Here is a 230,686-nt window from a genome sequence, read left to right on the forward strand (position 1 = left end):
CAATGGATTTGGTAGAGGTCAATTACCTCGGTCTGCAGGCGCTTGAGGCTGCCTTCGCAGGCGGCGACGATGTCGGCGGCGGTCAGGTCGGCGCTGCCGCCGCGAATCCACGGCATGCCGCGCGCCGGGCCGGCCACCTTGGTGGCGAGCACCAGCTTCTGACGCGCCGTCGGGTTCTTGGCCAGCCAGTGGCCGATGATGATTTCAGTGGCGTTGAAGGTTTCAGCGCGTGGCGGCACGGCGTACATTTCGGCCGTGTCGATGAAGTTGACGCCGCGCTCCAGCGAGCGGTCCAGGATGGCATGGGCTGTGGCCTCATCCACCTGTTCGCCAAAAGTCATGGTGCCGAGGCAAATGGGGGTGACGTGCAAATCGCTCTGGCCGAGCTGGATGGTTTTCATGGTGTTGGGTCGATCGTGAATATAAAAACCGCGCCCCGCTGGGCGGACCTGCGCGCGGCAAAAAGATAAATGAGTTTACGGCGTCCCCAGCGAGGTTGCCGCGCTACGGGCTTGTGCCGCGCGGGCTTCTTCTTGCAGGCGCAGCACGCGCCGCTGCAACTTGCCGGTGGTGGTCGTGGGCAGCGCATCGACAAACTCGATCTCTTTGGGGTATTCGTAGGGCGCCAGCTTGTCTTTGACGTGGGCTTGCAGCTCCGCCACCAGCTTTAGATCAAACTGGGCTCTAGCCTCCGTATTACCTTCGCGAGCAGCTACAAAATCAGGAGCAAGAACGACATAGGCCTTGACCAGGGCACCGCGCTCCGGGTCGGGCTTGGGCACCACGGCGGCGTTGGCCACCGCCGGGTGCTTGACCAGGCAGTTCTCGATCTCGCCGGGGCCGATGCGGTAGCCGGCGGCCTTGAACACGTCGTCCGAACGGCCCTGGTACCAGAGATAACCGTCGGCATCGCGCGTTGCCAGGTCGCCGGTGCGGCACCAGTCCCCGGTGAATTTGTCGCGGGTGGCGGCTTCGTTTTTCCAGTAGCCGAGAAAGAAGATGGGGTCGGGCTGGCCGCGCACGTCAAACCGGTTCAGCGCCACATCGCCGGCCACCCCGGCCGGGCATTCGTTGCCTGCGTCATCGATCACTGCCACGCGGTGGCCGGGGTAGCCCTTGCCCATGCTGCCGGGTTTGGCCGGCCACTGGACAACGCAGTTGCCGACGATGTAGTTCATTTCGGTCTGCCCGAACATCTCGTTGACGGTAACGCCCAGCTGCGCCTGGCAGTAGTCAAACACAGCGTCGCCCACCGCCTCGCCCGCGCTCATGATGGCCTGCAGTTTCAGCTGGAATTGGTCGCGCACGGTGCGCCCCGGCTGCCCCGGGTAGGCCTTCATCATGGCTTTCAGCGCGGTGGGGAACAAAAACGTGTGCGTCACGCCGTATTGGCCCATCAACTCCAGCGCCGTCTGCGGGCTGAAGCGGCCGCTGTAGGCCACGATCGGGCGGCCAAAGTAGAGCGTGGGCAACAACGCATCCATCAGGCCGCCGGTCCAGGCCCAGTCAGCGGGCGACCAAAAAATAGCCTCGGTCGCGGCATTGTCCCCGCCGTCAAACCCAAACCAGTTCTGGCTGCAGACAAAACCGCTGAGGTTGCCGATCAGCGCCCGGTGCGGAATGACGGCGCCCTTGGGGTTGCCGGTGGTACCGCTGGTGTAGATCAGCACGGCGGCCTCATTGGCATTGGTCGCGGCGGGCACAAAGTCAGGCGTCACCCGAGCGAGCGCATCCGTGTAGTCCACGTCCGCCTGCGCGCCAGCGCCGTCCAACCCGAGCACACTCGTTAACAGCGGACAGTTTGCGCGCACCGAAAGCACGCTGGTGACAGAGCTTTCATCACAGATCGCCAGCACCGCCTCGCTGTCATGCAGCCGGTATTCGAGCGCTTCCGGGCCAAATAGCATCGACAGCGGCATGGCGACCGCGCCCATTTGCAACACCGCCATGTACGCCACGGCAGTCTCAAAGCGCTGCGGCATCACGATCGCAACGCGGTCGCCGCGCGCCACGCCCAGCGCCGCCAGCACCCGGGACAAACGGTTGGCCTGCTGTTGCAACTCAAAATAAGTATAAAAACTGGCCCTAGCCCCCGTATCCGTTGCGTGGATAGCTACTCTTTTCGTAGCATCTGGCAACTGCGCCCAGCGGGCACAGCAGACTTGGGCGATATTGAAGTGTTCGGGTACCTGCCACTGAAAACTGCCGTGCAGCTGGGCGTACTTGTCGAATTTGTCGCTGTGTTGACTGACGCGCATGGGAGGCCTCTTTATGATCAACCGAATGTACCAAGTCAAAAGAATTTCCCATAGCGAGTTTGTCCCTATACGCAACCTCACCTATCACGTGCAGGTCTGGGGCGAACCGGCCGCCGACAAGACCCCGCTGGTGCTGCTGCACGGCTGGATGGACGTGGCCGCCAGCTACCAGTTTGTGGTGGACGCCCTCAGCCACAGCCGTTACGTGATCGCCCCCGACTGGCGCGGCTACGGCCAGACGAGCGCCGGCGGTGCGGACAACTTCTGGTTTCCGGACTACCTGGCCGATCTGGATTTTTTGCTGGACCACTACGCCCCGCAGGCGCAGGTTGATCTGGTGGGCCACAGCATGGGTGGCAATGTGGCCATGCTGTATGCCGGTGTGCGCCCCGAGCGCATCCGCCGCCTGGTCAATCTGGAAGGTTTTGGCATGGCGGCCACCACGCCCGACGAGGCGCCGGGCCGCTATGCCAAGTGGATGGACGAACTGAAAAGACTGCACCGGGGCGAGCTGGACCTCAAGGCCTACGAGGCCGTCAGCGGTGTGGCGCGCCGCCTGATGAAGACCAACCCCCGGCTCGGGCAGGACAAGGCCAACTGGCTGGCGCAGCACTGGGCGCATGAAAACGCCCAGGGCAAATGGAGCATTCTGGGCAATCCATCGCACAAGATTTCCAACGCCCAGCTGTACCGGGTGGACGAACTGCTTGAGATTTACCAGCGCATCAGCATGCCGATGCTGTCGGTAGAGGCCTCCGACAACAGCCTGGAGCTGTGGTGGAAAGGCAAGTTCACGCTGGCGGAGTTCCACGAACGCCTCAAGTCCGTGCCGCAGGTGGAAATCGCCCGCATCGAGGACGCCGGCCACATGATGCACCACGACCAGCCGGAGATTCTGGCGGCGCTGATCGAGCGTTTTCTTCCCTGAGCCTGATCGGCGCCGTGCCGCGTCCAGGTGTAACAGGCCCGGCGTGAGAAAATAGCGGGTTATTTGAAACCGACAACGTCAGGACCCGCCTCATGGAAGCAGAACGCATCAACCTCATCGGCACCCAACTCTCCGATTTGAGCGCCCGCACCCTCGATTTACGGGGGTATCTTTGACTACCCTGCCAAAGCAGAACGGCTGAGAACCGTCAACGCCTCCCTCGAAGACCCCGCCGTCTGGAATGACCCGAAACGCGCCCAGGAACTGGGCCGCGAGAAAAAAGCGCTGGACGGCGTGGTGCTGACGCTCGACAACCTGACGGGCGAACTGGCCGACAACACCGAGTTGTTCGAGATGAGCAAAGAGGAAGCGGACGAAGACGGCCTGCTGACCATCGAAACCGAGACCGCCAAACTGGCCGCCATCGTGGAAGGGCTGGAATTCCGCCGCATGTTCAACAACCCGGCCGATCCCCTGAATGCCTTTGTTGACATTCAGGCCGGCGCCGGCGGGACGGAGGCCTGCGACTGGGCCAGCATGCTGCTGCGCCAGTACGTGCGCTATGCCGAGCGCAAGGGCTTTGCCGTCACGATTGAAGACGAAACCGCCGGCGACACCGCCGGCATCAAGGGCGCCACCATCAAGGTCGAAGGCGAATACGCCTTTGGTCTGCTGCGCACCGAAACCGGCGTGCACCGCTTGGTACGCAAGTCGCCGTTTGACTCGTCGGGCGGCCGCCACACCTCGTTTGCCTCGGTGTTTGTCTACCCCGAAATCGATGATTCGATCGTCATCGACATCAACCCCAGCGACGTGCGTACCGACACTTTCCGCGCCAGCGGCGCCGGTGGTCAGCACATCAACAAAACCGATTCAGCCGTGCGTCTGACCCACTTGCCAACCGGCATCGTGGTGCAGTGCCAGGATGGCCGCAGCCAGCACGGCAACCGCGATGTCGCCTGGAAGCGCCTGCGCTCGCGCCTGTACGACTTCGAGATGCGCAAGCAGCAGGAAGAACAGCAAAAGCTGGAAGACTCCAAGACCGACGTCGGTTGGGGGCATCAGATTCGCTCTTATGTGCTGGACAACAGCCGCATCAAGGATTTGCGCACCAACTACGAAACCTCCGCCACCCAGAAGGTGCTGGACGGTGATCTGGACCAGTTCATTCAAGCCTCGTTAAAGCAGGGCGTCTAGTGCGCCCCTTGAGTGCTCAGCAAGTGGCCGCCCGTGTGCGCGGCTGCTTGGCGTTGATGAATTCAAAATATTGGGAGAACCTGCATGTTGCAACTTCGTGAGGCCGACGGCCCCGCCACGGTGATCCACCGCGCCGACTACGCCGCACCTGCGTACTGGATTGACACCGTCAATCTGACGTTTGATCTGGACCCGGCCAAGACCCGCGTGCTCAACAAAATGACGTTGCGCCGCAACGTGGAGGTTGCGCTGCAGCCCCTGAAACTGATCGGGGAAGAGTTGAACCTGGCACGCGTGCTGGTCAACGGCCAGGGCGCCTCGTTCAAGATGGAAGGCAAGCAGCTGGTGCTGGACAACCTGCCGGCTGAAGGCAGTTTTGAGCTGGAGATTTTCACCACCTGCGCGCCGATCAAGAACACCAGTTTGACCGGCTTGTACGTCAGCAACGACTCGTTCTTTACCCAGTGTGAAGCCGAAGGCTTTCGCCGCATCACCTATTTCCTGGACCGTCCCGATGTGATGGCCAGCTACACCGTGATGCTGCGTGCCGACAAGCAAAAATACCCGGTGCTCCTAAGCAACGGCAACCTGGTCGACTCCGGGCTGCTGACCGGCAGCGGCAACGAAGGCCGCCATTTTGCGACCTGGGTTGACCCGCACAAAAAACCGTCTTACCTGTTTGCCCTGGTGGCCGGCCAGCTGGTGTGCCGCGAGCAGCGCATCACCTCGCGCGGCGGCAAAGACCATTTGCTGCAGGTTTATGTGCGCCCCGGCGACATGGACAAAACCGAACACGCCATGAACTCGCTGATGGCCTCGGTGGTGTGGGACGAAGCCCGCTTTGGCCTGCCGCTCGATCTGGAACGCTTCATGATCGTCGCCACCAGCGACTTCAACATGGGCGCCATGGAGAACAAGGGCCTCAACATCTTCAACACCAAATACGTGTTGGCGAACCAGGCCACCGCCACCGATGTTGACTACGCCAACATCGAGTCGGTCGTCGGCCACGAATACTTTCACAACTGGACCGGCAACCGCATCACCTGCCGCGACTGGTTCCAGCTTTCCCTGAAAGAGGGCTTGACCGTGTTCCGCGACCAGGAATTCAGCATGGACCTGTGCGCCGACGCGTCAGCCCGCGCCGTCAAGCGCATCGAAGACGTGCGCGTGCTGCGCACCGCCCAGTTCCCGGAAGATGCCGGCCCGATGGCGCACCCGGTGCGGCCCGACAGCTACATCGAGATCAACAACTTCTACACCGTCACCATTTACGAAAAAGGTGCTGAAGTCGTGCGCATGATGCAAACCCTGGTCGGCCGCGACGGCTTCGCCAAGGGTATGACGCTGTACTTTGCCCGCCACGACGGCCAGGCCGTGACCTGCGACGATTTCGCGCAAGCCATTGCCGATGCCAACCCGGACTCGGAACTGGCGCGCCTGCTGCCCCAGTTCAAGCGCTGGTACAGCCAGGCCGGCACGCCCCGGCTGGCTGCTGACGGCCACTATGACGCGACGGCCCAGACCTACACGCTGAACTTCAGCCAGTCTTGCGCCGCCACGCCCGGCCAGTCGGCCAAAGAGCCGTTTGTGATTCCGGTCAGCATGGGCCTGGTCGGCATCAGCGGCGCCGCCCTGCCCTTGCAATTGCAAGGCAGTTCTGACCCCGTTGGCAACAGCCACCTGTTTGTCATGACACAGCCGAGCGAATCCATCACCTTCATCAATGTCGATGAAGAGCCGGTGCCCTCCATCCTGCGCGGCTTCACCGCCCCGGTGCTGCTGGACTTTGACTACAGTGACGCCCAACTGCTGACCCTGCTGGCCGCGGACCTTGACCCGTTCAACCGCTGGGAAGCCGGACAACGGCTGGCACTGCGCAGCGCTATTAATTCAATAGCTACTCCCGCAGATGCTACGGGGGCTACAGGCCTAAATGATGCCTATATCGAGGCGATGCGCCGCGTGTTACGGCATCCGACGCTGGATGCCGCCTTCAAGGAACTGGTGCTCACCCTGCCCTCTGAGACCTACATCGCCGAGCAGCTCGACGTGGTGGACCCGCAGCGCATTCATGCGGTGCGCGAAGCCATGCGCGCCCAGCTGGCCACGGCCCTTGCCCCCGACTGGCAGTGGGCGTTTGAGGCCCACAGCGACAACGGCGCTTACCGGCCCGATGCCCTGTCAGCCGGCCGTCGCGCTTTGGCCGGCATGGCGCTGGCGCAGCTGTGTCTGGCTGCCCGTGACGATGCCGACAGTGTGTGGCCCGGCAAGACCTACCAGCGCTTCAAAGACGCCGGCAACATGACCGACTGCGCCAACGCGCTGCAGGCCTTGATCGGCAGCGGTCACGCGCTCGCCACCCCGGCGCTGGCGCGTTTTCACAGCCAGTTCAAAAAAGAAGAACTGGTCATCGATAAATGGTTTGCCCTGCAAGCCGGCGCCTGCGACCGCGGCGGCCAGGTGCTGCCAGCCGTGCGTCAATTGATGGCCCATTCCGACTTCAACATCCGCAACCCGAACCGGGCGCGCAGCGTCATCTTCAGCTACTGCAATACCAACCCCGGCGCCTTTCACCGCACCGATGGCGCAGGCTATCTGTTCTGGAGCGAGCAGGTGATGGCACTCAACAGCATCAACCCGCAAGTGGCCGCGCGCTTGGCGCGGGCTCTGGACCGCTGGAAAAAACTGGCCGAGCCCTACCGCAGCGCAGCGCGTGAAGCCATTGCGCGCATCGCGGACAAAACCGATTTGAGCAACGACGTGCGCGAGGTCATCAGCCGCGCACTGGCCGACTAATGTGAACTTTAAAGGAACCACAATGTCTACAAAAATTTCTCTCACCCGCTATCTGGTGGAGCAGCAACGCATTGACGGTCATATTCCGGCGCAACTGCGGCTGCTGCTTGAAGTGGTCGCCCGCGCCTGCAAGCGCATCAGCCAGGCCGTCAACAAAGGCGCGCTGGGCGATGTGATGGGCAGCGCCGAGACCGAAAACGTGCAAGGCGAGATGCAAAAAAAGCTCGACATCATCGCCAACGAAGTGCTGATCGAAGCCAATGAATGGGGCGGCCATCTGGCGGCCATGGCCAGTGAGGAAATGGAAGGCATCTACGTCGTGCCCAACCGCTACCCACAAGGTGAATACCTGCTGCTGTTTGATCCCCTGGACGGCTCCAGCAACATCGACGTGAACGTCAGCATCGGCACCATCTTCAGCGTGCTGCGCAAGCCTGAAGGTACCGGCGTGTCCGAGCAGGATTTCCTGCAAGCCGGCATCAAGCAAGTCGCCGCTGGCTACTGCGTGTACGGCCCGCAGACCACCCTGGTGCTGACCGTGGGCGACGGCGTCGCCATGTTCACACTGGACCGCGAGCAGGGCTCCTTCATCCTGACCGAGGAAAACGTGCGCATTCCGGACGACACGAAAGAGTTTGCCATCAACATGAGCAATATGCGCCATTGGGACGCCCCCGTGAAGCGCTACGTTGACGAATGCCTGCAAGGCACTGAAGGCCCCCGGGCCAAAGACTTCAACATGCGCTGGATTGCCAGCATGGTGGCCGACGTGCATCGGATTCTCTCGCGCGGCGGCGTCTTCTTGTACCCCTGGGACAAGCGCGAACCCGAGAAGCCCGGCAAGCTGCGCCTGATGTACGAAGCCAACCCCATGAGCTGGCTCATCGAGCAAGCCGGTGGCGCCGCCACCAACGGCAAACAGCGCATTCTGGATATCCAACCCAGCAAATTGCATGAGCGCGTGAGCGTGATTTTGGGCTCGAAGAACGAAGTAGAACGCGCCACCCGCTACCATAACGAGGCCTAAAGAGCCGGCTATAATTCAGCGCTTAAGCCGGTGTAGCTCAGTCGGTAGAGCAGCTCATTCGTAATGAGAAGGTCGGGTGTTCGATTCATCTCTCCGGCACCAACGCAGATAAGGGTTTGCCGCTATGAAAATAGCAGCAAACCCTTTCTCTTTGGTGAGGTTGTAGGCAATCTGTAGGCAACTTGCCCAAATACAGCGCCAGCACAGCGCCCGCCACACTGCACCCTTTATGCGACCACCAGGAGCGTAGCGCCTGATAATCTGCACCATGCTGTTACAGACCCTTTCTATGTGGTTCGAAAGGGAACCCTTGTGGGCATATGGACCCGACAGCTAAGGACCAAAGCCCGCGAAACGTAGTGCTGTGAAGAGAGGTCGGAGACCTAGTCACCAGCGCCCTTATCAGCGGTCACCCTCACCTCCACCCGTGACTTCCCTCTGTAGCCGTTCAAGTCCAGCCCCTTGAGCTCCGGCACCCGTTTGTAATCCACATTCCCAGCCTTCCAGTACCGCGTCACCGAAACGCCAGAGCCCTGCTCACGCGGGTGGACCGCCAGCGCCAGCAACTCATCGCGGGCCTTTGCCACTGCAGCATCGGCCACATCGGCCGCCTGTTTAGCCGCAGAGAACGCCAGCGCCGCCGCCGTCCAGCCAGCATCCTCGCGTTGAACCGTGTCCGCGTCGGTCAGCGGCGGCGGGATGTCGCTGTCCAGGTAGCCCTGAAACTGCTCCCAACCTTCAAGAATCCGTTGCACCGCATGGTTAATCGGCTCAATCGGCCGCAGTAAGCCCTGCGAGCCATCAAACACCCACAGGTGAGCCAGCCCCGCGCCCGACACCATCAGTTGATGTTGTACCTGCGCAGCATAGTGGTCAGGCACATGGCCGGCATTAACTTCGCGCCACAGCTTCGAGTCCTGACCTTGGTACGGGCACTTGATCTCAACGATCAGCTGACCCTCCAGGTCCATGCCATCCAGGCTGGCAGAGTAACGACCGTTCTGCAGCACAAGTGGCTGCATGATTTCACCCGTCTGGGCTTCATAGGCAGCCCTGGCAATTGGCTCCAATGTGGTGCCATGTTGCATAGCTGGCGTGACCTTGGTCGTTGAGCGCCCGGTTTTCAGCAGCCAGAGCTGATACGGCGTCATCCAGGGGCTCACGCCCAGTACAGCCGCCGTCTCAGACGCATTGCGCATGGTCAGCCGATAGTCGAGCCAGGCTTGTGACCCTTGCGTCAGTTGGACGATGGTGGCGGAGTGGGTTTGTGTCAGTGTGTTCATGATAATTTCCTTCAATGTTTAGTCGGTTTTGGCAGTGAGTGACCCACGTTTGCGTGGCAAAAATGGGTCGATGTGGGTTCAAGCCGCCTTGCGACGGTTCTCTAAGCTGCGAATGACGCGCTCAAAGTCGGTGGCAGCAATGCCGCCTAACTCTTCAACGCCGAAATACGACAACACCCGCTCCAGCGAGATGCCGGCCTCCACTGCCAGCTTGTGGATGTGCGTCTGCTGAGACTTGCTGATACGCGCCGGGGCAACCGTCCGATTGACTGGTGGCCGATCTGGCAGCAGAGCGCTGGGTTCCGCCCAGTCCGCCACCGGCACTGGGTCGTTGGCCGCCTCCAGTGCGACCGGCTGCGGCAGGTCTTCCCCAGCGTAGACGTAGAGCCCCAGGCCATGCAGCGCAATTGCCTTGACCAGACAGCGCTGGATCGAGGTATTGATGTCAAAGGCCGTGGGCGCCGGAATGGGCCGGTTGCGACTATCAAGCACCGGGTGAATCTGGCTCAGGGTGATGCCCTGCACCGTGACGGCCACCTCGACAAACACACCGGCCTCACACAGCAGGTAAGGCTTGCCGTCGAAGCGGCACACCACCCAGGTGGCGCTGGGGTCCGCCAGGCGCAGCTGACTGACCGCGTACGGCCAGCTGAGATAGCTAAACCCGCCTTTGCGCTCAAGATGGTCAGACACGTTGATGGCATTGAGGCGGGCGAAATAATTGTCTTGATCAGACATGATGAAAACTCCTTGGGTTAAAACGACAACGCCCGGTGAAGCAAAGCTCGACCGGACGTAGGGGGTACGGGACGTGCCAAATGGTGGGGTGCCACGCCACGTCCACGAACGCGGGCACCGAACTGACAGAACCGACAAAAATCGGGTTACAGCAGCCCCCGCTCAGCGAAACTGAGCACGGTGCTGCGCGTCACGATGAAGTGATCGAGCACGCGCACGTCCACCAGCGCCAGCGCCTGCTTGAGCGTGTGCGTCAACGCCTCATCCGCCCGGGAGGGCTCGGCCACATTTGACGGATGGTTGTGAACCAGGATCACCGCTGAAGCCTGGCACGCCAGCGCCTCGATCAGCACCTCACGCGGATAGACCGAGGTCTGCGTCAGCGTGCCGCGAAACAGCTCCTGGTAATCGATCACCCGGTTGTGCACATCCAGGAACAGACAAGCGAACACCTCGTATGGGCGATCGGCCAACCGCAAGCGAACGAAGTCGCGGGCTGCATCCGGTGAGGCTAGTGCATCCGCTTCGCGCACCTGGCACTCCAGCAGCTGCAGCGCTTGAACCACGATCGGATCGCGCTTCATGCCGCCACCTCATCCGCCTGGACTGCTTCCACCGGCTGGCCGATGAGGAAGTCGGCCGCCTTCTGCGCCATCGATGCGGCTGTGAAGATCAGCCGCTTGTCGCTGCGCAGGGCCGTGAGCCAGCTGGCGATGTAACTGGCATGCTGCAGCTCACCCGGTAGCCCGCAATGACTGCTCAAAAAAGCAGCACCCATTTCGGCCACCAATTCCTCAAACGCGTAGGCTTGAATATGCTGGCGCCCGGACAGCACGCGGTTGCAGCGACTCGGGTGCCCGGTCCAGTGCGTCAGTTCATGCAAGGCGGTAGCGTAGTAGCTGCTGGCCTGCGGAAACTGCACTGGCGGTGGCAACTGAATCACGTCGTCACCGGGCCGGTAAAACGCCCGGTCGCCGCCGAGTCGAATGTCGGCGCCAGACTGTGCCAGCAGCGTTTCAGCCGCCTCAATCGGGCTCCAGTCCTCTGGCGGTGCTGGTGTGGTGCTCAGTGCCGCAGGCAAACCATCCACCTGGGCGGCGTTGAAGACGGTGAAGCTGCGCAACAGCGGGATCACCTTGCGCCCCGGTGCATCGTTGGCGGCCCGCTGCTTATCCTCACACTCCAGCATTTTGAAGAACACGATATGGGTGCCAGTCTCACCGCGGCGGACACAGCCACCCAGGTTACGCGCCTGCTGGAACGTCAGCCAGCGGTTCAGGACATAACCCTGCGTCATGGCCTGCACGTTGAGCAACAGCGTGTTGATGCTGCGGTACTGGCGGCCGGTGCTCAAATTGGCGGGCACCAAGCTGCCTTGTACCCGGTTCCACGGGCACACCCAGGGTGGCGTGCCCGCCTCAAGCGCGGCAATGATCTTGTTTGTGACGGTTTGGTAAAGGTCGATGGTTGATTTCATGAAGATGCTCCAGATGTGAAAAAGCCCCTGATGGACGAGCCAAGCAGGGGCGGAAGGTTGATTAACAGCAAGACTTGGAATGACCTGCATGGTCAATCCACAGAACCAGACACAAAGCCCCACGCTAGTGGGGCTCGAGGGCTATGTCGGTTGCAGCGCTGAGCGCGCCAACTGGGTGAATCGATCTGCCAGCCCCGACACGGCGGCGACCGCCAGATCGAGCTTTTGATCAGACAGCACCACCGACAGGGCCGGATGCAGCACGTACTGGCTCAGCGCCAGCGCGGCGATGGCGGCCAGCAGCCATACCAGGAACGACAGGAACACCCCCAAGGCGGCGGTTTCAATGACCCACAGGGCGACAGACGCCACGGCGATGCCAGTAGCAATATCGCCAGTGATGGTGGCGACGGAACGAATCAGAATATTGCGACGTGAATGGGACATGGGGAACTCCTTGGGAGTGAGAGGATTGAGACAGGACAGGCGAAACAACAGGTTGTTGAGCAGCGAGGGCTGCTTGAAACGCCGGGAATACACCGGTTTGGGGCGATGGCTGTAAGCCATGGCTAGAGCGCCAGGCGGATCAAGCCAGGGAAGTACAAGTCACCCTGGATGTAGCCGAAAGCTTTCTTCGCCAAGGTCGTGCCGACGCTGGTCAGCAGACCGGCGAAAGTGGCGGCCATGACGCCCGAGAACGTGCCGAAGTGAATGGCCAGCACGATCAACGTGACCGCGACGTCGAGCACGACGTCGTAGCGTAGCCAGCGCAGCATGGTCTTGCGCGGCAGTTTGATGAAGATAAAAACAAGGCCAAGAAAGATGGCGAAACCAGTGGTGAACATGGTGAACTCCTGAATAGCGGATCAACGTGAATCCACAAAGCTCAAACAGAACGGCGACCTCGGTCGTCGTGGTTGTTGGGCTTCATGGGCTTGCGTCTTCAAGAACTGAAGACGAAAACGATGACCGATGCAGTCGCTGTACTCAGCGGCGGCTGGAGTTGGGGGTTAGGGTCCCCTATGGCCCGGAACGGAAACCGAATCCCGAAGTGCCGGTAGCTTTATTTGACCCGGGGGGGAGAGAGACTCACGCAGCTGGATGGATGACTTAAATCGGCAAAGTCAATTATTTTTCAGTAAAAAATATGTGGGAATTTTGCGCAATGGCGTCCGGCTAAAGGTGAACGTAAAAAGGGACAGCTTGCGAGCTAGTCGCTTGTTAGCGGCTATTCAGCCTGCGCTTTTATCAGTTCAAATAAATCAAACACAGTCATGCCCAAAGCGTTGGCGATGACCTCCATTGCATTCAACGTGGGATTGGCTTGCCCGGTCTCGATCCGGCTCAGATAGGTTTGGTAAAAACCGCACTTTTCACCGAAAACAACTTGGCTCATACCAGTCGCGATGCGCAGGGTGCGTACGCAGGTACCAAATTGTTGAGCCAGAGTTGTTTTCACGACTCTGACTATCTTGTCTATGCTCTAATTCGCATAAACACTAATTCATATAAAAGCGGAGGCTAAGTCATGGCAGTTAGCAACGTAACTGAGCTCGTATCAATTTACTGTCCCAGATGCGGGCATGGGTTTACGCATGAAAAGAAGGCTGAAGGAAAAATACTCGGTGCTGTTGGCGGGGCGATAGCTGGCGCCAAAGTCGGTGCTTGAGTTGGCCTTGTTGGCGGGCCACTTGGCGCAATCGCCGGGACAATCCCTGGCGCCGCTCTTGGATTTTTCTTCGGTAGTAAAGCGGGGCGTTCACTTGCTGACGACCCCAATTGCCCAAAATGCGGCACCAAATTCTAGATGCAGGGGTGAGTGTTGAAGCCCCGCCTCTGGACCGACTACCAGGAGCTCCGAGCGTACGTCAAGCGGACGGTAGACCTTTCCGGTAAATCGCTCACCGTTTTGTGTGTTGAGGACGGCTGGAAAATACCCGACCACTACTCCCTCGCGAATGGCGGATACCCTGACTGGTACTACGAGGAACAAGACGAAGGCCCACAGGCCGATCCGCCAGAGATGCTGGAAATGGCGCCGAGCCACCTCGTTCCGGGATGGCTCGGCGGCACCTCTGATCTCGACTAACGTCCGTAAACACCGTCGCCGCTAACACCATGAAGAGACCGTGTGGAAATATGAAAAAAATAATGTTTAACGCGTCGATTTTTCTGCTTTGTATTAGCACCCAGGCCCAAGTTGTTAAGTGCAAAGATGCAAACGGTAAGATCATTTATAGCGACGTGGCTTGTCCATCCAACGCCACGAGTTCGGCAATCAATCTCTCTGGTGGAAATATCACTGAAGATCAGGCTCATTCAGCACGAGAGAGCGCGGAAAACTCCAGCAATACTGGAGGCGGCGAAAACTGCTCAATGTTGAAAAATCAAGCTCGGCAGACGTTTGACTCGTTTCAGGAAAACACAAATCTCAAGAGGTGGGACGTTTCTTTCCAATCTCTGCAAAACTTGGCGAACTCTTGTGCATCGCCTGAGATATGCGGACTCATTAGGACTCGAATTGACCACGCACAGCAGAGGTATAGTCAAGACAACACCTCATATCGAGGTTCTCAATTGAATTCTGTCACGGCTCTCTTGGCCAGTGCCTGCCGCAGCGGCTCCGCCAGACAGGTTGGTCGCACAGCACCAGCTCAAACTGAGGCCCAATCGCCTGCCGTTCCCGTCAATAAAGGTGGGAGCTATTACACAAAAGACGAATTTGGAACGGTGGTCAGAAGTGACAAATGCTTCCATACCAAAGATGTTTTTGGCGTCAGCAGACGAAGCGCGGGATGTGCAAGGTAGAACCTTTAGCATGCAACCATGGCTGCGGCCCGGCGAGTACACAACAAAAAAAGGGGCGTAATGAAGAGACTTATATGCAACCGCATCAAGACGTGGCTATTCGTTTTAAGCATGACTTTCAGCATGCTTTTTTTGCCTGGCTGTTCTGACCCATACGCGGCCAGACTTCCTGTAAATTCAAAATTAACAATGGGTGAAGTCGAAAAGATTTCCGCCAAATTAGAGCCGGCAGACCAAGATGTATTTAGGCGTTGGGCAGAACGTCAAACGCGAGGTGGTTCTTTTGGCGGTGAGGGTACCGCCCCCACCGTGAAAATTGCATTGCTAAATCAAGCTGAGTTCGATGCTCGTATGAAGATCGAGCTGGCTGCTGCTAACGCACAAAAAGCCGAGGCAGATCGTATTGCAAGAGAGAGAGAAAAGGAGGCGCGTGACAAACAGGCACAGCTTGCTCAAATTGCCACAAGACGTGCCGAAGTAGATGCGGAAATTCGCAAGCAGTTTGATGCGCATGCCATTGGATATGAGTTACGACCACTTACAAACTCGTACGGCGAAATTGTTGGGAAACAGTTTGTTTTCAAATTGAAGCTCGCGAATAAATCTTTGAAGAATTTGGTTGGCGCGGCTGGATGGGTCTCAGTGACGGATGTTTTTGGAGCTGATTTGGGTTCATATCCTATGCGTATCGAACCCAAAATGAAGCCGGGACAATCTATCGACTATTTTGCAGTTATGGATTACGACTACTCCAACCCAAAGCACTACGCCATCACACAGACGGCATCGCTCCGAATCCATTGGTTCTTTGAGTCCGTCGCATTCCAAGATGGAACAAACATCGACTACAGAACGATTGCGAGTGAGAATGGCCGCGTGGTGCCTACCAAGCCTCAGCCCCAAAAGGGTGTCGTCATGTAATTCATGGGTAGGTCGAAGACGAGTACAAGAATCCGACATACATGGCAACCATGGACATGAAAATATCGAGCTCCGAACCGTTAAAGCCTCCAGACTGGGATGCCGACGAGTTTGAAATTCCGCCGTTTTTGCGGGCTCCAGAAAAAGACACCCGTTTAGCAACAGTAAACATGATCGAAGGGATAGATGCCAAGATTGCGAAACTTGCAAAGCTGGGCCTGCGTCCACACCCGAACATGGTCGGGTATTGGAAGGAGCTGGTGGAGCAGCTTGAGAGTGGCGGGCCGTATCGCCTGAGAGTGACTTCTGGGGTGTTTTAAGGCGACATTTTTTCTTCGTATTGCTTAAAATATCACAATGCGAAATACAGCCATCTCCCTCACTGATAAACAGGGGCGTTTTATTGACGAGTACATGGTCGATATGAACGGCGCAGCTGCTGCTGAGCGGGCTGGATACTCCAAGAAGACAAGCCGGGCGATTGCGTGTGAATTGTTGACAAAACCTGACATTCAGGCAGAGTTGCAGGCCCGGGGTGCGGCGCTAGCACGGGAATTGGAGATCACCCGCGAGGGGGTGGTGCGAGGTTTCCTGGATGCGTTTGAGATGGCCCGGGCGGACCGACAGCCTGGGGTGATGGTGTCTTCCATGGCGGCGGTAGCGAAATTGCTGGGCCTGTATGCGGTGGAAACCAAGCGGGTGGAGTTGACGGCTGGGCAGGGCACGATACAAGCCAATTTTGCGGCAATGAATGACGCGCAGCTACTGGCCCTGATTGCGCAGGGCGCAGTAGCTGTTTAGGCGTGGGTCAAGGCTGGGTTGGTGCTAGTCAGTGGCACGCTCAGAAATCCCCCCAAAACCACCCAAACCACCCGCTGCACGCTCCACCGTTTGCAACACTTGCCAGCGCATCACGCCGTGCGCCTTGCCAGCTTTGACGAAGCGCAGGCCCCCGTTGCGCTGCTCCGCATGGCGCTCGATCCAGCGGCCCAAGATGCGGGCGTTAACTTTGCCATTTTGTCCAGCAATTTCATCAATGGCGTCTGCCAAATGAACTGAGGCAGGCTCGGGATCACTAAGCGACTTGGCCATGGCGACTGTCGTTGGCTTGGCGCCAAAGGCTGTGTGCCACGCATTGAGCATGGCCGCCAGTTTGGCCTGATCCGGGTTTTCGGATTCCGAGCGGGTGATTGACTCCGCGGGGTCGGCAAAGTTGGGCAGGTCCGTGCGATCTGATGCGGTAACCAACGACTGGAGCCAGCACAAGGGTTGTCGAACCAGGTCATCCCACACCTCAAACGAAGCAATTCGACCGGGTGCGGCCTTGGGGCGACCGGCTGTGATGTAGGCGCGTACGATGGTCAGCGCGGCCACCACCATTGGCTGGCGGTTCTTGATCACCTCCGCCTGCGGGTTGAAGGCAAACTCGCGGGTGAAGGGTTGCTCCTGCTGGGCATCCAGGCGCACGATCAGGACCCGGCGGTGTGTGTCACCGGTTAGCATCAGGTTGTTGCCGGTGATCAAGAACAGCGCCTTGTTGGGCAGCTCCTGTGTCGTGGATTCACCCAGGATGCGGTCCTTGAACGAGGGTGATGTAATGAACGAGTCAATGGCCGCATTGCCCAACGGTTCACGCACGTTGTCCAGCAGTAGCACGGTGTCACCACCACGCAGCCCGGCAAACAGACGTTTGCGCCACTCGTCCTCGTCTTTGGCTGGTGGCATGACGGACACGTCACCACCGGTGCACATGGCGGCGACGCACTTGGCAATCAGCGTTTTCCCAGTGCCTGCCGATGGGGCATCGAAGCCATAGGCCGGGCATGTCGGCAGACTCGGCCGTAGTGCGGCGGCGATCAATGCCGAAATCAACACCCCCACCGACACTGGGTCCACCACCGGAAACTTACGAAATGGGTGCCACAACAAGGCCAGGGCATCCAGTGCGGCGGTCTCGGTGGGTGACTGTGGCACGGTGGGCGGATTGATCTCTGACGTGACGTAGAGCAAGCCGGTTTTTTCGTCATGGCCGGGTGTGTCCAGAATGCTGCCATCCTGGCGCAGGATGGGTGCGGTGCATACCGCCTCCAGCCGCCGAAAATTCCGGCTGCCGTGCTTGGCCAGTATTGCTGTGGCGACTGATAAAGGCGCGTCTTCTGCAACTTCCTGAATTGAGGTCTGGTGACCCTCCTTGTCCCGGTTGACCCGCACACTGTAGAAGTCCACGACCCGGCCCAGATGGTCCAGCAGCCAATCACTCGCGACAGAGGCGGCCTTTCGGTTGGCAACGTAGGCTATAGATTTGTCGCCGTAGTCGAACAACTCGCTGCGGTCGATCAATACACGTAACGTGGAGTCAGTGGAATCAATGCGCATGCCGCGTCCAATTTGCACCCGGGCCGACTGGCGGCGCAGCTCGTAGCGCATGCCACCATGCCGGTGGGAATAGATATCGGGCCGACCGCCATTGAGCAGCCGAGCCACGGCCACCCGGCCGTCCTCGTTGGGGTCCAGCGGATCGGCATAGCGTGTGCCGTGGTAACGCTGAGGGTTGTCCAGCAGCTGTGCGACTGTGATGGTCGATCCATCAAAGTATGTCAACTCAAAGTCTCCCATCAGCACGCAGTGCAAACTAGCACGCTCCAGCACGTTAATCGCCTGTGCCAGCTTAATGCCACGGGCTTGGGCCAGGGCAGGTGCGCGTTCAACCGCCCACGCTTTGGCTTGTACCGCGCACTGAAGTTTGGCTGCCGCGCGTTCAGCCTTACGGGCGGCTTCGGCAACTTTGCGGATGGCGGGGGTCACGCTGGCCATCAGCAGGTGCAGATCGAACTGCCCCTCTTGTGGGCCGTAAATGACACCCGTAACGAGAGGGCGAGTGACTCCGTCCACCAACTCGGGAGGGCCAGCAAAGTCCATGCGTTCTGGCTGCCAGACCGCAGTGTCCACCAGGCAGCGCATGAGAGCTTGGCCTGCTGCGCCAACATCTACCCAACCGTCGCCGGGGGTGGCCCACAGCAGATCAGCCAGGGCTATGCCAGCCTCAGGAATCAGCGAAGCGTCTTTGACCGGCACATAGATACGGTGGCGGTCCAGTGGCGTCAACACTTGACCATTCGGGCGCAAGCACCCGGCAGAAGCGCTAGGCCGCCCCAGCATGGAGGCGTGGGTGAGTGCCGGTGCTGCGGCCAGCAGGCGCGTGCGGAACTGGTCTTGCGTCAGTGACCCGTTGGGCAGGCCGTCATGGTCCAGCATCATGATGCCAGGGCCACGGTGAAACGTGAAGTTGTCGCGGGTACGGGCGATGGCCCCTTGCTCTTGCGCCTCGGCATCTGACCGGGTACACAGCGTGGTGGTGGCATCCACGGTGATGCCCCAGGACACCGCGTTGGCACTTGTCAACCCGTTCAGGTGGTCGCGTAGTTCATCCAGACCATTGACCTCAATCCGTCGCGTGGTGCCTTGCGACATATTGGCGGCGGTCTCCTTGCGTAGCGTGCCATCCGGGTTCAAACCGATGATCTTGGTCAGGCGAGTTGGGACCGTGCCTGTGATCTCGGTGAATACCAGTTGGGCCATGACCGACGAGCAGCAGGTGTTTACCGGGTCCGTTACCTCAATCGTCGCCGGGGTGGATTGAAGGGTTTTGGGTGGTTTATTGGAGGCAGCCATGATTCAAACCCCTACTTTTGCGGCCACACCCAGGATGCGACGGAGATCGTCTGTTTTCCAGTGCAGGCGGCCATGCACACGAAGGGGACGCAGTGGGCCGTTTTCTTGACAGGCGTAAATTCTGAGCGTTTGAGGGCGCCGGTTCAGATAGTAGGCAGCTGCGGCTGTCTCGACTGTGGGGCGGGTGACAAATTCCAGAGGGGGGAACTGAGGGGATGATGCAATTTTCATATTGGGTTTCTCCAAACAACAGCGTGGTATTACGGTGTATGGATACCCATTCTTTGTATATTTTCTCAACGGACAAATGCCGGAGTAAGTCCTGACAATCTCCCGACATCCCCCCGGGAAATTACTCGTCTGCGCTCAACTTCCTTGATGTAAAACTAATCATTGCGTCGTTGAGCTCTGATAAAGCAGTTGGCTGGATTAGCTTATTTCTCGACCTTGCCCACTGCATGCAGCCGACCTCAAACCAACCACGAGGCCCCGCTTTTGCTGCAGCCAACCCATTGTCAGCCGCATCTTTCATGTCTGCGTTAATACTTGGCCACTCGTGTTTGTGGTGATCAATCATTGCAGCCTTTGTCATTGAAAACACAGGCACACCGGTAGGTGCTTCGGCTTGCACCGCAAGGAGAATCTTCGCTAGAGGTAAACTTTTCTCAGTGGGATCAAGGAACCCCTCAAATACCAATTTAGCAAATGCATCCGGGAGGTTCACAGTCGGTTGCAGTTCGAAATTCTCTTGTTCCAGAGGTGAGTAGCTGGGTATGTCGTCTCGTGAAGGTAAAAAGAGACGCTCATGGATACGCCACAGATTCTCCCAATAAACAAATGTATTTGCCGGCAAAATTTCCAAAGTGGCGCGACTAATCAAATCGGGCGCGTTCGCACCAGATGCCGACAGGCTGTCAGCATACTGCCGCCAGCTCTTTGGGAGGATCGCTATGACCGTGTTGTTTGACCCCAAAACGTAAGCCCTAAAACCATGCTCAGGATCTGAAAGAATGCGAGCTAAACAGCGGGGGCCCATGTCACCACCGGTCACGCATGGAACGGCACGAACAGGAACAATTCGATCACCATCTAACATTAAGACTGCATTGACATTGATCATCTGGATATGCATCCAAGTGCATTTTTAATCACCCGACTGATACCAATATGCGCGGCAAAATACGTCACACTCAGATTGTCAAACCAACCCGTCAGCAGTTCGCCAGAGTTTGCGGGGTTGCGCATGGCGTGGTTACCGTGAGGCAGTGCATTCAAGCGTGCTCGGGCACGACGCTCAGACGCAGCCCCACAGCGTGCAGCACCTTGTGAATGGTGGTCAGTGTCGGGTTGCCGTCTGGGCTCAATACTTTGAAGAGGGTCTTGTCACCCACATCGGCACGGCGGGCCACTTCTGCCATGCCATGGGCATTGGCAACGTGGCGCAGTGCAACCAGTAGCGCGGCTGGGTCGTCCATCTCCATCACGGCCTCGATGTAGGCAGCTGCCTCAACAGGGTCTTTCATTGTCTTGACCATGTAGTCGTCATAGCTTGCATCGCGTGGTGTTTTCATGGCTTACCCCTTTGTTTCCAGTCATTCAAATATGTGATGGCACGCTCAATGTCGCGGCTTTGGTCACCCTTATCACCACCACAAAGCAGCAACACCAGCACGGTACCCTGTCGGCTCACGTAAATCCTGTAGCCCGGTCCGATGTCAATTTTCAGTTCTTGCACGCCATCTCGCAGCGGCTTGCAGTCGCCAAAGTTACCAGCCCCAACCCGCGTCAGCCTGGCCCGTATCTGCGCTCGCACCCGAACGTCTCTCAACTCATCAAGCCATTGGGTCAGCGGTGACTGACCTTGCCGGTCTTGGTAATAGCGAAGTTCCATAATGGTATCTTAAACCGTACTAATTTGCCACCACGCGCAATGCACCGGGCAAGGCCTGGGCATCGAACATCACCCCAGCCTGTTGCAGTATGTGCACTTCAATCTGTGCAAGGTATGGCCGCAAGGCATCCACACTGCGCGGCCGGTAGCCTTCAGCGGTTGCGCTGGGTTTGTGTCCCATCACTTGTGCAATGGCACCGGCTGGCGCCCCGGCAGACTCACCCAGCAGCGAGAATGATCGGCGCAGGCCATGAATGGTCAGAGTCGTAATTCCGGCATCAAGCATCACTTTGCCGTGACTGGCGCGGGGTTCAGTGATGCGCCCCCCTTTGGCGTTGCTGGCAAACACAAACTCATTGGTACGCGGCAAGGTCGCCAATTGTTGCGCCAAATAGGGCGTGAGCGGAATAACGCGGGTAGCGTCCACCTTGTCGGCCAGTGTGAGCCGGTTCCACCTGAAATCGACATCAACCCAGAGCAGCCCGGCCATTTCCTCACGGCGTGAGCCGGTGATCAGCAGCGCCTTTAGGTAGGTTGCAATCGTCCGGTTACCCAGCTTGTCGGTACCTGCAAACCAGCCCGGCAACTGTGCGGCCTCTAGACAGTCGGTGCGCTTGGTCACCTGCGGCAAGGACTCCACAATGGCGGCAGCGCGGCCTGCGTCACGGTCAATCATCGAACGATATTCTGGACGTGCAGAGCACCAGCGCATGAAGCCTCGAAACATCATCAGGGCGCGGGTGGCTTGGTGCTTGCCTGTCTTGGCTTCAGCATCAAACCAGCTTTTGAGCGAGTCCTCATTTACTTGCGACAACGTGAGAGCCAACAGCGGGTAAAGCGGCCCAGGTCGCGTCACGCCCTGCCCTCTCACCTTCTTCACACCACCGGGAGCGGCCATCGTTTCAAGGTCAGCACGATAGCGGGGCTTGAACGCGTCTTTACGCTTGGGTTTGCCTTCCTCAAGGTAACGCGGCCAAACATCGCCCACGGTCACGGCTTGGGCAGTGGCGGCAGCTTTATCGGAGGCTTTGGCGGTTTGCCTGTCACGCTCCACCTCGCGGGGGTCTGTCCCAGCGTCAACCAGCATCTTTAGCCCTTGAGCCTTGGTGCGTGCCTGCTTGATAGGCCAGTCAGCCAGCGTGCCGATATTGATTCGGATGGTGGAGCCATGCAGCCGGGCTTCAAACACGTAGGTTTTGCGGCCTGTCGGGGTTGCCCGTAGCGCCAGTGTCGGCGTGTCGGTGTCCCATAGAAACGCTTGTGCTTTGTCTGACGGACAGGTGAAGGCATCCACCCGGCCAGCGGTCAAGTTAACGCGGTTTGTTTGCGGCTTCATGGCTTCCCCAAAATCTGTAGGCAGTCTGTAGGCAGATTTGCACAATAAAAGTGCATCTTAATCAACACTCAAGCTGCTCACCTACTCAGTGAATCGCTTGTAAGCTGTTGATTTATATTGATTGTAGGGGTTTAATCAACGGGGGCGAATGGCTTTATTCTGTCATTCGTAATGAGAAGGTCGGGTGTTCGATTCATCTCTCCGGCACCAAATGCAAAAGCCCCTAACTGTCATGGTTAGGGGCTTTTTCATGTAACTAACGCGTAACCTACAACGATTATCCAGCCATTGCGCCATTAATGGCGCACCTATTTAAGCGGTCAGCGATTCGGCGGTTGGTGCGTGGCCTATCTGCGGCAGGCTTATCCCGCTCGGAAGCTCCTCTGCGCGAGTTTGTGTACGCCAAACAATATCTGCAATTTCCCTCACACGATCCACGATAGGTTTCGCGTTATTACCGATTTTTGCCATAACAACGCTCGCATCTCCGATCAAACCCCAGAATTTATCGAGGTCTGAAATCTTCTTATGAATTTCCGCTTGAAGAGCTTCCAAACGTTTCAAAAGCCTCGCCTTGTGTTCCGGTTCGAGCAATGTCGAAGCAGATACTTCAGCTCTCAATTCATTGATTAGCGTCTGCACTTTCTCAAGGTCCCCTTGAGAAAATTCGTATTTAAAACCTTCGCGCAAAGCAATACGAAACTTAGTCCTAAGTTTTTCCAAGCGACCTTCTTCAGCATTGGCATTACATTTCGCCAGCACTGAACTCAATGCTTCGAACGCGTGGCTGCATTTCGTGTGTATTTCATCTCCCTGCGGAATATCCGGAAAGTAATGCTCAAAGGGAAAGAGCTTTGCAGCTTCCATTTCTGAAAGAAGTACATATGCTTCGATCAAATTCGCCCAGTTGGCAGCAGTCCAGTCGCCGCCCCGACCGAACGAACTCAGGGTGACCTCGCATATGTAGGTCGCGCCAGCTATTGGATCAGTTGCGAGTCCATCAAGAAAATCATCTTCAAATAACAATTTCACTCTCCCTTTGCTATATCTTCTAGTTGATGCAATCAGAATTTCTGTATTCAGCGAAACTCCAACACTGAGTCTAGTCGAGCCGCTGCAAGCTGCAACCCCTCCGGAGCTACATGTGCATACCGCTCGACCATGGATTGTTTTTTCAGCCACCAAGCCGCTGCAATTCATGCGTCGGCGTACCTGCCTCTCTGTGCCAAGTAGCAAAAGTGTGGCGTAAGTCATGCCATCGGAAATCATGAATCTCAGCCCTTAATAGGGCATTACGCCACGCCTTGGTGTTGACTTGGCGATTGATTTACCCTCGTAAGTGAAGACGTGGGTCGAGTGCTCGCCCTGCCGATGTTCCAGCACTTCCATGGCAGCCTGATTGCGCGGTATAGAGTGCGGCCGGCCGTTTTTATGATCGGTTGCAGACACCCACGAATGGCGGCGCTCCAGGCTGATCTATTTCCTTTGCAAGCAGGTCACGTTGGCTTGCCTAAGATCCGTTGCGACCGAGAATTGAGCCATATCCGCAAGGTGTAGCGGCAACTCTGAAATCAGGCGAAGGTCTAAGCCAAATGCACTAAAACTTGAAGTAATCCCGGCCCCGCTACCGTATTTCACCGTTCTTTAAAGTGGCATTTCTTGGCTGAGCGTACAGTTCGACTATTCATAACTTTTGCGAAAACTCCTGCTCTTGGCGGTATAGCATTTTCAAATGCGCCACCAACCAATAACTGATGCGCAGCATATGGCCCCTAACGAAAACGCTAATTCACCGGGCCGCCCTGATATGTCGCGCGTTTGTTCCGCTTGTGGCGAAACCGTGGCACGCCATGATTGCCACAAGAACCGGTATGGGGAATACATCTGCCGGAAATGCCAGCGTGCCGGAATAAAGTTCACATGGCGTCAGCGTCTACGGCAATTGAGGAAGTGGACGCCACCCGCATTTTTGTTGTACTTGGCCGTTGTGACTCTGGTCACGTGGCTGTTGTACCGGGTCTCCAATTCTTAGTGAGTTTCTTCATTTAGCGGGCAGGTGAAACGATTGCGGCGCTAATGCTCTGGCGATTCATGGATGACTCGCTACGTTAAAACACTTATCGGGATGTTTGAGCCTGCCGTGTCGACCCCATTGGCTCATGTTGGTTCCGCAAAAATCTTGAAGTTGCGTCGGATTACTTTACAGATACCGTTTTTGCGACTCGATGTCTTGTTTGCCCAAGCCTTGGTTAGCTAGGCCCAGTCGGAAATTCCGGTGCTTGAGAGCCTTATTGGCGCGAACTTTGCTTCAGAGCACGAACGCAATTTTCAAGAAGATAGGCCGTGAAATAGACCATGACGATTCTTGCCGCTGCCAGGTTCATTCTTGGAGGAAACAATGAGGAGCACGGCAACATCTGTTCGCTGCCTGCTGTTTCATAAGCGACTGTAAAAGCCCGCCACCCACTCTATGTACCCACAACTATGTTTAAAGTCTGTTCCGCTTGTAGTGCCACCATTGAACGCAAAGACTGCCACAAGAACCGGTATGGGGAATACATCTGCCGAAAGTGTCAAACTGCGGGAATCAAGTTCACACACGGAGGGCAACGGCGCTACCTCATGACGCGATCGGGCACCGTCATTTTGAGGCACTTGGCTATCGCATGCATGGTCTTGCTGGGGATCTCGATAGGCCTCCTGACTTTCCATTCTTTTCCGTCTGGCGGCAGTGAGCCCGATGTATTTTTCGACAAGCGAGCGGGCGTCTCGCTCAACGCATCAATCAATGCTCGCCTCAACGAGATCCAAGCCCAGACGGCCTCACCTGCAAAGAACGAAAAGCCTTAGCCAACGCGACGTTAGCGCCAGCTTACTGTCAATCAGTAAAGTGCCCGGGCACAAAAGCACCCAGATGACTGAGCGTTAGCCCTTCAGAAAACCGCCCAGCTTGCCAATCAAGTCGCTCGCATTACCCAAACCACCTTCAGGCGCAACGCCTCCTGGCGTGAGCTTATTGATCAAGCCAGGCAGAACCTGCGATATCTGATTCGACACCTGTGCAGGATCAATACCTAGCTGGGTCGCAATGTTGCCAATGACACTGCTGCCCAACACACTCGAAATTTGCTCGCCAGAAATTGGCAGCTTCTCGCCACTGCCGATCCAGGAGTTGACGATATTGCCCATGCCGGCCTGATTGAATTTTTCAACCAAGCCCGCTAGCCCTCCTAGCTCTGAGTTGTTGGCCAGCAATTCGCTCAATATTCTTAAAAGATTGCCTTCTTGACTCAACTGGCCTGTTACGGAGCCCATGACCGAATCTAGTAATCCCATGATGTTTTCCCTTCATCAAAATCAGGTAAAGCCGGACGCCGCCAACTACACAAGTTATTTTTTCAGGGATCACACCTTCGACTTTGAGAAAAAGCAAAGATGCTGGCATTGACAAGCCGAGGCGGCTGATGATGAACGTTACTTTACCTATTTTTATGTCTGCCTCATGTCTAGTGGGTTGTATGCAAAAATGCCGACTCCGCTGAAAACGATGGCACTGGAAAAATTTCACACATGACAGACACTGGCACTGCCACGGCGATGGAGGCCAACGCTTCCACCATCATTGGTCAAACGATTTCGCGCTCGCTCTTGGAATCACTCATTGCCAGAGCAACCCAGCGGCTTGTTTTCGAGGACTGCGATTTTGAGGGTTGTGACCTCTCGCGATTGGAAATGCGCGGCTTTGAATTCCGGGACTGCAAATTCATGGAAGCATCTCTGTTTGCAGCGACCTTGTCGCAAACCATCTGGCGCCGATGCCGTGGGCGCCAGGCCGACTTTGAAGCGGCCGAACTGGTCGATGCCCAGTTTCTAAATTGTGACCTCAACAATACCAAGTGGCGCCGCGCCAGGCTGTCGTCTGCCTCCTTCAAAGAGTGCAAACTCACGGGTGCCAATTTCGAAGAAGTGGCGCACTTGGGGATGTCCTTCGAAGAGACCTTGCTGGTGGGTGCCGACCTGCGCAAGATGTCGTTTCGCAAGATGCAACTACAACAACTTGATTTCGCGGAGGCCGACTTGTCAGGGTGCGACTTTCGGGAGGTGGTCTTTGTCGGCGGAAGTCTGCGCAACGCCCACCTGAAGTTGACGCGCTTTGAGGGCGCGGACCTGCGTGAAGCTGACATTGGTGGGTTAAAGCTGGGGGACGCGAAACTGTTCCGGGGTGCCACCATTTCACTGAATCAGGCCGCAGAGTTGCTGGGTGAACTTGGGATCACGGTCGCTTAAATTACCAGCCACCGAGTGGCTGGAGTTTATGCATGGCCAAGCCTGCTAGCAAAATACCGTGCCAAAGTCGTTACAAACGTCAACATCAAATAGCACGAATCAGGTGAACCTGCACGCCTTCAATCGCCTTGAACGCGTGCGATTTTTACGACGTTTAGAAACCGTAGCGCACACCCAAAGTGGCAGCGCTGACGCGGTCACGGCCGCTGCCAGGAAACTTCAAGTAATGCTCGTCGTATTGCACTACAGCAGACCATTTCGGCGTGAACGAATATTCAGCGCCCACACCATAAGACCAGTCGAAGCCATTCTCGGTACCGGCGGTGACACCGGAACCAGCGGCTGACGACACGTCCGTGCGGCCATAGGTTGCGCCGATCTTGCCCAGCAAATTAAACATATTGCTGACTGGCAGTTTGCCGACCAGACTCAGATTGAGGCCATCCGCCTTGGTGCGACCGCCCGCGCGATTGACACTGCCGAAATCGGTGTAGCCAATCTCAACACCAAAGTTATTACTGAAATAACCGCCTGCATAAATGTTGTAGGCGGTGTCGCCTTGGTCGTGATTAAAGATGCCAACACCGTTGCCCACCATGAAATCAGAACGTCCGGCATTCAAGCCAACGTAGCCCGTGCCAGGACCGTACATGCCGTAGCCACTTCTGGAACTGGACTCGCTGCTTTGCGCTTGCGCGCCAACGACGGCGCCCAGCGATACGGCTGCTAAAAACAAACCAGAAATTAGGCGGTGCGATTTCTTCATAGTGACTCCTTTGATAAGCTGACGAATAATCGTGGCAGACTGGATGCATCCACCACGTTTAAGTTGTAAAACTTTAGCTTCTTCAGCCCAAAAAAGATGTAGGCAGTCTTAAGTACTTTTTGTAGGAAAAGATTTACGCCGCACTCATCGGCGATGAGGCTACTTGTGGTGGGTCTCGTGATCCTGAGACACGAGTGAACCAGCAAACATGCCAGCAGTTTTGGGGGAATCTGACCGTTGCGGTGCATTCAGCGCCTCAAACAATCTTTTGGCGAGCCCTGTTAGCGAATTAAACAGCCGGGTCACGCGAGTTGCGTCTTCAGTGTTCATGATGTTCTCCTTCAATGCACTTTATAGACAACTGTTTATACTATATATACTGTTTTTTGTGCATTGATAATTCGCACTGAGCCGACGAAAGTTCACTTTTTAGCGCGTGGCTGGGTGTGATCGCCGGCGAGCGATCTGCCGTGGGTGATTGCGGGTTTTTTTTAAGCCAGTCAACCGCAATACACTGAATGCTGAACGGCACTTCAGACGTTGTGCCCCAACCAATCAACCCATCGACAGTTCGCCCTCCCATGTTTCTCGCTTCAAAGTTGTTTTCGTTTGTGACCCAGCCGTTGGCTTGGGTTGTTGTCTTGCTGCTGGTGGGGCTGCTGTGCATGCCCATTCGGCGCAGATTGGGCACAGCTTTGAGCTGGGCTGCCTTGACGGTGCTGCTGGTGCAGGGATGGGAGCCGCTGCCAGATGTGGTGATCCGCCAGCTTGAAGCGCAGTACCCAGGGCCCGCCGCAAAGGCCTCCCTGCAACCGTACGCAGGGGTGGTGGTGCTGGGGGGTGCACTGGAGCCAGCCTATGTGTGGCATGGACACGGTCAGGTCGCCTTGAACAGTGCCGCGGAACGCATGACGGTGCCGATTGCCCTGCTGCAGCACTATCCGCATCTGCGTCTACTGTTCACAGGCGGTGAAGGCGAACTGTTTGCCGAAGGCTTTACCGAAGCTGCGCGCGCCAAGATCTTCTTCGACAGCATGGGCGTGGCGCCGCAGCGGGTTGTTTATGAGTCGGCTTCGCACACCACCTATGAAAACGCCATTTTTAGCGCCCGCGTTGCGGGCGTGGACCCCGCCCAACCCTGGCTCCTGTTGACCTCGGCCTCGCACATGCCACGCGCCCTGGCCACCTTTCGCAAAGCGGGCTGGAATGTCACGGCCTATCCGGTGGACTTTCGCACCGGCACCGACACACCGTGGACGCAATACTCGCTGGCGGGTGGCGCCACAAAGTGGCACCTGGCCTTGCACGAGCTGATGGGCTTGCTGACGTATCGGCTGGCAGGGCGCGCCTAGCCGGGCGACTGCCATAATTGCAGGCTTCACGTTCAGGTAAAAAACGATGGCATGTCCCCCTGCTGAGCTCAAGAAAAAAAGCGACGAGCTTCAACTTAAATGGGGGAGCTATGACGCGTTACCCAGCTTGGAGCTTTTCGTCGAGTTTGCGGTGTGCCTGTCCGGTTTTTTGCAGCGCAAAGGGCTGTCGGGTCTGTACCAGATGTCACACCGTCTGAAGCAGCAGATGCCGACCCTGTTTGAGGATGTCGGCAAACCCAACTGCCTCATCACAGCGGGTTAATCAGGTCGCACCCGACCCGGCAAGGGGACTTGCAAGCACCTTGTCGATGCGCTTGCCGTCCAGGTCAACCACCTCAAACAGCCAGTCTGCGCACTCAATGCGCTCACCGACGGCCGGCAGATGGCCCGTGACGGACATCAGCAGACCCGCCACCGTGTTGTAGCGGCCACGGTCTTCCTCTGGCAGGTAGTCAAGGTCCAGGCGAACCTTGAGCTCGCTCACCGGCATCATGCCGTCCAGCAGCCACGAGCCATCGTCCCGCTGCGTGGCCCAGGCATCAATTTGCGCCCCGGGCTGTAATTCACCGGTAATGGCCTCCAGCAGGTCCCGCGGCGTCAGCAAGCCCTGCACCACGCCATACTCATCCACCACCAAGACAAACCGCCCCGCCTTGGCGCGAAACTGCTCCAGCAACTCCATGCCGCTCAACGTCTCGGGCACAAAAGAGGCGGAGGTCACATATTCTTCAATCGTTCCCGGCGCATTGGCGCCCAGTTCCAGCAGACGGCCAATGCTGATCTTGCCCACCACGTCGTCGAGCGAGCCACGGCATACCGGATACCAGGAATGAGCGCCGTTTCGGCCACCCGTGCCCGCGATCGTCAGGCTTTGCGCGACGGTGTTGCTGGCATCAAGCCATTCCACATCCGTGCGCGGGACCATCAACGAGGTCAGTGTCCGATCATCGAGATGAAACACGTTTTGCACCATTTGGTGCTCATGCTGCTCAATCACGCCCGCATCGACGCCTTCTTCCAGGCTGGCGGTAATTTCTTCCTCGGTGACCGCCCGCGTTGCATTGGTGTCAATACGCAGCAACTGGAGAACCGTCGCCGTGGAACCGGACAGCAATTTCACAAACGGACCGGCAGCAGTGGCCAACCACAACATGGGGCGTGACACCCAGCGCGCGACGGACTCAGGGTGCAACTGACCGATGCGCTTGGGCACCAGTTCACCAAAAATAATGGTTGTGTAGGTGATCAAGGTGACCACGATGGCGGTGGCGGAAATAGCGGCCACGTTTTCTGCCATGCCCAATCCGTGCAGCCATGTGGCGACGCTTGGACTGAACGCAGCCTCGCCCACGATGCCGTTAAGCACCCCGATCGAGGTGATGCCGACCTGCACCGTCGACAAAAATTTATTGGGATTACCCTGCAACGCGAGCGCCGCCTGCGCCCCTTTGTCACCGGCTTCGGACATGGTGTTGAGCCGTGCTTTTCGGCTAAACGCCAACGCCAACTCTGACATGGCAAACACACCATTAAGCAATGTCAAAAAAATAATCAGCAAAAATTCCATGAATCAAGAGCGAGAATGAACACCATGGCACTCTACCTTATTGGTGACGTGCAGGGTTGCGATAGCGCCCTGCAGCGCTTGCTGGATGAAATTTCTTTTTCGGCGAGCCGCGACACGCTCTACATGCTGGGTGACCTGGTCAACCGCGGACCAGAATCGGCCGCCGTGCTGCGGCGTTTGATGGCGTATGGTGGATCGGCTCAATCCGTGCTGGGCAACCACGATTTGCATCTGCTGGCCGTTGCCTATGGCGCGCGCAAGCCGCACCGCAAAGACACCCTGACAGGCATTCTGGACGCCCCCGACCGGCAGGCGATGCTGGACTGGCTGCGCTGGCAACGCATGGCGATCCTTGAAAACATCGATGGTCATGAGGTTTTAATGATCCACGCCGGCGTTCTGCCTTCGTGGACAGCTACCAAAACAATAGCATTGGCCAGCGAGGTGGAGTCCATTCTGCGCAGCCCTGCGCTGGGCGACTTTTTGCAGCAGATGTACGGTGATGAGCCAAACTTCTGGAGCGAGACGCTGACCGGCACGGCCCGCTTGCGCGTGATTGTGAACGCACTCACCCGACTGCGGTTTTGTGATGCCGATGGCTGGATGGACTTTGTCAGCAAAGAAGGTGCCGGTGCCACGCCGCCAGGCTACTGGCCGTGGTTTGATGCGCCGAATCGCCAAACCGCGGGTGTCACCGTCGCCTTTGGCCACTGGTCAACGTTGGGTTGGATCAATCGCCCAGAGGTCTTGTCGCTGGACACGGGTTGCGTTTGGGGAGGCTGTTTGAGCGCCTTGCGCGTAGGCGGCGCCAAGACCAGCGTCACACTCAGGCAGGAGCTGATCCAGGTGAAGTGCGAGCAGGCACAAAAACCCGGCTAAAACCCGGCGGAACCGCCGGGCCAGCCTTCAGATCAAGACGTGACTTCGGCCTTGAACAGCGCCGCAATCCGGCGTTTGGGTTTGATATTGGCCGAAATGCTGCGCGTACCTTGTTTGACGGTGGCCTCCCAAGACGGCACCACCTCGGAGGCGGGAGCCGGCTCGTAAGGCTTGTCAAAAAACGGATCCCGCGACGCGGGTGTCGACCGCGTGAAATCGCGGCGGGGAGCACGTTCTTGCCGGGCATATTGCCCTTCCTGGGCCACGTCCCGTGTCGGACCCGTCCGGTGATTGCCCGGGCGCGAGTCGTCTTGCGCCCCTTCGGCGTACATGCGACGGCCGTCGTTGATACGGCCCTGTTTGCGAATGTCCGGCACATCTTCGTCAAACTCGACGGCCTCTAACTCAATTTTTGTTTTGGTGAGTTTTTCAATCTCGCCAACCAGACGGGCATCGCTCTTGGACACGAAAGTGACCGCCAGACCTGCCGCCCCGGCACGCCCGGTGCGACCAATGCGGTGCACGTAGTCTTCGGCATTGAAAGGCACATCGAAGTTGAACACGGCCGGCACATCCTTGATGTCCAGCCCGCGCGCCGCCACGTCGGTACACACCAGCAAATCGACTTCGCCTTTTTTGAAGGAGTCGAGCGCCTTCAAACGTTCATCCTGGCTCTTGTCGCCATGCAGTGCGGTGGTTTTCAGGCCTTCCCGCTCCAACGAACGGGCCAGGCGGGCGCAGCCCAGCTTGCTGTTTACAAACACAAAGGCCTGCTTCATGCCGCGCTGCTTCAGAATCTGATGCAACGCGTGGCGTTTGTCGTCGTCGCCGACGCTATAGAAACGCTGCTCGACGGTGGACGCGGTGGCATTGGACCGGGCGACTTCAATCGTCACCGGATCTTGCAGGTAACTGCTGGACAGGCGTTTGATCTCGGGCGAGAACGTGGCCGAGAACAGCAGCGTGATGCGCTGCTTGGGCAGGTAGCTCAAAATGCGCTGCAAATCGGGCAGAAAACCAATGTCCAGCATGCGGTCGGCTTCGTCCAGCACCACGTACTCAACCTGGTTAAGCACGGCGTTCTTGGCCTCAATGTGGTCCAGCAGGCGACCCGGTGTGGCGACCAGAATTTCAACGCCCTTTTTCAATTCGATGGTCTGGGGCTTCATGTCCATGCCGCCGAACACCACGGCACTGCGCAACTGGGTGTATTTGGCATAGTCCTTGATGGCCTGCGCCACCTGGTCGGCCAGTTCACGGGTGGGCAACAGCACCAAGGCGCGCACGGGATGGCGGGCGGGTGAGGTCGAGCTGCTCTCGTGCCGCAGCATGCGTTGCAGGAGCGGCAAAGCAAATGCGGCCGTCTTGCCGGTGCCGGTCTGGGCGGCGCCCATCACATCGCGGCCTTGCAACACCACGGGAATGGCTTGGGCCTGGATCGGGGTCATGGACTCGTAGCCCATTTCAGCCACAGCGCGGGCCAAGGGAGCGGCCAATTGCAACTGGGCAAAGGCCATGGGCAAAGTGTCGGAAGTCAGTTCAGAGTTTAAATCGGTCATTCATAGCCAAAGTCAGGTGCTATCAATCCGATAGCTGATCGCACCCCAAGGACTGGGGGCAAACCCGTATTATCCTCTATACCGAAAAAACAGGCACAACAGCCGACGCGCCGACCTCAGGCACGGGGCAGCGTCACCCCCACTTGGCCCTGGTATTTGCCGCCGCGATCCTTGTAACTGGTTTCGCAAACTTCATCGCTTTCGAAGAACAACACCTGCGCGCAGCCCTCGCCCGCGTAAATTTTGGCTGGCAGTGGCGTGGTGTTTGAAAACTCCAACGTGACGTAGCCTTCCCATTCCGGCTCAAACGGTGTCACGTTGACGATGATGCCGCAGCGGGCGTAGGTGCTTTTACCCAGACAGATGGTGAGGACGTTGCGCGGAATGCGGAAGTACTCCAACGTGCGCGCCAGCGCAAAGCTGTTGGGCGGAATGATGCAGCTGTCGCCGTGAAAATCGACAAAGCTTTTTTCGTCAAAGTTCTTCGGGTCGACCACGGTGCTGTGGATGTTGGTGAACACCTTGAATTCAGGAGCGCAGCGGATGTCATAGCCATAGCTGCTGGTGCCGTAACTGATGATTTTGTTGCCGTCGCGCTCGCGCACCTGGCGCGGCTCAAACGGCTCGATCATGCCGGTGGTCTCGGCCATGTGGCGAATCCATTTGTCACTTTTAATAGTCATGGGAACGAAACTCCTGTGTTGCCACGATTGTAAGCAGGCAAACCAAGCGGCTTAAGCTGTATGACGCCTCAAACCAGCACAATTTTCACTATTAATTTAAGAGCTACTTACACAATATAGACGGGGGCTAGAGGCTTAAAAGGCTTGAGAAATCACAGTCTTCTCGATCAAACGGTCATCCCCCAGCACGATCATGGCGAACAGCAGTTCGTCCAGGCTGTTGGCATGGGCGGTTCTGCGCGCCAGCAAGGGCGTGGCCTTCGGGTTCAGCACCACAAAATCCGCTTCACAACCGGGCAGCAGATTGCCGACGGCCGGCCGACCTCGTTGGCCATCCAGTCCCAGCGCTTGCGCCGCACCGGCTGTGTGCTGCCACCACAGGTGCTGCGGCGACAGGGACAAGCCCAGCTTGGTCTGCCCTTCCCGCCCCACGTAATAGGCGGCCAGCATGGTGTGAAACGGGCTGAAACTGGTGCCGCCACCGACATCGCTGGCCAGGCCGTAGCGGAAGCCAACGCGGTCCGCCCCCGCATAGTCAAAAAAACCGCTGCCCAAAAACAGATTGCTGGTCGGGCTGATCGCCGCCACCGCCCCGGTGTCGCGCATCAGGGCACGATCCTCATCGTCAAAGTGGATGCAATGGGCGTAGACCGCGCGCTCCCGCATCAGGCCGAAATCCGCGTAGGTCGCCAGATAGCTGCGCGAATCCGGAAACAGCTCGCGCGCCCATTTGATTTCATCCTTGTTTTCCGCCACATGCGACTGAATCCACACCTCGGGGTATTTGGCGGCCAACTCCCCGGCGCCGCGCAGCTGGGCCTCACTGCAACTCGGGGCAAACCGCGGCGTGATGGCGTAGCCCAGCCGGCCCTTGCCGTGCCACTGTTTGATCAACGCCTCAGTGTCCATCAGGCTTTGTTCGGTTACGTTACGTGAACCGTCGGCGCCGGCACGATTGCGCACCTCGACCGGGGCATTGCGGTCCATCAGGCACAGGCCGGTGATCAGGCGCAGCTGCCGGGCGTGCGCCTCGGTGAACAGAGCCTGAACCGATTCGCTGTGCGAAGTGGCAAACGCCAGCGCGGTGGTGACACCGTTGCGCAACAGTTCCGCTATGAAAAACGCAGCTGCTTGCGCACTGTAGTCGGGGGCTTCAAAACGTTTTTCTTCAGGAAAGGTGTAGTACTTCAGCCACGGCAACAAGCCGTCAGCGGGTGAGCCAATGATGTCCGTCTGTGGGAAGTGGATGTGCATGTCCACAAAGCCGGGGGCGATGATGCGCCCCGGCAGGTGTTCCAGCGCGACATCGGGCCATTGATCCTTCAGATCGCGGTACGGTCCCACCGCCTGCACCACCTGCGTGCCATGGGCATCCGGCCCGACCACCAGCAGGCCGTCTTCTTCAAATATCGCCGAATGGCGTGGTTCGCAATCAGGGGCAAAGCGGAGGATGGCGGCGCGGTAGGCTTTCATGGTGAATGAGCTTAACCGCTCGCCCCGGCCCAACCCTGACACAGCGTCAAATTGGCCCGGCGCCTTGCCTGCTTTGGTGAACAAGCGTCAGGGCAGTTTGCCCTGCACCCCTTGCACCAGCCAGTTCATTTTGCGAATCTGATCGTCGTTGAGCGTATGGCCCCTGGCGATTGCCTCTTTGCCTTGGTTGTCCAGCACGGTTTTCGTGGCATGGAACGGATGCAGTTTGCCCGCCGCAATGTCCTTTTGTCGTGCCAGTACTTCGGCCTGCACGGCCTTGGGCACTTTGGCGCCAAAGCCGTCGATCTTGATCATGCCCTCCTTGACGCCACCCCAAACGGCACCACTTTGCCAAGTGCCGTCCAGCACGGCTTGGGTACGCTGGGTGTAGTACTGGCCCCATTGGTGGGTTACCGCCACGATTTGCGCATCGGGGGCAATTTTTCGCATGTCCGAATGGTAGGCCACCGCCAGTTTGCCGCGTTCCTGCGCCGCGGCCATGATGGCCGATGAACCGGTGTGAAAGGCAATCACATCCACGTTTTGGTTGAACAGCGTCATGGCGGCGTCACGCTCGCGCGTCGGATCAAACCAGACATTGAGCCACACCACTTTGACCTCGGCCCTGGGGTTGACTGAACGCATCCCCAAAGTAAAGGCATTGATGCCCTGCAGCACTTCGGGAATCGGAAAACCCGCGACGTAGCCCGCCAGGTTGGTGCGCGTCATGCGCCCGGCGGCGATGCCCGCCAGGTAGCGGCCCTCGTAATAGCGCGCATTGGCCACCGCAACATTGGGCGCGGTCTTGTAGCCGGTGATGGACTCGAATTTAACGTCCGGAAATTCCTGCGCCACCTTGAGCGTGGGTTCCATGTAGCCGAAACTGGGCGTGAAAATGAGCTTGTGCCCGGTGGCCGCCAAATCGCGAATCACGCGTTCGGCATCCGCCCCTTCGGCTACGTTTTCGACATAGGTGGTTTTAACCCGAGCGCCCAAGGCCGCCTGCACGGCCCGGCGGCCCTCATCATGCTGGCGCACCCAACCGGCATCGGTCAGCGGGGCCACATAGACAAAGCCGACTTGCAACGGTTCTTTGGCGGCGGTGGCCGGCGGGATAGTTTGCGAAAAAACGGGCGAAATAAAACAGGCGGCCGCAAGCGCGGCTACGAGGTTTTTGTACATGGTGGTCCTCTACATGGCTCCGAAAACAAAAGACAAGGCCCGCCGGAGCAGCGGACCTTGGGGTTATTTTAACGGTGCAGGGGTTGCGGCAAGTTAGCCCAATAATCGTTACTGAAACGTCTCGAAGACGCCATTCAAGCGGTCGATGTACTGGCGCTTGAGCTCATCATCAATAAAACTCGCCTCAAAACTGTTGTGCGCCAATTGGTAGGCGTGCTGGGCACCCAGATTCAGGGCGGCAAAGGTCTGGGTGAAGTTCTGGTTGATGTAGCCACCAAAGTAAGACGGATCATCCGAATTGACGGTCGCCACGATACCGGCCTCCAGCAGGCGACCCAGATTGTGCTCGGCCAGCGTGGGAAACACCCGCAGCTTCAGATTCGAGAGCGGGCAGACCGTGAGTGGAATTCGGTCCTTGGCCAGACGCGCCATCAGCGCCGGGTCGCGCGTTGCCTGTACCCCATGATCAATGCGCGCGACCTTGAGCGCATCCAGCGCACTCCAGATGTAAGCCGGGGGCGCTTCCTCGCCCGCATGGGCCACCAGCCGCAGGCCCAGCGCGCGGGCTCGGGCAAACACGCGGGCAAACTTTTCCGGTGGATGGCCCAACTCACTCGACGCCAAACCCACACCCAGCAGCTTGTCACGCAGCGGCAAGACCTGCTCCAGACACTCAAAGGCCTCTTTTTCGCTCAGATGGCGGAGAAAACAAAGAATCAAGGACGCGCTCATGCCAAATTCGGCACGGGCATCAACACAGGCGCGGTGCAGCCCGTTGATGACCACTTCCGTGCTCAGGCCGTGACCGGTATGCGTCTGTGTATCGAAAAAAATCTCGGCATGCACCACGTTGTCGGCGGCCGCGCGCGCCAGATAGGCATGCGCCATGTCATAGAAATCCTGCTCGGTGCGCAGCACCAGCGTACCGGTGTGGTAGATATCCAGAAAGTCCTGAAGATTGTCAAAGACATAGGCGCTGCGCAGTGATTCCACATCCGGGTAGGCCATCGAGACCCCATTACGCAACCCCAGGGCAAACATCAGTTCCGGCTCCAGTGAGCCTTCAATGTGCATGTGTAACTCCGCCTTGGGCATCAGTCGCAACAGATCCGGCAAGCGTTCAGGGGAGACTGGTTTTACTTTCAGCATGGGTAACATCCTTTTTTCCAAAGAAAAAGGCCGCTAACTCTCGTTAGCGGCCTTTGTCAGGTGCGGTGGTGGAGCTGGGGGGATTTGAACCCCCGTCCGCAAGCCTTGTTCGGGCAGATCTACATGTTTAGTGGTCTGATTTGAGTCTCGCCACCTGTGTCGCGCAGCCACACGCTACACAGGACGCCAGCACCCTATTTTCTTGCCCAAGGTTAAGGTACCCAGCCCTGAGCCAGCCGATGAAATTATCTTTACAGCCTGGAACTCTTAACTTGCGTTAAAAACCCCTTGCCCAGCCCATCGGCCTGCTGTTGTAAAGCTCACTGGCAATTAAGCAGCGAGTGCGAAACGTTCGTCGTTTGCAGTTAGTTTTTTTGAATCTGATTAACGAGCGCATTCAGCTCGACATGCACCACACCGCGTCCGAACCCACGTCGAAACCAGTGCAGCCCCAAGACTCCTATTTTAGGGCCTTGGCAAACAATTGCAAGAGGGCCCCCGGAGAATTAATAATGGCTTGCGCGCCCCACTGGGCGGGATCGGCTTTTTGGCCAAGGTAACCATAGGTGGCGGCTACCGTGCCCATGCCCGCGGCAAGACCGGCCACGATATCCCGCTCGTCGTCGCCCACATACAAACAGCGCGCAGGTGCAATGCCAAGCCGACTGGCAGCCTCAAGCAAGGGCGCGGGATGCGGTTTGGCATGGGGTGTCGTGTCGCCGCTGACCACCGCCCTGGCAGATGAAAACAGGGGCATGCTGCGCGTCAAGGGATCGGTAAAGCGGGCGGATTTGTTCGTTACAACCCCCCAAGGGAGATCAAGCGCCACCAAACGAGCGATCAAATCATCCACCCCGGCAAAGGCATAGGTGCTTTGCGTCATGCACTGCTCGTAATTCATGAAGAATTCTTCGCGTAGCGCGGCGAAATCCGCGTGCTCTGGCGTCAGGCCAAACGCGACGCCAATCATTCCACGCGCGCCTGCGCCAGCCATGGGGCGGTAATGTGCCAGCGGCAGCGAAGGCAAACCCCGATCCACACGCATTTTATCGGCCGCAGCGCCCAGATCTGGCGCGCTGTCAATCAGGGTGCCGTCCAAATCGAAGAGCACGGCCTGCACGTCACTGAACATTCCGACGTTACCCGTCATGGAGTCACACTTGCCGGTTTTTGGGTGGCAAAGAGATAGTTCACACTTGTGTCTGCGCTCAACCAGTAGCGCCGCGTCAGCGGGTTGTAGGCCATGCCGCGTGTGTGCCGCAGATCCAGACTGGCAGATCGGCAGTAGCTTGCCAATTCGCTGGGCCGAATCATCTTGGCATATTCATGAGTGCCGCGTGGCAGCAAATTGAGCACGTACTCAGCACCCACAATGGCAAACAAAAATGATTTAGAACTTCGATTCAGGGTCGAAAAAAACACCCACCCACCCGGCTTGACCAATGCGGCACAGGCCCGCACTACCGAGGCCGGGTCTGGCACATGCTCCAGCATTTCCATACAAGTGACCGCGTCAAAACTGCCAGGCTGCTCTGCGGCCAATGCTTCGACACTGATTTCACGGTACTGCACATTCGGGGTTTGCGCTTCAAGGGCATGCAGTTGCGCCACCCTGAGCGCCTTGGCGGCCAGATCAATACCCGTCACCATCGCGCCGGAGCGCGCCATGGCGTCCGCCAGAATGCCACCGCCACAACCGACGTCAAGAATTTGCTGACCCTTCAACGGGCAAACGCTGTTGATCCACTCCATCCGCAGAGGATTGATTTGATGCAGGGGACGAAACTCGCCTTCCATGTCCCACCAGCGGTGGGCCAGGTCAGAGAACTTGGCCAGTTCGGCCGGATCAGCGTTCAATATTGAAGTCATACGGTGATTATCGGCAAAATAATGAGCCTCTTGCACAGAGAGGCGAAACAAGATCAACAGAAACAAAAAACCCCGCAATAGCGGGGTTTTTTGTTGAAACAGTCTTTACAGACTGCTTCTTGGCGTAGATGCCAATTACTTGCTAGCGGCGCGAGTACCGACTACTTCGATTTCTACGCGACGGTTTTTAGAACGGCCGTCTTTAGTTTTGTTGTCAGCAACAGGTTGTTTCTCGCCCTTGCCTTCAGTGTAAACACGGTTTTTCTCGATGCCTTTGGACACCAAGTAAGCTTTTACAGCTTCAGAACGCTTGATTGACAACTTTTGGTTGTAAGCGTCGCTCCCAACGGAGTCAGTATGACCAACAGCAATGATGACTTCCAAATTGATGCCCTTGACTTTACCAATCAGGTCATCCAATTTAGCTTTGCCAGCTGGCTTGAGCACAGACTTGTCAAAATCAAAGAAAGCATCAGCAGCGTATGTCACCTTGGTGGCAGCAACTGGTACAGGAGCTACGACAGGTGCAGCCGCTGGAGCTGATTCTTGAGCAACAGGAGCCACTGCGACAGGAGCCACGATCGCGCCATCGCAACCCACAGCTGCCGTTGCAGGTGTCCAGTTGGAATCACGCCAGCACAGTTCATTAGTGCCGTTTTTCCACGTAGTGCCATCGGCGCTGCGCCAGTTGTCAACCGTTTGAGCACCAGCGACAGTTGCGAGTGCTGCGGTTGCAATCAACATTGCTACTTTATTTAATTTCTTCATAGTTCTCCTTTTGGGGAAAAAGCCGCAGCAGCGCTGCGCATATTTGTGTAACACGCCCTAGATGCCCATCACCCAAAACGTTGGATCTATTGTGCCACAGCAGAATTCCGGCTTGAACCAGAAACACGGCTACGGCCACTTCTGTCGTTAAAGCGTTCAAAAAATGCAGCCAACCGTTGCGGCGATGCCACAAGACTCGCCCTTAGAATGAGGGGTTGCCTTTGACATAGCCCTAGCCACGACCGCCCATGACCCAGTTCGCCAAAGAAACCCTGCCCATCAGTCTTGAAGAGGAGATGCGGCGCAGCTACCTCGATTACGCCATGAGCGTGATTGTTGGGCGCGCCCTGCCCGATGCGCGGGATGGTTTGAAACCGGTCCATCGTCGTGTGCTGTTTGCCATGCACGAACTCAACAACGACTGGAATAAGCCGTACAAAAAATCGGCCCGTATTGTGGGCGACGTGATTGGCAAATACCACCCGCACGGTGACAGCGCCGTCTATGAAACCATCGTGCGGATGGCGCAGGACTTCTCGCTGCGCCACATGCTGGTGGACGGCCAGGGCAATTTCGGCTCCGTGGACGGCGACAACGCGGCCGCCATGCGGTACACCGAAATCCGTATGTCCAAGATCGCGCATGAGTTGCTGGCCGATCTCGATAAAGAAACGGTAGATTTCGGCCCCAACTACGATGGCAGCGAGCAAGAGCCACTGGTCATGCCAGCCCGCTTCCCCAATTTATTGGTGAATGGTTCCTCCGGCATTGCAGTCGGCATGGCCACCAACATTCCACCGCACAACCTGAACGAAGTGGTCAATGGTTGCCTGCATTTGCTGCGCAATCCGGAGGCCACCATCGACGAGCTGATGGAAATCATCCCCGCGCCCGACTTCCCGACGGCGGGCATCATTTACGGCATCAACGGCGTCAAAGACGGCTACCGCACAGGGCGCGGCCGCGTTGTCATGCGCGCCAAATGCCACTTTGAAGACATTGACAAGGGCCAGCGGCAAGCCATCATCGTGGACGAGCTGCCCTACCAGTGCAACAAAAAGACCTTGCAGGAACGCATGGCCGAACTGGTGCACGAGAAGAAAATTGAAGGCATCAGCCACATCCAGGACGAGTCGGACAAGTCCGGCATGCGTCTGGTGATTGAACTCAAGCGGGGCGAAGTGCCCGAGGTGGTGCTGAACAACCTGTACAAGCAGACGCAGTTGCAAGACACGTTTGGCATGAACATGGTGGCGCTGATCAACGGTCAGCCCAAACTGTGCAACCTGAAAGACCTGATTGAAGTCTTCCTGGAACACCGCCGTGAAGTGATCACGCGCCGCACCATTTTCAACCTGCGCAAGGCACGCGAGCGCGGCCATGTGCTGGAAGGTCTGGCGGTTGCGCTGGCCAATATTGATGACTTTATCGCCATCATCCGCAATGCACCGACGCCGCCCGTGGCCAAGGTGGAACTGATGGCCAAACCGTGGGACAGCAAGCTGGTGCGCGAGATGCTCACCCGCATCCGGCTTGACGGCGGCCTGATCAATGCCGACGACTACCGCCCCGACGGACTGGAGAAGATGTACGGCATGGGCAGTGATGGCCTGTACCGCCTGTCCGAGACGCAAGCGCAGGAAATCCTGCAAATGCGGCTGCAGCGCCTGACCGGGCTGGAGCAGGACAAGATCGTGGCGGAATACAAAGAGGTGATGGCCGAGATTGACGACCTGCTCGACATTCTCGCCAAACCCGAACGTGTCTCCACCATCATTAGCGAAGAGCTCACCGCCATCAAAACCGAATTCGGCCAGACCAAGCTGGGTGCGCGTCGCAGCCAGGTGGAATACAGTTCGTTTGACCTGAGCACCGAAGACCTGATTACGCCCACCGACATGGTGGTCACGCTCTCGCACAGCGGCTACATCAAGAGCCAGCCGCTGAGTGAATACCGGGCGCAAAAACGCGGTGGCCGTGGCAAACAAGCCACCGCCACCAAAGAGGACGACTGGGTCGATCAGCTTTTCATTGCCAACACCCACGATTACATCCTGTGTTTCAGCAACCGCGGTCGGCTCTACTGGCTCAAGGTGTGGGAAGTGCCGCAGGGTTCGCGCGGTTCGCGTGGTCGCCCGATTGTCAACATGTTCCCACTGGCCGAGGGCGAAAAGATCACGGTGGTCTTGCCCCTGACCGGCGAAAAGCGCACCTTCCCGGCGGACCAGTATGTGTTCATGGGTACCAGCATGGGCACGGTCAAGAAGACAGCACTGAACGAATTCAGCAACCCGCGCAAGGCCGGCATCATTGCCGTGGACCTGGACGACGGCGACTTCCTGATTGGCGCCGCGCTCACCGATGGCAAGCACGATGTGATGCTGTTCAGCGATGGCGGCAAGGCGGTGCGCTTTGACGAAAATGATGTGCGCCCGATGGGCCGCCAGGCACGCGGCGTGCGCGGCATGATGCTCGATGAGGGTCAAGGCGTGATCGCCATGCTGGTGGCTGAAGATGAACTGCAAAGTGTTTTGACTGCCACCACGAATGGTTACGGCAAACGCACCAGCATCACCGAATACACCCGCCACGGCCGCGGCACCAAGGGCATGATTGCCATCACCCAGTCGGAACGCAATGGCAAAGTAGTGGCCGCCACACTGGTACATGCCGACGACGAGATCATGCTGATCACCGACAAGGGCGTGTTGGTGCGCACCCGGGTCAGCGAGATTCGCGAACTCGGTCGCGCCACGCAAGGCGTCACCCTGATTGGACTGGACGAAGGCTCCAAGCTGAGCGGACTGCAACGTATTGTCGAGAATGATGCGAATCCGATCCTCGATGACGCCACGGATGATGTTGAAGGTGAAGACGACGCCGGTACGGCCGCCTGATTACTACGTTTTTAATAGCTACTCACGCCCATTAGACGGGGGCTATCGCCCCATTTAATATATAAAGTCACAGATGAAGCGACCTTTTAACTTCTCCGCTGGACCGGCGGCCATGCCACAAGAGGTACTGACCGAGGCGGCCAGTGAAATGCTGGACTGGCATGGCAGCGGCATGAGCGTCATGGAAATGAGCCACCGGGGCAAAGAGTTCATCTCCATCTATGAACAGGCCGAAGCTGATCTGCGCGAGCTGCTCGCCGTGCCAGGCAACTTCAAAATCCTGTTCATGCAGGGTGGCGGCCTGGCCGAAAACGCCATCGTGCCGCTGAACCTGTCGCGCGGCGGTGTGGCTGACTTTGTGGTCACCGGCAGCTGGAGCCAGAAGTCGCAACAGGAAGCGCGCAAATACTGCACGGTCAATATCGCGGCCAGCAGTGAGACCGATGGCCATACCACACTGCCGGATCCGACCACATGGCAACTCAGCCAAGGCGCCAGCTACGTGCATGTGTGCACCAACGAGACCATCAACGGCGTGGAATACCACGCACTGCCGGACTTGAAAGCTTTGGGCAGCGACGCCCCGCTGGTCATTGATTTTTCTTCGCAGGTCGCCTCGCGGCCAGTGGACTGGTCGCGGGTCGGGCTGGCCTTTGGCGGTGCCCAGAAGAACCTGGGACCTGCTGGCCTGACACTGGTGGTGGTTCGGGAGGACTTGCTGGGTCACGCGCTGCCGGTATGCCCGAGCGCCTTCAATTACAAAACAGTGGCTGACAACCAGTCGATGTACAACACCCCGCCCACCTACGCCATTTATATCGCGGGACTGGTGTTCCAGTGGCTGAAACGCCAAGGGGGCATCGCCGCCATGGAGGCGCGCAACAAGGCCAAAGCCGCTCTGTTGTATGACGCCATCGACAATTCACAGCTGTACCTCAACAAAGTGGCCGGCAACTGCCGCTCGCGCATGAACGTGCCTTTTTTCCTGCACGACGAAAGCCTGAACGAGGCCTTTTTGGCCGGGGCACGCGCCCATGGCCTGCTGCAACTCAAAGGCCACAAGTCGGTCGGCGGCATGCGTGCCAGCATCTACAACGCCTTGCCGCTTGAAGGCGTGCAGGCGCTGGTGGACTACCTGCATGAATTTGAAAAAACCCGAAGCTGAAAAGCCAGGTCTTCCAACCAACTCTTCCTCATGGCGAAAACCCTCCCCGAATTACGCACAGAAATCGATGCCCTCGATCTAGAACTGCTCGCGCTGCTCAACCAGCGGGCCGCGCTCGCTCATGAGGTCGGCCAAATCAAACAGGTGGACGGCTCGCCGGTTTTCCGACCGGAACGCGAGGCCCAGGTCATCGGCAGTCTGCAGGCGGGCAATCCCGGCCCGCTCAAAAACAACAGTGTGGCCGTCATCTGGCGCGAGATCATGTCGGCCTGCCGCGCCCTGGAGGCAGCCCAACGGGTCGCCTATTTGGGTCCGGCCGGCACCTTCAGTGAACAGGCGGCGCTGCAGTTTTTCGGCTCCAGCATCGAGCGGGTGCCGTGCGTCAGCATCGATGAAGTGTTCCGGGCCACCGCGGCCGGCAGTGCCGAGTTTGGGGTGGTACCGGTCGAAAACTCCAGCGAAGGCGTGGTCTCCCGTTCGCTGGATTTGCTGCTGAACTCGCCTTTGCACATCGTCGGTGAAACCAGCTTTCTGGTGCGCCACAACCTGCTGCGACTCAGCCCGTCGCTTGACGGCATCGAAGTGGTTTACGCCCATCCCCAGGCCCTGGCCCAATGCCAGGACTGGCTGACCACGCACCTGCCCCATGCGGAACGGCGGGCGGCCTCCAGCAATGCCGAGGGTGCGCGCCTGGCGGCCACCAACCCAGCCTGGGCGGCCATTGCCAGCGAACGCGCCGGCAGCGAATTTGGTCTGCATGTGGCCTCCCACGCGATTCAGGACGACGCTTTCAATCGCACCCGCTTTGCCGTGGTGTGCCTGCCGCAAACCCTGCCCGCGCCGGCCGCCACCGGCCACGACTGCATCAGCCTGGTCGTCTCGGTGCCCAACCAACCGGGTGCGGTGCACGATCTGCTGATGCCGCTCAAGACACACGGCGTGTCCATGACCCGCTTTGAGTCGCGCCCAGCGCGCTCGGGCCAGTGGGAATACTATTTTTACATCGACCTTGAGGGTCACCCGTCACAGCCGCATGTGGCTTCTGCGCTCAAGGAGCTTCAGGGACTGAGTGCGTTCTACAAAGTGCTGGGCACTTACCCGGTGGGCGAATGATGTTTGAACAACTCGGCATCATTGGTTGCGGCTTGATGGGCGGCTCGTTTGCGCTGGCGCTCAAGCGCGCTGGCCTGGTCAAACGGGTGGTCGGCTACAGCAAGTCGCCCTCTACCACGGAGCGTGCCCGCAAGCTGGGCGTGATTGACGTGGAGGCGCCGTCGGCCTTGCTGGCGGTGTCGGGCGCCGACATTGTCCTGATCGCCGTGCCGGTAGCGGCCACCGAAGCCACCTTCAAGTCGATCAAGCACCTGGTCACGCCACAGATGCTGGTGATGGACGTCGGTTCGACCAAGCGCGACGTGGTGGATGCCGGGCGTCGGGCTCTGCGCGAGCAAATTGGCTCCTTCGTCCCGGCCCACCCGATTGCGGGCAAGGAAGTCTCGGGGGTGGAACACGCGGATGCCGATCTGTATACCGGCAAGCAAGTCATTCTCACGCCGATTGAGCGCACCTTGACGGTGCAACTGCAAAAGGCGGTTGATGTCTGGACCGCGCTGGGCTGCCGCGTCGTCAAAATGTCGCCCGAGTCGCATGACGCCGCCTTTGCCGCCGTCAGCCACCTGCCGCACCTGATCTCCTTTGCCCTCATGAACGCGATCTCGGGCCAGCCGCAGGGCAAAGATTACCTGTCCCTGGCCGGCCCTGGCTTTCGCGATTTCACCCGCATTGCCGCCAGCGATCCCAAAGTGTGGCGCGACATCATGTTGTCCAACCGTGAAGAGCTGTTGGCCCAATCCAAAATTTTTCAGCGCAATCTCCAGGCGCTGGAACTCATGATCTCCAGCGGCAACAGCGAGGCCCTTGAAGGCCTGATTGAGCAGGCCAGTCAAACCCGTGCCCACTGGAGCATGGCCAAACACCAAAAATAATGTTTTCCACCGCGTTTCTTGATATCCCGCACCTCGACAGCGCGGGCGGCACCCTAGTACTGCCGGGCTCCAAAAGCATTTCCAACCGCGTGCTGCTTTTGTCGGCCCTGAGCCAGGGCACCACCACCTTGCATGATCTGCTGGACTCCGATGACACCCGCATCATGCTCGATGCCTTGTGTCAACTCGGCTGTGGCGTGCGGCAAAGCGGCAGCAGCGTCGAAATCGACGGTCTGGGTGGCCTACCGGGCAAGAAAAAAGCCGATCTGTTCATGGGCAATGCCGGTACCGCCATACGCCCACTGACTGCCGCACTGGCCGTGCTGGGGGGCGACTATGAGCTGCGCGGCATTCCGCGCATGCACGAACGCCCAATCGGCGATTTGGTCGATGCCCTGCGCCAGCTCGGCTGCCAGATTGATTACCTGGGACAGGAAGGCTTCCCGCCCCTGCGCATTGGCGAACCCAGCCTGTCACTGAACGGCCCCATTCGGGTCCGCGGCGATGTATCAAGCCAGTTTCTCACCGCGCTGCTGATGGCGCTGCCGCTGGTGGCCCGGCAAGACATCGTGATTGAGGTTGTCGGTGAACTGATCTCGCGCCCCTACATTGAAATCACGCTGAACCTGCTGGCGCGCTTCAGCATCCAGGTGGTGCGCCCCGCCGGCAAAGATCACTGGCAGCGCTTCACCATTCCGGCCGGCAGCCAGTTCAAGTCACCCGGTACGCTACACGTCGAAGCCGACGCCTCATCTGCTAGTTATTTCATAGCGCTTGGCGCAATAGCTACGGGGGCTACAGGTCAAAATGGCATAAGAATTGAAGGTGTCGGCGCCGACTCCATTCAGGGCGACATCCGCTTTATCGAAGCCGCGCAATTAATGGGCGCCCAGGTGGTGAGCGGTCCCAACTGGCTGGAAGTGTCACGCGGCAGCTGGCCGCTCAAAGCCATTGACCTGGACTGCAACCACATTCCCGATGCCGCCATGACGCTGGCCGTGATGGCTTTGTACGCAGAAGGCACTACAACACTGCGCAACATTGCCAGCTGGCGCGTCAAGGAAACCGACCGCATTGCGGCCATGGCGTGTGAGCTGCGCAAGCTGGGCGCGACGGTGGAAGAAGGTGTGGATTTCATTCGCGTGACACCGCCGGCCAGCCCCGCCGACTGGCAAGCCGCCAGCATTCACACTTACGACGACCACCGGGTCGCCATGTGTTTTTCGCTCGCCGCCTTCAACCCGACCGGGCTGCCGGTGCGCATTGAAGACCCGAAGTGCGTCGCCAAGACCTTCCCCGACTACTTTGAAGCGCTGTTTTCCCTGGTGCAGACGCCGGACAGCGCCATTCCCGTCATTTGCGTCGATGGCCCGACCGCCTCCGGCAAAGGCACGCTGGCGGCGGTGTTGGCGAAAGAGCTGGGCTACCATTTTCTGGACTCCGGCTCGCTCTACCGCATCACGGCCTTGGCGGCCTTGCAAGCAGGTCTGGCGCTGGAGGCCGCCGACGAGCAGGCGATTGCGGATTTGATTCAAGGTCTGTCCATCCGGTTTACGCAAGGCCGGGTCCTACTCAACAACATTGATGTAAGTGACACCATCCGCACCGAAGAAGCGGGCATGAACGCGTCCAGAGTCTCGGCATTGCCCAAAGTGCGCCTGGCACTGGTGGACTTGCAGCACGGGTTTCGCCAACTGCCAGGTCTGGTCGCCGACGGGCGCGACATGGGCACCGTCATCTTCCCCGAGGCCCCACTCAAGGTGTTTTTGACCGCCAGCGCCGAGCGCCGCGCCGAGCGCCGCTATAAACAATTGATTTCAAAGGGGATTTCAACTACACTCCCATCTCTTCGCGCTGATCTGGAAGCACGCGATGCGCGGGATTCATCCCGCAGCACTGCCCCACTTAGATCAGCAGAAGATGCCCGGTTGCTGGACAACTCGGATTTGACGGTTGAAAAATCGGTCGATCTGGTGTTGGACTGGTGGCAAGGCAAACAGCCGTTCAGCGCAATCTGAACGGCAAAAAACGCAAAAGCTCGTCGCTTTTGCAACCGGTCCACACCAACCTTCTCGCGCGCTCAGCGCACTGTTGGTGTGGTTCAACAAACTAACCCGCGGAATCATCCGCAAAAAAAATGTCAGAATCATTTGCTGCCCTATTTGAAGAGTCGTTGACACGCACGGAAATGCGTCCAGGCGAAGTTATCACTGCTGAAGTGGTACGTATCGAGCACAGCTTTGTCGTTGTTAACGCTGGCCTCAAGTCTGAAGCCTACGTGCCGCTCGAAGAATTCAAGAGTGACAAGGGCGAAATCGAAGTTCAGGTCGGCGACTTCGTGTCGGTGGCCATCGGTTCCATCGAAAACGGCTACGGCGACACTATTCTGTCGCGCGACACCGCCAAGCGTCTCGCTTCGTGGATGAGCCTGGAAAAAGCCCTGGAAACCGGCGAATTCGTCACCGGCACCACCAGCGGCAAAGTCAAGGGTGGCCTGACCGTTTTGGTCAACGGCATCCGCGCCTTCCTGCCCGGTTCGCTGGTTGACACCCGTCCTACCAAAGACCTGTCCCCGTACGAAAACAAGACCTTGGAATTCAAGGTCATCAAGCTTGATCGCAAGCGCAACAACGTTGTGTTGTCACGTCGCGCTGTGGTTGAAGCCAGCATGGGCGAAGAACGCGCCAAGCTGATGCAAACCCTCAAAGAAGGTTCCGTGGTTCAAGGTGTTGTCAAGAACATCACCGAATACGGCGCATTTGTGGATCTGGGCGGTATCGACGGCCTGTTGCACATCACCGACATGGCATGGCGCCGCGTCCGTCACCCTTCAGAAGTGGTGACAGCGGGTCAAGAAATCACCGCCAAGATCCTGAAGTTCGACACCGAGAAAAACCGCGTGTCCTTGGGTCTGAAGCAAATGGGCGACGATCCTTGGATGGGCGTCAACCGTCGCTACCCCCAAGGTACCCGCATGTTCGGCAAGATCACGAACATCGCCGATTACGGCGCATTTGTGGAACTGGAGCCCGGAATCGAAGGCTTGGTGCACGTGTCCGAAATGGACTGGACCAACAAGAACGTGGCGCCTTCGAAGATCGTTGCCCTCGGCGATGAAGTCGAAGTCATGGTTCTGGAAATCGACGAAGACAAACGCCGTATCTCCCTGGGCATGAAGCAATGCAAGGCCAACCCTTGGCAAGAATTTGCTCAGAACACCAAGCGCGGCGATCGCGTCAAGGGTCCGATCAAATCGATCACCGACTTCGGCGTGTTTGTGGGTCTGGCTGCCGGTATCGACGGTCTGGTTCACCTCTCTGACCTCTCTTGGAACGAGCCCGGCGAAACCGCTGTGCGCGAATACAAAAAAGGCCAGGAAGTCGAAGCCCTCGTGTTGGCTGTGGACGTGGACCGCGAACGCATCTCCCTGGGTATCAAGCAGTTGGACTCCGATCCGTTCACCACCTTTGCCACGATCAATGACAAGGGTCAAATCGTGACCGGCAAGGTCAAGACCGTGGATGCCAAAGGCGCTGAAATCGATCTGGGCGATGACATCATCGGCTACCTGCGCGCCAGCGAAATCTCCCGCGACCGCGTGGAAGATGCCCGCAACGTGCTCAAAGAAGGCGACGAAGTCACTGCTGTGGTGGTCAATGTGGATCGCAAGACCCGCAACATCCAGTTGTCGATCAAGGCCAAAGATGCGGCTGACCAGAACGAAGCCATGTCCACTTTGAGCCAGCAATCAGCGCGTGAAAACGCTGGCACCACCAGCCTGGGCGCTTTGCTGCGCGCCAAGCTGGACAACAACAACTAAGACGGTTCCCGTTCGGGACTGAGCGATCAGGCGGCACAGACGTAAAGTTTGTGCGGCCTGATTTTTTTTGTCCCGTATTTTTTTGGGCTTTTCATGACTCGCTCCGACCTTGTCGAAGAACTGGCCGCCCGCTTTGGCCAACTCACCCACCGCGATGCCGAATTTGCCGTCAAGGCCATTCTTGATGCCATGAACGATGCATTGGTGCGTGGCAACCGAATTGAAATTCGGGGATTCGGCAGCTTTTCGATCAATAACCGACCACCCCGCATCGGACGTAATCCGCGCAGCGGTGAAAGCGTGGCCATTCCCGAAAAACGAGTACCCCACTTCAAACCGGGCAAAGCCCTGCGGGAAGCCGTGGACCTGCGCACCGCCGAATTGGAAGCCAAAACCAAGGGCCAATAAAAAGCGATAAGCCGAAGGGCAACACGCCACAACGTTAGAATCAGATCGTCACTGGGGAGATCGATGAAACACCTCATCTGGCTGCTTAAGTGGGTACTTAAAGCAGCCATTTTTTTTACGCTATTTGCCTTCGCGCTGAACAATCAGCAGGACACCACTGTGCACTTTTTCTTTGGAACACAGTGGCGTTCACCGCAGGTCTTGGTCGTGCTGACCGCCTTTACAGCAGGGGTGGCCGTCGGCGTGCTGGGCATGGTGCCGCGCTGGTGGAAACAGCGCCGCGCCGCAAGCCGGGCACAGCTGACCACGTCTGCCGCAGCCGACACCCAGAACGTCCAAGTCACGCTCCCGCATGGACTTTGACCTGAGCTGGATTCTGCTGGGCCTGCCCCTGGCATTTGTGCTGGGCTGGGTCGCCTCACGCCTTGATCTTCGCCAGTTGCGCATTGAAAACCGGCAGGCCCCGAAAGCCTATTTCAAGGGCTTGAACTTTTTGCTCAATGAGCAGCAGGATCAGGCCATCGACGCGTTTATTGAAGCAGTACAGAATGACCCGGACACGTCCGAGTTGCACTTTGCGCTCGGCAATTTGTTTCGTCGTCGCGGCGAGTATGAACGCGCCGTGCGCGTGCATGAACACCTGCTGTCGCGCGGCGACCTGAGCCAGGCCGACCGCCAGCGCGCGCAACATGCCCTGGCGCTGGACTACCTCAAAGCAGGCCTGCTGGACCGCGCTGAGGCGGCTTTACTCAAGCTGGAAGGCACGCCTTTTGAGGCGCAGGCGCGACTGGCCCTGTTGGCCAACTACGAGCGCAGCCGTGACTGGCTGCACGCCGCGCAGGTGGCCGAAAAACTGGAACAATCCGACCAAGGCAGTTTCCATGGTCGTCTGGCGCATTACTTGTGCGAACAGGCCGCTGCGTGTACCGCCAATCTGGATTTCGAACAAGCCCGCTCCCTGCTGCAAGAAGCGATCAAGACAGCGCCTGATGCGCCGCGCCCCCGCATTGATCTGGCCAAGTTGCTGGACAGCCAGGACAAACCCGCAGAAGCCTATGCAGCGCTTGTCAACGCGCTGGCCTCGTCCCCTGCGGCCATTCCACTGATCGCCGGACCGCTGGCAGAGTTCGCGATTGCCGCCGGGCAAGCACTCGACGCATTGGCGCTACTCAAAACCAATTACGAGCAGGTCCCGTCGCTGGATGTGCTGGACGCCATCGTGGCACTCGAAGCCACCGTCGCCGGCCCCTCGCCCACGGCGCGCGACTGGTACGTGCGCCATCTGGAACGAGAGCCGTCACTGGTTGCCGCCGCCAAATGGATTGCCGGTGAAAAACTCGAACACGAGCAATTCCACCCGCAAGTACAGCGGGCGCTGGACCATGCCGTCAAACCGTTGACACGCTATCGCTGTGCCGCATGCGGCTTTGAAGCCAAGCAACATTTCTGGCAATGCCCGGGTTGCCAGGCGTGGGACAGCTACCCGCCCAGGCGGGTCGAAGAGCTATGACCGAAAAATTAAATTCCATGAGCATTTCCAGAGAAAAACTATCACAGGCCAGTGTGTTGGTCGTTGGCGACGTGATGCTGGACCGCTACTGGTACGGCGCCGTGGACCGAATTTCGCCAGAGGCACCGGTGCCGATTGTGCGCATCACGCGCGAAGAAGAACGCAATGGCGGGGCGGCCAATGTGGCCTACAACGTGGTGACACTGGGGGCACAATCCTCGCTCCTCACCGTGGTGGGTGACGACGAAGCCAGCCATAAACTGGAGGCACTGGTCGCTGGTACCGGCATCCGCACGCACTTTGGCCGCGACGCCTCGCTCAAGACCACCGTCAAGCTGCGGGTCATTGGACGCCAGCAACAGCTGCTGCGCCTCGATTTCGAAAACACACCCAAGACCGAAGTGCTGGCCTCGCAAACGGCCACCTTTGCCCAACTGCTGCCAGAACACGATGCGGTTCTTTTTTCGGACTACGGCAAAGGGGGACTGGCCCACGTGAGTGACATGATCGCGCGCGCACGGGCAGCCGGCAAACCCATCCTGATCGACCCCAAAGGCAGCGACTATTCGCGCTACAAAAATGCCAGCGTCATCACACCGAACCGCGTCGAGTTACAGCAAGTAATTGGCACCTGGCTGGACGAATCTGATCTCCAGACCAAATGCCAAAACCTGCGTCAGCAGCTCGGCCTGGATGCCGTGCTGCTGACCCGCAGCGAAGAGGGCATGACGCTGTTTGATGCCCAGGGCCAGCTGCACGTCAGCGCCCAGGCCCGTGAAGTGTTTGACGTGACCGGTGCGGGCGATACCGTTATTGCCACCATGGCGGCGATGGTGGCGGCCGGCATGACGATGCGTGAGGCCCTGCCCCTGGCGAATCGGGCTGGCGGCCTGGTAGTGGGTAAATTTGGCACGGCCACCGTTTCTTATGAGGAGTTGTTTGTATGACCCGAATCGTTGTCACTGGCGCTGCTGGTTTTATTGGTAGCAACCTGATCAAAGGCCTGAATGCACGCGGCTTCGATGACATCATCGCCGTGGATGACCTGACGCAGGGCGACAAGTTCCGCAACCTCGCCGACTTGCAGATTTCTGACTACGTGGATGCCGGCGTGTTCTATGACCTGTTCGCCCACGGCTCTTTTGGTCAGATTGAGGCGGTGTTCCATGAAGGTGCTTGCAGCGACACCATGGAAAGCAACGGCAAGTACATGATGGACAACAACTACGCCACCTCGGTCAGCTTGTTCCAGGCTTGTCAAAAACGCGGTGCCCGGCTGCTCTATGCCTCCAGCGCCGCCACCTACGGCGGCTCTGACACCTTCAGGGAAGACCCCGCTTTTGAGCGGCCGTTGAATGTGTATGGCTACTCCAAGCTGCTGTTTGACCAGCGCATGCGACGCGAATGCGGTATCGACTTTCAGCGCTCGATCGTCGGCAAAACCGGCCAGGTCGTGGGCTTTCGTTACTTCAATGTGTATGGTCCGCATGAGCAGCATAAAGGCCGGATGGCCAGCGTTGCTTTTCACCAGTTCAACCAATTCCAGTCGGAAGGACTGGTCAAACTGTTTGGTGAATACGGCGGCTACGCCCCGGGGGCCCAAATGCGCGACTTCGTTTTCATTGACGACGTGGTGGCAGTCAACCTGTGGTTCTTTGACCACCCCGGCGTGTCCGGCATTTTCAATCTGGGCACCGGCCGGGCGCAGCCCTTCAACGACGTTGCCAGCTCGGTGGTGAACGCGATGCGGGCCATCCAGGGTGAGGCCGCACTGCCGCTGGAGGCGATTGCGGCAGCCGGCCTGATTGAATACGTGCCCTTCCCGGATGCCTTGCGCGGCAAATACCAGTGTTACACCCAGGCCGACTTGACCGCCTTGCGCGCCACCGGCTGCGACCACAACTTTGCCGATGTGCAGACCGGCGTTGCGAAATACGTGCAGTGGATGGCCAGCCAAGTCTGAGCGCAGTTGATTATTGTCAGCTTATGGCTTGAAATGCAGGCCCATAACGTCAACCCCTTGCGCATTGATCTCGTTGCATGACTGGCCTCGTTCAAGATGTGAGGTCGTGACTTTGTGTTTGCATTCTTAAACTTCAGGAGTTGATTCATGTTGAAGAAAATTCTGGCCCTTGTGGCCATGTTGTACGCTGCCGCCTGCTTTGCCGCAGTGGACGTTAACAAGGCTGGCGCCGCCGAACTGGACAGCGTCAAAGGCATCGGCCCGGCCATCTCCACCAAGATTCTTGATGAGCGCAAAAAAGGCAACTTCAAGGACTGGAACGACTTCATCGAGCGCGTCAAAGGTGTGGGCGAAGGCAATGCGGCCAAGTTTTCTAACGAAGGCCTGACCGTGAACGGCACGCCCTTCAAGGGCGTAACGGCTGCGCCGACGACCAAAAAAGAGACGAAACCTGCGGCCAAGGCCGATGAGAAAAAAGTCGATGCCAAGCCCGCGACCGGAACGGCTCCTGCCGCCGCGGCTCCAACAGCCAAGGAAGAAAAGATAGACCCCAAGGCCGAGGCCAAAGCCAAGAAGGAAGCTGAGAAACAAGCCAAGGCTGAAGAAAAGCAAAAGAAGGCGGCCGAAGCGAAGGCAAAAAAAGACGCCAAAGCGGAGGCGCCCAAAGCAGCCGCCAGCGCGGCCAAGAAGTAATTCAGGACTCGTCATCAAAAAACCCGCTGCGGCGGGTTTTTTGATGCCTGCCTCGGCTCCAGTTCCCGAGGCCCTACTGCAGACGCATCAGCCCGGATGACTTGCACTCGTACATGGCTAAATCTGCGATGTGCAACAAATCATTCATTTCCACTCCGTCATGCGGATACACCGCCAGACCGACGCTGGCCGCGGTGCTCAGCACAACGCCGGCGTCGATTGGCATCGGATCGGCGAGCGTCGCAAGCAGTTTTTGAGTCAGTTGCGCGAGCTCTTGCGAATCGTCAATGGCTTCAATAAGCAAAACAAACTCATCACCCCCCAGCCGGGCAACGGTATCGGAAGCCCTGACCGCACGGACCAACCGCGCGGCCATGGTGACCAGAACAGCATCGCCGACAGCATGGCCGTGGTGATCGTTGATGCGCTTGAAATCATTCAGATCGATCATCAAAAGCGCAAACGACTTGTTGCTGCGTTTGGCCCGCTCGACCGCAAAATGAAAGCGATCCGCCAGCAACAACCGGTTGGCCAGACCCGTCAGGCAATCGTGATGGGCCTGCACCTGCAGCACTTGCTTTCTGATGTGAAGGTCTGCAATCTCGCTTTGCAAGGCTTGTACGTGCTGCGCGGTACGTTCGTCCTGCTTTTGCAGCCCCACGCACATCTGCCATTGCGTCGCGCTCAACTGGGCCAAGGCCTGATCGCGCTCTGTTCGCGCAAGCTGTAAGCGGTGGCTCAAAACGCAGGGATGACAGACCAGCGCCAGCGCACAGGCCGTCAGCAGCGCGGCGGTGGGTGGGTCGAGCAGCACATGATTGAGCCAGACAAACGTTCCCAGGCCCAGCAACAGCGCGGCACTGAGCATCAGCCATAAGCGCTGAAGTCGCTTGGTGTGAATTGGGGGATGCCCAAGGCTTGGCGTGGTCTTTTCCAAAATTCGGCAAGAGTAATAACTTGACAAGCGGTGGCCCTCGACTTAACAGGGCGGCTCAGCTAGAGAGGTCTGATTTTGACGAGCGATCCTGTCAGCGTCTATCCCCCAAATGGGGGAGGCACGACGTCGGCGTCAGCCTGTCGTTTTTCTTTATGATGCGGCATCATGATTTCTGTTTTTGCAATTTGTATCGGCGCCAGCATTGGCGCACTGGCCCGTTGGGGTCTGGGCCTGTGGCTCAACCCGGGCGCGATGATTCCGCTTGGCACATTGGCCGCCAACCTGATCGGCGGCTATCTGGTCGGCGTCTGCGTGGCTGTGTTTCAGGCGCTGCCCAACCTGGACCCGGTCTGGCGCCTGGCCTTGGTGACGGGTTTCCTGGGCGCGCTCACCACGTTTTCGAGCTTCTCGGCCGAAGTGGTCGGCATGCTGGGGCAGCAACGTTACGCCCTGGCGCTTGGCACCTCCGCCATTCACCTGTTCGGTTCACTGCTACTGACCGTGGCCGGAATTCAGACTGCTACATTTTTTATAGCTACTCGCGCATGATTGACGGGGGCCAGAGTCCAATTTGATATAAACCTAGCCGCCGCCGCGCTGCATGTACAAATCAAACCGTTTCATGAACGTATAGCGCTGGGCGTCGTCCAGTCCGGCAAAGCGAAAGCGCACCAGCAGGCGGGGGATGGACATGAGCGCGATCACACGCGGCGCACCGGTGCGCCAGCTCAGACCCAACGCGCCCTCGCCGATACGCACACCGGCCGAGTGCGTCTGCAACTTCCAGAAATGATCGCCGATGGCGTTGGGCAACCAGCCCAGCCACTCGGCCTCGGTGCAGCCCATCTCGCGCTCGAAGCGCTCGGCGTAAAAGGATTGCATCAACGGCAACAGCGTTAGAACCCGCGGTTTGCAGCGCCGCTCAGCCGCCGGCAATCGGCGGCCAGATCGCCAGCACGTCGCCTTCGACCAAGGTCTGGGTCAGGCGTTTTTCCGGTTCGATGTATTTACCGTTGATCAGCACCAGATGCACCAGTTTCGGCGGCAGACCATACGGCTCAATGATCTGCATGATGCTGGCCTCCGGCGCCACGTCCAGCTCCAGCACGTTGCTGTAGCGGGCGTCTACCGGCAGGTAATCCGTGAGCGAGGCAAACAACTTGAAGGTGATCTTCATTCTGGTGCAATCCTAATGCCGGCGCGCGTCCTGTGCCCCGGACCAGGCATTTTGGGACTGGGCGCTGGCGAGGTAGGCTTCCATCAGCTTGGTCGGGTCGTTTTTGAGTGTTTCTTTCCACTCGCCCAACTTCACCTGGCCTTCCACCAAGCCGCGCATGACGCCGACGTGTTCGGTCCAGCCCACGCTGTTGCAACCTACCAGCACGTCGTCCTTGAACTGCAGACTGAGGTGGCGGCCCGCCGCCTTGTCGGTCAGTTCCACATGCTCGCCGCCGGGGCGGCCCTGCCAGTCGCCAAAGCTGGCGGAAATCAGTCCCAGCGTGTCCAGCACGTTGATTTGCGTCACACCCTTGAGGTCGGCGGCCGGCGCCTTGCCACGAGCAAAGGCCACCATGTTCAGGGCCGCTACCCGGGCCTGCTCGGCCGCATTCGGCTGGATGGCGCTGACAATGGTTTTGCCGCTGACTTTGTCAAACGCCTCGCAGCAATCGCCTGCAGCGTAAATGCCACGCACATTGGTTTGCAGGTGCTCGTCGGTCAATACACCGAGCAGACAGGTGATGCCGGAATTTTCCAGAAAACCGATGGCGGGCCGGACACCCGCCGCGCTGATGACCAGATCGGCCAGCATCGTTTTGCCGTTGCTCAGGCGCACCGTGAGCGGCGTGCCGGGCTCAATCGCCTCCACCCGGGTGCCGGTAAATACTTCGACGCCTTTGGCTTCGCACCAGTCGCGAATCATGCCGCCAGCGGTCGGACCCATCATGCGCGGCACCATGCGGTCGCCCATCTCGACCACGCTCAACTGCACGCCCCGCGCCGTCAGCGCTTCCATGATGATGCAGCCAATGAAGCCGGCGCCCAGTTGCAGCACGCGAGCCCCTTGGGTGGCCAACGCCATGATGGCCCGGGCGTCGTCCAGCGTCCAGCAGGTGTGAACGCCGGCCGAATCAATGCCTGGAATCGGCGGGTGCACCGGATGCGAGCCGGTGGCGATCAACAGCGTGTCAAAGGTGATCGATTCATTATTCTCGATCGCTATTTTTTTAGTAGCTACATCCACATGACTGACGCTGGCTTGAAGCAGATTAACCTTCAAATCTGAGAAATGGGTCGGACTCTTGCGCAGGTAAGTGCCGCGTTCGTCCACGTTGCCCATCAGCAGGTAGGGAATGGCCATGCGGGAGTAAGGCGGCTCGCGCTCTGCCCCCACGATGGTGATGCTGTCACCGGGTGCGTGTTTGCGAATGGTTTCCGCGGCAATGACGCCGGCAGGGCCGGCACCGAGGATGACGTGATGGGTCATGTTGTTTTCTCCAAATAGAAAAGCGGCCACCAGGGACCGCTATTTCATTAAGTAAATGCTAGTTGACCTGACTTACAGACCCAAACGCGCCTTGGTGTCCGCTGTCGGACGGCCTTCGGTGTCCCAGCCGCGCACCGCGTAGTACTTGGGCATCATCTCGGCCAGCATGTTGACCTTGCCTTTGGAGGGCCCGGTCTTGCAGGCTTCGGTGAGCAGGCGCTTGGGCAGGCTGTCGTCCTTGGCGGTGAAGCCGGCGCGGTTGTTGAACTCGCGCTCCATGTTCCAGATCCGTTCACCGATTTTTTCCAGCTCTTCAGTGGTGTACTGGTCGCCACAGGCCGCGGCCAGTTGGGGCGCCAGATCCGCCAGGCCCCAGGCAAAGGTGGTGAAGACGCACAGGCCGGACGAGTCAAACGCCGCCGTCGCATCCTGGAACGCCTTGACCAACTCGGGCTTGCCTTCGTGCTCCAGCGGATCGGTCTTGACCGGAATACCGAGCACTTCAGAGGCAATGGTGTAGCCGCGCAAATGGCAGCCACCGCGGTTCGACGTGGCATAGGCCAGACCAATGCCCTGAATGGCGCGACCATCGTAGGCCGGAAACTCCTGGCCCTTGCTGGTCATGCTCAGGTCAGGCTGGCCGTACTTGGCGGTAAGGCGCTTGGAGCCCTGGCCGATTTCTTTGCCGAAGCCGCGTCCGTACACGGTTTCTTCGGTCAAGAAGGCCAGCGCCTCGGCCGAACCAAACGGCGCCTCGATGCCAATCTGCGCCTTGGTCAAGACACCCATCTCGTACATTTCCATCACTGCACCCACGGTGGCGCCAAAGCTGATCGGGTCAATGCCTTCTTCGTTGCACAGCATGGTGGCGTATTGCAAGGCTTCGGGGTCTTTCACGCCGTTGGCGGCACCCAGCGCCCAGGCTGCTTCGTATTCCAGTCCGCCCGAGGCACCCCAGTATTGCGGCTTGTTGGCCACGGTGAAATGGCTCTCATCCATCTTGCTGATGCGGCCACAGGCAATGGTGCAGCCAAAGCAGGCCTGGTTCGTCACCAACTGCTTTTTGCCATCGGTCTTGCGCGGTGTCGCCATCGCTTCGGCCGAGATGTCTTTGGCGCTCTCGAAGGCGTTGTCGCGGTGGTTGCGGGTCGGCAGCGCGCCCATCTCGTTGATGACGTTCATCAGCACCTGCGTGCCATAGGCGGGCAGGCCCTGTCCGGTGACGGCGTTGTCGGCCAGGATTTTTTTCTTCTCGGCAATCACCTTCATGAAAGCTTTGGGATTGTGGATGTTGCCCACGCCCTTGGTGCCGCGCACCGCAATCGCTTTCAGGTTTTTGCTGCCCATCACCGTACCGACACCGGAGCGGCCGGCGGCGCGGTGCAGATCGTTCACCACGCTGGCATACAGCACGCCGTTTTCACCCGCCTTGCCGATGCTGGAGACACGCGTCAGCGGGTCTTGCAGGCTCTTTTTGAGCATCTCTTCGGTTTGCCACACGCTCTTGCCCCACAGGTGAGCGGCGTCGCGCAATTCCACTAGATCGTCGTTGATGTAGAGGTACACCGGCTTGGCACTTTTGCCTTCAAAAATCACCATATCCCAGCCCGCCATCTTGAACTCGGCGCCCCAGTAGCCGCCCGAGTTGGAGCAGGCGATGGTGCCGGTCAGCGGACTTTTGGTAATGACCGTGTAGCGGCCACCGGTAGAAGCCATGGTGCCGGTCAGCGGGCCAGTGGCCCAGATGATTTTGTTGCTTGGCGACAGCGGATCGACGGTGGCATCAAGCTCTTCCACCAAGTATTTGGAACCGAGGCCACGCGAGCCCAGGTAAGCATGCGCCCAATCCATATTGAGCGGTTCGGACTTGACGGTGCCGGCGGTCAAATCAACGCGGAGAATTTTTCCTGCCCATGACATGGTGATGCTCCTTAAACAGCGGCGGGTTGGTTGCCAAGCTTGTCGGCCCATTGCGCCATCCGGCCCAGACCGGTCCAGTTGGCGTCAATGAAGGTGATGGCGCCGGTGGGGCAGGCATCGGCGCAGGCCGGCTCGCCGCCGCACAAGTCGCACTTTTGCACCTTGCCAGTGTCCGCCACGTAATTGATGGTGCCAAACGGGCAGGCAATGGTGCAGACCTTGCAGCCGACGCAAGTGGATTCGTTCACCACCTTGGCGCCGGTGAGCTTGTCCACCGTGATGGCCTCAACCGGGCAGGCATGCAGGCACCAGGCTTCGTCACACTGGGTGCAGGTGTAAGGTACTTTCTTGCCGGTATGGTGAAAGTCAAACACCTTGATCCGCGATTTGGCCGTGGCGAACGTGCCGTAGTTCTCGAACGAACAGGCCATTTCGCACTGCAAACAACCGGTGCACTTGTCTGCGTTGATGTGCAACACCTTCTGCATAGATATCTCCTGTGGGTAGTGGCACGCGAGATATGCAGTGCCTTGCCTATGAAATTAAATACATAGTCATTGTTAGACGCCTGAAGCACTTGCGACCTAGGGATAACCCTCGCCAAGCATGATTAAGCGCATGAAAGACCCCTCACTTGAATAAAGCAAAGGCAACTCACACACCCCGCTTAAACCAGCGCCAACACCACGGCATTTTCGTCAACGCAGGCCGTCACCCTGCTGCCTGCCCGCAAGCGATTGGGATGATCCGCAAACCCCACCAACTGAAACTCACCGGGCAAGGTCAGTACGATCTCATCACGCACCCGCCCCCGCGACACGCGGGCCACGCGACCCTGGAGGCAGTTAACGTGCGCACGCTGCACCACCTCACCCGCGCAGACGGTCACGGCCGTGGCCTTGCACAGCACCAACACGGCCAAGCCCGGCTGCAAGGTCAGTAACTCCGCGCTCTCGCGGGTAATGCAGGCCGTCAGGGTGTCTCCCCTCGACAAGCGCAAAGCGACCAGCACCATCGGGTCATCGGGCGCCAGTGGCTCGCAGTGGAGCACCTCGCTGCGCAGTTGATTGCGCATACTGGTTTTCAAACCCAAACCACTCGCCAACTGCACGCCGCCGGCAAACTGGGCCAGAACCTGTTGTCGCGCCACGGTTAGCGCATCGGCCAGCGCCAGCAGCTCCAGGCCCTGGGGCGTCACGCGGGCACCACCGCCACCACTCCCGCCCACGGTGCGCTCCACCAGCACCCAACCACTGAGATTAGAGAGCGTGTCAAGGGCTTGCCAGGCCGCCTTGTAGCTGATACCCGCCTCGCGCGCCGCCTGCGAAATAGAGCCCGACTGCCCCACTCGCCGCAAAATTTCGAGACGTTTGTCACTGATGGCGTGACCCAGCGCTTCGGTCAACGCACGACTTTGAATATTCATGCCGCCATTGTTTCACGCGGCCATCAGCGTCGCAGGACGATTTTTCCAACCGCCATGCCATCTGCTGTTTGCTACACTTCGTTATTCTATTTTTGAATAGCGAAGCACCGGCAAACCCATGACAGCCGCGTTCTTGCAGGTCCAGCCAGCCCCGATCCCACTGAGGAATAAACCATGTTGAAGCGCTTATCCCGCCTGTCCGTCTTGCTGCTGGGCGTTGCCGCCCACACCCTGGTGCTGGCCGATGAGGCCCAAGTGGCGGTGGCCGCCAACTTTGCCGAACCGATCAAGGCCATCGCCGCTGTTCTGGAAAAAACGACCGGACACAAACTCAAGATCACACTGGGCGCCACGGGCAAGCTGTATGCCCAAATCACCAACGGCGCCCCCTTTGATGTGCTGCTGGCCGCCAACACGGACACCCCTGCGGCGCTGGAAAAAGACAAACTGGCCCAGCCCGGCAGCCGCTTCACCTACGCTACCGGCAAGCTGGTGCTGTGGTCAGCCGACGCCGCCAAGGTGGATGCCAAGGGTGAGGTTCTGAAAAACGGCAACTTCCGCAAACTGGCCTATGCAGCGCCCAAGATTGCGCCCTACGGTGCGGCGGCGCTTCAGGTCATGGAGGCACTGGGACTGCAAGCTGCGCTGGCCCCCAAACTGGTGCAGGGCGAGAGCATTGGGCAGACCTTCACCTTTGTCTTCACCGGCAATGCCGAACTCGGCTTTGTCGCCATGTCCCAAGTGCTTGAAGGTGGGCAACTCAAAAGCGGCTCGATGTGGGTGATACCGCAAAACCTGTATCGACCCATCCAGCAAGATGCGGTGCTGCTCAAGCACGGCGCCAGCAACCCAGCGGCACAAGCCCTGATGACGCTGCTCAAAAGCAGCAACATCAAAGACCTGATCCGCTCTTACGGCTACGCGCTCTAAAACACATTGACCACGCATCCGCATGTTGACAGACTCTGACCTGCAAGCCATCGGTCTCACGTTGCGCGTGGCAGCGCTCACCACGCTCCTGCTGTTGCTGCTCGGCACACCGCTGGCCTGGTGGCTGGCGCGAACCCAATCCTGGCTGAAGAAACCGCTGGGCGCGCTGGTCGCCATGCCCCTGGTGTTGCCGCCCTCGGTACTGGGCTTCTATCTGCTGGTGTTGATGGGGCCGCACGGGCCGGTGGGTCAGTGGACCCAATCGTTGGGGCTGGGCCTGCTGCCGTTCACCTTTTGGGGCCTGGTGCTGGCATCCGCGTTTTACTCTCTACCCTTCATGGTGCAGCCTATCCAGAACGCCATGGAGGCCATGGGCACCCGCCCGCTGGAAGTGGCCGCCAGCCTGCGGGCTTCAAAACTGGATACGTTTTTTAGCGTCGTGGTGCCGCTGTGCAAACCGGGGCTGATCTCCGGCGCCATCATGTGTTTTGCGCACACTGTGGGTGAATTTGGCGTGGTGTTGATGGTCGGCGGCAATATTCCCGGTGTGACGCGGGTGGTATCCGTGCAAATCTACGACCATGTCGAAGCCATGGAATACACCGATGCCCACCGCCTGGCCGCCGTGATGCTGGGCTTTTCTTTTGTGGTGTTGCTGGCCTTGCACACCTACAACGGCGGACGCCGCAAAAATACCCCGGTATGAACACAACGATCACCCCATCTGTTGCCGAAGCAACCGGACTCCAGCTCCAGGTCGTTTTGGAACGCAAGGGATTCACGCTGGACGTAGACCTGCTCCTTCCCGGGCGCGGCATCACGGCATTATTTGGCGCTTCCGGATCCGGCAAAACCACCTGCCTGCGGGTGTTGGCCGGACTGGAGCCGAAAGCCATGGGCCGGGTGCGCGTGCAGCGTGAAGTGTGGCAGGACAGCACCCAAGGTGTGTTTCGCCCCGTGCACCAACGTGCATTGGGTTATGTGTTTCAAGAGGCTAGCCTGTTTGAACACTTGAGGGTGGAAGACAACCTGAAGTTTGGCTTTCAACGCACACCTCTTCATGAGCGCAAAAATAGCTGGGACCACACCCTGCCCTTGCTCGGCATCAGCCATTTGCTCCGGCGATGGCCGCACGAGCTGTCGGGCGGCGAGCGCCAGCGCGTGGCCATTGCCCGGGCCCTGGCCACCAGTCCAAAAATGCTGCTCATGGACGAACCGCTGGCCGCGCTGGACGCCCGGCGCAAGGCAGAAATACTGCCCTATCTGGAACGACTGCACGCGGAACTGGACTTGCCCATTCTCTACGTCAGTCACGCCATCGACGAGGTGGCCCGGCTGGCCGACCACTTGGTGTTGCTCGAAGCAGGACGCGTGGTGGCGAGCGGCCCCACCGGCCAAATGCTGACACGTCTGGATCTGCCACTGGCGCATGGCGACACGGCCGGTGCGGTCATCACCGCCAGCGTGTGCCGCCACGATGCCGATGACCACCTGACCCTGGCCAGTTTTGCGGGCGGCGACCTGATCGTGCCCCAGCAACTGGCCGACATCGGTCAGCCGCTGCGCATTCGGGTCCAGGCGCGCGATGTGAGCCTGACATTGCACCAGCAAACCGGCACCAGCATCCTCAATATCCTCAGCGCCACCGTCACCGCGTTGTCACCCGACAGCCCCGGGCAAGTGATGGTGGCACTGGATGCTGGCGGCTGCCCGTTACTGGCCCGCGTTACCAGCCGATCCGCCCATGCGCTGGGGCTGGCGCCCGGGCTGGCGTTGTACGCGCAGATTAAGGGCGTGGCGATTTTGGGGTAATCCCCTAGTGACCCGGCAAGCGCGATGGTGAAAATAGTGCGCCACGGCAGTGAGCGCAAACGGGGTCCAGGCCATTGAACTAACGGCCTGCGTCAACAAGCCTCGGTTGCGATTCGCCAGAGGTCCGACGCAGCAAACGCAAGCTCACATCACCGTGCAGACAGGAGGACTCATCTTTTGATATTTCACAAGAATGGGAGCGCGATCTTTGTATATTGTTTGCAAGACCTCGTCAATGTTGATCGCCCTCTCCGCGATGACTTTGACGTGTCGAGTCGTACTGGAGGCCCTTATGAATCACAAAGCTCAACGTTTTTTTGTCGTTGCACTGGTGGCGATTTTTCCCCTGCTGGCGCAAGCGCAGTGGACATCGAATGGGCGTGACGCAATGTTCACCATGCATCTGCCCCAAGCGAAAAAACCAGAAACGAATGCGATCTTCCTGATCTCGTACGACAAGCAATGGTCCTGCCGTCCGGCGGTCTCAATCAAGCTGGTGAGTGGCCGAAACTTTGGTCCGCCAGAACGAGAAACAACGACGAAAAGGCGAGACGATCAGTTGTCCATCGTGGTCGACGGCAGAGTCTTTTCCGCCGAAACGAAGTTGATCAAGTATGTGAATGGTTTGGAGTTGGCCATGTTGGCGCCCTCTGGACTGGTTCAAGCGCTCAGCAAACAGCCCACGGCAGTGATCGCGCGGCTCGGCGCTGGCATGGGGGGCTTTGACTTCTCTTGGGGCAAAGGCTTCTCGGCCGCGAATGCCGCTGCTTCCGCCAATTGCAGTTAAACGCTGGCTGCCAGCCTCTGCCGTTTATTTGTTGGCGTTAGGAAAGAACAGCTGCTGCCCCCCAATTTTGTAGCTGGCAATCACCGCCTGTCCCGGGACGGACACCACCCAATCGACAAACTTCTGGCCGTCTGCGGCTTTGACATGCGGGTGCTTGGCCGGGTTGACCAGCATCACGCCGTACTGGTTGAACAAGCGGGTGTCGCCCTCGACCAGCACCGTCAAATCGCCCCGATTTTTGAAACTTAGCCAGGTGCCACGATCGGCCAGCACATAGGCGCCGCTGCTGGAGGCCATATTGAGCGCCGGGCCCATGCCGCAACCGCAGGCCTGGTAGCCACGGCCTTTGTTATCTGACAAGCCGGCCAGCGTCCAGAAGCGCAACTCGGCCGCGTGGGTGCCGCTCTTGTCGCCGCGCGAAATGAAACTGGCGTTCGCGGTCGACAACTTTTTCAGGGCTTCCACAATGTCCCGGCCCTTGGTTTTGGCCGGATCGGCGGCGGGGCCGATCAGCACAAAGTCGTTGTACATCACGGGATAGCGCTTGAGGGCAAAACCGTCCGCCACGATTTTTTCTTCAGCCACCTGGTCATGCACAAACAGCACGTCGGCATCACCCCGGCGCCCCATGTCCAATGCTTGACCGGTACCCAGCGCCACCACTTTCACGTCAATGCCGCTGGCTTTTTTGAACTCGGGCAGCAGATAAGAAAACAGGCCCGACTGCTCGGTGGAGGTGGTGGACGCCACCACGATGGATTGCGCCTGCGCACCCGATGATGCTATTAAAAAAGTAGCTACTAGCGCATATTGAATAAGGGCTAGAGGCCTAAAACACATAAATTCTTTCATACAAGTTCTCCTTTGACAAACAAATGGGCCGCCGGGTAATGCGTTTGCAACAACGGCCCGCTAAAAAATTCGGCCACCGGCAGATCCGCCAGCACCCGTCCGTGTTCCAGGTAAATCACCCGGCTGGCCAGGCGCTTGACCTGACCCAGGTTATGGCTGGAAAAAACCAGCGTCATCCTGGAAGGCGGGTTGGCAAACTCGTCAATCAGCGCTTCAACTTCCCGCTTGGCATGGGGGTCCAGGCTGGCGGTGGGCTCGTCCAGCAGCAACACCTGCGGGCTCAGAGCCCAGGCCCGCGCCAGCGCCACGCGCTGCTGCTGCCCGCCGGACAGCTTGCGGGCGTTGCGCTGGGCCAGCTCGGCCAAGCCGACCCGCGCCAGCGCCGCCAGCGCCAACACCTTCGCCTCACCCCACGGCGTGCCGCGCAGCCAAAGCCCAAGGGCAATATTGCTCTGCACTGACAGGCGCAGCAGATGCGGCCGCTGAAACAACATGGCCTGTTGCGTTCCCGGTTCACATTCCACCTGCCCCGCCGTGGGTGCCGCCAAACCATGCAGCAGGCGCAACAGCGTGCTCTTGCCACAGCCGTTGGCCCCCACCAGGGCCACCCGCTCGCCGGGCTGGATCGTCAGCGTCACCTCCGACAAGGCGCGCACGGCCGTGGCCGGACGGCCAAAATGCACGCTCGCGGCGGAGAGCCGAAACACCGGCGTCATGAAGAGATCACCACGGCGCGTACTGGCACCGCAGGCGCGCCATCGTGGCTCACTGATTCGTCACGCCAATCGCGGCCGCCGTCACGCAACTCCGAGCGCTCGCGCCAGCGTCGCACCAGGGCGATCAGCACATTCAGCAGCAGTACCACGCCGAGCAAGATCAGGCCCAGCCCCAACGCCAGCGGCAAATCGCCCTTGCTGGTCTCCAGCGCAATGGCGGTCGTCATGACGCGGGTAAAACCGTCGATATTGCCGCCCACGATCATCACCGCGCCCACCTCGGAGACCGCCCGGCCAAACGACGCAATGCCGACGGTGAGCAGTGCGTAACGCTCGTCCCAGGCCAGCAGCAGGCTGCGCATCAACGGCTTGGCGCCGAGCGAACGCAGTTGCTCGCCATGGATGCCTTCGGCGTCCTCCACCGCCTGGCGGGTCAAGGCGGTGACGACCGGCAACACCAGCACCGCCTGCGCCAGCACCATGGCCTTGAAGGAAAAAAGCCAGCCCAAAAACCCCAGCGGCCCGGTGCGCGACAGCAACAAATAAATCACCAGTCCCACCACCACCGAGGGCACCGCCAAAAATGTATTGAGCAAGGTCAGCACCGCAGCGCGACCCGCAAAGCGGGCCACCCCGAGCCAGGCGCCGGCAACGAGACCCAGCCCACAGGCCAGCGCACAGGCCGTGGCACTGACCGCCAGGGAGCGACCCACAATCGCCAGCAGGCCGGGATCCAGGGAGGCGATGAGTTGCAGCGCGGTGGCCGCGCTATCGGTGAATGACGTCATAAGTTGCGGTATGGTAGCTACCGACTTAATTACCTGCGATATGAAACGTTGTGCATAGGCTCCAATTCCACTACACCCTCTCGCGCGACAGCAGCCCGGCGCTGGTACGCAACCCCCTGATTGATCTGCTGCAGGCCGTCAGCACACAGGGCTCGATCTCGGCCGGGGCGCGGGCGCTGGGCTTGTCTTACCGCCATGTCTGGGGCGAGCTCAAGCGCTGGGAACAAGAGCTGGGCAATGAACTGGTGGTGTGGGAAAAAGGCCAGTCAGCGCGCCTGACCGAATTTGGCGCCAAGCTGATGTGGGCCGAACGGCAGGCACAAGCCCGACTGGCACCGCAAATTGAAGCCCTTCGTGCCGAACTGGAGCGCAGCTTTGCGGTCGCCTTTGACGACTCCGCGCATGTGGTCACGCTGTACGCCAGCCACGACGATGCTCTAAGCGCCCTGCGCGAGCATGCGCTGATCCAGGAGCACAGCCGGCTTCACCTCGACATTCGCTTCACCGGCAGCGTGGACGCCATTCGCGCCCTCAATGAAGGCCGCTGCGTGATGGCGGGCTTTCACACGCTGCAAAACACCGGCCCTAAAACGCTGACCGAGCGCACTTACAAACCCCTGCTGCAGCCCGGCCTGCACAAGATCATTGGTTTCGCCCAGCGCACCCAGGGCCTGATGGTGGCGAAGGGCAATCCGCTGGGCTTAAGTTCCTTGCAGGACCTTGCCACCCGGCACGCCCGTTTTTCCAACCGGGCATTAGGCACCGGCACGCGCGTGGTGCTGGACGAACTGCTCACCCAGGCCGGGTTGACTGCGACGGACATTCAGGGCTATGAGCACACCGAGCCTTCGCATGCCGCCGTGGCGCATGCCGTGGCCGCAGGTCTAGCGGATGCCGGACTGGGCATTGCCGCGGCAGCGCTTCGGGCGGGACTGGACTTTGTACCGCTGGCCCAGGAACGCTACCACCTTGTCTGCCTCAAATCAGCCTTGGCGCAGCCCGGCATCCAGGCTCTGCTGCAACTGCTGCAAACGCCCGCCTGGCAGGACGCGGTGGCGTGCATTCCGGGCTACACCGCCATCCAGAGTGGCGAAGTGCTGTCCATGCGCCGGGTCTTGCCCTGGTGGGACTACCGCCAGCAGAAAACGCAAGCGATCAAATTTTGAACGGCCAACTAGCCGATCAAAGTGCGATGGGCATGAACGGCAGCCAGCACAATCTCGCTGATGTCCTGATGGTGAGGGCCCTCCACCTGCGCCAGAAATGCCTGGCGCATGCGCGGATCCCAAAACTTTTTCAAGTGGGTGGCGATGCCTTCCAATGCAGGCGCAGAAACTGAAAAATAGGACGCAATTACAAAATTGATCGGAAAACTTGGCGCAGCGCAAACAAAAAAATACGAGCTATGACCTTGCCCCCGAAAAACGTACTGCCTAAGAGGTACGTCCAACAGGGGCAAGATCACTACGCAGCTGGGTGGTCAAAGTTATTTTGATCCGCGCTTCCCTAACGCGACAGCTTAGGTGACTGTGCTTATCGCAGGCTTGGCAGACCAGGGTCAGCATGTGGGAAACCTGAAGTTTATTAACGGGTATGGAAGTTCAAGACAATTGGTTACAACCCGAATAGTGACGTCATTCCGGGTGGGGGGGGGGCACTCACTGACCGGCACAATATCCTCTTCGCGGCCCTCGACGTGGCCCTGATTAACGCTACGCTTGCCTGGACTTGAGATGCTGACGATGCGTGGAATTTCAACCCTCGTGCGATTGCGGGCAAGTTGGCATGATTATTCGCCCGTGACGATTTTCATTCATAGTTACACCCCAACAATTCACTGACTCCCCCATGATAAAAACTTCGACCGACAAGAAAAAAATCAAGTTCCTCCTGTTGGAGGGCATTCACCCGTCAGCACTCGATGTGTTGAAAGCGGCGGGCTACACACAGATCGAAAGCTTGGTTGGCGCACTGGCTGGCGACGATCTGAAAGCGAAAATTGCCGATGCACATTTTGTCGGAATTCGCTCCCGCACCCAACTGACGGCCGAGGTGTTTGCCCATGCAAGCAAACTGGTGGCGGTGGGTTGTTTTTGCATAGGCACCAATCAGGTCGATCTGCAGGCCGCCAGCGAACACGGGGTTGCGGTGTTCAACGCACCTTTTTCCAACACCCGATCAGTGGCTGAGCTAGTACTCGCAGAGGCGATTCTGTTGATGCGGGGGGTGCCTGAAAAAAGCGCAATGGCGCACCGTGGTGGCTGGCTCAAGTCGGCGGATAACGCCTTTGAGATTCGAGGCAAGACGCTGGGCATCGTCGGCTATGGCTCCATCGGCACGCAGTTGTCGGTGCTGGCAGAGGCACTGGGCATGAAGGTCATATTTTTTGACGTGGTCACCAAGCTGCCTCTGGGCAATGCCAGGCAGGTAGCCCGGCTCCATGATTTGCTGGCCGAGTCCGATGTGGTCAGCCTGCACGTGCCTGAAACCCAAGCCACGCAATGGATGATCGGTCAGGCTGAGATTGCGGCGATGAAGCCGGGTAGCGTGTTGATCAATGCATCGCGCGGTACGGTGGTTGAGATTGAGCCGCTGGCCCAGGCGCTGCTTCAGAAAAGACTGCTGGGTGCGGCGATTGATGTTTTCCCGGTGGAGCCGCACAGCAACAAGGAAGTGTTCGAGTCGCCGCTGCGGGGCCTGGACAACGTGATTTTGACCCCGCACGTCGGTGGCTCGACGATGGAGGCACAAGAAAACATTGGCATCGAGGTGGCGAATAAACTAGTCAAGTACAGCGACAACGGCACGTCGACCTCGTCCGTCAATTTCCCCGAGGTGGCACTGCCGGCCCACCCCGGCAAACACCGCCTGCTGCACATCCACCACAACGTACCCGGCGTTCTTTCGGAAATCAACAAGATTTTTTCCGACAACAGTATCAACATCGCATCTCAGTACCTGCAAACCCATAAAGACATTGGTTATGTGGTGATAGACATCGATGCGGCTTACTCCACTATGGCGCTGACCAAACTCGCCGAAGTACGCGGCACCATCCGCAGTCGCGTGCTTTTTTGAGTGTCGTTTTAGTTGCCGTGTAGCACTGTGAATCGCGCAAGTCCAATTCACCGCGAGCATCTTGTAGCCAAGAACCAGAGCAGATATCTGCTCTGGACTCCAGGTTTCTCCGGGTTTGATGTCGACAATATGGGGGCGTCTCAGAAAACGGAAAATAAAGCAGCGAAGGTTTAACGGTCAGAGCGAATAGCGGTCCAACCTAACCCGACGAGTGCAACGGCACAAAAAACGGTTCTGCCGCATTAACCGAGCCAATGAAAGATTTGGGCGATATTTTCAAGTTCGCGTTTCCCCGAGCGCTCTTATGCTGCCGATGAATAAAACTGTTCAACGAACGAGAGTTCCTTTCCTTTTTCGGCCCTCAGCTGGCCTTTTTTGATCATGTGCATCAGCTCAATGTCTGCCAAGACCTCGCTGGCAGTTCGGAATGATTTGAAGCCCAGCATCGGTCTGGTAATGCGTTTCACGAACCGATGATCTTGCCCGACCATGTTATTGAGGTACTTAATCTAGTGCACCTCAATAGGTAGGTCGCGACCTTTGTTGATCCCGTCCATAGCCGCTTGGTGAGCGTCACTTTTGTCCATCGTGATCTTCTCAGGCGCTGCGTTTTGCAGCATTGCCTTGATGGAGAACCGCGTCGCTGCAGCGGTGTCGCGCTGGGCTCGCCGCAGGAAATCAATGGTGGCGCCTGCCTTGTCAACGGCCCGGTATAAGTACTTCCACTGGCCGCCCACTTTGATGTAGGTGTCGTCCATGCGCCAACTACCGCCCACCGGGCGCTTGTGCTGGCGAAACACTTTCTCCAGCAAGGGTAGGAACCGGATCGCCCAACGGCTGATGGTTGAATGATTGACCACCACACCGCGCTCCTACATCATCTCCTCAAGGTTGCGATAGCTGAGCGCGTAGGCTGCGTACCAGCGAATACACACCAGAATGATTTCCTTCGAAAACCGCATCCCCTTCAACTCCAGCATCGCGTCACCCCCTTTGGTTCACAGCCAGCATAGTCGGCTTCCTGGCAGAAACTCGTTAAGGCGACAGAACCAACTTTCGCCATCCCAGTTTGGATGCATAACCACTGAGACGGAATGGTTGACTAAATTAATCAGGCATTGAAATCTATTGTTGACTAACATAGTCAACTATTCTGATCGCAGTCGAAAGGTAAAGAGTCATGGCAATCACTTTGACGGAAAAAGCAGCAAAAAAAATTCAATCGCAGTTGGCGAAAAACGGCAGCGGAATCGGTTTGCGCCTGGGCATAAAAAAAGTCGGTTGTAACGGTTTTGCCTACACCTTTGACTACGCCGCCGAAGCGCTGGCTGGCGACCAGGTGTTCGAGTCGCACAACACCACGCTGGTGGTTGACGCCGCCAGCCTGCCATTTATCGATGGCTCACACCTTGATTTCGTCAAGGAGGGTTTGAATGAAAGTTTCAAGTTCGACAACCCCAACGCCGAAGGTGAATGCGGTTGTGGCGAGAGCTTCAATCTAAAAAAGATAAGCACCACCACGCCGTAAATAGTCACGGGGCCGCGTATGCGCGTGGTCTGGAGAATAACCAGAGGTAAGTTCAATGAGTGCAGTACTGCAAAACTTGGTTAACCAACCCTATAAGCACGGGTTCGTCACCGACATCGAATCGGAGGTCGCGCCGAAGGGCCTCAATGAAGACATTATTCGCATGATTTCGAGCAAGAAAAAAGAGCCCGAGTGGCTGCTCGAATTTCGCCTCAAGTCCTACCAGGCATGGCTCAAGATGACGGAGCCCGAGTGGCAAAATTGTCACCACCCGAAGATCGATTATCAGGCGATCAGTTATTACGCCGCACCCAAGATCAAAGCGAAGTTAAACAGTATCGACGAGGTCGATCCTGAATTGCTGCGTACCTTCGAGAAGCTGGGTGTACCGCTGCATGAGCGCATGGCGCTGGCGGGCGTTGCGGTCGATGTGATTTTTGACAGTGTCTCGGTAGCCACGACCTACAAACACAAGCTGGCCGAAGTCGGCGTCATCTTCTGTTCCATGTCGGAAGCGGTGTTGGAGCATCCCGAGCTGGTGCAGAAGTATCTGGGCACCGTGGTTCCAACCGGCGACAACTTTTACGCCGCGCTCAATTCGGCGGTATTTACCGACGGCTCGTTTTGCTTCATTCCCAAAGGCGTCAAGTGCCCGATGGATTTGTCGACCTACTTCCGTATCAACACCGAGGAGTCAGGGCAATTCGAACGCACGCTGATCATCGCCGAGGAAGGGGCGTCCGTGTCCTACCTGGAAGGTTGTACCGCGCCAGCGTTCAGCACCAATCAGCTCCATGCGGCCGTGGTCGAACTGGTTGCACTCGACAATGCCGACATCAAATACTCGACGGTACAGAACTGGTATGCGGGCGACGAAAACGGTGTTGGCGGTATTTACAACTTTGTCACCAAGCGCGGCCTGGCCAAAGGTGTCAACGCGCGTATTTCGTGGACCCAGGTCGAGACCGGTGCAGCGATCACCTGGAAGTATCCCTCGGTGGTCTTGCTGGGCGACAACTCGGTTGGTGAGTTTTATTCGGTCGCGGTGACCAACAACTACCAGCAAGCCGATACCGGCACCAAGATGATCCACATTGGGAAAAATACGCGCAGCACGATTGTCAGCAAAGGCATTTCCGCCGGCAAGTCGAACAACAGCTACCGGGGTCTGGTCAAGATTGCGGCCAGCGCCACCGGTGCGCGCAATTATTCACAGTGCGACTCAATGCTGATTGGCGAAGAGTGCGGCGCCAACACCTTCCCCTATATCCAGGTCCTCAACAACAGCGCCCAGGTTGAGCACGAGGCGTCAACCTCGAAGATCGGTGAAGACCAGATGTTCTATTTTGCCCAGCGCGGTGTCGATGCCGAGGCAGCCGTGTCGATGATCATCAACGGCTTCTGCAAAGACGTATTTCAACAATTGCCCCTGGAGTTTGCGGTCGAGGCGACCAATCTCCTCAGTTTCAAACTCGAAGGAAGTGTCGGATGATTTACCCAGACAGCAAAGTATTACTCGAAGTGCGTGGACTGTGCGCGAGCGTGAATGGCGTCGAAATTCTGAAGGATCTTGACTTCACGGTCAGGAGCGGTGAAGTTCACGCCATCATGGGCCTAAACGGTTCTGGCAAGAGCACCTTCGCCAAGGTACTCGCGGGCCATCCGGCCTATGAAGTGACCAGTGGCAGCGTGCTGTTCGAAGGCCAGAACCTGTTGGCGCTGAAGCCCGAAGAACGCGCGCGCGCCGGTTTTTTTCTGGCCTTTCAGTATCCGATCGAGGTGCCCGGCGTCGGTAACGGTCAGTTCCTGCGCCTCACCTACAACACGGTTCAAAAACAGCGTGGCAAGGAAGAACTCGACCCGCTTGAGTTTGACGACTTCGTACGCGACAAGATGAAGCTGCTGGAAATGAACCCCGATTTTCTGGACCGCAGCGTCAACGAAGGTTTTTCTGGCGGCGAAAAAAAGCGCAACGAAATACTGCAGATGGCGCTGCTCGAACCCCGTCTGAGCATTCTTGACGAGACCGATTCCGGTCTTGATATTGACGCGCTCAGAATCGTGACCCACGGTGTGAACCAGCTCACCACGCAAGACAATGCGGTGGTGATGGTGACCCACTATCAGCGCCTGCTGAACTACATCGTGCCCGATTACGTGCACGTGATGGATGCCGGCCGCATCATCAAGACCGGCGGCAAGGCGCTGGCACTGGAGCTTGAGACGCGCGGCTACGAATGGGTGAGCGCCGAGTACAAGACCACTGCGGGTGAGACTGTATGAGCGAAACCACCCTACTGACGCCGGTGATTGCCGGGCGCTATCTCGAAAGCCTGCTGGCAGGACAGCCGCAGCAGACGGCGAGCCCGTTGGCGTGGCTCAAGGCGCTGCGCGCGGAGGCGGTCGAGCGCGTGGGCGCGTTGAGGTTGCCCACCACGCGTGACGAGGAGTGGCGTTTTACCGACATTTCCCTACTCGGCAAGACCTCGTTTGCGTCAGCGCTCAGTGCCACTTATCTGGAAGCAAGCGATGCTGCTCACTTCTTTATCGAAGAAGCGAACACCCGACTGGTGTTTGTGGATGGTATCTATGCGCCGGAGTTGTCCAGTCCCCATGCAGAAAATGGTACCCACAGCGGCGTGGTGGTGTCCAACCTGACAGCAGCGATGGCTGCGCACGCGGCGGCAATCAAGCCGCATCTCGGCCGGCACGCACCCTTTACCAACGATGCATTCGCCGCGCAAAATACCGCATTTCTGCACGATGCCGCAGTGGTCATCGTGCCGCGTGACGTATCGGTGGCAGCGCCAGTTCATTTGCTGTTTATTGCGACGCAAAAAGAGGTTGTGAGTACCCCGCGCTGTCTGGTGCTTGCCGAGGCTGGCAGCGCCGTGACCGTGATCGAGGATTACGTCGTGTTGTACCAGCCGCGCTGGCAAGAAGAAGCCCATTTCACCAACGCCGTCACCGAAGTCGTGTTGGCAGACAATGCGCATGTGACGCACATCCGGGTTCAGCGCGAAGGCAGTAAAGCGTTTCATATTGCCAACTGCGCGGTGTCGCTCGGTCGCGCCAGCAATTATCAGTCGGTCAGCGTCGCGCTTGGCGCGCGCCTGTCGCGCTACAACCTGAACGTGATGCACACGGCCGAGGGCGCCACCTGTGCGCTCGACGGGCTGGCGCTGATCTCCGGCAGGCAGCTGGCCGACACCCATAGCTGCATCGACCATGCCCAGCCCCACGGCACCAGCCGCCAGCTGCACAAATGCATCGTCGGCGGCAGCGCCCATGCGGTCTTCAACGGCAAGGTCATGGTGCGCGAAGGCGCGCAGCGTACCGACGCCCGGCAATCCAACCGCAACCTGCTGTTGACCGCCAAGGCGCACATCGATACCAAGCCGCAGCTGGAGATTTTTGCTTCCGACGTCAAGTGCACGCATGGGGCGACTGTTGGCCAGCTCGACAGCGAAGAGGTGTTTTATCTGCAAAGCCGCGGGCTGACCGATGCCGCTGCCCGCAACCTGCTGACCTATGCGTTCGGCGCCGAGATCATCGACCGCATTCCCATCGCATCGCTCAAGCAGCAACTTGAGCAGACGGTGCTCGAACAAACTGCAAGCCTGCCATGACCACTCTTCAAATGGTACGCAAAGAACCAGCGGCGCCAGGCCTCGACGTCGAGCGGATTCGCGCCGATTTCCCGATCCTCAGGCTGCAGGTCAACGGCAAGCCGCTGGTCTACCTCGACAATGCGGCGTCGAGCCAGATGCCGCAGCAGGTCATTGATCGCCTGGTGCGCTATCAGACCACGCAGCACGCCAATATCAACCGTGCGGTGCATGCCCTGTCCGAGATCTCGACCAACGAGTATGAGCAGGCGCGTCGCAAGCTGCAGCATTTCATCCATGCGCGGGAAGAGCGCGAAGTGATCTTCACCAGCGGTACCACCGATGCCATCAATCTGGTGATGCATGGCTACGGTCGCAAGTTCATAGGGTCTGGCGACGAAATTATCCTGACCACGATGGAGCACCACTCCAACATCGTGCCGTGGCAGATGCTGGCCGAAGAAAAAGGCGCAACGATTCGTGTGGTGCCGATCAACGACGCGGGTGAGCTGCTGCTCGACGACTACGAGAAGTTGTTCAACGAGCGCACCAAATTCGTCAGCGTGATGCACGTCTCGAACGCGCTGGGCACGATCAACCCGATCAAGCAGATGATCGCCTTTGCCCATGCGCGCGGGGTGCCGGTGCTGGTCGATGGTGCGCAGGCCGTGCCGCACATGCCGGTCGATGTACAGGATCTTGACTGCGACTTTTACGCATTTTCGGGGCACAAGCTGTGCGGCCCGACCGGCATCGGCATTCTCTACGGCAAGGCGGCGTTGCTGGAGCGGATGCAACCCTTCAAGGGCGGCGGCGACATGATCCTGTCGGTGACGTTTGAAAAAACCACCTACAACACGATTCCGCATAAATTCGAGGCCGGAACGCCCCCCATTGCGGCCGCCATCGGACTGGGTGCCGCAGTGGATTATTTGTCGGCCATCGGCATGGACGCCATTGCTGACCACGAACTAGACCTGCTCAATTACGCCAGCGAGGAGATAGTCCGGCTGCCGGGCGTGCGCATTATCGGCACCGCCAAAAGCAAGGCCGCCGTGCTGTCATTCACCGTTGACGGCGTGCATCCACACGACATCGGGACCCTGCTCAATCAGGACGGCATCGCCGTGCGCACCGGACATCATTGCGCGCAGCCGGTGATGCAGCGCTACAAGCTGCCGGCCACCTCGCGCGCCTCGTTTGCGTTTTACAACACCCTGGCCGAAGTCGACGCCCTGATCGCCGGCATTCGCAGCGTGCAGAAAGTGTTTTCATAATGGCCGATCCCAGAGCCTTGTATCAAGAGGTCATCCTCGACCACAACAGGAAGCCGCGCAATTACGGCACGCTCGCGCACGCCAGTCACCATGCGGCGGGCCACAACCCGCTGTGCGGCGACCACATCGAGGTGGCACTCAATCTCGGTGGCGAATGCATCGACAGCATCGCGTTTCAAGGTGCATCGTGCGCGATCTGCAAGGCGTCGGCGTCAATGATGACCGTGGCCGTCAAGGGCAAGACCCGGGCCGAGGCAGAAACACTGATTCACGAATTTACCGCCATGTCGACCGGCAAGCTCGATCTGGGCAGTGACCATCACATCGGGCGCCTGGTGGTGTTTGCCGGGATAGCCGACTTGCCGGTGCGGGTCAAATGCGCGATTTTGCCGTGGCACACGCTGCACGCCGCATTAAACGCCGTTGAGAGCACATCGACCGAGGCGGAACATGATCCGATGCACGTGAGGATCGGTGATGCATGAAGATGGAAATAATTTTTCCCGTGGCGTACACAGCGCTTCACGCCGGACGCCTGGCTAATTCACCAGTAATGACGGCAACTAAACAACTTTGGAGAATGAACATGACGGATGCGCAGACAAGAATCAACCAGCAAGTGACGACCAACCCGGTCGTGCTTTACATGAAGGGTACGCCGCAGTTCCCGCAGTGCGGCTTCTCCGGCGCGGCGATCAAGATGCTCAGGGCATGCGGCGGACCAAGTCTCTTCACGGTAGACGTGCTGGCCGACCCGGAAATTCGGGATGGCATCAAGTCCTATGCTAACTGGCCGACCATTCCGCAGCTTTATATCAAGGGGGAATTTGTGGGTGGTTCGGACATCATGCGCGAGATGTTCGAGCAAGGCGAACTACAAAAATTGTTACAGGCAGCAGAAGGATAAGTTTGAGGGAATCAACATGCCAAAAATTGCTGAAATCGAAGATACCCCCAACCCGAATGCGGTGAAGTTCACGCTTCATGAGCCGTTGAGCTGGGGCATTTCGCATTCCTATGAGAACGCAGAGCAAGCCAGGGACGATGTACTCGCCTCCACGCTGTTCGCTATTGAGCACGTGAGCAATGTGTTTTACGTTGATCGCTGGCTCACCGTGACGCAGGATGGCGGCGCCGACTGGCCGGAGCTGGTGCGCCTGATTGCCGTGCCATTGCGCGCCGCGCCGGCGGCGGCCACGCAGTCCGCCGCTTCAGTTTTCGCAGCGCGCACGGCCATTGCCGACCTTAATGTCGAAGATCAGGAGCGGCTTGAGCATATCAACGTGCTGCTGGATGCCCAGATACGCCCCTATCTGAAAAGCGATGGCGGCGATCTGCATGTGGTTGGCCTGGCCGGCAACCAACTCAGCGTGCACTACCAGGGCGCATGCGGCACCTGTCCAAGCTCGATATCCGGCACGCTCAAAGGCATCGAGAACTTGGTTCGAACCATAGAGCCGGACATCGAAGTCGTGGCTGTTTAGATTAGCAATCGCTGTTCTATTCGACGGCTACTTTCCCACCGTTAGTTGGGCTAGTGCCGGACTGGCAAAAAACTTGATAAGACTAAAGAATCACATGAGTCAAAATTTCACGGCGCGAGCCATCGAGAAATCTGTTTTACAGGCGCCGACCCCGACAGAAAAAGCACAGATGCCAGAACAGGGGTTTACCGAGCAGGACTGGCGCCGACTCCTGATCAGCTTGGGGGAGAATCCCGATAGAGCGGGCCTGGTAGAAACACCGTCCCGCGTTGCAAAAGCCTGGAAGCACTGGACTTCCGGCTATGCCAAAGACCCGGCTGAATGTCTAAAAGTATTTGAAGACGGGGCGCAGGAGTACAACGAACTCATCGTGCTACGCGGCATCCCTGTATACAGCCATTGCGAGCACCATCTAGCGCCTTTCTTTGGCAGCGCGACGATCGGCTATGTTCCCAACGGGAAAATAGTAGGCTTGTCAAAGCTGACGCACCTGGTCGATTGCTTTGCCCATCGATTGCAAGTGCAAGAGCGACTCACCATCCAGATTGCCAATGCCTTGATGACGCATCTGGAACCGCAAGCCGTTGGCGTAGTCATTCGCTGTCGCCACCTGTGCATAGAAAGTCGCGGCATTCGCACCCAGGGAGAGGAAACCGTCACCTCATCCATGCTCGGCACACTGCAATCCAACCACGCACTGCGCGCGGAATTTTTCGCTGTGGAGCGTGCGGCGTAATTTCATTTGTGTAAAAGGCGGCATCGAATCCCAGTGCCGCGCTACTAATAAGGAGAGTCACATGTCTTCCCATCCAACTGAGTTCCAAGGTTCCGTCATCGATGCACTGCGCGAGGCCATCGAGCGCCAAGTTCCTGATTCACGGGCCGAAGTGAACGGTGGCGGCGGCCACTACACCATCGAGGTCACGTCGCCCGCATTCGCCGGCAAGAACATGCTGCAGAGCCAGCGCTTGGTGTACAGCGCCATCACCGATCTAATGAAAGGGGACATGGCGCCGGTGCATGCCGTCGACAGTCTGAAGACCCGGACACCCTGAGCAACGATAGCTTGGAGAATGTCAGGAATGACTTTAACCGGAGCTGCGACGCGCCGGTGACGATCGCGAAACTGCTCCTCGAGTGCTACTTCGAGAATCGTCCAATTCGCGATGAGTTTTTCTGGGGGCCGAGCTCGCAGCAATTTACCCCGTGAATTGAAGATACAAGGAACTTAGCCATGCAGACCACTGACCACAATCACCAGCAGCACGCGCCTGGCACGATATCCCAGCCGGCCGTCGGCCCCGAGAAACTTCCGGGCATCCGTCACATCATCGCCGTCGGCAGCGGCAAAGGCGGCGTCGGAAAATCCACGGTGAGCGTCAACCTCGCGCTCGCGCTGCAGCAGCTCGGGGCGAGTGTCGGGATAGTAGACGCCGACATTCTTGGCCCCAGCATCCCCGGCATGCTTGGCATTCCGACCGGTGAGCCGCCAGCGATGACTCCGGAGAACAGGATGATCCCGGCAGAGCGGCACGGCCTGAAGGTGGTGTCGATGGGCATGCTCACCGGCGATGACAAACCGGCCGTCTTGCGCGGGCCGATGGTGGGCAAATACCTGAAGATGTTCGTCGGCGGCGTGCAATGGGGACCGCTGGACTACCTGATTCTCGATCTGCCGCCCGGCACCGGCGATACCCAGTTGACGCTGGCGCAGAGCATGCCGCTGTCGGGCGTGGTGATCGTGACGACACCCCAGGCCGTAAGCCTCAAGATCGCCCGACGCGGCTTGCGCATGTTCGAGAAAGTGCAGGTCCCGATTCTTGGGATCGTCGAGAACATGCGCACCTTCACCTGCCCCCACTGCGGCGAGAGCACGGATATCTTCCGTCACGGCGGCGGCGAGCAGATGAGCCAGGAGCTCGGCGTCCCGTTCCTGGGCGCCTTACCCCTCGATGCCGATGTCGTCACCTGCGGTGATGAGGGCAGGCCCATCATGGTGGACCTGCCGAAGTCGGTCAGCGCACGGGTGTACGCCACCATCGCCGCAGCGCTGGTGGAGCAGCTCCACGCGGCGGTCGCGACGCTGAAGCCCTTTGTCTGGAAGTGGGACAGCAACGAGGGGGCGCCGGCCTGGCTGGAAGGCGCAGTGCGGTCTGCCGGAGCGCGCAACACGCCCATCGGTCTCCTGCGCCGCGATCCGCGTACCTTGTCTATTCTGTGGGAGGATGGCCATCGCGACGACTTCGATGTGCGCGACCTGCGCCTGTCGTGCCATTGCGCCCTCTGCGTCGAGGAGATGAGCGGACGCAAGCTGCTCGATCCCAAGACGGTGCGCTCTGATGTGAGCCCGCGCCAGATCGTGAGCGTGGGCAACTACGCGATCGGGTTCGATTGGAACGATGGCCATAACAGCGGTATCCATTCGTTTAACGACCTGCGCGCTTTGGGCGAGCGCACTGCGGCGAAGAGCGTCGAAAATGTCTGACGCCATGACTGTGGATAGGACGTCTGCGAATCCGACGCTGGTGGAGCAGCCGATCAGCATCCGCGCGGAGACTTCGCTCGCCGACCCCGACACCTGCAAGTTCACCGTGAGCCGCAGCTTACATCCCGGCGGCCCCTTCTTCTTCGGCAACAAGGAACGGGCTGCCGGGTCGCCGCTAGTCGAGCGACTGTTCGCGCTCGCCGGTGTGGCCAATGTGCTTATCGTGGAAAACGTGGTGACCATCGGCAAGGAGTCAGGCGCCTCGTGGTCGGGACTGAAAGCGGCCATCGGGACGGCCATCCGGGCGCAGCTGCTCACCGGCGTGCCGGCGATCCTGGAGATGGCTGCGTACTCCAGCACACAAGGACGATCCGACGCCGAGCTTGACGTGGTCGTTCAGCAACTGCTGGACGGGCAAGTCAATCGCTCCATCGCGAACCACGGCGGGAAGATTTCGCTCGTGGAGGTCCGTGAAGGCAAGCTTTTCATCAGCATGAGCGGCGGCTGCCAGGGCTGCGGGTCCTCCCAGGTGACCCTGAGACAGGGCTTGGAAGTGATGGTGAAAAGGGTCGCCCCGGAAATCGTGGAAATCGTGGATGCGACGGATCACGCAGCGGGGAAGCAGCCGTTCTACCCGCGCCATGAGTAGACCTATGACAAATCGACTGTCCCAGGAAACCTCCCCAACCATCGCGACGCTCGACGATCTTGCAAAGTTGGCAAACTACTCGCTTATGGACACGCTCAACTGCGATCCTGACGCGAAAGCAGACGGAGCCGACCACGCGCCGCGACAAGTTTTTACGGGCCACTATGTCCCCATCAATCCCACGCCAATCAAAGACCCCGAGTACGTCGCTCACAGCAAAAACTTTTTTCGCGAACTTGGCTTCGCCGACAGCATGGCACAGTCGGCCGACTTCGTCCGCATGTTCTCCGGCGACATCTCGCACGTTCCGAAGCCGATGCGCAAGGTGGGTTGGGCGTGTGGGTACGCATTGTCCATCTTCGGCACCGAATACACCCAACAGTGCCCGTTCCAAACCGGCAACGGATACGGCGACGGTCGCGCAGTTTCCGTGCTTGAGGCCGTCATCAACAGTCGACGCTGGGAAATGCAGCTAAAAGGTGGCGGCCGGACGCCATACTGCCGCGGCGCGGACGGTCGCGCCGTCCTGCGCTCAAGTGTCCGGGAGTTCTTAGCGCAGGAGCACATGCATGCGCTCGGTGTGCCAACGTCACGGTCTCTGAGTTTGTACGTTTCAAAAACGGAGAAGGTCAAGCGGCCGTGGTATTCGGAGGGCTCGCGCTCGCAGGATCCCGACATGCTTATATCGGAGGCAGTCGCCATTTCGACGCGCGTCGCACCGTCGTTCATTCGGGTCGGTCAACTCGAGCTCTTCGGTCGCCGTGCGCGCAAGAAGGAACACCCGAAAGCGATGGATGAGCTCGAGCAGATTGTGTTGCACTTGATCGATCGTGAGTACGGTGACGTCATCGACAAGAAACTAAGCACTGCCGAAAAAGTGGTGTTGCTCGCGCGCGAGTTCCGCAGCCGCCTGACGTCGCTTGTGGCGAACTGGATCCGCGTCGGCTACTGCCAGGGCAACTTCAACAGCGACAACTGCGCGGCCGGTGGCTTCACACTCGACTACGGTCCATTCGGATTCTGCGATGTGTTCAACCCGCACTACCAGCCATGGACGGGTGGCGGACATCACTTCGCGTTCCTGAACCAAGCCGTGGCAGCGGAACGCAACTTCCACATGTTTTGTACGGCGTTGCGGCCCTTGCTGACATCACTGACGTCGCATCAGGACTATCTGCGACAGCTCGACGAGATTCGAAGTGGCTTTGCGACAGTGATGCAAGCGCAAATGGAGAAGATGTGGGCTGCCAAACTTGGACTCGGCACTTTTCACGCGGCGTTGTTCAGTGAGCTCGAAACGCTCATGGTGCAAACTCCTGTCGATTACACCCTCTTCTTCCGCGAGCTCTCAATGGTACCCGACGACATTGGCCCACTCAAAAAAAGCTTCTACGATGACTCCGAAGGGATGGACAAGAGCTGGTCAGAGTGGCTCGCAAAATGGAAATCTCTCATAGTCAGCGCCAGCACGACCGACGCGAATGCTGCGCAGCCCCCTTCCCGTGAGGAGCTCTCTAGGCAGATGAAACTCGTCAACCCAAAATACAGTTTGCGAGAGTGGTTCGTTGTGCCTGCGTACAGCCAAGCGACTGCGGGGAACTACTCTCTAGTTCGAGAGCTGCAGGAAGTCATGACGCAGCCCTACGCCGAGCAGTCGAAGGAGGTGGAGGAGAAATACTATAGGCCCAAGTCGTCTGAGTTCTTTGAGGTCGCTGGATTGTCGTATATGAGCTGCTCGTCATGATTTTTCGAAAACTGATCGACCAGGGACGACACACCGTAGGCGGCCTACCCGGTGCCTACGTGTGCCGAAACCGAAGCTGTGACGCGCCGGTGACGAGCGCACAGGCACTCTTTGAGTACTTCACCGTATGACGAAAATTGCCATCACACCCCATCGTCTTTCACCCCTATCGGGGGAGCCAGGTGCGCTCGAACGAGCGGGCCTTCTCGGGGGAGATGCGTCTCCCGAAGAAGTGGTCGTCGCCTACCACGAGCGGACCAAGCACCACTTCCACCGCTACGCCGCCGCGCAGGGCTATATGGACTGGGCAACGCAGCCCGATCCGTTTCGGCGCTACGCGGGCGCGGACCTGGTTCGTCTCCCGCTGCCCAAAGCGGGCCGCCCACTGCCCTATTGGCAGCTCTATGCGAGCGCGACTTTGCCGCCGGCGGCGCTATCGTTCGAGTCGGTCTCGCTGTTTTTCCGCTACGCACTCTCGTTGACGGCATGGAAGCAAGTCGGCGAGACCCGCTGGCCGTTGCGCGCCAATCCGTCGAGCGGGAATCTGCATCCAACCGAGGGCTATGCCCTGCTGCCTGCGCTCGAGGGCTTGGGTGACACACCAGCGGTGTACCACTACGCGCCGAGGGAGCACGCTCTCGAACGGCGAGCGACGCTCGACGCGAAGCGGTGGACCGAGCTGGTTGCGTCTTTCCCTGAGGGCTCCTTTCTTGTAGGGCTATCGTCGGTTCATTGGCGCGAAGCCTGGAAGTACGGTGAGCGCGCGTTCCGCTACTGCCAGCACGACGTCGGACACGCGCTGGCCAGCCTGCGTATCGCAGCAGCAGCGCTCGGCTGGAGATTGGTGCTCCAGGGCGGCGTGAGCGATGGCACCATTGCCAGCCTCCTTGGGCTTGACCGCGATGAGGATTTCACGGAGGCAGAGCGCGAGGAAGCTGAGCTCCTCGTGTTGATTACACCGGATTTTTCGATGCCGCTTGCGACCGACTTGAAGCCGCTAACGGCGCAAAGCAGTGGCCTACTTTGGCAGGGCCGTGCCAACACGCTAAGCCCAGTACACAGCGTCGAGTGGCCCGTGATCGATGAGGTTGCGCAGGCGACACGACGCTGTGAAAGCGCGCCGATCACGGAGGATTTTTCCGGCTTCCCTTCGGAGGAGGAACTCTTCGGGACACCCGTTCGCCAGGGTCTGCTCACTGTGGAGCAGGCTATTCTTGGCCGCCGCAGCGCGGTAGCGATGGATGGCTCGACGGCGATCTCGCAGGAAGCCTTTTTCCGCATGCTCGCTCGATTGATTCCGACACGCGACGGGCGAGCGATGCCTTGGGATGCGATTCCCTGGCGGCCGCGCATCCACCTCGGGCTCTTCGTCCACCGCGTCGACGGCTTGGCCCCTGGTCTCTATGCGCTCGCCCGGGATCCGGGCAAGGTCGAGATTCTCAAGGCCGTGATGGGTTCAGAATTTTGTTGGCAGCGCGTGCCCGACTGCCCACCCGGGCTCCCCTTGTATCTCCTCAAGGAAGGGGACTGTCGAGCGCTGGCGAGCACCGTCTCCTGCGGCCAGGCCATCGCCGGCGATGGCGCCTTCAGCCTGGCCATGATCGCCGACTACAGGGACAGCCTGGCCACCTACGGCGCCGCCTTCTACCGGAACCTGTTCTGGGAGGCCGGCATGGTGGGCCAGCTGCTTTACCTGGAAGCCGAAGAGGCGGGCATCCGCGCCACCGGGATCGGCTGCTACTTTGACGACCCGGTCCATGCGGCCTTCGGCATCGCCTCGCGCGAGTGGCAGAGTTTCTACCACTTCACGGTGGGCGCCCCGGTTGAAGACGGACGGCTCAGCACCTTGCCTGCCTACAACGTCGAGGAAGAACGGTGAGTATCCAAACTAAAACCTACAGAAGTATCCGGCCATGAGTAAAAACGTAGCGCAGAATTTGATTGCAAGTTACCTGGTTGAAGGCGGTATGAGGCTCGGTGAAGAGGTCGGTTTGAAAATCGATCAAACACTGACCCAGAATGAGACATATGAGACCGAACACCCGATGACGCCGCGCCAAGTTGAAGTGGTACTGGCGGGCAGCCTGATCAACCTGGTTCGGCAGAAAAGCCACAACCTGGAATACCCATGACCACAGCCATCATCCAGAGCTTCGAGAAAATGCTTGCCAGTGGTAAGGATAATACGCTGCTGCGCTTCTCCCTGGGCAGCGAATACCTCAAGGCCGGCGAACCAGTCAACGCCGTAAACCACCTGAGGCAGGCGGTGGCACTGGATCCAAAATATTCCGCCGCCTGGAAGCTGCTGGGTCGCGCACTCGTCGAATCGGGCCAGCCTGCCGACGCCTTGGTCGCCTACCGCGAAGGCATCGCGGTGGCCGAAGCAAAGGGCGACAAACAAGCCGCCAAGGAAATGACCGTATACGCCCGCCGTATCGAAAAGTCAGTTCACGAAGATCGAGGTAGGAGCAATGAGAATGACTGATGAACTCGGCTGGGAAGGTCTCGCACCTCCGAACACTACTCATCAGGCCGAACGGAAGTTAATACTTCACCGTGCCGCATCAATAAGCAAAATTCAACGTAACCCACTAGGAGAACCCAATGAACGCCAAACCGAAATTCCTGTCCGCAACCGCCACGGTGGATGAACGCGCCATCCTACCGCTGCCGAATTCCCGAAAAATCTATATCGAAGGATCGCGCCCTGATATCCAGGTAGCGATGCGCGAAATCAGCCAGTCGGATACCGCCGCTCCCTACGACGTGGAAAAGAACCCGTCGATTGTTGTCTATGACTGCTCCGGACCGTACACCGATCCCCATGTCAGCATCGACATCAGTTCCGGCCTGCAAACGCCGCGCACGCCATGGATTATCGATCGTGGCGACACCGAGGAGTTATCCGGCCCGAGTTCGGCTTACGGCATTGAACGCATGAATGACCCGAAGCTGGCCGACATGCGTTTTAACCTCACGCGGAAGCCGCGTCGCGCATTGCCAGGTAAAAATGTGTCGCAGATGCACTACGCCCGGCAAGGCATTATCACGCCGGAGATGGAGTACGTCGCAATCCGCGAAAATATGCGGCGCAAGGAGTATCTGGAAGAATTAAAAACATCCGGCCCGACAGGCAAAAAAATGGCTGAATTAATGGGCCGCCAGCATCCAGGCCAGTCATTCGGCGCTAGTATCCCGGCCGAAATCACGCCTGAGTTTGTGCGTGAAGAAGTTGCTCGTGGCCGCGCCATCATCCCGCTCAACATCAACCATCCAGAAATCGAGCCGATGATTATCGGTCGCAATTTCCTGGTGAAAATCAATGCCAATATCGGTAACTCGGCCACCACCTCCAGCATCTGCGAGGAAGTCGATAAACTGACCTGGGCGATCCGCTGGGGTGCTGACAATGTGATGGACCTGTCCACCGGCAAAAATATCCACGAGACGCGCGAATGGATCATTCGCAATTCCCCCGTGCCGATCGGCACCGTGCCGATTTACCAGGCGCTGGAAAAAGTCAACGGCAAGGCCGAAGACCTGACCTGGGAAATCTACCGCGATACGCTGATCGAGCAGGCCGAACAGGGTGTGGATTACTTCACCATCCACGCCGGTGTGTTGCTCGCGTATGTGCCGATGTGTGCCAATCGCATGACCGGAATCGTTTCGCGCGGCGGCTCGATCATGGCCAAGTGGTGCATGGCACATAAGCAGGAGTCGTTCCTGTACACCCATTTCGAAGACATCTGCGAGATCATGAAGGCGTATGACGTCAGCTTTAGTCTGGGTGATGGTCTGCGTCCCGGTTCGATCTACGACGCCAATGACGAAGCGCAGTTCAGTGAATTAAAAACCTTGGGTGAGCTGACCCAGATCGCATGGAAGCACGACGTACAAGTCATGATCGAGGGGCCCGGTCACGTGCCGATGCACATGATCAAAGAAAATATGGAATTGCAGTTGGACAAGTGCCACGAAGCACCGTTCTACACCCTCGGGCCGCTGACCACCGATATTGCACCAGGCTATGACCACATCACTTCCGGCATCGGCGCGGCCATGATAGGCTGGTACGGCACCGCCATGCTGTGCTACGTCACGCCCAAGGAGCACCTCGGCCTGCCGAACAAAGATGATGTCAAGACGGGTGTCATCACTTACAAGATTGCGGCCCATGCGGCCGACCTTGCCAAGGGGCACCCCGGTGCTCAAATCCGCGACAACGCCTTGTCCAAGGCACGCTTCGAGTTCCGTTGGGAGGACCAGTTCAATCTCGGTCTCGATCCGGACACGGCGCGCGAATTTCATGATGAAACACTACCGGCGGAGGGTGCCAAGTCAGCGCATTTTTGCGCGATGTGCGGCCCCCATTTCTGTTCAATGAAGATATCGCAGGACGTACGCGTCTTCGCCGCCAACCAGCGCATCCTGGAGACAGGAGCATTGAATATCTAAACGTGAGTGGGCAGGGCCCACAGGAGTCCCTGTCCGCGACCAAAAACGTAACGCAGAAGTTGATCGAAAATCGACCTGGTCGAATAGGGCATGAAGCGTGGTGAAGAGATCAATAGGGGTATGAGAATGACTGACGAACTCAACGCACAGAAGGCTTTTTTACGTGGGAAGAATCGGCTGCAGTATTACGAACTGACGCTAGTCATGGCGTTGCCTGCGCACAACGTTTGCTGGCTATACGCTACCTTCACGGCCGTGGCGTGTATGAGGGACGAGGCCATCGCCTTTTCTTGGATGCTGCTCGCAGCACAACAACATTTAGCCATGGCGCAGCGCGGTCTGGGCGAGCTTTATGAATACGGTTCGGGTATTGCGCCGGACATTACCCAGGCGTCACACTGGTACCGCCTCGCAACACTTCAAGGCGATTCCACCGCTCGTGCAGTACGCGAACGAGCGGAACGACAGCGAACGCTTCGGCGACTTCGTGATCCGCGCGGAATTCGTCACGGCCACGCCGGTCGGCAACCGTTTCCACGAAGATGTGGAACTCGCGTCCGACAGGCCGCTTGAGCACAAGTAAAATACGTACCGTGCTCAACAGAGCACATTCGCTAGGGGTGTTGGACGGTCTGCACTGCAGGCCGGACGACTGAGAAAGTCCCTTTGAACCTGATTGAGGTAATCCTCGCGCAGGGAAGCAGGTCCGCTCAAAGGCGTCACGCTATTCTCCGGTGACGCATCACAGGCCCGGATCAAGCCTACCTGCCAACTTTTTACTTGGAGTAAATGGATGGCAAATACAAATTTCCCCGCTACTGACAACAAGGCTTTAACGTCGGCCGCCCTGCCTATTCGTGACCAGGTGGTGTTGGTCACCGGGGGCGCCCGCGGCTTGGGGGCCCGCCTGGTGCAGTCTTTCCTACGCGAAGGCGCCCGCGTGGTGGTCAACTATCTGGGCAGTGCGGACGCGGCCCGGGAAACCGCCGCCGCATTCCCGGAACGGGCGCTGGCCATCCGGGCGGATGTGCGTGATGCGCAGCAGGTCGCTGCGCTGTTCGAAGAAGCGGCTGCGCATTTCGGCTCCCCTATCAGCACCGTCATCAACAATGCGCTCGCTGATTTCTCCTTCAACGGGGATGCCCGGCCGCATGCGGATACATTGAGCTGGGAGAACCTGGATCAGCAGTTTTCCGGTACAGTGCGGGGCGCCTTGAACACCGTCCAGACGGCGCTGCCCGGAATGCGCGCGGCCGGCTTCGGGCGGATCATCAATGTTGGCACCAACCTCTTCCAAAACCCGGTGGTCCCCTACCATGACTACACCGCGGCCAAGGCGGCGCTGCTCTCGCTGACCCGCACGCTGGCGCACGATCTGGGCCCGGATGGGATTACCGTGAATATGATTTCGGGCGGGCTGCTGCGCACCACGGATGCCAGCTCGGCCACGCCGGAGGAGGTCTTTGACCTGATTGCGGCCGGCACCCCGCTGCGCCGGGTCACCACCCCGGAGGAGTTCGCGGACGCCGCGCTGTTCTTCGCTTCCCCGTGGTCCCGCTCCGTGACGGGGCAGAATCTGATTGTCGACGGTGGGCTGGTGAAGGGCTGATGCCCGGCGCTGGCCGCCATGAGTCGGGCCACGGAGCGCATCGGGCCTTGGTACGAATGAGCATCTCAACTAGCCTCAGTTTTTAGGACAGCTTCATTCAGACCGTTGGCTTGCGCCACACGCTGGCCAGCCAGGGCTGCGCCTCAAACGGCAGGCCGGCGGGGCGGTAGTAGTGCGTCAGTTCGACGAAGCCTGCGGCTGACAAATAGGTGCGCCAAGCCTGCCAATCATGAAAGGTGCCGTAGCGCTCGCCGCTCCAGCCCTCTCGCCCATCGCCGCGGGGGTTGGAGCTGAAGAGTACGCCGCCTGGTTTCAGGGTCGCATGCAGTTCCTCTAGTATCCGCGGCAAGGCCTGGCTGGGAACATGGAACAGCACGGCGTTGGCGAACACGCCGTCGAAGTGCGCGGCCGGCAAATTGAGTTCGAGGAAATTTTGCTGCAGCACTTCGCAGCCGCTGTAGGCGCGCGCCATCGTGGCAAGCCGCTCCGCGCCCTCAAGGCCAGTGGGGTGGTGTCCAAGCTCCTTGAAGGTCTTGAGATCGCGTCCTGGACCGCACCCGAAGTCGAGCAGCTCAAACGGCGGGGGTGCCTCGATGTAGTGCAGCAGCGCGGCGATGTTTTGGCTCACGTCATGATCGCGCGTTCCGCGCCAGAACTCGTCTGCGTGATGCTCATAATGCGCCAACGTCCGTGCGGCGATGTGTGCGATAGCTTCGGAGGTCATGGTCATGGTCATAGCCGGTCATGCTATTCGATTTTTCGACGGGCCGTGAACGGCCAGAATCCCCATGGGCTGATCAGATTGACCGCCTCAGGCTTTCAGTGCCTTCAGTACGTTCTCGGCAGTCGTCGGTGCATCCGGCCAATCAGACCAAGGATGGCGTTGTGCGGCGTCAGGAGCGTGGTCGAAATCGGGCGTCACGTCATTCCGAAAAACAGCTTTCCAGTGTCACTATCCCAACCATTCGTCACGCCACTTTGACAGCGGGGTTTTATAGAAGCTTCTTATAATTCCGTGGTGTTGAAGGATGATTTGAACAACAAAAAATCCGGCAACGACAACTTGAGACTCTGGACTCTGGACTCTGCCGGATGGCACGGTTGGCAGAGCATGACATCGCAAGCAACGCCACGCCCAAGTGGCCAAGACACCCCAGGAGATCATGATGGCACGTATGGTGAAACGCACTCTCAGTAAACCTTATAAGCTTGTTATTGGCGGCGAAGAAAAATATCTCTGCCAATGCGGCTTGTCCAAGAATCAGCCTTTCTGTGACGGAGCGCATAAGCTCGCCAAGGACGAGAACGAGGACGAAAATCTTCTTTGTTGGTACGACGACGCAGGAAAACGTCACGAACATACCGGAAATTTCCTGGACATCCGCACGTTCTGAGCGGTTGTATGGACCCACCCGCAGGGGTGCTCGGCCATGCGTAAAAACGTAACGCAGAAGTTGATCGAAAGTCACCGGGTCGAAGGCCGCATGAAGCCCGACGAAGAGATTGATCTATGGAGAACCAGCACGTGAGCGCGCCACTTCTCGCGGCCCCCCAGACCTCGTTCACGGACGAACTCTGGGTGTCGATCGAGCCGATCTACGCAGCAATCCTGCGCCACCCGTTTATCGCAGGACTGACCGACGGATCACTGCCGCGCGAGCGCTTCGAGTTCTACGCCGTCCAGGACGCGCTCTACCTGCGTGAGTTCGCCCGCGCGCTCGCGATCACCGGGGGCCGAGCGCCGAAGGATGACTGGATCATCATGCTGGCCGAACACGCAGCGGGCGCGCTTCGCGTCGAGCGGACGCTCCACGAAGACTTCTTCCGCGAGTTCGATCTGAGCGCGCAAGCCGTGCTCGCCACCCCGCCCGCGCCAACCACCCTGGCGTACAACAACTATCTCCTCGCGGTCGCGTACGGGGCGCCCTTCCATGAGGCGCTTGCTGCTCTCCTTCCCTGCTACTGGATTTACTGGGAGGTAGGCAAAGAGCTGGCGCGTGCCGGTTCGCCGAATCCGCTGTATGCACGCTGGATCGGGACCTACGGCTCTGCCGAGTTCGGCGCCCTTGTCGGCGCGGTGCTTGAGGCGACGAACGAGGTCGCCGCCCAACTCGGCGACGTCGAGCGCGCAGCCATGCGGCGCCATTTCCGCACAACGAGCCGTTACGAGTGGATGTTCTGGAACATGGGTTACCGGTGCGAGCAGTGGCCATTTGAGGACGAGTCGGCCGCATGAAACAGCCACAACCTGGAATAGCCATGATCACACCCATCATCCAAAACTTCGAGAAAATGCTTGCTGGCGGCAAGAATACTGCGCTTCTGCGCTTCTCCCTGGGCAGCGAATACCTCAAGGTCGACGACCTGGTCAGCGCCGCAAACCACCTGAAGCAGGCGGTACTACTGGACCCAAAATACTCCGCCGCCTGGAAGCTGTTGGGTCGCGCCCTGGTCGAATCGGGTCAGCCCGCCGAAGCCTTGGTCGCCTACCGCGAAGGCATTGCGGTAGCCGAAGCAAAGGGCGACAAACAAGCTGCTAAGGAAATGACCGTATACGCCCGCCGTATCGAAAAAAATGGCGGGCCAGATGAAGATTAGTCAAGCTACATAACAAGGAAACCCAATGACCGCCAAGGTGATCCCCCTCGTTGACCAGCGCACCGCCAACCGTGTGCCGGTCATTCCGGCGCACGCGCTTAGCCCCGTCGGCGCGCTGGCGGACACGCGTGGCCGGCTCATGCGCGACCTGCGCATTTCAGTCACCGACCGCTGCAACTTTCGCTGCACTTACTGCATGCCCAAGGAAATATTCGACAAGGACTATCAATTTTTACCGCAAACCGAGCTGTTGAGCTTTGAGGAAATTACGCGCCTGACGCGCCTGTTCGCTGCGCACGGTGTCAATAAAATCCGCCTCACCGGCGGCGAACCCCTGCTACGCAAAAACCTCGAGGTTTTGATCGAAATGCTGGCCGCCCTCAAGACGCATGAAGGCAAACCATTGGATCTGACCCTCACCACCAACGCCTCGCTGCTGGCCAAAAAAGCCAAGGCGCTCAAGGCTGCAGGCCTGCAACGCGTCACCGTCTCGCTCGATTCGCTCGATGAAGCTGTATTTCGCGCCATGAACGACGTTGATTTTCCGGTGGCCGATGTGATCAAGGGCATCGACGCTGCGCATGACGCGGGCTTTACGGCCATCAAGATCAACATGGTGGTGAAGAAAGGCGTCAACGATCAGGACATCGTTGCGATGGCGCGGCGCTTCAAGGGCAGCGGCCACATCGTGCGCTTCATCGAATTCATGGACGTGGGCGCCTCCAACGGCTGGCGCATGAACGATGTCGTGCCATCGGCCGAGATCGTGCGCATGATCAGCGCCGAGATGCCGCTCATCGAAGCCGAACCCAACTACACCGGTGAAGTCGCCGAGCGCTGGGCCTATGCGGATGGCAGCGGTGAAATCGGCGTTATCTCCAGCGTGACGCAAGCCTTTTGTTCCACTTGCACTCGCGCCCGACTCTCGACCGAGGGCAAGCTGTACACCTGCCTGTTCGCGCAGTCCGGCCATGATTTGCGCACGCTCATGCGTTCGGGCAAGAGCGACGAGAAAATCGCCTCTGCCATAGGCTTGATCTGGAACCAGCGCGAAGACCGATATTCTGAAATCCGCACAGAAGAAACTGTGCGAACGAAGAAAATTGAGATGTCTTATATCGGCGGCTGAAAATTTCATGTGCACCAAATCTGAGTTTTCTGAATAAAGGATTGAAATGAGTGAATGGATCACGGTAACGCGGGCCGAAGAGCTCGCGCCCGGCGAGCGGCGGGTTATAAATGTGGACGACGCGCAGATCGCCGTATTCAACCTCGACGGCCAGTACTACGCCATCGAAGACGTCTGCACCCATGATGGGGGACATCTCACCGGCGGCACCGTCGAGGGTGACCAGATCGTTTGCCCTCGGCACGGGGCACGCTTTTGCATCCGCAGCGGCGCGGCATTGTCCGCGCCAGCTTACGAGCCCACCAGAACCTTCCCTGTCCGCGTAGAAAACGGCCAGATTCAAGTGCGCGATAACCGATGGGATTGATACAAATATCTCAATTGAAATTTCAACGCCCTGCGCGTACCGAAGTTAACCAGGACACCAACAACATGAGCATTGAAACCATCCGCTTCAGAAATATCGTGTCAGTGTTACCGCACGCGTCCGCGATCAACCCTCGGCCGGACCAGCAAAGAGGCGCCCTCAAGACCAAGCGCGACGAGAACCTTGCCGCCGAAAGACTGCCCAAGCCAAACTGGATTCGCGTCAAGGCGGCGTTATCCTCAGGCCGCTTCAGTGACATCAAGGACATCGTGCGCACCCACCAGTTGGTGACCGTGTGCGAAGAAGCATCCTGTCCCAACATCGGCGAATGCTGGAGCAAAGGCACCGCGACCTTCATGATCATGGGCGACAAATGCACGCGGCGCTGCCGGTTCTGCAACGTCAGCACGGGCCGCCCCGACCCGCTGGATGCCAACGAACCGCAGCGGCTTGCTGAAACCATCGCCTTGATGAAACTCAATTACGTCGTCATTACTTCAGTTGATCGCGATGATTTGCGTGACGGCGGCGCCAGCCACTTCGTCGACTGCATCCGCCAGATCCGCGCACTGTCACCCCACACGCGTATCGAGATACTGACCCCCGACTTTGGTGGCCGGCTGGACTTGGCGCTGGCAATCCTCAGCACCGCGCCGCCGGACGTGTTGAACCACAACATCGAAACCGTGCCACGCCTCTACAAAGAAGCCCGTCCCGGCGCGGATTTCCAAAACTCGCTCAACCTGTTAAAAAATTTCAAGCACGCGCATCCCGCGATACCGACCAAGTCCGGCCTCATGGTTGGGCTGGGAGAGACCGACGAGGAAATCCTGCAAGTGATGCGCGACCTGCGCGCGCACGATGTCAACATGTTGACCATCGGCCAGTACCTGCAACCGTCCGGCGGCCACATGCCGGTGCGCCGCTACGTGCACCCGGACACCTTCAAGATGTATGAGGATGAAGCCTACAAGATGGGTTTTGTGAACGCAGCATCGGGTCCGATGGTGCGCAGTTCTTACCATGCGGATGAGCAGGCAGAAAAAGCAGGAATTGTCGTGAGCACTCAGGGGTAGAGTTTGATTTTACTGATCTGTTGGCGCTGCCGATCGTCAAGTTTGAAGTAAAAATGATGGGCAGATTTTGGTTGCCATGCTAAGGAAAAAAATGGATAAAGAAATACTGCTCGCGCAGCCGCGCGGCTTCTGCGCGGGGGTTGACCGAGCAATCGAAATTATCAAGCAAACTTTAGCCCAATTTGGCGCACCAATTTATGTCCGCCACGACATCGTGCATAACGCCTATGTGGTCAATGACTTGCGCAACAAAGGCGTCATTTTCATCGAAGAATTGAACGAAGTCCCGTCCGGCAATATAGTGATATTTTCTGCTCATGGAGTCCCCAAAGTAGTGGTAGCCGAGGCTGCCAAACGCGGCTTGCGCGTGTTTGATGCGACTTGTCCGCTGGTCACCAAGATCCACAGCGAGGTCGCCAAGATGCGGAGTGAAGGACGAGAAATTGTGATGATTGGTCACACTGTCCACCCGGAAGTGGATGGCACGATGGGGCAGACCAATGGAGGCATGTATCTGGTTGAGACGGTCGCTGATGTTGAAAATCCACAGGTAAAAATACCGGACATGCTGGCCTACGTAACGCAAACCACGTTGTCAAGCGACCTCAAGCACGCTGTCGTCCAGATGCGATTCGAACAGCAGCCGCTCCTTGCCGGTCAACAGCAGAAAATGCTTGCCGCTGCAGCGCGTCAGCAGCGACATACCCATTCGCTCTGCCACCATGTGTCCCATCTGCGTGGTGCCCGAGCGCGATAGCAGGAACGGAATACCCATCTGCCCGCCCTTGATCACCATTTCGGAGGTCAGACGGCCGGTGGAGTAGAAAATCTTGTCCTCTCCGCTTATCTCATCAAGCCACATCTTGCCGGCAATCGCGTCCACCGCGTTGTGGCGGCCCACGTCTTCAATAAAATAAACCAGCTCGCCATCGGCGGCAAACAATGCGCAGCCATGAACCGAGCCGGTCTGTTTGTAAGTCGACTGCTGGGTACGGATCTTGTCGACGATTTTATACACGACAGATTGCTTCAACCGCGCATCCGGCGGCAGCACGATCGAATCGACTTCATCCATCAGACCACCAAACACCGAACCCTGACCGCAGCCGGTAGTGACCACCTTCTTGGAGGTGCGCTCTTCAATATCCGCAATGCCGTGACGAGTAGTCACGGCGACTGCATCCACTTCCCAATCGACTTGTACTGAAGCAATATCTTCAATCGATTTAACCAGCCGCTGGTTCCGCAGATAGCCCAGCGTCAGTGCTTCAGGCGCACCGCCCAGTGTCATCAAGGTCACCAGTTCGCGCTTATCGACATACATCGTCAAGGGCCGTTCAGCCGGAATCGCAATCGTTTTCAGTCGGCCGCGCTCATCCATGACTTCGACATCGTGCGCCAACTCTGCAGCGGCGCTAGACAAGAGCGGCCGGATTTTCATACCATGCTTTGCATTGCAATTTTCTCTAGTACCTGCCCGCCGCCGTAGCTGACCTGCACGGGTGGCGTACCGCCCAGCGACACCCGGATCGCGCAGTACTTGAACTCCGGAATTTTGGCGATGGGATCAAGCGCCGCATTGGTCAGTTTGTTAATGGCGGCCTCGTAATAGCAGAACGGCACAAAAATCGATCCACGCGGAGAGCTATCGTCCGCCCGTGCATACAGGGTCACCGTACCGCGCCTGGACTCGATCGTCACCAGATCACCTGGCTTAGCACCCATTGCATTCAGGTCGAGCGGATGCACCAAGGCCACCGGATCCGGCTCGATTGCATCCAGAACCGTAGCGCGGCGCGTCATGCTGCCAGTGTGCCAATGCTCAAGCTGACGCCCTGTGATCAACACCATCGGATACTCGCTATCCGGGCGCTCGTCCGCGGGGATGATGTCGGCCGGCACAAAGCGCGCACGTCCCGTTGCCGTCGGGAACTGATCGACAAAGTCAATCGACAAGCCGGGGTCGCCTTCCTTAAGGCAGGGGTACGTCACTGCACCCTCGCGCTCCAACCGGTCCCACGTGATGCCGCCGATGCTGGGCATCGTATGTCGCATCTCGTCAAATACTTGCGACACGTGCTCGTGCCAATCCAGCCCAAACTGCGCTGCCATCTGCTGAATGATCCACAAATCCTGTCTAGCGTCGCCCGGCGGATCGATGGCCTGACGCCCCATTTGCACCAGCCGGTCGGTATTGGTGAAGGTACCGGTCTTTTCGGGGAAGGCGGTGGCGGGCAGGATTACATCGGCCAGGTAGGCGGTTTCGGTCAGGAAGATATCCTGCACCACCAGGTGCTGCAGTGAAGCCAGGGCTTCGCGCGCATGGGTGACATCGGGGTCCGACATGGCGGGGTTCTCACCCATGATGTACATGCCGCGAACCTCCCCTTTTTTGATGGCATGCAACACCTCCACCACGGTCAGGCCTGGTTGGTCGTCCAGCACGCCGAGCGGCAAGTTCCAGGCCTTGGCAAAGCGGGCTTGCACCTGTGGATCGCTCACGCGCTGATAATCCGGATACATCATCGGAATCAAACCGGCATCGGACGCACCTTGCACATTATTTTGTCCGCGCAGCGGATGCAAACCCGTGCCCGGTCGGCCAATCTGCCCGGTCATCAGGCATAGCGCGATCAGGCAACGGGCATTGTCGGTGCCGTGAATGTGCTGCGATATGCCCATGCCCCACATGATCATGGAGGCTTTGGAGCTGGCATACAGACGCGCAACATATTTGATGGTGTCGGCGTCGATGCCACAAATCGGCGCCATCAATTCAGGACTGTAGCCTTCGACATTTTTACGTAGGTCGTCAAAGCCAATGGTGCGGCTGTCGATGAATTCCTGGTTGACCAGACCCTCATTCACAATGACGTGCATCATGGCGTTGAGCAAGGCAACGTCGGTATCCGGCTTGAACTGCAGGAAGCGGTGCGCAAGGCGCGTCAAGTCCGAACGACGCGGATCGCAGATCACGAGCTTGGTGCCGTTCTTCACGGCGTTCTTGATCCAGGTCGCGCCAACCGGGTGATTCTGGGCCGGATTGGCGCCGATGACGATGACGACTTCCGCCTTCATCACATCCATCACCGGATTCGACACGCCACCGGAGCCAATGCCTTCCAGCAGTGCTGCGACCGATGAGGCATGGCACAAACGGGTGCAGTGGTCGACATTGTTGCTGCCGAAGCCGATGCGAACCAGTTTCTGGAACAGGTACGCCTCTTCATTGCTGCCCTTGGCGCAACCGAAACCGGCCAACGATTTTTTGCCGTGCTGATCGCGAATCTGTTTGAGTCCTCCACCTGCAAACGCCAGCGCCTCTTCCCAGCTGGCTTCGCGGAATACATCCATCACCCGGTCGGGGTCCATCGTGAAATCGCCGCGTTTCGGCGCATCAGCGCGCCGAATCAGCGGTTTGGTCAGTCGCTGCGGATGATGCGCATAATCGAAACCGTAACGCCCCTTCACGCACAGTCGCTTGTGGTTGGCTGGGCCATCACGCCCTTCCACATAGAGAATCTTGTTGTCCTTGATGTTGTAGGTCAGTTGACAGCCGACGCCGCAGTAGGGGCAAACCGAATCAACCTTTTTGTCCGGCACGGTCAGCGCGACCTCGCGCGCCGGCATCAAGGCACCGGTCGGGCAAGCCTGCACGCATTCGCCGCAGGCGACGCAGGTGGAGAGCCCCATCGGATCGTCCATGTCGAACACAATTTTCGAGTCTTCACCACGGAACGCAAAACCAATCACGTCATTAACTTGCTCGTCGCGGCAGGCGCGCACGCAGCGGGTGCACTGAATGCAGGCATCGAGGTTGACCGTGATGCCGGGATGCGACGCATCTTGCTTGACCTGCTGTTTGCGCGCTTGGAAACGGGGTTTGCCGACGGATAACTTTTTGGCCCACTGATCGACCTCATTGTGACGCGTATAGATGGTCTCCGGCATGTCGGACAACAACAGCTCAAGCACCATTTTTTGCGAGGCCAGGGCGCGTTCGCTGTCGGTGACAACCGTCATCCCCGGTGTCGGCGCGCGGCAGCAGGACGGCGCCAGCACGCGCTCGCCGTTGATCTCGACCATGCAGACGCGGCAATTACCGGCCGTGATCATCCCTTCCATGTAGCACAGGTGCGGTATCTCAATACCCTCGCGCTTGGCAATCTGGATCAGGGTTTCTGTAGCCCCACCATGCACTTCGCGGCCATTGAGATTGAAGGTGACGAGCGGTGCATCGAGTTGCACCACTTCATTTCTGGTCATTGCGTTCATGATGTTCCTTTGCACCTTTAGGCTAATTCATGTGGGAAGTACTTGACGACACAATCGACCGGATTGGGTGCCGCCTGACCCAAACCACAAATCGACGCGTCACGCATCACGATTGACAGCTCGTTGAGCAAGGGAATATCCCACTTTTCTTGGTCAATCAAATTGGCTGCTTTGGCCGTTCCGACACGGCACGGTGTGCATTGACCGCAGGACTCGTGCTTGAAAAACTGCATCATGTTACGTGCCGCATTGACTGCCGTATCCTTGTCCGACAGGACGATCACGGCGGCCGAGCCGATGAAGCAGCCATAGGGCTGCAAGGTGTCGAAGTCCAGCGGGATCGCGTTCATCGTGGCCGGCAGAATGCCGCCCGACGCGCCGCCCGGCAGGTAGGCATAGAAGCTGTGTCCGTCCTGCATGCCGCCGCAGTGCTCGTCAATGAGTTCCTGGATGGTGATGCCAGCCGGCGCCAGTTTGACGCCGGGGTTCTTGACCCGGCCCGAGACCGAGAAGGAGCGCAATCCCTTGCGGCCATTGCGACCTTGTGAGGTGAACCAGCTGCCACCTTTTTCTAGAATTTCACGCACACAGAACAGGGTTTCAAAGTTGTGTTCCAGGGTGGGGCGGCCAAACAAGCCCACCTGTGCCACATAGGGCGGGCGCAGCCGCGGCATGCCACGCTTGCCTTCGATCGATTCGATCATGGCCGACTCTTCGCCGCAAATGTAGGCGCCGGCGCCGCGGCGCAGCTCGATTTGCGGCATGCCGGCCAGGGGCGGCGCCAGACGCAGCTTGGCCAGCTCGGCTTCCAGCAGGGCGCGGCAGCCGTGGTATTCATCGCGAAGATAGATGTAGATCTTGTCAATGCCGACAGCCCACGCGGCAATCAGCATCCCTTCAAGAAAACGATGGGGGTCGCGCTCAAGATAGACCCGGTCCTTGAAGGTGCCGGGTTCGCCTTCGTCGATGTTCACTGCCATCAGACGTGGACCGGCTTCGGCGCGGACGATGCGCCACTTGCGTCCAGCCGGGAAGCCTGCACCACCCAGACCACGCAAGCCCGAGTCTTCCATGGTCTTGATGACCGATTCGACGTCGCGGCCTCCCGAGATACATTGCTGGAGCAGTGCATAACCACCGACAGCCTGGTAGCTGGACAAATCGATAAAGCCATCGGGCACATGCTGCACCGCCCTGGCGGCGACGGTGGCCACGACGGCCTCTACGCTCGCGTTAGGCACCGGGTTTTGTCCGACGACGGCGGCAGGCGCCTGCTCGCAGCGACCGATGCACGGTGCCGCAATCACGCGCACCTCGCGGCCCAGCAGAGCAGGGAGTTTGGCCAGCAAATCGCGTGCACCCGCCATCTCGCAGGACAGGCCTTCGCACACGCGCACGGTGAGTGGTGCTGGCACGGCTTCGCCTTCCTTGACCACATCGAAATGGTGGTAAAAAGTCGCAACTTCGTACACTTCAGTTTGCGCTAGGCGCATTTCCTGCGCCAAAGCCGCAAGATGGGCTGCCGACAAGTGGCCAAAGTGATCCTGGATCTTGTGCAAGTGCTCAATCAGCAAATCGGCTTGACGCGACTCAACACCCAGTAGGGCTTGTACCTCGGCCAAGGCAGATGGATCAACCCGCCGACCTTTGGGTGCCTGACGCTTGCGCTCTTTCGAAGCGCTTTGCACGGCAATCGGGATGACTGTGTGGTTCATTGTTGTTCCTAATTAACTTAACGACGAGATACGGATGTTCGCCTTCCTACTACAGGAATATGGTTTCCGGTTACAGGCGTACGGCAGTATCCCGACAATATTCTTGTTGCTTTCGATGGCCGTCTCCATGACATGCTGTCTCCTTCATGATCGCGTTCAAGCTTATTTTTGTGGCCTGACCCCGCCTCAGAAGAACTTGGCCACTGTCAGCGAGGTGCGATAAACGCCCCACGCCAGCGGAATACCCACTGCCGCCCAAGCCAACACCAGGAAGGCGGGGTTGCTGGGTTTGTCATGGACATGCGTGCCGTCGCCATGCACTTCCGAAGCCTTGACTTTTTCGTGCGCCAGCCGTTTTTCGATGGCCAGCTCGTCCGGCGTCATGAACCACTTGGGATTCAGGGGACGCACCAGCAGATTGCAGATCAAACCCACCACCAGCATGCCGACCAGGATGTACATGGTCTGGTTGTAGACCTGCTCGCGCGGCAAACCGAGTCCGAGCTGGTATTCGCGCATGTAGTTCACCACCACCGGCCCGACGATGCCCGCAGTGGCCCAGGCGGTGAGCAAGCGGCCATGAATGGCGCCCACCATCTGGGTGCCGAAGATGTCGGCCAGGTAGGCGGGCACAGTGGCGAAGGCGCCGCCGTACATGCTCAAAATGACACAAAATGCCGCCACAAACAGCACCTTCGAGCCCGCCGCGGCACTGCCAGGAATGCTGAAGTACAGAATACCGCCGAGGATAAAGAACACCGCGTAGGTGAGTTTGCGACCCAGCTTGTCGGAGATGGTGGCCCAGAAGAAGCGCCCGCCAATGTTGAACAAGCTCAACAGTGCCGTGAAGCCGGCGGCTACGCCGGCGATGGCGGCCAGTTGCGCTTTGTCGAGTTCACCAAACTTCTTGGCCACCCCGATCAAGGAGCCGCCAAACACTTCCTGCAGCATGGGAGATGCCATACCGATGACGCCAATGCCGGCGCTCACGTTCATGCACAAGACCATCCAGATCAGCCAGAACTGGGGAATGCCCCAAACCTTGCTCACATGCACATGGTGCGGGGTGATCATCGCGTTGTTGACCTGCGCCGGCTTCGGTGTCCAGCCCTTGGGCTTCCAGCCGGTCTCGGGAATTCGGTAGCCAAAGGCACCGGCCATCATGAACACAAAGTACACCAGGGACATCACCGCCAGGGTCTGCGCCACACCGACATCGGTGGCGGAGGCAAAGTATTTCATCAGATCGGCAGCCAGCGGCGAGCCAATCATGGCGCCGCCGCCAAAGCCCATAATGGCCATGCCGGCAGCCATGCCACGATGATCCGGGAACCACTTGATCAAGGTGGAAACGGGCGAGATGTAGCCCAGCCCGAGCCCAACACCGCCGATCACCCCCGAGCCCACAATCATCATCCAGAATTGGTGGAAGTAGACGCCGAGCGCCGAGAACAGCATGCCGCCGCTCCAGCACAGGGCCGAGACCACACCCACTTTGCGCGGGCCGACCCGCTCCAGCCAGCCGCCCCAGATCGAGGCAGAAGACCCGAGCAGCACAAAGAACAGCGTGAACATCCAGCCCAGGGTGGAAATTTTCCAGTCACAGCTGGTGGTAAACAACTCCTGGAAGAAGCCCACCTCGGGACCACACTTGATGCTTTCCTTGATGCCCAGTGCCCGGGACAGTGGCAGCCAGAACACCGAGAAGCCGTAGGCCATGCCGATGCACAAATGAATCGCGAGGGCGGCCGGTGGCACGAGCCAGCGGTTGAAACCGGGGCCCGCAACGATGTGCTCTTTGTCGAGCACCCCCAATCGACCTTTCAGGAACGTGCTCGCTCCATCCAATACTATTGACATGCTGTCTCCTTATATTGATGCCCACTTGATGTGAGCTGGGGACAGTATCAAGGAGAGCTCAGCTGGCGGTCAAATTTATTCTGCACATAGCCCGATACAGACTTTGAATGTAGGCAACAACATTCACAGCATCGATTCAAGAGGGGTCATCGCGACGAGGCACTGCTGCGGCGAGGTACCCCGGCCTCCAGCAAACCGGTATGCGCCGTGACATGTTGGCGCCACGTTGGATCGCTTGCCATGTCGAGGGCGGCACGCAGCGTGTGCGACGGGCGATCCGTGCAGGCGAACATGAATCCAATCGGCGTCATCACTTCCGGCCCCATGAGTGGCACAGCCTCCAATTCAGGGTAACCACGCAGAACACCCACCAGAGCCCCCGGCAAGATACTACTGACGTCGCCCACCAACACACTCAAACCCAGTGTCAAAATTGAATTGGTCTCGATAACGGGCTTGATGCGGATGTCGGCCTGCTTAAACGCAGCGTCCACAATCGCGCGATTGTGCATTTCCGGCGTCAACAGGCACAAAGGCAATCGCGCCGCCGCTTCCCACGACATGGGGCGCTCCACGATGCGCAAACCTGTCCTGGCTGGTTTTGCGGCCCGACGCAGTAAAAAATACCGTTCGGTGTACTGATCAATCGTCGAAATTTTGGCGGCCCGCGACTTGAGTCTGTCGGTGTAGCCGAGCGCCAGATCCAGGGACAGATTCTCCAAGCCCGCCTCAATCTCGGGCGAACTCATTGACCGCAGAATAAGCGACAGGCCTGGGTGACGCCCCTGTAACAGGCCCACAAACCGCGCTGCAATCGGCATCACAGAAGGTACCGCACCCAGCGTCAAAGAACCGACTGGCTGATCCGCCGCGCTCTTGAGGTCTTGCAGCAGCAGTTCCTGTTCATGCAGCATCCGTTGCGCGGTGACAAATATGCGCTCACCTTCGGGCGTGAAACTTTGAAAAGCGCGGCCCCGCTTGACGATGGCGGTACCAAACTCCTCCTCCAGCGCACGGATCGCATTGGACAAGGCCGGCTGCGTGATGTGACAGGCCTCGGCCGCGCGTCCGAAATGCTTGAGTTGATGCAGCGCCACAAGGTAATGAAGTGAGGTGAACAAGCTCATTCGTGCTGAATCCTATTGGTCGTCGTCTTTGCGCACACTCAGTCGTTGAGTTTGCGGTAAAGCGTTTGCCGACTGATGCCGAGGCGGCGAGCGGCTTGCGAGATGTTGCCGCAACTGCTTTCCAGCGCCTGCCGGATGGTCACGCGGGACAGTTCGTCCAGGTTTTGGGAGGCACCCGGCGCGCTGACGGCCGAGACCGTTGGCGCTGGTGTGGTGAGTTCCTCCACCACATCATCCGGCAAGTGCGACCAGTCAATACAGTCCTCATGCGGGTCCAGCATGGCGCTGGCCGTGCGCAGCATACCGGCGTATTGGCGCAGGTTGCCGGGCCACGGATGTTGACTCAAGCGCGCCAGCAAATCCGGCGCCAGATGAATGCCGCGCTCGGGGTTGATGTTGGCCAGCAAGCGCAGGGTGAGTGCAGAGAAATCAGTGCGCTCGCGCAGCGCCGGCAACTGGACGGTCAGGCCGTTGATGCGGTAATAAAGATCGCTGCGAAAGCGCCCCTGGTCGGCCATTTCGCGCAGCTTGCAATGGGTAGCGCAGATCAGCGCAAAGTCCACATCCACCGGCCGCCCGCCGCCCAAAGGAGTGACCTGACGCTCCTGCAAGACGCGCAACAGGCGAGTCTGCATGGTCAGCGGCATGTCGCCAATTTCATCCAGAAAGAGCGTGCCAATATGGGCCTCGCGCAAACGGCCCAGGCCCCCTTCGCGCCGTGCGCCGGTAAAGGCACCCGGTGCGTAGCCGAACAGTTCCGCTTCAATCAGATTCTCCGGCAGGGCTGCGCAATTGATGGCGACAAACGGGCCGTTGCGGCGCGGGCCGCTCTCATGCACGGCGCGGGCAAACAACTCCTTGCCGACGCCCGATTCGCCCTGAATTAACACGGGGATCGGCTTGTCCGCGACACGCCGGGCCTTGTCCGCCGCGTTGCGCCATCGCAGGTCGCCGGTGTCGAGGCGGGCCAGCGCATCCACCGGTGCAGAAATGAGTTGATTGACGCGCGCCGCTGGCGCTGCCGGCAGCGCCGTTGCATCCAGATGCACCTGCACAAAAAGGGTCGAGCCGTCGAGCAGACGCACCTGCGTGGCCTGACCGGGGCGGCGCTTGTGGCGCGCGAGCAGTTCGTCCAGGCCCACATCCATCGTGCGGGCCAGTGGCGTGGCACCCAGATCGGTTGCACCGAGGTGCAGCAGCGCCAGAGCGGCGCGATTGGCCCCCACGATCCAGCCGTCAATAGACAGGGCAATGATGCCTTCGGCCACGCTACCAATACCTTCCTGATAGGCGTGCAGATGCAGGCGAATATGCCGCTGGCAGGTGGCGGTCAACAGGCGGTTTTCGATCATGCTCGCCGCCATATTCAGCAGCCCCAGCGTGTGCGGATGCCCGCTGCGCTGGTCGCCCGAGATGTCGATCACCCCCATCAACTGCCCCATGGCGGACAGGATGGGCACCGCCGTGCAGGTGAGAAAGTCATTACGCTCAAAAAAATGTTCGGCACCGTGGATTTCGATGCCGCTGGCTTCGATCAAGGCGGTGCCAATGGCATTGGTGCCCCGGTGCTGCTCATGCCACGAGGCCCCGTTGGCCAGCGCCACGCGCTCGGCCTTGCCGAGAAAGTCGGCGTGACCCAAGGTATGCATCAGCGTGCCCTGGCTGTCGGCCAGAATGACCATGCCCTGGCTGTGGCGCACCTGCTCAAAGAGGTATTCCATCACGGGCCGGGAATGCGCCAGCAGATCATGGTTGCTCTCCAACGTGTGGCGCAAGCCACCGCCGCTGGCGTGTTCGGTCTCCAGCAGACGCCCGGCGGGCAGCAGGCCTGCCGCCAGGCTGCGCCGCCAGGAACGGGCCACGCGCTCGTCAACGCCTTCCGGCGGACAGTCGCCATGCTCCAGCAAATGCAAGCGCGCCTGGCGCAAAGCCGGCTCAAATTGAATGGGTTGCACGTCGTCTCCTGGGCAGACTTCTGTCTGCTTTTTATCATTAAAACTGCACCTATCGTATCCACCGACGCAAACACCAGCGATATGCAAGGTCGAACATAGTGGCCAGCCCCTCAGTTGTCTCGTTTTGAGACAGCTGTCACGGAATGCAACGTTGCACCTACGGCAACGGGTCTCAGTTGATTTTAAAAACGTCTTTTAAATCAAGGCTCTGCTATGTCTCATGGGTGTTGGCACGCGACTTGATAGGTAGTTCATGCCCGCAAGGGAAACCCATTGAACCATCGCACAAAAACGAGGACACACCATGATCTACGCAGCCCCCGGTACCGCCGACGCAAAAATCGCCTTCAAGGCGCACTACGACAATTTCATTGGTGGCCAATTTGTCGCCCCGGTCAAAGGCGAGTATTTTGACGTTATTACCCCGATCACCGGCAAGCCCTACACCAAGGCCGCCCGTTCCGGTGCCGAAGACGTGGAACTGGCACTGGACGCCGCCCACGCTGCGGCCGACGCCTGGGGCAAAACCTCGCCGACCGAGCGCTCCAACATCCTGCTGAAAATTGCCGACCGCCTGGAAGCCAACCTGGAACTGCTGGCCTACGCCGAAACCGTGGACAACGGCAAGCCGATCCGGGAAACCCTCAACGCCGACATTCCGCTCACCGTCGATCACTTCCGCTACTTTGCCGGCTGCGTCCGTGCGCAAGAAGGTGGCCTGAGCGATCTGGACGGCGACACCGTCGCCTATCACTTCCAGGAACCGCTGGGCGTGGTCGGCCAGATCATCCCCTGGAACTTCCCGATTTTGATGGCGGCCTGGAAGCTGGCGCCCGCCATTGGCGCCGGCAACTGCGTGGTGCTCAAGCCCGCCGAATCCACCCCGATCAGCATTCTGATCCTGGCCGAGCTGATTGCCGACCTGCTGCCACCGGGCGTGCTCAACATCGTCAACGGCTACGGCCGCGAAGCCGGCATGCCGCTGGCGACCAGCAAGCGCATTGCCAAAATCGCCTTCACCGGCTCCACCTCCACCGGCCGCGTCATCGCCCAAGCCGCCGCCAACAACCTGATTCCGGCCACGCTGGAACTGGGCGGTAAATCGCCCAACATCTTCTTTGCCGATGTGATGGACAAGGACGACAGCTTTCTGGACAAAGCGATCGAAGGCATGGTGCTGTTTGCCTTCAACCAGGGCGAGGTCTGCACCTGCCCCTCGCGCGCCCTGATTCAAGAATCCATCTATGACAAGTTCATGGAACGCGTGCTCAAACGCGTGGCCGCCATCGTGCAAGGCAACCCGCTCGACACCGACACCATGATGGGCGCGCAGGCCTCCAAAGAGCAGATGAGCAAGATCATGTCCTACCTTGATCTGGGCAAACAGGAAGGGGCCCAAGTGCTGATTGGCGGCGAGCAAGCGCACCTGACCGGCGATCTGGCGGGTGGCTACTACGTGCAGCCCACGCTGTTCAAGGGCCACAACAAGATGCGCATTTTCCAGGAAGAAATCTTCGGTCCGGTGCTGGCGGTGACGACCTTCAAGGATGAAGCCGAAGCCCTGGCAATTGCCAACGACACGCTGTACGGCCTGGGCGCCGGTGTCTGGAGCCGCAACGGCAATGTGGCCTACCGCATGGGCCGCGCCATCAAGGCCGGTCGCGTCTGGACCAACTGCTACCACGCCTACCCGGCCCACGCGGCTTTTGGCGGCTACAAAGAGTCCGGTGTCGGTCGTGAAAACCACAAGATGATGTTGAACCACTACCAGCAAACCAAAAATTTGCTGGTCAGCTACAGTGAAAGCAAACTCGGTTTCTTCTAAAAAAGACGCCAAGTTAGCCAAGCACGCAACGCGGTAACCCGACGGGACGGCCGCCGATTTCTGGTACGCCAGTATGAAGTGGACGCCCCGTTGGGTGATTGCGTTGCGAACGCCAACAAAGTTTCTTTTGAACCGGAGACAACCATGGTTGACAAAGTCATTGCGACTGCGGCGGCGCTTGAACTCGTCGAGTTCCTCAAGCGCAAACACGGTGCACTGATGTTCCACCAGTCCGGTGGCTGCTGCGACAACAGCGCCGCCAATTGCTACCTGCCCGGTGAAATCACCATGGGTGCGGGCGATGTTTATCTGGGTGACATCGGCGGCTGTCCGTTCTACATTGGCAAGTCGCAATATGCCTACTGGAAGCACACCCAACTCATCATCGACGTGATCGAAGGCGTTGGCGGCACCTTCTCGCTCGAAGGGCCGGAGGGCAAGGCGTTTCACACACGCTCACGGGTGTTCAGCGAAGCGGAGTTGGTTGAGTTGAACCGGGAAGGCGAAGGTAAATAGGCTCTACCGACCGTCCTTCTTGAGCAAGAAGCTATGTATTTAATAGCAAAAAACTTCAAGACACCGCAGGCTGAAAAACCCGGATGCGCGGCGCGATCTTGTCGCGGCTCTCGCGCGTCACCATGCGCATGTCGTACTCGGTTTGCAGGTTCAGCCAGTAACGCGGCTCCATGCTGAAAAACAGGCCCAGACGCAGGGCCGTGTCCGCCGTGATGGGCCGTGCCCCATTCACGATATCGCTGATGCGGCTGGGCGGCACGTCCATGTCGGCCGCAAGTTGACGGGCCGTAATACCCAGCGGCTTCATGAACTCCTCCAGCAGGATTTCGCCAGGGTGAATTTCGTCAAGTAATTTTTGTGTCATGTTGGGCCTCCAGATCCGACTCAGTGGTAATCCACAATTTCCACACGATACGCACCGTCGTCATGCCAGACAAAGCACAGACGCCATTGGTCATTGATGCGAATGCTGTGCTGGCCCTTGCGGTTTCCCTTCAACGCTTCCAGCAGGTTGCCCGGTGGAATGCGCAAACTGTTCAATTCGGTAGCAGCATGCAGTTGCAGCAACTTGCGCCGCGCTACCCGTTCAATGTTTCTGAACCGGCCAACCACTTGACTATTGAACAAGGCCTCGGTGTCGGCACAGGTGAAAGAACGGATCATGGAGGAATTTTAATCTGAAAAATGGATTCCGTAAAACGGAATCTGCAACTCATTCTGACGCGGGCGGTGTCGTGTCACCATGCACCTTGGCGAAAGTCAGGATGATTTCGCGGATGAGTTTGCGCTGGGGCGCTGGCAGCTTGAGGAAGGCGTCGAAAGTTTCACGCTCCAGGTAGCCAACGCCTTCATCCCAGCGCTTGCGATGCTGCAGCACCGATTGCCGAACGGCCTCACCAAAACGCAACACCTCGGGCTCAATCTTGAGAATGCCAGCCAACACCAGAAGTTTGTCCTGTTCGGGAATCGCTTCACCCCGCAGCCAGCGCGACACAGCCTGAAAACTGACCGAGCGCCCCCAGTAATTGGCATTGAACTGATTCAAAAGCACGCCCGGACGCGGCTCCAGACCAGCAGCCACCATCGCCGCCTGTAGCCGTTGGGAAAATTCGAGCTTGTTATTCATGCCACTGAAATTAAATTTCAGTGGCAAATTTATTAAACTTCGTGTTGTACTATCGATTGAATACTTTGTTGAACTATCGATTGAACGAGGCATATCGCTTGTTCTATGGCGGATGTGCCGCCAACAACACGCACCATGCCCAAATCCCTGCTCGAACAACTCCCCGACATCGTGGCCAATGGCCGCAAAGAAGCTGAAAAAATCCTGGAGGGGCTGGAGAGTCGCCACCGCGTGACGCTACAAACCCGTGAAGTGGTGCTGCCCGCCAAAGATTCGGCCGCGCAGGATTGGGTAACGACGCAAAACCGGCAGGCACAACAGGCCAGCCACGATGACGCCTGGATCAACCGCCTGATTTACGGCGACAACCTGTTGGCCATGGCGGCGCTGCTGGCGGGGGACGAAAACACGCCGTCCCTGCGCGGCAAGGTCGATTTGATCTACATCGATCCACCGTTTGACAGTAAGGCCGACTACCGCACCAAGGTCACGCTCCCCGGCATGGAGCTGGAACAAAAGCCCACCGTCATCGAGCAGTTCGCCTACTCCGACACCTGGAGCGACGGCACCGCTTCCTACCTCGCCATGATCACGCCCCGGCTGATTCTGATGCGCGAACTGCTGGCGGACACCGGTTCGATTTATGTGCATCTGGATGGTCATGTAGGGCACTACGTGAAGATCGTGATGGATGACATTTTTGGCAAAGACAAATTCGTAAATGAAATTGCATGGAAACGCTCTCACGCCCACGGGGACTCGGGGCAAGGCGCAGCACACTTCGGACGAGTTACCGAGGGGCTGCTTTTTTATGGTCGAAGTGACCAACGGGTTTGGAATCCACCGTATGAACCCTACACCGACGCAATTCTGGATCGAGACTACAAGTACACAGATGCTTCCACCGGTGAACGCTATCGATTGATGCCAGTAGATGGGCCAGGCGGGGCTGCAAAAGGAAATCCATACTACGAGTTCCAAGGGGTAAGAGGCTACTGGCGTTACTCAGAGACGACGATGCAGAGTCTTTGGGAGCAAGGCGAAATCGTCGTTTCCTCAACCGGCCGATCACTGAGTAGAAAGAAGTTTCTCAAGCACGCGAAAGGGACTCCCATCACAGATTTTTGGTCTGATATAAATCGGATCAGTCCAACGTCCAGTGAACGGCTTGACTACCCGACCCAAAAACCAGAAGCCTTGCTGGAACGAGTGATTCGATCCTCAACAGAATCAAATGGATTGGTAATGGATTTTTTCGGCGGCTCCGGCACCACCGCCGCCGTCGCCGAAAAACTGGGCCGCCGCTGGATTACCACCGACCTTGGCAAACCGGCCTGCATGATCATGCGCAAGCGGCTGATTGACCAGGACGCCAAGCCGTTTCTGTACCAAGCCATCGGCGACTACCAGGTCGAAGCGGCCAAGGCCATGCTGGGGCGTGACTTCCGCATTGGCGACTTATCGCAAATCGTGCTGTCGCTCTACGGCGCCCTGCCCTTGCCGCCGGAAGTCAACCCGCAGCGCAACTTGGGCCAGATCGCCGGCATGGCGTTTGGCGCAGGCAAAAGCAGCAAGACGCTGGTGCTGGCAGATTCGCCCAACAAGCTCACGGGCGCGGCCACGCTCAAAAAAGCCATTGCGCAGCGGGACAACCTGCTGGGCGGCTGGGACCGGGTGGTGGTGCTGGGCTGGAACTTTGAGCCTTCGATTGGTGAAACCATCACCGCGCTGAACGACTCGCGCCTTGAAGTGCTGGTGATTCCGCCCGACCTGATGGACCGGCTCAAGAAAAAAGGCGGCATCGACAAGCTGCGCGGACAGGTACGGTTTTCTTCGCTGCAATATCTGACGATTCACCCGATTGAACACAGCCCTTCGACCGGATCAGGTCAAGCGGATGGCGAACAGGAAACGCTGACCGTCAAACTCAAAAACTACGTGCTGCTGTCACCCGAAGCCATCAATCTGGACGACGCCAACCGGCTCAAGCTACAAGCCGTCATCAACCAGGAACCGCTGGCGCTGATCGAATATTGGGCGGTGGACCCGGACTACGACGGCAAGGTGTTCCGCTCGGTCTGGCAAGACTACCGGGGCAACACGGCCAATGACGGCGATGCGTTACGGGTGGTGACGCAGGCCGTGGTCACAACGCCCACCAAACCCGGCCCGCGCAAGGTGTGCGTGCGGGTGGTCGATGTGTTTGGGTTTGAGGCCGAAGTCATCTCCACGGTGGGGGCGCTATGAGCCACAAGCCAGAGAATCAACTCGCCCTCTCCATCGGCCTCACTGCCAAAACCAACCAGCTGTGTCTGGGCCTGGAGTCCGGTGCCGCCGACATTCTGGAGCTGGTAACACCCACTACGGCCGAGCTGCTGCTGTGGTGGTTTGGCGAAGATATGGTGCTGGCGCGCAGCGGGCTGAACTTTCACGCCGGGCAGAAACAGGCGATTTTGAACGCCATCGTCGCGCACGAAGTTTTGGGCAAAAACCATGAGCACTGGACGCTGCTGGACCTTTACAAAAATTGCGCACCCGACGCGCTGCTGACTGGCACGCGGCTGAATGAGGTGGCGCAGGCCAAACACGCGCACCCTAAATATTGTTTCAAGATGGCGACCGGCACCGGGAAAACCTGGGTGCTGCAGGCGCTGATGATCTGGCAACTGCTCAATAAAACGGCAGCACTGGCCGAAGGCATTGACGACGCCCGCTTTACGCGCCAGTTCATGGTGGTGGCACCGGGGCTGATCGTTTACGAGCGCTTGCTGGATGCGTTTTGCGGCAAGCTGATTGAAAACGGCAATGGTTCGCGCGACTTCGTCAGTTCTGACATCGCCCGGTTTGCCGACCTGTTCATGCCCGATGCCAACCGCGAACCGGTGTTCGCCTTCGTGCGTGGCAACGTCTGCAGCAAGACCGAGATTGGCCTGAAAGCCACCGGCAACGGCATGATCGCCATCACCAACTGGCACCTGTTGAATGACAGCGACAGCGTGGAGGAAGTGGAAGAAGTGGAAGCGCTGGGCGCGCCGCTGGAGCCCCAAGACGTCATCAGCGCCGTGCTGCCCCTGATGCCCGGCCGCGCCACCGGCAACAGCCTGGACGTGCTGGACCGCCGTTACGCACGCGGCAATGTGCTGGAGTTTCTGGCGAATCTGCCCGAGTTGATGGTGTTCAACGACGAGGCGCACCACATTCACGAGTTCAAACGCGAGGGTGAAAGCACCGAGGTGGAGTGGCAAAAAAGCCTGTCAAAAATTGCCGCCACCAAGGGGCGGCGCTTTGTGCAGGTCGATTTTTCGGCCACGCCGTACAACGATGTGGGCGCGGGCAAGACCAAGCGCAAGGTGTATTTTCCGCACATCGTCACGGATTTCGATTTGAAAATGGCGATGAAGCAGGGGCTGGTGAAGTCCATCGTGCTGGACCGGCGCAAGGAAATTGGTGCGCTGCCGCTGGAGTTCAAAGCCGAACGCGATGAGCAAGGCAACCCGGCTTTGAGTGAGGGTCAGCGCGTGATGTTGCGCGCCGGGTTGAAGAAGCTGCGCAAGCTCGAAACTGACTTTGCCCGGATCGATCCGACGCGCCACCCCAAGATGTTGGTGGTTTGCGAGGACACCACGGTGTCACCGCTGGTAGCGACTTTCTTGCAAGACCAGGAAGGCTTGAATGAAGACGAGGTGATGCTGATCGATTCCGGTAAAAAAGCCGAACTGGGCGAAAAGGATTGGGCACCGGTGCGCCAACGCCTGTTCAGTGTCGACCACCACGCCACCCCCAAAGTCATCGTCAGCGTGCTGATGCTGCGCGAGGGCTTCGACGTGAACAACATCTGCGTGATCGTGCCGCTGCGCAGTTCGCAAGCGCAAATTTTGCTGGAGCAGACCATTGGCCGCGGCCTGCGGCTGATGTGGCGGGATGATGAATACGTCGAGTTGAAACGAGAGAACCGCGAGCGCATCAACGCGGGGCATGAGCCCGGCAGCTTGCTCGATGTGCTGTCCATCGTGGAACACCCGGCCTTTCAATCGTTTTACAACGAACTGATTCAGGAAGGGCTGGCGGGCACCACGGGTGACAACATGGACGACACCAGTGCCACCGGCGACGTGATTGCCGCCGAGTTACGCAAGGGTTTTGAGGCGTTTGACTTTGGCATCCCGTTCATCCTGCAAGAGGCCGACGAGCTGCGCGACCACACGGCGCTCGACTTGACCGCCCTGCCCGCTTTTACCGCGATGACGGTGACGCAACTCACCGATTTATTAGGCAAGGGCGATACCTTCATCTCGCAAGACCTGCAAAGCGCCACGCTGTTTGGCGACTACCGGGTGGACGGCGCGGTGATGAACGTCGGTGGCTACAACGAATACTTGAGCCGCCTGACGCGGCGCATCAGCCAGGCGCTGAGCGAGCCAGTGCCGAAAGGCAACAAGGTAGCGACGCATCTGGCCAAGCCCTATTTACAGGTCAATACCGCCGAGCTAACCGGCTGGCTCGACGACTACATCTGGACCCAGTTGTTTGATGCCGCTTTCAACCCGCTGGATGGGGAAAACTGGCGCGTCTTGCTGCTGCAACCGGTGGTCGATCACATCACCAAGGTCTTTGCCGTGGCGCTGCTGGAGTCGGAGCAAAAGCATGTCACAGGGCAAACCGAGGTGCATTTGCGCCGCTTGAGCGAAGTACCGCGCCTGATGATGCGCGAAAGCCATTCCGTGGAGGTGAGTAAATGCATCTACACCCGGCTGGCCTGGCCGGCGCGCAACGGCGGGCTGGAACGCGCCTTCATCCACTGGGCGCAGGCTGATACGCAGATTGAGGCGTTTTGCAAGATCAGCGAAAACCGCCACACTTTTGCCAGGCTGCGTTACGTCAAGGACGACGGCTTGCCCGCGTTTTATTCACCCGATTTTTTGGTGCGCACAGTGGACGCGGTGTATCTGGTGGAAACCAAGGCACAGCAGCAAACCATTCACCCCAACGTGCAACGCAAGCGCAAAGCCGCGCTGGCCTGGTGCGAGCGCATCAACGGCTTGAGTGTCGAGCAGCGTGGCGGTGCACCCTGGCATTACGTACTGCTGGCCGAAAACGTGGTGTATGAGTGGCAGGCCAAAGGCGCGCGCCTGGCTGAGCTGCTGGACTACGCCCGATTGAGACCGCTGGCCAACGCCTCGCTGCAACAGCAACTGATCTGAGCGGCACGAGGAGCGGGGTAAATTTATAGAAAATCAGCCTCTAACCCTCGTCCTATATGCGCAAGCAGCTATTATTTAAATAGCAAGTTCAGAACCATCCGCACCCGACTCACAGCGCACAAGAACGAAAACCGGCAAAAATATCGTCCCGCCCGGGCAGGTAGAAGTTGCGGTACTTCGGGTGTTTCATGCGGGCGCGGGTGGCAAACGAGGCGCCGCGCAACACCTTGTGCGTGCCAAACCACGGCTCGGAGTAGTCGCGGTACGGATCGGCGATAAACCCGGGGTAGGCGTGAAAGCTGGTGCCGGTCCATTCCCAGACCTCGCCCCAGCGGAAGCCACGCCGTGCCGCGTTGTGTGCCGCCACCTCCCACTCGACCTCGGCCGGTAAGCGCCGGCCGGCCCAGCGACACCAGGCGTCCGCCTCCCACCAAGTCACATGCATGACGGGCTGACCACCCAGCATGCGCTGCAGCGTACCAAACCGCGTCTGCATCACAGCGCCACTGGCCACGCCGATCTGATCCACGTAGCGCGGGCCCCGGCGACCTTCGCCGGCCGCCTTGTTCTGCACCCACTGCCAGCCCAGCGGCTGCCACAACTCGGCGCGATCGTAGCCGCCATCGTCCACAAACTCGACAAACTGCGCCCAGGTCACCACCTGGGCATCAATCTCAAACTCGGGCACGGCGACCTCATGCGCCAGGCGCTCGTTGTCAAAAGTAAAGCCGCCCTGTCCGGCTGCCAGGCCCAACAGCCAACGCGTGGCCGCAAGCAGCAAGGGTTCACGCACCGGCCCCGGGCCGGGCAAACTCAGCCCCAGCGGTAGGCCCAGCGTCTGCGCCATATAAATCAAGGCCTCGCCATGCATGTCCTCATGAAACAGGGCCAGCCGGTAAAAATACAGGGCATCGTCCTCCTCCGGCGCCTTCTCCAGCAACTCAAGGCTGCTCTCGAGTGTATTGAGCAGGTAAGTCTTGATATTGGCCAGGTCGGGCAAGTCCAGTGTCCACCGGCTGTCATGCGCCACCTGGCCCGAATGCCACCAACGATCAGCGTGCGGCTCCAGCGACGCCAGCCGCGTCGCGGACGGATCGCAGCCTCGTCCAAGGTGGCGTTGCAGGTTGCGCCCCAGCCACCATTCCTGAAACCAGCCAATATGACCGAGCTCCCACAAGGGCGGGTTGAGTTCCGCCACGCAGGGCACTTCAAAATGGGCCGCACCCAAGGCTTTTTCGTACTGACCGATCAAATGCAGCGTGTGGTTGCGCGCGTCCATCAGAGCCAGCGACAAAAGATCCGGGCCGGCCCGCCGCATCTCAGGCGAGTCGATGGAAGGGGATGTTGTATGAAGCATAATTTAGGGCTTTGATTATTGCGTCCGCCAAGCACTGCCAAGACCTTGTTATGGGGGTGTTCATCAGTGTTTACCCTAGGCTAAACGCATGAGACCGTCATGTTTTTCTTAGCCACAACCCGTTACGCTTAATCTCATTAAACAGTTCAACTGCAGTCCATTCCCTGGAATCACTGCAAGTCGCTGTTTTGCAAATTTCACCAGATGGAGACCCCATGCACGCGCTTCTAAAATTTTCGAAAGCTGTCGATTGGCTGAACAGCCAGATTGGCAAATATGTCATCTGGCTGATTCTGGCCTCCACCGTCATCAGCGCCGTCAACGCCATTGTGCGCAAAGTGTTCAACGTGAGTTCCAATGCCTATCTGGAAGTGCAGTGGTACCTGTTTGCCGGCGCCTTTTTGCTGGCCGCTGCCTACACCCTGCTTAACGGCGAACACGTCAAGATTGACGTCATTTATAGCCACAGGTCCAAACGGGCGCAAACGTGGATTGACGTCATCGGTTTTACTTTTTTCCTGACACCCTTTTGTATCGCCATCCTGTGGTTCAGTGTTCCGTTCTTCCTCAAGGGCTGGTCGTCAGGCGAGATGTCCCCCAACACCGGCGGCCTGATGCGCTGGCCGGTGTACGCCATGATTCCGTTGGGTTTTGGCCTGCTGCTGCTGCAGGGCTGGTCCGAGTTGATCAAACGGCTGGCGTTTCTGCAGGGTCTGATCGAAGACCCCACGCACAAAAAAGTCGAGAAAACCGCAGAAGAAGAATTGGCTGAGGCGATTCAAAAGCTGGCCGAAGAAAAAGCCGCCAAAGCCAACGCAGCCTGACCCCGGAGAGACACATGGAATTTCTAATCAACAACATTGCCCCCATCATGTTCGGGGGACTCATTGTTTTCCTGCTGATGGGTTTTCCGGTGGCGTTCAGCCTGGGTGCCTGCGGCCTGTTTTTCGGCTTTGTCGGGATTGAGTTGGGCCTCTTGCCCGAAGCGCTGATGCAGGCCCTGCCGCTGCGCATCTTCGGCATCATGCAAAACGACACGCTCTTGGCCATTCCGTTCTTCACGCTGATGGGGCTGATATTGGAGCGCAGTGGCATGGCCGAGGATTTACTCGACACCATCGGCCAGCTGTTTGGCCCGCTGCGTGGCGGCTTGGCCTTTGCCGTTATTTTTGTTGGTGCCTTGCTGGCCGCGACCACCGGGGTGGTGGCAGCCTCCGTCATTTCGATGGGCTTGATTTCGCTGCCCATCATGCTGCGCTATGGCTATGACCGCCGGGTCGCCTCCGGTGTCATTGCGGCCTCGGGCACGCTGGCCCAGATCATTCCGCCCTCGCTGGTGCTGATTATTCTGGCCGACCAACTGGGTCGTAGCGTGGGTGAAATGTACAAAGGCGCCTTCATCCCCGGCTTTGCCCTGACCGCCCTCTATGTCGGCTATGTGGTGCTACTGACCTTCATTCGCCCAGCCTGGGTGCCGGCCTTGCCGCCCGAAGCACGCACCATCCGTGAAGACAATGGCAAAAGTGGCCTGCGCTCGCTGCTGATTCTGACCATCGTCTCCACCGCGGTGGCGCTGTACCTGGGACAACACTACGCCCAGGTCGTGAGCTGGTTCAAGGGTGAAGAAGTCCTGACCGTGGCCACCGATGAAACCATCGTGGTGTCGCTGTGCGTTGGCGTGACGCTGGCGTTTGTGATGGCGCTGATCAACAAGGCGACCCGGTTGGGCCTGTTGTCACGCATGGCGGAGCGCGTCACCTTTGTGCTGATTCCCCCGCTGCTGCTGATCTTTCTGGTGCTGGGCACCATTTTCCTGGGGGTGGCAACGCCTACCGAAGGCGGTGCCATGGGCGCCATGGGCGCTTTGATCATGGCCATGAGCCGGGGCCGTTTGAGCATCAAACTACTGAAACAGGCCCTGACCGCGACCACCAAGCTGTCGAGTTTTGTGGTATTCATCCTGGTCGGCTCTACCGTCTTCAGCTTGGTGTTTCAAGGGGTTGACGGCGGTAAATGGGTGGAACACCTGTTGACCTCGGTCCCCGGCGGACAGGTGGGTTTCCTGATTGTGGTCAATCTGCTGATTTTCTTCCTGGCGTTTTTCCTGGACTTCTTTGAGCTCTCTTTCATCGTCGTGCCCTTGCTGGCACCGGTGGCCGAGAAGATGGGGATCGACCTGATCTGGTTCGGCGTCTTGCTGGGCGTGAACATGCAGACGTCGTTCATGCATCCACCGTTTGGCTTTGCCCTGTTCTTCCTGCGCAGCGTCGCCCCCGCCAAGGCCTACACTGACAAGCTCACCAAGAAGCTGATCCAGCCGGTCACCACCATGCAGATCTACTGGGGCGCCGTGCCCTTCGTGATCATCCAGATCATCATGGTCGGCCTGATCATTGCCTTCCCGGGCATCGTCTCAAGCGGTCTGGACAAAAAGGAAGTGTTTGACCTGGACAAGGTCCGCATCGAAATGGAAGCCAGCATGCCGGACTCGATCGGTCAAGAAAATCCGTTCGATGGCACGCCAGATGCAGCAACCGGCCCGGCACCGGCAGAAAGCATCGACACCCCTCCCGCCGAGGACGACCCGCTGAAGGCGCTTCAGGAGTCGATGAAAAAGAAATAACGCCTTGTCTGCCGCGCTCCTGTTTGCGGCAAACCGGCGCAAGCCCCGCAGCATCTGCGGGGCTTTTTTATTGTCTGTTTCATGGCCAACAAATCAACCGACAAAAAAAAAGCCCCGCAAAGCGAGGCCGTTTTAAAAACGCGAAAAGAACCGATTACAGCTTGACGGTGGTCATGTAGCTGTCGTAACGAAACTCAGAAAAGCGCGCCCACAACAACTGGTCACGCTGGAATGCACGCATGTCCTGGTGAATCTTCTTGAACTCGGGTGATTTGGCTTCGTGCTCCGCAAACACTTCCATCGAGGCCTTGAAGCCGGCGTCCATGAGTTCCTTCGAAAATGGCTTGAGCTGCGTCTTGTCGGCAACCAGCTTCTTCAAGGCAATCGGGTTGAAGGCATCGTACTTGGACGTCATGTCCCGGGCGGCCACAGCGGTTGCCGCGTCAACAATCGCTTGAAATTCTGGCGACAGTGCCGCATAAGCTTTGGTGTTGATGAAAAACTCAAGCTCTGCGCCACCTTCCCACCAGCCGGGATAGTAGTAGAAAGGCGCAACTTTGTTGAAGCCCAGTTTCTGGTCGTCGTAGGGACCCACGAACTCGACAGCATCAAGCGTGCCTTTTTCAAGTGCCTGGTACACGTCACCGGCAGGCATGTTCTGCGGCACAACGCCCAGCTTCTGCATGGCTTCACCGAAAAGCCCGCCGCCCATGCGCATTTTCAGACCTTTCAGGTCATTGAGCGTCTTGATTTCCTTGCGATACCAGCCGCCCATCTGCGTGCCGGTGTTGCCCGCACTGCGGCTCTTGATGTTGTACTTGGCGTAAAACGCGTCCATCAGCTTGCGGCCATTGCCATGTTCCATCCAGGCATCCATCTGGCGGGCGGTCAGGCCAAAAGGCACGGCACAACCGAAGGAAAAAATGGGATCCTTGCCCGTGAAATAGTAGGACGCCGTCTGGGCCATCTCGACCGTGCCATTCTGGATCGCATCCACCACGCCAAACGCTGGCATCAGTTCGCCGGCGGCATGCACCGACACTTCAAACTTGCCACCAGACAGCGCTTTGACCGTCTTGGCAAACATTTCTGCGCTACCAAAAATGGTATCGAGGGATTTCGGAAAGCTGGAAGCCAGACGCCAGCGAACATTGGCACCTTGTGCATGTACGGCAGGGGCCGCAGCAGCAGCCAATACGCCCGCAATACCTGCGTGCTTGATAAGGGAACGACGATCCATTGAGTTCACTCCTGGAGTTATTGATTGAACATCTCGCCATGCGGATACGCACAACGATGACCGATAAGAGTCACCGCGGATTGTAGGATGTGCGCGACCCGCAATGCGGGGGGTTTTCCCTTGCTGGACGGAGGGCGTGAGCCCGCTTCAGGCCACCACTTTGAGTGCGGGGCGCCCGGACTCCAGCAGCGCCGCAAACCGTTTGACCACGGCGGCCTGAATACCGGCGGTATCAAGACCTTGCAGAGCCAATAATTTGATGGGGTCACCATGCTCGATGAATTCATCCTGCAAGCCCAGTTGCAGCAGTGGCTTGACCACCCCGGCCGCGTGCAGCGCTTCGCTGACGGCACTGCCAGCACCCCCCATGATGGCGCCCTCTTCCAGCGTGACGAGGCCTTCGTGTTCGGCCGCCACTTTGAGCAGCAGTTCGGTGTCCAGCGGTTTCGCCCAGCGCATATTGACGACGGTGGCATTGAGCTTGTCCGCCACTTCCAGCGCGGGATAAAGCAGTGTGCCAAAGGCCAGGATGGCGACGCCTTTGCCGGCGCGCTTGATTTCACCCTTGCCAAAAGGCAGCGCTTCCAAACCCGCCTGCACCGGCACGCCGGCACCAGCGCCGCGCGGGTAGCGCACGGCCACCGGGTGATCCTGCTCAAACGCAGTGGAGAGCAGCTGGCGGCATTCATTCTCATCCGCTGGACACGCCACACTGACGTTGGGAATGCAGCGCAAGAAAGGAATGTCGTAGGCCCCGGCATGGGTGGCGCCATCGGCCCCCACCAAGCCGGCACGGTCCAGCGCAAACACGACCGGCAGGTTCTGAATGGCAACGTCGTGAATCAGCTGGTCATAGGCGCGCTGCAGGAAGGTGGAGTAAATCGCCACCACCGGCTTCAGGCCTTCGCAGGCCAGTCCCGCGGCAAACGTCACGGCGTGCTGCTCGGCAATGCCGACATCAAAATAACGCGCCGGAAAACGTTTTTCAAACTCCACCATGCCCGAGCCCTCGCGCATGGCGGGCGTGATGCCAACCAGCCGCGGGTCATGGGCGGCCATGTCGCACAGCCACTGGCCAAATACCTGGGTAAAAGTTGTCTTGGCCGGCGTTGTCGGCTTTTGCAGACCAATCGCCGGGTCAAACTTGCCGGGGCCGTGGTAGGCCACCGGGTCGGCTTCGGCCAGTTTGTAGCCCTGCCCTTTTTTGGTGACCACATGCAGAAACTGCGGACCTTTGAGGTGCTTGATGTTTTCCAGTGTCGGAATCAGTGAATCCAGGTCATGGCCGTCGATGGGGCCGATGTAGTTGAAGCCGAACTTCTCGAACAGGGTGGCGGGCACCACCATGCCTTTGGCCGTTTCCTCAATGCGCTTGGCCAGCTCAAACAGGGGCGGCGCGCCTTTGAGCACGGTCTTGCCGGCGTTCTTGGCGGCGGCATAAAACTGACCGCTCATGAGTTTGGCCAGATAGCGGTTCAGCGCGCCCACCGGCGGGCTGATGCTCATGTCGTTGTCATTCAGGATAACCAGCAAATTGCAGTCGGCCACGCCGGCGTTGTTGAGCGCCTCAAACGCCATGCCGGCGGTCAGCGCACCATCGCCGATCACCGCAATCGCGTGGCGTTCTTCACCCTTGATTTTGGCCGCCAGCGCCATGCCCAAAGCGGCGGAAATGGAGGTGCTGGAATGCGCCGTGCCAAAGGCGTCGTATTCGCTCTCGAAGCGTTGCGGAAAACCACTCAACCCACCCAGCAGACGCAAGGAGTCCATGCGCTCGCGCCGCCCGGTCAGTATCTTGTGCGGGTAGGTTTGATGGCCCACGTCCCATACCACCCGGTCATTCGGGGTGTTAAAGACGTAATGCAAGGCCACCGTGAGTTCCACCGTGCCGAGGTTGGAACTGAGGTGGCCCCCGGTTTTCGAGACGCTGCTCAGCACATAGGCCCGCAGCTCGTCGGCCAGCGCGTGCAACTGGGTACGCGGCAAGCGCCGCAGATCGGCGGGGTCATTGATGGTTTGCAGCAGCGGGTACAACTTGTTTGACATATGCTATATTTTTTATAGCTGCTTGCGCTTATTTCATAAGGGCTAGCAGCTTATTTCCCTAGTATTCCTGATTGCCGGGCCAGTTTGCGCTTCAGCACGAACGGTTCACCACCATGTTGGCCAAGCCCTGCAGCGCCTGGGTATTGCGCAAACCACTCTGCGCCAGCGCGGCCAGGGCCTGCCCCAACAATTCCTGCGCATGGGCGGCCGAGCGTTCCAGCCCCAGCACCGACACGTAGGTGGGCTTGTCCTGATCAGCATCCTTGCCGGCCGTCTTGCCCAGCGTGGCGGAGTCGGCAGTGACGTCCAGAATATCGTCCACCACCTGGAACGCCAGACCAATCGCCGCGCCATACGTCTTCAGCGCCGCCTGCGCTTCGGCGGAGGCATCGCCGCAAGCGGCGCCCATCATCACGCTGGCTTGCAGCAGGGCACCGGTTTTGAGGCGGTGCATGTCACGCAACTGGCTCTCAGTGAGGGACACGCCCACACTGGCCAGGTCAATCGCCTGGCCGCCGGCCATACCGGCACTGCCAGCCGCCCGGGCCAGCAGGCGGCACAGGCGGGCCTGTCGCTCGGCCGGCATGCCTTCCAGTTCCGGCGTCAATAACTCAAAAGCCAAAGCCTGCAAGGCGTCACCGGCCAGCAAGGCGCTGGCTTCGCCAAATTTCACATGCACCGTCGGCTTGCCGCGGCGCAGCACATCGTTATCCATGCACGGCATATCGTCATGCACCAGCGAATAGGCGTGGATCAGTTCAACGGCGCACGCCGCACGGAGCGCTGCTTCATGAGGCACGGCGGGTCGCGTGGCATCCGCCCCCACGCGATCGCTGGTCACAGCCTCCCAGGCCGCCATCACCAACAGGGGACGCAGGCGCTTGCCACCGTCCAGTACCGCGTAGCGCATGGCTTCGACTAGCTCGGCGGGCGCGCCATGGTCGACGCCGGCGGGCGCCTCGGCGGTGACCCAGCGCTCCAGCGCGCGTTCGACGCCGTCAAGATGCCGGGCACTCCAGGCACCCAGGTCAAAGGCGGATTCGGTTTTCACTCGGGTGTCCACGTTTTAAGCGCTCCCTGATCCAGCACCTTGATCTGACCTTCGACTGCTTCCAGCCGGTCACGGCAGAACTTGAGCAATTCAGCCCCGCGTTGATAGCCGGTGAGCAACTGCTCCAGGGGCATATCGCCCGACTCCAGCCGGGCAACCAGCTGTTCAAGCTCTTCCAGAGCGGCTTCATAACTGGCCGGGGCAGCTAAACCAGGGCGGGGGGCAGAGGCCATAGGGCAGGTAATTCCGTGGATCAAAAAAAGTGTGATTTTAGGCGCTGGGGTGCGAGATGTGACAACCGTGGGGATAAAGCACCGACTGGGGCTAACCAGACCGGTATTTATAAACCATCCGGTATTGAATGGGGTCCATCGAACAAATCAGGCTAATTTCTGCAAAATGAGGGTCGGCAGGTACAATCCAATGCTCTTTGTGTCGGCTTTGGCCGGCTTCCTTTTTACCGCGCATTGGCGCATCTCCCTGTGGGGAGTCTTTAGGTCAGGACCTCGATGTCTGATTTAAGTCTTCAACTGCAGCAGGCCACCGGCCAACTACCAGTTTCAAGCTATTTTGACGAAGCGCTTTACCAGCGCGAACTGCAAAATATTTTTCAGCGCGGGCCCCGCTATGTGGGGCACGCCTTGAGTGTGCCCAATGTGGGCGACTATGCCACCTTGGCCCAAGAGGCCCAGGGGCGCGCCTTGGTGCGCACGCCCACTGGCATTGAACTGATCTCGAATGTCTGTCGCCATCGCCAGGCGCTGATGCTGCAAGGGCGCGGCTCGGTCAACACGCCGCATCAAGGTGTGGCGGCCGGCAACATCGTTTGTCCGCTGCACCGCTGGACTTACAGCGGCAGTGGGCCAGAGCCCGCCGGCACCTTGTTGGGCGCCCCGCATTTTGCGACCGACCCCTGCCTGAACCTGAACAACTACAAACTGCGCGAATGGAACGGACTGCTGTTTGAAGACAACGGCCGCGACATCCACGCCGACCTGGCCGACATGGGGCCGCGGGCTGATCTGGATTTCACCGGTTTTGTGCTCGACAAGGTCGAAATGCACGAGTGCAACTACAACTGGAAGACCTTCATCGAGGTCTATCTGGAGGACTACCACGTCGGCCCGTTCCACCCTGGCTTGGGCAGCACCGTCACCTGTGATGATTTGCGCTGGGAGTTCAAGGAGAACTACTCGGTGCAGACCGTTGGCACGGCCAAACCCGGTCCGGCTGGCACCCCGGTTTACCAACGCTGGCAGGATGCCTTGAAGGCTTACCGCAAAGGCGAAGCGCCCAAATACGGCGCGATCTGGCTCACCTATTACCCGCACATCATGGTGGAGTGGTATCCGCATGTACTGACCGTCTCCACGCTGCACCCGATGGGCGCGAACAAGACCATGAACATGGTCGAGTTCTATTACCCGGAAGAAATCCAGGCCTTCGAGCGTGAGTTTGTCGAGGCCCAGCAAGCCGCCTACATGGAAACCTGTATCGAGGACGACGAGATCGGCGAACGCATGGACGCCGGACGCAGCGCCCTCCTGCTGCGCGGCGACAACGAAGTCGGGCCTTATCAAAGCCCGATGGAAGACGGCATGCAGCACTTTCACGACTGGTATCGCCGCCAAATTCAGTTGTAACGCCGATGCAAGCGCTCTGGATGGTGCTCGGTGCGTTCTTTTTTGCCACCATGACGGTGGGCATCAAGGTCGCCTCCGGCAGTTTCAGCACTTTTGAACTGGTGTTCTACCGCGGCGTGGTGAGCGTGATCTTCATGGGTCTGGTCTTGCGCACGCGCGGCACCTCTCTCAAAACCACGATTCCCATGATGCACGCCTGGCGCAGCGTGATTGGCGTGCTGTCACTGAGTACCTGGTTTTACGCCATTGCCCATTTGCCGCTGGCCACGGCCATGACGCTGAACTACATGAGTGGCGTCTGGGTGGCGGCCTTTATTGTGGGCGGTGCGGTGCTGTACGGCCAGGCACAACGCCAGGGACCCCTGATGGTCACCGTGCTGACCAGTTTTGCCGGTGTGGTGCTGATGCTGCGCCCGACCCTGGACCAGCACCAGTTGTTTGCCGGACTGGTCGGTCTGCTTTCCGGCATGGGCGCAGCGCTGGCGTACTTGCAGGTCACGGCCCTGGGCAAGGCGGGCGAGCCCGAAGGCCGCACTGTGTTTTATTTCTCGGTGGGCACTGCGGCGGTCGGGTTGACTGGCATTGCGTTCACCGGTTTGACGCCCTGGTCGGCGGCCAGTTGGCAAGCCACCGCCTGGCTGGTGCCGATTGGCGTGCTGGCGTCGCTGGGCCAGTGGTGCATGACACGCGCTTACAGCCGGGGCTCAACCCTGCTGGTGGCGAATCTGCAGTACTCCGGCATTGTGTTTGCTGCCATCTACAGCCTGCTGCTGTTTGGCGACCAGATTGCGCTGCTGGGCTGGGCCGGCATGGGCCTGATTGTGGCCAGCGGCTTGGCCGCCACCGTGCTGCGCTCGCGCGCCATTCCCAACACCCCGGCCGAAGAACACTGAACCGGCCACCATTGAAGGAACCCTGCCTGATGTATACCACCCTGATCTCCGCCCCGCAACTCCAGGCCCTGCAACTGAGTGGCCAGCCGCTGATGGTGTTTGACTGCAGTTTTGAGTTGATGGAATCCGGTGCCGGTGACCGGCAGTACCAGCAGGCGCACATCCCCGGCGCCGTCCGCGCCGACCTGGACCGGCACTTGAGCGCCGCCAAAACAGCCACCGATGCCGCCTCCGGCGGCCGGCACCCGCTGCCCTCACGGGAAACCCTGGCCGCCTGGCTCTCCCGCATCGGCTTTACCAACGCCATGCAAGCCGTGGTGTACGACCGCCAGGGCGCCAACTACTGCGGCCGCCTGTGGTGGATGCTGAAATGGGTCGGCCATGAAAACGTCGCCGTGCTGGATGGCGGCTTGCAGGCCTGGCAGGCCCACGGGGGCGAAACACAGAGCGGCCAAGCGGACGCCAGCGCCCCAGTTTCAGCATCAAATTACCTTCTAGCCCCCGCCAAAGCTTCGCTGATAGCTACCGAAACAATAGCAAACCAACTCGGGCGGCCGGCGCAGAACCTGATTGACGCGCGTGGCGCCCCCCGCTTCAAGGGCGAGGTGGAACCACTGGACCCGGTGGCGGGACATATTCCTGGCGCCTTGAACCGTCCCTTCAACCTGAACCTGGGGGCCGACGGCAAGTTCAAACCGGCGCCGGAATTGCGGGCCGAGTTTGAAGCCCTGCTGGCCGGGCGCGATCCCGCCACCGTGGTGCACCACTGCGGCAGCGGTGTCAGCGCTGTGCCCAACCTGATCGCCATGGAAATTGCCGGCTTGGGGCGGACTGCCCTCTACGCCGGCAGCTGGAGCGAGTGGTGCAACGACCCCGCTCGGCCTTGCGCGCAGGGCTGAACCGAAGCGGTGACGGCCTGGTCGGGGGCGACTTGAATCAGCGATCAAGTCACTAAAGTGGTGCTAATTTGAGGCAACAGGGGAGTTTTGCATTGGCTTACTTTGAAAAAGCTGATACATATCTCGCACTGACCAGATAATTCACATTCACCCATGACACTCTCGCGCCTCCCTGACAAGTCCCTGCCGCTGATTTTGTGGGCTCTGGCGGCGTTCGTGTCGGAAACACTGGCATGGTGGTGGGTCAGCCAAACGCCGGGCATTGGATTTCTACCCGGCCCTTTCTGGCTTGGACTGAGCGGCCTATTCTGTGCACTGGCCGCCTTCGTCTTGCTCCGGCGACAACTATCGACGGCAAAGCGTGCGGCACGGCACGCCCGCCAATTGCTAGTCTCCAGCCTGGACACACTCGACGTCGGCCTGGAGATTTGGGACCAACGGGATCGACTGATCCTTTACAACAAAAAAATCAACTCGATGCGCCTCGGTTTTCATAAACCGGCGGACATCGGTCAGACCTTTGAAAGCCTGGTGCGCGCCAAATTGAAACTTCATCAGGTCCCGGCGGCCATCGGCTGCGAAGATCAGTGGCTGGCCAAGCGTCTGGCAACGCGCGGGAAACACAAAGAGCCCCAACTGAAAGAGCTTGCTGGCAACCAGTGGGTCAACACCCGTGAAATCCGAACCCCCGAGGGCTATCTGGTGGCTTCCTGGATTGATGTCACGGAACTGGTGCGCAAAGGCAAAATGCTGGAGGCCAGTAACCAGCGCCTGGCCCGCCAGTCGAGCATGGACGAGTTGACCGGCTTGGCCAATCGCAGGCACTTTGACCAAGCCCTGACCACAGAATGGCAGCGGGCCGCCCGCAGCGGCACGCCCTTGAGTCTCTTGATGGTCGATATCGATCACTTCAAACAATACAACGATAACTATGGCCATGTGGCAGGCGACGAATGCCTGCGGAGGGTGGCAAGGGTTCTGGACCATTGCGTGCGCCGCGCGGGCGAAATGGCCGCGCGCTATGGCGGGGAAGAATTTGTGCTGTTGCTGCCCGGCGCCGACATGACACACGCGTGTGAAACCGCCCAAAAATGCCTGGACCTGATGGAAAAAGAAGCCGTTCCGCATGCCACCTCCAGCACCGGTCCCCAAGTGACCTTCAGCATTGGCGTGGCGTGCCTGCTGCCCGACGCCTCGCTCGAACCCGCCGCCATGATCAATGCAGCCGACACTGCCATGTACCGCGCCAAATCTGCAGGACGGGCGCGCTATGAAGTGGCCGATCAGGCGGACTGGGACATCGACAAAGACACCCCCCGCACCCGGCCCGCCCCGTTGAGCTGACCGTCAACCGGGTCGCGGCCTCGGCGCGGCCCAGGTCTTGTCAGACCACCCCATTCGCCTTGAACCACTCCAGGCAACGCTTCCAGCCGTCGACGGCCGGTCCCTGGCGATAGCTGGCGCGGTAGTCAGCATGGAACGCATGCGGTGTATCGGGGTACACCACAAACTGCGCCGCTTTGGACGCCGCCGTGCCCGTGGCCAGCGCCGCTTTCATCGTGTCCAGCGTGTCCAGCGGGATACCCGCATCTTTTCCGCCGTACAGCCCCAGAACCGGTGCGCGCATAACGGCAGCCAGGTCGATCGGGTTTTTGGGTGTGAGCTCGTTGGTGGCGCCCACCAGCCGACCGTACCAGGCCACGGCCGCCTTGACCGGACCTTGTGCCGCATACAACCCGGCAATGCGCCCGCCCCAGCAAAAGCCGGTGATCGCCACTTTGGCCAAGTCGCCGCCGTTGGCGCCGGCCCATTGAACCGCACCGTCGAGATCCGCCATGACCTGTGCATCGGGCACCTTGGAGACCACGTCGGCCATCAGTTTGGCCATTTCGGCGTATTGGGACGGATCGCCCTGGCGCGCGTACAGCTCGGGCGCAATCGCCAGGTAACCGGCTTGGGCAAAGCGGCGGCAGGTGTCGGCAATGTACTCATGCACCCCGAAGATTTCATGCACCACCAGCACCACCGGCAAATTGGTCATACCGGCTGGCGCCGCAAAGTAGGCCGGCACTTTGAAGCCATTCACTTCATAGGTGATCTCGCCGGTTTTAAGGCCGGCTGCGGTGGTTTTGATCGCGGTCTGCGCCATGATGGGCGCGGCCGCGGCCGCATAACCGACCCCCAGCGCCACTTTCAGCGCGGTGCGGCGCGTGGCGCCCTGCTCGGTACTCTGGCCCGGTAGCAGAGCGTCAAATTCGGTCTTGAGGTCTTTACGCAGCATGAAGCATCTCCTGAGTGTTGAAAATTGAATTTATCTGAATCCAGGCCAAGCGGCAAGCTCGGTTCAGTGCGCTTTGTCCCAGTTGGGCCCCACGCCCACTTCGGCCAGCAAAGGCACCTTGAGATGCGCCACCCCGGCCATCAGGCGCGGAATCTCGTGTTTAAGCCACTCGACCTCGGATTCTGGCACTTCAAACACCAATTCATCGTGTACCTGCATGATCATTTTGGTCCCGCGTTTTTCCTCGTCCAGTACCTGCTGCACCTTCACCATGCTGAGCTTGATCAGGTCTGCGGCGGTGCCCTGCATCGGCGCGTTGATGGCGGCCCGTTCCGCGCCGCTGCGACGCGGACCGTTGGGGGAGTTGATCTCGGGCAGGTACAGGCGACGGCCGAACACGGTTTCCACATAACCTTTGGCCTTGGCCGTCTGGCGCGTGTGGTCCATGTAGAGCTTGACACCCGGGTAGCGGTCAAAGTAGCGCTCGATGTAATTCTTGGCGGCGGTGTTGTCGATGCTCAAGGCGCGCGCCAGACCGTAGGCACTCATGCCGTAAATCAGGCCGAAGTTGATGACCTTGGCGTAACGGCGCTGCTCGTTGGTCACTTGGGCCGTGCCAACGCCAAAGATCTCGGCGGCCGTCGCGCGGTGCACGTCCATGCCGTCGTGAAAGGCCAGCAATAACGCGGCATCGCCACTGATGTGCGCCATGATGCGCAGCTCGATCTGGCTGTAATCGGCGCTGGCGATCACGCAGCCCGGCGGTGCCACAAAAGCCTCGCGCACGCGCCGGCCCTCGGCAGTGCGAATCGGGATGTTCTGCAGGTTGGGCTCGTTGCTGGAGAGGCGGCCGGTCACGGCCACCGCCTGCGCGTAATGCGTGTGCACGCGGCCGGTGCGCGGATGCGCCAGTTGGGCCAGCTTGTCGGTGTAGGTGCCCTTGAGCTTGGCCAAGCCCCGGTGCTCCAGAATCTTGGCCGGCAGCGGGTAGTCTTCGGCCAATTTTTCCAATACTTCTTCGTCGGTGCTCGGGGCGCCGGTGGCTGTTTTCTTGACCACCGGCAGGCCGAGCTTGGTGAAGAAAATCTCGCCGATCTGCTTCGGGCTGCTCAAATTGAACAGCTGACCGGCCAGCGCATGCGCTTCTGTCTCCAACTGCAGGATGCGGGCGCCAAGTTCCAGGCTTTGCTTCGCCAAGGTGGGCGCGTCGATCAGCACGCCGTTGCGTTCGATGCGGTAGAGCGCCTCGCTGCTGGCGATTTCCAGCTCGTAGATACCGAGCAGACTGGGCAGATGTTGCACACCAGCCAGACTGGCATGCAGCGCGTCGCCCGCCGGCGCCGAATGGGCCGACGCCTGGGGTGGCGGCGGAAAACTGGCCTGCAGTTGCGGCCACAAGGCCCGGTGCACGTCCAGCGTCATGTCCGAGTCTTCGCATGAATATTCAGCGGCCTTGGCAATATCGACCTGGTCAAAGCAGATCTGATGCGCCCCCTTGCCACACAAGTCCTCAAAACTGATGCCGCTGCGCCCCAGATGGCGCTCCGCCAGGCTGGCCAGGCCGTGCGGCCGGTGCACTTCAAGCACATAGCTCTGCAACATGGTGTCGTGGGCGTAGCCTTGCACCTCAATGCCGTGGTTGGCAAACACATGGCGGTCATATTTGATGTGCTGGCCCAGCTTCTTGTGCGCCGGATTTTCCAGCCAGGGTTTGAGTTTGGCCAGCACCTCGTCGCGCGGCAATTGCGCCGGCGCCTCGGGGTAGCGGTGCGCCAGCGGGATGTAGGCCGCCTCACCCGGCGTCACGCTAAACGACAGGCCCACGATCTCGGCCCGCATCTCGTCCAGCGACGTGGTTTCGGTGTCCACCGCCACCAACTCGGCGGCTTGTAGCGTGGCCAGCCAGCGGTCAAACGCCTCCCAACTCAGGATGGTGTCGTAGGCCAGCGTGGTGACGCGGGAGTTGGCGGCAGCATCGCCGAACAGGTCAGGCTCATCGAACAGACCGGGTTCGGCTTTGTTTTGCTTGGCGGCACTGGCGGCGGCTGCAGTGCGCGGCGCGGTGCCCGCCTTGTCAGCCTGGGCGGCAGAAGCCGCTTCCATCGCCAGGGCCAAGCCCTTGAACCCGTATTTATTATAAAAAATAGCCAGAGCCGCCGTATCCATTGCGCCAGTAGCTATTGAATCCATAGCGGGCAGCTCAGGCACCCAGCCATTCAGATCACAGTCGGTCTTGATGGTGAGCAGTTGTCGGCCCATCGGCAGCCAGTCCAGCGTCTTTTTCAGGTTCTCGCCGACAACGCCCTTGATGGCGTCGGCGTTGGCCACCACGCCTTCCAGCGAGCCATATTGCTGCAGCCATTTGGCGGCGGTCTTGGGGCCGACCTTGGGTACTCCCGGCACGTTGTCGATGACGTCGCCCACCAGGGTTTGAAAGTCCACCATCAGGTGCGGTGGCACGCCAAACTCGGCCTCCACCCCGGCCAGATCGCGGCGTTTGCCATTCATGGTGTCGATGATGGTGATGTGCTCATTCACCAATTGCGCCAGATCCTTGTCGCCGCTGCTCACAATCACCTCAATGCCCTGCCTGGCGGCGATGACGGCCAAGGTGCCGATCACGTCATCCGCCTCGACGCCCGGCACGTCCAGCACCTTCCAGCCCATCAGCCGCACCACTTCATGAATCGGCTCGATCTGGGCGCGCAAGTCGTCCGGCATGGGCGACCGGTGCGCCTTGTACTCGGGGTAGAGGTCATCCCGGAACGTCGGCCCTTTGGCATCAAACACGCAGGCGGCAAAATCGGCCGGCACTTCCTTGCGCAGACTTTGCAGCATATTGATGATGATTCGTATGGCCCCGGTTTTCTGCACGGTGCCGTCGGGTAAGGTGACACTCATGGTGTCGCCCCCCGCAAAAAAGGCGCGGTACAGGTAGCTGGAGCCATCCACCAGCAGCAAGGTTTTTTTCATCATTTTGGGGTCATTCATACGCCCATTTTGCCTGCGCCAGGCGCGGCGCCTGTGGTTCTACTTACAATCACAGCATGCGATCTGCCCTATTTCTTACCCTCTCCCTGTCTTGCGTCAGCATTTGCTGGGCACAGTCTCCCGCGCCAGCGCAAGCCGCGTCAAGCCAGCAAAAACCGGCGGCTTCCACGCCAACCGGTGCCGTCGAAAAGCGAACCGAGCGCATTCACGTTGAGGACGCTGACACCAGCATTGACGAACTGCGCATTGGCGGCGAAACCAAGACCATTGACGTCAAACCCAAAGGCGGCATGCCCGCGTATCAAGTGCATCCCGCCAGCGGCGAGCGCAGCTGGAAAATTCTGGGTTTTTGATTCATGGCGGTTTACACAGAAGTCTCGACCAAAGAGGCACGGGCCCTGCTGAAACAACTCAAACTGGGCAATCTCAAGGCCATGAAGGGCTGCTCCGGCGGTATTGAGAACACCAACTACTTCGTGACCACCCAACTCGACGACGTGATCCACGAGTACGTGCTCACCCTGTTCGAGCGCCTGACGATGGAGCAACTGCCGTTTTACCTGCGCTTGATGAAGCATCTGGCGCAACGCGGCATCCCGGTGCCCGATCCCACCGCCAACGCCCGTGGCGACTTGGTATTTGAAGTCAAAGGCAAACCCGCGGCTGTGGTCAACAGGCTGCCTGGCAAAAGTGAACTGAGCCCCACCCCGGCGCACTGCGCGGCGGTAGGCGCCACGCTGGCCCAACTGCACCTGGCGGGCGCTGACTTTGCCATGTCGCAACCCAATCTGCGGGGTCTGTCCTGGTGGAACGAGACCGTGCCGGTGGTCTTGCCCCATTTGACGGCCGACCAAACCGCGTTGATCCAGAGTGAACTGGCTTACCAAACCCACATTGCGGCCTCCTCTGCCTACGCCGCATTGCCACGCGGTCCGATCCATGCCGACCTGTTTCGCGACAACGTGATGTTCGACACCGTGGCCGGCGAACCCCATCTCACCGGCTTCTTTGACTTCTATTTTGCGGGCATCGACAGCTGGCTGTTTGATATTGCGGTCACCCTGAATGACTGGTGCGTCAACCTGGAGGCCGGCACCCACAACCCGGAACGCGCCCAAAGCTTCATGAATGCCTACAGCGCCGTGCGCCCCCTCACTGCCGCCGAGCGTGAATTGCTGCCAGCCATGCTGCGTGCCGGGGCCTTGCGGTTCTGGATTTCTCGTCTATGGGATTACCACCTGCCCCGCGAGGCCAGCATGCTCGTCGCCCACGATCCGGGCCATTTCGAGCGGGTTTTACGGGAGCGCGCCAGCCACCCCGACTTTTTGAGCGCAACGGCGACCTGACCATGAAGCTGAACATTGTTCCCGCCCGCACCGGCCTGTTATGGGTCAAGCTGGGCATGCAAACATTTTTTAAACAACCCCTGGCGCTCGCCGGTCTGTTTTTCATGTTCATGGCCGTCATGACCATCGCCAGCCTGGTGCCTTACCTGGGCTTCGCACTGGCCATGATGCTGCTGCCCGCCGCCACCCTGGGGCTGATGTCCGCCACCCAGGAAGCAACCCAAGGCCGATTTCCGATGCCCATCGTCTTGCTGGCGGCATTTCGTTCGAACAAACAAAAGACGCGCGCCATGCTGGTGCTGGGCGCCCTGTATGCGCTGGGGTTTCTGACCGCGATGGGTGCCTCCGCCCTGGTCGATGGCGGCGACTTTGCCCGGGTTTATCTGGGCGGCGCGACGCCGACCCGCGAGATGTTGCAGGCGTCCGAGTTTCAGGCCGCCATGTGGGTTTTCATAGGCCTGCATTTGCCCTTGTCGCTGATGTTCTGGCACGCACCGGCACTGGTGCACTGGCATGACTTGCCCCCGATCAAGAGCCTGTTTTTCAGCATCGTGGCCTGCTTGCGCAATTTCTGGGCATTTGCCATTTTTGGACTGATGTGGCTGGCGGTGCTGGTGCTGGTTGTCATCGGCGTCACGACGGTGGGCGCCCTGCTGGGCAACCCCGGTCTGGCGGGCGACCTCCTGTTTCCGGTGCTGCTGCTGATGGCGTCCATGTTTTTCACGTCGCTTTATTTCACCTTTCGCGACAGCTTTGAGCCGCCGCCAGAAGCGGCGCCGTAACCAGGGCATCGGTACTCTGGATGACGCGCGTCACGACAGCGTCACAGGCAATGGGTACGCTGGCGGCAGTGATTTTCACCGCCTCCCCTACGTCGCCTGCCCACCATGCCTCTCCCATTTCCATTGCCCCTGGACACCAGCCGCCAGAGTAGTTTTACCACCCCACTGCGCCTGTTGCTGGCCACCACCGCAGCACTCTGGCTGGGCGCAACCCAACCACAGGTGGCCACATCGGTCGCCTCGCGCCAGGTGACCGAACTGCGTTTTCGCGATTTCTTTCGTACCCCGCTGGAACCAACAGGGCTGGACATGAGCGACGCCCTGCGCCAGTCCGACGGCCAGTCCGTGCGCCTGATCGGCTATATGGTGCAACAGGAAAGCGCCACACCGGGCCGTTTTTTGTTGACACCCCGCCCACTGCAGATTGACGCGCACGCCCCTCAAATTGCCGCCCGTTTGCCCCCCGCTACGGTGCTGGTCTACCTCGACCCTGCGCAGCAGGACTGGGCCATCCCCCATGTCAGCGGGCTGGTCACGGTGAACGGCAAGCTGAGCGTCAGTGCCGATGAACCGGACACTGACCCGGCGTCTTGGGTGCGCCTGCAGCTTGGCACCGAAGCAGCGCGCAGCATGAGCGCCTTCGACTTAACCGGCTACCTGCACGGCCGGTCAGCTCGACCCGTTAACCCGCTCTAGCGCAGCTTGATGCCCGCAGGGTCGGCCGTCAGGTAGCCCACTGCGGCGCCAAAACGATCCTTGTAGTTGGCGCGCACCAAGGGATCCAGCGTGGCTTTAACCTTGTCATGCAAACCCTTCTCCCAGTCACCGGGGTGCTGGAAATTACTCATGATGTAGGTCCAGCCATTGATGTCGTCCACCGATTGCAAGCCCGTGGATTCGGCGCCAGCCGGGCACGACATAAGCCGCGACAGCTGCTTGGAATCGACGTTGTAGGCCCACAAGAAGTTGTTGACGTGGCGGCCACTGTCTTCCCCGATGAACAGGGTGCGCATCTTTTCCGAGAACTTGATGTTATCGGGGTTGGCTATTTTGTCGGCATGCGACGTGTTGCCCAGGGCGTCCGGCGTGGCGAGGTCTTCGCCAACCAGTGCCGCCGGGGCCGCCATGTCCACCGGTACCCACTCGCTGTCAATGGCAGCACCGGCCAAGTCTTTTTGCGCGCCTTTAAGATTGAGCGCATAGACCGCACCCGACTTCGGCCCCTGCACTTTAATGTCGGTGCTGCCGTCCACCATCGACGCCTGGATGTAGCTCATGGCGGAGTAGGCAATTTTGTCCTTGATGTTGACGGTTGTTCCTTCCATCTTGGTGAAGCCCATGCTGGCGCCTTTGAGCGCGGCGTAGCGGTGGGTTTCCAGGAAGGCGGCAGCTTTTTCCTGACCGGGCATGAGCTTGACCCAGTTGTCCTTGCCTGAATAGCGGATTTTGGTGTAGCTCGCATCCATCGGGTCGACCGTCTTCACGGCCATGATGTCAGCTGGCTTCAGCGTGTTCGCCAAGGCCTCGATCTCATTGCTGGTGGCGTGACCGAGCTTGATCCACGACAGCGTGGCGCTGCCCGGGCCGATGCCAGAAGTCTGCGTCCATTTGGCCACAAACAGCGATCCCGCTGACAGGTGAGCAGCCTTGTCCGCGATGAACATGAACAGGCCGCCGTTGACAAAATCATCCCCCATCAGCACGGTGCGCTTGTCCGGCATGACCTCCACGAGTTCATGCGAAATGCGGCCCATGCAGAAATGCTTGGTGATTGAACCAGTGCCATCCGGATTGACCGTGACTTCGGGCAGATGACCGTAGTGATAAGGGTTGGCAATGGTTTCATCGCCAAAGAGGTTCTTGCTAAACGCCTTGAAGCGCTTATCCTGGGCCGCAACAGTCGCATCCGGCTCGTATTCTTCGCTGGAGAGGTGCGTATTCCAGGGCGACAGGCTGGCGCCGCAGGTGATCCACAGGCCATTGACCGAGGAAGTATCCACATTGTGGTACTTGACCAGACTGAGTTGGCCGGTGACCTGATCCTGGTCCAGCGTGAGCACCGCGATGGGCGACGGCAAGGTGCCATAGGCTTCTGCATTGTTCTGGTCGCGGGTGGCATATTCAAACTGCACCACCGCAAAGACCGCCTTACCCTTGATGCCGGCGACCTTGGGCTGAGCCAACTGCAACAACGACGTGCCATCCGGACAATCCGAGAAAAACTGGCGCTCTTTGCCCAAGACCGATTTATCCATGATGGGCTTGTTCAAAATATCAAAGTAGCCACCGCTCAGAACCGTGCCTCCGTTGCCATCAGCGACCTTGTCACCGGTGATGAAAAAGGGTTGGTAGGCGAGTTGGTAGCTGTGGGTACTGCCATCACGCAGCATGACCTGCAGGCTGGAACCGACCGTGGTGGTCGCCATGGCGGCGGGGTTGGCCAGTGTCGGCGCGGCCATCGGTGTGAAGCGGGTGGACAGATAGTTGCCTGCGGCAGGTGACGCGGCGCTACTGGTCGTGGCACAAGCTGACAAAAGCGAGCTGACCGACATCACGCCCAGCGGCAGCATGGGCGCACTGGCGAGAAACTTGAGAGCCTGACGGCGTGACGGTTGCGGCAAATTGGTCATAGTCATGGTTTCCAGAAATTGAGGGAGATGGCAAGACCCAACAGCAGAAGGACTGGCCGTGGGTACCAACCGACAACTATCGTATGAATATTGCATGACAGTTTCATGAAACATCCGCGCCACACCTCTGACGGTATTTCTTGACTGGCGCACGTTGCACGGCCTGCAGCAAGCGGGTCAAAGCATAAGTCAACACCCATACAATAAGTTCAGCGGCTGGCTTCAGGGCTCGTCTTGACTACACCCAACAGGAGCCTTGCCACCATGAAATTCAGCACCCGTTTGTTTCTGTGCTGCACCATTCCCGCTGTGATGTTCATCGCCGGACTGAGCAGCAGTATCTGGGGTCTGATCCGCACCCAAAACCAGTTTGACCACTACATCCGGACCGAGCAATCCATCCGGACCGGCTTGTCCGAAATGTACGCCCAGGGTCTGCAAATGGGCCAGGCCCTGCGCAACATGGTGCTAGATCCGGCCAACCCCAAAGCACGCGAAAACCTGAATGCAGCCCTATCGGCCTACGACAAGATTTACAAAGAAACGGCCGCGACAGCCCAGGGCACCGTTTTCGAGTCCCGCATCACCGCCTTGCCCGCCTTGCGCACCGCGCAGGGTCAGGCCCAAGACAAGGTGATCGCCGCGCTGGCCATTGATGTCCCCGAAGCCATCAAGATGCTCAATACGGCAGAAACGCCCGCCTGGCGGCAACTCAAGGCTGAATTGCTCAAACAAATTGCCGAGGCCAGCCAACTCGCTGAACAGACCTCACCTTGAGGTTCAAGAGAACGCCAACCGTGCCAGACTGATCGCCATCCTCCTGAGTTGCCTGGCCACTGGCGTCGCGCTGGCGTTGGCGATTGTGGTGAAGCGCTCGCTGCAGAACGAACTGGGCGGCGAGCCGGCCACCGCACGCGATGCGATGACACAAGTGGCCCAGGGCAACCTGTCGGAGCATCTGCCCATCATGGCGGACGATCCAAGCCTGATGGCCGCGCTCGGCGACATGCAGCAGTCCTTGCGGGAGGTGGTGGGTGAGATTCGCAGCTCGGTCGAGTCGATCACGACCGCCTCGTCCGAGATTGCCGCCGGCAACCACGACTTGTCGGCCCGTACCGAGCAAACCGCCTCCAGCCTGCAAGAGACGGCCGCCTCCATGGAGGAGCTGACGGGCACGGTCAACCAGTCCGCCGACTCGGCCCGGCAGGCCAAGCAGCTGGCGTCTTCGGCAGCGGCCGTGGCGTCGCGCGGTGGCGAGGTGGTGTCGCAAGTGGTCATCACCATGGAGAGCATCAACGCCTCTTCCCAAAAGATTGCCGACATCATTGGCGTCATTGACGGCATCGCCTTTCAGACCAACATTCTGGCGCTGAACGCCGCGGTGGAAGCGGCCCGCGCTGGCGAACAAGGCCGCGGTTTTGCCGTGGTGGCCAGTGAAGTGCGCAGCCTGGCCGGACGCTCTTCAGACGCGGCACGGGAAATCAGGAGCCTGATTGCCGATTCGGTGGAAAAGGTGGAAGCCGGCTCCCGACTGGTGGACGATGCGGGGCAAACCATGACCGAGATTGTCAGCTCGGTCCAGCGGGTGTCCGACATCGTCGGGGAAATCAGCGCCGCGACCAATGAACAGTCCAATGGTATTTCGCAGATCAACAGTGCCATCAGCAACCTGGACCAGATGACGCAGCAGAACTCGGCGCTGGTGGAGCAATCCACCGCGGCGGCCGAGAGCCTGAGAGATCAGGCCAGCCGCTTGGCCCAAGTGTGCGGCCGCTTCAATCTGGGTCGAACCTGACTACGTCAAACGCCTGACCCTGCCGTTTGCCGATCTTGATTCGGCTCATCGGCCATGTCGAGCGCCAGCTTTCACTCATCATCCCGCACGGCCAGGGCGGCCCTGCGCGACTTCGATTTCATGCACCGCCTGCATGGTGCGCAACACGCGGTCCGGCGTCAGGCTGATGCTGTCGATGCCCAACTCCACCAGGTAGCGCGCCACTTCGATGTGGTCGCTCGGAGCCTGGCCGCAGATGCCTGAATGCCGGTGGTTGCGCCGGGCGCCCTCCACGGCCAGCTTGAGCATTTTCAGCATGCCGGGGTCCTGCTCGTCAAACGACTCGGCGACGATGGCGCTGTCGCGGTCCACCCCCAGGGTCAGCTGCGTCAAGTCGTTGGAGCCGATCGAGAAACCGTCGAACAGCTCGGCAAACTCATCGATCAACAGCACGTTGTTGGGAATCTCGCACATCACGTAGACCTCCAGGCCGTTCTCGCCGCGCTGCAGGCCATGCGAGGCCATCGCCGCCAGCACGCGGCGCGCCTCCTCTAACCGGCGGCAAAACGGCACCATCAGTTTCAGATTGCTCAGCCCCATCACCTCGCGCACCCGCTTCATGGCCGCGCACTCCAGCGCAAAGCCTTCGGCATAGGCCGGATGGATGTAGCGCGCCGCGCCCCGAAAACCCAGCATCGGGTTCTCTTCATGCGGCTCGAAATCACGCCCGCCGATCAGCGCGGCGTACTCGTTGCTCTTGAAGTCCGACAGCCGCACGATCACCGGACGCGGGTAGAAGGCCGCGGCAATCGTGCCGACGCCCTCGGCCAGCCGCTCGATGAAGTAGCTGGCGCCATCGGCATAACCGGCCGACAGCGCGAGCACACGCGCGCGCTCGGCCGCGTCCGTGATGCGCTCGGGGTGCAGCACTGCCATCGGGTGCACCTTGATGTGCTCGTTGATGATGAACTCCATGCGCGCCAGGCCAACGCCATCGCAAGGCATCTGGCTGACCTGGAAGGCGAGCTCGGGGTTGCCGAGGTTGACCATGATCTCGGTGGCCGGCCGCTTCAGGCCGGTGAGATCGGTGACCTGCTTGTGAAAGGCGACTGCGCCCTCATAGACCTTGCCCACCGCCCCCTCGGCGCAGGACACCGTGACCATCTCACCATCGCGCAAGACCTCGCTGGCGTGTTCCGCGCCCACCACCGCCGGGATGCCCAGCTCGCGCGCGACGATGGCCGCGTGGCAGGTGCGCCCGCCCCGGTTGGTGACAATGGCGGCGGCCGTCTTCATCACCGGCTCCCAGTCCGGTGTGGTGGTGTCGGCCACCAGCACCTCGCCGGGCTGGAACGCCGACAAATGGCGCGCATCGGTGACCAACCGCACCCGCCCGGTCGCCACCTTGGCGCCCACGGCGCGGCCGGTGGCACGCACGGTGCCGGTGCCGTCCCCGTCCAGCAAATATTCCTCCAGTTGCAACGCCTTGCGCTGCGAGATCGCGGTTTCCGGGCGCGCCTGCACGATGAAGAGCTCGCCGTCCGGCCCGTTCTTGGCCCATTCGATGTCCATCGCCCGGCGCTCGCCCGCCAGCCGGCTGTAGTGCTCCTCGATCTTGATGGCGGCATCGGCCAGCACCAGCACGTCGGCATCGCTCAGGCAGTAGCGCAGCCGATCCGCACGCGGCGTGGGGCGGTTGACAACCGGCTCGCGCGTGCGGCCCGGCGCGTAGACCATCTGCACCTGCTTGTCGCCCAGCGTCTTGCGCAGCACGCTGCGAAAGCCTTGGATGTAGGTCGGCTTGTGCACATAGAACTCATCCGGATCGACCGCGCCCTGCACCACGTTTTCGCCCAGGCCCCAGGCGCCGGTGATGAACACCATGTCGGGATGGCCCGACTCGGTGTCGATCGTGAACATAACGCCCGCCGATGCCAGGTCGCTGCGCACCATCTGCATCACGGCCACCGAGAGCGAAACCTTGAAATGGTCAAAGCCGTTGTCGGTGCGATAGGAGATGGCCCGGTCGGTGAACAGCGAGGCCTGGCAGCGCTTGACCGCATCAATCAGCATCTCCTCGCCCTGGATGTTGAGGTAGGTATCGTGCTGGCCGGCAAAGCTGGCGCTGGGCAAATCCTCGGCGGTGGCCGAACTGCGCACCGCCACGCTCAGGCCCTCGCCGCTGGCGGCTTTTAACGCTCGCCAGGCCTCGCGCAGTTGCTGCTCAACCGCTGCTGGCATGGCTGCGCCGTAGACGATCTCGCGCGCCCGGGTGCCGGCCCGTGCCAACGCGCTGACATCGGTTTTGTCGAGCTGGTCGAGCAGGCCATGCAGCTCGGGCCAGGCGTTGGCAGCCGTGAGCGCGTCGCGGTAAGCAGGCGCCGTGACGGCAAAGCCGTCGGGCACCCGCACGCCCAGCGGCGTGAGCTGCTGGAACATCTCGCCCAGCGAGGCGTTTTTGCCGCCGACCAGCGGCAAGTCGGCCAGCGACAGCTCACCAAACCAGCGAATGTAAGGGGCAGCGGGCATGACAGTCTCCTCAGCGTAAGGCGTTGAGATCCATCATCACCCGGGGTCCGCCGCCCGGCGTTGACAGGCGTCAACGCGGCGCCGGGCCGCCTTGCGCTGACGGGCGCGTCAGGGCAGCGGCGTCAGCTTGGCCACGCTCAGCGCCAGCCACTTGACGCCATGGCGCGGGAAGTTGATTTGCGCCCGCGCGTCGTCGCCCACGCCTTCGAGGGTGACCACCGTGCCTTCACCGAACTTGGCGTGAAACACTTTCATGCCGGCGCGCAGGCCGTGCCCGGGCGCCGCTTTCTGCGCCGGCACCGGGGCGGCTGCGGTCAATTTCGAATAATCAGTGCCAAATGAGCCTCTAGCCCCCGTGTAATCTGCGTAACCAGCTCCTGATTTAGTAGCAAATCCAGAACCGAAGCCCTGGTTTTTCGGCGTGATCCACTTCAACGCGGACTCGGGCAACTCGTCAAAAAACCGGCTTTTCAGGTTGTAGCGCGTCTGCCCGTGCAGCATGCGGGTTTGCGAATGGCTCAGGTACAGCCGCTTGCGGGCGCGGGTAATCGCCACGTACAACAGACGCCGTTCTTCTTCCAGGCCATCACGGTCGCTCATCGAGTTCTCATGCGGGAACAAGCCCTCCTCCATGCCGGTGATGAAAACACAGTCAAATTCCAGGCCCTTGCTGGAATGCACCGTCATCAGCTGGATGGCATCCTGCCCGGCCTGCGCCTGATTGTCGCCCGCCTCCAGCGCCGCGTGCGACAGAAAGGCGGCCAGCGGCGACAGCGTTTCGCCGGTGTCGGCATCGGGCGCCAGCTCTTCCGGCAGCGGCTGGCTGAAGTCCAGTCCCTGCGAGGCTGGCGACTGGGTCAAGGAACGACCCTGTTCATCCACCGGCCGCGCTGCGGCATCGCGTCCGAAATTTTCCAGCGAGACAAAGCTGGCAGCGGCATTGACCAGTTCTTCCAGATTTTCGACCCGGTCGGCGCCTTCGCGGTCGGCCTTGTAATGGGCAAGCAGCCCGCTGTGGGCCAGCACCCGTTCGACGATTTCACTCAGCTTCATGCCCTGGGTCTGCTCGCGCAACACGTCAATGCCGGCCAGAAAGGCGCCGATGTTGGTGCCCGCTTTGCCGCCCAGGCCGCTCACCGCGTCACTCAGCGCACAACCGGCCGCACGCGCCACGTCTTGCAGCTGCTCCAGGCTGCGCAGACCGATACCGCGCGGCGGGAAATTCACGGCGCGCAGGAAACTGGTGTCGTCGCGCGGGTTCTCCAGCAGCCGCAAATAGGCCAGCGCATTCTTGATTTCAGCCCGCTCGAAAAAGCGCAGCCCGCCATACACCTTGTACGGCATGCCGGCGTTGAACAAGGCGGTCTCAATGACACGGCTTTGCGCATTGCTGCGGTACAGCACGGCGATTTCTTTGCGCGGCACGTCCTCCCGCACCAGCTGGCGCATTTCGTCCACCATCCACTGCGCCTCGGCAAAGTCACTCGTCGCTTCAAACACCCGCACCGGTTCGCCCGGGCCTTGCGCCGTGCGCAGGTTCTTGCCCAGCCGCTTGGTGTTGTGGCCGATCAGCTCATTGGCCGAGTCCAGAATATTGCTGCCGCTGCGGTAGTTTTCCTCCAGCTTGATCTGGTGACGCACCTTGAACTCGCGCACAAAGTCGGTCATGTTGCCGACGCGGGCGCCGCGAAAGGCGTAGATGCTCTGGTCATCGTCGCCCACCGCCAGCACGCAGCCGCTCGGGTTGAACTCGTCGTCGGCCGAGCCGTGCGCGCCGATGCCAGCCAGCATCTTTATCCAGGCGTATTGCAGTTTGTTGGTGTCCTGAAACTCGTCGATCAGGATGTGGCGAAAGCGCCTTTGGTAGTGCTCGCGAATCGGGTCGTTGTCGCGCAGCACTTCAAAACTGCGCAGCATCAGCTCGCCAAAATCGACCACGCCTTCGCGCTGGCACTGCTCTTCGTACAGCTGGTAAATCTCGACCTTCTTGCGGGTCTCTTCGTCGCGCACTTCCACCATATTGGCACGCAGCCCGTCTTCCTTGCAGCCGCCGATGAACTGCTGCATCTTTTTCGCCGGAAAGCGTTCGTCATCCACGTTGAACTGCTTGTACAGCCGCTTGATGCTGGAGAGCTGGTCCTGCGTGTCCAGAATCTGAAAACTTTGTGGCAGATTGGCAATTTTGAAGTGGGCGCGCAAAAACCGGTTGCACAGGCCATGGAAGGTGCCAATCCACATGCCATGCACATTGACCGGCAACATGCTGGTCAGGCGCGTCATCAATTCCTTGGCGGCCTTGTTGGTAAAGGTCACGGCCAGCACGCCGCCGGGCGTCACCTGACCGGTCTGCAGCAGCCAGGCAATGCGGGTGGTCAGCACCCGGGTTTTGCCGGAGCCGGCCCCGGCCAGGATCAACGCATGCTCGGCGGGCAAGGTGACCGCCGCACGTTGCTCCGGGTTGAGATTGTGCAGGAGCGGGGAATCCGGGGAGCTCTGTTGGGAAATTTCTGAAAACATGGAAGTATTGTAGAAAGCCCCGGCTGAAGCGCCAGGTACAGCGACTCGGTTTGTGCGCCGGGCGAAACAACTTCGATAGAATCAATCACCGGGCCCAAGCAATTGCGGCCCGGTTTTTTGTTTCTGCCCTCGCCTTTGGCCCGCGCAAACAAAGACCGGGTCCAGTCCAAGTGCTCTTCTATCTACTTAATTGAAGCAGGAGTCCGGACCATGGAAATTTTTGACTACGACAACATTCTTCTGCTGCCCCGCAAGTGCCGCGTGGAGAGCCGCTCGGAATGCGATGCCAGCGTAGAGCTGGGCCCGCGCCGCTTTCGCATCCCTGTCGTGCCTGCCAACATGAAGACAGTGGTCAGTGAGGCGACTTGTGTCTGGCTGGCGCAAAACGACTACTTTTATGTGATGCACCGCTTTGATCTGGATAACGTGCAATTCGTCAAAGAGATGAAGGCCAAGGGCTTGTACGCGTCGATCTCGCTCGGCGTCAAGCAACCGGACTATGACACGGTTGACCAGTTGCTGGCGCTCGGGCTGATCCCGGAATACGTCACGATCGACATCGCTCATGGTCACGCCGACAGCGTGAAAAACATGATTGGCTACCTGAAAGAAAAAATGCCTTCCGCCTTCGTCATCGCCGGCAATGTGGCGACGCCGGAAGCGGTGATTGATCTGGAAAACTGGGGCGCTGACGCCACCAAGGTGGGCATTGGTCCGGGCAAGGTCTGCATCACCAAACTCAAAACCGGTTTTGGTACGGGCGGCTGGCAACTGAGCGCGGTCAAGTGGTGTGCCCGCGTGGCAACCAAGCCCATCATTGCCGACGGCGGTATCCGCGAACACGGCGACATTGCCAAATCCATCCGCTTTGGCGCCACGATGGTGATGATTGGCTCCCTGCTCGCCGGTCACGAAGAAAGCCCCGGCCAGACCGTGGAGGTAGACGGCAAGCTGTACAAGGAATACTACGGCTCCGCCAGCGACTTCAATAAGGGCGAATACAAGCACGTCGAGGGCAAACGCATTCTGGAGCCGATCAAAGGCAAGCTGGCTGAGACCTTGATCGAGATGGAACAAGATGTGCAGAGCTCCATCAGTTACTCGGGCGGCAAAAAACTAATGGACATCCGCAAGGTGAACTACGTGACGCTGGGTGGCGACAACGCGGGTGAGCACCTGCTGATGTAAATCAGGAGGAAGACCTCAGCGCGCGTTCGTTAGCGCTTCACCGCGTTATTGCCCGATTTAATGAACTGACCGAACGGCCGCTTGTCAAGACAACAGATAGGCTTGCGCGGCAGCCTCGCCACTGAAAAGGAATCGCATCGACGCTCTTGTTGCTCATAGATTCGAATGCGGTATTGCAAGGCAGCGACACCATTTGACCGCCCTTCATCACGCGGGCTGGATCGCAGAACCGGCCCTAGGAAACGACTTTCAGCGAAAAAAGAACTGATATAATTTTAGGCTGCCTGAGTAGAAATTGGTTTCAATCTGAAAGCGACCGCTATTAATTCATAGCCTCCATTTCATTGCAACCAGCTATGTCGCGGCACAGTTTTATAAGTGGGTTCTTAGCTCAGTTGGTAGAGCAGCGGACTCTTAATCCGTAGGTCGACAGTTCGAATCTGTCAGGACCCACCACTTATTTGCCTTATAGGCATCAGCCTCACTGCTACTTAAACGATAGCAAGAGGCTTTTTACTTTGTAGCTTTGGTTTGCCTTGTAGGCAACCTGCCTGAATAGATGCCTTAAATCAGCATTTGGGATGTTAGCTCAGTTGGTAGAGCAGCGGACTTTTAATCCGTTTGTCGTGGGTTCGACCCCCGCACATCCCACCAATACCAACAAGGGTTTGCCGCTACGAAAGTAGCAGCAAACCCTTGCTAGTTTCGGCTCATGTAGCGACCAGCACCAGACAATAAAAAACCCAGCGGCTTAAGGCTGGGTCTGGTCGTTTGCTGATTTGAATGCGTTTGAATAGGGAAAATTTCTGCGCGCGCGAAACTGTGTGCTCAGGGAAAAGGTACGTCACCCAGCTTTTACCCCGCCCTTACCGGTGGTCTCCCCTGTTCATATCTCAGCCGCACTGTCCGGTTCAGCCCAAGCGCAACATTCTGGCGCCTAGAATCCTCAAATAGTATTAAGGAAGCTAGCGCATGCCGTCATCAACAACAACCAGAAAACATGAATCGTCTGTCGGCTCTGGCCTATGGAAACGGTGGCGTGGCTATTTGGCACGATGGTTACTATTCGGCGGAATCGTTGGCATGTTTCAACCGATAGAGGACGACCTCGACAATTTCGGACTGCAAAAACTTTACCAGGCACTGTTTGGGCTATTTTTTGGTGCGGTTTGCGCTGTTGTATTTACGCTTGCTGAAAACACGCTAAATGTGCAGCGGACCAAGTGGAAATCCTGGTTAATCGTAATATCGACTTGGCTGGCGGTCAAACTTGTCTTTATCGGCGCTATGGCTGTTGCGGGTGAATCGAGGCCATGACAGGCCATGAGTTGATCTGACCCGAGAACCAAAAAATTGCGCACGAGGAGTCGGCCCATCTTTGGCAAAAGCGCCATGTGGCGCACTACCCGCGATCTTCAGAAACGAAGTTTTATGAAACCTAAATTACTTGGTTTTCTTGGCTGCGTTTTTTACAGATTTTTTGGCTTGTTCACGCTCAATATCAAATAACTCGCGAATGCGGTCGGCTATCGCACCGTAAGTCACGGCATTTTCTTCGTCTGCATGCGCCGCACGGAGGAACGCATTGAAGTGCCGGTCATTGACCCAGAATGTTCCTTCCTCGGAATAGTCATCAAGCGCATCAGCAAAGTTTTGCACATCTTTTTCGGTTGCAAAGAAGTCATGAAAAAAGGTTGCAGGTGTCCCCAGTCCCGCTTCTACAGCGGCGGTCATGCTGTCAAGCATTTGGTTAATCAAACTCTCATCAAAATCATTGGTGAGGTTCTTGAACGGCGTCAATTTACCGGTCCGTGGGTCGTAACCGCCACGTTCTTCAAGCCGGTCCAGGAGTTCAGGCAACTCCCCTGAAGGGGTATTGCTGTCAATACCGTCATAAGAGATTGGCGTAATTTGTGGCTTGTATGCAGCGACCATGGATTCCTTGATGAGATGTTGGTCCAGGGTCATACCAAGACCCTGGTGAGTCGCCCTGACGGTCAGGGAGGCTCCAATATAACAACTGCAAGTGACGCCGTTTGAATCCCACAACGCGATTCATCCACTTAACGAGTGGCACGACGGCGTCCGTGCAACAATGCGCGACATGACAGAGCGTCAGCAAAGCTTGGGCGAAGAAATCGCCAATAGCGTGAGTCACGGTGTCGCGCTTCTTGCGGCCATCTGTGCCGTGCCGTTTTTAATCGCTTCGGCAAATCCCATCAACGCCTATAGCTTTATCGGCGACATCATTTTTGCAGCAACCTTGGTATTGCTGTATTTGACCTCGACGCTGTACCACGCACTGCCGGTTGGCCGTGCAAAGCGCATTTTCCTGAAGCTCGATTACGGTGCAATCTATCTATTTATTGCCGGCAGCTACACCCCATTTGCGCTGGGCGCACTGGGTGGCAACGCATGGGGCAAGACACTTTTTAGCCTGATTTGGGTGCTTGCGGCCGTGGGTGTCACGCTCAAAGCTTTTGACCGTCTGACCCATCCCTGGCTCTCGACGGGCCTGTACCTTGTTATGGGTTGGCTCGTACTCATTGCGGCCGTGCCGCTCGTCGAGCGCGTGCCGTTGCCCGTCGTCCTGCTGCTGGTTGCCGGCGGACTTGCGTACACCATTGGCGTCGTTTTTTTCGTGCTCGACACCCGGATTCGCTACTCGCATGCGGTGTGGCATGCCTTTGTTGCGGCAGGCAGCGGCTGTCACTTCTTCGCCGTACTGGGGTACGCGTCGTAACACTCCGATACGGACAGTCGCACGACAAAGGGGCCCTGAAGTTGAGTGGCACCCAATTGCCAAAGACACGCGAATCAGAAACTCGTCGCAAACATCAACATCACCGCAACCGCCATGACCACAGTGGCGGCCCAGCCGAAGAAACGATGACGCGGGCTAATGGTGTATTGCCCCATCAAGCGCTCCGACTGTCCAATCCACATCAGCGCGGCCATGATTGGCACCGAAATAACTCCGTTGACAATGGCGCTCCAAACCAGTGCCTTAATGGGGTCAACTTCCAGGAAGCCCATGACCGTACCAATACCCGTGGCGGCGATGATGATGAGATAGAAGCCCTTCGCTTCGTGGAACTCATGGGAGAGGCTGGCCTTCCAGCCGTAGAGTTCGCTCACGGCATAGGCCGCAGAACCGGCCAGCACCGGAACGGCAAGAAGACCCGTACCAATGATTCCTAGCGCAAAAACCGCAAACGCAAATTCGCCTGCGACCGGCCGGAGGGCTTCCGCCGCTTGGGAGGAAGTCTGAATGTCAGTGATGCCCTGCATATTCAGGGTCACCGCAGTGGCCAGGACGATGCACAGGGCAATGACGTTAGAGAACGTCATCCCGACATACGTGTCCTGCTTGATGCGGGTCAGATGCTCAGCGGCGTACTCTTGGTGCAGTCGCAGCGCTTGCGACTCCGGTCGGCGATTGTTATCTTCCACCTCTTGCGCAGCTTGCCAGAAGAACAAGTAGGGGCTGATGGTGGTCCCCAGCACCGCAACCACCATCGCGGTGTAATCCTTGAGTGAGACCCCTATCGGGAAAAACGACCAGGGATGCAACGATTCGGAGATGGCCTGGCGCCATGGAACGTTCACAGTCAGAATCACGGCCACATAGGCAAACAAAGCCAATGTGAGCCACTTCAGGATACGAACCGTGCGCTCGTAAGAAAAAAACACCTGCGTCGCAATGCACAAGACCCCAAAGCCAACCACATACAGGGCCAAGGGCCCCCCGACCAGCAATCGCACCGCCTCGGCCATGGCACCAACATCCGCGGCGATATTGATGGTGTTGGCGACCACCAACAGGCCCACCAACGTTGTGGTCAACCACCGTGGAAACATCTTGTTGATATTTGCCGCAAGGCCTTCTCCAGTCACCCAGCCAATACGTGCTGACAGCATCTGGATGCCAATCATGAGGGGAGTCGTGATTAGCAGCGTCCAAACCAGGCCAAACCGAAACTGGGAACCCGCCTGCGAGTATGTGGCAATGCCGCTTGGGTCATCGTCTGCCGCCCCGGTGATAAGGCCTGGCCCCAGTCGACGAACAAAATTTTGGGCTGTTTTATTATTTACCATGGCTACTTCACTCTACGCCGCACAAAGGGATGCGACGATTGCCGCGCTCATCTGAGCGTCAATTCGAAAACCCGGAGTGAAATTGCAGCAAGGGCAGGAGCCCCCGACTTGCGCTTCGCTTGCCAGGCACGATGCGTGTTTGCCTCCGTGCCGAGTCTGACAAGCGTTTAGAACTTAGGTGTCTGTGCGCGCATCAAAACACCAGGAGGCCGAGAACTGTCTGAGTCCATAAGGTTGGCCGGTTGTTGATCTGGAGGCGATTATAGGTAGCACTTGGGCGCTATGGGCGCCACATTTTTCCCTGCGGGCCCCGCTCGGGTTCAATGGCGTTCCCGCCCCGACGGACGGGTGCCGGAACCTAATTCCTTGGTATTATTTGCCGGGTTCTATCGTGACGCTTTCGCGTAATAGTCCGCCACTGGCGGCGCTGCCTTCAACGCTGCCCTGACCGCGCATGCGCGCTTCACAATCAGCACGGTCCTCCCCTTTGTGGGTCTCGCAGCGTTTCAATGCATTCTGCTGATACTGGCCGGGGGCATCGTTCAGGCTGCCGCGCCTGGCTTCGGCCAAGGCGTTTTTAGCTTCCAGACGGCACGTGGCCAGATCCTGGTTTGAATTTCCTTTGTTGCAAGCCGCCATATCCTGCCGGTAGCGTGCCTGCGCGTCGGCCAGAACACCGGTGTTCGCGGCCAAAACCGTGCTGGCCCCGAGCACAGCGCCAGCAACAGCAAGGGTGAGGTTACGAACCAAGACAGGGATAGTGACCATGTTGAACTCCTTTGTGTGACTGATTAACCCATGCGCCAACTCGCAATGAACAACTGTGTTTTCATTCAGAACTGGCGAATAAAAACGATGCCGAGAAAGCGAGCGCAATGAGCCATAAGCTTAGGAAAAACTCAGCCACATGTAAACACAATTAAAGTCAAATCAGTTCGCATGAACCTAATTGAATTAATTGGCACTCTCTCAATTAATTCGAGCATTTGCATGCTTCAGCAGAATTTAACGGCAGAAGTCAGGACTCAGACCTGCCCGAGTCAACTGAACAACGTAGCGAACCCACTTAATGTCGTCTCGCAGAGGCAAAAAAGCCCGCAAGTTTTGCAACTTGCGGGCTTTTTATACATTCAGTTCAATCAGCGATCTGTCTTGGCTGGCCATTTTTTCGCGTCACGTGGCACGAAAACTTTGCCACCGTTGCCGGGCTTGGCAAATGAAGGCTTGCCAAATGCGGGCTTGCGAGCACCGAAGTCTCCACGAGGCGCACCAAAGTCGCCACGTGGTGCACCGAAATCACCGCGCGGAGCGCCGCCGTCACGGGCGCCGAAATCACCACGGGGTGCGGGTGCTTCATTGCGGGCACCAGCAAAACGGTCGTTAAAACCGCCCTTGCGTTCGTAGCTGCGACCTTCAGGTTGTCCACCGAATCCGCCGCCGCCATTGTTTTGATAACCACCACCGCCCGCGTCACGAGGAGCGCCAGTGTTGCGGTCATTGAAGCCGCCACGGCTGGCACCGAAACCACCGGAACGGCCACCGCCACCACCGCCGCCAAAATTGCCGCCGCGGGAATGGTTGTCGTTTCCGCCACGGCCGCCGCCACCGCCACCGAAACTGTTGGGGCGTGAGTCAGGGAACCGCTGTTGTGGCTCCATACCCGGAATGGTCTCACCCTTGAACTGGTGATGGCTGTGAAATTCAATGTCCATGATCTTGCGACGATCGCGGAACTCGGCAAAGGTCACGGCAATACCGTCACGCCCGGCGCGACCGGTACGGCCAATGCGGTGGGTGTAATCCTCGGCCTTCATCGGCAAACCGAAGTTGAACACGTGAGTCACGGTCGGCACGTCGATACCGCGGGCAGCCACGTCAGTTGCAACCAGAATTTGCACCTGACCTTGACGCAGCGCCATCAAACGACGGTTACGCAAGCCTTGGCTCAAAGCACCGTGCAAGGCCACGGCGGAGAAGCCTTCTTGTTGCAGGTCATTGGCCAAGCCGTCGCACTCGATTTGGGTGCTGGCAAAAACAATCGCCTGGTTGATGGTGGTATCACGCAACCAGTGGTCCAGCAATTTGCGCTTGTGTTGCGCGTTGTCGGCCCAGAACAGTTTCTGGCTGATGTTGGCGTGTTTTTCTTGTGGCGAATCGATTTGCAGTTTTTGTGGATCGCGCATGACGCGTGACGCCAACTGCTGAATGCGCGGTGCAAACGTAGCACTGAACATCATGGTTTGCTTGCGTTGGATGGTCAGCTGATTGATGTCAGCGAGGTCATCGGAGAAGCCCAGATCCAGCATACGGTCGGCTTCGTCAACCACCAGGAATTGAACCTGATCGAGCTTGATTTGCATGGAGCGTTGCAGATCCAGCAAACGGCCGGGTGTGGCCACCACGAGGTTGGCATTTTGCAGCTTGGCAATTTGCAACTGGTAAGGCATGCCACCCACGATGTTGGCAACGCGCAGGCCGCGGCAATGCTGCACCAGATCGATGGCGTCATGGGCAACTTGCTGGGCCAACTCACGGGTCGGGCAAACGATCAGAGCGCCGGGGGCAGCCGGTGCGAAATGACGCGGATTGGTCGGATCTTTACGCTTGGCACGCTTCGGAGGTGCTTCGCCTTTGGCAACGGCATCGGCGACCGATTGCTCAAAATCAGATTTCTCTTTGGCTTCGGCATCCGCCATTTGTGTCAGCAGGGTGTGCAACACGGGCAACAGAAAAGCGGCGGTCTTGCCACTGCCGGTCTGGCTGGAAACCATCAAATCGATAAAACGTGCCGACTCATCAGCAGCACCATGACCTTGCATGGCAAGAGGAATGGTTTTCAACTGGACCGTGGTCGGCTGGGTGAAGCCCAGGTCTTTCACAGCCTGGATCAGTTCAGGGGCCAAGCCAAGGGCCAAAAAGCCGTTAGGAGCCTCTTCAACCGCTTCAATCGCCTCAACGGCTTGCGCAGTCTCGGTTGCCTGGATAACGTTTGGCGTCATCTCGGCGGTGTCATTGGAAAAATTTTCGACAAGCGATGATTCGCCCGTCGCTTGAATAGCGTCAGTCATGTATTTACTCACACGCGAGCGCCGCAGGGACTGCGACTGCTCCGTCAATGGTTAAAAAACATCAACCATCAAACGGAACCTGCTCTGACTCACGAAGAGTTCAATCAGCGCTGGGGGTCCTTTTGTGCAATCCCGCTAATGCGAATTTGCTTTGGACCCAGTGAATGAAGGGAGATGTACAAATATGCACTACTGGTTGCAGTGCAGCCTCGAATTATCACATGGATTCGGGTTTTTACCTAATCGACCAGTCGAATGAAGTGTTTGCGGTAGTGCTCCATCTCGTCAATAGACTCATGCACATCGGCCAAGGCAGTATGGCGTTGCTGCTTTTTGAACGAGCTGTATACCTCGGGCCGCCAGCGTTTGGACAACTCCTTGAGCGTGCTCACATCCAGGTTGCGGTAATGAAAAAAGGCCTCCAGCTTAGGCATGTACTTCGCCAAAAAGCGTCGGTCCTGCCCGATGCTGTTGCCGCACATGGGAGAGCCTTTCTTGGGCACGTATTGACTCAGAAACTCAATCAACTGCGCCTCGGCCTCCGCCTCCAACAGGATCGAGGCCTTGACCTTGTCAATCAAGCCACTTTTGCCATGGGTGCCTTTGTTCCAGTTGTCCATCTGGTCGAGCTGCTCATTGCTTTGGTGGATCACCAGCACAGGGCCTTCCGTGCGGGATTCGAGCTTGGGCCCGGTGACGACCACCGCGATTTCGATGATGCGGTCAACCTCCGGATAAAGACCGGTCATTTCACAGTCGAGCCAGACCAGGTTTTGGTCGGATTTAGCAAGCAGTGCGCCTGCTGGGGGGGTGTTCGTAGCGTCCATAGCCGGAATTGTCGCTGATGCCCTAAACTCGGGCGCCATGGCTGACACGATTCCCTCTTTTCCCCTTTCATTGATGCTGACCTTCGCTTTTGCGCTGACGCTGCTGGCCGGTCTGGTGCTGAAATTCTGGCTCAGTTCACGGCAGATCCGGTATGTGGCGCACCACCGCGCCGCAGTACCAGCCGCCTTCGCGCACACCATCACCCTGGCGGCCCACCAGAAAGCGGCCGACTACACCCTCACCAAAGCACGCTTTGGCATGCTGGAGCTGGCGCTGGGGACTGTCGTGCTGGTCGGCTGGACGCTTTTGGGCGGCCTCTCGGCCCTCAACCAGGTGCTACTCGGCTGGCTGGGCGGCGGCATGGGGCAGCAGGTGGCCCTGCTCGCGGCGTTTGTGCTGATCAGCGGCCTGCTTGATTTACCGGTGACGCTGTACCAGACCTTCGTGATCGAGGAGCGCTTCGGTTTCAACAAGATGACGCTCAAGCTCTGGCTGCTCGATTTGCTCAAATCGAGCCTGATCGGCGCCGTCATTGGCCTGCCGATTGCTGCGTTGATCTTGTGGATGATGGGCGCGGCCGGCGGCTGGTGGTGGCTGTGGGCCTGGGGCGTCTGGATGGGTCTGAATTTGCTGCTGTTGATGATTTACCCGACCTTCATTGCGCCGCTATTTAATAAATTCGTGCCGCTGGAAGATGAAACACTCAAGGCGCGCGTGACGGCGCTGATGAAGCGTTGCGGCTTTGCCGCCAAGGGCTTGTTTGTGATGGATGGCTCCAAACGCAGCGCCCACGCCAATGCCTACTTCACCGGTTTTGGCGCATCCAAGCGTGTGGTGTTTTATGACACGCTGCTGGCCAAACTGTCCGCCGGCGAAGTGGACGCCGTGCTGGCGCACGAACTGGGCCACTTCAAACACAAACACATCCTCAAACGCATCGTGTCCATGTTTGCCTTGAGTCTGGTGGGCTTTGCGCTGCTGGGCTGGCTGGCCACGCAAGCCTGGTTCTATGCCGGGCTGGGCGTGCAACCCAATTTGAGCGCCCCGAATGACGCACTGGCGCTTTTGCTGTTCATGCTGGGCTTACCGGTGTTCAGCTTCTTCATCGCACCCCTATTCGCCCATTTTTCGCGCAAACACGAGTTTGAAGCGGATGCTTACGCCGTGCAACATACCAGCGGCCCGGACCTCGCCACCGCGCTGCTCAAGCTGTATGAAGACAACGCCTCCACACTGACACCGGATCCGGTGTATGTGAAGTTCTACTATTCTCACCCGCCCGCGTCCGAGCGGCTGGCACGAATGACGGCCTGAACACAGCGACCTACCACGCCATGAATACCATTCTCAAGACAAAAGAGGCTACAGCCCGCGTCAGACGTTCGCTAACAGCTACAGAAGTTGTAGCAAATATCGCCAAACTGGAAGGTTGGATGCTGACCGGCGATGGTGTCGCCATCGCCATTGAAAAAACCTTTGCCTTTGCCAACTATTATGAAACCATGGCGTTCGTGAATGCTGTGGCCTTCGTCGCGCATCGACAGGATCATCACCCGGATTTATCGGTGCAATTCAAGCGCTGCGTCGTACGTTTCAATACCCATGAGGTAGGAGGCATTTCCATGTCTGATTTTGAGACAGCGGCGTTGGTTGACGCCCTTCTGGCATGAGCCACCACTACAAGGCGAATCATTGATGGAACGTGCCACACTCGACCGCGGCCTGATCGTGGCCAACTATGGCCGCCACTTTCTGGTGGAGACGCCGGAGGGCAAGCGCCTGATCTGCCACTCGCGCGGCAAAAAAAGCCAGGGCCTGGTGGGCGACCGGGTGCTGTGGCAGGCCTCGCGCGACGAAGGCACCATCGAGAAGATCGAAGAACGGAAAAACGTTTTTTACCGTCAGGACGAAATTCGGACCAAATCGTTTGCGGTCAATCTGGACCAGATATTGATCCTGATCGCGGCGGAGCCCGAGTTTTCCAGCAGCCAGCTCTCGCGCGCCCTGATCGCGGCCGAGGCCGAGCACATCACGCCCATCATCGCGCTCAATAAAAGTGATCTGGTCGAACCGTTCGCCCGCGCTTGGGAGTGGCTGCGGCCTTACCGACAAATGCATTACGGCGTGCTGCCGCTGTCGCTCAAACAATCGGGCGACGTCGATCACGCGGAACTGCTCAAGCTGTTGCACGGCAAAACGACGCTGGTGCTGGGACCGTCGGGTGCCGGCAAGAGCACCTTGATCAACCTGCTGGCGCCCGGCGCCCTGGCGCAGACCGGTGAAATTTCACAGGCCCTCAATTCTGGCAAACACACCACCACCAGCACCACCTGGTACTGGGTGGACGACAGCAAAACCACGGCCTTGATTGATTCACCCGGCTTCCAGGAATTTGGCCTGAACCACATTGACCCGGCCCAGTTGGCGGCTTATATGCCGGACCTGAAACCGCATGTGGCCAACTGCAAGTTCTACAACTGCAGCCACCTGCATGAACCGGGTTGTGGCGTGATGGCCGCCGTCAAACCGGATGGCAGCCCAGATGGAATAAGCGCAAATCGCTATAAAATTTATAGCGATTTGTATGCCGAACTAAGCCAGGCCCGCAAGTACTGAGTCCAGCGCCTGCAGCAGCGCGTCGCATTGCGCGGGCGTGCCGATGCTGATGCGCAGGAACTGTTCAATGCGAGGCAGTTTGAAATGCCGCACCAGCACCCCGCGTGCGCGCAGGGCGGCCGCGATACCGGCCGCATCATGCTGCGGATGCCGCGCAAACACGAAATTAGCTTGCGACGGCAACACCTGGAAGCCCATATCTTCCAGCGCTAGCACCAGCCCTTCCCGGCTGCTCATCACCGCCCGACGGGTCTGCTCAAAGTATGCCTGATCTTCAAACGCCGCCACCCCACCGGCAATCGCCAGTCGATCCAGCGGGTAGGAGTTGAAACTGTTTTTGACCCGCTCCAGCGCCGTGATCAGGTGGGCCTGGCCACAGGCAAACCCGACGCGCAAGCCGGCCAGTGAGCGCGACTTGGACAAGGTGTGCACCACCAGCAAATTGGGATACTGCGCAATCAGGGGCATGGCACTCTCGCCGCCAAAATCCACATAAGCCTCGTCCACCAGGACCACGCGTTGCGGATGCAAGCGCAGCAGTTGCTCGACCTGCCGTAGCGGCAAGCCGACCCCGGTGGGGGCATTGGGATTGGCAATCACCACGCCCGCCACGGCCGCACCGTCCGCCCGGGCATAGGCCGCGACGTCAAGGCTCAAGTCCGCCCTCAAGGGAACGGTTTCCACCGGAATGCCGTAGAGCCCGCAATACACCTTGTAAAAGCTGTAGCTGATGTCAGGCATCAGCAGCGGGCAGTCGTGCTGAAAAAAGGCGAAAAATGCGTGCGCCAGCACCTCATCGGAGCCATTGCCCAGAAAGACATGCTGCGCCGCCAGTCCGTGCTGCGCCGCAATGGCTTGGCGCAACGCCGTCGCTTCAGGATCGGGATAAAGCTGCAAACCCTGTTGCGCCGCTGCCTGAATCGCCGCAATGACGCGGGGAGAAGGCGGGTACGGGTTCTCGTTGGTATTGAGCTTGACTAAATTATCGATCTTGGGCTGCTCGCCCGGCACGTAGGGCACAAGTCGATTCACCACGGGGCTGAAAAACGAAGATTTCAAAAGAGTGTTCACTTCTGTTTTTGTAGCATCTCACGCATATATCATGCGGGCTACCGGTGTATTTGGCTTGTAAAACTAGCCCAGCAGCCGCGCCAGCGTCAAGAGGGCGAGCAACACCATCCACATCACCACGGTGCGCCAGACCAAACCCACGATCACGGCCAAGTGCGCCAGTTCCGGCATTTGCCCCGGCGTCGATTCACCGGACATCTCCCCAAGCACCGGGGGTATCACGGATGGCTCATCGGCGGGGTAAGCCGCCATGCTGGCCGCATCCCCTAATCGGATATTGACGGCGCCGGAAGTGGCCGCCAAAATAATGCCGTCGTTGTCACCGTCAGATTTCGGCTCGTAGTTGCGCCAGCCATCTATCGCTTCTTCAAAGCTGCCCACCACCGCGAAGCTGATCGCGGTAATACGGGCCGGCACCCAGTCAATGACCGCCCACGCCTCGGCCGCCGTCTGCTGCAAGGCTTCGCTGACAGGCTGATGCTGCGTTTTACTTTTGTGCTGCCAGTAGCGCACGACAAATTCACTCAACCGGTACAACACCGCACCCGCCGGACCAAAACCAAAGACGGCCAGCACCGCGAACCAGGCCAGCACACCGAAGACATGCCGATGCGCCGCCAGCACCGAATATTCAATCACGTGACGCACAATTTCGCTGCGCGGCAGCTCGCTGGCGTCAATCTGCTGCCAATCTGCCAGCAATTCGCGGGCATGATCCTCGTCGCCGTCCGCCAGCGCATCGCGAATCTGGGTGAAATGGAAACTGAATTGCCTGAAACCCAATGTGACATAGAGCACCGCCACACTCCACAGCACGGCGACCGGCCAGCCTAAAAAGGCATCAAGCAACCAGTAGATGGCCAGGGCGGCCAACGACGGGCCGCCCACCGCAAACCCCCAAGCCAGCCAGCCATGGAACGGCTTGCCCGCGTCAAAATTTCGGGTACTCCAGCGCACCCAGGCGCGCAGGCTCGCGTGAACCGGGTTGCCTCGGCCCAAAGGACGTGCCTGCTCCAACAACAAGGCAAAAAGGACAGCGATAAAGCTCATAGGGCAATCATAGCGGCACCGCGCGTCAAGCCGCCGACAACAAGCGGTAGAAATTACGCAACATGCCGGCTGTCGCACCCCAAATGAAACGTTCCGTCACATGTTCCCTGCTGTCATCCTGGTAAGGCATGGAGAACCATTCCCGGCGAACCCCCTCCCACTCAAAAACATGATGCCGGTGGTGAGCGGGATTCATCAAAAATTCGAGCGGCACTTCAAAGACATCGGCCACCTCAAAGGCGTTGGGCGTCAACGTGAAGTCCGGCTGCACCAAGGCGACCACCGGCGTGATGATGAAGGCCGAGCCCGTCACATAGTGCGGCATCACCCCCAATACATCCACAAAGGCGGGGTCCAACCCCACCTCTTCCTGCGCCTCGCGCAGGGCGGTGGCGAATGCATCGGCATCCTCTTTGTCGGCCTTGCCACCGGGAAAGGCAATTTGCCCGGAATGGGTTGACAGATGCATCGTGCGCTCGGTCAACAGGACGGTCGGGCGTTCGCGCATCACGATCGGCACCAGTACCGAGGCATGCATCGGCTCCCGGTCCAAAAACTTTTTCTCTGCCAATAACTCGGGTTCCCAAACCGGGGGTGCCGCAAAGCGTTGCCGCAAAGCGGCAGGCTGCAAGGAAGCCAAAGGAACCGCAGGCAAGTGTGAATCGACACTGACGACCGGAATCTGGCGCGGGTCGAACGGCGGCAACTTGACCAGCGGGGCATCGGGAGAATTTGACGACACGGTAATGAATTACAAAAAAGCAGGCAATAAAAAAGCCGCCACGAGCATCAGCTGGGGCGGCTTTTACAAAACAGGTCGCGTTATGCGGTAACGGTCGTTGTTTTGATTTTCTTAGCTGGCAATTTTTCTTTAATACGAGCCGACTTGCCGCTGCGATCACGCAGATAGTACAGCTTGGCACGACGCACGTCACCACGACGTTTGACTTCGATACCAGCGATCAGCGGGCTGTAGGTTTGGAACGTGCGCTCGACACCTTCGCCGCTGGAAATTTTGCGAACGATGAAGCCGCTGTTCAGGCCGCGATTGCGCTTGGCAATCACAACGCCTTCATAGGCCTGCACACGTTTACGTGTACCTTCAACCACGTTGACACTCACGATAACGGTGTCACCAGGGGCAAATTCGGGAATGACTTTCCCAAGACGAGCAATTTCTTCCTGCTCAAGGATTTGAATCAAATTCATAGTTACCTCAAATGATCTTGGTCGCACCAGTGTCGGAATGACACAAAAGCTTCGTTGCCTACACAATGAAACGGCCGGCTAGAGGATCGGTTAGCCTCATATTATAGCCTGACCATACCGCAGACTCGCAACCGCCAGTCAGGCCGGCCCGGCAAGAAAGGCTTCGTCGGCCGGCGTCAAACGTCCGTCCAGTCGCGCCCGGGCAATCAGTTCTGGCCGAAGACGGGCCGTGATCGCCAGCCGCTGCTCGCGCCGCCAGCGCTCAATGTTGACATGGTGCCCCGACAGCAGGACATCCGGCACCGCCCGCCCCGACCAGTTTTCTGGACGGGTGTAGTGCGGACAGTCCAGCAAACCATCCAACGAAGGATTAAAACTATCTTGCTGGTGGCTGTCGGCACTGTTCAGAACGCCCGGCTGCAGGCGGGCCACCGCATCCAGCAAAGCCATCGCGGCTATTTCGCCGCCTGACAGCACAAAGTCCCCGAGACTGATCTGCTCGGTCACCGATTCATCAATGAATCGCTGATCAAGCCCCTCATAGCGACCACAAATCAGGACAGCCCCCTGGCTGTCGGCCCAACGCTCGACCATGGCATGGTTCAGGGGCTGACCTACGGGCGAAAAAAGAACCACCGGGACGGCGTCATTTCGCTGCGTCTGGATGCTTTTCAGGCATTGAGTCAAGGGCTCGGCCATCATGACCATGCCGGGACCGCCGCCAAAAGGCCGATCATCGACGCGCCTGTAATTGCCTTCGGCAAAATCACGTGGATTGGCCAAGCGGACATCGACCTGCCCTGACTCAAACGCACGTCGGGTGATGCCGCTGGTCAGCAGCGGCGCAAATAACTCAGGGAAAAGCGTAACAATGTCGAACCGCATGAGGCGACACTTAAAAATCGGGTTGCCAGTCCACCAGAATGCGCCGTGCGGACAAATCAACGTTGTCGATGTAGACCGAAACAAACGGAATCATTCGCTCCTGCGTCTTGCCATCTTGCTCGTAATCCATCACCAGGACGGTTTGTGCACCGGTAGAGAGTAATTCCTTGACCGTTCCTAGCGCCACGCCTTCGCGATTGACAACTTCAAGACCAATCAGATCGACCCAGTAGTATTCGTCTTTTTCAGCCGCAGGAAAACTGGACCGGGAGACGAAAATACGCGCCCCGCGCAGGGCTTCAGCGGCCGTGCGGTCAGTGACCTCACGGGCTGTCGCGACCACGGTATTGGAGTGAACCTTGGCTTCTGTGATCGCCAGTTTGACGACGCCAGAAAAGGTTTTGGCACCTCGTTCGGACGGCATTAAAAACCAGCGCTTGGAAGAAAAAAGCGCCTCGGAGTCGGCGCTGTGCGGCAGGACTTTAAACCAGCCTTTGATGCCCCAGGCATCAGCGATGCGCCCAACTTCAATAGCGTCCGCCGGTAGATCGGCGGCTTCAAGGCCGGGCAGCATCGCAGTCAAATCAAGCAGCTTTTTTGGCAGCTTGGGCAATCAGGCGTTCCACGGTGGGAGAAGCCTGAGCGCCAACGCTCTTCCAATGAGTCAAGCGGTCTTGGGCAATGCGGATGCTTTCTTCATTGACAGTCGCGCTTGGGTTGTAGAAACCAATGCGTTCAATGAAACGGCCGTCACGACGGGTGCGCTTGTCAGCAACAACGATATTGAAGAAAGGGCGTGCTTTTGCACCGCCACGAGCGAGACGAATGACGACCATGATTTATCCTTTGGGTGGCGGAATTTTATTTCCACCATTTAACTTAACATTTAATCCAGCGCTTGAGACACGCGACATGGCCACCCGGCCAGCGACACACTGAACAACCTTCGATTATAACGTTTCCTATTTTTATGACCTTAATCCGACCCAGTCAGCCCAACGACATCCCGGCGATTGCTGCCATTTATAGCCACCACGTGCTGCATGGCACGGGCACTTTTGAGTTGGAGCCCCCGTCAGCAAGCGAGATGGCGAGCCGTCGTGCAGAGGTCTTGGCGAGAGGCCTGCCCCACTTGGTGGCCACGCAGGGTGAGCACGTACTGGGTTTTGCATACTGCAACTGGTTCAAGCCACGCCCGGCCTACCGCTTCTCGGCAGAAGACTCGATCTACCTGGACCCGAACGCCCAAGGCCTGGGTCTGGGGCGGGCGCTGCTGGCGGAACTTGCGGTACGGGCTGAACAAGCCGGCGTGCGAAAATTGATTGCTGTCATTGGCGACTCGGCCAATGCAGGATCCATCGGCGTTCACCGGTCGGTCGGGTTTTCCCATGTCGGAATTTTAAAATCCTGCGGCTGGAAATTTGATCAATGGCGGGATGTGGTCATGATGGACAAGTTTCTGGGCTTGGGCAATACCCGCGCTCCATCAGCATAATTGGCATTCATGAAAAACAAAACTATCGCCGCCTGGCTAGCCTTCGTCGGGGGTCCTTTCGGACTGCATCGCTTTTATTTACAAGGCATGGGGGACCAACTTGGCTGGCTGCTGCCCTTGCCCACGGCCCTCGGCCTTTATGGGCTGGAACGGATGCAACAAAATGGACTGGACGATCTGTGGAGTTGGCTGCTGATCCCGCTGCTGGGCTTCACCATCGCCGGCTGCGCCCTGACCGCCATTGTCTACGGCTTAATGACGCCTGAGAAATGGAATGCCCGCTTCAACCCGTCAGCGCCGCTGGACGCCGCGCCCGGCCACACCAACTGGCTCACCATTGGCGCCATTGCCTTGGCGCTGCTGGTCGGCACCACGGTGTTGCTGAGCAGCATTGTGTACAGCTTCCAACATTACTTCGAGTACCAGGTCGAGGAAGCACAAATCTCATCGCAATGAAATAAGGCGCTAGCCCTTACGCAACAAGCTCAATACGCTATATTTTATATAGCATTAAAAAATCTGCAGACTGATCCAGTACGCCGCCGCAGCCACCAGCGCACTGGCTGGAATCGTGAGAATCCAGGCCCAGATGATGTTGCCGGCGATGCCCCAGCGCACGGCACTGGCGCGCTGGGTGGCACCGACGCCGACGATCGCGCCCGTGATGGTGTGCGTGGTCGAGACCGGAATGCCCAGAATGGCGGCGGTGAAGAGCGTGATGGCCCCCCCGGTTTCGGCACAAAACCCGTGCACGGGTTTGAGCTTGGTCAGTCGTTGCCCCATCGTCTTGACAATGCGCCAGCCGCCGAACAAGGTGCCCAAGGCGATGGCCGTGTAGCAAGTCAACACCACCCAGGTCGGTGGCGATGAATCGCCGACCGCGGTGTAGCCGGTGGCAATCAACAGCATCCAGATAATCCCGATGGTTTTCTGCGCATCATTGCCGCCATGGCCCAGACTGTAGGCGCCAGCCGACACCAACTGAAGACGGCGAAACCAGCGGTCGATACGGCTGGGGGTGCTGCGGCGAAAAGTCCAGGAGACCGCAATCAGCATCAACGACCCCAGCAAAAATCCCATCAGGGGCGAGACAAAGATAAAAATCACCGTCTTCATCACGCTGGCCAGCACCAGTGCCGACGCGCCTGCTTTGAGCAGGACCGCACCCACGATGCCACCGATCAGCGCATGGGACGAACTGCTGGGAATGCCGTAATACCAGGTAATGAAATTCCAGCTGATGGCGCCCACCAGCGCGCCAAAAACGACGTGCACATCCACCACGCCCGGCAAGGCCAAGCCTTTACCGATCGTAGCGGCCACACCGAATTGAAAGATAAAAATGGCGACAAAGTTAAAAACTGCGGCAAAAAGCACCGCCTGCCCCGGCTTGAGCACGCCGGTGGACACCACGGTGGCAATCGAATTGGCAGCGTCATGAAACCCGTTCATGAAATCGAACAGGACAGCAAGCACCACCAGCAACACCACCACCCACAAACCTAGTTGAACCGAGGTCATCCGATGACGCCTCAGGAATTTTCGAGGACGATGCCCTCGATGACGTTGGCGACGTCTTCGCACTTGTCAGTGATGGTCTCCAGCAATTCGTAAATCGCCTTGAGTTTGATGACTTCCCGCACATCCGGCTCGTCCCGAAAGAGTCGACTCATGGCGCTGCGCATGATGCGGTCGGCGTCCGACTCAAGCTGATCGATCTCTTCACAAGTTTTCAGGGCCGCTTCAGCCGTCGCTGGATCGGCAATCTTGGCCAACATGTTCACCGCGTCACGCACCCGTTCGCAGCATTTCACACTGACGTCAGTCAGACGCACGATCTCTTCCGTCATATGGTGGACGTCATACAAGGCCATGGTTTCAGCCGAATCCTGAATCAGGTCGGCAATATCGTCCATCGTGTTGATCAGCGTGTGAATCTGCTCACGGTCAATCGGCGTGATGAAGGTCTTGTGGATGGCTTTATTGACTTCGTGGGTCACACGATCGGCCGCACCCTCGGCCTTGTCGACTTCCTGGTTGTATTTTTGACGCAGCGCCGGGTCACTGTAATTGGCCACCAGCAGAGAAAACGCGCGGGCCGCTTCCACAATCCGATCAGCATGCTGATTGAACATTTCAAAAAAATTGCCTTCACGCGGCAGCAACTTGGCAAACAGCATCACTCACTCCAGGGAAATATATCAGTCGTATGACGATTCAAAAATTTGGCAGAGTGTAACCGCCGCCCTCACGCCGCCCAGGGCAAGAACGGGGGCGAAAATGACTCAGGCGCCGCGAAAGATGAAATAGACCGCACCCACCATGCAAAACGCCGCCCACAGGTAGTCCAGCTTGAACGGCTCCTTCAGGTACAGCATGGCAAACGGCACAAACACGGCAAGGGTAATCACCTCCTGCATGATCTTGAGCTGCCCCACCGTGAAACCGGCCTGCTGAAAACCAATCCGGTTGGCGGGCACCTGAAACGCATACTCAAACAGCGCGATGCCCCAACTCACCGCGGCCGCGAGGTACCACGGCGCGGTCGCCAGGTTTTTCAGATGGCCGTACCAGGCAAAGGTCATGAAGATATTGCTGCAAACCAGCAACAAGACGGTCTGCAGGGACAGGGGGATGGATTGGAACGCGTTCATGGCCTGAATTATCCGGCAGCCGGCATTGAGCGGGCGGCACAAAAAAGCGCCCCCGCAACCAACGTTGCGGGGGCGCTTTACTGAAGCTTCACCCAGCAGCAGCTGGGCCTCGCCGAGCGGGGTTAAGCCGCGACGCTTGACTTGACCGTAGCGGCCGCGTCGGTATAGTCCTGCACCTTGTCAAAATTGAGGTACTGATAGATCTGGTCGCTAGAGGCCGTTAGCACGCCCATGTCAGCCATGTACTCGGCTTTCGTGGGGATGCGTCCCAGCTTGGAACAGATGGCCGCCAGTTCGGCGCTACCCAGGAACACATTGCTGTTCTTGCCCAGACGATTCGGAAAGTTGCGGGTGCTGGTGGAGAACACGACGGCGCCCTCTTTCACTTGCGCCTGGTTGCCCATGCACAAGCTGCAACCCGGCATTTCCATGCGGGCACCGGCAGCGCCGAGCACACCGTAATGGCCTTCTTCGCTCAACTGTTTGGCATCCATCTTGGTCGGTGGTGCCATCCACAGCTTGACCGGGATATCGCGCTTGTTTTCCAACAGCTTGGACGCTGCGCGGAAATGGCCGATGTTGGTCATGCAGGAGCCGATGAACACTTCTTCGATCTTCGTGCCAGCGACGTCGCTCAATGTTTTCACATCGTCCGGATCGTTCGGGCAAGCGACGATCGGCTCATGAATGTCCGCCAGGTCGATCTCGATGACAGCCGCATAGTCCGCATCCGCATCACCCTTGAGCAATTGCGGATTAGCCAACCAAGCTTCCATCGCGGCAATACGACGGTTGATGGTGCGCACGTCGGAATAACCCTCAGCAATCATCCATTTCAGCATGGTGATGTTGCTGGTGATGTACTCAATGATCGGCTCTTTGTTCAGGTGCACGGTGCAACCACCGGCACTGCGCTCGGCCGACGCGTCGCTCAACTCAAACGCCTGTTCGACCTTGAGGTCAGGCAAGCCTTCAATTTCCAGAATGCGACCGGAGAAAATGTTTTTCTTGCCTTGCTTGGCCACGGTCAGCAAACCCGCCTTGATGGCGTAGAGCGGAATGGCGTTCACCAGATCGCGCAAGGTGATGCCCGACTGCAGCTTGCCTTTGAAACGCACCAGCACGCTCTCAGGCATGTCCAATGGCATGACGCCAGTCGCAGCGCCAAAGGCCACCAAGCCGGAGCCAGCCGGGAAGCTGATGCCGATGGGGAAACGGGTGTGGCTGTCGCCGCCGGTGCCGACGGTATCGGGCAGCAACATGCGGTTCAGCCAGCTGTGGATGATGCCGTCACCCGGACGCAAGGGCACACCGCCGCGGGTGCTCATGAAGTCAGGCAACTCATGGTGCATCTTCACGTCCACCGGCTTGGGGTAAGCCGCGGTGTGGCAGAACGATTGCATCACCAAGTCGGCGCTGAAGCCCAGGCAGGCCAGGTCTTTCAGCTCGTCGCGTGTCATCGGGCCGGTGGTGTCTTGCGAACCCACGCTGGTCATTTTGGGCTCGCAATACGTACCAGGACGAACGCCCTGGCCTTCTGGCAAACCGCAGGCGCGGCCGACCATTTTTTGCGCCAGCGTGAAACCTTTCTTGGTGTCCACCGGGTTTTGCGGCAGGCGGAACAAGGTACTGACCGGCAGGCCCAGTGCTTCACGCGCTTTGGCGGTCAGACCACGGCCAATGATCAAGGGAATGCGGCCACCGGCGCGCACTTCGTCAAACAGCACGTCGCTCTTGACCTTGAATTCGGCAATCACTTTGCCGTCTTTCAATGCTTTACCGTCATAAGGACGCAGTTCCACCACGTCGCCCATGTTCATGGCGCTCACATCCAACTCGATCGGCAAAGCGCCCGAGTCTTCCATGGTGTTGTAAAAAATCGGGGCAATCTTGCTGCCGAGACAGACACCGCCAAAACGCTTGTTCGGCACAAAGGGAATGTCTTCGCCAGTGAACCACAACACCGAATTGGTGGCGGATTTGCGGGAAGAACCGGTCCCGACCACGTCACCAACGTAGGCGACCAGATGGCCCTTGGCTTTCAGTTCGTCAAAAAACTTGACCGGGCCGCGCTTGCCGTCTTCTTCCGGCACGATGCCAGGACGCGCGTTTTTGTGCATCGCCAGGGCGTGCATCGGAATGTCGGGGCGGCTGAAAGCGTCCGGGGCCGGCGACAGGTCGTCGGTGTTGATCTCGCCTTCGACTTTGAACACGGTGAGCGTGATCGAGGCTGGCACTTCAGGACGCGAAGTAAACCACTCGGCATCCGCCCAGCTTTGCAGCACCGCTTTGGCTTGGGCATTGCCCTTGTCGGCTTTTTCCTTGACGTCATGGAACTGGTCGAACATCAACAGGGTCTTCTTCAGACCATTCGCGGCCACCTGCGCCACGACGGTGTCATCGAGCAAGTCCACCAGCGGGCTGATGTTGTAGCCGCCGAGCATGGTGCCCAGCAGTTCCGTGGCTTTCTCACGCGAAATCAAGGCACATTTTTCGGTGCCGTGGGCCACGGCGGCCAGGTAGCTGGCCTTGACCTTGGCTGCATCGTCCACACCCGCCGGAACGCGGTGCGTAATCAGGTCCACCAAAGTGGCTTCTTCACCTTGGGGCGGATTTTTCAGCAGCTCAATCAGTTCGCCCGTTTGCTTGGCCGACAGGGGCAATGGGGGAATGCCGAGGGCGGCGCGTTCGGCAACGTGGGCACGATAAGTCTGCAACATGAAAACTCCTTTTAAATCAATGAAACTGGCTCTAGCCCTTATCGGAAGGGCTTACTATGCTATTTATTTTGCAGCAACCGACGTGGGCGCATCGAGTACGCTGGGGGATGGATTCTTGATCAGATAGGCGGCCATCGTGGCCTGATCTGGGCTCATGCATTCATCGGCCAGCCGCTGGCCCAATTTATGGTTCATCAGCATGGACTTGTTGGCCAGTTGCAACCAGACCGTCCCGGCCTTGGGGTCTTCCAGCCGCACGGCACCGGTGCTGGATTTAACCGGAAACATGTGGTATTTCTGATTCTTGGTCTGCACATCGAAGTAGCCCGGCGATTTGGCGTCTGCTGTCAAGGTCACAAAAGCGCCCAACTCACAAGGCAGTTTGCCCTGGTACACCTGCTGGGCAATCGCCAGTTCGACCGGGGTCAGGGCAACATCCGCCGCCATGATGCCGGTCGCCATTTGATTGGCCGTGGTTTTGGCTTCCACGCGACTATGCGTTGCGCGCTTCACCTTTTTGACCACATGCTCAGACGTCTGTGCCGCCAAAAGCGCGACGGGCACCATAAACAAAATGACAGATGCAAGAAGTTTTTTCATCATTTGTAACCTCAGTTAGTGGCATTAAGCCGAAATTAAGTCGGGAAATAGGCCCGCGCTTCAGCGGGTAGACGACGTCCCGTCTGGTGCGCCCGCTCCAGCACTTGCCAGAAATAGCGGTAACTCGCACGGTCATGCAATTTACCCCCAAATGAGATGGGAGCCCAATCGGCCTGCACGGCGGCCATCATGATGTGCGTTGCCAGCTCAATTTCCTGCTCCGGGGGCGCAAAGGCCGCCAGTATGGGACGGATCTGACTTGGGTGAATACTCCACATGCGGGTGTAGCCCAAGGCACGGGCAGCCCGGGACGCCGCAGCCTGCACCGCCGCCAGGTCGTTGAATTCAGTCACCACACAATGGGCCGGGACTTTGCCATGCGCATGGCAAGCCGACGCGATTTCCAGTTTGGCTCGCACCACCAAAGGATGGGAAAACTGGTCCAGACCATCACCACCTGGGCCGGCATGGATGCTCATCGCGCTAGAGGGAATAGCCCCGCCGTGGGCAGAAACAAAATCCATCAAACCAAAACTGATGGACTGGACGCGCGGGTGCGCGGCAATCTCGAAAGCGCGGTGAACCGAGGCAGGAGATTCAATCAATACGTGCAGCGGCAAGACGCTTGCGCGGCCAGTTCGGGTCGCCACGTGGTCCACCAGTTGCGCCGCACGATCAACGTCCGCCACGGTTTCAATCTTGGGAATCATCAGGTGGCACAAGCTTGCCGCCGCACCACCCACAATAATGTTCACATCTTGCTCAAAGACAGGATGATCGACTGGATGCACGCGCACCGCAATGCGGGGTACGATACCAGACGCTATATTTTTAATAGCTTCTTGCGCATGATTGGCAAGGGTTACAACCATATTTGCATGGTCTTTTTCACCCCCAACCGGGGCGCCATCTTCACAGTCCAGCGTCACGTCAAAAACGCAGGCGCCGAACTCTTGGGACATTTCAGCCTGCAAAGCCAGGCTCTTGCGCATCCGCGCCTCCACGCCGCAGTAATGGTCACACACCGGCAATGAAGCCGCGGTGGACTGTGCATCGAGGAGAACGTCGCGCGGATGCCTCACAAGCCTGACTCGCTTTGGTCTGCTAATTACAGCAGGTGGGCGACGCCAGCTTGCTCGTCTTGCAGCTCTTTCAGGGTCTTGTTGATGCATTCCTGGCTGAACGCGTCAATGGGCAGGTCTTGCACCACGGTGTATTCGCCACCTTCGCAGGTCACGGCAAAGCCGAACACGGTGTCTTTAGGAATGCCGTATTGGCCGTCCGATGGAATACCCATGGTGACCCACTTGCCGTTGGTGCCCAGGGCCCAATCGCGCATGTGATCAATAGCCGCGTTGGCAGCCGAAGCCGCCGACGACACGCCACGTGCAGCAATGATGGCCGCGCCGCGTTTGCCAACGGTAGGCAGGAACACGTTGGCGTTCCATTCCTGGTCGTTGATCATGTCCTTGACGCTGGCACCGTTGATAGTCGCGAAGCGGTAGTCGGCGTACATCGTAGGTGAGTGGTTGCCCCACACGGTCATTTTTTCGATGTCGGCCACGGCCTTGCCCGTCTTGTCAGCCAATTGGCTCAAAGCACGGTTGTGGTCCAGACGCAGCATGGCGGTGAAGTTCTTGCGTGGCAGATCAGGCGCGCTCTTCATGGCGATGTAGGCATTGGTATTGGCAGGGTTACCAACCACCAGCACCTTAACGTTGCGACTGGCGACAGCGTTCAAGGCCTTACCTTGAGCTGTGAAAATCTCTGCATTGACGGCGAGCAATTCAGCGCGCTCCATGCCAGGACCGCGAGGACGCGAACCGATCAGCAAGGCGTAGTCAACATCCTTGAATGCGGTCAAAGGATCGCTATGGGCTTCAATACCTACCAACAAGGGGAAGGCACAGTCTTGCAATTCCATGATCACGCCCTGCAGCGCTTGCTGGGGTTTCTCAAAGGGGACTTCGAGCAATTGCAGAATCACGGGTTGGTCTTTGCCCAGCATTTCGCCGGAGGCGATGCGGAACAGAATAGCGTAACCAATTTGACCAGCTGCACCGGTAACGGCGACGCGGACGGGCTTTTTGCTCATGGTAAGAACTCCAGAAGTGTTGTGAAACGGGTGCTGGTGGCGACTCAAACGGCTTGCCTGAGCCCACATAATGCGGGACAAGTTTACTCTGGAAAACCTTGATCCGTCAACTTGTCTTATGTCTTATATAAGATATGATTCGGCCAATTCCAAACACTTGTGCGGAATCACTCATTCATGTCCTCAATACCCACCCCTTCCGCCGGAAATCTCGTCCCAGGCAGCGACAGCGGCACCCTCGCCGGCGCGCAGGTGACACCAGCGTTCAGCCCCCTGTACCAGCAGATCAAGGGACTGATCCTGAACAGCCTGCGGCTGGGAGAATGGAAACCGGGCGAGGCGATTCCGAGCGAAATGGAGTTGGCCGCACGCTTTCGCGTCAGCCAGGGCACCGTACGCAAGGCCATTGATGAGCTGGCCGCTGAAAACCTGCTGGTGCGCCAGCAGGGCAAAGGCACTTTTGTGGCCACCCATGCCACAAAGCAGGTGCAGTTTCGCTTTTTGAAGCTCGTCCCCGACAGTGGCACCCCGGGCAGCGAAGGTCCGGCCCAGCGCGACATTATTGAGTGCCGCCGAACACGCGCCAGCGCGGATATTGCGCGGGCGCTGGCACTGCGCACGGGCGACACCGTGCTGCAAGTGCGCCGGGTCTTGAGTTTCGCCGGCTCGCCCACGATTCTGGAAGACATCTGGCTACCCGCCACCCCTTTCAAAGGCTTGACCGCAGAACGGCTGGCCAACTACCAAGGCCCCATGTATGCCTTGTTTGAAACTGAATTTAATGTCCGCATGGTCCGCGCTGAGGAAAAATTACGTGCCGAGCCTGCGGTGGAGGGGCGCGAACTGCTCCTAAAAGTCTCGCATGGAACGCCCTTGTTAAGTGTGGAGCGAATTGCCTACACCTACAAGGATGTTCCGATGGAATTGCGCCGCGGCTACTACCGCACTGACACGCATCACTATCACAACACCTTGGGCTAACTTTTATGCTTTCCAAGCGAGACCCCGGATGATAAAAAATCAACAACGCATGTCACCCGAGAAGTGGCAGCAGATCCACGCCAGGGCCGTCGAAATATTGACCCGTCTGGATAGTTTGTAACCTTCATGTCAGGCAGTGGCATTTCATGCTCTTCCATACAGTAAATACGGAAATAAAACGTCACTTTCATGACCTAAATTGTCAGCCTTTACATCCTCAGCCCGAGATCGATGCTGCATTGCAATAGAATTTCAGGGTAACCAGTTTTTACTAGTTACCAAGCAGTTACTCAAAACATAGAAAGCCAAGTATGTCCGAATCAGCGACCAGCTCCGCGAAAAAGCGTCCCGAGTTCCGCAACATCAACGCCTTCACAGACCTCCCCACCTACCGCCTGCCCCTCGCAGGTTTAGTGTCGATCTTGCACCGCGTTAGCGGGGCCATCATGTTTATCTTGATGCCCTTCATCATCTGGATGTTTGACAACTCGATTTCTTCTGAAATCTCATTTGCAAAATTCAAGTCGACCTTCAATCTGGGCATGTTGGGTCTTCCCGGCGTGCTTTGGAAGCTGGTCGCACTGGCGCTAATCTGGGCTTATTTGCACCACTTCATCGCGGGCATTCGCCACCTCTGGATGGACACTCATCACGATGCTGTCAGCAAAGAGTTTGGCAAATCATCCGCAGCCTTCACGCTGGCCGTGAGCATTGGCTTGACCATCGTGCTCGGCGCCAAGCTGTTTGGCCTCTATTAATTAAAAGGAACACACCATGTCTGTTAATTACGGCTCCAAGCGCATCGTTGTCGGCGCTCATTACGGTCTGCGTGACTGGCTGGCGCAACGCGTTACAGCGGCCCTGATGGCCCTCTTCACCTTGCTGGTTCTGGCGCAGGTCATTTTCAGCAAAGGTCCGATTGGCTACGACCAGTGGGCGGGCATCTTTTCCCCCCAATGGATGAAGGCGTTAACCTTCACCGTTATCCTGGCCCTGTTGTTCCACGTGTGGCTCGGCATGCGCGACATCTGGATGGACTACATCAAGCCGGTCGGGCTGCGTCTGACCCTGCAGGTTTTCACCATTGTCTGGCTGGTCGCTTGCGCTGGCTGGGGCATTCAGATCCTTTGGCGCCTTTAAGACGCTCCAAATAAAGCGTTTTCAAGCCACCTCTGGCCGCATCTGACAACCAAGACTCAACCAAAATTATGACCGCTACATCCAAACTCCCCAAGCGCAAATTTGACGTCGTTATCGTCGGGGCCGGTGGCTCCGGCATGCGTGCTTCGCTGCAACTGGCCCGCGCTGGCCTGAACGTGGCTGTGCTTTCCAAAGTATTCCCAACGCGCTCGCACACCGTGGCGGCACAGGGCGGCATTGGCGCCTCTTTGGGCAACATGGCCGAAGACAACTGGCACTATCATTTCTACGACACCGTCAAGGGTTCCGACTGGCTTGGTGACCAGGATGCGATTGAATATATGTGCCGTGAAGCGCCCAAGGTCGTGTACGACCTGGAGCACATGGGCATGCCATTTGACCGCAATCCTGACGGCACCATCTACCAACGTCCGTTTGGCGGCCATACCGCCAACTACGGCGAGAAGCCGGTGCAACGCGCCTGCGCGGCCGCTGACCGTACCGGCCACGCCATGCTGCACACGCTGTACCAGCAAAACGTCAAAGAAAAAACCAGTTTCTTTGTCGAGTGGCTGGCGATGGACCTGATCCGTGATGAAGCCGGCGACGTGGTGGGCGTGACGGCACTGGAAATGGAAACCGGTGACGTGCATATTTTCGAAGCCAAAACCACCCTGCTCGCCACTGGCGGCGCCGGGCGTATTTTTGCGGCATCGACCAATGCCTTCATCAACACCGGCGACGGCTTGGGCATGGCCGCACGGGCCGGCATTCCCTTGGAAGACATGGAGTTCTGGCAGTTCCATCCGACTGGCGTGCATGGCGCCGGCGTGTTGCTGACCGAAGGCTGCCGCGGCGAAGGTGCCATTTTGCGAAACAGCAATGGCGAACGCTTCATGGAGCGCTATGCGCCCGCCTACAAAGACTTGTCCCCCCGTGACTATGTGTCGCGCTGCATGGACCAGGAAATCAAGGAAGGCCGCGGCTGCGGTCCCAACAAGGACTACATCAACCTCGACATGACCCACTTGGGTGCCGAGACCATCATGAAGCGCCTGCCGTCGGTGTTCGAAATCGGCCATAACTTTGCCAACGTCGACATCACCAAAGAGCCGATTCCGGTCGTGCCCACCATCCATTACCAAATGGGTGGCATTCCGACCAATATCCATGGCCAGGTCGTCACGCAAAACGCAGACAACAAGAGCGAAGTCGTCAACGGCCTGTACGCGGTGGGCGAATGCTCCTGCGTCAGCGTGCACGGGGCCAACCGCCTGGGCACCAATTCGCTGCTGGATCTGCTGGTGTTTGGCCGCGCCGCGGGCAACCACATTGTTGACTTCAACAAGACCAATACCGCGCACAAACCGATGCCGGCGAATGCGGCCGACGCGACGCTGGCACGCATCGCACGCCTGGACAACGCCACCAGTGGCGAGTATGCGCAAGATGTGGCCGATGACATCCGCGCCACCATGCAACAGCATGCGGGCGTGTTCCGTACTCAAGCAGCCATGGACGAAGGCGTGATCAAAATCGCCGCCTTGCGCGAGCGCGTCAAATCCATCAACCTGAAAGACAAGTCCAAGATTTTCAACACAGCACGCATCGAGGCGCTGGAAGTTGAAAACCTGATTGAAGTGGCACAGGCCACGATCGTGTCGGCTGCCGCCCGCCATGAAAGCCGTGGTGCGCATTCCGTCAATGACTATGGTGATACGGCCGAGAATCCCAATGGCCGCAACGATACCGATTGGCACAAGCACACCCTGTGGTACAGCGAAGGCAGTCGCCTGGCCTACAAGCCAGTGCAGATGAAACCCCTGACGGTCGATTCCGTGCCCCTCACCGTGCGCAGCTTCTAAGTCAAAGTCAAGCTAACCAGATCAGCGAGAACACCCTATGTCAAAACGCACATTCCAGATTTACCGTTACGACCCTGACACCGACGCCAAGCCCTACATGCAGACCATCGAGGTGGAACTCGATGGTAGTGAGCGCATGTTGCTGGACGCGTTGATGAAGCTCAAGGCGCAAGACCCCAGCATCACCTTCCGTCGCTCATGCCGCGAAGGCGTCTGCGGCTCCGACGCGATGAACATCAATGGCAAGAATGGTCTGGCTTGCCTGACCAATATGCTGACCTTAACGGGCACTATTGTTCTGAAGCCTCTGCCAGGACTGCCGGTTGTGCGCGACCTGATCGTCGACATGACCCAGTTCTTCAAGCAGTACAACTCGATCAAACCGTATTTGATCAACGACAACGTGCCGCCCGAAAAAGAGCGTCTGCAAAGCCCGGAAGAGCGCGATGAGCTCAATGGCTTGTACGAGTGCATTTTGTGCGCGAGTTGCTCCACGTCTTGCCCCAGCTTCTGGTGGAATCCAGACAAGTTCGTCGGTCCGGCCGGCCTGCTGCAGGCCTACCGTTTCATCGCGGACAGCCGTGACGAAGCCACCGGTGAACGGCTGGACAACCTGGAAGACCCTTACCGTCTGTTCCGCTGCCACACCATCATGAATTGCGTTGATGTTTGCCCCAAAGGTCTTAATCCGACCAAGGCCATTGGCAAAATCAAGGAAATGATGGTTCTGCGCACGGTCTAACCAGGCATGGAAACCCGCGCTGTGACCCACACCGATGAGTTGATTGATGAGAGGGCTCTGAGCAAGCTGAAGTGGCGTTGCCGCCGCGGCCTGCTGGAGAACGATATTTTTATCGACCGGTTCTTCCGGCGTTTTGAATCGTGCCTAACCGTCAAGCAGGCGCAAGGTATGAGCGCTTTAATGGAATTGAGCGACCACGATCTTCTGGACCTGCATCTGGCACGCAAAACAATTGCGCAAGTCGATGCTGATCTGGACCGAGACGATGTCCGTGAAGTTTTAAGTATGTTGAGAGAAACCCGCTGAAAGGTTGAGAATGAAATTAGCTGACAATAAAGCCACCCTGTCGTTTAGCAACGGCAGCCCCAGTGTTGACCTGCCGGTGTATCAGGGCAGTGTCGGACCGGATGTCATCGACATCCGCAAGCTGTACGCTCAAACGGGCATGTTCACGTACGATCCGGGCTTTTTGTCTACGGCGTCCTGCCAATCAGCTATCACCTACATTGATGGCGACAAAGGTGAGTTGCTGTACCGCGGCTACCCGATTGAACAATTGGCGACCAACTGCGACTTCATGGAAACCTGCCATCTGTTGCTGTACGGCAACCTGCCGGATGTGGCCGCCAAAACGGCTTTCGTCAAGCGCGTCAGCAACCACACCATGGTCAACGAGCAGATGCAGTTTTTCCTGCGTGGCTTCCGTCGCGATGCCCATCCGATGGCCATCATGACTGGTTTGGTAGGCGCCCTGTCGGCCTTTTACCACGACAGCACCGACATCAACAACCCGGAGCACCGTGAAATCTCGGCCATCCGCCTGATTGCCAAAATGCCCACCTTGGTGGCCATGGCATACAAGTACAGTGTGGGCCAGCCTTACATGTACCCCAAGAACGAGCTGAGCTATGCGGGCAACTTCCTGCATATGATGTTCGCCACACCGTGCGCCGACTATGTGGTCAACCCGGTCATTGAGCGCGCTTTGGACCGCATCTTCGTGTTGCACGCAGACCACGAACAAAACGCTTCCACCTCCACGGTTCGCCTGTGCGGCAGTTCCGGCACCAACCCGTTTGCAGCCATTGCGGCGGGCGTGGCCTGCTTGTGGGGTCCAGCGCATGGCGGCGCCAATGAAGCCTGCCTGAACATGCTGGAAGATATCCAGAAAATGGGCGGCATCTCCAAGGTCGGCCATTTCATGGAACAGGTCAAGGACAAAAATTCCGGCGTCAAGCTGATGGGCTTCGGTCACCGGGTCTATAAAAATTACGACCCACGCGCCAAGCTCATGCAGGAAACCTGCAAAGAAGTGCTGGCCGAGCTCGGTCTGGAAAATGACCCGTTGTTCAAACTGGCCATGGCACTGGAAAAAATAGCACTGGAAGACGAATATTTCGTTTCCCGCAAGCTCTACCCCAACGTTGACTTCTACTCCGGCATCGTGCAACGCGCCATTGGTATTCCGGTCGGACTGTTCACCGCAGTCTTTGCGCTGGCCCGTACCGTCGGCTGGATTGCCCAACTGAACGAAATGATTGGCGACCCCGAGTACAAGATTGGCCGTCCACGCCAGTTGTTCACCGGCTCTGTGAGCCGTGACGTGCTGCCGATTTCCAAACGGTAAAACTGCGTCATTTAAAACGCCCGCCGGATGGCAACGCCGGCGGGCGTTTTGCATGGGAAATGCAGTGCTTGCACGACGCCGCTTAAAATCACGGATTGCCAAGGAAAAATCACATGGGACGCACTCTCTACGACAAACTTTGGGACGAACACGTCGTCCACACCGAAGACGATGGCACGGCCATCCTGTACATCGACCGCCATCTGGTGCATGAAGTCACCAGTCCGCAGGCTTTTGAAGGACTGCGCCAGGCGGGACGCAAGGTGTGGCGCGTCAGTTCCATCGTGGCCACGGCTGACCACAACACCCCCACGACCGGCTGGGAATTAGGCTACGACGGCATCACCGACCCGACCAGCAAAGAGCAGGTCATGATGCTGGACACCAACATGCGGGAGTTCGGTGCGGCCGCCTACTTCCCGTTCCTGTCCAAACGACAGGGGATTGTCCATGTCATCGGGCCAGAAAATGGCGCGACCCTGCCCGGCATGACGGTGGTCTGCGGCGACTCGCATACCTCCACCCACGGTGCCTTTGGCGCCTTGGCCCATGGCATTGGTACCAGCGAAGTGGAACATGTGATGGCCACGCAAACCCTGCTGGCCAAAAAAGCGAAAAACATGCTGGTCCGCGTTGAAGGCACCCTGCCGCGCGGCTGTGGTGGCAAAGACATTGTGTTGGCCATCATCGGCAAAATCGGCACCGCGGGCGGCACCGGTTACACCATTGAGTTTGGCGGCGCCGCCATTCGGGCTTTGAGCATGGAAGGCCGCATGACCGTCTGCAACATGGCGATTGAAGCCGGTGCCCGCGCCGGACTGGTGGCGGTGGACGAAAAAACCATCGACTACGTCAAAGGCCGGCCACTGGCACCGGGGCACAACGCGGCCAACGACGCGGCTGCCGCCGTCGAATGGGACCAGGCGGTGGCATATTGGAAAACTTTGCACTCCGACGCCGACGCCAAGTTCGACACCGTCGTGGAACTGGATGCCACGCAGATCATTCCGCAAGTCACCTGGGGCACCTCGCCCGAGATGGTGCTGGGCATTGACAGCCGCGTGCCCGATCCGGACAAAGAAAAAGACGCCAACAAACGCAGCGCCATCGAGCGGGCGCTGGTCTACATGGGGCTGGAGCCCGGCAAGGCGCTGGACGACCTGTACGTGGACAAGGTGTTCATTGGCTCCTGCACCAACAGCCGGATTGAAGACATGCGCGAAGCCGCTGCACTGGTCAAAAAATTGGGGCAGAAAGTGGCCAAGAACATCAAGCTGGCCATGGTGGTGCCGGGTTCGGGACTGGTCAAGGAACAGGCGGAACGTGAAGGTTTGCATGAGATTTTCAAGGCGGCCGGCTTTGAGTGGCGCGAGCCGGGCTGCTCGATGTGTCTGGCCATGAACGCTGACCGGCTGGAGCCGGGCGAGCGTTGCGCGTCCACCAGCAACCGCAATTTTGAAGGGCGCCAAGGCGCCGGCGGACGCACGCACCTGGTCAGCCCCGCCATGGCCGCTGCCGCTGCCATTTACGGCCATTTCGTGGATGTCAGGAAATTTGTCTGAGCCGCGAGGCAAAGGGAATCACTATGCAAAAATTCACACTGCACAAGGGGCTGGTCGCCCCGATGGACCGCGAGAACGTCGACACCGACGCCATCATCCCCAAGCAATTCCTGAAATCCATCCGCAAGACCGGCTTTGGTCAAAACCTGTTTGACGAATGGCGCTACCTGGATGCCGGCTTTCCAGGTCAGGACCCCGCCAGTCGCAAACCGAACCCCGACTTTGTGCTCAATCAGTCCCGTTATCAGGGAGCGTCCATCCTGTTGGCGCGGAAAAACTTTGGTTGCGGCTCGTCACGCGAACACGCCCCGTGGGCGCTGGATCAATTCGGCTTTCGCGCCATCATTGCCCCCAGCTACGCCGACATTTTCTTCAATAACAGCTTCAAAAATGGCTTGCTGCCGATTGTGCTGAGCGAAGCACAGGTCAGCCAACTGTTTAACGAGGCGGCCGCTTTCCCGGGCTATGCGCTGACCATCGACCTGGAGCGCCAGGTCATTGTCAAGCCGGACGGGAATGAACTGCCCTTCGAAGTGCAGGCGTTTCGCAAATACTGCCTGCTCAATGGCTTTGACGACATTGGCCTGACCCTGCGGCACGCCGACAAAATCAAAACCTTTGAAGCCCAGCGTTTAGCACAAAAACCATGGCTAGCCCGCACGCTGCTTGCGTAAACCGCTGTACATTTTGATTCATTGCGGGACAGACCGCAGCGCCGCCTAGCGCGCCAACGCTGTCCCCCCAACACTTTAGAAAAAGTTAGGTTCCTCATGAAAATTGCAGTGTTGCCAGGCGATGGCATTGGTACCGAAATTGTGGCGGAAGCCGTCAAGGTTTTAAACGCGCTCGATCTCCAATTTGAGATGGAAACCGCGTTGGTCGGCGGTGCTGCCTACGAAGCGCATGGTCACCCGCTGCCGGAAGCCACCCTCAAGCTGGCCAAAGAAGCCGATGCCATTCTGTTTGGTGCCGTCGGTGACTGGAAATACGACAAGCTGGACCGCCCACTGCGCCCCGAGCAGGCGATCCTGGGACTGCGAAAAAACCTGGGCCTGTTTGCCAACTTCCGGCCGGCCATCTGCTACGAGCAACTGGTGGACGCCTCCAGCCTGAAGCCTGAACTGATTGCCGGCCTCGATATCCTGATCATTCGGGAACTGACGGGTGACATCTATTTCGGCCAACCCCGCGGGCGCCGCACCGCCACCGACGGGCATTTCCCCGGCGCCGAAGAAGCCTTTGACACCATGCGCTACTCGCGTCCCGAGATTGAGCGCATTGCCCACGTGGCGTTTCAGGCCGCGCGCAAGCGCAGCAAACGCGTGACCAGCGTGGACAAAGCCAACGTGCTGGAAACCTTCCAGTTCTGGCGCGACGTGGTCACCGAAGTCGGCTTGCAATACCCGGACGTGGAACTCGACCATATGTACGTGGACAACGCCGCCATGCAACTGGTGCGCGCACCGAAGAAATTTGACGTCGTGGTCACCGGCAACATGTTTGGCGACATCCTGAGCGACGAAGCCTCCATGCTCACTGGCTCCATCGGCATGTTGCCCTCAGCCAGTTTGAACTCCAGCAATCAAGGCTTGTACGAACCCAGCCACGGCAGCGCGCCCGATATCGCCGGCAAAGGCATTGCCAACCCGCTGGCCACCATTCTGAGCGCCGCCATGATGCTGCGCTTCAGTCTGAACCAGGAAGCGGCGGCCCAGCGCATTGAGGCTGCCGTCAAGCAGGTTCTATCGCAAGGCTTGCGCACAGCCGACATCTTCAGCGCTGGCACCACCCGGGTCAGTACCCTGGAAATGGGCGCCGCCGTGGTCAAGGCCCTGTAGTCGCGGTGCCAAGGTGGACATTCCGGTTATTTTGAATATCTGAAAGAGCAACATGATGAAAATTGGCAATCTGGTCGGCTTGGTAGGCTGGCGTGGCATGGTGGGCTCGGTGTTGATGGACCGCATGCAGCAGGAGGGTGACTTCGGCCTGATCGAACCCGTGTTCTTTTCAACCTCGAATGCCGGCGGCAAAGCGCCGGTGCAGGCGAAGAACGAAACCACCCTGAAAGACGCTTTTGACATCGACGCGCTGAAAAAGTGCGACATCATCATCAGCACGCAAGGTGGCGACTACACCTCCGAGGTCTTCCCCAAGCTGCGCGCCGCGGGCTGGGCGGGTCACTGGATTGACGCCGCCTCCACCCTGCGCATGAACGACGATGCCGTCATCGTGCTGGACCCGGTCAATCTGCCGGTGATCAAGAACGCACTGGCCAAGGGCGGCAACAACTGGGTCGGCGGCAACTGCACCGTCAGCTGCATGCTGATGGGCGTGGGCGCACTGTACAAAGCCGGGCTGGTTGAGTGGATGACCAGCATGACCTACCAGGCCGCATCTGGTGGCGGCGCCCAGCACATGCGTGAATTATTGAACCAATTCGGCACCCTGAACGCCGAGGTCAAAAGCCTGCTGGACGACCCCAAGTCCGCCATCCTGGAAATTGACCGCAAGGTGCTGCACAAACAGCAATCCTTGACCAGCGCTGAGACCGCCAATTTTGGCGCGCCGCTGGGCGGCAGCCTGATCCCCTGGATCGACAAGGATCTCGGCAACGGCATGTCCCGCGAAGAGTGGAAAGCCGGCGCCGAAACCAACAAGATCCTGGGCCAGGGCGCGGCTTTTGGCACGGCAGAGACTCCGGTGGACGGCTTTTGCGTGCGCGTTGGTGCCATGCGTTGTCACAGCCAGGCCTTGACCTTCAAGCTCAAAAAGAATGTCCCCACGGCCGACATTGAAGCCCTGATCGCGGCTGACAACGCGTGGGTCAAAGTGGTACCCAACACCCGCGACGCCAGTGTGCAAGACCTGACGCCAGTGGCCGTGACGGGCACGCTGGGCATTCCGGTGGGGCGCATTCGCAAGCTCGCCATGGGACCAGACTACGTCGGCGCCTTCACCATTGGCGACCAACTTTTGTGGGGTGCCGCAGAACCCTTGCGCCGCATGTTGCGCATTTTGCTGGCCGCTTGAACCCGGCGTCGCGTCAACGCCAACGACCTGCCATGCCGCGTAATCACGGTATGCCAGGTCGTTGTCGCTTCACAACATAGAATCACCCGGAACGAACCATGCTTTTGGGTGATTCAAACTTGCAGGCTTTCTCAGCTTGTCAGGCCCTTTCATTGATGTTATGGTCCTTTTCAAGTTTTGAGTACCGAGGCATTTGTTCGCAAAATGAGACTTATTTTTCAGCTGTCCGAACACCGGAGTCCACAAATTGATTGCTAAGTCACATCGCTGGCAAAAAACTGCCCTGGCCGCTGCCGCCGCAGCTCTTTTCGGGCTATGGGGATCGAATGCCGCAGCGCTTTCGCTGGGCCGTATCACGGTTTTATCCGCCCTCGGAGAGCCCTTGCGTGCGGAAATTGAAATTCCTGAAATCAATGCGGAAGAAGCCAACTCGCTGAAGACGGGCGCCGCTTCACCAGAAGCCTTCCGGGCCGCCGGACTCGAATACAACCCCGCCATGACAGGCCTGCAAGCCACGCTGCAACGGCGCCCGGATGGACGGGCCTACATCCGCTTGCGCAGCGATCGCGCCATCAACGATCCGTTCGTGGACATGATTCTTGAAGCCCGCTGGGCGTCAGGCCGCATTGTGCGCGACTACACCATGTTGTTTGACCCGCCAAGTCTGCGACAGACAGCACCCGCCGCGCCAACCCAGGCGCAAATTCCGGCTCAATCGTTTGCCAATCGAGCCGCGACACCCGGTTCAGTCCCGCCAGCATCCCCCAGGGAAAGCGCAACGCGACCGGCAGAGCCCCGCAAGAGTCCAGCTAAAACGACGGCCCGTACCGCACCGGCCAAGGCGCCAGGTTCGGACACCGGCAAGGTAACCGTCAAATCCGGCGACACGGCCAGCAAAATAGCGGCGGCGACCAAACCAGCGAATGTGTCCCTTGACCAGATGCTGGTCGCTTTGTTGCGCGCCAACCCGACGGCGTTCATCGGCGACAACGTCAACCGCGTCAAGGCCGGATCAATCCTGAATGTTCCGACAGAGGAGCAAGCCGGGGCAACTGCAGCGGGCGAGGCCACTCAGATCATTGTTGCGCAGAGTAAGGATTTCAACGACTTCCGCAGAAAACTGGCCAGCAACGCGCCCAGCGCCCAAGTGGCCGCAGCCGACCGCAAAGCCAGTGGCAGTGTGCAAGCCACGGTTGAAGACAAGAAACCGGTCACCACGGCGCCCGACAAACTGACCCTGTCAAAAGGGTCCGTTCTGGGGCAACCGGCTGAAGACCAGTTAGCCAAAGAACGCAGTGCCAAAGAGGCGGCCAGTCGGGCCGCTGAAATTGCCAAGAACATCAGTGATCTCAACATGCTGGGCGTCGCGTCAAATGCTGCGGCACCCGGTCCAGCGGCGTCTGAAGCAGCCCCAGCATCCATCGCGGCGGGCGTCGCCGCCCCGCTACCAGCAGCCTCCGCACCCGAGGTAACAAGCTCAGCGCCCGTGCCACCCGCCAGTGCGCTCGCTGCTGCCGCCAAACCGGCGGCCTCCGCTGCGGCCAAGCAGCCCCCCACGGTGCCGCTGCCAGCCGAACCTGGCCTGGTCGATGGACTGCTTGAAAATCCGTTGCTCCCGGCGGGTGCGGTCGGCTTGATCGCCCTGCTGGCTGGCTTTGGCTTCTACCGCAGCAGGCAGCGCAAAAATGCGGCTCAAGTTGACAGTGCTTTTCTGGAAAGCCGCTTGCAGCCCGACTCCTTCTTTGGTGCCAGCGGCGGACAGAGTGTCGACACCAGTGACAGCGCCGCCACCGGCTCCTCCATGGCGTATTCGCCCAGCCAGCTGGATGCGGTCGACGATGTCGATCCTGTCGCCGAAGCCGATGTCTACCTCGCCTATGGCCGTGATTTGCAGGCCGAGGAAATTTTGAAGGACGCGCTGCGGTCCAATCCTGGACGTGTCGCCATCCATCAAAAATTGCTTGAAATTTTTGCCAAGCGGCGTGACACCAACGGCTTTGAGAATATTGCGTCCCAGGCCTTCAAATTGACCAATGGCGACGGTCCCGAATGGGAACGTATTTGCGAACTGGGCCTGAGCATTGACCCAAGCAACGCCTTGTACCAGCCCGGTGGACATCCAATCAATCTGGATGGCACGCCGTCACAGCCGGCTCCGCTTGAATTCACCACGCCACTGACGGACAGCGCGGAAACCCACCCAAGCCAACCGAGTACGCTGGCAGCCGGTGGATCCGTCGACCTGGATTTGGACCTTGATTTTTCGCTCGACGAAGAACCTGGCAGCGTCATCAGTGAGACAACCGCCAGTCCCGCAGAGTCGGAGCTTCCGGATCTCGATCTGGACTTTGGACTGACCACTGAAGTCATAGAGACTTTTGAGCCCCCTCCAGCGGCGCCGACCCCTGGCACCATCGAGTTTTCCCTGCCCGAACCGGAGGTCGCAAAAGACGACCTGCCCCCGCTTTCTGCCAACAGCGAAGATTTCAAGCTGCAGGCGGCCACCAGTTTTGGTGCAACCAGCCCGGTACCGCTGGCCAGTTCGGAGCCTGAAGAACCGGCCGGGCCAGATTTGGGCATGCTTGAGTTTGACTTGGGCTCCCTGTCGCTTGATTTGGGGGATGCACCCGAGGCGGAAGCCACGACGGCGCCCGCTGTTTACGAAGACCCGTTGGCGACCAAACTGGCGCTGGCTGAAGAATTCAGGGCCATTGGTGATGATGACGGCGCACGGGCGCTGATAGAAGAAGTCATCTCGGAAGCATCGGGTGATATGAAAGCCAAGGCGCAACGCGCCCTGAGCAATCTCTGATGACCGCGATATGAACCTGTTGTGAGGTTGGCACTCGGCATCAGCTACAACGGTCAGGCCTACCAAGGCTGGCAAAGCCAGTTATCGGGCCTGACCGTGCAGGACAAACTCGAACTGGCGTTGCGCAAATTCACGACGCATAAGGTTTCAACCCTGTGCGCAGGCCGCACCGATTCCGGCGTGCACGGCCTGATGCAGGTCGTCCATTTCGACACCCCGCTGGAGCGCACCGTGGCGTCGTGGGTCCGTGGCACCAATGCTTTTCTGCCGCGCGACATTGCGGTGGAATGGGCGCAGGTGGTGCCCGCCGAATTTCATTGCCGCGCCAGCGCCTTGTCGCGTCGCTACGCCTATATTTTGGTGGAGTCGCCGGTGCGCCCCAGTGTGGACGCCGGCCGGGTTGGCTGGGTTTACCGCCCCCTGGACCTGGACGCCATGCAAGAAGCCGCGGCGCACCTGTTGGGCGAGCACGACTTCACCTCATTTCGAGCCGCGGCCTGCCAGGCCTTGTCTCCAATCAAAATCATTGAACGCATTGACATCGCCAAGCGCGGCGCCTACTGGCGCTTTGAATTTGAAGCCAACGCGTTTTTGCACCACATGATTCGCAACATCATGGGCTGCCTGATCGTGGTGGGTCAACGTAAGCAGCCCCCTGACTGGGCGCGGCATGTGCTGTTTGAGCGCGACCGGAACGCCGCTGCGCCCACTTTTTCGCCCGATGGGCTGTATTTTCTCGGCCCGCGTTATGCCCCGCACTGGGGTTTGCCGGAACGCACGCCGGCCTTTGATGGATTGCCATGAGCCAAATATCTCGTAAACAGCCAACTTTGAGCGACGCCGGGCCGCCCCAAGGCGCGAAGGCCCACTCGGGGGGCAGCGCAGTACACACAGTGGCAAGCGTGGGGGCTCTATCTCTTCAGCGCACCCGGATCAAGATTTGCGGTCTGACGCGCGAAGCGGATGTGGACGCGGCCGTCGCCGCTGGCGCCGATGCCATCGGTTTTGTGCTGTACGAGAAAAGTCCGCGCTGTGTATCGGTTCAGCGCGCCGCCGAGTTGGCCCGACGGTTACCACCGTTTGTCACGCCGGTGCTGCTGTTCGTCAACGAGCGTGCTACAAATATAGTAGCTGCTTGCGCAGCTATCGCGGGGGCTACAGTCCAATTTCATGGTGAAGAAACACCCGAACAGTGTTTGGAAGCCACCCAGCAGGGTGCCCGGCCGTTTTTGCGGGCCGCGCGCATTCCACTGGGGGACGCCGCGCGCAGCTTTGATCTCGTAAAATACGCGCTCGATTACTCAAAAGCCCAGGCCATTTTGCTCGACTCCCATGTCGACGGGTATGGTGGCGGTGGGCAAACATTCAATTGGTCACTGCTGCCTCCAAACGTCAACGCTCACCTCGTCTTGAGTGGTGGGCTGACCGCTGCCAACGTGATCGACGGCATTCTGGCAGTACGGCCGCGGTGTAAAACCCTGGCCGTTGATGTGAGCTCGGGGGTGGAACTGTCCGGCCCCGGCAACAAGGGCCTCAAGGACCCCGAAAAAATCAACCAGTTTATCGCCGCCGTGCGCGCCGCTGACCAACAACTTGCAGAGATGTCAAAACATGTTTGAGTATCACCAACCCGACCCCCGTGGCCACTTCGGCATTTATGGCGGCAGCTTTGTCTCCGAGACGCTGACGCACGCCATCAACGAGCTCAAGGCCACCTACGCCAAGTACCAGCATGATCCGGCGTTTGTCGCTGAATTCAACTACGAGTTGGCGCACTTTGTCGGGCGCCCGTCGCCGGTTTACCACGCCGACCGCATGAGCCGCGAACAGGGCGGCGCGCAGATTTTTCTCAAACGTGAAGATCTGAACCACACCGGCGCCCACAAAATCAACAACACCATCGGTCAGGCGATGCTGGCCAAGCGCATGGGCAAGACGCGCGTGATTGCCGAGACCGGCGCCGGCCAGCACGGTGTCGCCACGGCCACCATTTGCGCCCGCTACGGTCTGGAATGCGTGGTCTACATGGGCAGCGAAGACGTCAAGCGCCAGAGCCCGAACGTCTACCGCATGAAGCTGCTGGGCGCCACCGTGGTGCCGGTGGAGAGCGGCAGCAAGACGCTGAAAGACGCGCTCAACGAAGCGATGCGCGACTGGGTCGCCAACGTGGACAACACCTTCTACATCATCGGCACGGTGGCCGGACCGCACCCGTACCCGATGATGGTGCGCGACTTCCAGAGCGTCATCGGCACCGAATGCCTGGTGCAAATGCCTGAAATGCTGCAAGCGCAAGGCTGCAAAACGACGCAACCCGACGCCGTGGTCGCCTGCGTTGGCGGTGGCTCTAACGCCATGGGCATTTTTTACCCTTACATCCAGCATGAAAATACGCGCCTGATCGGCGTCGAAGCGGCAGGTGAAGGTCTGGATACCGCACGCCATTCCGCCTCGCTGCAACTCGGCAGCCCCGGTGTGCTGCACGGCAACCGCACCTATGTGCTGCAGGACGACAACGGCCAGGTGACCGAGACCCACAGCATCAGCGCCGGGCTGGATTACCCCGGCGTCGGCCCGGAACACGCGTACCTGAAAGACATCGGCCGCGCCGAGTACGTCGGCATCACCGACGCAGAAGCATTGGCCGCCTTCCACTACCTGTGCCGCACCGAAGGCATCATTCCGGCGCTCGAATCGAGTCATGCCGTGGCCTACGCCATGAAACTGGCCAAAACCATGCGCCCCGACCAGTCCATTTTGGTCAATCTGTCCGGCCGTGGTGACAAGGACATTGGCACCGTCGCTGACCTGAGCAACGCCGACTTCTTTTGCCGTCCCAGCTGCACCGGTCAATCGGTGAAAGGCGGCGACATCTCAGCTTTAGGTAACGCAGAACACGTCGTGAGGATGCCGAAATGAGCCGTATCGCTGCCACTTTTTCCAAGCTGAAGACCAGCGGCCACAAGGCGCTGATTCCTTACGTCACCGCCGGTTTCCCGTTTGCCGACATCACGCCGGAGTTGATGCACGCTTTTGTTGCAGGTGGCGCCGACGTGATTGAACTCGGCGTACCCTTCTCCGACCCCAGTGCCGATGGCCCCGTGATCCAGAAAGCCGGCGACAAAGCGCTGGCTGCCGGTATCGGCATGGTGCAGGTGCTGGACATGGTGCGCGCCTTTCGCACCCAAGACACCAGCACCCCGGTGGTGTTGATGGGCTACGCCAACCCGGTGGAGCGTTACAACCAGAAGCACGACCGTCTCGATGGCCAAAGCGCCTTTGTCGCGGATGCCGCCGCAGCGGGCGTGGACGGCGTCCTGATCGTGGATTACCCACCCGAAGAATGCGAAGGTTTTGCCGCAGAACTCAAAAGCCATGGCCTGGACCTGATCTTTTTGCTGGCCCCCACCAGTACCGACGAACGGATGCAGCAGGTCGCCGCCGTGGCCAGCGGCTACGTCTATTACGTATCGCTCAAGGGCGTGACCGGCTCGGGCACCCTGGACACGGCTTCTGTGGAGGCCATGTTGCCGCGCATTCGCCAGCATGTGAGCGTGCCGGTCGGCGTCGGTTTTGGCATCCGTGACGCGGTCACCGCCCGCGCGATTGGCAAAGTAGCCGATGCGGTGGTGATTGGCAGCAAAATCATTCAGCTGATCGATGAAGTGCCCCGCGACCAGGTCGCTTCGGTCGCCCAGAATTTTTTGCGCGAAATCCGGACCGCGCTGGATTCATAATCCACCCCTGAACTGATACCTTGCGGGACAAACCGCAGCCCCGCGATAGCGGCGCAAGCGCTGTCCTCAACCCTTAGGAGACTCCATGAGTTGGCTCGAAAAACTTCTGCCCCCAAAAATTCAGCACACCAACCCGGCGGACCGGCGCAGCGTGCCGGAAGGACTGTGGATCAAATGCCCCAGCTGTGACTCCGTGCTCTACAAGACGGACCTGGAACAGAACCAGAACGTCTGCCCCACCTGCAGCCACCACCACCGCATCGGTGCGCGCGCCCGGCTCAACGTGTTTCTGGACAACGAAGGTCGGTTCGAACTGGGGCAAGAAGTGTTGCCGGTGGATGCGCTCAAGTTCAAGGACAGCCGCAAGTACCCGGAACGCTTGAAAGAAGCCCTGGAGAACACGGGCGAGACCGATGCGCTGGTGGTCATGGGCGGCACCGTGCACGGCATTGGCGTGGTGGCCGCCTGCTTTGAATTTGAATTCATGGGCGGCAGCATGGGCTCGGTGGTGGGTGAGCGCTTTGTGCGCGGGGTCCACGCAGCGATTGAGCAAAAAGTACCGTTTGTCTGCTTCACCTCCACCGGTGGCGCACGCATGCAGGAAGGCCTGCTCAGCCTGATGCAAATGGCCAAGACCAATGCCTCGTTGACACGCTTGGCCAAAAAGGGTTTGCCGTTTATCAGCGTCTTGACTGACCCGACCATGGGTGGCGTCAGCGCTGGCTTTGCCTTTTTGGGCGACGTGGTAATTGCCGAGCCGAAAGCCTTGATTGGTTTTGCCGGCCCCCGCGTGATTGAATCGACCGTGCGGGTCACGCTGCCAGAAGGTTTTCAGCGTGCCGAATTCTTGCGGACCAAAGGCGCGATCGACTTTATCTGTGATCGCCGCGAGCTGCGCAAGACCGTGGCCAGCACGCTGGCGATGCTGCTGCGCCAGCCGGCTGACGCCGTGATCTGAGCCGCCTCACATTCAGGTGGCGAGCAAGGCCAGCCCTTGCAAATGACCCAGAAGAATTGAAGCAATCTGGAGCAGCACCAGCAGCACCAGCGGCGACAGATCGATGCCACCCACCAGCGGCATCAGGCGCCGGATGGGCGTCAGGGGCGGCGCGCACAGCCGCCCGATCACGTCCGACATGACCGACTGGGTCTGCACCCAGGACAAGACGGCGTAAACAATCACCAGACCGGTCATGCCGGAAATAGCCAGCCGCAGCACACCAAACGCGGCCAAAATCGGCACGGCAAACAAGCCGCCGTCGGCCCCTGCCAGCAGCCACAGCAGTAAAAACTGCGTCAATTCCAGCAGATAGGCGGCGACCAGGCTGGCCATATCCCAACGTCCCAACGCCGGCACCACACGCCGCAGCGGCAACACCAGCCAGTCGGTCAAGGCAAAGACAAAGCGCCCCAGCGGATTGCCCGAACGCGCCGACATGGGAATGCGCTGGTACTGCATGTACAACCGCAACAAACAGGCACCGCCAAGGACACCGGCGATGACTTCAAGCAACAAAGAAATAATTTGGTAGAGCATGAAAATTGGGGGGACAAACCGCTGCGACGCCATGCGTGCCAGCGCTGTCCAAACTGATTAAGGGGGTGTAAATCTCATTGAATCATAGCGACAGGACGCGGGCCATTTAAAATCAGTGGTTTCGGCCTCAAATAGCCGTTTACCCTTCCTCCTTCGCTGCTCCAACTATTGCGCCCCCTTCATGTCTGATCAAACCACCTCCCCCGCTCCCCAGGACGAAAACCAGCTCATTTTGGAGCGGCGCGAAAAGCTCAAGGCCATCCGCCAGCAACAGCTGGACGGCAAGGGCGTTGCCTTCCCCAATGATTTCAAACCGGCGGACCATGCCGCCGACCTGTTTGCCGCCCACGCCGGCCAAACCACAGAAGGACTGCTCGAACAAGGCGCCGTCGCCAAGGTCGCCGGTCGCATGATGCTCAAGCGTGTCATGGGCAAGGCCAGCTTCTGTACCCTGCAAGACAGCACCGGGCGCATCCAGATTTACATCAAGGGTGAAGACATTGGCGCCGACCTCTATGCCAGCTTCAAGCACTGGGATCTGGGCGACATCGTGGCAGCCGAAGGCAAGGTTTTCAAAACCAAGACCGGAGAGCTCTCCATCCATGCCAGCAGCGTGCGTCTGCTGACCAAGAGCCTGCGTCCCATGCCGGACAAGTTTCACGGCATGAACGACCAGGAAGTCAAGTACCGCCAGCGCTATGTCGACCTGATGACGGACGAGGCCGCCCGCAAACGCTTTGTGGCGCGCTCCAAAGCGGTCAGCGGCATTCGCGAGTTCATGGTGGGACACAACTTTCTGGAAGTTGAGACCCCCATGCTGCATCCGATTCCGGGCGGCGCCAACGCCAAGCCCTTCACCACGCACCACAACGCGCTGGACCAGCAGATGTTCTTGCGCATTGCGCCCGAGCTGTACCTGAAACGCCTGCTGGTGGGCGGCTTCGAGCGCGTGTTCGAGATCAACCGCAACTTCCGCAATGAAGGCATCTCGGTGCGCCACAACCCCGAGTTCACCATGATGGAGTTCTACGCGGCCTACTGGGACTACCAGGACCTGATGACCTTCACCGAGGCCCTGGTCCGCGATGCCGCGCACAAGGCGGTCGACACCCTGCAGCTGAGCTATGGCGGCAAGCCCGTCGATCTGGCCAAGCCGTTTGAGCGTTTGACGATTCATGAGGCCATCTGCAAGCACACCGAAGCCGGCGAAGCCCTGGAAGGCGGCCCAGGCTTGCGGGTGGACAACGAGGCCTGGCTCATCGGCGCTCTGCGCAAGCTGGGCCTGACGGAGGGCAAACACAAGCTGTCGACCCGTTCGCTGGCCAGCCTGCAAGTGCTGTACTTTGAAGAAACGGTGGAAGAAAAGCTGTGGCAACCGACCTTCATCTGCGAACACCCGGTTGAAATCTCGCCGCTGGCCCGCGCCAGCGATCACAAGCCCGGCGTGACCGAACGCTTTGAGCTCTACATCACCGGCCGCGAATTTGGCAACGGTTTCTCCGAGCTCAACGATGCCGAAGAACAAGCCGCCCGCTTCCACGCCCAGGTCGCCGCCAAAGACAGTGGCGACGACGAAGCCATGTATTACGACCACGACTTCATTCGCGCCCTGGAATACGGCATGCCGCCGGCCGGTGGTTGTGGTATCGGCATCGACCGCCTCATGATGCTGCTGACCGACAGCGCCAGCATTCGTGACGTGATCCTGTTTCCGGCCCTGCGTCGGGAATCTTAAGGAAAATAGACCTCTAGCCCCCGTCGATATTACGCAAGTAGCTATGAATACAATAGCACCCAAGCCACTCAAATACCTGATTGGTTATGCCGCAGACACGCTGGCACAGGTCGAACGACTTGTCGCCAGCAACGGTCTGGGCGAGTGGCTGCTGAAAAAGTACCCGAGCGGCCACGGCGTGCGCACCGACAAAGCGCTGTTTGAGTACGTGCAGGAGCTGAAACAAACCTACCTGCGCGGTGCCGATCCTTTAGCCAAAGTGGCGTTTGACAGCAAACTGCAGGTGGTGCAACACGCCTTGGGCACACACACCACCATCTCGCGGGTGCAGGGCAGCAAACTCAAGTCCAAACGCGAAATCCGTATCGCAGCCCTGTTCAAGGACGCGCCGCCGGAGTTTCTGAAGATGATCACAGTGCACGAGCTGGCCCACATCAAGGAACGAGCCCACGACAAGGCCTTCTACCAGCTCTGCAGCTACATGGAACCCAGCTACCACCAGCTGGAGTTTGAGGTTCGCATGTATTTGACCCACCTGGAAGTTTCAGGGACGCGGTTGTGGGGCGTCGCGCCGCGCGAAGTTTGCTGACGCCAGCGGCCAGGCGGACGGTCTAAAAGCTTTCCCAATCACCGCCGTCCGCTTTGCCGGTCTGGACTGACGCTGTCAACGTCAGCTTCTTGGCGCTGTTGACAATCGGCTTGGCCTGGGACACGTTGCCGAGTTTTCTCGGGGCTTGCGCGGTCTTGGCAAGCGTGCGCTGGGGCTGCACGGGCGTACTGTGCACGGCCAAACCGCCCTGATCCTGCGCGAGCTTGAACACTGCCACCGCCTGCACCAGTTGCTGGGCCTGGGTCTTCAAGCTGTCAGCCGCAGCGGCACTTTCCTCCACCAGCGCCGCATTCTGCTGCGTGGCCTGGTCCATCTGGGTAATGGCTTCGCCCACCTGCGCCACGCCTTGAGCTTGCTCGTTGCTGGCGGCGCTGATCTCGCCCATGATGTCGGTGACACGCCGGATGCTGCTTACCACTTCGGCCATGGTGGTGCCAGCCTGATCGACCAGCACCGTGCCCTGTTCGACACGCTCCACGCTGTCATTGATCAGGGTCTTGATTTCCTTGGCCGCATCGGCCGAGCGGCCGGCCAGACTGCGCACCTCGGAGGCCACCACCGCAAAGCCGCGGCCCTGCTCGCCGGCACGGGCTGCTTCTACCGCCGCATTGAGCGCCAGGATGTTGGTCTGAAAGGCGATGCCGTCGATCACGCTGATGATGTCGCTGATCTTCCGCGAAGAGTCATTGATGCCTTTCATGGTGCCGACCACTTGCGCCACCACTTCACCGCCCTGGATGGCGACGGTGGACGCACTTTGCGCCAGTTGGTTGGCCTGCTTGGCGTTGTCGGCGTTCTGGCGCACGGTGGAGCTGAGTTGCTCCATCGAGGCAGCGGTTTCTTCCAGCGCGCTGGCCTGCTCTTCGGTGCGGCCGGACAAGTCGTTGTTGCCCTGCGCAATTTGCATGGAAGCGGTGGCCACGCTTTCGGAGCCCTGACGCACCGTGCCGACCACGCGGGTCAAAGACGTTTGCATGCGTTCTACGGCAGCCACCACACTGGCTGTGTCGCCGTTGCGCACGGTCATCCGGACGCTCAGATCGCCATCGGCCACGCGGCTGACGGCATCGCACAATTCGGAAGGTTCAGCGCCCAGTGAGCGTGACAAATCACGGGTGATCAACCAGGCAATGCCCGCGCCCACAATCAGCATCAGCAGGGCCAATCCACTCATGAGTACGCCCGAAGTATTTGCTGTTTTTGCCGCCTCCTGTGTCAGCATGTCGGCGACTTCTTTCTGCAGGGCACGCGAATCCTCGCTGGCTTTGAAAACCACGTTCTGCAAGCTGCGCACTTCGCCAGTCAGCAGTTGAACGGCTTCCGCCTTCTCGCCTTTTTCGACCAGGGCGATGACGCGATCAAGACCGCTGTTGTAGGGAATCCGATTGTCGTTAAGTATTTTCAGATACTCAAGCGCTTTGGGTTGCGTCAATGTTTTTTCAAGTTTCGCCAATGTCTCTTTATTAGCGCTCCGGAGTTCGGCAATTTTCTTCTTCTCATCATCGCGAACGGCCGGGGCGTCGCTGATGACAATGTTGCGCACCGCGCGGGCGGCGGCATTGAGGTTGTCTTTGATCTCGGTGAACTGAGCCACCTTGACCATCCGATTGCTTGCCACATCATCCAGACTGGCGGCCAGCGAGCGCATTTTCAGGGCTCCGATGATCGAAATTGCAATGCCGATCAGAATGATCGCGCCAAAACCAAGTGTCAGGCGGGTCGAGACTTTTAAGTTATTCATGGACTTTTTGATTTGTAAGGGTTGAGGCTGTTTTACGGACCGGCTTCGGCCATCAGGCCCATGTCGACCTTGGACATGAGTTGTTCGATCTCCATCAGAGTCAGCATGCGCTCTGCATCACCGCTCTTGCTAGCTCGGGATGCAATTGGGCAATCGTGTTCAGGGTGCCGGGATAGCGCACCAAATTGTGCGGTAGCCCGAGCCACTCCTCACGCGTGAAGCCGCTGAACTTGATGAAGCTGGCGATGGTCATGGACGAGGTCGATTCCGGTTCCAAAACGCGAAAACAAGCAGACCTCTGACAAAAAATTCAAGACTTCGGTCTAAACCGCATCCAGTCTGAAAACACTCACCACCTGCACCAGTTCCTGCGCCTGCGATTTGAGGCTGGAGGCCGCCGCGGCCATCTCCTCCACCAGTGCCGCATTTTGCTGTGTAGCCTGGTCCATCTGCGTGACGGCTTCACCCACTTGGGAAACCCCGACACTCTGCTCCGAACTTGCGGCGCTGATCTCGCCCATGATGTCGGTGACGCGTCGGATGCTGCTTACCACTTCGGTCATGGTGCTGCCGGCCTGACCCACCAGGGCCGAGCCCTGCTCGACACGTTCCACGCTGGCGTTGATCAGGGTCTTGATTTCCTTAGCCGCCTCGGCCGAGCGGCCGGCCAGACTGCGCACCTCGGAGGCCACCACCGCAAAGCCACGGCCCTGCTCGCCGGCACGGGCTGCTTCCACCGCTGCATTGAGCGCCAGGATGTTGGTCTGAAAGGCAATGCCGTCGATCACGCTGATGATGTCGCTGATCTTCCGTGAGGAGTCATTGATGCCCTTCATGGTGTCAACGACCTGGGCCACCACGGCACCGCCCTGAATGGCGACGGTGGACGCACTTTGCGCCAGCTGGTTGGCCTGTTTGGCGCTGTCGGCGTTTTGCTTGACGGTGGAACTGAGTTGTTCCATCGAGGCGGCGGTTTCTTCCAGCGCGCTGGCCTGTTGCTCGGTACGGGCACTGAGGTCATGGTTGCCCTGCGCAATCTCGGCACTGGCGGTCGCCAAGCCATCAGCGTTCTGGCGCACGCCGCCGACGATGTGACTGAGGTTGTCGCGCATCTCCTTGAGTGCATACAGCAAGCTCGTCTGATCGTTGTTTTTCAGATTGACCGGAACCGTCAGGTCGCCCTGCGCGATGTGGCGCGTAATATTGGCCGCATATTCCGGCTCGCCGCCAAGCTGTTTCAGTAAACCGCGCGAAATCACCATGCCAATGGCAAACAAGATGGCGGCCAGTATCAGCGCGCCAATTGAAAAATCAATCAGGCGACTCAGAATCGCGGCTTCTACCGTATCCACATACACGCCAGAGCCAATGATCCAGCCCCAGGGCGCAAATCCCTTGACGTACGACACCTTTGGCACTGGTCGATCATTGCCCGGTTTGGCCCACATATAGGAGACGAATCCGGCCCCGTTGGTTTTGACGGTGGCTACCATTTCCGCAAAAAAAGGCTTGCCGGTCGGATCCTTGAGATCCGACAAGTCCTTGCTTTCCATGAGTGCCTTGCTGAACGGATGCATCAGCATGCGCGGGTGCAGATCGTTGATCCAGAAATACTCGGTGCCGCTGTAACGCAAGCCCTTGATCGCTTCCAACGCCTGCTGTTGCGCCTGCGGCTCGGTGAGCGTGCCCTTGCTCGCCAGGTCGTGGTAGTAGGTCAGCAGGCCGTGGGCGGTTTCCACCACTTGTCTCACATTATTTTGCCGCTCCCCCAGAATCAGTTTTCGTTCTGAAACCAGGAACAGCGCAGTCAGTGCGACGATGCCGAGGATGGCACTGAAGGTGAACAGACCGAGCCTTTTGCCAATACTCATGGAGCGGAGATTTTGCGGCTTTAACATATGCGATTCCTAATAATTGACTCTAATTATCTATACAGTTTTGGCAGCTTGGTGGATCAACCCGTGTTCACCACTGGGTGTTGTGCTTTAAAAGCTTTCCCACTCGTCTGCAGCAGTTTTCTTGGCAGCGGCAACGACAGCGGGAATTGCTGGCGGTAAGGCACTGGCTTTGGGCTTCAGGCGTGCCACATTACTCGCCCGGCTTGCGCCGCGTCGTTCAACTTCCGTATAAGGTTTATTAACGGGAACAGCTAAACGTGCGGCAGAGCGTGTCACCGACAAATTGCCTTGCGCGCCGTCAAAAGAGAGTTTAAACACACTCACGGTCTGCACCAGCTCCTGCGCCTGCGATTTGAGGCTGGAGGCCGCCGCTGCCATCTCCTCCACCAATGCCGCATTCTGCTGCGTGGCCTGGTCCATCTGCGTGACGGCTTCCCCCACTTGGGATACGCCTTGGGCTTGCTCGCTGCTGGCGGCGCTGATCTCGCCCATGATGTCGGTGACGCGCCGGATGCTGCTTACCACTTCGGCCATGGTGGTGCCAGCCCGATCGACCAGCACCGTGCCCTGTTCGACACGCTCCACGCTGTCATTGATCAGGGTCTTGATTTCCTTGGCCGCATCGGCCGAGCGGCCGGCCAGACTGCGCACCTCGGAGGCCACCACCGCAAAGCCGCGGCCCTGCTCGCCGGCACGCGCTGCTTCTACCGCCGCATTGAGCGCCAGGATATTGGTCTGAAAGGCGATGCCGTCGATCACGCTGATGATGTCACTGATCTTCCGCGAAGAGTCATTGATGCCTTTCATGGTGCCGACGACTTGCGCCACCACTTCACCGCCCTGGATGGCGACGGTGGACGCACTCTGTGCCAGCTGGTTGGCCTGTTTGGCGTTGTCGGCGTTCTGACGCACGGTGGAGCTGAGTTGCTCCATCGAGGCAGCGGTTTCTTCCAGCGCGCTGGCCTGTTGTTCGGTGCGGGCACTGAGGTCGTGGTTGCCCTGCGCAATCTCGGCACTGGCGGTCGCCACACTTTCGGAGCCCTGGCGGACGTTGGAGACAACGCTGGTCAGGTTGCCTTGCATAGTGGACAGCGCCTGAAGGAGTTGTCCAATTTCGTCTTTTCCGGCGGCACTCAAGGGGTGGCTCAGGTCACCCTCGCCAATGCGTTGCGCGGCAACACGTGCCGTATCGACGCCACGGGAAATGCTGCCCGAGAGCTGCCAACTCGTGAGGACCGCCACCACCAGGGCGACCACCAAAAGCAGTCCCCCGATCACATACAGCTGCTGGAACATGGCATTAACTTCTTGCTGCGCCGCTCGGACGCTGGCAGCTTCTCCATCCACCAGCACCTGCGTTGCACGAATGTAGTCTTCTGTGACGGGAACGAATTTGCTTTGCACCAGGGCACGGGCACCCGCGTCATCCCCGGCGGCCTTCAAGGTATTGACCTGGTCACGGCCAGCAATCCATATCTTGCGTACCGCCCCGACATTTTCGGCGCGCTTTCTGGACTCGCTGTCTTGCACCTTGTCTAGAAAAGTCTTTTGGATTTCATTTGTCCCGCGTGATGTCGCTGCCATTGACTCCTTGAAGAAGTCGAGCATGGTTCCGCCCTCTGAATAACCGACGGCCAGAGATCGCGCGGAGTTTTGCCGCACATCACCCTGCCAGCTACCGGCCAGTTGCAGTAAATCGGCAGAACGTGCCATCCGCGTCGTGGCCTCGGATACCATTTCCACTCGCCACGCCGTCACGCCCGTCAACAGAAGAAACACCGCGATGATCACGGCAAAACCAAGATTGAGTCGGGTGGAGATTTTCAGATTGTTCATTTGTTTTTTTAATCAGTGCGCGGTTTCTGCGATCAAACCCATTTCGGTACTGGTCATGAGTTTTTCGATGTCCAGCAAAATTAGCATGCGGTCTTCAACGGCTCCGATCGCCAGCAGGTGATCGCTGTCAACGGCGGATGAAAAATCAGGGACAGGCCGCAGTTGATCAGGCGTGAGCGTGATGACATCCGATACGCCATCCACCACCATGCCAACGACCTGTTTGCCAATATTGAGAACGATCACCACGGTGAAGGTGTCGTAGTTCACCTGTTCGAGGTTGAACTTGATCCGCATGTCAATGATGGGCACGATGACACCGCGCAGATTGATCACACCCTTGATGAACGCCGGGGAATTGGCAAAACGGGTGGGCTCTTCATAGGAACGAATTTCCTGCACGCGCAGGATGTCGATGCCGTACTCTTCTGCGCCCAGTTTGAAAGCCAAAAACTCAGTGATGGAGGCAATGGCTGCCTCCTTGGAAGAGATGGCCTGTGCTGGGGTGACCCCGCCGTGGGGTGCAATTGACTGGTTCATGATCGCTGCTCTGTCTGATGTTTTGAGATATTCTTCGCAACTTAAAGATATCAGATCGAAAGAATCGCGTCAATCGATTTAATCGTATTTATTTATACAATCGAAATTGTCGATATAAATGCCGTTCAAGATGAAGTCAACTGCTATTTCGACGCCAGTTCTTCTGCAATGGCATTGAGCAATTCGTGGGGCAACACTGGTTTGCTGAAGTAGCGGCGAATTCCGTGACGAAGCACGTCGGACCGATCAATGCCATCGCTGTAGCCAGTGCATAGAACGATGGGCAGGTTGGGCCGCACGCTGTGCAGGCGAAGCGCCAGCGCAACACCACTCAAACCCGGCATGGTTTGATCCGTAATAAGCAAATCAATATCGTTCACCCCCGCTTCGAAGGCAGCCAACACCTCGGCCGGATCGTTGAACAGTCTCACGCTGTAGCCCCAGTTTTCGAGTAGTTCACCAAAAAATCGGGCAACGGCTGGCTCATCGTCAACCACCCAAATATGTTGACCCATGCCAAATTTGGCCTTTGGATCGCTTTGCGGCACACCAGGAGAGACATCAGCAGGCAAGGCAATCGGAAACAGCAACTGAAACCGGCTCCCTCGGCCGAGCTGGGATTCGACCACGATATGCCCCCCGGAGCGTCTCAAAATACCTTGCACCATGGACAATCCCAGCCCCGTTCCCTTGCCAATATCTTTTGTTGTGAAGAAAGGATCGAACAGCCGTGGCAGGTGTTCCGGGGCGATGCCGCTACCGTTGTCAGAAACTTCAAGCGCCAGATAGGCGCCAGCCAAGCGCTGCTGGCAGGACGCACAAATCTGGCCTTTGATCTCGACCCGATGCAAACGAATCTCGATCATGCCGAGCCCTTCAACGGCATCACGCGCGTTGATGATGAGATTGACCAGCATCTGATTCAGCTCACCCGCGTCCATGCGAATGTGCAGCTCATCGTCAATGCGACTCTTGAGTTGAATGCTTGAGGGTATGGACGGCCGCATCATGGCCAAAACTTCTGCGATCACGACCGACGGAGAAATCACGTCAGCACTTGCATTGGGTTGCGTGCGCGTAAAAGTCAGCATTTTGGCGACCAGATCGCGGGCGCGTTCACTGGCCCCAATCACCTCACGCAAGTAGGTTGCCAACTTGCTTTGTTTGTCTGGCACAAACCGGTCCAGCGCCAGATTCGAATAACCCAGAATGGCCGCCAGGATGTTGTTGAAGTCATGCGCGATACCGCCGGTCAGCTGCCCCAGCGCCTGCATCTTCTGGGACTGCTGCAATTGCCGTTCAAGATCTTGTTTGACTGCTGCCGCTTGAACACGTTCAGACCGGTCACGTGCAAAAACAAACAAATGCATTGACTCAGGATCGTAGGTCGCTGAAATATCAACCGTGAATTCGTGTCCCTGTTTATGACGATGGCGGGTTTCAAATTGATCGCAGCCCAACTGGATTATTTTTTGTCTGTGCGCCTGAACTTCATCCAGCCGTTCGACGGCTTCCAGTTGACTCATGTTCATGGTCAGCAGTTCTTCAACCGTGTAGCCGGACATCCTTGCATAGGCATGATTGACTTCCAGCAAGCGGCCCTGGGTGTCGGTGATCCAGAAACCATCGAGGGCCGTATCCAGTACACGTTTGTGGCGTAGCTGAGCCTTGACTCTCTCTGTCACGTTCTCGCCCACGGAGACATAGCCTTCAATCACCCCGTCCTCATTGCGCAGCGGCGTCACGGTCCGATCCATGACGATGCTGTTATCTTGCGCATTCTTCAGATAAATAAGTCCCCGCCAGATATTTCCGGCTTGGACCGTGGCACGAATGCTCTCTGCCACCTTCGGATCGGGCGTGAAAGGCGCCGAGAACAGGAGGAGTTTGTTCTCGAAGTCCGAAGAATGGATCGTGCATATTTCGCTTGAAGCCCGATTTCTCCAGCGCACCCGACCTTCAAGGTCGGACACAACAACCGGCGTAGCCGTTGACTCCAGCGCCAAGGACTGGATGCGCAATGCCTCATTGACTTTCAGGAGCGATTGCGTCTTGGCGGCGAGCCGCTGATAGGGCCGACGCACACTGACCACAAACATGGCCTGATAGAGAAGGCCATAGCTCACGAACTTGTACAAATGGCCAAGAAAGTTCAATGAATCATTACTGATTCCATATTGCGTGAAGAAAAATTCGCTTAATGCCGCGACCGATGCAGCACCGAATATCCATGGCAGTGCTTCATCCTCTGACTGGCGCGCCACCCGGTGATAGCGCCAGGCGCTCAGAACCAGCAGACCCGTAATGAACCACTCAAGTCCCACTTTAAAGGGGGTCAAGCCCATGTTTTTAATGAAGAAAACCGGCAGATCCGCTTCATGAAAAATCACGCGCCACAACACCACCAGATTGACCAGGGTGTAGGCGGCAAGAATGCCAGAACGTGCCCACGCGGATGGCGGCCGAAGCTGAGGATAAAAGCTGACAGCCAATAGGCTGACCGCAACAAGCAGACGCGCGGCCAGCCAGAGGGCGATACTTTTTTCAGAAGAGGCGGGCGTCATCAGGTCTGGCATGCCCACGAAGGACAAGGCATGTGCGAAATCAAGCCAGCCGGCCGCAAAAAGAGCCACGGCGATCAGTAGCAAAGAGGAAGAGGCCTCCTTCGAGGGTGTATGCCACACCGTCGCAAAAACAAGGAAAGCCGTCAGTATTGAAGCGAATTCCAGCAAGGTATGCAGTGGCAGGTAATGCTTGCGCGGGATGTGCAAGTCCTGCAACGGCAGCAGCATGGCCAGCAGCGCCAAGGCAGCAAAGACAACAACCAGCAGGACCTGTTGCCGCAACAAAGGCCGATCACCCGCGATGGCTTGCAGGGCGCGTTTCAACTGGTTCATGGGTGTGGCCTGTGGTCCCAGTCCAGCGCGCCCGTGCTTCGGATCTCGCTAAAAAGGCTCAGCCCAAGATCGTCGTGCGAAGAAACGGGGACATTGATAGCTTCAGGATGGGTTTTAACAATCTCAAGGAAGATGGCAGTCAAGGCTGGATCGCGCCAGCCACGTGCCGCTTCAGCCTCCAGCACCTCAATCACCTGCAGGCGCTCCATCGCCGGCTTGTAAGGACGCGCATGGGCCAAGGCATCGTAAATGTCCACCATCTGGAAGACCCGGGCCAGCAGAGGAATTTCTTCACCTCGCAAGCCATCGGGGTAGCCGCTGCCGTCCCATCTTTCGTGATGATGCCGAATGATCGGCACCGTCAACCGCATGCTCTTCAGTCCCTCGACGAGCCGTGCGCCAATATCCACATGCTGACGCATGATGACCCACTCTGCATCCGTCAACTTGCCCGGTTTAAGCAAAATGCTGTCAGGAATGCCCAGCTTGCCGATATCGTGAAGCACACCACCGCGTCGCAGCGCCATCAACTCATCGGCGCCCAGCCCCAATGCCTTGCCCAATACCACGCCATTGTGTGAAAGGCGGGAACAGTGGTCGCCTGTGTTGCCGTCTTTGGCCTCCACCATTCGGGCAAGCGCGAACAGCATGGATTCGGCACTGTCGAATTGATCTGTCAGTCGCTTGTGACTCACTGCGGCATCCAGCCGGGCCAGCAGTTCGCCAGGGTCGTATGGCTTGCGAACAAAGTCGCTGGCCCCAGCAGCCAGACTGAGGGTGAGATGGTCAATATCGCTGTTCCCGGTCACCATCAGGATGGGCAACATGCCCAAACCCAATTCCCCCCGAATACGCCGACAGACTTCATCGCCATCCATGCCTGGCATTTGCTTGTCGAGCAGCACGGCATCAAAGCTGCGTGAACGCAATGCGTCCAGCGCCTCCCTGCCGGAGCTGGTCTCGAAAACAGCATATTTGGAGGAGTCAAGAATCTCACGCTCCAAGGCACGATGGACGGGATCATCGTCCACGATCAGGACGTGGTAAGGGTAGCCGTTGAGGCTTGACTGGATATCTTGCTGACGCATGATGTTTGCTCCCACGCTTGCCAAGTTTTTAGTCTTCAAGCCCCATCAATTTGAGCAAACGGGTGGTATCAATCGGCTTGGAAAGACAGCATTCAGCACCCGCCGCCAGCAACTCCGCCTCATTTTCCGGACTGAGATAGCCGCTCATGGCGAGCACACGCACGTTGGCCTGCCCGGGAATCTGCTTGATTTGGCGACAAACTTCAGTCCCCCTGATGCCCGGCATCATGAGGTCCAGCAGGACAATGTCAGGAGAAAAAGTATGAACCTTGCGCCCGGCCTCGAAGCCGTCATAGGCGGTCTCCACTACCGTTTGCGATGCGCCACCTTCCAGCAACTCCCGAAGAAAACCGACCACCGCTTTGTCGTCATCCACGATAAGAACCCGCAGCGGCCCTTTGTTGCCAACCGGATTCCATTGGCGCGCAAAGCGCTCGACTTCTTCATGACGAAACCTGCGATGGCCTCCGGGCGTTACTTCCGCCTGCAACAACCCTTTTTGAGCCCAGCCGCGCACAGTGACCGGAGAGACCATCATCCATTGCGCCACTTCATTGGGCGTGAGATACAGCTTGCTTTTGAATTCTTCGGTCATGACTTAAGCCCAATTTAATTGAATATTCGTTTTAATCGATTATGAGACTTTAATCGATATTTGTGACGAATCAATTACGGCGGCACGGCCCGGCATCCGCATTTCAGCCGCCGCGCAGCGGTTTAAGCAAGTCCGACAGCCCGTTGTGGTCGATCTCGTTCATCAGGACCAGCAGCTGCCCGATTTCCCCTTTCGGCACGCCCTCACGCGCAAACCAGCGCAGGTAGTCGCCTGGCAAATCGGCAATGAGGCGGCCTTTGTATTTGCCGAACGGCATGGTGCGCGTCACCAGCAGGACCAGGTCTTCCGGCTTCATGCTCAGCCCCCCGCTCGTTTGACCACAAATCCCTGTGCTTTGAGCGCCTCGATCACGCGGTCGCAATGGTCGCCCTGCACTTCGATCACGCCGTCCTTGACGGTGCCACCGGAGCCGCAGGCGGTTTTGAGTTGCTTGCCCAAGGTCATCAGCGCCAGTGGATCGAGCGCCAGCCCCTTGACCAGCGTGACGCCCTTGCCAGCGCGGCCCTTGGTTTCGCGCGACACCCGCACCACGCCATCGGTGACCGGTTTGGCCTTGGCGGAGCTGCACACGCAACTGGCGGTGGGCTGGCGGCACACCGGGCACATGCGGCCACTGTCGGTGGAATAGACCAAGCCACCGCTTGCAGATCTGGATTTCATGATTAAGTCGGTTGAGAAAAGTTAAAACGGATTGTCGGAGAAATCAAGAGCCCCCTTGATCCGCCTGCATGGCGTATTTTCAGGCCATCTTCGACGGGTATCATCCGATTCATTCTCACCAAATGGAGCGGCTCATGGGACTGATGGACTTCGTCAAAAAACAATTCATTGACATTATTCAGTGGACTGAAGACGTGGACGGCACGCTCGCATGGCGTTTTCCGATGGCGGACATGGAGATCCAGAACGGCGCCCAGCTGGTGGTGCGTGCGTCGCAAATGGCGCTGTTTGTGAACGAAGGCAAGGTGGCCGATGTGTTTGGCCCCGGCACCCACCCACTCACCACGCAGACGCTGCCGGTACTGACCTACCTGAAGAACTGGGACAAGCTGTTTGAGTCGCCGTTCAAGAGCGATGTTTATTTTTTCAGCACGCGCCAACAGGTCGACCAAAAGTGGGGCACGCCCCAGCCCATCACCATCCGCGACAAAGACTTTGGCGCGGTGCGCCTGCGCGCCTTTGGCAACTACAGTTTTCGCGTGGCCGACCCCCAGCTGTTTCACACCGAAATCTCGGGCACGCGCGATAACTATGGCGTCGGCGATCTGGACGGCCAGTTGCGCGGGCTGGTGCTGCAAAACATCAGCAACGCCATTGCCAGCAGCGGCATTCCATTCCTGGATCTGGCCTCCAACCAGTTGATGTTTGCGCAGGCGCTCTCCGCCCAGTTGTCGCCGGAGTTCGCCAAGATCGGACTCAAGCTCGATGGCATGACGGTGCAAAACCTTTCGCTGCCGGAAGAGCTGCAAAAGATTCTCGATCAAAAAATTGGCATGGGCATGGTCGGCAACGACATGGCCAAGTTCATGCAGTACCAGACGGCGCAGGCGATCCCCAAATTTGCCGAGGGCGCGGGTTCTGGCGGCGGCATTGCGGGCGATGCCATGGGGCTGGGCGCCGGGGTGGCCTTGGGCCAGGTGCTGGCACAGAACCTGACGGCCGGGTTGCAGGGCGGCGCGGCGGCCTCAAGCACGGGCGCGACTGCGGCGCTGGGCGTGAAGGCGGAGGACGTGATGGCGACGCTGGAAAAACTCGGGGAGCTCAAAACCAAGGGCATCTTGACGCAGGAAGAGTTTGACGCAAAGAAGGCGGAATTGTTGAAAAAGTTGATTTAGATTTCTTCCTTGCTAATTTTGGTTGACGTGTTTTCTGGCGTGCTCCTGCCCCTACTCACTCCCCCCCGCCCCTCTCCCGCCCCGCCGGGCGGAAGAGGGGTGCCTCATTTGGCCGCATGTGGAAGGAATGAAGTACAGGCGCAACGGCGCGTTGGTCTCGTTCAGCCTGCCCTGGTATCGACGCTGTGAACACCGAATCCCCCCAGCGCGCTTACCGCGCGCCTTGTCCGGGTTGTGGCGCGCCGGTTGCTTTTCTTAGTGCGCAGTCCAGCCATGCGGTGTGCGGCTATTGCCAAAGCATGGTGCTGCGCCAGGGGGAAACCTTGTCGCGCATCGGCAAAATGGCCGAGCTGTTTGACGACCACAGTCCGCTGCAACTCCAGGCCAGCGGCACCTGGAACAACAAAGCGTTCACGCTGGTCGGCCGCCTGCAATACAAGTACGCCGAGGGCAGCTGGACCGAATGGCACGCCGTGCTGGACGACGGCAGCAGTGCCTATTTGAGTGAAGACAACGGCGCCTATGTCATCAGCACGCCGTTGACACTCCAGCGCGAACTGCCGCCCGCCGAGCATTTTCGGGTCGGCGCCAGCACGGCCATCAACGGCCAAACATTTAGCGTCGCCACCAACAACCCGGTAGCATTGATGTCGGCGCAGGGCGAACTGCCGCGCTTGCCGGCGCTGGGTCAGCCCTTTGCCATGGTCGAGCTGCGCAGCCAGACGGCGGGCGAGGTGCTCAGCATTGACTACAGCACACAGCCGCCCAGTGTGTCGATCGGGCAAGCGGTGCGGCTGGAAGACCTCCAGCTGAGCGGCCTGCGCAGCGAATCGGTCAAAGATGAAAAAGGGCGCCAGTTCAACTGCCCCCACTGCGGCGCGCCGGTGGCTGCGCTGCTGGCCAGCAGCAAGAGCATCACCTGCGGCTCGTGCAACAGCCTCATTGATTTGTCGCAAGGGCTGGGCGCCGAACTCCAACACGCGCTGCAGGACGAGCCGCTGGCGCCCCTCATCCCGCTGGGCAGCCAGGGGCCGTTGCAGGGGGTACTGTGGCAGGTGGTGGGGTTTCAGCACCGCATGGGGACGGACCCGAGCGACCCCGACGAGCAGTTTGGCTGGGAAGAGTATTTGCTCTACAACGCCGAGCGCGGCTTTACCTTTTTGGTGGATTCCAGCGAGGGCTGGAGCGTGGTCAAACCCACCACCGGTGCGCCGGTGCTGAGCGACAACGGCCAGAATGCCACTTACCTGGGCACCCGCTACCAGCTCAAGGAGCGCTACAACGCCGAGACCTCGTATGTGGCGGGTGAGTTTTACTGGCAGGTTGCGCGCGGACAAAAAACCTCAAACCGCGACTTTGTCAACGGCAAGAACCTGCTCTCCATGGAGCAATCCGCCAATGAAGTCACCTGGTCGGTGGGCCGCCAGATCGAGAGCGATGCCGTTGCCAAGGCTTTCAAACTGGAAGACAAAAAAGACCTGCTCCAGCGCAGTGATGCCGGTCCCGGCAGCGCGGCCCAAGGGGTCAGTTTTCGCGCTGGGCTCGTGATTTTTTTGGTGCTGATTTTGTTTCTGCTGGTGATCAGCCGCTGTTCGCGCTGTGACCCGGCGACCGAGAACTGCGCGTCGAGCTCGCGCAGTTCAGGCGGTTCGTTTGGCGGCTTCTCCAGCGGCGGCGGGCACAAATGACACAGGGCCGATTGAAGAAAAAAAGTAGCTGCCCGCCTTCGCGGGACAGCGCAATATTGACATTCCGGCAACATTTTTGAAGGAGATCCGCATGGAGATGGAATGGTTGAAATCGGGGGCTTTATTGGGCTCCCTCTTGTTTGCGCTGATGGGCGTGATTATTTTTCTGGTGACTTTCATCATCATTGACAAGCTCACGCCCTACAACCTGTGGGAAGAAATTGTCGAGAAGCAAAACCGGGCGCTGGCGCTGGTGGTGGCGGCCATGTCGCTGGGCATCTGCATCATCGTGGCCGCGGCGATTCACGGGTGAGCCCGGAAGATCAAACCGGGCCGCGCCCGGTTGAAGTGGCCCTGCTCGCCTCGGTCTTCATCGTCTCGGCCTGCGGGTTGGTGTATGAGCTGGCCGCCGGGGCGCTGGCGTCGTACCTGCTGGGCGACTCGGTGTTGCAGTTCTCCACCGTCATCGGCACCTACCTGTTTGCCATGGGGATGGGCTCCTACCTGTCGCGCTTTTTCGAGCGCCAGCTGCCGGCCCATTTTTTACGGATAGAACTGCTGGTCGCGCTGATCGGCGGCGCGTTACCCGCGCTGCTTTTTGTCGCCAATGCCTGGTTGCCGGGCTCCTTCCGGTTGCTGCTTTACACGCTGGTGATGGGCGTGGGCACGCTGGTCGGGCTGGAGATTCCGCTGGTCATGCGCATTCTCAAACGCAACGTGGCGCTCAAAGATCTGGTGTCGCAAGTGCTGACCTTTGACTACCTCGGCGCGCTGGCGGTGTCGCTCGCCTTCCCGCTAGTGCTGGTGCCCCAGCTGGGGCTGATCCGCACCGGCTTGCTGTTTGGACTGATGAATGCGGCGGTGGCCTTGTGGGCGCTGTGGCTGTTTCGCCATGAGTTGCGCCAGTTCCGGGCGCACGCTTTGGCCTGTGTCGCCACGCTGGGCGTGCTGGCAGGCGGCATGGCGGCGGCCGATCAGGTCACGAGCTGGGCCGAAGACAAGATGTACCAGGACCATGTGGTGTTTGCCAGCACCTCGCCCTACCAGCGCATCGTGGTGACCTACGGCGGCGGTGAAGGCCGGGCCGGTTACCGGCTGTTTTTAAACGGCAATCTGCAGTTTGCCCAGCGCGACGAGTACCGCTACCACGAGGCGCTGGTGCACCCGGTGATGGCGGCCTATTCGGCCACCGGAGCGGCGCCCAAAAAAGTCGCGGTGCTGGGCGGTGGCGACGGCATGGCGGTGCGAGAAATCCTCAAGTACCCCGGTGTGGAAAGCGTCACGCTGGTCGAACTGGACCCGGCCATGACCCGCTTGTTCTCCCAGCAGCCGGTGCTGGTGAAGCTCAACGGCGGCGCCTTGCAATCGCCCAAAGTCAAGATCATCAACACCGATGCGTTCAGCTGGCTGGAAAACAGCACCGAGATGTTTGACGTGCTCGTGGTGGACTTTCCCGACCCCACTAATTTCTCCATCGGCAAGCTCTATACCACCGCGTTTTATGCCCTGCTCGACAAGCATCTGGCGGCCAGCGGCTATGCCGTGATCCAGACCACGTCGCCCCTGGTGGCACGCCAGAGTTTCTGGACCGTGGTGCACACCATCGAGTCGATCGGACTGAGCGCCACCCCCTACCACGCCCATGTGCCCAGCTTTGGCGAGTGGGGCTACGTGGTCGCCAGCCGGCGCCCGTACCGGCTGCCCACCGCGCTGCCTGACGGCCTGCGCTTTTTGACGCCGCACAGCCTGCCCGCCTTGTTTGATTTCCCGCTCGACATGGCGCGGCGGCCGACCGAGGTCAACCGCCTGTCGAACCAGGTGCTGGTGACGACCTATGAAGCCGAGTGGGGCAAGGTGGCGCGTTAATGCAGCGGCGCCACTTTCTTGCCAGCGCGGCCCTGCCGCTGATCGGCTGCGCCCAAGCGGACGACATCAGCGGCAGCTTCACCGGCATCAACCTTGCGCGCGGCCACCTGCTGCGGGACCGCCAATCGTGGCCCGCACCTGCCGTCATGCGCAAAACCGACGTACTGATCCTCGGTGGCGGCGTCGCCGGACTGGCGGCAGCGCGTGCCTTGCGCCTCCAGGGCAGGCAAGACTTCGCCTTGCTGGAACTGGAAGACGCCGCTGGGGGCAACAGCCGGGGCGGCACGGTGAACGGCATTGCCTGTCCCCTGGGCGCCCACTACCTGCCGGTGCCGGGCGATGCGGCTCCCGAGGTGCAGGACTTGCTCGAAGAACTGGGCTTGCGTCGGCGTGTGTCGGGCCGCTGGGAATATGACGAGCGCCACCTGTGCCACAGCCCGCAAGAGCGCCTGTTCTTTAACGGCGCCTGGCAGGACGGGCTGCTGCCGGTGCAAGGCGTCAGCCGTGACACGCTGGCGCAATACCAAAAATTTGCGGCCTTGGTGGAACAAGCCCGCAGCGCCGCCCGCTGGACGATTCCAGCATCAAAACAGCCTCTAGCCCCCGTTCAGACTGCGCTAATAGCTATTACTTTCATAGCATATTTAAACCAAAACGGTCTCACCGATCCGCATCTGCGCTGGTACCTGAACTACTGCTGCCGTGACGATTTTGGCGCCGGCATCGCCACCGTGTCGGCCTGGGCCGGCATTCACTACTTTGCCAGCCGCCACGGCTTTCACCTCCCAGGCACCGAGTCGGTGGAGCGCGAAGGCGTGCTGACCTGGCCGCAAGGCAACGGCTGGCTCACCGAACGCCTGGCCGCGCCGCTGCAAGAGCGCCTACACACCGGACGCGTGGTACTGCGCATCGCCAGCGTCAAGCATGGCGTCGAGGTGGACGCCTTCAACACGACGACGCAAACCGTGGAGCGCTGGCAAGCCCGGCGCGCCATCGTGGCGCTGCCGATTTTTGTGGCGGCCCGGGTGCTGCAAAACGCGCCCGATTTTCTGCGTCAGGCGGCTGCCCGCACCCACTACGCGCCCTGGCTGGTGGCCAATATCCACCTCAAAACCCCGCTGCATGACCGCCCCGGCCCCGCGCCGAGTTGGGACAACGTGCTGTACGACGCGCCAGGGTTGGGCTATGTCGACGCCCTGCACCAAAGCCTGAAGCCGGTGCCAGGCGCCACGGTGCTGACCTACTACCGCGCGCTGGGTGATGTGCCGGGCGGCCCCAACGCGGGTCGCCGCCAACTGCTTGAAAAGCCCTGGAGTGCCTGGCGCGATGACATCCTGGCCGAACTGGCCGTCGCCCATCCCGATTTGCCGGCCAAGGCCACCCGCATCGACATCACGCGCTACGGCCATGCCATGGCCATCCCGGTGCCGCGTGATTTAAGTCAAATAGAGCTGCAGCCCCCGTCTATTATGCGCAAGAAGCTATTAAATTCAGAGCAAATAAAGCTGACTCACGACAAGCTGACATTTGCCCACAGCGACTGGGCCGGCTACTCGGTCTTTGAAGAAGCCTTCACACTGGGGCATCTGGCGGCGTGAGGTCGATGCTGAAAATCGGCAGTTCACGGGCATGGCTGACCTGCAGCTGCGAATGGCTTTTTTTCAAGCGGTTGCCGGTATTGGCCAGCGGCTGCTTCTAGGAAGGTCAATTTCATGACGTTGATTGTCTAGCAGGAGTCGTTCTCGGCAGCACGCCAAGTGCCCTATGCCGGCTGCCGCGGCAGGACAGAACTGGCGGTCAACGCTGCCGTGGACGAAGACGAAGTTAGTAATGAACAAAGCGTCCTTCAGGCAACTGCTTGCCATCGTCGACGAGGTGCAGATCGGCTGCTCTGCGGCAAACACTTGATTTACATGGGAATCATTGAAACGTCACTTGGGGCATTTTGCTACTCTTCGCGACACAGCAAATCTATCTTCGCCTCATTTTCTAATTTTTCGTGATCTTCGGTCCAATGTAAAAAACCCTCAATTTCGAACGAAGTGGTAATGGCCATTGAAAATGAATACGGTACTGAGGTGTCTTAATCTTTCCATGCCATGAACAAAAAACGTGTTCGCCTTCATGGTTTTGCTGGGGAAAACTCATTTCATCTCGAAAGGCCTTTTTGTTAGTTTCTGATTCATCAGTGAACCATGCCTTTGCGCCAGCAAAGTGCTTCGCTATCAGTTCATGATTTCTTGCTGAATGACTTCCGTCCTCATTGAGACAACTCACAAACTCTTGCAATACGGTTAGAAGCGCAAATACTCGTTCAACAACATAGTTGCTAAAAGGTTCTTTTCGCAACGAATCGACAGACTGGGGCGAAAAAACCAAATTATCAAAGCGCCCTTGCGCCTGTTCTAGCATTTGCACCCAGTTTACGGGTGCAGGAACAATCGCGTGCGTGCTTTGGCATAGCGTATTCGTATCCCAGATGTTGGGGACATGCACTGTACCGAGAGGGGCTTCCGGCAATCCATGTTCAACATCGATAGGCGTGTAATCAAAACCACCTCCAGCGAAGCTGAAGCTTGAAGCATGCCGACCGGCGAGTTGACTTCGCGCAGCTTCGCCGATGCCCAAGTCGGTCACGTCGGCTCCGTTGAGTTCAAAATAATCGTCTTGGTTGAACTCACGGATGTCTTCCCAGAACGGCCCGTATTTCGTAAGCCACGCGAGTACCAATCGAACCGGTATGTTGCTTGGTTGAGACTTTACTGCCTCGCGGAAATCCATGGTGGGTGTCACGGGACGGGTGTGAAGTTCTCGCGAACAAAACAATTTCTGCTCAAGTTCGGGTAGCCTCCTGCGCGCTTGCATCAGTGCTTTTAGATCTACCAAAAAAGCTGTTGCGTCAATGTATTGACCGCTAAGGGATGAATCGTTGACGTACCAAGTCATCTCCTATTCCCATCCGGCCAGAGCAGCCAAATCACGTTCAGCTTGGTCAAAGAAACCAAGCGGCCACTCACTGAGGCCTCCGTTGGCATCAATTTTCGGGGACGTTACGTGTGCTGGGTCAGCGGGGAAGCGGGGACGAGAATTGAAAAAATGAATGGTGATATCTGTTGGCCGTAAATCTCCACGGCTTACCGCTAGGCGTACGCCGTTGAGTACATGATCGCTATGTGTTTCGATAATGACCTGTACCCCGGATTTTGCGAGCATTGCGAGAAAGCTCCCCATGAGGGACTGCCCCATTGGATGTAAATGTGCTTCTGGGCTATCGATTACGAGCATCTGTCCGGATTTGGCCATGAGCCCCGCAACCAAGATGGGAAAAGCATAGGTCAAGCCATATCCAATATTGGCTGGCCGCCTCCATTCATCCGCACCATGGTTGCGTAGTTCTAGTCGAACCAATGACGTTCCGCTGATGCGTTGGGCATTGGCTTCGGCACCAGGGAAAAGCGAGGATGCCCACGCATTGAACTGTTTGCGCAAGCTAGGTGCTGTTTCGTTAGGGTGCCAACGCGAGGGTTCAATATCTTCATCCATGCACTTCTCAAACCACCAAGCCGCATACTCTCCTTGCGACCCGACATCAGCCCATATGGGTTCAGATGCATCGGGCGCAGGGAAAACTTCGGTCGTTCCGATTCGCAGAGCAGATATGAAAACCATCTCCGCCAAATCGACAGGTATCTCATGCAACTTTGGTGGGACATTCAGCGGCAGGAGATTTTCCAAACACTGATCAAGAACTAAATGCTCCCCACTTTCTTGCCCAATGCACCACTGAATTTTTGTGATCGGCAATACGTGCCCGGTGCGTCGACCGTCTGCTGACATCAACCAGTCTACCCGTGACTCACTTCTTTCGATCCCAATCTGCAATTCAGACTCACCACCGTGGCGAATCACATCGCCGGGCGACCCAAGGCGAACGAGTGATCCGTTCAACGGAACGAGTGGAAATCGCCCGCCTCCCCGCAATGCCTGGGCCAAAAGCAAAATCGCTTGAAGAGTTGTAGATTTTCCTGCTGCATTGAACCCGGTCAATAGGGTCATTGGAGCCAGTGGTAGCGACAGCTCTTCGAAGCATTTGAAGTCTTTGATGTGAAGGCAATTAATCATGATAGGACTCCAGCAATCGCCGTACGTGCCATCTCAAAACGTTTTTTTACCTGGCGTGTACTGTTCGTCGAGTAGGTAATAGCGTGATTGAAACTTTCATCTTGAATCAGTGAGGAAAATACTTCGCGCAATGCGTCAGAATTTTCCTTGATGACTTCTTTACTTATGCTGGCAAATAGTACCGAGCAAACGTCAAATAGTGCGATATTTAGAACCGTACGTGCGACGAAATCTTCGCCGTGCACTAGGGACTTGCGAAAGGCGTGTTCCTGAAATAGAAAACGGTTTGCCTGCATAGAGTGCAAAAAATCAGAATGGAGTCGATCTAAATTGACGCTTCCCTTGTGCATTTTCTCCAGCGCACGCGCAAGGAAAGCGTCCATGTCGCCACCAACATAATTTTCCTCACCAAGGAGATAGAAGCCGCAAAATCGATTGATAGCTTCACGATCACGCATCGACTTTCGGTCAAGAGACCTGCCACTCGCGGCCAGAAACTCAGTGCTTTTGCTGGCAGTTTTGAGCCATTGGGTTGCTGGACCAGTGAAGAGGCAGTTTCGCATCTGCTGCCGGGTTAACGAGACCCCGCTATTTACTCGTTCAAAAATATCAAGCTTGGCACGTTCAGGTGCTTTTGCATCAAGAATATAGAGTGTAAGTTGCGTATCCTCGATGCGCTCTTGCAAGAGCAATGAAAGTTCAGAGAATTTTTTACCGTCAAGCGGATGGGCTGGTTGATCGTCTCCAGCTTTCAGAAACAAACCGAATTCATCCGCAAGGAATCGTTTAAAGGTGCTCAATCGCTGTAAGCCGTCAACCACCACGATGCGCCCGTCCTTTGCTTCCGCCACATAAAAAACTGGAAGTGGAATCCGCATAACGCAAGATTCGATTAATCGGGATTGCTTATCCACGGGCCATACAAAATCACGCTGAAAATCTGGATCAAGTTGATAGCGGCCTGCATTTATGCGTTTAACAACCTCTTGAACAGTACGAGGCTCAGTTCGAACGAAAACCGCATCCAATGGGTAATCGCCACCCCATCCCTCGGATTGTGTATTGTCGAGCCCTTCGGGCTCTTCGTCTTCGCTCGATTGCGGCACTTCGGCAATTGAAGAGTTCGTACCCATGAAACCTCACGGAAAAATTAACGAGCATACACCCCAACCAGCGTGATCTTCAATCATGGTTGGTGGCGCAAGAATGCCGGTGAAGGAAGCCAAGGACGTAGCCCGTAGCGGATTTCCCTGCGCCTGCCTCACTCAGAACGGTTTGTATGGAGGCGTCGCTGGCGCCTTTGCGCTTTTGCTCGCGATCCCTGACGCGCGGACTTGGCTAGCTGTTCGGCGCCGTCCGGCGACGGGTTGAAGTGAGCACGTCCGCCCAAGATCTGGCATGGAGGAACCACGTCTACGACCGTCGCTGGTCGGGGGGGGGCAGGAGTCATTGAAATCGTTGCCACATTGCCAAACCCATGATGGTCACGCCATGGTCATCCCCGCGGTCTCAAATTTATATGAAATAAGCCTGTAGCGCCCGCCAAATAGGCGCAGATAGTTACAAAATCAAGAGCAAAAATTTACCCTTTCACACTCGATAACGCCATGAGACGCTACGGCACCACCGAGGTAATCTGTCCCCGTTGCAAGGCATGTCGCTCCACATGAGCGGGGTGAAACAAACCGGTCATGGCGGTCATGAGTACGTGGGCTTTGGCGGCATTGTCACCTCCAAAGTTGCACACATAAACGTCAAGTGTCACGGCGTTTTGTTCAGGCCAGGTGTGAACGCACAGGTGCGATTCAGCCAGCAACACGGTGGCCGTGACGCCGCCAGGGCCTTGCGCGGTGGCCGGGAAGGCATGAAACACATGGGCGACCGCCTGCAGACCCGCGCCCGCAACCGCCTGCCGGCAATGTTCACCCAAAAGAGCGCTGTCCGTCAGCCATTGGGGCTCACAATGACAGTCGTGAAGATCGGCGGTAAGGTGCAGTCCTTGCATGGGTCAAACTATAGCTATCAATTTATTTTCAGGAACACCACTATGTCACGTCAAAGTATTTGGGCCACCAAGGTCGCTGCCCTGGTTCAAGGGGGCAATAGCGAAGCCGCCATTGCCCAGATCAAAGTGGCGCCTACCGTGAAAGATCTGAAAGATCTGCGCGCCCTGTTGATCAGTAGCAAGCTGCTCGCGCGTCACCCCAACGTCGATGACGCCACCAGCGACATGATCGTGGCCCTGTCGTCGCCCCGGCTGCACCGTTCGCCTTGAAACTGACCGCTCAAGGAATCAGGCTGAGCGCGTGCATGTAGTCCGGCTGCACCATCAGGGCATCCCATTCGGTGGCGGGCGTGCGCGGCAACAGCGCGCGGCGGCGCTCTTCGCCGGCCTCCTGCGGCTGCCAGCTACCTTTGAGCTGCGCCTCGGTCAGCCCCTCAATCAACTCATCCACCGCCCGGCCGCCCAGCTCACTGTTGGGCAAGCACTGGTTGCATAGCAACACCATGTCGCAGCCCGCATTCAGCGCCGCCACGGCCGCCTGGGTGTAGCTCACTTGCTGGCCGTCAAGCAAGCGGGCGCCGGCCATCGACAGGTCATCGCTGAAAATGGCGCCGCCAAAACCGAGCTGGCCACGCAGGATGTCGTTCAGCCACTTGGCCGAGAAACCGGCCGGCCGCGTATCCACCTTGGGGTAGATCACGTGCGCCGGCATGACGCTGCTGAGCGTGGTGTTGAGCCAGCCGTAGGGCGCGGCGTCCTCATTCAAAATCGCTTTCAGGCTGCGCTTGTCGACCGGAATGGCGGTGTGCGAATCGGCCTTGACGAAGCCATGGCCGGGAAAGTGTTTGCCGCAGTTGGCCATGCCGCTTTGCAGCAGGCCGTGCATCAGGCTCTTCGCCAGCAGGCTGACCATGCGCGGGTCGCGGGCAAAGGCGCGGTCGCCAATGACGCCACTCTCGCCAAAATCAAGGTCCAGCACCGGGGTGAAGCTGAAGTCCACGCCGCAGGCCCGCAACTCGGCCCCCAGCACATAACCGCAGGCCGAAGCCGCGTTGGTGGCCTGCATGGCGCCAGCGCCCTCGCCTGCCTTGCCCCCTTTTCCGTCCTGCAGCCACATCTCGCCCAAGGCCCGCATCGGCGGCAGGTGGGTGAAACCATCGGTCTTGAAGCGCTGCACATGGCCGCCTTCGTGGTCGACGCAGATCAGCAAATCGCGGCGTACTTTCTTGATCTGCAGGCAAAGCTGGGTCAGCTGCGCCCGGTCCTGCCAGTTACGGGCAAACAGGATGATGCCGCCGACCAGCGGGTGCTTCAGGCGTTGGCGATCAATTTTGCTCAGGCTCAAGCCGGCGACGTCGATGATGAGGGGCGCGTGTTGGGTCATGGGAAATCTCACTAAAATTATTAGCTATATATTTAATAGCTATCTACGCATATTATGCGGGGGCTAGCGGCCTATTTATCTAAAATTTCGACCATGCAGAAGCTGGCGGCGTAATCGGTTTCGTCCGTCACGCTGATGTGCGCGGACAGGTGGCGGGCTTCAAACCAGTCTTTCAGTTCGCCATGCAAGACGAGGGTGGGTTTGCCGCCAGGCAAGGTCGCCACCTCGCAGCGCCGCCAAGTCATGGGATGGGTCATGCCCAGGCCGATGGCTTTGCTGAAGGCTTCCTTGGCGCTGAAGCGGGTCGCCAGGTAGCGAAGGCCACGTTCAGGCCAGCGCTCGCTGCGGGCTTTCCAGGTGGCGAACTCGGCATCGCTCAAGATCTTGCTGGCAAAGCGGTCGCCGTGGCGCCCCAGGCTGGCGCGAATACGGCGCACGTCGCAGATGTCGGTGCCAATGCCGTAAATCATTCAATGCCCTTGCGTGATGCAGCGCAGGTAATCCTGCACGGTGGCGCGGTAACCCAGCTCCAGCGCGTCGGCAATCAGGGCGTGGCCGATCGAGACCTCGGCGACGCCGGGGACGGCTTGCAGGAAGGTGTTCAGGTTGTCACGGTTCAGATCGTGGCCGGCGTTGACGCCCAGCCCCACCGCCAACGCCGCCTGGGCGGCCTGGGCGAAGCGCGCCAACTGCGCGTCTTGCTGCGGTGTCCCCCACGCGGCGGCATAGGGCTCGGTGTAGAGCTCGACGCGGTCAGCCCCGACCGCCTTGGCGGCCGCCATCGCCGTCGGGTCGGCATCCATGAACAGACTGACGCGCAGGCCCCAGGCGTGAGCTTGGGCAATCAAGGGGCGCAAGCGCTCGGCGTCGGCGGGGAAATTCCAGCCATGGTCACTGGTGAACTGGCCTTCGCTGTCGGGCACAAAGGTCACCTGGTGCACCGGCAGCTTGCGCTCCAGCAGGTCGCGCACGCAGTCCATCAGGTTGTGGAACGGGTTGCCCTCGATGTTGAATTCACGCTCCGGCCAGCCCTGCAGCAGCACCGCCAGATCGCGCACATCAGCGGCCCGGATATGGCGTTCGTCCGGCCGCGGGTGCACCGTGATGCCGTTGGCACCGGCTTGCAGGCACAAGGTGGCCGCGCGCGTGACGCTGGGGATGCCGAGGTGGCGGGTGTTGCGCACCAGGGCCACTTTGTTGAGGTTGACGGAGAGCGCGGTTCGCGTTTGCGGGCCGCCCGCAGGCGTGGTAGTCATAGAGGTCATAAGGATTGCAGGTCAATCATCATTTGCCGCGTTCGCAATGTTGTCACGCCGCAATGGTAGTTCAACAGCGTGCGCAACTGGGGTTTGAGCTCGGCCATCACTTCCGAGCAGGCGCGCAAGGTGGCCATGAACGGCGCATTGTCAGCCAGCGAGCGTTGCAGGGCGATCCATTGCGCGCCACTGAGGCTGGCGCGATCCGTCGGGTGGGTCTGCCGCAGGCCGCCTTCGGGCACCAGGGTGTAGCGCTGCTGCGGCGCCAGGTGTTGCAGCGTCATGGTCTGCACGTTCAGCTGCGGCAGCAGCCCGATCTCGCGCAACAGCAGCAACTCGAACGCACGCAAGGCCGATTGCAAAGCCTCGCCGTGCTCGGAGGCAATCACCTGCACCACATTGGCGTAGACGTCGAACAGCCCCGGGTGCGGGTCATCGCGCGCCAGCAGCGTCATCAAGAGTTCATTCAGGTACAGGCCGGACATCAAGGCGTCGCCGGTCGGCATGACATGGCCGCCCATCCATTCGGCGCCTTTGAGCGTGCGGATTTCGGCATCGCCGCCAAACGCCACATGCAGCGGCTGCAATGGCAGCAACACAGGACGAAAGCTGGACGTCGGCCGCTTGACGCCCTTGGCCACCAGCGCAATGCGGCCGTAGTGGCGCGTCAGCACCTCCAGAATCAGGCTCGACTCGCTCCAGTCATAACGGTGCAGAACGTAAGCGGGTTCGTCAGAGATGCGCTTGGTCGCCACTTAGCAGGTCGCCCAGCAGGCCAATGACGCAGCGGCAAGCGTGGGGGCCCGTTTCACCGCCGGGCCGCCCCAAGGTGAAACAACCCCCTCGGGGGGCAGCGCAGCACACGCAGTGGCAAGCGTGGGGGCCACACAACCTTACTGGTAACCGAAGGAGCGGACGCGGGCTTCGTCATCGGCCCAACCGGAGCGCACTTTGACCCACATCTCGATGAACACCTTGCAGTCGAGTGCTTTTTCCAGCTCGACGCGGGTTTCCATGCCGATGCGTTTGATGCGCTCGCCCTTGTCACCAATCACCATGGCTTTGTGGGTGTCGCGCTCGACCACGATGGTGGCGGCAATCCTGAGCAGGCGTTTTTGGCCCTTGCGCGCAGGCGGCTCTTCCTCGAACTTGTCGATGACCACGGTCGAGGTGTACGGCAACTCATCGCCGGTCAAGCGGAACAGCTTTTCGCGCACGGTCTCGCTGGCCAGGAATTTCTCGCTGCGGTCGGTCAATTCGTCTTCGGCGTACCACCAGGCTTGCTCGGGCAGATATTTTTCGCAGATGCCCAGCATGCGCTCGATGTCTTTGGCGTTCTTGGCCGACATCGGCACGAACTCGGCAAAGGTGTGGCGCTGCTGCATTTCTTGCAGCCAGGGCGCAATGTCGGAACGGCGCGTCACCTGGTCCAGCTTGTTGGCCACCAGCAACGTGGGAATGTCTTTGCTCAGCAGCGCCAGCACTTTGGCATCGGCCTGGTTGAACATGCCGGCTTCGACCACGAACAAAATCAGATCGACATCGCCGACCGCACCGAGCACGGTCTTGTTGAGCGAACGGTTCAGCGCGTTGTTATGGCGCGTCTGGAAGCCGGGGGTATCGACAAACACAAACTGGGTCGCACCCTGGCTGTGAATGCCGGTGATGCGGTGGCGCGTGGTTTGCGCCTTGCGCGAGGTGATGCTGATCTTCTGGCCGACCAGGGCGTTCATCAAGGTCGATTTACCGACGTTGGGTTTGCCGACGATGGCGATCAGGCCGCAGCGCTGGCCTTCGACCGGCGCGTCCGCGGGCGCGGCGACGCGCATGCTTTTGAGCATGCTTTCCACATCATTTTGACCTTCAGGCCCCGTTGCGTCTGCGTCAGCAGCTATTATTTTAGTAGCATTCATGATTTGGCCTTTGCCTTGATTGTTTGCAGCATGGCGGCAGCTGCGGCCTGTTCGCCCGCACGGCGTGATCCGCCAATGCCGCGCTCTGAAAAATTGAGTTCGATAATCTCACATTCGACGTCAAACGTCTGCTTGTGGGCTGCACCTTGGGTCCCGACCACGCGGTAGAGCGGCAAATTCATTTTGCGTCCCTGCAACCACTCCTGCAGCTCGGTCTTCGGGTCTTTGCCAATGGCTTCCATTTCCGGGTTGATTTCCACCGCTTTGAACAGGCGCTGCACCAGACTTTGCGCCGCAGGAAAACCGGCATCCAGGTAGACCGCGCCAATAATGGCCTCCAGCGTGTCCGCCAGAATGGAGGGCCGTTTATGACCACCCGAGCGGGACTCGCCCTCGCCCAGCCGCAGGACATCGGGCAAACCCAGCTCGACGGCCAGCTGGTGCAGCGTGTCTTGCTTGACCAGATTGGCGCGGATGCGGGACAAGTCACCTTCCGGCAGCGCACGCAGACGCTCGTACAGCAAATCAGACACCGCCAGGCTCAGGACCGAATCGCCCAAAAACTCCAGCCGCTCGTAATGGTCGCTGGAAAAACTGCGGTGTGTTACCGCCTGCGTCAACAAGGCAGGGTTGGTAAATTCATGCTGCAACCGACGTTGCAGCGCCATCAAACCTTCATTCACGCGTGGGTATCTTTCTGTGGGTGCATTACTTGGAACGTCCGCTGTATTTGAGCGTCAGGTAACCCGGACCGGCCAAGTGAATTTCGCGCTGATAGGCAAAACTGACCACAATCTTGTCGCCTTCTTTGGTCACGTCAATGTCCTTGCCGGAGATGGAACTGATGTTGTCAATGGCGGACGCCTTGTCAAAAATACTGCGCACTTCAGCCACCGAATTACCTTCACGCGCCTTGTTGGCGGCTTTCAAAATCGCCTGGTATTCGATGGCGGTTGGCACAATTTGCGCGCCGATCACCCCGGTGACAGCCAGCAGGCCGCCAACCACCAAGAGCCCTAAAAAAGACAAACCGCGCTGCCTGGACCTGAATTGATGCGTCATACAGTTTCCTGATCAGTTAAGAGACAAAATATCAATTGAACGACCCGATGCGCTTCAAGCTGCTGAAGTTCATCCAGACAAAAAACGCTTTACCCACAATGTTTTTGTCCGGCACAAAACCCCAATAGCGCGAATCCAGCGAATTATCGCGGTTGTCGCCCATCATGAAGTAGTGGCCTTGCGGCACTTTGCACACCACGCCTTCCACACTGTAGTGGCAGTTTTGCTTGAATACAAAGTCGTCCGCGCCCGGCACAAAGGCGGGCCGGTCGTCGTCATTCAGTATGCCGTGCTTGTGCTCGCCCAGCGTTTCCTGGTACTGCTTGAAATAACGCATCACATCTTCATCAAAGAACTCGGGCAGCGCTGCCGTCTCGATCACTTTGCCGTTGATGGTTAAGCGCTTGTTGAGGTAAGCCACCTCGTCGCCCGGGACACCGACCACGCGCTTGATGTAATCCAGACTCGGCTTGGGCGGGTAACGGAACACCATCACATCGCCGCGCTGCGGGGGCGTGCCTTCGGTGATCTTGGTGTTGATCACGGGCAGACGCACGCCGTAGTGAAACTTGTTCACCAGAATCAGGTCGCCGACCAGCAGCGTCGGAATCATGGAGCCCGATGGAATCTTGAACGGCTCGAACAGGAACGAGCGCAGAAAAAACACGGAGATGATCACCGGAAAGAGCCCGGCCGTCCAGTCCAGCCACCAGGGTTGCGCCAGGATGCGATTTCTGGCCTCCGAGACGTCCATGTCAACTTGGTTGATACCTTGCTTGCGCAGCTCTTCGCGGCGCTGGAGGGACTCCGCGTCCAGCAGCGCCGCCGCTTTGAAACGCTGCGGCTGAAAGTAAAAACGCTCGGCCAGCCAGTAAACGCCGGTGACGACGGTGGCCAAAAACAACAGCAGCGCAAAGTTGCCTTCGACCAGGCCGAAGTACCAGGCACCGGCGTAGCCGACAAAGCCCGCCAGGATGAAGGAGGTTAGGGCTTGCATTAGCCGTCCACCTGCAAAATTGCCAAAAATGCTTCTTGCGGCACTTCCACTGAACCGATTTGCTTCATGCGTTTTTTTCCTTCTTTTTGTTTATCCAGGAGCTTGCGTTTGCGCGAAATATCGCCGCCGTAGCACTTGGCAATCACGTTTTTGCGCAGCGCCTTGATGGACTCTCGCGCAATGATATTGGAGCCGATGGCGGCCTGAATTGCCACGTCATACATCTGGCGCGAAATAATTTCACGCATCTTGGCCACGACGGCCCGGCCGCGGAATTGCGACTGCGAGCGGTGCACGATGATGGACAGGGCATCCACCTTGTCACCGTTCAGCAAGATATCGACCTTCACCACGTCAGCGGCGCGGTACTCCTTGAACTCATAGTCCATGGACGCATAACCGCGCGACACCGACTTCAGCTTGTCAAAGAAATCCAACACGATTTCCGCCAGCGGCATCTCGTAGGTCAGCATCACCTGGCGACCGTGGTAGGCCATGTTCATCTGCACGCCACGTTTCTGGTTGGCCAGCGTCATCACGGCGCCGACATAGTCTTGCGGCATGTACAAGTGCACGGTGACGATAGGCTCACGGATCTCGTCCATGCGGCCCTGGTCGGGCATCTTGGACGGGTTTTCAACCATCCGCACTTCGCCATCCACCCCCACCACCTGGTACACCACGCTGGGCGCGGTGGTGATCAGGTCCTGGTCAAACTCGCGTTCCAGACGTTCCTGCACGATCTCCATGTGCAACAGCCCGAGGAAGCCGCAACGGAATCCAAAACCCAGCGCTTGCGACACTTCCGGCTCATAGTGCAACGACGCATCGTTGAGCTTGAGTTTCTCCAGACTGTCGCGCAAGCCTTCATACTGGTTGGCCTCGGTCGGGTACAAACCGGCAAACACCTGCGGCTGAATTTCCTTGAAACCGGGCAGCGGCTCCGTGGCCGTGAACGCAGCACCCCCGGTGCCGAGTTTCACCAGGGTCACGGTGTCGCCCACCTTGGCCGCCTGCAGTTCGCGAATGCCGGCAATGATGTAGCCCACCTCTCCGGCCTCCAGCGAATCGCGCGCTTCATTGGCGGGCGTGAAGACGCCGAGGTTGTCGGCGTTGTACACCGCGCCGGTGGCCATCATCTTGATGCGTTCGCCCTTGCCCAGACGGCCATCGACCACGCGCACCAACATCACGACGCCGACATAAGTGTCGAACCAGCTGTCCACAATCATGGCGCGCAAGGGCCCGGTCGGGTTGCCCTTGGGCGGCGGAATTCGGGCGACCACGGCCTCCAGAATTTCATCAATGCCCATGCCGGTTTTAGCGGAACACGGAATGGCATCGGTGGCATCAATCCCGATCACATCTTCAATTTCAACCTTGGCGTTATCTGGATCGGCGTTGGGCAAATCCATCTTGTTGAGTACCGGCACCACCTCCACGCCCAGCTCCAGCGCGGTATAGCAATTGGCCACGGTTTGCGCTTCAACACCCTGACTGGCATCCACCACCAGCAGGGCGCCTTCGCAGGCCGAGAGTGAGCGACTCACTTCATAAGAGAAGTCAACGTGACCGGGGGTGTCGATCAGATTCAGGTTGTAAATCTGGCCATCGAGCGCCTTGTATTTGAGCGAGGCGGTCTGGGCCTTGATGGTGATGCCACGCTCTTTCTCGATGTCCATCGAGTCCAGCACCTGTGCTTGCATCTCCCGCTCTTGCAAACCACCACAGCGCTGAATCAAGCGATCCGCTAGGGTTGATTTGCCATGATCAATGTGCGCAATGATCGAAAAATTTCTGATGTGATTCATCAACGAGGACACTTAAGTGATTGAATTAAAACGATGAGACCAGAAAAAAGGGCGCGTCGAATTTTGACGCGCCCTGAACCAACAATCATTGGCAACTGCGAAGGTTGGAAGTTCATTGTAGGCAAAAAGCCAGAAACGTACAGCCAAAAAACAGTCACCATGCGTCGTTGCGGAGCAGCAACAAAAATCTTATACACAACTTATTAACAGCTTGGGTGGATCAAGCTCTGGACAACTTGTGGGTGAACTGTGGACTGCCTGTGGAGCGGTGCAACTCATCCCGTATGGTGGACTTCGGTCCATTCAATATGCCTGTAATCCATGATGATCCGCGTTCATTCTAACCAAAACAGCAATTAACAAATTTAAAAGTTAGTGAATGCCAACATTGATCAAGCACAAAAACGGGTAAAAAATAAATAGTTCACTGTCTTTTACAGGTGAATCCGATGAAGAAAGACCCTAAATCCGAGTTCGATTCAGGGTCTTGCAGCGCCAACGGCCACTTAACGGGCCAACCGGATCACCGTGTATTGCGCCCATTCGCCGCGTCGAAACAGCACATTGACGGCTTTGTTCTTGTCCAGTTTTTTCACCACGAGATCGAACGCCTTGACGTTGGCCACCTCCATGTTGGCAATCTGCACAATCACATCGCCCTCACGAAGTCCGGCACGGGCGGCGGCATCGGTAGCGGCTTCGACCTTCACGCCGCCCTTGATCTTAAGTTCTTTCTTCTGGGCATCGGTCAACTCACTCACGGCCAGGCCCAACACCTGTCCAGCGCTTGAGGCAGTGGGCTTCTCTTCCTTGTCAGCGGCTTTGCGGGCGGATTTATCGGCTTCGATCTCCGCGATCGTGACCGTCAGCTCTTTGTAGCCGCCACGACGAAACACCGTCAGGGCGCTGCGGGTGCCGGGTTTGGTGCCGCCCACCATGCGCGGCAGGTCGCTGGATTTCTCAACTGGCTTGCCCTCAAACCTGGTGATGATGTCACCGGCTTCCACGCCTGCCTTGTCGGCGGGCGAGCCAACCTCGACACCCCGCACCAACGCCCCCTGTGCCTTGCCCAGTCCAATCGATTCCGCCACCTCTTTGGTGACCTGGTCAATCTGCACCCCGATGCGACCGCGCGACACGCGGCCGGACACCCGCAATTGCTCGCTCACCCGCATCGCTTCGTCCATCGGAATGGCAAACGAGATGCCCATGGAGCCGCCCGAGCGTGAATAGATCTGGCTGTTGATGCCCACCACTTCGCCGCGCATGTTGATCAACGGGCCCCCTGAATTACCGGGGTTGATCGCGACATCGGTCTGGATGAACGGCAGGTAGTCACCGGTATCACGCTGCTTGGCACTCACGATGCCGGCGGTCACGGTATTGTCCAGACCAAACGGGGACCCGATGGCCATCACCCATTCGCCGACCTTAAGCCGACTCACATCACCGACCTTGACGGCGGGCAGGCCCGTGGCGTCGATCTTGACCAGCGCAATATCGCTGCGCTTGTCAGCGCCAATAATTTTGGCCTTGAACTCGCGTTTGTCGGTAAGAGTGACGAGCACTTCGTCAGCGCCGTCCACGACATGCGCGTTCGTCATGACGAGACCGTCCGCGGACAGAATGAAACCCGAACCCACGCCGCGCGGCTGTTCTTCATCTTGCGGCTGAGGGCTTTTCTGGCGCGGGGGTTGACGCGGCATATTCGGGATCGGCAAGCCAAACTTACGAAAAAACTCCAGCAGTTCCTCCTCGCCGGCGCCTCCAGCACCGGCGCGCGCCGATACTTTTTCAAGTGTGCGGATATTGACCACCGAAGGGCCGACCTGCTCCACCAGATCGGTGAAGTCGGGCAAGGTACGTACTTGGGCGACCGCGGATGTCATGGGCAGAACGGCGACCGAGGCGGTCACCGCCAAGGCCCCCACCAGAACACACGAATGCAACTTCTTCCAATCGATTTGAATCATCATCGCCCTTTCATTGAAAAACAAGTTGGTATATGGTGCATTATTTTTTCCGCTCAAGTCCCTGTGCAAAGGCGGCCAGGGTCTGCGGCGGCACTTCACCAACCACCGTCAACCACCAGTCGCCGATACGGCGTGTCAGCGTGTGAGTGGCGCCCATGGCGGTCGTGCCAGGCTGCGCGTGCTGCTCCGCATCGTAGGCCTCGATAAATAGCGATACCGACGCCAAGCCATCAGAAAAAATCCATTGCAGGGTGTTCTCATGGCGGGCATTCGCCCCTGCCCCCACCGCCCGCTTGTAGCAACTCATGGGCTTGAAACCAGGCACCGCCGTCTTCAGCACCCACCCCTCGGCGGCGGCCGTGGTTTTCACCAGCCCCGGCTTCTCGACGTGGTAACCCTCGGTGTTGTCCATGAGTTTTGTCAGCTTGGCCATGCTGACTGGCGCGTCCAGTTGCAGTTCAGAAAAAGCCGCCTGCTCCAGCACATGCCCGTCGCCGGCCAGCGTCTGTAGCTTGACCACCAGCCCGGACTTTTTTTCGGTCCAGATCCGGTAGCCAAAACGCAACTTGTCTTTGGGCTTCAGCTGCACCACATCGGCCTCAAAACCCGCCACGCGCTCGTGGCCTGTCGCCTGCGCGCTGTAAAACTGCGCAATAGAGGCATCGTAGGAGTGCAGTAAATTTGGAAACAGCCCCAGTGACTCGCGCTTTTCTGCCACCGCCACCCGGCTCTCGGGTAAAAAAGTCACCACCTGATCGTTGCGCCGAAACGTGGAGCGGGGCGCGCCTGTCAACGACTCCACACGCTCCATCTGCTGTTCACCATCACACACATGCCAAATGCGCGCACTCGACATGGCGTTTCCTGCCGTGACGACAAAAGTTCCAATATAGGCACGGCGGCGTGAGGCCTCGTGCATGCGCATCAGCCACTCACTCACACTGCGGTCTGCCACTTTGGCATCCACCGCCGCAGGCGCACCAGCCGAAGACAAAGTTTGCGCCGTCACGGCGGTGCCTAGCGTGATGAAAAGGAACCCGGCCAAGCTGAAACGGAAAACCTTGCGCACAGCCCATGCCATTCTGGTTACCGCTCTGTTGATGGATCGAATCATCAGGATGTCCCTCTCTCTCAACGGCCTGCTCCCTCAAAGGTGGCATTACGAAGAAAGCCGGCCGGCTTTTGCAGTGCCGACGTGCCGCCAAACTGGCGGTGCGCCGCCAGCAGCGCATCCAGTTGGCGGTCTCGAATCATGACCTGCGGCGCACCATTGGCCGCGACCTGCTGTACCGCCACGTCCGGGTTGACGGTCTGCGCCATCAAGGCAGCACCTTGCAGATCGCCGCCCCCAACCAAAGCCTGCCAGCCGATCACCGACACCGCCGCCAGCGACGCAACGCCAGCCAACAGCTTCCAGCGAAAACTTGCGTTATTGGCACTCTCGACTTTCGAATCATTTAGACCTGCAGCCCCCGTTGATACTGCGCAAGAAGCTACTGAATTAATAGCAGCCATGCTGGGCCTGAGCGGCTTTTCCTGCTGCAAAGAAAGCTTCAATCGTTGCATAAAAGCAGTGTCAACAGCACTGGCCACGGTTTCGCCAGAGCGCAGCACCTCGCCCACCAGATGGTAGGTATCCCACGCCACTTGGGCAGCGTCAGCCTCGTTAAGCCACTCGACGGTGCGGGCGAATTCTTCCCCGCGCAACTGCCCGTCGGCCAGCGCCGACACAAGTTCACGATTTTTCTCTGCTTCTTGCATCATCATGTCCAGTCTCACCCAGTTTCGCTAGCGGTCTTACCAGCGTTTACCGGTCTGTTTTTCCAGCATCGGTTTCACTTTGGCTGAAATCGCTTCCCGTGCTCGGAATATTCGGGAGCGAACCGTGCCAATCGGGCAATTCATTACTTCTGCGATATCTTCATAGCTCAAACCTTCAATCTCTCGCAACGTCAACGCCTGCTGCAAATCTTCTGGTAAAGCCGCAAGGGCCGCATTCACGGCCGCGCCAATTTCCTTGGCCGCCAGTACCGACTCCGGTGTTTCATCTGATATTGGTTCACTTCTGGCGTAGTAAGTTTCATCGCCGTCCTCATCCAATTTAAAAGCGCTCTCCGACACGGTGGGATCGCGCTTGAGTTCCAGCAAGAACTTCTTGGCCGTATTGACGGCAATACGGTACAGCCAGGTGTAGAACTGGGCGTCACCGCGAAACTGGTGCAGCGCGCGGTAGGCACGGATGAACGTCTCCTGGGCGATGTCCTCCACCAGATCAACATCACGCACCATGCGGCCAATGAGCCGCTGAATCCGGCGCTGGTACTTGATGACGAGCAGCTCAAAAGCACCCTGGTCTCCCGCCACGGCGCGCTCCACCAGCATCACATCGCTGTCGGTGGCGCTGGGAGGCGCGGGTAACGGGGGCGGTGTTGCGTCGGCGTTCATGACTTCACCTGGGCCAGGGCCGCCTCCGCATAAGCCGTCAGGCCTTGGCCTGCACCGCGATGAGAGAAAACAGCCCGGCGTAAAGCATTCCAACGCACCGCCATCGTCCGGCGCTCAGGCCAAAGCCAGATCCGGCTGCCGGTGTCCGTGCGCAGGCTCAGCAGCAAAAAAAACTGTAAATCCAGATGTACGGACAGCACTGCGCAAACAGAGACATCCCGTTCGGTCCAGCTCCAAGCTTGACCATCCCAGCGCAAGCTGCCGCACGGAGAGCGGCGCCAGGCTTGAACCGCCATGACGCAAGTCCCCAGCAATGTGGCGACATACAGCCCTTGCCGCCAGCCGGCCAAGTCGGATTGGCGGAACCAAATCAAGCCGACAAGCACACTGGCCAAGCCGGTCAAAACCAGCAACCAGCCCTGAAAACGCGAACGCCCCACCGGATAACTGACCGCTGGGGCGCTGTGCATGCTGGAATCAATCAGCCAGGGACGTTTAGATTAGTGTGCGGGAAACGTTACGGCGCACGCTTGAAAACAAGCGAGCCGTTGGTGCCACCAAACCCAAAGTTGTTTTTCAAAGCCACATCTATCTTCATGTCCCGTGCGGTATTGGCACAGAAGTCCAGATCGCACTCCGGATCCTGGTTGAAAATATTGATGGTCGGCGGGCTCTTCTGGTGATGCAGCGCCAGCACGGTAAAGATGGACTCAATGCCACCGGCACCACCCAGCAAATGCCCGGTCATCGACTTGGTTGAGTTGACCACCGTCTTTTTCGCATGGTCGCCCAAGGCCGCCTTGATGGCATTGGTTTCATTCAAGTCACCCAGCGGTGTCGAGGTGCCGTGAGCATTCAGATAATCAATCTGATCAGCGTTCACGCCGGCATTGCGCATGGCACCCAGCATGGCACGGCGTGGACCGTCCATATTGGGAGCGGTCATGTGGCCGGCATCCGCGCTCATGCCAAAACCGGCCAGCTCAGCGTAAATCTTGGCACCGCGTGCCTTGGCGTGTTCGTACTCTTCGAGCACCATCACCCCCGCACCTTCGCCCAAAACAAAGCCATCACGATCCCTGTCCCACGGGCGTGACGCCGTTTGCGGGTCATCATTGCGAGTGCTCAGCGCCCGCATGGCGGCAAAACCGCCAATACCCAAGGGCGACACCGTGGCCTCAGACCCGCCGGCCACCATGACATCCGCGTCACCGTATTCGATCATGCGACCCGCTTCACCAATGCAGTGCAGCCCGGTGGTGCAAGCCGACACGATGGCCATATTGGGCCCTTTGAAACCAAAACGAATCGCCACATGACCCGCGATCATGTTGACAATCGTGGACGGTACAAAGAAGGGCGAAATGCGACGTGCACCACGATTAACAAACTCGGAGTGCATGTTTTCAATCATCGGCAAGCCGCCAATGCCTGAGCCAATCAGACAACCGATACGAGTGGACAACTCATCGTCCAGTGCATCAAGGGTCGGCAGGCCGGCATCGGCAACCGCCTGACTGGCTGCGGCAATACCAAAATGAATGAAGGCGTCCATCGTGCGCGCCTCTTTGGGGCCGATGTAGTCGCCGAGTTCAAAGCCCTTGACTTCACCCGCAATTTTGCAGGAGAAGCTTGAGGTATCAAACTTGGTGATCAAATCGATACCGGATTTCCCGGCCAGCAGGTTGGCCCAGGCATCGGCCACCGTGTTACCCACGGGACTGACACAACCCAAACCTGTTACTACAACGCGACGACGGGACATAGAATTTTGCAGTCAGTAGTTGATCTAAAGAAAGTTGCCTGGAACAGCTTGGAACCAGGCCTGTGGACTTGCATCGGGTACCAATGCAGTCCGTCACATTCAGTGTGGCGACGCATTGACGCGTCGCGCACACCGCACCTTACGCTTTCTTGTGCGTATTGGCGTAATCGATCGCGTTTTGCACTGTTGTGATCTTCTCGGCATCTTCGTCTGGAATTTCAATTCCAAACTCATCTTCCAGTGCCATCACCAGTTCCACAGTGTCAAGGGAATCTGCACCCAGATCGGCCACGAAGGCTTTTTCGCTGGTCACTTGTGACTCTTCCACACCGAGTTGTTCGGCAATAATTTTTTTCACGCGTGCTTCAATATCGCTCATGGGTTCACTCAGACGGTTGTAAATTAATCCGTGATTTTAGCCGGGCTTCGGGGTGATCCCCCAATCCGGCTGCCGAACGGATAAATCGGCTTGATTTGTCTTATCTCTGTTCCAGAGCTTACATCAGCATGCCGCCGTTGACGTGCAGCTCCTGCCCCGTCACATAGGCGGCTTGCGGCGAAGCCAGATAGGCCACGGCATGGGCAATATCAGAGGGCTTGCCCAACTGACCCAGCGGTATTTGGCTGAGCAGTGCTTTGTGCTGGTCTTCATGCAGGCTGGCCGTCATATCGGTTTCGATAAAGCCCGGCGCTACGCAATTGACGGTAATGTTGCGCGAGCCCAATTCACGCGCCAGTGCCCGGGTCATGCCCGCCACCCCCGCCTTGGCGGCGGCATAGTTGGCCTGCCCCGGGTTACCCGAGGCCCCCACCACCGACGTGATGCTGATGATGCGGCCATAACGCTGCTTCATCATGGTGCGCATGACCGCGCGACTCATGCGAAACACTGCCTTCAGATTGGTGTCAAGCACGGCATCCCACTCTTCGTCCTTCATGCGCATGGCGAGGTTGTCGCGCGTGATGCCGGCGTTGTTGACTAACACTTGCAAGCCGCCATGCTCTTTAACAATTTCGCCAATCAGGGTTTCGGCGGCCTGTGCATCGTTGACGTTCAACGTGCTGCCGCTACAGCCAGGGAAAGCAGCCAGGGTTTGCCCAATTTTGGCAGCCCCCTCGTCCGTGGTGGCGGTGCCAATCACTTTCAGCCCCCGCTTTGCCAGTTCCAGGGCAATGGCAGCGCCAATACCGCGTGAGGCGCCCGTCACCAGAGCGACTTGGCCTTCAAATTTAATATCACGCATGATTTGCACCCGAAAGTATGGTTTTGATATCCGCCAGGGTGGTCGGGTCCAACAGCGCCATGCCGTTCAGTTCCGGGTCGATGCGTTTGACCATGCCGGCCAGCACCTTGCCCGGCCCGCATTCCACGATCGACGTCAGGCCGCGTGCCTTGATGGCCTGCACACACTGCACCCAACGCACAGGACCGAAGGCTTGCCGGTACAGCGCATCGCGAATCCGGTCGGGATCGACCTCGACGGCGACGTCAACATTGTTGATCAATGCGATTTGAGGTGCCATAAATTCAATCGATTTCAATTGTTCTTTGAGTTTTTCAGCCGCTGGCTTCATCAAACTTGAATGAAACGGCGCCGACACCGGCAGCGACAAAGCGCGTTTGGCGCCATTAGCTTTCAATACTTCACAGGCCTTTTCAACGGCGGCCTTGCTGCCGGCAATCACGGTTTGACCGGGGTCATTGAAGTTGACGGCTTCCACGACCTCTAACGAATTTTCGTCAAAACTGCTGGTCACTTCTGCGCAGCCAGCGATTACTTTTGCGGCATCCATCCCCAGAATGGCCGCCATCGCACCCACACCCACCGGCACCGCATCCTGCATGGCCTGCGCCCTGAAGCGCACCAGCGGGGCCGCTTGCGTCAGCGTCAGCACACCGGCGGCTACCAAGGCTGAATATTCGCCCAGGGAATGTCCGGCCACGGCGGCCGGCGCCAAACCCGTCTCGGCCATCCAGACGCGGTACGCCGCCACGGCAGCCACCAACATCACCGGCTGGGTATTGGTCGTCAGGGCCAGCGCCTCCTTGGGTCCTTCTTTAATGAGCTTGGCAACATCTTCACGCAAAGCATCAGAGGCCTCGTTGAGTGTTGCAAGCACCACCGGATGATCGCCCCACGCGTCCAACATCCCCACGGATTGAGATCCCTGACCTGGAAAAACGAAAGCAAATGAATTCATGCTGAATTTGTCAAAGTTACGGTTCAAATCAGGCTCCTGCCCTTGTATTACCTGCGCCCAATGCTACAGATTTAGCAGCACTGCACCCCAGGTGAAACCACCGCCCACCGCTTCCAGCAAGAGCAGTTCACCAGGTTTGACCTTGCCGCTGCGCACCGCCGCATCCAGCGCCAGAGGAATGGAGGCGGCAGAAGTATTGCCGTGCTGGTCCACCGTGACGATCACTTTGTCCATCGGCAGTTTGAGCTTTCTGGCGGTACTTTGCATGATGCGAATATTGGCCTGATGCGGGACCAGCCAGTCAATATCCGCCGCGACCTTGCCCGCCTTGGCCAAGGTGTTACGGGCGGCTTCGTCCAGCAAGCCCACCGCCAGTTTGAAGACCGCCTGACCGTCCATTTTCAGCAAGGGATCACCCAACACCTTGCCGCCCGACACGTGACCGGGCACACACAGGATGCCAACATGCTTGCCGTCAGCGTGCAAGTCGCTGGCAAGAATACCGGGGGTATCAGACGCCTCCAACACCACGGCACCGGCGCCATCGCCAAACAACACGCAGGTGGTCCGGTCCTTGAAATCGAGAATGCGCGAAAAGACTTCGGCACCAATCACCAGCGCCTTCTTGGCCGCTCCCGACTTGATCATCGCGTCGGCAATGGTCAGCGCGTAAATAAAACCGCTGCACACGGCCTGCACATCAAACGCGGTGCTGCCATTGGCCCCCAGCTTGTTCTGCAAAATGCAGGCGGTCGAGGGGAACACCATATCAGGCGTGGAGGTAGCGACAATGATCAGGTCAATATCGGTGGCTTCGGCGCCTGCCGCCTGCAAAGCCCGGCGCGCGGCCTCCAGACCCAGATCACTGCTGCAAACTTCGGGGGCCGCAAAATGGCGCGCTCGAATTCCGGTGCGCTCAACAATCCAGTCATCCGAAGTTTCGACGCCTTGGGTGGCGAGCTCGGCGGCCAGATCGGCGTTGGTCAATCGACGGGGGGGGAGATAGCTACCGGTACCGGTGATGCGTGAATATAGTTTCATGTGTCAGGCGAGAGCGACCGCATCAGGCCGTCCAGAGGACTCAACAGCGACCAAGATAGGCGCCACGTGAGCAATCCGGACTTGAACACGGTCAAGCAGGTTGTTTCGGGCTGCATCATACGCCCGCGTCAAAGCGAACTGAAATGCCAACGCATCTGCGGAACCATGGCTCTTGAAAACCAGACCGCGCAGGCCCAGCAAGGCGCCGCCGTTGTAGCGTCGGTGATCCATCCGCTTTTTAAGAGCCGATATGATGGGATAAGCGGCAATTGCTGCTAATTTCGTGAAAATATTACGAGAAAACTCGATTTTCAGGAAATCCACAATCATGGTTGCCAGGCCTTCACTGGCTTTCAAGGCCACATTACCAACAAAGCCGTCGCACACGACGATGTCGGCGGTTCCTTTGAAAATATCGTTGCCTTCGACATTGCCATAGAAATTCAAATCGCCCGCTTTGGCCGCCGTTCGAAGCAGTTCGCCGGCTTTTTTAATGACTTCGTTGCCCTTGATGGCTTCTTCGCCAATATTGAGCAAACCGACCGTGGGATTGTCATTGCCGCTGAGTACGGACACCAAGGCAGAACCCATCATGGCAAACTGCAGCAAGTGCTCGGCCGAACAATCGACATTCGCCCCCATGTCCAGCACGGTGGTGGCCCCGCCCTTGGCATTGGGAATTTGCCCGGCAATCGCGGGGCGATCGATGCCATCCAGGGTTTTGAGCAAGTAGCGGGAAATAGCCATCAGCGCGGCGGTGTTGCCTGCCGACACAGCGGCCTGCGCAATACCATCCTTGACCTGCTGGATGGCGACACGCATGGAAGAATCTTTTTTACGCCGAAGTGCCACTTCGAGCGAATCATCCATACCAACGACCTCGCTGGCCACCACAATTTGGGCGCGCAAGTGGGAGAATTCACTCAAACTTTCAGGCAGCCCAACCAGAATCAACTGCGCGTCGGCATGTCGATCCAGAAAATTTCGGCAAGCAGGAAGCGTGACACGAGGGCCATGATCGCCTCCCATGCAGTCGACAGCGATTGTGATCATGGGAAACTAGTGCACCAAAGCAAATGGCAACCGAAAATCGGAAGCATAAATACAAAGGCCCGACGCTACAAACACGGTAGCCTCGGGCCTTGGCTTAATTAAAAATTAGGCTTCAGACTTGCTCTTGAGCACTTGACGACCACGGTAAAAGCCATTCGGGCTGATGTGGTGACGCAGGTGGATTTCACCCGTGGTGGACTCAACCGCAATGCCTGGCACGACCAGCGCATTGTGTGAACGGTGCATACCGCGCTTTGAAGGTGATTTTTTGTTCTGTTGGACAGCCATGATCTGCTCCTGGACGTTTAGATTGCGAAGGCCGCAACATAGTGGGTAATAGAACACGCGGCTTTTTAAATCGCGTGAAGCCTCAAATTATAGCTCACCTCGCCAGACTTAGCTGGACTTGCCGCCCTGCAGC

General features: G+C 58.7%; 219 protein-coding genes, 3 tRNA genes, 1 other RNA gene, 4 pseudogenes and 1 riboswitch (2 of these 228 running past the window's edge). Of the genes and pseudogenes, 110 read left to right on the forward strand and 117 right to left on the reverse strand.

Going from position 1 to position 230,686, the window contains the following annotated elements; genetic code table 11:
• On the reverse strand, positions 1-401 hold the 5' end (the start) of the coding sequence (locus tag HHJ17_RS06575; RefSeq protein ID WP_296499709.1) for an aldo/keto reductase. The gene continues 664 nt to the left of window position 1, outside the view; the window shows 401 of its 1,065 coding nt (coding positions 1-401); it begins with the start codon at positions 399-401; its stop codon lies beyond the left edge, outside the window.
• Between the two features lie 75 nt (positions 402-476).
• On the reverse strand, positions 477-2,258 hold the full coding sequence (locus tag HHJ17_RS06580) for an AMP-binding protein (protein ID WP_296505311.1): 1,782 nt from the start codon (positions 2,256-2,258) through the stop codon (positions 477-479).
• Between the two features lie 25 nt (positions 2,259-2,283).
• Between HHJ17_RS06580 and HHJ17_RS06585 the strand changes: the two genes are divergently transcribed.
• The 5 genes from HHJ17_RS06585 (at position 2,284) to HHJ17_RS06605 (ending at position 8,311) form a co-directional block, all read left to right on the forward strand.
• Positions 2,284-3,186 (forward strand): alpha/beta hydrolase, encoded by a 903-nt coding sequence (locus HHJ17_RS06585; protein ID WP_296505754.1) that lies wholly within the window; start codon positions 2,284-2,286, stop codon positions 3,184-3,186.
• A 92-nt stretch (positions 3,187-3,278) separates the two neighbouring features.
• Positions 3,279-4,383 (forward strand): peptide chain release factor 2 gene (gene prfB, locus HHJ17_RS06590; protein WP_296505313.1). Its coding sequence is split into 2 segments (ribosomal slippage): positions 3,279-3,359 and positions 3,361-4,383, totalling 1,104 coding nucleotides; the frame shifts between segments, so codons are not numbered across the junction.
• A gap of 84 nt (positions 4,384-4,467) precedes the next feature.
• Positions 4,468-7,182: an aminopeptidase N gene (gene pepN, locus HHJ17_RS06595; RefSeq protein WP_296505315.1), complete on the forward strand. Its 2,715-nt coding sequence runs from the start codon at positions 4,468-4,470 to the stop codon at positions 7,180-7,182.
• A gap of 22 nt (positions 7,183-7,204) precedes the next feature.
• Positions 7,205-8,209 (forward strand): class 1 fructose-bisphosphatase, encoded by a 1,005-nt coding sequence (locus HHJ17_RS06600; RefSeq protein WP_296505317.1) that lies wholly within the window; start codon positions 7,205-7,207, stop codon positions 8,207-8,209.
• 26 nt (positions 8,210-8,235) lie between these two features.
• A tRNA-Thr gene (locus HHJ17_RS06605) sits at positions 8,236-8,311 on the forward strand.
• Positions 8,312-8,592: 281 nt separating this feature from the next.
• Here HHJ17_RS06605 and HHJ17_RS06610 read toward each other — a convergent pair.
• The 7 genes from HHJ17_RS06610 to HHJ17_RS06640 all read right to left on the reverse strand — a co-directional run bounded on the left by HHJ17_RS06610 (position 8,593) and on the right by HHJ17_RS06640 (position 13,166).
• Positions 8,593-9,492, reverse strand: a complete 900-nt coding sequence (locus HHJ17_RS06610) for a lambda-exonuclease family protein (protein WP_296505319.1) — start codon at positions 9,490-9,492, stop codon at positions 8,593-8,595.
• 78 nt (positions 9,493-9,570) lie between these two features.
• Positions 9,571-10,230 (reverse strand): DUF1071 domain-containing protein, encoded by a 660-nt coding sequence (locus HHJ17_RS06615; RefSeq protein WP_296505321.1) that lies wholly within the window; start codon positions 10,228-10,230, stop codon positions 9,571-9,573.
• A gap of 146 nt (positions 10,231-10,376) precedes the next feature.
• Entirely contained in the window at positions 10,377-10,814 is a 438-nt protein-coding gene (gene radC / locus HHJ17_RS06620; RefSeq protein ID WP_296505324.1) for a DNA repair protein RadC, read from the reverse strand.
• Entirely contained in the window at positions 10,811-11,707 is an 897-nt protein-coding gene (locus tag HHJ17_RS06625; RefSeq protein ID WP_296505326.1) for a zincin-like metallopeptidase domain-containing protein, read from the reverse strand. Before HHJ17_RS06625 ends, radC begins: the two co-directional genes overlap by 4 nt.
• A 141-nt stretch (positions 11,708-11,848) precedes the next feature.
• A complete protein-coding gene (locus HHJ17_RS06630; protein WP_296505328.1) occupies positions 11,849-12,274 on the reverse strand; it encodes a hypothetical protein in 426 nt (141 codons plus the stop codon).
• 2 nt (positions 12,275-12,276) lie between these two features.
• Positions 12,277-12,552 (reverse strand): hypothetical protein, encoded by a 276-nt coding sequence (locus HHJ17_RS06635; RefSeq protein ID WP_296505330.1) that lies wholly within the window; start codon positions 12,550-12,552, stop codon positions 12,277-12,279.
• Positions 12,553-12,935: 383 nt separating this feature from the next.
• Entirely contained in the window at positions 12,936-13,166 is a 231-nt protein-coding gene (locus tag HHJ17_RS06640; RefSeq protein WP_296505332.1) for a helix-turn-helix transcriptional regulator, read from the reverse strand.
• Positions 13,167-13,529: 363 nt separating this feature from the next.
• Between HHJ17_RS06640 and HHJ17_RS06645 the strand changes: the two genes are divergently transcribed.
• From HHJ17_RS06645 to HHJ17_RS06665, 5 genes are read left to right on the forward strand one after another with little or no spacing between them, the layout of a single operon-like run.
• Positions 13,530-13,796 carry a hypothetical protein gene (locus tag HHJ17_RS06645; protein WP_296505333.1) on the forward strand — a complete coding sequence of 89 codons (267 nt, stop codon included), beginning with the start codon at positions 13,530-13,532 and terminating at the stop codon, positions 13,794-13,796.
• Positions 13,797-13,846: 50 nt separating this feature from the next.
• Positions 13,847-14,515 carry a DUF4124 domain-containing protein gene (locus HHJ17_RS06650; RefSeq protein WP_296505335.1) on the forward strand — a complete coding sequence of 223 codons (669 nt, stop codon included), beginning with the start codon at positions 13,847-13,849 and terminating at the stop codon, positions 14,513-14,515.
• Between the two features lie 18 nt (positions 14,516-14,533).
• Positions 14,534-15,436: a hypothetical protein gene (locus HHJ17_RS06655; protein ID WP_296505337.1), complete on the forward strand. Its 903-nt coding sequence runs from the start codon at positions 14,534-14,536 to the stop codon at positions 15,434-15,436.
• A 41-nt stretch (positions 15,437-15,477) separates the two neighbouring features.
• Positions 15,478-15,756 (forward strand): hypothetical protein, encoded by a 279-nt coding sequence (locus tag HHJ17_RS06660; protein WP_296505340.1) that lies wholly within the window; start codon positions 15,478-15,480, stop codon positions 15,754-15,756.
• A gap of 37 nt (positions 15,757-15,793) precedes the next feature.
• The gene (locus HHJ17_RS06665; RefSeq protein ID WP_296505342.1) at positions 15,794-16,237 is read left to right on the forward strand and encodes a terminase small subunit; all 444 of its coding nucleotides are present in this window, start codon (positions 15,794-15,796) and stop codon (positions 16,235-16,237) included.
• A 24-nt stretch (positions 16,238-16,261) separates the two neighbouring features.
• Here the strand turns inward: HHJ17_RS06665 and HHJ17_RS06670 are convergent, their stop codons facing one another.
• From HHJ17_RS06670 to HHJ17_RS06710, 8 genes are all read right to left on the reverse strand, one after another.
• Positions 16,262-19,108, reverse strand: coding sequence for a hypothetical protein (locus HHJ17_RS06670; RefSeq protein WP_296505344.1), 2,847 nt, complete (start codon positions 19,106-19,108; stop codon positions 16,262-16,264).
• Between the two features lie 352 nt (positions 19,109-19,460).
• Positions 19,461-20,228, reverse strand: coding sequence for a hypothetical protein (locus tag HHJ17_RS06680; protein ID WP_296505348.1), 768 nt, complete (start codon positions 20,226-20,228; stop codon positions 19,461-19,463).
• Positions 20,229-20,379: 151 nt separating this feature from the next.
• Positions 20,380-20,679 carry an addiction module antidote protein gene (locus HHJ17_RS06685; RefSeq protein WP_296505350.1) on the reverse strand — a complete coding sequence of 100 codons (300 nt, stop codon included), beginning with the start codon at positions 20,677-20,679 and terminating at the stop codon, positions 20,380-20,382.
• Positions 20,676-20,999: a type II toxin-antitoxin system RelE/ParE family toxin gene (locus HHJ17_RS06690; RefSeq protein WP_296505351.1), complete on the reverse strand. Its 324-nt coding sequence runs from the start codon at positions 20,997-20,999 to the stop codon at positions 20,676-20,678. Before HHJ17_RS06690 ends, HHJ17_RS06685 begins: the two co-directional genes overlap by 4 nt.
• Positions 21,000-21,018: 19 nt before the next feature.
• Positions 21,019-22,335: an integrase family protein gene (locus tag HHJ17_RS06695; RefSeq protein WP_296505352.1), complete on the reverse strand. Its 1,317-nt coding sequence runs from the start codon at positions 22,333-22,335 to the stop codon at positions 21,019-21,021.
• Between the two features lie 312 nt (positions 22,336-22,647).
• The gene (locus tag HHJ17_RS06700) at positions 22,648-23,367 is read right to left on the reverse strand and encodes a hypothetical protein (RefSeq protein ID WP_296505353.1); all 720 of its coding nucleotides are present in this window, start codon (positions 23,365-23,367) and stop codon (positions 22,648-22,650) included.
• Positions 23,368-23,509: 142 nt separating this feature from the next.
• The gene (locus HHJ17_RS18770) at positions 23,510-23,662 is read right to left on the reverse strand and encodes a tyrosine-type recombinase/integrase (protein WP_366557533.1); all 153 of its coding nucleotides are present in this window, start codon (positions 23,660-23,662) and stop codon (positions 23,510-23,512) included.
• Between the two features lie 1,598 nt (positions 23,663-25,260).
• Entirely contained in the window at positions 25,261-25,671 is a 411-nt protein-coding gene (locus tag HHJ17_RS06710) for a YidB family protein (protein ID WP_296505355.1), read from the reverse strand.
• A 234-nt stretch (positions 25,672-25,905) separates the two neighbouring features.
• Here HHJ17_RS06710 and HHJ17_RS06715 point away from each other — a divergent pair, with 234 nt between their 5' ends.
• Entirely contained in the window at positions 25,906-26,622 is a 717-nt protein-coding gene (locus HHJ17_RS06715; protein WP_296501710.1) for a pentapeptide repeat-containing protein, read from the forward strand.
• 154 nt (positions 26,623-26,776) lie between these two features.
• Here HHJ17_RS06715 and HHJ17_RS06720 read toward each other — a convergent pair whose 3' ends face one another.
• Positions 26,777-27,388, reverse strand: a complete 612-nt coding sequence (locus tag HHJ17_RS06720) for an outer membrane beta-barrel protein (protein ID WP_296501709.1) — start codon at positions 27,386-27,388, stop codon at positions 26,777-26,779.
• Positions 27,389-27,547: 159 nt separating this feature from the next.
• Positions 27,548-27,718, reverse strand: a complete 171-nt coding sequence (locus HHJ17_RS06725; RefSeq protein ID WP_296501708.1) for a hypothetical protein — start codon at positions 27,716-27,718, stop codon at positions 27,548-27,550.
• Positions 27,719-27,969: 251 nt separating this feature from the next.
• On the opposite strand from HHJ17_RS06725, the gene HHJ17_RS06730 reads away from it, so the two are divergent.
• The gene (locus HHJ17_RS06730; protein ID WP_296501707.1) at positions 27,970-28,740 is read left to right on the forward strand and encodes a YdcF family protein; all 771 of its coding nucleotides are present in this window, start codon (positions 27,970-27,972) and stop codon (positions 28,738-28,740) included.
• A 46-nt stretch (positions 28,741-28,786) separates the two neighbouring features.
• Positions 28,787-29,023, forward strand: a complete 237-nt coding sequence (locus tag HHJ17_RS06735; protein WP_296505357.1) for a hypothetical protein — start codon at positions 28,787-28,789, stop codon at positions 29,021-29,023.
• On the opposite strand, the gene HHJ17_RS06740 is transcribed toward HHJ17_RS06735, so the two are convergent.
• On the reverse strand, positions 29,024-30,328 hold the full coding sequence (locus HHJ17_RS06740; protein ID WP_296505358.1) for a hemolysin family protein: 1,305 nt from the start codon (positions 30,326-30,328) through the stop codon (positions 29,024-29,026).
• Between the two features lie 24 nt (positions 30,329-30,352).
• Between HHJ17_RS06740 and HHJ17_RS06745 the strand changes: the two genes are divergently transcribed.
• Positions 30,353-31,207, forward strand: a complete 855-nt coding sequence (locus HHJ17_RS06745; protein ID WP_296501704.1) for a symmetrical bis(5'-nucleosyl)-tetraphosphatase — start codon at positions 30,353-30,355, stop codon at positions 31,205-31,207.
• Between the two features lie 32 nt (positions 31,208-31,239).
• On the opposite strand, the gene HHJ17_RS06750 is transcribed toward HHJ17_RS06745, so the two are convergent.
• From HHJ17_RS06750 to ompA, 9 genes are all read right to left on the reverse strand, one after another.
• A complete protein-coding gene (locus HHJ17_RS06750; protein WP_296501730.1) occupies positions 31,240-32,730 on the reverse strand; it encodes a DEAD/DEAH box helicase in 1,491 nt (496 codons plus the stop codon).
• A gap of 152 nt (positions 32,731-32,882) precedes the next feature.
• Positions 32,883-33,449: a dCTP deaminase gene (gene dcd / locus HHJ17_RS06755; protein WP_296501703.1), complete on the reverse strand. Its 567-nt coding sequence runs from the start codon at positions 33,447-33,449 to the stop codon at positions 32,883-32,885.
• Between the two features lie 135 nt (positions 33,450-33,584).
• Complete coding sequence (guaD, locus tag HHJ17_RS06760; RefSeq protein ID WP_296501702.1) at positions 33,585-34,922, reverse strand: guanine deaminase; 1,338 nt, start codon at positions 34,920-34,922, stop codon at positions 33,585-33,587.
• Between the two features lie 87 nt (positions 34,923-35,009).
• Positions 35,010-36,104 carry a BMP family ABC transporter substrate-binding protein gene (locus HHJ17_RS06765; RefSeq protein ID WP_296501701.1) on the reverse strand — a complete coding sequence of 365 codons (1,095 nt, stop codon included), beginning with the start codon at positions 36,102-36,104 and terminating at the stop codon, positions 35,010-35,012.
• A 108-nt stretch (positions 36,105-36,212) separates the two neighbouring features.
• Positions 36,213-37,253, reverse strand: coding sequence for an adenosine deaminase (locus HHJ17_RS06770; RefSeq protein ID WP_296501700.1), 1,041 nt, complete (start codon positions 37,251-37,253; stop codon positions 36,213-36,215).
• A 66-nt stretch (positions 37,254-37,319) separates the two neighbouring features.
• Positions 37,320-37,706, reverse strand: a transfer-messenger RNA (tmRNA) gene (ssrA, locus tag HHJ17_RS06775).
• 7 nt (positions 37,707-37,713) lie between these two features.
• The gene (locus HHJ17_RS06780; protein WP_296501729.1) at positions 37,714-38,385 is read right to left on the reverse strand and encodes an HAD-IA family hydrolase; all 672 of its coding nucleotides are present in this window, start codon (positions 38,383-38,385) and stop codon (positions 37,714-37,716) included.
• A gap of 14 nt (positions 38,386-38,399) precedes the next feature.
• Complete coding sequence (gene ubiG, locus HHJ17_RS06785) at positions 38,400-39,122, reverse strand: bifunctional 2-polyprenyl-6-hydroxyphenol methylase/3-demethylubiquinol 3-O-methyltransferase UbiG (protein ID WP_296501699.1); 723 nt, start codon at positions 39,120-39,122, stop codon at positions 38,400-38,402.
• Positions 39,123-39,257: 135 nt separating this feature from the next.
• Complete coding sequence (gene ompA / locus HHJ17_RS06790; protein ID WP_296501698.1) at positions 39,258-39,890, reverse strand: outer membrane protein OmpA; 633 nt, start codon at positions 39,888-39,890, stop codon at positions 39,258-39,260.
• 248 nt (positions 39,891-40,138) lie between these two features.
• Between ompA and gyrA the strand changes: the two genes are divergently transcribed.
• The 12 genes from gyrA (at position 40,139) to HHJ17_RS06850 (ending at position 54,331) form a co-directional block, all read left to right on the forward strand.
• Entirely contained in the window at positions 40,139-42,787 is a 2,649-nt protein-coding gene (gene gyrA / locus HHJ17_RS06795; RefSeq protein WP_296501697.1) for a DNA gyrase subunit A, read from the forward strand.
• A gap of 73 nt (positions 42,788-42,860) precedes the next feature.
• Entirely contained in the window at positions 42,861-43,952 is a 1,092-nt protein-coding gene (gene serC, locus HHJ17_RS06800) for a 3-phosphoserine/phosphohydroxythreonine transaminase (protein ID WP_296501696.1), read from the forward strand.
• Between the two features lie 30 nt (positions 43,953-43,982).
• A complete protein-coding gene (pheA, locus tag HHJ17_RS06805) occupies positions 43,983-45,065 on the forward strand; it encodes a prephenate dehydratase (protein ID WP_296501695.1) in 1,083 nt (360 codons plus the stop codon).
• Complete coding sequence (locus HHJ17_RS06810; protein WP_296501728.1) at positions 45,065-45,937, forward strand: prephenate dehydrogenase/arogenate dehydrogenase family protein; 873 nt, start codon at positions 45,065-45,067, stop codon at positions 45,935-45,937. Before pheA ends, HHJ17_RS06810 begins: the two co-directional genes overlap by 1 nt.
• Complete coding sequence (locus tag HHJ17_RS06815) at positions 45,937-47,955, forward strand: bifunctional 3-phosphoshikimate 1-carboxyvinyltransferase/cytidylate kinase (protein ID WP_296501694.1); 2,019 nt, start codon at positions 45,937-45,939, stop codon at positions 47,953-47,955. Before HHJ17_RS06810 ends, HHJ17_RS06815 begins: the two co-directional genes overlap by 1 nt.
• A 119-nt stretch (positions 47,956-48,074) precedes the next feature.
• Positions 48,075-49,757: a 30S ribosomal protein S1 gene (rpsA, locus tag HHJ17_RS06820; RefSeq protein ID WP_296501693.1), complete on the forward strand. Its 1,683-nt coding sequence runs from the start codon at positions 48,075-48,077 to the stop codon at positions 49,755-49,757.
• A 93-nt stretch (positions 49,758-49,850) separates the two neighbouring features.
• Positions 49,851-50,165, forward strand: a complete 315-nt coding sequence (locus HHJ17_RS06825; RefSeq protein WP_296501692.1) for an integration host factor subunit beta — start codon at positions 49,851-49,853, stop codon at positions 50,163-50,165.
• Positions 50,166-50,228: 63 nt separating this feature from the next.
• Complete coding sequence (locus HHJ17_RS06830) at positions 50,229-50,528, forward strand: lipopolysaccharide assembly LapA domain-containing protein (RefSeq protein ID WP_296501691.1); 300 nt, start codon at positions 50,229-50,231, stop codon at positions 50,526-50,528.
• Positions 50,518-51,675: a lipopolysaccharide assembly protein LapB gene (lapB, locus tag HHJ17_RS06835; RefSeq protein ID WP_296501690.1), complete on the forward strand. Its 1,158-nt coding sequence runs from the start codon at positions 50,518-50,520 to the stop codon at positions 51,673-51,675. Before HHJ17_RS06830 ends, lapB begins: the two co-directional genes overlap by 11 nt.
• Before the next feature lie 17 nt (positions 51,676-51,692).
• Entirely contained in the window at positions 51,693-52,622 is a 930-nt protein-coding gene (rfaE1, locus tag HHJ17_RS06840; protein ID WP_296505359.1) for a D-glycero-beta-D-manno-heptose-7-phosphate kinase, read from the forward strand.
• Complete coding sequence (gene rfaD / locus HHJ17_RS06845) at positions 52,619-53,638, forward strand: ADP-glyceromanno-heptose 6-epimerase (protein ID WP_296505360.1); 1,020 nt, start codon at positions 52,619-52,621, stop codon at positions 53,636-53,638. Before rfaE1 ends, rfaD begins: the two co-directional genes overlap by 4 nt.
• Before the next feature lie 147 nt (positions 53,639-53,785).
• Complete coding sequence (locus HHJ17_RS06850) at positions 53,786-54,331, forward strand: helix-hairpin-helix domain-containing protein (RefSeq protein WP_296505361.1); 546 nt, start codon at positions 53,786-53,788, stop codon at positions 54,329-54,331.
• A 73-nt stretch (positions 54,332-54,404) separates the two neighbouring features.
• On the opposite strand, the gene HHJ17_RS06855 is transcribed toward HHJ17_RS06850, so the two are convergent.
• Positions 54,405-55,199, reverse strand: coding sequence for a GGDEF domain-containing protein (locus HHJ17_RS06855; protein WP_296501686.1), 795 nt, complete (start codon positions 55,197-55,199; stop codon positions 54,405-54,407).
• Between the two features lie 234 nt (positions 55,200-55,433).
• Between HHJ17_RS06855 and crcB the strand changes: the two genes are divergently transcribed.
• A complete protein-coding gene (crcB, locus tag HHJ17_RS06860) occupies positions 55,434-55,817 on the forward strand; it encodes a fluoride efflux transporter CrcB (protein ID WP_296501685.1) in 384 nt (127 codons plus the stop codon).
• 33 nt (positions 55,818-55,850) lie between these two features.
• Here the strand turns inward: crcB and HHJ17_RS06865 are convergent, their stop codons facing one another.
• From HHJ17_RS06865 to HHJ17_RS06890, 6 genes are all read right to left on the reverse strand, one after another.
• Positions 55,851-56,150 (reverse strand): hypothetical protein, encoded by a 300-nt coding sequence (locus HHJ17_RS06865; RefSeq protein WP_296501684.1) that lies wholly within the window; start codon positions 56,148-56,150, stop codon positions 55,851-55,853.
• 40 nt (positions 56,151-56,190) lie between these two features.
• A complete protein-coding gene (locus tag HHJ17_RS06870) occupies positions 56,191-56,445 on the reverse strand; it encodes a MoaD/ThiS family protein (RefSeq protein WP_296501683.1) in 255 nt (84 codons plus the stop codon).
• 12 nt (positions 56,446-56,457) lie between these two features.
• Entirely contained in the window at positions 56,458-57,753 is a 1,296-nt protein-coding gene (locus HHJ17_RS06875) for an FAD-dependent oxidoreductase (RefSeq protein WP_296501682.1), read from the reverse strand.
• Positions 57,754-57,825: 72 nt separating this feature from the next.
• Positions 57,826-59,673: an aldehyde ferredoxin oxidoreductase family protein gene (locus HHJ17_RS06880; RefSeq protein ID WP_296501681.1), complete on the reverse strand. Its 1,848-nt coding sequence runs from the start codon at positions 59,671-59,673 to the stop codon at positions 57,826-57,828.
• Between the two features lie 11 nt (positions 59,674-59,684).
• The gene (locus HHJ17_RS06885; protein ID WP_296501680.1) at positions 59,685-60,161 is read right to left on the reverse strand and encodes a 4Fe-4S dicluster domain-containing protein; all 477 of its coding nucleotides are present in this window, start codon (positions 60,159-60,161) and stop codon (positions 59,685-59,687) included.
• A gap of 179 nt (positions 60,162-60,340) precedes the next feature.
• The gene (locus HHJ17_RS06890; RefSeq protein ID WP_296501679.1) at positions 60,341-61,099 is read right to left on the reverse strand and encodes a TOBE domain-containing protein; all 759 of its coding nucleotides are present in this window, start codon (positions 61,097-61,099) and stop codon (positions 60,341-60,343) included.
• A 174-nt stretch (positions 61,100-61,273) separates the two neighbouring features.
• On the opposite strand from HHJ17_RS06890, the gene modA reads away from it, so the two are divergent.
• From modA to HHJ17_RS06910, 4 genes are all read left to right on the forward strand, one after another.
• Positions 61,274-62,029 (forward strand): molybdate ABC transporter substrate-binding protein, encoded by a 756-nt coding sequence (gene modA, locus HHJ17_RS06895; RefSeq protein ID WP_296501678.1) that lies wholly within the window; start codon positions 61,274-61,276, stop codon positions 62,027-62,029.
• A gap of 22 nt (positions 62,030-62,051) precedes the next feature.
• Positions 62,052-62,735, forward strand: coding sequence for a molybdate ABC transporter permease subunit (gene modB / locus HHJ17_RS06900; protein ID WP_296501677.1), 684 nt, complete (start codon positions 62,052-62,054; stop codon positions 62,733-62,735).
• Positions 62,732-63,841, forward strand: a complete 1,110-nt coding sequence (modC, locus tag HHJ17_RS06905; protein ID WP_296501676.1) for a molybdenum ABC transporter ATP-binding protein — start codon at positions 62,732-62,734, stop codon at positions 63,839-63,841. The genes modB and modC overlap by 4 nt, the downstream gene beginning before the upstream one ends.
• Before the next feature lie 235 nt (positions 63,842-64,076).
• Entirely contained in the window at positions 64,077-64,628 is a 552-nt protein-coding gene (locus HHJ17_RS06910) for a hypothetical protein (RefSeq protein ID WP_296501675.1), read from the forward strand.
• Positions 64,629-64,652: 24 nt separating this feature from the next.
• On the opposite strand, the gene HHJ17_RS06915 is transcribed toward HHJ17_RS06910, so the two are convergent.
• Genes HHJ17_RS06915 through HHJ17_RS06925 form a run of 3 tightly spaced genes read right to left on the reverse strand, consistent with a single transcriptional unit; the run spans position 64,653 to position 66,984 of the window.
• A complete protein-coding gene (locus HHJ17_RS06915; protein ID WP_296501674.1) occupies positions 64,653-65,480 on the reverse strand; it encodes a substrate-binding domain-containing protein in 828 nt (275 codons plus the stop codon).
• Complete coding sequence (locus tag HHJ17_RS06920; protein ID WP_296501673.1) at positions 65,477-66,196, reverse strand: ATP-binding cassette domain-containing protein; 720 nt, start codon at positions 66,194-66,196, stop codon at positions 65,477-65,479. Before HHJ17_RS06920 ends, HHJ17_RS06915 begins: the two co-directional genes overlap by 4 nt.
• The gene (locus tag HHJ17_RS06925) at positions 66,193-66,984 is read right to left on the reverse strand and encodes an ABC transporter permease (protein ID WP_296501672.1); all 792 of its coding nucleotides are present in this window, start codon (positions 66,982-66,984) and stop codon (positions 66,193-66,195) included. The genes HHJ17_RS06920 and HHJ17_RS06925 overlap by 4 nt, the downstream gene beginning before the upstream one ends.
• Before the next feature lie 50 nt (positions 66,985-67,034).
• Here HHJ17_RS06925 and HHJ17_RS06930 point away from each other — a divergent pair, with 50 nt between their 5' ends.
• Positions 67,035-68,150: a substrate-binding domain-containing protein gene (locus tag HHJ17_RS06930; RefSeq protein ID WP_296501671.1), complete on the forward strand. Its 1,116-nt coding sequence runs from the start codon at positions 67,035-67,037 to the stop codon at positions 68,148-68,150.
• Between the two features lie 8 nt (positions 68,151-68,158).
• Here HHJ17_RS06930 and HHJ17_RS06935 read toward each other — a convergent pair whose 3' ends face one another.
• Positions 68,159-68,449: a formate dehydrogenase subunit delta gene (locus HHJ17_RS06935; RefSeq protein ID WP_296501670.1), complete on the reverse strand. Its 291-nt coding sequence runs from the start codon at positions 68,447-68,449 to the stop codon at positions 68,159-68,161.
• A gap of 383 nt (positions 68,450-68,832) precedes the next feature.
• Here HHJ17_RS06935 and serA point away from each other — a divergent pair, with 383 nt between their 5' ends.
• Complete coding sequence (serA, locus tag HHJ17_RS06940) at positions 68,833-70,062, forward strand: phosphoglycerate dehydrogenase (RefSeq protein ID WP_296501669.1); 1,230 nt, start codon at positions 68,833-68,835, stop codon at positions 70,060-70,062.
• A gap of 302 nt (positions 70,063-70,364) precedes the next feature.
• Here the strand turns inward: serA and HHJ17_RS06945 are convergent.
• Positions 70,365-71,042: pseudogene (locus HHJ17_RS06945) on the reverse strand (IS6 family transposase).
• A gap of 200 nt (positions 71,043-71,242) precedes the next feature.
• Between HHJ17_RS06945 and HHJ17_RS06950 the strand changes: the two are divergent.
• The 19 genes and pseudogenes from HHJ17_RS06950 (at position 71,243) to HHJ17_RS07040 (ending at position 88,904) form a co-directional block, all read left to right on the forward strand.
• Positions 71,243-71,590, forward strand: coding sequence for an iron-sulfur cluster assembly accessory protein (locus tag HHJ17_RS06950; RefSeq protein WP_296501668.1), 348 nt, complete (start codon positions 71,243-71,245; stop codon positions 71,588-71,590).
• A gap of 55 nt (positions 71,591-71,645) precedes the next feature.
• Positions 71,646-73,082, forward strand: coding sequence for a Fe-S cluster assembly protein SufB (sufB, locus tag HHJ17_RS06955; RefSeq protein ID WP_059751823.1), 1,437 nt, complete (start codon positions 71,646-71,648; stop codon positions 73,080-73,082).
• Entirely contained in the window at positions 73,079-73,873 is a 795-nt protein-coding gene (gene sufC / locus HHJ17_RS06960; RefSeq protein WP_296501667.1) for a Fe-S cluster assembly ATPase SufC, read from the forward strand. Before sufB ends, sufC begins: the two co-directional genes overlap by 4 nt.
• The gene (gene sufD / locus HHJ17_RS06965) at positions 73,870-75,219 is read left to right on the forward strand and encodes a Fe-S cluster assembly protein SufD (protein WP_296501666.1); all 1,350 of its coding nucleotides are present in this window, start codon (positions 73,870-73,872) and stop codon (positions 75,217-75,219) included. The genes sufC and sufD overlap by 4 nt, the downstream gene beginning before the upstream one ends.
• Positions 75,216-76,475, forward strand: coding sequence for a cysteine desulfurase (locus tag HHJ17_RS06970; protein WP_296501665.1), 1,260 nt, complete (start codon positions 75,216-75,218; stop codon positions 76,473-76,475). The genes sufD and HHJ17_RS06970 overlap by 4 nt, the downstream gene beginning before the upstream one ends.
• Positions 76,475-76,960 carry a Fe-S cluster assembly sulfur transfer protein SufU gene (gene sufU / locus HHJ17_RS06975; RefSeq protein WP_296501664.1) on the forward strand — a complete coding sequence of 162 codons (486 nt, stop codon included), beginning with the start codon at positions 76,475-76,477 and terminating at the stop codon, positions 76,958-76,960. Before HHJ17_RS06970 ends, sufU begins: the two co-directional genes overlap by 1 nt.
• Before the next feature lie 101 nt (positions 76,961-77,061).
• Positions 77,062-77,382, forward strand: coding sequence for a Grx4 family monothiol glutaredoxin (grxD, locus tag HHJ17_RS06980; RefSeq protein ID WP_296501727.1), 321 nt, complete (start codon positions 77,062-77,064; stop codon positions 77,380-77,382).
• Positions 77,383-77,398: 16 nt separating this feature from the next.
• Complete coding sequence (locus tag HHJ17_RS06985) at positions 77,399-77,959, forward strand: NifU family protein (protein WP_296501663.1); 561 nt, start codon at positions 77,399-77,401, stop codon at positions 77,957-77,959.
• A 169-nt stretch (positions 77,960-78,128) separates the two neighbouring features.
• Complete coding sequence (gene folE, locus HHJ17_RS06990) at positions 78,129-78,695, forward strand: GTP cyclohydrolase I FolE (protein WP_296501726.1); 567 nt, start codon at positions 78,129-78,131, stop codon at positions 78,693-78,695.
• A 61-nt stretch (positions 78,696-78,756) separates the two neighbouring features.
• Positions 78,757-79,014, forward strand: a complete 258-nt coding sequence (locus HHJ17_RS06995) for a BolA family protein (RefSeq protein ID WP_296501662.1) — start codon at positions 78,757-78,759, stop codon at positions 79,012-79,014.
• 179 nt (positions 79,015-79,193) lie between these two features.
• The gene (locus HHJ17_RS07000) at positions 79,194-80,444 is read left to right on the forward strand and encodes a P-loop NTPase (RefSeq protein ID WP_296501661.1); all 1,251 of its coding nucleotides are present in this window, start codon (positions 79,194-79,196) and stop codon (positions 80,442-80,444) included.
• Positions 80,437-81,093 carry a NifU family protein gene (locus HHJ17_RS07005; RefSeq protein WP_296501660.1) on the forward strand — a complete coding sequence of 219 codons (657 nt, stop codon included), beginning with the start codon at positions 80,437-80,439 and terminating at the stop codon, positions 81,091-81,093. The genes HHJ17_RS07000 and HHJ17_RS07005 overlap by 8 nt, the downstream gene beginning before the upstream one ends.
• 4 nt (positions 81,094-81,097) lie before the next feature.
• The gene (locus HHJ17_RS07010; RefSeq protein WP_296501659.1) at positions 81,098-82,837 is read left to right on the forward strand and encodes a protein adenylyltransferase SelO family protein; all 1,740 of its coding nucleotides are present in this window, start codon (positions 81,098-81,100) and stop codon (positions 82,835-82,837) included.
• Positions 82,838-82,964: 127 nt separating this feature from the next.
• Positions 82,965-84,716 carry a SagB/ThcOx family dehydrogenase gene (locus tag HHJ17_RS07015; protein ID WP_296501658.1) on the forward strand — a complete coding sequence of 584 codons (1,752 nt, stop codon included), beginning with the start codon at positions 82,965-82,967 and terminating at the stop codon, positions 84,714-84,716.
• Between the two features lie 34 nt (positions 84,717-84,750).
• Positions 84,751-84,969: a hypothetical protein gene (locus HHJ17_RS07020; protein WP_296501657.1), complete on the forward strand. Its 219-nt coding sequence runs from the start codon at positions 84,751-84,753 to the stop codon at positions 84,967-84,969.
• An 8-nt stretch (positions 84,970-84,977) separates the two neighbouring features.
• Positions 84,978-85,322 (forward strand): tetratricopeptide repeat protein, encoded by a 345-nt coding sequence (locus tag HHJ17_RS07025; protein WP_366557534.1) that lies wholly within the window; start codon positions 84,978-84,980, stop codon positions 85,320-85,322.
• A gap of 119 nt (positions 85,323-85,441) precedes the next feature.
• A pseudogene (thiC, locus tag HHJ17_RS07030) lies at positions 85,442-87,256 on the forward strand (phosphomethylpyrimidine synthase ThiC); the annotation flags it as partial.
• A gap of 363 nt (positions 87,257-87,619) precedes the next feature.
• A complete protein-coding gene (locus tag HHJ17_RS07035) occupies positions 87,620-87,868 on the forward strand; it encodes an SEL1-like repeat protein (RefSeq protein WP_366557535.1) in 249 nt (82 codons plus the stop codon).
• Between the two features lie 33 nt (positions 87,869-87,901).
• Positions 87,902-88,011: riboswitch (TPP riboswitch) on the forward strand.
• A gap of 77 nt (positions 88,012-88,088) precedes the next feature.
• Positions 88,089-88,904: a 3-oxoacyl-ACP reductase gene (locus HHJ17_RS07040; RefSeq protein WP_296501654.1), complete on the forward strand. Its 816-nt coding sequence runs from the start codon at positions 88,089-88,091 to the stop codon at positions 88,902-88,904.
• Between the two features lie 97 nt (positions 88,905-89,001).
• On the opposite strand, the gene HHJ17_RS07045 is transcribed toward HHJ17_RS07040, so the two are convergent.
• On the reverse strand, positions 89,002-89,634 hold the full coding sequence (locus HHJ17_RS07045; RefSeq protein WP_296501725.1) for a class I SAM-dependent methyltransferase: 633 nt from the start codon (positions 89,632-89,634) through the stop codon (positions 89,002-89,004).
• Positions 89,635-90,067: 433 nt separating this feature from the next.
• Between HHJ17_RS07045 and HHJ17_RS07050 the strand changes: the two genes are divergently transcribed.
• The 7 genes from HHJ17_RS07050 (at position 90,068) to ispH (ending at position 94,831) form a co-directional block, all read left to right on the forward strand.
• Positions 90,068-90,298 (forward strand): CDGSH iron-sulfur domain-containing protein, encoded by a 231-nt coding sequence (locus HHJ17_RS07050; protein WP_296505362.1) that lies wholly within the window; start codon positions 90,068-90,070, stop codon positions 90,296-90,298.
• Positions 90,299-90,414: 116 nt separating this feature from the next.
• Entirely contained in the window at positions 90,415-91,140 is a 726-nt protein-coding gene (gene tenA, locus HHJ17_RS07055; RefSeq protein ID WP_296501652.1) for a thiaminase II, read from the forward strand.
• A gap of 23 nt (positions 91,141-91,163) precedes the next feature.
• Entirely contained in the window at positions 91,164-91,502 is a 339-nt protein-coding gene (locus HHJ17_RS07060) for a tetratricopeptide repeat protein (RefSeq protein WP_296501651.1), read from the forward strand.
• Between the two features lie 25 nt (positions 91,503-91,527).
• Positions 91,528-92,631: a GTP 3',8-cyclase MoaA gene (gene moaA / locus HHJ17_RS07065; protein ID WP_296501650.1), complete on the forward strand. Its 1,104-nt coding sequence runs from the start codon at positions 91,528-91,530 to the stop codon at positions 92,629-92,631.
• A gap of 46 nt (positions 92,632-92,677) precedes the next feature.
• On the forward strand, positions 92,678-92,998 hold the full coding sequence (locus HHJ17_RS07070) for a non-heme iron oxygenase ferredoxin subunit (RefSeq protein ID WP_296501649.1): 321 nt from the start codon (positions 92,678-92,680) through the stop codon (positions 92,996-92,998).
• A 65-nt stretch (positions 92,999-93,063) separates the two neighbouring features.
• Positions 93,064-94,074 carry a lipoyl synthase gene (gene lipA, locus HHJ17_RS07075; protein WP_296501648.1) on the forward strand — a complete coding sequence of 337 codons (1,011 nt, stop codon included), beginning with the start codon at positions 93,064-93,066 and terminating at the stop codon, positions 94,072-94,074.
• A 91-nt stretch (positions 94,075-94,165) separates the two neighbouring features.
• Entirely contained in the window at positions 94,166-94,831 is a 666-nt protein-coding gene (gene ispH, locus HHJ17_RS07080; protein ID WP_296505363.1) for a 4-hydroxy-3-methylbut-2-enyl diphosphate reductase, read from the forward strand.
• Here the strand turns inward: ispH and HHJ17_RS07085 are convergent.
• From HHJ17_RS07085 to HHJ17_RS07110, 6 genes and pseudogenes are all read right to left on the reverse strand, one after another.
• Positions 94,727-95,515: pseudogene (locus HHJ17_RS07085) on the reverse strand (formate dehydrogenase accessory sulfurtransferase FdhD); the annotation flags it as partial. The gene ispH and the pseudogene HHJ17_RS07085 overlap by 105 nt on opposite strands.
• The gene (fdhF, locus tag HHJ17_RS07090) at positions 95,512-98,349 is read right to left on the reverse strand and encodes a formate dehydrogenase subunit alpha (protein WP_296505366.1); all 2,838 of its coding nucleotides are present in this window, start codon (positions 98,347-98,349) and stop codon (positions 95,512-95,514) included. The gene fdhF and the pseudogene HHJ17_RS07085, both read right to left, overlap by 4 nt.
• A 17-nt stretch (positions 98,350-98,366) precedes the next feature.
• Complete coding sequence (locus tag HHJ17_RS07095; RefSeq protein WP_296501645.1) at positions 98,367-100,064, reverse strand: NADH-ubiquinone oxidoreductase-F iron-sulfur binding region domain-containing protein; 1,698 nt, start codon at positions 100,062-100,064, stop codon at positions 98,367-98,369.
• Between the two features lie 186 nt (positions 100,065-100,250).
• Positions 100,251-101,924, reverse strand: a complete 1,674-nt coding sequence (locus HHJ17_RS07100) for an OFA family MFS transporter (protein ID WP_296501644.1) — start codon at positions 101,922-101,924, stop codon at positions 100,251-100,253.
• A gap of 146 nt (positions 101,925-102,070) precedes the next feature.
• Complete coding sequence (locus tag HHJ17_RS07105) at positions 102,071-103,051, reverse strand: LysR substrate-binding domain-containing protein (RefSeq protein ID WP_296501643.1); 981 nt, start codon at positions 103,049-103,051, stop codon at positions 102,071-102,073.
• A gap of 38 nt (positions 103,052-103,089) precedes the next feature.
• Positions 103,090-105,006, reverse strand: a complete 1,917-nt coding sequence (locus HHJ17_RS07110; protein WP_296501642.1) for a sigma-54-dependent Fis family transcriptional regulator — start codon at positions 105,004-105,006, stop codon at positions 103,090-103,092.
• 304 nt (positions 105,007-105,310) lie between these two features.
• Between HHJ17_RS07110 and HHJ17_RS07115 the strand changes: the two genes are divergently transcribed.
• The gene (locus HHJ17_RS07115) at positions 105,311-106,831 is read left to right on the forward strand and encodes an aldehyde dehydrogenase family protein (RefSeq protein WP_296501641.1); all 1,521 of its coding nucleotides are present in this window, start codon (positions 105,311-105,313) and stop codon (positions 106,829-106,831) included.
• A gap of 144 nt (positions 106,832-106,975) precedes the next feature.
• Positions 106,976-107,347, forward strand: coding sequence for a DUF779 domain-containing protein (locus HHJ17_RS07120; RefSeq protein ID WP_296501640.1), 372 nt, complete (start codon positions 106,976-106,978; stop codon positions 107,345-107,347).
• 55 nt (positions 107,348-107,402) lie between these two features.
• On the opposite strand, the gene HHJ17_RS07125 is transcribed toward HHJ17_RS07120, so the two are convergent.
• From HHJ17_RS07125 to HHJ17_RS07135, 3 genes are read right to left on the reverse strand one after another with little or no spacing between them, the layout of a single operon-like run.
• On the reverse strand, positions 107,403-107,711 hold the full coding sequence (locus tag HHJ17_RS07125; protein ID WP_296501639.1) for a HigA family addiction module antitoxin: 309 nt from the start codon (positions 107,709-107,711) through the stop codon (positions 107,403-107,405).
• A 20-nt stretch (positions 107,712-107,731) separates the two neighbouring features.
• Positions 107,732-108,010: a type II toxin-antitoxin system RelE/ParE family toxin gene (locus tag HHJ17_RS07130; protein ID WP_296501638.1), complete on the reverse strand. Its 279-nt coding sequence runs from the start codon at positions 108,008-108,010 to the stop codon at positions 107,732-107,734.
• Positions 108,011-108,059: 49 nt separating this feature from the next.
• Positions 108,060-108,473, reverse strand: a complete 414-nt coding sequence (locus HHJ17_RS07135; protein ID WP_296501637.1) for a transcriptional regulator — start codon at positions 108,471-108,473, stop codon at positions 108,060-108,062.
• Positions 108,474-108,608: 135 nt separating this feature from the next.
• Here HHJ17_RS07135 and HHJ17_RS07140 point away from each other — a divergent pair, with 135 nt between their 5' ends.
• Together HHJ17_RS07140 and HHJ17_RS07145 are read left to right on the forward strand one after the other, a co-directional pair.
• Positions 108,609-110,720 (forward strand): site-specific DNA-methyltransferase, encoded by a 2,112-nt coding sequence (locus tag HHJ17_RS07140; RefSeq protein WP_296501636.1) that lies wholly within the window; start codon positions 108,609-108,611, stop codon positions 110,718-110,720.
• Positions 110,717-113,674, forward strand: coding sequence for a DEAD/DEAH box helicase family protein (locus tag HHJ17_RS07145; RefSeq protein WP_296505368.1), 2,958 nt, complete (start codon positions 110,717-110,719; stop codon positions 113,672-113,674). The genes HHJ17_RS07140 and HHJ17_RS07145 overlap by 4 nt, the downstream gene beginning before the upstream one ends.
• A 109-nt stretch (positions 113,675-113,783) precedes the next feature.
• Here HHJ17_RS07145 and senA read toward each other — a convergent pair whose 3' ends face one another.
• A complete protein-coding gene (senA, locus tag HHJ17_RS07150) occupies positions 113,784-115,031 on the reverse strand; it encodes a selenoneine synthase SenA (protein ID WP_296505370.1) in 1,248 nt (415 codons plus the stop codon).
• Positions 115,032-115,246: 215 nt separating this feature from the next.
• Between senA and HHJ17_RS07155 the strand changes: the two genes are divergently transcribed.
• Positions 115,247-115,855 (forward strand): TRAP transporter small permease subunit, encoded by a 609-nt coding sequence (locus HHJ17_RS07155; protein WP_296505372.1) that lies wholly within the window; start codon positions 115,247-115,249, stop codon positions 115,853-115,855.
• Positions 115,856-115,869: 14 nt separating this feature from the next.
• Positions 115,870-117,654: a TRAP transporter large permease subunit gene (locus HHJ17_RS07160; RefSeq protein WP_296505374.1), complete on the forward strand. Its 1,785-nt coding sequence runs from the start codon at positions 115,870-115,872 to the stop codon at positions 117,652-117,654.
• A gap of 154 nt (positions 117,655-117,808) precedes the next feature.
• Here HHJ17_RS07160 and HHJ17_RS07165 read toward each other — a convergent pair whose 3' ends face one another.
• The 4 genes from HHJ17_RS07165 to HHJ17_RS07180 all read right to left on the reverse strand — a co-directional run bounded on the left by HHJ17_RS07165 (position 117,809) and on the right by HHJ17_RS07180 (position 122,224).
• Positions 117,809-118,894 (reverse strand): TRAP transporter substrate-binding protein, encoded by a 1,086-nt coding sequence (locus HHJ17_RS07165; protein WP_296505375.1) that lies wholly within the window; start codon positions 118,892-118,894, stop codon positions 117,809-117,811.
• A gap of 147 nt (positions 118,895-119,041) precedes the next feature.
• Entirely contained in the window at positions 119,042-120,940 is a 1,899-nt protein-coding gene (gene dxs, locus HHJ17_RS07170; RefSeq protein WP_296505377.1) for a 1-deoxy-D-xylulose-5-phosphate synthase, read from the reverse strand.
• A gap of 91 nt (positions 120,941-121,031) precedes the next feature.
• Positions 121,032-121,991: a polyprenyl synthetase family protein gene (locus tag HHJ17_RS07175; RefSeq protein ID WP_296501629.1), complete on the reverse strand. Its 960-nt coding sequence runs from the start codon at positions 121,989-121,991 to the stop codon at positions 121,032-121,034.
• Complete coding sequence (locus tag HHJ17_RS07180; RefSeq protein WP_296501628.1) at positions 121,988-122,224, reverse strand: exodeoxyribonuclease VII small subunit; 237 nt, start codon at positions 122,222-122,224, stop codon at positions 121,988-121,990. The genes HHJ17_RS07175 and HHJ17_RS07180 overlap by 4 nt, the downstream gene beginning before the upstream one ends.
• Before the next feature lie 276 nt (positions 122,225-122,500).
• Between HHJ17_RS07180 and HHJ17_RS07185 the strand changes: the two genes are divergently transcribed.
• The 4 genes from HHJ17_RS07185 (at position 122,501) to HHJ17_RS07200 (ending at position 126,770) form a co-directional block, all read left to right on the forward strand.
• Complete coding sequence (locus tag HHJ17_RS07185) at positions 122,501-123,634, forward strand: aromatic ring-hydroxylating dioxygenase subunit alpha (RefSeq protein WP_296501627.1); 1,134 nt, start codon at positions 122,501-122,503, stop codon at positions 123,632-123,634.
• A 5-nt stretch (positions 123,635-123,639) separates the two neighbouring features.
• Positions 123,640-124,527, forward strand: a complete 888-nt coding sequence (locus HHJ17_RS07190) for a DMT family transporter (RefSeq protein WP_296501626.1) — start codon at positions 123,640-123,642, stop codon at positions 124,525-124,527.
• A 29-nt stretch (positions 124,528-124,556) separates the two neighbouring features.
• The gene (locus HHJ17_RS07195; RefSeq protein WP_296501625.1) at positions 124,557-125,426 is read left to right on the forward strand and encodes a sulfurtransferase; all 870 of its coding nucleotides are present in this window, start codon (positions 124,557-124,559) and stop codon (positions 125,424-125,426) included.
• A 153-nt stretch (positions 125,427-125,579) separates the two neighbouring features.
• A complete protein-coding gene (locus tag HHJ17_RS07200; RefSeq protein WP_296505379.1) occupies positions 125,580-126,770 on the forward strand; it encodes a sensor domain-containing diguanylate cyclase in 1,191 nt (396 codons plus the stop codon).
• A gap of 40 nt (positions 126,771-126,810) precedes the next feature.
• Here the strand turns inward: HHJ17_RS07200 and HHJ17_RS07205 are convergent, their stop codons facing one another.
• The gene (locus tag HHJ17_RS07205; RefSeq protein WP_296505381.1) at positions 126,811-127,707 is read right to left on the reverse strand and encodes a dienelactone hydrolase family protein; all 897 of its coding nucleotides are present in this window, start codon (positions 127,705-127,707) and stop codon (positions 126,811-126,813) included.
• Between the two features lie 63 nt (positions 127,708-127,770).
• The gene (gene polA, locus HHJ17_RS07210; RefSeq protein ID WP_296505383.1) at positions 127,771-130,698 is read right to left on the reverse strand and encodes a DNA polymerase I; all 2,928 of its coding nucleotides are present in this window, start codon (positions 130,696-130,698) and stop codon (positions 127,771-127,773) included.
• Between the two features lie 56 nt (positions 130,699-130,754).
• Here polA and HHJ17_RS07215 point away from each other — a divergent pair, with 56 nt between their 5' ends.
• The 4 genes from HHJ17_RS07215 (at position 130,755) to HHJ17_RS07230 (ending at position 133,522) form a co-directional block, all read left to right on the forward strand.
• Positions 130,755-131,051, forward strand: a complete 297-nt coding sequence (locus tag HHJ17_RS07215; protein WP_296505387.1) for a hypothetical protein — start codon at positions 130,755-130,757, stop codon at positions 131,049-131,051.
• Positions 131,052-131,054: 3 nt separating this feature from the next.
• Entirely contained in the window at positions 131,055-132,044 is a 990-nt protein-coding gene (locus tag HHJ17_RS07220; RefSeq protein WP_296505388.1) for a homoserine kinase, read from the forward strand.
• Positions 132,045-132,046: 2 nt separating this feature from the next.
• Positions 132,047-132,826: a BPSS1780 family membrane protein gene (locus HHJ17_RS07225; RefSeq protein ID WP_296505389.1), complete on the forward strand. Its 780-nt coding sequence runs from the start codon at positions 132,047-132,049 to the stop codon at positions 132,824-132,826.
• A 105-nt stretch (positions 132,827-132,931) separates the two neighbouring features.
• The gene (locus HHJ17_RS07230; RefSeq protein ID WP_296505391.1) at positions 132,932-133,522 is read left to right on the forward strand and encodes a hypothetical protein; all 591 of its coding nucleotides are present in this window, start codon (positions 132,932-132,934) and stop codon (positions 133,520-133,522) included.
• On the opposite strand, the gene HHJ17_RS07235 is transcribed toward HHJ17_RS07230, so the two are convergent.
• Positions 133,519-135,456 carry an alkaline phosphatase PhoX gene (locus HHJ17_RS07235; protein WP_296505756.1) on the reverse strand — a complete coding sequence of 646 codons (1,938 nt, stop codon included), beginning with the start codon at positions 135,454-135,456 and terminating at the stop codon, positions 133,519-133,521. The genes HHJ17_RS07230 and HHJ17_RS07235 overlap by 4 nt on opposite strands.
• 264 nt (positions 135,457-135,720) lie before the next feature.
• On the opposite strand from HHJ17_RS07235, the gene HHJ17_RS07240 reads away from it, so the two are divergent.
• The gene (locus HHJ17_RS07240; RefSeq protein WP_296505393.1) at positions 135,721-136,233 is read left to right on the forward strand and encodes a hypothetical protein; all 513 of its coding nucleotides are present in this window, start codon (positions 135,721-135,723) and stop codon (positions 136,231-136,233) included.
• A 37-nt stretch (positions 136,234-136,270) separates the two neighbouring features.
• Positions 136,271-137,251 (forward strand): annotated as a pseudogene (locus HHJ17_RS07245) (methyl-accepting chemotaxis protein); the annotation flags it as partial.
• 78 nt (positions 137,252-137,329) lie between these two features.
• Here the strand turns inward: HHJ17_RS07245 and ppsA are convergent.
• On the reverse strand, positions 137,330-139,759 hold the full coding sequence (gene ppsA / locus HHJ17_RS07250) for a phosphoenolpyruvate synthase (RefSeq protein ID WP_296505394.1): 2,430 nt from the start codon (positions 139,757-139,759) through the stop codon (positions 137,330-137,332).
• 108 nt (positions 139,760-139,867) lie between these two features.
• Complete coding sequence (locus tag HHJ17_RS07255; RefSeq protein WP_296505397.1) at positions 139,868-142,276, reverse strand: UvrD-helicase domain-containing protein; 2,409 nt, start codon at positions 142,274-142,276, stop codon at positions 139,868-139,870.
• Positions 142,277-142,486: 210 nt separating this feature from the next.
• Between HHJ17_RS07255 and HHJ17_RS07260 the strand changes: the two genes are divergently transcribed.
• The 4 genes from HHJ17_RS07260 (at position 142,487) to HHJ17_RS07275 (ending at position 144,781) form a co-directional block, all read left to right on the forward strand.
• Positions 142,487-143,464, forward strand: coding sequence for a GMP reductase (locus HHJ17_RS07260; RefSeq protein ID WP_296501614.1), 978 nt, complete (start codon positions 142,487-142,489; stop codon positions 143,462-143,464).
• A gap of 380 nt (positions 143,465-143,844) precedes the next feature.
• A tRNA-Lys gene (locus HHJ17_RS07265) sits at positions 143,845-143,920 on the forward strand.
• A gap of 122 nt (positions 143,921-144,042) precedes the next feature.
• Positions 144,043-144,118: transfer RNA gene (locus HHJ17_RS07270), tRNA-Lys, on the forward strand.
• A 429-nt stretch (positions 144,119-144,547) separates the two neighbouring features.
• Complete coding sequence (locus HHJ17_RS07275; protein WP_296505399.1) at positions 144,548-144,781, forward strand: hypothetical protein; 234 nt, start codon at positions 144,548-144,550, stop codon at positions 144,779-144,781.
• 126 nt (positions 144,782-144,907) lie between these two features.
• Here HHJ17_RS07275 and HHJ17_RS07280 read toward each other — a convergent pair whose 3' ends face one another.
• A complete protein-coding gene (locus tag HHJ17_RS07280) occupies positions 144,908-145,432 on the reverse strand; it encodes a hypothetical protein (RefSeq protein WP_296501612.1) in 525 nt (174 codons plus the stop codon).
• A gap of 127 nt (positions 145,433-145,559) precedes the next feature.
• Between HHJ17_RS07280 and HHJ17_RS07285 the strand changes: the two genes are divergently transcribed.
• Positions 145,560-146,207: a hemolysin III family protein gene (locus HHJ17_RS07285; RefSeq protein ID WP_296501723.1), complete on the forward strand. Its 648-nt coding sequence runs from the start codon at positions 145,560-145,562 to the stop codon at positions 146,205-146,207.
• Positions 146,208-146,281: 74 nt separating this feature from the next.
• On the opposite strand, the gene HHJ17_RS07290 is transcribed toward HHJ17_RS07285, so the two are convergent.
• The 4 genes from HHJ17_RS07290 to orn form a co-directional block, all read right to left on the reverse strand.
• A complete protein-coding gene (locus tag HHJ17_RS07290; RefSeq protein ID WP_296501611.1) occupies positions 146,282-147,562 on the reverse strand; it encodes an NRAMP family divalent metal transporter in 1,281 nt (426 codons plus the stop codon).
• A gap of 372 nt (positions 147,563-147,934) precedes the next feature.
• Entirely contained in the window at positions 147,935-148,330 is a 396-nt protein-coding gene (locus HHJ17_RS07295; protein WP_296501610.1) for a hypothetical protein, read from the reverse strand.
• A gap of 371 nt (positions 148,331-148,701) precedes the next feature.
• A complete protein-coding gene (locus HHJ17_RS07300; protein WP_296505400.1) occupies positions 148,702-150,630 on the reverse strand; it encodes a DEAD/DEAH box helicase in 1,929 nt (642 codons plus the stop codon).
• Between the two features lie 239 nt (positions 150,631-150,869).
• Positions 150,870-151,457, reverse strand: a complete 588-nt coding sequence (gene orn, locus HHJ17_RS07305; protein WP_296505401.1) for an oligoribonuclease — start codon at positions 151,455-151,457, stop codon at positions 150,870-150,872.
• A 37-nt stretch (positions 151,458-151,494) separates the two neighbouring features.
• Here orn and HHJ17_RS07310 point away from each other — a divergent pair, with 37 nt between their 5' ends.
• Genes HHJ17_RS07310 through rsgA form a run of 3 tightly spaced genes read left to right on the forward strand, consistent with a single transcriptional unit; the run spans position 151,495 to position 154,074 of the window.
• The gene (locus HHJ17_RS07310; RefSeq protein WP_296501607.1) at positions 151,495-152,772 is read left to right on the forward strand and encodes a M48 family metallopeptidase; all 1,278 of its coding nucleotides are present in this window, start codon (positions 151,495-151,497) and stop codon (positions 152,770-152,772) included.
• A 20-nt stretch (positions 152,773-152,792) separates the two neighbouring features.
• Entirely contained in the window at positions 152,793-153,128 is a 336-nt protein-coding gene (locus HHJ17_RS07315) for a 4a-hydroxytetrahydrobiopterin dehydratase (protein WP_296505403.1), read from the forward strand.
• Between the two features lie 25 nt (positions 153,129-153,153).
• A complete protein-coding gene (gene rsgA, locus HHJ17_RS07320; RefSeq protein WP_296501605.1) occupies positions 153,154-154,074 on the forward strand; it encodes a ribosome small subunit-dependent GTPase A in 921 nt (306 codons plus the stop codon).
• Here rsgA and hisC read toward each other — a convergent pair.
• The 7 genes from hisC to rpsP all read right to left on the reverse strand — a co-directional run bounded on the left by hisC (position 154,051) and on the right by rpsP (position 159,125).
• On the reverse strand, positions 154,051-155,145 hold the full coding sequence (gene hisC, locus HHJ17_RS07325) for a histidinol-phosphate transaminase (RefSeq protein WP_296501604.1): 1,095 nt from the start codon (positions 155,143-155,145) through the stop codon (positions 154,051-154,053). The genes rsgA and hisC overlap by 24 nt on opposite strands.
• 63 nt (positions 155,146-155,208) lie before the next feature.
• Complete coding sequence (locus HHJ17_RS07330; protein WP_296505405.1) at positions 155,209-156,195, reverse strand: CobD/CbiB family protein; 987 nt, start codon at positions 156,193-156,195, stop codon at positions 155,209-155,211.
• Between the two features lie 25 nt (positions 156,196-156,220).
• Entirely contained in the window at positions 156,221-156,937 is a 717-nt protein-coding gene (locus tag HHJ17_RS07335; protein WP_296505407.1) for a CoA pyrophosphatase, read from the reverse strand.
• An 80-nt stretch (positions 156,938-157,017) separates the two neighbouring features.
• Positions 157,018-157,404: a 50S ribosomal protein L19 gene (gene rplS / locus HHJ17_RS07340; protein WP_296501601.1), complete on the reverse strand. Its 387-nt coding sequence runs from the start codon at positions 157,402-157,404 to the stop codon at positions 157,018-157,020.
• 138 nt (positions 157,405-157,542) lie between these two features.
• The gene (gene trmD / locus HHJ17_RS07345) at positions 157,543-158,289 is read right to left on the reverse strand and encodes a tRNA (guanosine(37)-N1)-methyltransferase TrmD (protein ID WP_296505409.1); all 747 of its coding nucleotides are present in this window, start codon (positions 158,287-158,289) and stop codon (positions 157,543-157,545) included.
• Between the two features lie 10 nt (positions 158,290-158,299).
• Entirely contained in the window at positions 158,300-158,863 is a 564-nt protein-coding gene (gene rimM, locus HHJ17_RS07350) for a ribosome maturation factor RimM (RefSeq protein ID WP_296505757.1), read from the reverse strand.
• Positions 158,864-158,873: 10 nt separating this feature from the next.
• Positions 158,874-159,125: a 30S ribosomal protein S16 gene (rpsP, locus tag HHJ17_RS07355; protein ID WP_296501599.1), complete on the reverse strand. Its 252-nt coding sequence runs from the start codon at positions 159,123-159,125 to the stop codon at positions 158,874-158,876.
• Positions 159,126-159,259: 134 nt separating this feature from the next.
• On the opposite strand from rpsP, the gene HHJ17_RS07360 reads away from it, so the two are divergent.
• Positions 159,260-159,784 (forward strand): GNAT family N-acetyltransferase, encoded by a 525-nt coding sequence (locus HHJ17_RS07360; RefSeq protein ID WP_296505411.1) that lies wholly within the window; start codon positions 159,260-159,262, stop codon positions 159,782-159,784.
• 9 nt (positions 159,785-159,793) lie between these two features.
• A complete protein-coding gene (locus tag HHJ17_RS07365; RefSeq protein WP_296505412.1) occupies positions 159,794-160,240 on the forward strand; it encodes an NINE protein in 447 nt (148 codons plus the stop codon).
• Positions 160,241-160,294: 54 nt separating this feature from the next.
• Here HHJ17_RS07365 and HHJ17_RS07370 read toward each other — a convergent pair whose 3' ends face one another.
• The 7 genes from HHJ17_RS07370 to HHJ17_RS07400 all read right to left on the reverse strand — a co-directional run bounded on the left by HHJ17_RS07370 (position 160,295) and on the right by HHJ17_RS07400 (position 167,853).
• Positions 160,295-161,305: an inorganic phosphate transporter gene (locus tag HHJ17_RS07370; RefSeq protein ID WP_296505413.1), complete on the reverse strand. Its 1,011-nt coding sequence runs from the start codon at positions 161,303-161,305 to the stop codon at positions 160,295-160,297.
• A gap of 11 nt (positions 161,306-161,316) precedes the next feature.
• On the reverse strand, positions 161,317-161,964 hold the full coding sequence (locus HHJ17_RS07375; RefSeq protein ID WP_296501595.1) for a DUF47 domain-containing protein: 648 nt from the start codon (positions 161,962-161,964) through the stop codon (positions 161,317-161,319).
• 105 nt (positions 161,965-162,069) lie between these two features.
• On the reverse strand, positions 162,070-162,438 hold the full coding sequence (locus HHJ17_RS07380) for a DMT family protein (RefSeq protein ID WP_296501594.1): 369 nt from the start codon (positions 162,436-162,438) through the stop codon (positions 162,070-162,072).
• A 122-nt stretch (positions 162,439-162,560) separates the two neighbouring features.
• Entirely contained in the window at positions 162,561-165,158 is a 2,598-nt protein-coding gene (locus HHJ17_RS07385; RefSeq protein ID WP_296501593.1) for a bifunctional aconitate hydratase 2/2-methylisocitrate dehydratase, read from the reverse strand.
• Positions 165,159-165,221: 63 nt separating this feature from the next.
• Positions 165,222-165,758, reverse strand: coding sequence for a hypothetical protein (locus HHJ17_RS07390; protein WP_296505758.1), 537 nt, complete (start codon positions 165,756-165,758; stop codon positions 165,222-165,224).
• A gap of 35 nt (positions 165,759-165,793) precedes the next feature.
• Entirely contained in the window at positions 165,794-166,840 is a 1,047-nt protein-coding gene (locus tag HHJ17_RS07395; RefSeq protein ID WP_296501592.1) for an aldolase/citrate lyase family protein, read from the reverse strand.
• A 26-nt stretch (positions 166,841-166,866) separates the two neighbouring features.
• Positions 166,867-167,853 (reverse strand): malate dehydrogenase, encoded by a 987-nt coding sequence (locus tag HHJ17_RS07400; RefSeq protein WP_296501591.1) that lies wholly within the window; start codon positions 167,851-167,853, stop codon positions 166,867-166,869.
• Positions 167,854-168,030: 177 nt separating this feature from the next.
• Here HHJ17_RS07400 and HHJ17_RS07405 point away from each other — a divergent pair, with 177 nt between their 5' ends.
• The 17 genes from HHJ17_RS07405 (at position 168,031) to accD (ending at position 186,307) form a co-directional block, all read left to right on the forward strand.
• Positions 168,031-168,834: a GntR family transcriptional regulator gene (locus tag HHJ17_RS07405; RefSeq protein WP_296501590.1), complete on the forward strand. Its 804-nt coding sequence runs from the start codon at positions 168,031-168,033 to the stop codon at positions 168,832-168,834.
• A gap of 311 nt (positions 168,835-169,145) precedes the next feature.
• Positions 169,146-169,592, forward strand: coding sequence for a succinate dehydrogenase, cytochrome b556 subunit (sdhC, locus tag HHJ17_RS07410; protein ID WP_296501589.1), 447 nt, complete (start codon positions 169,146-169,148; stop codon positions 169,590-169,592).
• 16 nt (positions 169,593-169,608) lie between these two features.
• Complete coding sequence (gene sdhD / locus HHJ17_RS07415; RefSeq protein ID WP_296501588.1) at positions 169,609-169,974, forward strand: succinate dehydrogenase, hydrophobic membrane anchor protein; 366 nt, start codon at positions 169,609-169,611, stop codon at positions 169,972-169,974.
• 68 nt (positions 169,975-170,042) lie between these two features.
• Positions 170,043-171,839, forward strand: a complete 1,797-nt coding sequence (gene sdhA / locus HHJ17_RS07420; RefSeq protein WP_296501587.1) for a succinate dehydrogenase flavoprotein subunit — start codon at positions 170,043-170,045, stop codon at positions 171,837-171,839.
• 37 nt (positions 171,840-171,876) lie between these two features.
• Complete coding sequence (locus HHJ17_RS07425) at positions 171,877-172,581, forward strand: succinate dehydrogenase iron-sulfur subunit (protein ID WP_296501586.1); 705 nt, start codon at positions 171,877-171,879, stop codon at positions 172,579-172,581.
• A gap of 6 nt (positions 172,582-172,587) precedes the next feature.
• The gene (locus tag HHJ17_RS07430) at positions 172,588-172,887 is read left to right on the forward strand and encodes a succinate dehydrogenase assembly factor 2 (RefSeq protein ID WP_296501585.1); all 300 of its coding nucleotides are present in this window, start codon (positions 172,588-172,590) and stop codon (positions 172,885-172,887) included.
• A 10-nt stretch (positions 172,888-172,897) separates the two neighbouring features.
• Entirely contained in the window at positions 172,898-174,208 is a 1,311-nt protein-coding gene (locus HHJ17_RS07435; RefSeq protein WP_296501584.1) for a citrate synthase, read from the forward strand.
• Positions 174,209-174,321: 113 nt separating this feature from the next.
• Positions 174,322-175,770, forward strand: coding sequence for a 3-isopropylmalate dehydratase large subunit (gene leuC, locus HHJ17_RS07440; protein WP_296501583.1), 1,449 nt, complete (start codon positions 174,322-174,324; stop codon positions 175,768-175,770).
• A gap of 23 nt (positions 175,771-175,793) precedes the next feature.
• Positions 175,794-176,444, forward strand: coding sequence for a 3-isopropylmalate dehydratase small subunit (gene leuD, locus HHJ17_RS07445; protein WP_296501582.1), 651 nt, complete (start codon positions 175,794-175,796; stop codon positions 176,442-176,444).
• Positions 176,445-176,540: 96 nt separating this feature from the next.
• Positions 176,541-177,608, forward strand: coding sequence for a 3-isopropylmalate dehydrogenase (gene leuB, locus HHJ17_RS07450; RefSeq protein WP_296501581.1), 1,068 nt, complete (start codon positions 176,541-176,543; stop codon positions 177,606-177,608).
• A 61-nt stretch (positions 177,609-177,669) separates the two neighbouring features.
• Complete coding sequence (gene asd / locus HHJ17_RS07455) at positions 177,670-178,800, forward strand: aspartate-semialdehyde dehydrogenase (protein ID WP_296505759.1); 1,131 nt, start codon at positions 177,670-177,672, stop codon at positions 178,798-178,800.
• A gap of 247 nt (positions 178,801-179,047) precedes the next feature.
• A complete protein-coding gene (locus HHJ17_RS07460; RefSeq protein ID WP_366557529.1) occupies positions 179,048-181,612 on the forward strand; it encodes a FimV/HubP family polar landmark protein in 2,565 nt (854 codons plus the stop codon).
• A gap of 21 nt (positions 181,613-181,633) precedes the next feature.
• On the forward strand, positions 181,634-182,416 hold the full coding sequence (gene truA / locus HHJ17_RS07465) for a tRNA pseudouridine(38-40) synthase TruA (RefSeq protein WP_296505414.1): 783 nt from the start codon (positions 181,634-181,636) through the stop codon (positions 182,414-182,416).
• Positions 182,413-183,231: a phosphoribosylanthranilate isomerase gene (locus HHJ17_RS07470; protein ID WP_296505416.1), complete on the forward strand. Its 819-nt coding sequence runs from the start codon at positions 182,413-182,415 to the stop codon at positions 183,229-183,231. Before truA ends, HHJ17_RS07470 begins: the two co-directional genes overlap by 4 nt.
• Positions 183,224-184,531, forward strand: coding sequence for a tryptophan synthase subunit beta (trpB, locus tag HHJ17_RS07475; RefSeq protein WP_296505418.1), 1,308 nt, complete (start codon positions 183,224-183,226; stop codon positions 184,529-184,531). The genes HHJ17_RS07470 and trpB overlap by 8 nt, the downstream gene beginning before the upstream one ends.
• Positions 184,528-185,349 carry a tryptophan synthase subunit alpha gene (gene trpA, locus HHJ17_RS07480; RefSeq protein ID WP_296505420.1) on the forward strand — a complete coding sequence of 274 codons (822 nt, stop codon included), beginning with the start codon at positions 184,528-184,530 and terminating at the stop codon, positions 185,347-185,349. The genes trpB and trpA overlap by 4 nt, the downstream gene beginning before the upstream one ends.
• Positions 185,350-185,434: 85 nt before the next feature.
• Positions 185,435-186,307 carry an acetyl-CoA carboxylase, carboxyltransferase subunit beta gene (gene accD / locus HHJ17_RS07485; protein ID WP_296505422.1) on the forward strand — a complete coding sequence of 291 codons (873 nt, stop codon included), beginning with the start codon at positions 185,435-185,437 and terminating at the stop codon, positions 186,305-186,307.
• 12 nt (positions 186,308-186,319) lie between these two features.
• Here the strand turns inward: accD and HHJ17_RS07490 are convergent, their stop codons facing one another.
• Complete coding sequence (locus tag HHJ17_RS07490) at positions 186,320-186,886, reverse strand: YggT family protein (RefSeq protein WP_296505423.1); 567 nt, start codon at positions 186,884-186,886, stop codon at positions 186,320-186,322.
• A gap of 181 nt (positions 186,887-187,067) precedes the next feature.
• On the opposite strand from HHJ17_RS07490, the gene lysS reads away from it, so the two are divergent.
• The gene (gene lysS, locus HHJ17_RS07495; RefSeq protein ID WP_296505425.1) at positions 187,068-188,621 is read left to right on the forward strand and encodes a lysine--tRNA ligase; all 1,554 of its coding nucleotides are present in this window, start codon (positions 187,068-187,070) and stop codon (positions 188,619-188,621) included.
• A 43-nt stretch (positions 188,622-188,664) separates the two neighbouring features.
• Entirely contained in the window at positions 188,665-189,210 is a 546-nt protein-coding gene (locus tag HHJ17_RS07500; RefSeq protein WP_296505426.1) for a YgjP-like metallopeptidase domain-containing protein, read from the forward strand.
• A gap of 22 nt (positions 189,211-189,232) precedes the next feature.
• Here the strand turns inward: HHJ17_RS07500 and HHJ17_RS07505 are convergent, their stop codons facing one another.
• The 10 genes from HHJ17_RS07505 to HHJ17_RS07550 form a co-directional block, all read right to left on the reverse strand.
• On the reverse strand, positions 189,233-190,972 hold the full coding sequence (locus tag HHJ17_RS07505) for a methyl-accepting chemotaxis protein (protein WP_296505428.1): 1,740 nt from the start codon (positions 190,970-190,972) through the stop codon (positions 189,233-189,235).
• Between the two features lie 100 nt (positions 190,973-191,072).
• A complete protein-coding gene (locus tag HHJ17_RS07510) occupies positions 191,073-191,225 on the reverse strand; it encodes a hypothetical protein (protein WP_296505430.1) in 153 nt (50 codons plus the stop codon).
• Between the two features lie 70 nt (positions 191,226-191,295).
• On the reverse strand, positions 191,296-192,843 hold the full coding sequence (locus HHJ17_RS07515; protein WP_296505432.1) for a methyl-accepting chemotaxis protein: 1,548 nt from the start codon (positions 192,841-192,843) through the stop codon (positions 191,296-191,298).
• Between the two features lie 114 nt (positions 192,844-192,957).
• Positions 192,958-194,706 (reverse strand): methyl-accepting chemotaxis protein, encoded by a 1,749-nt coding sequence (locus HHJ17_RS07520; protein ID WP_296505433.1) that lies wholly within the window; start codon positions 194,704-194,706, stop codon positions 192,958-192,960.
• Between the two features lie 12 nt (positions 194,707-194,718).
• Complete coding sequence (locus HHJ17_RS07525) at positions 194,719-195,246, reverse strand: chemotaxis protein CheW (protein ID WP_296505435.1); 528 nt, start codon at positions 195,244-195,246, stop codon at positions 194,719-194,721.
• 143 nt (positions 195,247-195,389) lie between these two features.
• Positions 195,390-198,143 (reverse strand): MASE3 domain-containing protein, encoded by a 2,754-nt coding sequence (locus tag HHJ17_RS07530; RefSeq protein ID WP_366557530.1) that lies wholly within the window; start codon positions 198,141-198,143, stop codon positions 195,390-195,392.
• A complete protein-coding gene (locus tag HHJ17_RS07535) occupies positions 198,140-199,231 on the reverse strand; it encodes an HD domain-containing phosphohydrolase (RefSeq protein WP_296505436.1) in 1,092 nt (363 codons plus the stop codon). The genes HHJ17_RS07530 and HHJ17_RS07535 overlap by 4 nt, the downstream gene beginning before the upstream one ends.
• Positions 199,232-199,259: 28 nt before the next feature.
• Positions 199,260-199,826, reverse strand: a complete 567-nt coding sequence (locus HHJ17_RS07540) for a response regulator (RefSeq protein WP_296505438.1) — start codon at positions 199,824-199,826, stop codon at positions 199,260-199,262.
• A gap of 103 nt (positions 199,827-199,929) precedes the next feature.
• Positions 199,930-200,142 carry a DUF3820 family protein gene (locus HHJ17_RS07545; protein WP_296505439.1) on the reverse strand — a complete coding sequence of 71 codons (213 nt, stop codon included), beginning with the start codon at positions 200,140-200,142 and terminating at the stop codon, positions 199,930-199,932.
• A gap of 2 nt (positions 200,143-200,144) precedes the next feature.
• A complete protein-coding gene (locus tag HHJ17_RS07550) occupies positions 200,145-200,507 on the reverse strand; it encodes a translation initiation factor Sui1 (RefSeq protein ID WP_296505441.1) in 363 nt (120 codons plus the stop codon).
• 134 nt (positions 200,508-200,641) lie between these two features.
• Here HHJ17_RS07550 and HHJ17_RS07555 point away from each other — a divergent pair, with 134 nt between their 5' ends.
• The 5 genes from HHJ17_RS07555 to HHJ17_RS07575 all read left to right on the forward strand — a co-directional run bounded on the left by HHJ17_RS07555 (position 200,642) and on the right by HHJ17_RS07575 (position 206,834).
• A complete protein-coding gene (locus HHJ17_RS07555) occupies positions 200,642-201,682 on the forward strand; it encodes an SPFH domain-containing protein (protein ID WP_296505443.1) in 1,041 nt (346 codons plus the stop codon).
• Between the two features lie 185 nt (positions 201,683-201,867).
• On the forward strand, positions 201,868-203,370 hold the full coding sequence (locus HHJ17_RS07560) for a DUF4178 domain-containing protein (protein WP_296505446.1): 1,503 nt from the start codon (positions 201,868-201,870) through the stop codon (positions 203,368-203,370).
• Between the two features lie 91 nt (positions 203,371-203,461).
• Positions 203,462-203,683, forward strand: a complete 222-nt coding sequence (locus tag HHJ17_RS07565) for a DUF350 domain-containing protein (protein ID WP_296505448.1) — start codon at positions 203,462-203,464, stop codon at positions 203,681-203,683.
• On the forward strand, positions 203,680-205,236 hold the full coding sequence (locus HHJ17_RS07570; RefSeq protein WP_296505449.1) for a polyamine aminopropyltransferase: 1,557 nt from the start codon (positions 203,680-203,682) through the stop codon (positions 205,234-205,236). The genes HHJ17_RS07565 and HHJ17_RS07570 overlap by 4 nt, the downstream gene beginning before the upstream one ends.
• Entirely contained in the window at positions 205,236-206,834 is a 1,599-nt protein-coding gene (locus HHJ17_RS07575; RefSeq protein ID WP_296505450.1) for an FAD-dependent oxidoreductase, read from the forward strand. The genes HHJ17_RS07570 and HHJ17_RS07575 overlap by 1 nt, the downstream gene beginning before the upstream one ends.
• A 391-nt stretch (positions 206,835-207,225) precedes the next feature.
• Here the strand turns inward: HHJ17_RS07575 and HHJ17_RS07580 are convergent, their stop codons facing one another.
• The 4 genes from HHJ17_RS07580 to speD form a co-directional block, all read right to left on the reverse strand.
• A complete protein-coding gene (locus tag HHJ17_RS07580; RefSeq protein ID WP_296505451.1) occupies positions 207,226-208,182 on the reverse strand; it encodes a hypothetical protein in 957 nt (318 codons plus the stop codon).
• A 3-nt stretch (positions 208,183-208,185) separates the two neighbouring features.
• Positions 208,186-209,358 carry a DUF3696 domain-containing protein gene (locus HHJ17_RS07585; RefSeq protein WP_296505452.1) on the reverse strand — a complete coding sequence of 391 codons (1,173 nt, stop codon included), beginning with the start codon at positions 209,356-209,358 and terminating at the stop codon, positions 208,186-208,188.
• Complete coding sequence (locus HHJ17_RS07590; protein ID WP_296505453.1) at positions 209,355-210,491, reverse strand: DUF262 domain-containing protein; 1,137 nt, start codon at positions 210,489-210,491, stop codon at positions 209,355-209,357. Before HHJ17_RS07590 ends, HHJ17_RS07585 begins: the two co-directional genes overlap by 4 nt.
• 482 nt (positions 210,492-210,973) lie before the next feature.
• On the reverse strand, positions 210,974-211,363 hold the full coding sequence (gene speD, locus HHJ17_RS07595; protein WP_296505455.1) for an adenosylmethionine decarboxylase: 390 nt from the start codon (positions 211,361-211,363) through the stop codon (positions 210,974-210,976).
• A gap of 42 nt (positions 211,364-211,405) precedes the next feature.
• Here speD and HHJ17_RS07600 point away from each other — a divergent pair, with 42 nt between their 5' ends.
• Positions 211,406-211,633 carry a hypothetical protein gene (locus HHJ17_RS07600; RefSeq protein WP_296505456.1) on the forward strand — a complete coding sequence of 76 codons (228 nt, stop codon included), beginning with the start codon at positions 211,406-211,408 and terminating at the stop codon, positions 211,631-211,633.
• 10 nt (positions 211,634-211,643) lie between these two features.
• On the opposite strand, the gene nagZ is transcribed toward HHJ17_RS07600, so the two are convergent.
• The 22 genes from nagZ to HHJ17_RS07710 all read right to left on the reverse strand — a co-directional run.
• A complete protein-coding gene (gene nagZ, locus HHJ17_RS07605) occupies positions 211,644-212,747 on the reverse strand; it encodes a beta-N-acetylhexosaminidase (protein WP_296505457.1) in 1,104 nt (367 codons plus the stop codon).
• Positions 212,748-212,818: 71 nt separating this feature from the next.
• A complete protein-coding gene (gene acpS / locus HHJ17_RS07610; RefSeq protein WP_296505459.1) occupies positions 212,819-213,217 on the reverse strand; it encodes a holo-ACP synthase in 399 nt (132 codons plus the stop codon).
• On the reverse strand, positions 213,218-214,003 hold the full coding sequence (locus HHJ17_RS07615; RefSeq protein ID WP_296505460.1) for a pyridoxine 5'-phosphate synthase: 786 nt from the start codon (positions 214,001-214,003) through the stop codon (positions 213,218-213,220).
• A 5-nt stretch (positions 214,004-214,008) separates the two neighbouring features.
• A complete protein-coding gene (gene recO / locus HHJ17_RS07620) occupies positions 214,009-214,758 on the reverse strand; it encodes a DNA repair protein RecO (protein WP_296505462.1) in 750 nt (249 codons plus the stop codon).
• A gap of 138 nt (positions 214,759-214,896) precedes the next feature.
• Positions 214,897-215,844 carry a GTPase Era gene (gene era / locus HHJ17_RS07625; RefSeq protein ID WP_296501718.1) on the reverse strand — a complete coding sequence of 316 codons (948 nt, stop codon included), beginning with the start codon at positions 215,842-215,844 and terminating at the stop codon, positions 214,897-214,899.
• Between the two features lie 68 nt (positions 215,845-215,912).
• Positions 215,913-216,599 (reverse strand): ribonuclease III, encoded by a 687-nt coding sequence (gene rnc / locus HHJ17_RS07630; protein WP_296505464.1) that lies wholly within the window; start codon positions 216,597-216,599, stop codon positions 215,913-215,915.
• Between the two features lie 25 nt (positions 216,600-216,624).
• Entirely contained in the window at positions 216,625-216,978 is a 354-nt protein-coding gene (locus HHJ17_RS07635; protein ID WP_296501564.1) for a DUF4845 domain-containing protein, read from the reverse strand.
• A 31-nt stretch (positions 216,979-217,009) separates the two neighbouring features.
• Complete coding sequence (gene lepB / locus HHJ17_RS07640; protein WP_296501563.1) at positions 217,010-217,975, reverse strand: signal peptidase I; 966 nt, start codon at positions 217,973-217,975, stop codon at positions 217,010-217,012.
• Entirely contained in the window at positions 217,975-219,786 is a 1,812-nt protein-coding gene (gene lepA, locus HHJ17_RS07645) for a translation elongation factor 4 (protein WP_296505466.1), read from the reverse strand. Before lepA ends, lepB begins: the two co-directional genes overlap by 1 nt.
• A 506-nt stretch (positions 219,787-220,292) precedes the next feature.
• Positions 220,293-221,762 carry a DegQ family serine endoprotease gene (locus HHJ17_RS07650; RefSeq protein WP_296505468.1) on the reverse strand — a complete coding sequence of 490 codons (1,470 nt, stop codon included), beginning with the start codon at positions 221,760-221,762 and terminating at the stop codon, positions 220,293-220,295.
• A 37-nt stretch (positions 221,763-221,799) separates the two neighbouring features.
• Positions 221,800-222,840, reverse strand: a complete 1,041-nt coding sequence (locus HHJ17_RS07655) for a MucB/RseB C-terminal domain-containing protein (RefSeq protein ID WP_296505470.1) — start codon at positions 222,838-222,840, stop codon at positions 221,800-221,802.
• Between the two features lie 50 nt (positions 222,841-222,890).
• Positions 222,891-223,526, reverse strand: a complete 636-nt coding sequence (locus tag HHJ17_RS07660) for a sigma-E factor negative regulatory protein (protein ID WP_296505471.1) — start codon at positions 223,524-223,526, stop codon at positions 222,891-222,893.
• A 30-nt stretch (positions 223,527-223,556) separates the two neighbouring features.
• Positions 223,557-224,204, reverse strand: a complete 648-nt coding sequence (rpoE, locus tag HHJ17_RS07665) for an RNA polymerase sigma factor RpoE (protein ID WP_296505472.1) — start codon at positions 224,202-224,204, stop codon at positions 223,557-223,559.
• Entirely contained in the window at positions 224,201-224,674 is a 474-nt protein-coding gene (locus tag HHJ17_RS07670) for a hypothetical protein (protein WP_296505473.1), read from the reverse strand. Before HHJ17_RS07670 ends, rpoE begins: the two co-directional genes overlap by 4 nt.
• A 47-nt stretch (positions 224,675-224,721) precedes the next feature.
• Complete coding sequence (gene fabF, locus HHJ17_RS07675; protein ID WP_296505475.1) at positions 224,722-225,969, reverse strand: beta-ketoacyl-ACP synthase II; 1,248 nt, start codon at positions 225,967-225,969, stop codon at positions 224,722-224,724.
• Between the two features lie 139 nt (positions 225,970-226,108).
• The gene (gene acpP, locus HHJ17_RS07680) at positions 226,109-226,348 is read right to left on the reverse strand and encodes an acyl carrier protein (protein ID WP_114973157.1); all 240 of its coding nucleotides are present in this window, start codon (positions 226,346-226,348) and stop codon (positions 226,109-226,111) included.
• Between the two features lie 118 nt (positions 226,349-226,466).
• The gene (gene fabG / locus HHJ17_RS07685) at positions 226,467-227,213 is read right to left on the reverse strand and encodes a 3-oxoacyl-ACP reductase FabG (protein ID WP_296501555.1); all 747 of its coding nucleotides are present in this window, start codon (positions 227,211-227,213) and stop codon (positions 226,467-226,469) included.
• The gene (gene fabD, locus HHJ17_RS07690; protein WP_296501554.1) at positions 227,206-228,171 is read right to left on the reverse strand and encodes an ACP S-malonyltransferase; all 966 of its coding nucleotides are present in this window, start codon (positions 228,169-228,171) and stop codon (positions 227,206-227,208) included. The genes fabG and fabD overlap by 8 nt, the downstream gene beginning before the upstream one ends.
• Positions 228,172-228,234: 63 nt before the next feature.
• A complete protein-coding gene (locus HHJ17_RS07695; protein ID WP_296501553.1) occupies positions 228,235-229,212 on the reverse strand; it encodes a beta-ketoacyl-ACP synthase III in 978 nt (325 codons plus the stop codon).
• Positions 229,213-229,215: 3 nt separating this feature from the next.
• A complete protein-coding gene (plsX, locus tag HHJ17_RS07700; protein WP_296501552.1) occupies positions 229,216-230,265 on the reverse strand; it encodes a phosphate acyltransferase PlsX in 1,050 nt (349 codons plus the stop codon).
• A gap of 105 nt (positions 230,266-230,370) precedes the next feature.
• Entirely contained in the window at positions 230,371-230,553 is a 183-nt protein-coding gene (rpmF, locus tag HHJ17_RS07705; RefSeq protein ID WP_296501551.1) for a 50S ribosomal protein L32, read from the reverse strand.
• Positions 230,554-230,661: 108 nt separating this feature from the next.
• Positions 230,662-230,686: the end of a YceD family protein gene (locus HHJ17_RS07710; protein ID WP_296501550.1), read on the reverse strand. It continues 524 nt past the right edge of the window; only the last 25 of its 549 coding nucleotides appear in the window; its start codon lies off the right edge, out of view — the gene reads right to left on this strand; the stop codon is at positions 230,662-230,664.

This window comes from Rhodoferax sp. (assembly GCF_012927445.1).
Taxonomy (GTDB): domain Bacteria; phylum Pseudomonadota; class Gammaproteobacteria; order Burkholderiales; family Burkholderiaceae_C; genus Rhodoferax.

Coding starts and splice junctions, on each gene's coding strand:
- HHJ17_RS06730 (WP_296501707.1), top strand. CDS start 27,970: ATGTTTCTCGCTTCAAAGTTGTTTTCGTTTGTGACCCAGCCGTTGGCT.
- HHJ17_RS06710 (WP_296505355.1), bottom strand. CDS start 25,671: ATGGGATTACTAGATTCGGTCATGGGCTCCGTAACAGGCCAGTTGAGT.
- HHJ17_RS07295 (WP_296501610.1), bottom strand. CDS start 148,330: ATGGTCACTATCCCTGTCTTGGTTCGTAACCTCACCCTTGCTGTTGCT.
- HHJ17_RS07155 (WP_296505372.1), top strand. CDS start 115,247: ATGCACGCGCTTCTAAAATTTTCGAAAGCTGTCGATTGGCTGAACAGC.
- ispH (WP_296505363.1), top strand. CDS start 94,166: ATGGATAAAGAAATACTGCTCGCGCAGCCGCGCGGCTTCTGCGCGGGG.
- HHJ17_RS06910 (WP_296501675.1), top strand. CDS start 64,077: ATGTTGATCGCCCTCTCCGCGATGACTTTGACGTGTCGAGTCGTACTG.
- sufD (WP_296501666.1), top strand. CDS start 73,870: ATGAGCGAAACCACCCTACTGACGCCGGTGATTGCCGGGCGCTATCTC.
- HHJ17_RS07235 (WP_296505756.1), bottom strand. CDS start 135,456: ATGACCAATTTGCCGCAACCGTCACGCCGTCAGGCTCTCAAGTTTCTC.
- senA (WP_296505370.1), bottom strand. CDS start 115,031: ATGCTTCATACAACATCCCCTTCCATCGACTCGCCTGAGATGCGGCGG.
- HHJ17_RS07510 (WP_296505430.1), bottom strand. CDS start 191,225: ATGACCATCGCCAGCTTCATCAAGTTCAGCGGCTTCACGCGTGAGGAG.
- HHJ17_RS07280 (WP_296501612.1), bottom strand. CDS start 145,432: ATGACCCTGGACCAACATCTCATCAAGGAATCCATGGTCGCTGCATAC.
- sdhC (WP_296501589.1), top strand. CDS start 169,146: ATGTCCGAATCAGCGACCAGCTCCGCGAAAAAGCGTCCCGAGTTCCGC.
- trpB (WP_296505418.1), top strand. CDS start 183,224: ATGTTTGAGTATCACCAACCCGACCCCCGTGGCCACTTCGGCATTTAT.
- HHJ17_RS06685 (WP_296505350.1), bottom strand. CDS start 20,679: ATGAAAACACCACGCGATGCAAGCTATGACGACTACATGGTCAAGACA.
- HHJ17_RS06825 (WP_296501692.1), top strand. CDS start 49,851: ATGACTCGCTCCGACCTTGTCGAAGAACTGGCCGCCCGCTTTGGCCAA.
- acpP (WP_114973157.1), bottom strand. CDS start 226,348: ATGAGCGATATTGAAGCACGCGTGAAAAAAATTATTGCCGAACAACTC.
- HHJ17_RS07375 (WP_296501595.1), bottom strand. CDS start 161,964: ATGCTGTTTGCCAAGTTGCTGCCGCGTGAAGGCAATTTTTTTGAAATG.
- HHJ17_RS07070 (WP_296501649.1), top strand. CDS start 92,678: ATGAGTGAATGGATCACGGTAACGCGGGCCGAAGAGCTCGCGCCCGGC.
- HHJ17_RS07190 (WP_296501626.1), top strand. CDS start 123,640: ATGCAAGCGCTCTGGATGGTGCTCGGTGCGTTCTTTTTTGCCACCATG.
- HHJ17_RS07580 (WP_296505451.1), bottom strand. CDS start 208,182: ATGACTTGGTACGTCAACGATTCATCCCTTAGCGGTCAATACATTGAC.
- HHJ17_RS07120 (WP_296501640.1), top strand. CDS start 106,976: ATGGTTGACAAAGTCATTGCGACTGCGGCGGCGCTTGAACTCGTCGAG.
- HHJ17_RS07260 (WP_296501614.1), top strand. CDS start 142,487: ATGGAAATTTTTGACTACGACAACATTCTTCTGCTGCCCCGCAAGTGC.
- rplS (WP_296501601.1), bottom strand. CDS start 157,404: ATGAATTTGATTCAAATCCTTGAGCAGGAAGAAATTGCTCGTCTTGGG.
- HHJ17_RS07430 (WP_296501585.1), top strand. CDS start 172,588: ATGGAAACCCGCGCTGTGACCCACACCGATGAGTTGATTGATGAGAGG.
- HHJ17_RS07285 (WP_296501723.1), top strand. CDS start 145,560: ATGCGCGACATGACAGAGCGTCAGCAAAGCTTGGGCGAAGAAATCGCC.
- HHJ17_RS06695 (WP_296505352.1), bottom strand. CDS start 22,335: ATGAAGCCGCAAACAAACCGCGTTAACTTGACCGCTGGCCGGGTGGAT.
- rsgA (WP_296501605.1), top strand. CDS start 153,154: ATGGAACGTGCCACACTCGACCGCGGCCTGATCGTGGCCAACTATGGC.
- HHJ17_RS06630 (WP_296505328.1), bottom strand. CDS start 12,274: ATGGCTTACAGCCATCGCCCCAAACCGGTGTATTCCCGGCGTTTCAAG.
- HHJ17_RS06660 (WP_296505340.1), top strand. CDS start 15,478: ATGGCAACCATGGACATGAAAATATCGAGCTCCGAACCGTTAAAGCCT.
- sdhD (WP_296501588.1), top strand. CDS start 169,609: ATGTCTGTTAATTACGGCTCCAAGCGCATCGTTGTCGGCGCTCATTAC.
- HHJ17_RS07470 (WP_296505416.1), top strand. CDS start 182,413: ATGAGCCAAATATCTCGTAAACAGCCAACTTTGAGCGACGCCGGGCCG.
- HHJ17_RS07125 (WP_296501639.1), bottom strand. CDS start 107,711: ATGACACAAAAATTACTTGACGAAATTCACCCTGGCGAAATCCTGCTG.
- sufC (WP_296501667.1), top strand. CDS start 73,079: ATGATTTACCCAGACAGCAAAGTATTACTCGAAGTGCGTGGACTGTGC.
- HHJ17_RS07525 (WP_296505435.1), bottom strand. CDS start 195,246: ATGAACCAGTCAATTGCACCCCACGGCGGGGTCACCCCAGCACAGGCC.
- HHJ17_RS06870 (WP_296501683.1), bottom strand. CDS start 56,445: ATGAAGATCACCTTCAAGTTGTTTGCCTCGCTCACGGATTACCTGCCG.
- trmD (WP_296505409.1), bottom strand. CDS start 158,289: ATGCGGTTCGACATTGTTACGCTTTTCCCTGAGTTATTTGCGCCGCTG.
- HHJ17_RS06665 (WP_296505342.1), top strand. CDS start 15,794: ATGCGAAATACAGCCATCTCCCTCACTGATAAACAGGGGCGTTTTATT.
- crcB (WP_296501685.1), top strand. CDS start 55,434: ATGATTTCTGTTTTTGCAATTTGTATCGGCGCCAGCATTGGCGCACTG.
- HHJ17_RS07035 (WP_366557535.1), top strand. CDS start 87,620: ATGGCGCAGCGCGGTCTGGGCGAGCTTTATGAATACGGTTCGGGTATT.
- HHJ17_RS07515 (WP_296505432.1), bottom strand. CDS start 192,843: ATGAGTATTGGCAAAAGGCTCGGTCTGTTCACCTTCAGTGCCATCCTC.
- HHJ17_RS07600 (WP_296505456.1), top strand. CDS start 211,406: ATGTCACGTCAAAGTATTTGGGCCACCAAGGTCGCTGCCCTGGTTCAA.
- lapB (WP_296501690.1), top strand. CDS start 50,518: ATGGACTTTGACCTGAGCTGGATTCTGCTGGGCCTGCCCCTGGCATTT.
- rpsP (WP_296501599.1), bottom strand. CDS start 159,125: ATGGTCGTCATTCGTCTCGCTCGTGGCGGTGCAAAAGCACGCCCTTTC.
- HHJ17_RS07590 (WP_296505453.1), bottom strand. CDS start 210,491: ATGGGTACGAACTCTTCAATTGCCGAAGTGCCGCAATCGAGCGAAGAC.
- HHJ17_RS07370 (WP_296505413.1), bottom strand. CDS start 161,305: ATGACCTCGGTTCAACTAGGTTTGTGGGTGGTGGTGTTGCTGGTGGTG.
- HHJ17_RS06740 (WP_296505358.1), bottom strand. CDS start 30,328: ATGGAATTTTTGCTGATTATTTTTTTGACATTGCTTAATGGTGTGTTT.
- HHJ17_RS07540 (WP_296505438.1), bottom strand. CDS start 199,826: ATGACCGAAGAATTCAAAAGCAAGCTGTATCTCACGCCCAATGAAGTG.
- tenA (WP_296501652.1), top strand. CDS start 90,415: ATGGAGAACCAGCACGTGAGCGCGCCACTTCTCGCGGCCCCCCAGACC.
- HHJ17_RS06610 (WP_296505319.1), bottom strand. CDS start 9,492: ATGAACACACTGACACAAACCCACTCCGCCACCATCGTCCAACTGACG.
- orn (WP_296505401.1), bottom strand. CDS start 151,457: ATGGACGCTACGAACACCCCCCCAGCAGGCGCACTGCTTGCTAAATCC.
- speD (WP_296505455.1), bottom strand. CDS start 211,363: ATGCAAGGACTGCACCTTACCGCCGATCTTCACGACTGTCATTGTGAG.
- HHJ17_RS06780 (WP_296501729.1), bottom strand. CDS start 38,385: ATGTTCAGTGACGTGCAGGCCGTGCTCTTCGATTTGGACGGCACCCTG.
- HHJ17_RS06875 (WP_296501682.1), bottom strand. CDS start 57,753: ATGACCCATCACGTCATCCTCGGTGCCGGCCCTGCCGGCGTCATTGCC.
- HHJ17_RS06890 (WP_296501679.1), bottom strand. CDS start 61,099: ATGAATATTCAAAGTCGTGCGTTGACCGAAGCGCTGGGTCACGCCATC.
- HHJ17_RS07695 (WP_296501553.1), bottom strand. CDS start 229,212: ATGAAACTATATTCACGCATCACCGGTACCGGTAGCTATCTCCCCCCC.
- HHJ17_RS07105 (WP_296501643.1), bottom strand. CDS start 103,051: ATGAGCTTGTTCACCTCACTTCATTACCTTGTGGCGCTGCATCAACTC.
- HHJ17_RS07240 (WP_296505393.1), top strand. CDS start 135,721: ATGAAATTCAGCACCCGTTTGTTTCTGTGCTGCACCATTCCCGCTGTG.
- HHJ17_RS07005 (WP_296501660.1), top strand. CDS start 80,437: ATGTCTGACGCCATGACTGTGGATAGGACGTCTGCGAATCCGACGCTG.
- HHJ17_RS07255 (WP_296505397.1), bottom strand. CDS start 142,276: ATGTTTTCAGAAATTTCCCAACAGAGCTCCCCGGATTCCCCGCTCCTG.
- HHJ17_RS07225 (WP_296505389.1), top strand. CDS start 132,047: ATGAAGCTGAACATTGTTCCCGCCCGCACCGGCCTGTTATGGGTCAAG.
- HHJ17_RS06635 (WP_296505330.1), bottom strand. CDS start 12,552: ATGTTCACCACTGGTTTCGCCATCTTTCTTGGCCTTGTTTTTATCTTC.
- HHJ17_RS07545 (WP_296505439.1), bottom strand. CDS start 200,142: ATGAAGCCGGAAGACCTGGTCCTGCTGGTGACGCGCACCATGCCGTTC.
- HHJ17_RS07405 (WP_296501590.1), top strand. CDS start 168,031: ATGTCCTCAATACCCACCCCTTCCGCCGGAAATCTCGTCCCAGGCAGC.
- HHJ17_RS06715 (WP_296501710.1), top strand. CDS start 25,906: ATGACAGACACTGGCACTGCCACGGCGATGGAGGCCAACGCTTCCACC.
- HHJ17_RS06625 (WP_296505326.1), bottom strand. CDS start 11,707: ATGAAATCAACCATCGACCTTTACCAAACCGTCACAAACAAGATCATT.
- HHJ17_RS07565 (WP_296505448.1), top strand. CDS start 203,462: ATGGAGATGGAATGGTTGAAATCGGGGGCTTTATTGGGCTCCCTCTTG.
- rimM (WP_296505757.1), bottom strand. CDS start 158,863: ATGCTGCCCGGCCTTGAAGCCGCCGATCTACCGGCGGACGCTATTGAA.
- HHJ17_RS06690 (WP_296505351.1), bottom strand. CDS start 20,999: ATGGAACTTCGCTATTACCAAGACCGGCAAGGTCAGTCACCGCTGACC.
- HHJ17_RS07390 (WP_296505758.1), bottom strand. CDS start 165,758: ATGAAAAAACTTCTTGCATCTGTCATTTTGTTTATGGTGCCCGTCGCG.
- HHJ17_RS07530 (WP_366557530.1), bottom strand. CDS start 198,143: ATGAACCAGTTGAAACGCGCCCTGCAAGCCATCGCGGGTGATCGGCCT.
- HHJ17_RS06655 (WP_296505337.1), top strand. CDS start 14,534: ATGGCTGCGGCCCGGCGAGTACACAACAAAAAAAGGGGCGTAATGAAG.
- leuC (WP_296501583.1), top strand. CDS start 174,322: ATGGGACGCACTCTCTACGACAAACTTTGGGACGAACACGTCGTCCAC.
- HHJ17_RS06850 (WP_296505361.1), top strand. CDS start 53,786: ATGTTGAAGAAAATTCTGGCCCTTGTGGCCATGTTGTACGCTGCCGCC.
- rpoE (WP_296505472.1), bottom strand. CDS start 224,204: ATGAACGCCGACGCAACACCGCCCCCGTTACCCGCGCCTCCCAGCGCC.
- rpsA (WP_296501693.1), top strand. CDS start 48,075: ATGTCAGAATCATTTGCTGCCCTATTTGAAGAGTCGTTGACACGCACG.
- HHJ17_RS07165 (WP_296505375.1), bottom strand. CDS start 118,894: ATGGATCGTCGTTCCCTTATCAAGCACGCAGGTATTGCGGGCGTATTG.
- HHJ17_RS06885 (WP_296501680.1), bottom strand. CDS start 60,161: ATGCAGAAGGTGTTGCACATCAACGCAGACAAGTGCACCGGTTGTTTG.
- HHJ17_RS06580 (WP_296505311.1), bottom strand. CDS start 2,258: ATGCGCGTCAGTCAACACAGCGACAAATTCGACAAGTACGCCCAGCTG.
- HHJ17_RS06735 (WP_296505357.1), top strand. CDS start 28,787: ATGGCATGTCCCCCTGCTGAGCTCAAGAAAAAAAGCGACGAGCTTCAA.
- fabD (WP_296501554.1), bottom strand. CDS start 228,171: ATGAATTCATTTGCTTTCGTTTTTCCAGGTCAGGGATCTCAATCCGTG.
- rfaE1 (WP_296505359.1), top strand. CDS start 51,693: ATGAGCATTTCCAGAGAAAAACTATCACAGGCCAGTGTGTTGGTCGTT.
- HHJ17_RS07330 (WP_296505405.1), bottom strand. CDS start 156,195: ATGAGCTTTATCGCTGTCCTTTTTGCCTTGTTGTTGGAGCAGGCACGT.
- HHJ17_RS07360 (WP_296505411.1), top strand. CDS start 159,260: ATGACCTTAATCCGACCCAGTCAGCCCAACGACATCCCGGCGATTGCT.
- HHJ17_RS06915 (WP_296501674.1), bottom strand. CDS start 65,480: ATGAAAGAATTTATGTGTTTTAGGCCTCTAGCCCTTATTCAATATGCG.
- HHJ17_RS07655 (WP_296505470.1), bottom strand. CDS start 222,840: ATGGCATGGGCTGTGCGCAAGGTTTTCCGTTTCAGCTTGGCCGGGTTC.
- lysS (WP_296505425.1), top strand. CDS start 187,068: ATGTCTGATCAAACCACCTCCCCCGCTCCCCAGGACGAAAACCAGCTC.
- HHJ17_RS07145 (WP_296505368.1), top strand. CDS start 110,717: ATGAGCCACAAGCCAGAGAATCAACTCGCCCTCTCCATCGGCCTCACT.
- leuB (WP_296501581.1), top strand. CDS start 176,541: ATGAAAATTGCAGTGTTGCCAGGCGATGGCATTGGTACCGAAATTGTG.
- HHJ17_RS06680 (WP_296505348.1), bottom strand. CDS start 20,228: ATGATCAATGTCAATGCAGTCTTAATGTTAGATGGTGATCGAATTGTT.
- HHJ17_RS06810 (WP_296501728.1), top strand. CDS start 45,065: ATGTTTGAACAACTCGGCATCATTGGTTGCGGCTTGATGGGCGGCTCG.
- HHJ17_RS06600 (WP_296505317.1), top strand. CDS start 7,205: ATGTCTACAAAAATTTCTCTCACCCGCTATCTGGTGGAGCAGCAACGC.
- HHJ17_RS06970 (WP_296501665.1), top strand. CDS start 75,216: ATGACCACTCTTCAAATGGTACGCAAAGAACCAGCGGCGCCAGGCCTC.
- HHJ17_RS07115 (WP_296501641.1), top strand. CDS start 105,311: ATGATCTACGCAGCCCCCGGTACCGCCGACGCAAAAATCGCCTTCAAG.
- era (WP_296501718.1), bottom strand. CDS start 215,844: ATGCTCAAAAGCATGCGCGTCGCCGCGCCCGCGGACGCGCCGGTCGAA.
- HHJ17_RS07020 (WP_296501657.1), top strand. CDS start 84,751: ATGAGTAAAAACGTAGCGCAGAATTTGATTGCAAGTTACCTGGTTGAA.
- HHJ17_RS06865 (WP_296501684.1), bottom strand. CDS start 56,150: ATGCAATCCTTTTACGCCGAGCGCTTCGAGCGCGAGATGGGCTGCACC.
- HHJ17_RS07500 (WP_296505426.1), top strand. CDS start 188,665: ATGAATACAATAGCACCCAAGCCACTCAAATACCTGATTGGTTATGCC.
- HHJ17_RS07635 (WP_296501564.1), bottom strand. CDS start 216,978: ATGACGCATCAATTCAGGTCCAGGCAGCGCGGTTTGTCTTTTTTAGGG.
- HHJ17_RS07300 (WP_296505400.1), bottom strand. CDS start 150,630: ATGACTGACGCTATTCAAGCGACGGGCGAATCATCGCTTGTCGAAAAT.
- HHJ17_RS07195 (WP_296501625.1), top strand. CDS start 124,557: ATGTATACCACCCTGATCTCCGCCCCGCAACTCCAGGCCCTGCAACTG.
- HHJ17_RS07650 (WP_296505468.1), bottom strand. CDS start 221,762: ATGATGATTCAAATCGATTGGAAGAAGTTGCATTCGTGTGTTCTGGTG.
- HHJ17_RS06745 (WP_296501704.1), top strand. CDS start 30,353: ATGGCACTCTACCTTATTGGTGACGTGCAGGGTTGCGATAGCGCCCTG.
- HHJ17_RS06725 (WP_296501708.1), bottom strand. CDS start 27,718: ATGAACACTGAAGACGCAACTCGCGTGACCCGGCTGTTTAATTCGCTA.
- HHJ17_RS07505 (WP_296505428.1), bottom strand. CDS start 190,972: ATGAATAACTTAAAAGTCTCGACCCGCCTGACACTTGGTTTTGGCGCG.
- trpA (WP_296505420.1), top strand. CDS start 184,528: ATGAGCCGTATCGCTGCCACTTTTTCCAAGCTGAAGACCAGCGGCCAC.
- nagZ (WP_296505457.1), bottom strand. CDS start 212,747: ATGACCCAACACGCGCCCCTCATCATCGACGTCGCCGGCTTGAGCCTG.
- leuD (WP_296501582.1), top strand. CDS start 175,794: ATGCAAAAATTCACACTGCACAAGGGGCTGGTCGCCCCGATGGACCGC.
- sufU (WP_296501664.1), top strand. CDS start 76,475: ATGGCCGATCCCAGAGCCTTGTATCAAGAGGTCATCCTCGACCACAAC.
- HHJ17_RS07215 (WP_296505387.1), top strand. CDS start 130,755: ATGCGATCTGCCCTATTTCTTACCCTCTCCCTGTCTTGCGTCAGCATT.
- pheA (WP_296501695.1), top strand. CDS start 43,983: ATGGCGAAAACCCTCCCCGAATTACGCACAGAAATCGATGCCCTCGAT.
- pepN (WP_296505315.1), top strand. CDS start 4,468: ATGTTGCAACTTCGTGAGGCCGACGGCCCCGCCACGGTGATCCACCGC.
- HHJ17_RS07205 (WP_296505381.1), bottom strand. CDS start 127,707: ATGCTGCGTAAAGACCTCAAGACCGAATTTGACGCTCTGCTACCGGGC.
- rpmF (WP_296501551.1), bottom strand. CDS start 230,553: ATGGCTGTCCAACAGAACAAAAAATCACCTTCAAAGCGCGGTATGCAC.
- HHJ17_RS06925 (WP_296501672.1), bottom strand. CDS start 66,984: ATGACGTCATTCACCGATAGCGCGGCCACCGCGCTGCAACTCATCGCC.
- guaD (WP_296501702.1), bottom strand. CDS start 34,922: ATGAAAGCCTACCGCGCCGCCATCCTCCGCTTTGCCCCTGATTGCGAA.
- HHJ17_RS07490 (WP_296505423.1), bottom strand. CDS start 186,886: ATGCTCTACCAAATTATTTCTTTGTTGCTTGAAGTCATCGCCGGTGTC.
- HHJ17_RS07275 (WP_296505399.1), top strand. CDS start 144,548: ATGTTTCAACCGATAGAGGACGACCTCGACAATTTCGGACTGCAAAAA.
- folE (WP_296501726.1), top strand. CDS start 78,129: ATGCCAGAACAGGGGTTTACCGAGCAGGACTGGCGCCGACTCCTGATC.
- HHJ17_RS07180 (WP_296501628.1), bottom strand. CDS start 122,224: ATGGCCTCTGCCCCCCGCCCTGGTTTAGCTGCCCCGGCCAGTTATGAA.
- modA (WP_296501678.1), top strand. CDS start 61,274: ATGTTGAAGCGCTTATCCCGCCTGTCCGTCTTGCTGCTGGGCGTTGCC.
- HHJ17_RS07535 (WP_296505436.1), bottom strand. CDS start 199,231: ATGCGTCAGCAAGATATCCAGTCAAGCCTCAACGGCTACCCTTACCAC.
- HHJ17_RS07000 (WP_296501661.1), top strand. CDS start 79,194: ATGCAGACCACTGACCACAATCACCAGCAGCACGCGCCTGGCACGATA.
- HHJ17_RS07555 (WP_296505443.1), top strand. CDS start 200,642: ATGGGACTGATGGACTTCGTCAAAAAACAATTCATTGACATTATTCAG.
- HHJ17_RS06995 (WP_296501662.1), top strand. CDS start 78,757: ATGTCTTCCCATCCAACTGAGTTCCAAGGTTCCGTCATCGATGCACTG.
- serC (WP_296501696.1), top strand. CDS start 42,861: ATGAAGCGACCTTTTAACTTCTCCGCTGGACCGGCGGCCATGCCACAA.
- HHJ17_RS07140 (WP_296501636.1), top strand. CDS start 108,609: ATGCCCAAATCCCTGCTCGAACAACTCCCCGACATCGTGGCCAATGGC.
- HHJ17_RS07575 (WP_296505450.1), top strand. CDS start 205,236: ATGCAGCGGCGCCACTTTCTTGCCAGCGCGGCCCTGCCGCTGATCGGC.
- radC (WP_296505324.1), bottom strand. CDS start 10,814: ATGAAGCGCGATCCGATCGTGGTTCAAGCGCTGCAGCTGCTGGAGTGC.
- modB (WP_296501677.1), top strand. CDS start 62,052: ATGTTGACAGACTCTGACCTGCAAGCCATCGGTCTCACGTTGCGCGTG.
- HHJ17_RS07060 (WP_296501651.1), top strand. CDS start 91,164: ATGATCACACCCATCATCCAAAACTTCGAGAAAATGCTTGCTGGCGGC.
- HHJ17_RS07670 (WP_296505473.1), bottom strand. CDS start 224,674: ATGCACAGCGCCCCAGCGGTCAGTTATCCGGTGGGGCGTTCGCGTTTT.
- HHJ17_RS06770 (WP_296501700.1), bottom strand. CDS start 37,253: ATGCTGAAAGTAAAACCAGTCTCCCCTGAACGCTTGCCGGATCTGTTG.
- polA (WP_296505383.1), bottom strand. CDS start 130,698: ATGAATGACCCCAAAATGATGAAAAAAACCTTGCTGCTGGTGGATGGC.
- rfaD (WP_296505360.1), top strand. CDS start 52,619: ATGACCCGAATCGTTGTCACTGGCGCTGCTGGTTTTATTGGTAGCAAC.
- sufB (WP_059751823.1), top strand. CDS start 71,646: ATGAGTGCAGTACTGCAAAACTTGGTTAACCAACCCTATAAGCACGGG.
- HHJ17_RS07315 (WP_296505403.1), top strand. CDS start 152,793: ATGAATACCATTCTCAAGACAAAAGAGGCTACAGCCCGCGTCAGACGT.
- HHJ17_RS07160 (WP_296505374.1), top strand. CDS start 115,870: ATGGAATTTCTAATCAACAACATTGCCCCCATCATGTTCGGGGGACTC.
- HHJ17_RS06920 (WP_296501673.1), bottom strand. CDS start 66,196: ATGACGCCGGTGTTTCGGCTCTCCGCCGCGAGCGTGCATTTTGGCCGT.
- lipA (WP_296501648.1), top strand. CDS start 93,064: ATGAGCATTGAAACCATCCGCTTCAGAAATATCGTGTCAGTGTTACCG.
- HHJ17_RS07220 (WP_296505388.1), top strand. CDS start 131,055: ATGGCGGTTTACACAGAAGTCTCGACCAAAGAGGCACGGGCCCTGCTG.
- sdhA (WP_296501587.1), top strand. CDS start 170,043: ATGACCGCTACATCCAAACTCCCCAAGCGCAAATTTGACGTCGTTATC.
- fdhF (WP_296505366.1), bottom strand. CDS start 98,349: ATGAACGCAATGACCAGAAATGAAGTGGTGCAACTCGATGCACCGCTC.
- HHJ17_RS06720 (WP_296501709.1), bottom strand. CDS start 27,388: ATGAAGAAATCGCACCGCCTAATTTCTGGTTTGTTTTTAGCAGCCGTA.
- HHJ17_RS07365 (WP_296505412.1), top strand. CDS start 159,794: ATGAAAAACAAAACTATCGCCGCCTGGCTAGCCTTCGTCGGGGGTCCT.
- HHJ17_RS07380 (WP_296501594.1), bottom strand. CDS start 162,438: ATGAACGCGTTCCAATCCATCCCCCTGTCCCTGCAGACCGTCTTGTTG.
- HHJ17_RS07050 (WP_296505362.1), top strand. CDS start 90,068: ATGATGGCACGTATGGTGAAACGCACTCTCAGTAAACCTTATAAGCTT.
- acpS (WP_296505459.1), bottom strand. CDS start 213,217: ATGATTTACGGCATTGGCACCGACATCTGCGACGTGCGCCGTATTCGC.
- HHJ17_RS07200 (WP_296505379.1), top strand. CDS start 125,580: ATGACACTCTCGCGCCTCCCTGACAAGTCCCTGCCGCTGATTTTGTGG.
- HHJ17_RS07435 (WP_296501584.1), top strand. CDS start 172,898: ATGAAATTAGCTGACAATAAAGCCACCCTGTCGTTTAGCAACGGCAGC.
- HHJ17_RS06880 (WP_296501681.1), bottom strand. CDS start 59,673: ATGTCATGGGCAGGAAAAATTCTCCGCGTTGATTTGACCGCCGGCACC.
- dxs (WP_296505377.1), bottom strand. CDS start 120,940: ATGTCAAACAAGTTGTACCCGCTGCTGCAAACCATCAATGACCCCGCC.
- HHJ17_RS07230 (WP_296505391.1), top strand. CDS start 132,932: ATGCCTCTCCCATTTCCATTGCCCCTGGACACCAGCCGCCAGAGTAGT.
- HHJ17_RS06670 (WP_296505344.1), bottom strand. CDS start 19,108: ATGGCTGCCTCCAATAAACCACCCAAAACCCTTCAATCCACCCCGGCG.
- lepB (WP_296501563.1), bottom strand. CDS start 217,975: ATGCAAGCCCTAACCTCCTTCATCCTGGCGGGCTTTGTCGGCTACGCC.
- HHJ17_RS06615 (WP_296505321.1), bottom strand. CDS start 10,230: ATGTCTGATCAAGACAATTATTTCGCCCGCCTCAATGCCATCAACGTG.
- HHJ17_RS07550 (WP_296505441.1), bottom strand. CDS start 200,507: ATGAAATCCAGATCTGCAAGCGGTGGCTTGGTCTATTCCACCGACAGT.
- HHJ17_RS07615 (WP_296505460.1), bottom strand. CDS start 214,003: ATGACTACCACGCCTGCGGGCGGCCCGCAAACGCGAACCGCGCTCTCC.
- ppsA (WP_296505394.1), bottom strand. CDS start 139,759: ATGCCCGCTGCCCCTTACATTCGCTGGTTTGGTGAGCTGTCGCTGGCC.
- HHJ17_RS07040 (WP_296501654.1), top strand. CDS start 88,089: ATGGCAAATACAAATTTCCCCGCTACTGACAACAAGGCTTTAACGTCG.
- HHJ17_RS07385 (WP_296501593.1), bottom strand. CDS start 165,158: ATGTTGCAGACTTATCGTGCCCACGTTGCCGAACGCGCCGCCCTCGGC.
- dcd (WP_296501703.1), bottom strand. CDS start 33,449: ATGACTATTAAAAGTGACAAATGGATTCGCCACATGGCCGAGACCACC.
- HHJ17_RS07015 (WP_296501658.1), top strand. CDS start 82,965: ATGACGAAAATTGCCATCACACCCCATCGTCTTTCACCCCTATCGGGG.
- HHJ17_RS07585 (WP_296505452.1), bottom strand. CDS start 209,358: ATGATTAATTGCCTTCACATCAAAGACTTCAAATGCTTCGAAGAGCTG.
- HHJ17_RS06830 (WP_296501691.1), top strand. CDS start 50,229: ATGAAACACCTCATCTGGCTGCTTAAGTGGGTACTTAAAGCAGCCATT.
- HHJ17_RS07135 (WP_296501637.1), bottom strand. CDS start 108,473: ATGAATAACAAGCTCGAATTTTCCCAACGGCTACAGGCGGCGATGGTG.
- HHJ17_RS07400 (WP_296501591.1), bottom strand. CDS start 167,853: ATGAGCAAAAAGCCCGTCCGCGTCGCCGTTACCGGTGCAGCTGGTCAA.
- HHJ17_RS07310 (WP_296501607.1), top strand. CDS start 151,495: ATGGCTGACACGATTCCCTCTTTTCCCCTTTCATTGATGCTGACCTTC.
- ubiG (WP_296501699.1), bottom strand. CDS start 39,122: ATGACTTCAATATTGAACGCTGATCCGGCCGAACTGGCCAAGTTCTCT.
- HHJ17_RS06815 (WP_296501694.1), top strand. CDS start 45,937: ATGTTTTCCACCGCGTTTCTTGATATCCCGCACCTCGACAGCGCGGGC.
- HHJ17_RS07100 (WP_296501644.1), bottom strand. CDS start 101,924: ATGTCAATAGTATTGGATGGAGCGAGCACGTTCCTGAAAGGTCGATTG.
- HHJ17_RS06585 (WP_296505754.1), top strand. CDS start 2,284: ATGTACCAAGTCAAAAGAATTTCCCATAGCGAGTTTGTCCCTATACGC.
- HHJ17_RS06650 (WP_296505335.1), top strand. CDS start 13,847: ATGAAAAAAATAATGTTTAACGCGTCGATTTTTCTGCTTTGTATTAGC.
- HHJ17_RS07045 (WP_296501725.1), bottom strand. CDS start 89,634: ATGACCATGACCTCCGAAGCTATCGCACACATCGCCGCACGGACGTTG.
- HHJ17_RS06985 (WP_296501663.1), top strand. CDS start 77,399: ATGCCAAAAATTGCTGAAATCGAAGATACCCCCAACCCGAATGCGGTG.
- fabF (WP_296505475.1), bottom strand. CDS start 225,969: ATGTCCCGTCGTCGCGTTGTAGTAACAGGTTTGGGTTGTGTCAGTCCC.
- HHJ17_RS06765 (WP_296501701.1), bottom strand. CDS start 36,104: ATGTACAAAAACCTCGTAGCCGCGCTTGCGGCCGCCTGTTTTATTTCG.
- HHJ17_RS07010 (WP_296501659.1), top strand. CDS start 81,098: ATGACAAATCGACTGTCCCAGGAAACCTCCCCAACCATCGCGACGCTC.
- HHJ17_RS07185 (WP_296501627.1), top strand. CDS start 122,501: ATGTCTGATTTAAGTCTTCAACTGCAGCAGGCCACCGGCCAACTACCA.
- ompA (WP_296501698.1), bottom strand. CDS start 39,890: ATGAAGAAATTAAATAAAGTAGCAATGTTGATTGCAACCGCAGCACTC.
- fabG (WP_296501555.1), bottom strand. CDS start 227,213: ATGCGTGATATTAAATTTGAAGGCCAAGTCGCTCTGGTGACGGGCGCC.
- HHJ17_RS07520 (WP_296505433.1), bottom strand. CDS start 194,706: ATGAACAATCTGAAAATCTCCACCCGACTCAATCTTGGTTTTGCCGTG.
- lepA (WP_296505466.1), bottom strand. CDS start 219,786: ATGAATCACATCAGAAATTTTTCGATCATTGCGCACATTGATCATGGC.
- HHJ17_RS06855 (WP_296501686.1), bottom strand. CDS start 55,199: ATGCTCAGTGCCGCGCTGTTGCTGGGCCTGGGAACGTTTGTCTGGCTC.
- plsX (WP_296501552.1), bottom strand. CDS start 230,265: ATGATCACAATCGCTGTCGACTGCATGGGAGGCGATCATGGCCCTCGT.
- grxD (WP_296501727.1), top strand. CDS start 77,062: ATGACGGATGCGCAGACAAGAATCAACCAGCAAGTGACGACCAACCCG.
- accD (WP_296505422.1), top strand. CDS start 185,435: ATGAGTTGGCTCGAAAAACTTCTGCCCCCAAAAATTCAGCACACCAAC.
- HHJ17_RS07290 (WP_296501611.1), bottom strand. CDS start 147,562: ATGGTAAATAATAAAACAGCCCAAAATTTTGTTCGTCGACTGGGGCCA.
- HHJ17_RS07130 (WP_296501638.1), bottom strand. CDS start 108,010: ATGATCCGTTCTTTCACCTGTGCCGACACCGAGGCCTTGTTCAATAGT.
- modC (WP_296501676.1), top strand. CDS start 62,732: ATGAACACAACGATCACCCCATCTGTTGCCGAAGCAACCGGACTCCAG.
- HHJ17_RS07095 (WP_296501645.1), bottom strand. CDS start 100,064: ATGAACCACACAGTCATCCCGATTGCCGTGCAAAGCGCTTCGAAAGAG.
- HHJ17_RS07660 (WP_296505471.1), bottom strand. CDS start 223,526: ATGATGATGCAAGAAGCAGAGAAAAATCGTGAACTTGTGTCGGCGCTG.
- HHJ17_RS06950 (WP_296501668.1), top strand. CDS start 71,243: ATGGCAATCACTTTGACGGAAAAAGCAGCAAAAAAAATTCAATCGCAG.
- serA (WP_296501669.1), top strand. CDS start 68,833: ATGATAAAAACTTCGACCGACAAGAAAAAAATCAAGTTCCTCCTGTTG.
- HHJ17_RS07425 (WP_296501586.1), top strand. CDS start 171,877: ATGTCAAAACGCACATTCCAGATTTACCGTTACGACCCTGACACCGAC.
- moaA (WP_296501650.1), top strand. CDS start 91,528: ATGACCGCCAAGGTGATCCCCCTCGTTGACCAGCGCACCGCCAACCGT.
- gyrA (WP_296501697.1), top strand. CDS start 40,139: ATGACCCAGTTCGCCAAAGAAACCCTGCCCATCAGTCTTGAAGAGGAG.